Raw genomic sequence first — 227492 nt, 5'->3', positions numbered from 1 at the left:
CACGGTTCAGCTTCGCTCCGGATGCCTCCTGCCCGTATGCTCATCCCTCCTCCCGTCGAGAGCGGGGGCGGACTTGCCCGGATTACGTCAGGGTCCAGCATCGTGCCGCTTGCCGGCCCCGGACCGGGGCGAGGTCTCGCGTGCCGGCAGAAAGGGCACACCACCCGAGGGTGCATCGTCCAAAAGTCGTATGGCGGCGCTTGAGAGCGTTTCTTGACGAAGTCGTGTCGACTCATCCCAGACAACGCGACACGATCAGGGACCCGGAACAATGCCCGATGCATCGTGATCGGACGCTGCTCCAGCCTTCCGGGCCTGGTCGAAGGTATCGATCGATGGGGTAGGCAAGCCGGCCTGTCGTGCCGTCATCCTCGGCTTGCACGTAGCCGAGAACCCGGGATCCTTGATTGCCGATGATGCAAGCCGAGCCGTGCAAGGATACCGTTTTTTCCTCACGCTGTTGGAGAGACACACTGTTTTAACGGTTACGATATATCGATGAATTGATTTTCCAATTGTCATGTCCGATGATTTGTTATGTGAACACGGAGAGCCGCTATCGAAGGACGATCGAGCAGCCAAAGCCGCAACCGGCTGCTGACCACGCGAATGCCACCTGAGAATGAATTAACTCAATTTATGCCAAGCAAAAATTGCGCTTTGCGACCGCATGTAACGCGATATAACCAATACTAAAGTTTTATATTGTGAATGATGGGCGAATTTTCATTGCGTTGTTCGAAATTCAATCATTGCAATTTTATCTAACCCATGCATCACTGCTCTGATGCCGCAACAGGCGACGCTGGAACTTGTGGGTCCTTCTGTGACAGCAAGATTGGAAGAGTGTGTCGTCGGCCTTCTGTCCCTGGTGCTGGCGGCCGGCACGATCCACCTGACGAGCGACGGACGCGACATCGCCGCCGTGTGGCCGGCCAACGCCGTGCTCCTGGCAGCGCTCCTCGACCGCCGCCCGGGAGCCCGGGCGGGTGTGTTCGTCGCCGGCTTCGTGGCCAACCTGGCCGCGAATGCGATCATGCGGGGCCGAGCGCCGGCCATCTGCTCTATGCCGCCTGCAACCTCGTCGAAATCGGCGTCGCGGCCCACCTGCTCCGGCCCGCCGTGGCCGATGACGGGTTGCTGAGCGCGCCTTCCGTCGTCGGCCGGTTCATCGTCGTCTGCGGGCTCGTCGCCCCGGCCCTGAGCGGGATCGGCGGCGCCGCCACGGCCTGGCTGGTGTTCGGCCAGGACTTCCAGGGATCGCTCGTCTCGTGGATCCTCAGCGACGGCCTCGGACTCCTGATCCTGACGCCGTTCTTCCTGGCGCTGCTGCGGGGCGACTATCTCCGGTGCTTCGCCGACAAGAACTGGCAGCAGCGCATGGAGGCGGTCGGCCTGCAGGTGCTGGCCGCGTCGATCGCCTACGGGGTGTTCTTCGTCGCCGTGCGGCCGGTGCTCTTCGTGCTGTTCGGACCGGTGATGCTGGCGACCTTCCGGGTCGGCCGGCTCGGAACGACGCTGGCGGTGATGGGCATCGCCGTGATCGGTACCGTCGCGACGATGCAGGGCCGGGGGCCGATCGCCGCGATCGCCTCGGACCCGCGCGAGCAGGCGGTCCTGTTCCAGTTCTTCCTGGCCGGCCTGCTGCTGACCTGCCTGCCCGTCGCGGCTGCCCTCTCCGCCCGGGGCGCACGCCTCACCTCGCTGTCGCGGAGCGCCGAAGCCTTGCGGATTCAAGGAGCCGAGCTCGCGCGCCTGGCGACCACCGACGCCCTGACGGGAATCCTCAATCGCGCCGCGTTCCGCGATGCGGCGAAGGTGGCGATGCAGGATCCGGCCTGCGCGCCCTTGAGCCTCGTCGCCCTCGACCTCGACCTGTTCAAGCAGGTCAACGACCGGCACGGCCATCGTGCGGGGGACCAGGCTTTGGTCCATCTCGTTGCCGTTCTGCGCGCCGGCCTGCGTGAGTACGACGTGATCGGCCGCGTCGGCGGCGACGAGTTTCTGATCCTGCTCGCGGGGAACGACGCCGATCAGGCCGGCCTCGTCGCCGCACGGCTCGGCGACGCGTTGCGCCGATCTCCGCTCCCCCTCGATGGCGGGGGCGCGCTGTCGCTCTCGATGTCCTGCGGCGTCGCCCTGCACCGTCCCGACATGAGCTACGATGACTTCGTTCACGCCGCCGACATGGCACTCTATGCCGTAAAGCGCGGTCATCGCACGGCAGATTTCGCGGTGTGATACCAACGGCCGTTGGAAACGACCTTTGGTTCCGTTCTCGAATTTTCGTCAAGCCTCTGGCTTGGCATAGACAATTCGAGACGGTTCAATGGCCCGATGCGTCAGCATCTTGGGCCATTGGTATGAGGAATCCGTTCGTTGCCGGAATTCCCCTCTCGGGTCGAAACGGCGTTGTCCGGCCCGAGACGGCTGTCGGGGGATCGCGCTGGTTTCCGGTTCGACCCGTGAAACATCGCCCGCGACGGCTTCCAGGCTCCGCCTCGCGGCCGGAAAGGTCCCGACGCCGCCTCCCATCCGAACGGGCGCCGAAGATTCGCGTTCAGAAGTCGGCGTGCAGGCGGGTGCCGAAGAAGTTGGCCGGACCCCGGTCGCGGTTATAGGCGGGGTTCACCACCAGCTGGTAGTTGAACGACACCGTCACCGCCTTGGTGAGGCTCAGCGCATAATAGGTCTCGAAGGCGCGCTCGGTGCCGTAGTTGAGCCGCCCGTCGCCGATGAGAAGCCCGAGGCCGCCATTGGCGAAATAGGCCCGGTGGGACGGCGACAGGCCGTTGATCGCTCCGCCGATGCCGAGCGTGTCGCCCGGCCGCTCCCAGGCGGTGCCCTTGAGCGACAACCCGCCCGAGATCGAGCGGTCGACATCGGTGAAGGACAGGCTCTCGTTGCGGCCGTCCGAGACGCTGGCCCGGGCGAACAGGCCGAGATCCGGCGTCAGCGCCTGCTCCAGGTTGATGTAGGCGCCGGTCTTGCGCCGCGGCCGGCGGGTCGCCGAGGCGGCGTCGTTGATGTCGTCGTAGATCCCGCTCTGCGTCAGGTCGACGACCTGGCGGTAATTGGCGGTGTTGCCGACGTTGCTGAACAGGCCGATGCGCAGCTTGCCCGGCTGGTCGAGGCCGGGCAGGACGTGGCGCTCCTCGAACTCGATGTTGGTACCGGCGCGCTGGAAGACCCGCGGGTCGAGCACGTCGTTCGACGGCTGCTTCGGCACCTGGGTGTAGGCGGCCCGGATGGCGAAGTCCGGCCGGTTGTACTCGACCATCACGCCCTGCGTGAATCCCGGGAGGTTCGCCGGGAAATCCCAGGCCGAGGAGCCCCAGATCGACCAGTTCATGAAGTCGACCGGGGGTCGTGGGCGTAGACGTTGCCGTCGAAGAAGTCGCCGAGCGCGAACTTGCCGGCCACCACCGAGATCCGCTCGACGTCGCGGGTCATCGCCACCTGGTTGACGCCGTCCGGCACGTCCTCGGTGGCGCCGCCGAGCCCGAAGGTCTGGCGGATGAAGTAGCGGTTGGAGCGCAGCTTCGGGAACGGCGCCCCGGCCTTCTGCGCCTCGCCGTTGACGAAGCCGGCGACGCCGAGCGTCCGCGACAGGCCGAAGCCCTGGGAGAATTCCGGGTTGTAGTAGAGCTCGGTGCTGTCGGTCAGCTTCACGCCGAGGAACAGGGTCGCGGTGGTGGTGGACTGGACCTGGTTCGGCACCAGGCTGTTCTCGCCGCGATAGGGCGCGCGGAAGCCCGGCACGCCCTGCGTGATGAAGGTGGTTTGGCCGTGGAAGGAGTAGCGGCCGGTATCGCGGCTGGCCGGCGCGTCCTCGGCCACCTCCGCCGGCAGCCTGAGGCCGTAGGGGTACCAGGAGAGCCGCGCCATCATCTGGTGCGACGAGAAGGCGGCCTGGGTCGAGACCGGACCGAGGCCCGGCACGCTGCCGAGATCGAACCGGCCGGAGCGGCCGAGATCGACGTAGCGGTAGTCGAGGCCGAGCGCGAGGGTCGGGGTGATGGCGTATTGCACCCCGGCCCCGAGGGTGAAGCCGAGGAACGACAGGTCCTTGCGCGCGGTGGCCACCGCGCCGCTCGCGAGGTCGGGATAGGTGGCGAGCACCCGCGCATCGGCGCCCGCGAGCCCGAAGGTGGCGTAGACCAGATAGCTCTCGAACGAATAGCCGAGGCGGGCCCGCACCGCACCGTAGAGGTCGGTCTTGCCCCGGATCACGCTGAAGGCCGGATCGACGTCCGCGTAGCCGAGGCCGACCGCATTCGAGGGGACCGGGCGCTTGAGGTTGGCGCCGTAGAGGTCGGCCTCGATCCCGTAGAGGTAGGGCCCCGTCTGCCAGTTGTAGCCGCCGAACACGCCGCCGACCGCCGTGGTGGCGGTGCGGCCGGCATCCGAGCGCCTCGTCGAATCGCCGCTCTGGAAGGCCGGGATCGGCCGGCCGCCGACGGTGCTCGGCCCGAAGCGGTAATTGCCGAACGAGGCGCCGGCGCTCCCTTCGATGCCGAGATAGGGGCCGGACCAGTCGACGAAGGACGGCCCGGCCGGGGAGGGGGCGGGGACGGCAAGATCGGCCGCCGCCGCCGCCCCGGCGCACAGGCCGAGCGCCACCCCGATCCCCGCTCCGCCCGTCCACCGCATCGCCACGTCCCCGTCTCGGTCCGGTCGCCAGGTATAGCCAAGGCTATATCGCCGGCAACCGTCCACGCTCGTCCGAGAAGGGGTCTACGGTTTTCGTGACGGGAATGTCACGGTCGCGACGGTCGCGACCGGTTTCTCACCCCTGCAGCAACCCGCGGGCGGCGAGGTTGCGCATCAGCGCCGCCGCGCCGAAGGTCCAGGGCTCGCAATCCTGGCAATGGCGCATGCGGTTGACCAGCGCCCCGAGCGCCGGGCTGCGGATCACCACCCGGTCGCCGACCTTGTGGGTGAAGCCCTGGCCGGCTGCGCCCCGGTCCTCGACCGGCGCGAACATCGTGCCGAGGAACAGGACCGCGCCGTCCGGATACTGGTGGGTCCCGCCCATCATCGCCTCGACGAGGTCGGCCGGGTCGCGGCTGATCTCGGAGAGGGCCGAGGTGCCGGACAGCCGGAACCCGTCCTCGCCGGTCACCTCCAGGCTCACCACCGTGCGGCGGACATGGTCGAGGGAGAAGCCGCCGTCGAACAGGCGCAGGAACGGGCCGAGCGCGCAGGAGGCGGCGTTGTCCTTGGCCTTGCCGAGCAGCAGGGCCGAGCGGCCCTCGAAATCGCGCAGGTTGACGTCGTTGCCGAGCGTCGCCCCGACGATGCGCTGGTCGGAGGCCACCACCAGGGCCACCTCGGGCTCCGGGTTGTTCCATTGCGAGCCCGGATGCAGGCCGGCCTCCTGGCCGCAGCCGACGGAAGAGAGCGGCTGCGCCTTGGTGAAGATCTCGGCATCGGGGCCGATGCCGACCTCGAGGTACTGGCTCCAGGCGCCTTGCGCCACCAGCACGTCCTTCAGCGCCATCGCCTCCGGCGAGCCGGGCTTGAGCCGGCGCAGGTCGTCGCCGACGAGGCGCCCGACCTCGAGGCGGATCGCCGCCGCGGCGTCCGGGTTGCCGCGCGCCCGCTCCTCGATCACCCGCTCGAGCATCGACACCGCGAAGGTCACGCCGGCGGCCTTGACCGCCTGGAGGTCGATGGGGGCGACGAGCCAGGGCTTCGACGGGTCGCGGGTGTCGGGGGGCGTGTTGGCCAGCACCGCGTCGAGGGGGCCGACCGTTTCGCCCACGGCTCCCCGCAGGGCGGCCGCCGGATCGGGTGCCTCGCACAGGTCGCGGATGGTCGGGAAGGCGCGGGTGATGTCGACGAGTTCCGGCGCACCGCCGGCCGCCTGCCGCACCGCGACGACGCTCGGCCCGCTCAGCTCCGGCCGCCAGATCCGGCCGGCCAGCGCCCCGGCGCAGCCATCCTCCGGCAGGATGGCGCGGGCGTCGTAGGCGTCGAGAATCGGCTGCATAGGGTCGGTCTCCTCCCGTCCGGCGCCCGTTCGGCGGGTGCGCGGCACGGGGAGAGACCTAAGCAGATTTCGCCGGAGTGGCTACCGGTTCGGCGCGAACAATCTGCGACGGAACAAGACCCTAAGCGGGCGAAGCGTTGGCCCGCCACCGCCAATCCGCCAAGAGCGCTTCGCGATCGCGTTGCCATCGCGAAGCTCTCAAGGCCTTTGTCTTCGCCGCATCTTCTTCGGCGAACCGGCATCCCTTCGTCTGAGCATGCTCCAAGCCCCCGAACGCCGCGGGGACGCGCCGAGGTGTCAGAGCCTGTTTGAGCAGAGTGATTTGACAAAAACTGAGAAGAAGTAGGATATATCCTACCCTTCCACCTCATCCTGAGGTGTTAGCCGATTGAAAATCGGCTGACCTCGAAGGAGGGCTCCAGAAGCCTCGGCGATCCCTGGAGCCCTCCTTCGAGGCTCACTTCGTTCGCACCTCAGGATGAGGTGAGTGGGTAGGATGATCCCGCCTGCCTCAAGTCTTGGGTTAGAAGTCCTGCTCGAATAGTCTCTCGGATCGTCTGGTTGGAGGCCCCGACTTGGCTGTTCTCCCGCAGCACGCCGTCCACCGCCCGGACCATCTCATCCAGCCGCGCCCGCGAGACCGGGCTCTCGACCACCCCGTACTCCTCCTCGTCGGCGCAATGCGGCGACACGGTCGGCGAGCCGAAGGTGGTGGGGAGCGCCGCATGGACCTGCGACAGGCCCTTGTCCGGATTGCGGTCGAGCGTCTCCAGCACGGCGACGGCCGTGAGGAGCCCCGCCGCCGCCGCCGCGGCCCACCGGCGCGTCGAAGAAGTGGCCCGACCTCTCGAAGCCGGCCGGCAGCCACTGGTGCGAAATCTCCTTGGTCCGGCGGATTGCCCGCGCGCAGGATCTCCGGAAGGTTCAGGCGGCGTCCGTGCGGCGGGCCAGGACCTGGCGGAGCGCCTGGTCGGCCGGGACCGGACGGCCGAGATGGTAACCCTGGAAGAACGGGCAGCCGAGATGGCGTAAGCTGGCGAGGTCGTCGGCCGTCTCGATGCCCTCGGCCACCACTTCGAGGCCGAGGGACCGGCCGAGGCCCAGCACCGCCTGGACCAGCCCGCGCTTGTCGTCGGAGGCCGACAGGCCGGTGACCAGGCTGCGGTCGATCTTGACCCGGCCGGCGCTGAGCTGGCGCAACGAGGCCAGCGACGAGTAGCCGGTGCCGAAATCGTCGAGGGCGACCCGGATGCCGGCGCCGGACAGCGCGAGGAGCTTGTGCTGCACCGCCTCGATGTCGAGGGCGGTCTCCTCGGTGATCTCGATCTCGAGGAGCGCGGGCGACAGGCCCAGGGCCCGCAGGCGGTCGAGCACGATCTCGTCGACCGGGAGCTGCCCCATCTCCCGCGGCGAGACGTTCATCGCCACCCGCACGTCGCGGATGCCGTCGGCCCGCAAGGTCTGCATCGCGCCGCAGACCTGCTCCAGGATGAAGCGCAGGAGCGATTCGGACAGGCCGGACCGGGCCGCGGCGGCGACGATCTCGCCGGGCGGGATCCAGCCATGGACCGGGTGGTGCCAGCGCACCAGGGCCTCGAGGCCGGCGATGCGGGTGCCGCCCTCGCCGAAGATCGGCTGGAACCAGACCGCGAGGCCGTTCTCGGCCAGCGCGTGCGACAGGTCGCGCTCGCCGTCGCGCCGCATCTCGAGGTGGCCGCGCAGGCCCTCGTCGAAGATCCGGAAGCGGTTCCGCCCGGCGGCCTTGGCGGCGTAGAGCGCCTCGTCGGCGCAGCTCAGCATCTGGGTCAGGCTGGGCCCGTGGGCGTGGCACAGGCCGATGCTGACGCCGAGGCGGCCCGCATCGAAGCTCTCGAACGGCTCGACCACCGCCCCGATCAGCGCCGCCGCCAGATCCGCGGGCGGCCATCCCGCGCGAGGATAGTCGGCGCGAGGGCCGTCGGTGCAAGGGGCATCGGTGCAAGGGTCGTACAGCACCGCGAACTCGTCGCCGCCGAAGCGGGCCGCCACCGCTCCGGGCGGCAGGGTCCGGCGCAGGCGCTGCGCCACCTCGATCAGCACCCGGTCGCCGGTCGAGTGGCCGTAGACGTCGTTGACCGACTTGAAGCCGTCGAGGTCGAGCAGCATCAGGCAGGGGGCGGGACCCGAGAGGAGGATCCGCGCCTCCGCCGCCTGCGCGAAGCCGGCCCGGTTCATCAGGCCGGTGAGGGCGTCGTGGGTGGCGCGCCGGCGCATCTCGTCGGCCAGGGCGCTCGCCGCCGCATGCGCCTCCTGGCGGGCCCGGGCGAGCGCCGTGGCCTCGTTCTTCAGCTTGGAGGTGCGGCGGAAGCCGCGCTCGGTCTCGATGGCGCTGCGCAGGAGGGCCGCGAGGTAGAGCACCACCGTCAGCGCCAGGCAGGTGCGCTCGAACCCGCCGCTCCAGGCAAGGCAGCCCGCCACCGTCAGGAGCGGCGGCGTGATGAAGCTCGCGGGAATCGCCGCATAGGCCATGCCGTGGGTGACGGCGCCGGCGGTGATGCCGCAGACCACGACGAGGTAGAACAGGCTCTGGGGCGCGGTGAACCCGTCGCACAGCAGCGCCGTCAGGGACCAGACGAGGCCCGACAGGAATGCCGCCGCGGTGGCGAGATGCAGGTGCCGGTCGACCGCGCCGGAGGCGGCACGGGCGAGGTCCGGCGGCGCGTCCTCGGCGGTGGTGAGACCGAGGCAGGGCGCCCGGCACAGGCCGAACCGGGTGAGGTTGACGATCGAGGACGCCGTGAACCAGACGAGACCCACACCGCCGAGACCGAAATGGGCCGCGACCAGCGCTCCGGTGACGCCGAGCGCCGCGTTGACCGGCATGGCGTGCTGCACGCTGCGGCGTACCGCCTCGAGCTGGTCGCGCCGGATCGAGGCGCGCAGGTTCGGACCGCCGCCACCATGCGGCAGGTCGGAGCTTGGTTCCTGGCTGCCTGGTTCGGACATGTCACCTCGGCGAATCAGCCTTGCTGTCGTAACGGCGGCCGGTAAAGAATCGTTGACTGACGACCGATCGCGTCCGGCTCGTCAAGGTTGCCAAGCTCTCGGACGCCGATTTCTTCGGCCCCGGCCTCCCTCGTCGCGCGGACACTGCCGCCACGGAACGGCGGCCGAGCCTGGCCGTTGATCATGTCGCGAGAATGCGAGGAGGCATCATGCGCAACGTGGTCAAGGCGGGTGTGGTGGCGGTCGTGACGCTGATGGGCGCCGGCGCGGCGGAGGCGAAGGGCTGCATCAAGGGGGCGATCATCGGCGGCATCGCCGGGCATTACCTGGCCGAGCGCGGCGTCGTCGGCGCCGTGGCGGGCTGCCTCGCCGGCCGGGCCCTGGCCAAGCGGCGCTCCCAGCGCGACGTCGATTACGGCGCCCGCGTGCGTCCTCGCGACGGCTACGGCTACGGGGCGGGCCGGAGCTACTGAGGAGCCGACGCTTCTCTTTCCCCGAATCGACACCGTCCGACGCCATCCCGGGTCCCGCTGCGCGGCCCCGGGGTGACGCCGGACGCGACGGCCGGTGCATCGCCGCCCGGATGCGGTCCTCCGGATCGGGGACCGGTCGCCGCACCCGCCGACGCGGCGATCCGTCCCGTGCCGTCGGCGTCCGCCGCCCCATCTGATCCTGCATCCGTCACGCTCGATCCGGGGGCGCATGGCCGTCTTCTTCACTGCCGACACGCATTTCGGCGACAGCCACATCCTGCGCCAGCGCGGCCGCCTGTTCACGGCGATCGACCACCACGACGAGACCCTGGTGGCGAACTGGAACGCGGTCGTCGGGCCCGGGGACGAGGTCTGGCATGTCGGCGATTTCGCGGCCCATGCCGAACGCGCCCATTGCGCGGCGATCTTCTCGCGGCTGAACGGCGTCAAGCGCCTGGTGCGCGGCAACCACGACAGCAACCGCGTCCTCGACCTGCCCTGGGCCGACCCGCCGGTCGAGAGCGCGCGGGTCACCCTGCGGGAGGATGGCCGCGAATGGCGGCTGTTCCTGGCGCATTACGCCCACCGGGCCTGGCCGGGCCTGTGGCGCGGCACCCGCCACCTCTACGGCCATACCCACGGGACGCTCCCCGACACCACCCGCTCCTGCGACGTCGGGGTCGATGCCTGGGAGTACCGCCCGGTCCGCCTCGCCGCGCTCGCGGCGCGGCAGGACGCGGCGACCCTGGTGCCGGAGGAACTGGCCCGGGATGCGGGGGGCGAGCGGAATCGCGCCGCGACCGCCGACATCGTGTAGGAGCGATGTACAGGCGCGATCGGGCAGGAGCGCGACCGGCCTCCATCCCCGGACCCGAAGGATGGCGGGAATCCAGGGTTCGCCGCGCCAAGGCGGGGCCGAGCCTGATTCCCATACCGGCAGCCGGCCTCTATATCGCAGGGCCCGACCCTCGATCTCGCGCCCACCGGACGCACCCCGGTCACGCGCCCGGGCAACCGTGATGCACGGCGAAGCCCTGCCCAGTCCTGTCCTCGGCGCCTTTCGTCGGACCGGCTGCGACATGGCGCAGGCGTTGGCCGTTCCGGTGGTTGCCAAGGACGAGGTCGCGGGTAGGACAAGCCGCGAGATGCACCGACTGGCCGCGCCCTTGCAGGGTCGGCCGGCCCCAGCGGGAGACCCGTCACCCGATGCACAAGATCATCCCCGTCGCCCCCTTCGATGCCGTCGTGTTCGGCGCCACCGGCGACCTGACGATGCGCAAGCTGCTGCCGGCGCTCTATTACCGCTTCCGCGATCGGCAGATCCCGGAGGAGAGCCGCATCATCGCGGCGGCGCGCACCCATCTCGGCACCGGCGAGTACCGGGACCTCGCCGCCGCGGCCCTGGAGCGCCACGTCCCGGCCGCTGACCGTGATTCCGACACAGTGACGCGCTTCCTCGATCATCTGGCCTATGTGGCGGTGGACGGGGCAGGGGATGCGGGCTGGGAGGATCTGGCGAACCTGCTCGCCGAGCATCCCGACCACGTCCGGCCGTATTATCTCGCCACCTCGCCGAGCCTCTACGGCTCGATCTGCCGCAACCTCAGTGCCCATGGCCTGATCGGCGAGCGCTCCCGCGTGGTGCTGGAGAAGCCGATCGGCCACGACCTCGCCTCGGCGCGGGCCATCAACGACCAGGTCGGCAAGGTCTTTCCCGAGAGCCAGATCTTCCGCATCGACCATTACCTCGGCAAGGAGACGGTGCAGAACCTGCTGGCCCTGCGCTTCGCCAACACGATCTTCGAGCGGCTGTGGAATGCCGACGTGATCGACCACGTGCAGATCACGGTGGCCGAGACCGTGGGGGTTGAGGGCCGCGGCGGCTATTACGATACGTCGGGCGCGCTGCGCGACATGCTGCAGAACCACATGCTGCAGCTCCTCTGCCTGCTCGGCATGGAGAGCCCGCTCTCCCTCGATGCCGACGCGGTGCGCGACGAGAAGCTGAAGGTGCTCCGCGCCCTGAAGCCGATTCCCGCCCACGAGGTGCCGCTGCGCACCGTGCGCGGCCAATACGTCGCCGGGGCCGTCAACGGCCAGCCGGTGCCGGGCTACGTCGCCGACCTCGCCGAGGACCGCACGAGCCTGACCGAGACCTTCGTGGCCTTGAAGCTCGAACTGATGACCCCGCGCTGGGCCGGGGTGCCGTTCTACCTGCGCACCGGCAAAAGGCTGCCGCAAAAGGTCTCCGAGATCGTGGTGCAGTTCCGGTCCTCGCCGTTCAGCATCTTCTCGGACGAGTTCGCCCGCGAGCCGAACCGCCTGGTGATCCGGCTGCAGCCGCAGGAGGGCATCAAGCTCGAGGTGATGACCAAGGAGCCGGGGCCCGGCGGCATGCGCCTGCGGTCGACCGGCCTCGACATCTCCTTCGAGGAGACCTTCAACCAGCGCTACCCGGATGCCTATGAGCGCCTGCTGATGGACGTGGTGCGCGGCAACGCCACCCTGTTCATGCGCCGCGACGAGGTCGAGGCCGCCTGGGCCTGGGCCGACACCCTGCTCAACGCCTGGGCCGACCGCCCGGAGCCGCCGCGCCCCTATCCGGCCGGCACCTGGGGCCCCACCGCGGCGATCGCCCTGATCGAGCGCGACGGCCGCACGTGGCACGAAGACATCGGCTGACGCCGATCGGGGCACGAGGACACCGGCTGACGCCGATCACGGCACGAGGCCACCGGCTGACGCGGAGGCGGTTGATTGGAATAAATCCAAGTTATTTCAAGGGCATGACGGCGGGATCGCATCCGCCGCGGCTTCCCTTCCGGTGCGTCCCGCTCTAGAGCGGGCCGCGAGAGTGAAGGCCCGCGCCCCGGCGTGCGCGGGCGTCGAGGATTGCATCATGTCGCCCATCCGTCCGTCCCTCGCCAGCCTCCTGGTCCTCGCGCTGCTCGCCGCCTCGCCGGCGCGCGCCCAGGAGGAGCCCGCCGGCGAAGCCCCGGCGGCCGAGGCGGCTCCGACCCACAAGGCCGCGCCCAAGCCCCGCCGTCCGGCGCCCAAGCCCGCCCCGAAGGCCGAGGCGGCGCCCGCCGCGGTGACGGCTCCGACCGGCGCCTGGCCCAACGGGGCGAGCGCGGTGAGCGAGGTCTACGGCGACTGGACCATCAGCTGCACCCGCGAGAACGACAAGCGCCAGTGCCAGCTGTCGCAGGCGCAGGGCGTGGCGCAGACCGGCCAGCGCCGCTTCAGCATCGAGCTGAACGCCCCCAGGACGGGCGCAGCAGCGGCCTCATGCTGATGCCGCTCGGCCTGTCGATCGAGCCCGGCGTGACCTTCAAGCTCGACGACGCGACGCTCGGCAAGGGCGCGCCCTACACCTCCTGCGTCCAGGCCGGCTGCATCGTGCCGATCAGCTTCCCGACGGTGGCCACGGATGCGATGAAGACCGCCGTGAACCTGCGCGTCACCGGCACCAAGCCCAACGGCGAGGCCGAGACCATCACGGTGCCGCTCGCGGGATTTGCCGCCGCACTCGCCCGGATGTCGCAGCTTTTGAGCTGATATCTTCACGCCTCGCTCAAGGGTTCGGCGCAGGATGGCGGGATGAGCCTCAGCACCGCCTCCCTCAACCCCGGCGCCATCTCCCACCAGGGCGCCGCCTTCACCCAGCAGGTCGCCGCCCTCGCGGCCCGGCGCCAGCTCGATGCCGAACGCGCCGTCGCCGGCCTGGTGGCCGAGACGGCGAATGCCCCGGCCCCGCCCGGGCAGGGCCAGCGGCTCGATATCAGGGTGTGATACCAAAGGTCGTTTCCAACGACCGTCGGTATCAGTCGATCCCGAACATCCGCTCCAGGAAGTTCTTGTCCTCCCGCGGCGGTCCGCCCCGCTGCGGGGCCGGCTGGCGCGCCGGGGCCTGGCCGCCGCCGACGAGGCCGTCGATCAGGCCGCCGAGCGTCTGCGGCTCGGCGGGGGCGGGGTTGGCGGACGCGACGGCGTTGCTGCTGCGGCGCCAGCGGGCGGCGCCGGGCAGGGGCACCGGCTTGTCGCCACGCAGGGCCGTGGTCATCACCCGGTTCCAGATCTCGACCGGCAGGTTACCGCCGGAGACCTTCTTGGTCGGCTCGCCGTCGTCGTTGCCGAGCCAGACGCCCGTGACCAGGGTGCCGGAGAAGCCGATCACCCAGGCATCGCGAAAATCCTGGCTGGTGCCGGTCTTGCCGGCGAGGTCCCAGCCCGGGATGTCGCCCTTCTTCGCGGTGCCGCTGACGAAGACCTCGTGCATCATGGCGTTCATCATGCCGACCGCGTTGGGGTCGATCACCCGGCCGAGCCCGCTCGGGGCGCGCTTGTAGACGGTCTTTCCGTCGGAGGTCTTCACGCTGGCGATCACGTAGGGGATCACCCCCATGCCGCCATTGGCGAAGGTCGCGTAGGCGCCCACCAGCTCGAGCGGCGTCACCTCGGAGGTGCCGAGCGCGATCGAGGCATTGGCCTGGAGCGGCGAGGTGATGCCGAGGCGTTGCGCCGTCTGCACCACCGCCTTCGGGCCGACCTCCATGCCGAGCCGCACCGCCACGGTGTTGAGCGAGTGGGCGAGCGCGTCGCGCAGGGTCACGGGGCCGCTGTAGTTGCGCGAATAGTTCTCCGGGTTCCAGCCCTTGATGTTGACCGGCGCGTCCTCCCGCACCGTGTCGGGGGTCAGGCCCCGATCGATCGCCGCGAGGTAGACGAAGGGCTTGAAGGCCGAGCCGGGCTGGCGCTTGGCGGTGGTGGCGCGGTTGAACTGGCTCTGGGCGTAGTCGCGCCCGCCGATGAGCGCGCGGATCGCCCCGTCCGGCCGCATCGTCACGACGGCGCCCTGGCCGACATTGTAGCGTCCGCCCTTCTGGTTCAGCTCGTCGACCAGCGCCCGCTCGGCCACCGCCTGGATCGCCGGATCGACGGTGGTCTGCACCGCGACGTCGGACTCGATCTTGCCGACGTAATCGTCGAGCACATCCATCACGAGATCGGCGACGTAATTGGCCGAGCCGCCGCCCTTGGCCCGCGCAGGCTTCGCCGGCTGGGCGAGCGCCACCTTCACGTCGGCCGGCTTGGCGAAGCCCAGCTCCTGCATCGCCGCCAGCACCTGGGCGGCCCGGGCCTGCGCGGCGGGCAGGTTGCGGTTGGGAGCGAGCCGCGAGGGCGCCTGGACGAGGCCGCCGAGCATCGCGGCTTCGGCCAGCGTCACGTCCTTGGCGGGCTTGGCGAAGTAGCGCTGCGCCGCCGCTTCGACGCCGTAGGCGCCGGCACCGAAATAGACCCGGTTGAGGTAGAGTTCGAGGATCTCGTCCTTGGTGTAGGTGTGCTCGAGCCACAAAGCCAGGATCGCCTCCTGGATCTTGCGCGAGGCGGTGCGCTCCTGGGTCAGGAAGAGGTTCTTGGCGAGCTGCTGGGTCAGGGTCGAGCCGCCCTGGGCGACGCCGCGGCGGGTCAGGTTCTGGCCGATGGCGCGGGCGATGCCGACCGGATCGATGCCGAGATGCGAGTAGAAGCGCCGGTCCTCGATCGCCACGAAGGCGCGGGGCAGGTAGGGCGGCAATTCGCGGATGCTCACCGTGCGCCCGCCGGTCTCGCCGCGATTGGCGAGCAGCGAGCCGTCGGAGGCCAGGATCGCGATGTTGGGCGGGCGCTTCGGCACCGCGAGCTGGTCGATCGGCGGCAGCTGCGAGGCGTGGTAGGCGACGATGCCGGCCACCGCCACCAGCCCCCACAGGCCGAGGATCATCGTGCCGTAGACGAGGGTGCCGAGGAACGAGCGCCGCCGGCGCCGCGGTGCCGCGGCCGCGCGGGCCGACCGCTTCGGCGCGGCCTTGCCCCTGGATGTGTCCTTGGCCACGCCGCCTCCCGCCCGGTCCCCGCGCGACAGGCGCAGGTCGAGGGATGCCGGATCTCCGGGGCCATCCGCCTCGAAGCGCGGCTCGACCCGACCCTTCCGCTCCCGACCCTTCGCCATCCCGCCGAGTTCCCCTTCGCCCCGAGTTCTTCTTCGCCCGCGGACATTTCCGGCCCACGCGGGGCATTCAAGAGACGCTAAATGAGGCGGGTTTAAGGGCCGTTAACCGAAATTTTGTCGAAGAATCACGGCCACTTAGCTCCGCAGCCGGAGGGCTGCGGCAAGCCGTGTCGGGAACGGGGGAGTCCGGGGAGCGTTGCGGTTGCTCTCACAAGGGGCCGACATGTTGCACCTGCTGGTGGCGGATGGGAACGACCGGGCCGGCCGCGAGACGCATCTCACGGTCTGCGCCAAGACCTCCGCCGAGACCTATGCCGGCATCCTGCGGGCGCTCGCCCCGGATGCCGTCTGCCACCTCGTCGCCCCGGCCGATTCCGACGCGGTGCTGCCCCGCGCGCTCGCCGACTGCGACGCCCTGGTGCTCACCGGCTCGACCCTGCATGTCGAGGAGGGCGGGCCGGCGGTGACCCGGCAATGCGACCTGGTGCGGGCGGCGCTCGCTGCCGGGCTCCCGGTCTTCGGCTCGTGCTGGGGCGTGCAGGTGGCCGCCACCATCGCGGGGGGCGTGCCGCCCGCAACCCGCGCGGACCGGAATACGGGCTCGCCCGCGCGATCTCCCGCACGGAGTCCGGGGCGGGCCACCCGCTCCTCGACGGCCGCCCCCGGCCTGGGACGCCCCGGCGATCCACGACGACGCCGTGATCGAGCCGCCGCCCGGCAGCCGGGTGCTCGCCGGCAACGACCGCCTCGACGTCCAGGCGATCGAGATCCGCCTCGGGGACGGGGTGTTCTGGGGGACGCAGTACCATCCGGAGCTCGACCTCGACGAGGTCGCGGCGATGCTGCGGCTCTCGGCGAGCGGGGTGGTGGAGGCGGGCCTCTGCCCGGACGAGGCCGCTCTCCAGACTTACGCCGATGCTTTTCGCGATCTGCACCACGACCCGGAAGGGCGTCCCGACCTCGCCTGGCGCCTCGGCGTCACCGCAGAGGTTCTGGTGCCGGAGCGCCGTCGGCGCGAGATCGGGAATTTCCTCGATCGGCTGGTGCGGCCCCGGCGTCGCCGCGCTTGAGCGCCTGCCTGAGGAGCTATCGGAAAGAAAAGGGGGTTGGGTATCCCACCCACTTACCTCATCCTGAGGTGTCAGTCGATCACGGATCGACTGACCTCGAAGGAGGGCTCCAGAAGTCTCGGCGATTTCTGGAGCCCTCCTTCGAGGCTCACTTCGTTCGCACCTCAGGATGAGGTGAGTGGGTGGGATTTGCAGATCTATTGATTTTTTCGACAGGGGGCCTGCTCAAACAGTTCCAGCGGCGCTCACGCCGCCCGCACGCCTTGCAGGAAGCGCGCGACCTCGGTTCCGAGATGCTCGGCCTGATGCGTCAGGGCGTCGGCGGAGGCGAGCACCCGGCCGGCGGCGGAGCCGGTCTCGCCGGCGGCCTGCGCCACGGCGCCGATGGTGGCGGTGAGCGAGCCGGTGCCGGCGGCGGCCCGGTCCATGGCGCGGATGATCTCCTGGGTCGCCGCGCCCTGCTCCTCGACCGCCGCCGCCACGGCGGAGGCCACCCCGTCCATCCCGCGGATGCGCGTGCCGATCGCCTCGATCGCCCGCACGGCGTCGCCGGTGGCGCCCTGGATGCGGCCGATCTGGCCGCTGATGTCCTGCGTCGCCCTCGCGGTCTGGCTTGCCAGTTCCTTGACCTCGGCCGCCACCACCGCGAAGCCCCGTCCCGCCGCACCCGCGCGGGCCGCCTCGATGGTGGCGTTCAGCGCCAGCAGGTTGGTCTGGTCGGCGACGCCCGAGATCAGGCTCACCACGTCGCCGATCCGGGAGGCGGCCTCGCTCAATTCGCCGACGAGGGCGGCGGTGCGGTCGGCCTCGCTCACGGCGGCACGGGCGAGGCCGGCGGATTCCCCGACCTGCTGGCCGACCTCGCGCACCGAGGCGCCGAGTTCCTCGGTCGCGGCCGCCACGGTCCCGACATCGCCCGCCGCCTGACCCGCGGCGGCCTCGGCCTCGGCCGAGCGGGCGGCGGCGGTGCCCGCCTTCTGGGACATCGCGTGGGCCGTCGCCTGCAGCTCGCCGGCCGCCGCCGCGACCTCGCCGACGATGCCGCCCACCGCCGCCTCGAACGCCGCCGCCATCCGCATCACGCTCTCGCGCCTCTCGTGCTCGGCTGCCACCCGGGCGGTCTCGCCCTCCTGTTCCAGGTCGCGCAGGCGCGCCATCTGGGCCTTCATCTCGCGCCCGGACTGCGCCAGCCCCGCCAGCGTCCGGGCGACGGTGCGGCAGATCCAGGCCAGCATCGCCGCCTCGATCGCCAGGATCCCGGCATGGAGCAGCACCCGTTGCAGGCTCGCCCCCGTCGGGAAGACGGCGCCGGGCAGGACCAGGTTCAGGACGAGATGATGCAGGGCCGTGGCGGCGGTGGCCGCCAGGATCACCCGCCAGTCGCACCAGCCGGCGAGCACCGCCAGGCAGGCGAAGAAGTACATGTGCAGGTCGACCTGCCAGGGATGGCCGGCGCTGGCATAGAGCATCACCGCCGCCATGCCGACGAGCGCCAGAGCGGTGGCGATCCGGGTCCGCAGCCCGGTCGCGTCGCGCCACCACGACAGGGTGGCGAGCGTCGCGAGCAGGGTCGCGGCCGCCCCGGGTGCGAGGGCGCCGCCGTCGCCGGCGATGAGCGGCAGCGCCGCCGCCACCGGAACGTGGGCCCAGAGCAGGCCGACCAGGATGCGGGCGTAGGAGCGGCGGAAGTCGTCGGCGTCGGTCATCATCGGGCAGGGCTCGGTGACGGAGAGGAATCGTCGTATCGGTCGGGTCCCGGGCCGCAGCCGCCGGCGACGACGGGATCGAGCACCAGCCACGCCCCGGCGCCGTAGAGGCGCCCGACGAAGCCCGCCTCGCTCGACCGGGCCACGACCAGGCCGGCCGCGCCGGCCCGCACCAGCGTGCCGCCCGCCGCCGTCACGATCGCGGCCGCCTCGGCAATGCCGCCGCCGGGCCGGCCGAGTACCGCCACCGCCTCGGAGCGCGGGACGGCGACGACGAGCAGTGGCGCCAGCAGCAGAAGCACCAGGCCGGTACTGTCCCGGAGGCGAAAACGCGCTTCCATCTGGGTCCGCCCCGGTTCCCTGACCTTGGCGGAATTTGTCGTGGAATCGCTGATGATCGGTAAAGACTGGGGATGATTGATCCGCCGCCCACCCGGATAACCGTAAGTCAAACGAGGCCAAGACAGCGAAACGGCGCCCCCTCGCGGGAGCGCCGTCGTCGAGCCCGACCGGGAGCCGCCGGGGTCAGACCGTGCGGGCGGAGGCCAGCGGCGGGGTCGCGGCGGGGCGCTCCTCGCCGACGAGGTGGCAGGCGGCGGGCCGGCGGAACAGGAACCGGGCCGGGGTATGGCGGACCAGCCGCTCGATCCCGAGGGGCACGGCCACCGCGGCCAGGGTCACGAGGAGCGATACGAGGCCGACATCCGTGATGACCCCGCTCTTCACCAGCACAATGCGCAGGGCCGCCATCGGCAGGAAGAAGGCGAGGTAGATCACGATCGAGCGCTCGCCGCAGGCCCGGAGCATCGCCGTGACCGGACCGCCGGCCCGGGTCAGCAACGCCGCCGCGCACACGATGGCGAGCGCGCCGGCCGCCCCAGCACCAGGCTCACGCCGGGCAGGCTCGCGAGGTTCGGGTGGGAGGGGAAGCCGGACGGCGTGACGACGAGGACGCCCTCGACCAGGGCCCAGGCGGCGAGCCCGAGGAGCGCGAGGCCGCTCCGCGCCCGCACCCTGTCGGCGAGGGCGAAGATCCGGGCCGCGAACAGGTAGCCGGCGACGAAGTAGACGAAGCGATCGCAGAACTCGTCGATCAGGGTCGAGCCGGTATGGATAGGCGCCAGTTGCAGCAGGGCGGCGCCGATCAGCAGCACCGGGCCGGGCACCCGGCGCAGCAGCTTCACGGCGATGGAGAACACCGCCAGCAGGTAGATGAACCAGAGGGTCGAGTACGGCTCGATCAGGCCGTGGGCGAGATGGGCGAGGAACGCCCCCGGGCCCGCCCCCTCGGTGATCTGGCCGTACTTCACCGCCGACTGGAGTACCATCCACAGCAGGTAGAAATAGGCGAAGTGGACGATGCGCCGGTCGGAGAAGAGCCGCCAGTCGCGATCGACGACGCGGCCAACGAACAGGCCCGACAGGAGGAAGAAGTCGGGGATCCGGAACGGTTTGGCGAACTCGACGACGTGGTGCATGAAGCCCTCGCCCCCCATCGCCTCGCCGACTCCGAGGGTGGAGTGCATCATCACCACCAGGATGATGCAGATGCCCTTGGCGACGTCGACCCAGGCGAGGCGCCCCGCCTCCGGCGCGGCGCGCGGGCGCAGCGGCGGGCTGACTGGATCGTCCGGCCGGACCGAGAGGGCGGGTTCGGTGTTGGGGCGGGCGGACATCGGGCGTCTCCACGAGGATGCCCCGAGCCTCGCAGGCAGACGTAAAGATCGGAGCCGGGGCGGCCGGTCGAATCGTGCGGAAATCGGCCAGGATGGATTCACCATCCCGCCGACGACTACGGCCGCCCTATCGAAAGCTCCGCCTGGTCTCCCGCCGCGTCCGGGTCATCCGCGTCGCGGTGTGGAAATCGTCCGGCTTGCCGCGGACCCAGGCGAGGAAGCGGGCGATCTCCGGCTCGGCCCGCAGGCTCTCGACGTCGCTGAGCCGGCGCGCCAGCTCGGCCTCGCTGTGGCGGGCATGGATCGCCGAGTGGCAGATCTGGTGCAGCTGCACCGTCTCGCCATGGGTACCGCCCTTCAGCTTCGGCGTCAGATGGTGCCGGCTCTGGCGGGCACCGGGCGGGATCGGCCGCTCGCAGAGCGGGCAGATCACGACCTTCGGGGTCGTGTAGGCATGGGTGGAGGGGTCGTCGTCGCGCCAGAGCCGATCACGGCGTCCCAAGGCAGGCTCCTGAAAGACGGGGACATCTCACGGTATCTGGGGCGCCGGGCGGGCGGGGGACAAGGCGGCGCGACCATCGGCGCGACGGCCTGGATGCCGCAGCGTTCCGCGACCCGCGATTGACAAACCCGACCCGTCGCCGGACAGTGGCGCCGTTACCGAGGGGAGCCCCCGCCGACAGGGGCTGAGATTGGACGATCGTGCGTCCTGACCCTTGAACCTGATCCGGTTCGTACCGGCGGAGGGACGGGAACCTGCCATGATCGACGTGACCCGTGCGTCCTCGCGCCCCGAGGCCGGATCGTCTCCCCGGGAGAGATCCATGAACGCACCGATCCTCGCCAAAGACCTTCCGCACAGCGTCACCACCGGGCCGATCACCGGCTCGGCGAAGGCCTATGCGTCGCCGAGGGACCGCTCCGACTTGCGGATTCCCTATCGGGAGATCGTCCTGACCGATCCGGGCGAGGCGCCCGTGCGGGTCTACGATCCCTCCGGCCCCTATACCGAGACGGGCGCCCGCATCGACCTGCGAGCCGGCCTGCCGGAGATCCGCGCCCCCTGGATCGAGACCCGCGGCTATGCGGCGGTCGCGCCCCGGGCGGTGAGGCCGGAGGATAACGGCTTCGTGCCCGAGGACAGACTGGTGGCGCCGTGCCCGGCCGCCCGCACCGTGCGCCGGGGCGAGGCCGGCCAACCCGTGACCCAGTACGAGTTCGCGCGGGCCGGGATCGTCACCGAGGAGATGATCTACGTCGCCCACCGCGAGAACCTGTGCCGCGAGGCGATGCTGGCCGGCGCCGAGGGCAAGCTCGCCGACGGCGAGAGCTTCGGCGCGGCGATCCCGCCCTTCATCACCCCCGACTTCGTGCGCGAGGAGGTGGCGCGCGGGCGGGCGATCATCCCGGCCAACATCAATCACACCGAGTTGGAGCCGATGGCGATCGGCCGCAACTTCCTCGTCAAGATCAACGCCAATATCGGCAACTCGGCCGTCACCTCCTCGGCCGCCGACGAGGTCGAGAAGATGGTCTGGGCGATCCGCTGGGGCGCCGACACCGTCATGGACCTCTCGACGGGCCGCAACATCCACAACATCCGCGGCTGGATCCTGCGCAACGCGCCGGTCCCGATCGGCACGGTGCCGATCTACCAGGCGCTGGAGAAGGTCGGCGGCGATCCGCTCAAGCTCGACTGGGCGGTGTTCAAGGACACGCTGATCGAGCAGGCCGAGCAGGGGGTGGATTACTTCACCATCCATGCCGGCGTGCGCCTCGCCCACGTGCCGCTCACCGCACGGCGGGTCACCGGCATCGTCTCGCGCGGCGGCTCGATCATGGCGCGCTGGTGCCTCGCCGGGCACCGGGAATCGTTCCTCTACGAGCGCTTCGAGGAGATCTGCGACATCTGCCGCGCGTACGACGTCTCGTTCTCGCTCGGCGACGGCCTGCGCCCGGGCTCGATCGCGGATGCCAACGACGCGGCGCAGTTCGCCGAGCTGGAGACCCTGGGCGCACTCACCAAGATCGCCCACGCCAAGGGCTGCCAGGTGATGATCGAGGGCCCCGGCCACGTGCCGATGCACAAGATCAAGGTCAACATGGACAAGCAGCTCAGGGAGTGCGGCGAGGCGCCGTTCTACACGTTGGGCCCGCTCACCACCGACGTGGCGCCGGGCTACGACCACATCACGTCCGGCATCGGCGCGGCGATGATCGGCTGGTACGGCACCGCGATGCTCTGCTACGTCACCCCGAAGGAGCATCTCGGCCTGCCGAACCGCGACGACGTGAAGACCGGCGTCATCACCTACAAGATCGCCGCCCATGCCGCCGACCTCGCCAAGGGGCACCCGGCCGCGCAAGTGCGGGACGACGCCCTGTCGCGGGCCCGGTTCGACTTCCGCTGGGAGGACCAGTTCAACCTCTCCCTCGATCCGGATACCGCGCGCGCCTACCACGACGAGACCCTGCCGAAGGACGCCCACAAGGTCGCGCATTTCTGCTCGATGTGCGGCCCGAAATTCTGCTCGATGAAGATCACCCAGGACCTGCGCGCCGACGTGCTCGCCATGGAGGAAGCCTCCCGGGTGGTCGCGGAAGCCACACCCCTGAGCGAAGCGGAGCGGATCGCCGGCATGGCCCAAAAATCGGCGGAATTCTTGGGCGAGGGCGGGAGGCTCTACGTCGAACCCGGCGAGTAAGGACCCCCACGCGATGCCGATGCAGGCCCCCGCCACCCCGCCCGGGCCTGCCCCGTCCGCCGATCCGGGATTGCCCGTGCGGGGAGGCCCGCGTCCCGGCTCGATCGTGCGCCGCCTCGTCGTGTTCGGCCTCGGCCTCGCCGTGCCGATCCTGATCTTCGGCGGCGTGGTCCTGTGGCAGTTCGCCGACGCCGCCCGCGAGCGCCTGGAGGCGGAGGCGCTCGGCCGCGCCCGGGTGGAGGCGGCGGCGGTCGACCGCGAGATCGCGAGCCTGATCGCCACCCTGGAGGCCCTGAGCCTCTCGAACGCGCTCCAGCGCGGCGACGTGACGGCGTTCCGCGAGCAGGTGCAGGAACTGGCCCGCCGCAGCGGCCTGCCGGCGATCCTGCGCGATTCCGACGGGCGCCGGCTGATCGACCTCGGCGACGAGCCGATGCCCGAGCGACTGGACGCGGCGGATGCGAGCGCGCTCACCGGCCGCGCGGCCGTCTCGGGCGTGATCGACGGGCATGTCCGGGTGACGGTGCCGGTCAGGCGCCGCGGCGGCGACGCGGTGCTCTACCTCCTGTCCTTCTCCCTGCCGACTGCGCGGCTGCGCGACGTGCTCGTCTCCGGCGGCGTGCCGAAGGCCTGGGTGATCACCATCATCGACGGCGACCAGCGGATCGTGACCCGCACCCGGTCGCCGGAGCGCTTCACCGGTACGCCGGCGCCCGAGGCGCTGCGCAGGGCCACCGGGCCGGAGGGCCACTGGCGCGGCGCCTCCCTCGAGGGGGAGCCGTTCTTCGCCGCCTATGCCCGGGCCGGGGTGCCGGATTGGCGCGTCGCCGTCGGGGTGCCGGAGGAGACGCTGGCGGCCCCGGTCCGGGCCTCGCTGGTGTGGTTCGCCGGGCTCGGGATCATGCTGGCGGCGATCGCGGCCGTCCTGGCGCTCGCCTTCGCCCGCGGCATCGCGGCCCCGCTCCACGCCCTGCGCGACCAGGCGGTGGCCCTCGGGCTGGGCCGCGCGGCGCCGGTGCTGACCGGGGTGCCGGCGGAGGTCGCCGCGGTGAGCGCCGAGATCGCCGGCGCCGCGCAGCGCCAGCGCGAGCGCACGGCCGAGCGGGCGCGGGCCGCCTCGGCGCTCCGCGCCGAGACCCAGCGCCTGGAGGTGCTGAACCGCCTCGGCACGGCGCTCTCGAGCGAGCTCGACCGCCAGCGCCTCGGCGACGCGGTGGTGGAGGCCGCCACCCACCTGACGGCCGCGGCCTACGGCGCCCTGTTCGAGCGGGTGCCGGAGGGGCCGGACGGCCCGGAGCATTGGCGCCTCCTCAGCCTCACCGGGGGCCCCCGCGAGGCCTTCACCCGCTTCGGCCTGCCGCGGGTGACGAACCTGTTCAGCGAGACCTTCGCGGCCGGCGGAGTGGTCCTGAGCGAGGACGTAACGACGGATCCGCGCTACGGCAGCCATGGCGGCATGCCGAAGGGCCACCTGCCGGTGCGCAGCTATCTCGCGGTGCCGGTGGTCTCCGGCACCGGCTCGACCCTCGGCGCCCTGCTGTTCGGCCATCCCGAGCCGCACCGCTTCGGCTCCCGCGAGGCCGCCCTGATCGAGGGACTGGCCGGGCAGGCGGCGGTGGCGATGGACAATGCTCGCCTGTTCGCCTCGGTGCGGCGCGAGCAGGACCGTTTCGCCGCGGCCGTCCAGGCGGTGCGCGGCGTGCTCTGGACCAACGGTCCCGACGGCCGGATGACCGACGACCAGCCGGCCTGGGCCGGGCTGACCGGGCAGACGCCCGCGCAATATGCCGGCTTCGGCTGGGCCGATGCGGTGCATCCGGACGACCGCGCCACCAGCGTCGAGACCTGGAACGCGGCGGTGGCCGAGCGCCGGCGCTACACCCACGAGCACCGGGTGCGCCGCCATGACGGGGTGTTCCGCACCTACGCGATCCAGGCGGTGCCGGTGCTCGATCCCGACGGCACGATCCGCGAATGGGTCGGCGTGCATTCCGACATCACCGAGCAGCGCGCCGCGGAAGCGGCCCTGCGCGAATCGAACGAGGAGATCCAGCGCTACGCCTACATCGTCAGCCACGACCTGCGGGCGCCGCTCGTCAACATCATGGGCTTCACCAGCGAGATCGAGGCGAGCCAGGACGACATCCGGACCGCGCTCGCGGGCCGGCCGGACGCCGCGCGGATCGACGCCGACCTCGCCGAATCGGTGAGCTTCATCAAGGCGGCGATCAACAAGATGGACGGGCTGATCAACGCCATCCTGAAGCTGTCGCGGGAGGGGCGGCGCAACTTCCAGCCCGAGCCCCTGGCGATGACCGCCCTGGTCCAGAGCCTGGCCGACGCGCAGCGCCACCAGGCGGACACGGTCGGCGCGGTCATCACCATCGGCGATCTGCCGGACCTCGTCGCCGACCGGGTGGCGGTCGGGCAGATCTTCGGCAACCTGATCGACAACGCGATCAAGTACCTGGCGAAGGACCGGCCCGGGAGGATCGAGATCTCGGGTTCGGTCTCGGACGGGCTCGCGGTCATCGCGGTGCGCGACAACGGCCGCGGCATCGATGCCCGCGACCACGCCCGGGTGTTCGAGCTCTTCCGCCGCTCCGGCGTCCAGGACCGGCCGGGGGAGGGGATCGGACTCGCCCATGTCCGCACCCTGGTCCGGGTGCTCGGCGGGCGGATCGACCTCGAATCGGAGTTCGGGGTCGGCACGACCTTCACGGTGACGCTGCCCCTGCGCCAGGCCTGAGCGCGACCGGTGCAACGGCAGGTTAACGTGACCGGCATGTTTTTCTACGCCGACGGCGTGTCCCTCGGCCGGGGAAATGGTCTAGAGAGAGTATGACGGGAGCATGTCTCCCGCGCACGACCGCGGTCGGCGCGGTGTTCGTGATGAGGTCAAGGGCGTCCCGGCATGGTCGGGTTCCGCCACGGGGAGTCGCCAGGTGCCGGCCGTACACATCGTGATGATCGAGGATGACGAGGGCCATGCCCGGCTGATCGAGCGGAACATCCGCCGGGCCGGCGTGAACAACGTCATCGAGTCGTTCCGGGACGGGACCTCCGCCCTCGCCGCCCTGTTCGGGCCCGACGGCAGCGGCGAGATCAATGCCGGCCGGCCGCTGCTGATCCTGCTCGACCTCAACCTGCCGGACATGACCGGCATCGACATCCTGCAGAAGGTCAAGTCGAACCCGCATCTGCGGCGCTCGCCCGTCGTGATCCTGACCACCACCGACGACCAGCGCGAGATCCAGCGCTGCTACGATCTCGGCTGCAACGTCTACATCACCAAGCCGGTGAACTACGAGGGCTTCGCCAACGCGATCCGCCAGCTCGGCCTGTTCTTCTCGGTGATGCAGGTTCCGGAGAGCGCGTGACCGTGACCGACCCGGTCCGCCTGCTCTACATCGACGACGATCCCGGGCTGGCGCGACTGGTGACCCGCACGCTGGCAGCCCGCGGCTGCACGGTGGCGCACGCCGCCGACGGCGAGACCGGCCTCGCCCTGGTGGCGGCGGAGCGCTTCGACGTGGTCGCCCTCGACCACCACATGCCGAACGAGACCGGCCTCGAGATCCTGCCGCGCATCCGCGCGCTGCCCGAGGCGCCGCCGGTGATCTACGTCACCGGCTCCGAGGACAGCCGCGTCGCCGTGGCAGCGCTCAAGGCCGGCGCCGTCGACTATGTCTGGAAGGACCTGCAAGGGCACTTTCGCGAGTTGCTGGCCGAGGCGGTGGCCACCGCCGTGCTCCAGGACCGCACCCGCCGCGAGAAGGAGCGGGCCGAGGCCGAGGTGCGCGAGGCCCGCGACCGGGCCGAACTGCTCCTGCGCGAGGTCAACCACCGGGTCGCGAACAGCCTCGCGCTGGTGGCGGCGCTCGTGCGGATGCAGGCCAACGCCGTCACCGACGCCGCCGCCCGCGCCGCCCTCGAGGAAACCCAGACCCGCATCACCGCGATCGCCGGCATCCACCGCCGGCTCTATACCTCCGACGACGTGCGGGTGGTGGCGGTCGACGCCTATCTGGCGACCCTGGTGGAGGATCTCGACGGGGCGATGAACGCCACCGGCCAGCGCCACCGCATGCTGCTGGATGCCGTCTCCGTCGAGGTGGCGACCGACAAGGCGGTCTCGCTCGGGGTGATCGTCACCGAGCTCGTCACCAACGCCTACAAATACGCCTATCCGGAGGGTGTCACCGGCGAGATCCGCATCACCGCCCGCCGCGACGGCGACACCCTGCGCCTCACGGTCGCCGATGACGGCGTCGGCTGGCAGGGGGCCGGCACCCCGCGCGGCACCGGGCTGGGATCCCGCATCGTCCGCGCCATGGCGTCGAATCTGCGGGCGCAGATCGATTATGCGCAGGCTGAGCGCGGGACGGCGGCGAGTATTGACATCGCGTTGTGATCGGTCCTCGGCAGAGCCGAAATCCGGTCGAGGTTTCGTTTGGCATGACATGTCGCTTCGCGAAGACATGCCGCTTCGCGATCGCGCTGCAATCACGAAGCCCTCCGGACGTTTGACGCTGCCGCATCGTCCGCGACGGACCGGTATCCGCCTCGTCGCACAATGCTCCGGCGCGCGAACCCTTTTCGTTGCTGAGGAAGTGCCTCAAAGCCTGTTTGAGCGCATCGGTCTGACCATCACTGAAAGGGATCATGGGATAGCCTATCCCTCCACCTCATTCTGAGGTGTTGGCGATCAGAGATCGACTGACCTCGAAGGAGGGCTCCAGAAGTCTCTGCGATCCCTGGAGCCCTCCTTCGAGGTCAGCCGATTTTCAATCGGCTGACACCTCAGAGCCTGTTCGAACGAGATTTTCTATAATTATTTGAGTGGGGCGGGATCATCTGATCGTCCAACCTCATTCTGAGAGCCTGTTTGAGCAGGATTTTTACCCAATATTTGAGGCGGACGGGATCATCCTACCCGCTAACCTCATCCTGAGGTGCGAACGAAGTGAGCCTCGAAGGAGGGCTCCAGGGATCGCAGACGCTTCTGGAGCCCTCCTTCGAGGTCAGTCGATCTGCGATCGACTAACACCTCAGGATGAGGTGGAAGGGTAGGATATCTCCTGATTTTTCTCAGTTTTTGTCAAATCACGCTGCTCAAACAGGCTCTCAGCGAATAGGGGCCCGGATGTCCCCGCACGGATGTGCCTCCTCTTCCGGGCTCCGCACTCGCGAGGCAGAAGGGGAGATGCGTCGTCATCCGCATTCGAGCCTGTCCGAGGCCCAAACGGAAACGGGCGGCACGCGAAGTGCCGCCCGTCCCCGATTCCCGATGATGAATGCTCAGCCGCGCTGGGCCGTCGTCACGTAGTCGCGCTTCGGGGCGCCGGTATAGAGCTGGCGCGGACGGCCGATCTTCTGGGACGGGTCCTCGATCATCTCGGCCCACTGGCTGATCCAGCCGACGGTGCGGGCGAGCGCGAACAGCACCGTGAACATCGAGGTCGGGAAGCCCATCGCCTTGAGGGTGATGCCCGAGTAGAAGTCGATGTTCGGATAGAGCTTCTTCTCGATGAAGTACTCGTCCTTGAGGGCGATCTGCTCCAGCTCCATCGCGACGTCGAGCAGCGGATCGTCCTTGATGCCGAGCTCGCTCAGCACCTCGTGGGTGGTCTTCTGCATGATGCGGGCGCGCGGGTCGTAGTTCTTGTAGACCCGGTGACCGAAGCCCATCAGGCGGAAGGGATCGTTCTTGTCCTTCGCCTTGGCGACGTACTCGCCGACGCGCTCAGGCGTGCCGATCTCGGCCAGCATCTTCAGCGCCGCCTCGTTGGCGCCGCCATGCGCCGGTCCCCACAGGCAGGCGATGCCGGCGGCGATACAGGCGAAGGGATTGGCGCCCGAGGAGCCGGCCAGACGCACCGTCGAGGTCGAGGCGTTCTGCTCGTGGTCGGCGTGCAGGATGAAGATCCGGTCGAGCGCCCGCGACAGGACGGGGTTCGGCTGGTACTCCTCGCACGGTACCGCGAAGCACATCCGCAGGAAGTTCGAGGTGTAGTCGAGGTCGTTCTTCGGGTACACGAACGGCTGGCCGATCGAGTACTTGTAGGCCATGGCCGCGAGCGTCGGCATCTTGGCGATCATGCGCATGGAGGCGACCATGCGCTGCTTCTCGTCCGTGATGTCGGTCGAGTCGTGGTAGAACGCCGAGAGCGCGCCGACGCAGGCCACCATCACCGCCATCGGGTGGGCGTCGCGGCGGAAGCCCTGGAAGAAGCGGTTCATCTGGTCATGCACCATGGTGTGGCGCGTGACGCGGTAATCGAAATCGGCCTTCTGGGCCGCGGTCGGCAGCTCGCCGTACAGCAGCAGGTAGCAGGTCTCGAGGAAGTCGCCGTGCTCGGCCAGCTGCTCGATCGGGTAGCCCCGGTACAGCAGCACGCCCTCGTCACCGTCGATATAGGTGATCTTGGATTCGCAGGACGCCGTCGAGGTGAAGCCCGGGTCGTAGGTGAACTGGCCGGTCTGCGCGTAGAGCTTGCTGATGTCGACGACACCCGGGCCGACCGTGCCCGACTTGGTGGGCAACTCGATCGTGCGACCGTTCACCGTGAGGGTGCTGGTGGGGAGGCTCATGGGGTTGCGGACCCTTTCCATCAACGTGACTGAGCGTCGGCGCCTCGACCGCGGCGCCCGGGGCAGGCGGCGACTTTGCTGCGGGTGCTCACTCACCGCCCGGGTTAGCGGATCGACGCACCGGCATCAACCACGGCTCCCCGCCCGGGTGACAGAATTCAGTTTCTGTTCAGAGGTCTTCGGATCGCCCCCGCGAGGGTGGATTCGCGGGGGCATCGGTTCGGATCTCCTCAGGCCGCCTGCTCGCGCAGGCGCTCCAGGCTCTCCTCGCGGCCGAGCACCGCCATCACGTCGAAGAGCGGCGGCGAGGTGGTCCGGCCGGTCAGCGCGGCCCGCAGGGGCTGGGCGACCTGCCCGAGCTTGACCCCGGCGCTCTCGGCGAATTGCCGCACCGCACCCTCGGTCGAGGTGGCGGACCACTCGGTCAGCGCCTCGAGATGGGTGAGCGCGCCGGCCAGCCGCTCGCGGCCGCCGTTGCCCAGCAGCCCGGTCGCCTTCTCGTCGAGGGCGAGCGGGCGCGGCGCGTAGAGGTAATAGGCGCTGTCGACGAGCTCGATCAGGGTCTTGGCCCGCTCCTTCAGCCCCGGCATCGCGGCGATGAACTTCTGCCGGATCTCGGGCGCCAGCGGCGCCGAGAGGCCCCAGCGTGCGCCTTGCGTCGGCAGGATCGCCTCGATGGCTTCGACCAGCGCCGCGTCGGTGGAGGAGCGGATGTAGTGCCCGTTCAGGCTCTCGAGCTTGGCGAAGTCGAACCGGGCCGGCGAGCGCCCGACCTGGGCGAGGTCGAAGGCGGCGATCATCTCCTCGGTGGAGAAGATCTCCTGGTCGCCGTGGCTCCAGCCGAGGCGCACGAGGTAGTTGCGCAAGGCCACCGGCAGGTAGCCGAGGTCGCGATAGGCATCGACCCCGAGGGCGCCGTGGCGCTTCGAGAGCTTGGCCCCGTCCGGCCCGTGGATCAGCGGGATGTGCGACATGTTCGGCACGTCCCAGCCCAGCGCCTGGTAGATCTGGGTCTGGCGCGCGCCGTTGGTCAGGTGGTCGTCGCCGCGGATGATATGGGTCACGCCCATGTCGTGGTCGTCCACCACCACCGCCAGCATGTAGGTCGGCGTGCCGTCGGAGCGCAGCAGGACGAGGTCGTCGAGATCCTTGTTCTGCCAGACCACGCGGCCCTGCACCGCATCCTCGACCACGGTCTCGCCCTCGGTCGGCGCCCGGAGCCGGATGACCGGCTTGACGCCGGCCGGCGCCTCGGACGGGTCGCGGTCGCGCCAGCGGCCGTCGTAGCGGATCGGCCGGCCCTCGCGGCGGGCGGCCTCGCGCATCTCGGTCAGCTCCTCGGGCGTGGCGTAGCAGTGATAGGCCCGCCCTGCGGCGAGCAGCCCCTCGGCCACCTCGCGGTGCCGGCCCGCCCGGGCGAACTGGTAGACCACGTCGCCGTCCCAATCGAGGCCGAGCCAGTTGAGCCCGTCGAGGATCGCCTCGATGGCGGCGTCCGTCGAGCGCTCGCGGTCGGTATCCTCGATGCGCAGCAGCATCCGGCCGCCGTGGCGGCGGGCATAGAGCCAGTTGAACAACGCCGTGCGACCCCCGCCGATGTGGAGGAAGCCCGTGGGCGACGGGGCAAAGCGGGTGACGACGGAGGACATGCGCTTCGAGAACCGGGTGAGAGCGAAAAAAACGGTGTGGCCGGGGCCGTTAGGGCAGGGCCGGGTGAGTCGACCCGCCGGCGCCGGGTCCTGTAGCATGCGCGGGACGAGCCGTTAAGAAACTGTCGTCCGGGCCTCTCGCGTCGCCGCGGGGCCGGCAGCCTCTTTGTGCGAGCCTCGTCGGGCCGGGGCGGGAGATGGCGGGGCCGGGGGCAGGAACGGGAGTCGTGGCGCGCGGCCTGCGCGCGCTGCCGGCCCCCGTGCTGCTGCTCCCCGCCCTCGGCGGCTGGATCTCGGGCAATCTCGCCGCGGAGGCCGCGCAGCGCCGGCTGTTCCCCTGGCTGGCGGTCGCCTTCGGGGCCGGGGCGCTCCTGTTCCTCAACCTGGCCGACGGCCCGGTCTTTCTCCCCGCGCCGTTCGGCTGCGGCCTCGCGCTCGCCGGGGCGGCCTTTGCGCTCCGGGCCCGGGCGGTGGCGCCGGCCCTGCTGCTCGCCGCCGCCTTCGTGTTCCTGGGCTTCGCCGCCGCGGCCACCCGCACGACGAGCGTCGCCGCGCCGGTGCTCGCCCGCACGGTGATCGCGCCGCTCCACGGCTTCGTCGAGGCGCTGGAGGAGCGCGAGGAGGGCGCGCGGCTGGTGGTGCGGGTCATGCGGCTCGGCGAGATGGCGGTGCCCGAGCGCCCGACCCGGGTGCGGGTCTCCTATCGCCGCGCCGACGGCCTCAAGCCCGGCGACTACATCGAGGCCAAGGCGCGGCTGCTGCCCCCGCCGGAGCCGGCCCGGCCGGGCGGCTACGATTTCGCCCGCGACGCGTACTTTCGCGGGATCGGCGCCGTCGGCTCGCTCCTCGGCCAGGCCGCGGTCAAGCCGCCGCCCGAGCCGGCGCCGCTCTCGCTGCGCCTCGCGGCGCGCCTCGACGAGGCCCGCAACGCGCTCACCCGCCGCATCGCCGAATCGAACGGGGGCCAGGCCGGGGCGGTGGCGGCGGCGCTCGTCACCGGCAAGCGCGGCCTCATCGACCAGCCGACCAACGACGCCCTGCGGGCGGCCGGGATCTATCACGTCGTCTCCATATCCGGATTACACATGGTGCTGGCCGCCGGCGTGGTGTTCTGGCTCGCGCGGGCGCTCCTCGCGCTGGCGCCGGGGCTGGCTTTGTCCTGGCCGATCAAGAAGCTAGCCGCCGCCTTCGCGATGGTCGGGGTCACCGGCTACTGCGCCTTCTCGGGCTGGGACCTCGCCGCCGAGCGCTCGCTGGTGATGACCCTGGTGATGCTGGGCGCGATCCTGGTCGACCGGCCGGCGCTCAGCCTGCGCAACCTGGCGCTGGCCGCCCTGATCTCGCTCACCCGCGAGCCGGAGGGTCTCCTGGGGCCGAGCTTCCAGATGTCGTTCGGGGCGGTAGCCGGGCTCATCGCCTGCGCCCGGCTGATCGATGGGCGGCTGTGGAACCCGGAGGGGGCCGGGCCGGTCACCCGGGCGCTGGCCTGGTGCCTCGCCACGGTGATCGGCACGCTCGCCACCACCCTCGTGGCGCAGGTCGCCACCGCGCCCTTCGCCACCTACCACTTCCAGACCGTGCAGCCCTTCGGCCTCGTCGGCAATGCGCTCACCCTGCCGCTCGTCTCGCTGGTGGTGATGCCGGCCGCCGTGCTCGGCATCCTCGCCACGCCCTTCGCCCTCGACCGGCCGGTCTGGTGGACGATGGGCTTGGCCGTGCGCGGGATGATCGACATCTCGACCTGGATCGAGGGGTTCGACCGCGCCACCCTGGTTCTTCCGGCCTTCGGCCCGGGCGCGCTCGGGCTGATGACGGTGGCGCTGCTGCTCCTGGTGCTGCCGGTCTCCGGCTTGCGCTGGCTCGGCCTCGCTCCCGGCCTCCTCGGGATCGCGCTCGCGGCCTCGCCGGTGCGCCCCGACCTCTATGTCGACCGCGAGGGCGGCGGCGCGGCCCTGCGCGGGGCGGACGGGCGGCTCGTGGTTCTGGGCAAGCCCCCCGCCTTCGTGCTCGATCAATGGCTGAAGGCCGACGGCGACGGCCGCTCCCGCGACGAACCCGGGCTGAGCGCCGGCGCCCGCTGCGACAAGCTCGGCTGCGTCGGCCACGGGCCGGGCGGCGTCAGCGTGGCCCTGGTGCGCGACAAGCGCGCCTTTCCGGAGGATTGCGCCCGGGCGAGCGTGGTGGTCTCGCGCCTCGCGGCACCGCCGGGTTGCGCCGCCACGCACGTCCTCGACCGGATATTTCTCGCCGCCCACGGGGCGACGGTGCTGCGCTTCACGCCGGAGGGGGTGGTGGTCGAGACCGCCAAGCGGCCCGGGGAGACGCGGCCGTGGCGGCCGGCACCCGCGGTGCAGGCGCCGGCCCCGCCCGTTGCGCCGGTGCCGGCCCCGGCGCCTCGCCCGGCGCCGGCGGCACCGGAGGGGGAGGCGGAGGAGGGGCAGGGTGAACCGTGAGGCAATAGACTCAGAGCCCGTCTGATCTACTCCATGATCCTGACACTCTCCTCGTCATTCCGGGGCCGCGCAGCGGAGCCCGGAATCCAGACACTCAGTTCGTTCAGGAAGAAGCGAATAGCATTCCGCTCCATTCTCAACCGTCCGAGGTTGTGGATTCCGGGCTCCGCTGCGCGGCCCCGGAATGACACGGAGGGTTTCCCATCTGTTGGTGCAATCGAAGAAGTCTTCAACGCCCCGACGCGGCCCGCCCCTGCGGCGCCTCGTCGACCGCCAGCGTGCCGAGATAGGTCTCCACCACCCGGGCATCCCCCTGCAGCGTGCGACTGTCGCCCTGGAGCACGACGCGGCCGCCATCGAGGACGTAGCCGTGATCGGCGATCTGGAGCGCCGCGCGGGCATTCTGCTCGACGAGGAGGATCGCCACCCCCTCGTCGCGCAGGCGCGCCACCGTGCGCATCACCTCGGCGACGATCAGCGGCGCGAGGCCGAGGCTCGGCTCGTCGAGCATCAAGAGGCGCGGCCGGCCCATGAGGGCGCGGGCCATGGCGAGCATCTGGCGCTCGCCCCCCGACAGCGTGCCGGCCTGCTGGCGCCGGCGCTCGGCGAGGCGGGGGAAGAGCCGGTACATCTCGCCGAGGTCGCCGCCGCCCCCTTTGCCGCGAAACCGGAAGGCGCCGAGCTTCAGGTTGTCCTCGACGGTCATGGTCGAGAACAGCTCGCGGCGCTCGGGAATCAGGCTCAGGCCTTCCGCCACCCGCGCCTCGACGGGCAGCCGCGTCAGGTCGCGCCCCTCGAACAGGATGCGGCCGCGGGCCGGCAGCACCCCCATCAGGGCGTTCAGCAGCGTCGTCTTGCCGGCGCCGTTGGCGCCCAGCACCGTGACGAGCCGACCGGGCGCGACGGCGAGCGAGACGCCCCGCACCGCCTCGACCTTGCCGTAGGCGACGGAGAGGTTCTCCGCTTCGAGCATGGCTTTCGTCATGCGGCGCTCCCCAGATAGGCCTCGACCACCGCCGGGTCGCGCCGCACGGTGGCGGGCGCGCCCTCGCACAGCTTGGCGCCGAAATTCATCACCACCAGCCGGTCGGCGAGCCCCATCACGAAATCCATGTCGTGCTCGACGAGCAGGATGCCGAGGCCCTCCTGGCGCAGGCGGCGCAGTAGGTCGGCCAACGCCTGCTTCTCCTGGTGGCGCAATCCGGCGGCCGGCTCGTCGAGGAGGAGGAGCTGGGGCCCGAGGCAGAGCGCCCGGGCGATCTCGACGATGCGTTGCTGGCCGAGCGCCAGGCTGCCCGCCGGCAGGTCGCGACAGGCCGACAGGCCGACCCGGGCGAGCTGCCGCTCGGCCTCGGCGAAGAGCGCGGCTTCCTCGGCCGCATCGAGCCCGAGCGCGCCGCGGACCGGGCCGGCGGAGCCGCGCAGGTGGGCGCCGAGCGCCACGTTCTCGATCACCGACATGCCGGCGACGAGCTTGACGTGCTGGAAGGTGCGGGCGCAGCCGAGCCGGGCGATGCGCCGGGCCGGCAGGCCGGTCACTTCCCGGCCCCCGAGGCGGACCGCCCCGGAGGTCAGCCGCGCGACCCCGGTGACGAGGTTGAAGGTGGTGCTCTTGCCGGCCCCGTTCGGCCCGATCAGCGCCACCACCTCGCCGGCCTCGACCTTGAATCCGATGTCGTTGACCGCGACGAGGCCGCCGAAGGTCTTTCTGAGGTTGGCGGCCTCCAGCAGGGCCGTGCCGGGGGCGGCGGCCGGGCGCGGCGCCAGGGGGGCGCCCGCCGGCCCGCGATCCGGCGGGCCCGAGACCATGCGGCGCACGATCAACGGCCATAAGCCCTCGGGCGCGCGCTGGAGCATCAGCACCAGCAGCACCCCGAACACGATCGCCTCGAAGTTGCCTTGCGCCCCGAAGACCAGCGGCAGCACGTTCTGGAGCTGGTCCTTCAGCACCGTCACCAGCACGGCGCCGAACACGCCGCCGCCGATCGAGCCGGCCCCGCCGATCACCGCCATCAGCAGGTACTCGATGCCGGCGTTGATGCCGAACGGCGTCGGGTTGATGGCGCGCTGGATATGGGCATAGAGCCAGCCCGAGAGCGCCGCCAGCATCGCCGCATAGACGAAGGCGACGATCTTCACCCGGGCGGTGTCGACCCCGAAGGATTCGGCCGCCACGACCCCGCCCTTCAGCGCCCGGATCGCCCGGCCGGTGCGCGAGCGCAGCAGGCGGTGGGTGAGCCACAGGCAGATCCCGAGGAACCCCCAGGTCAGCAGCATCGCCTCGCCCCCGCCGAGGACCGGGTGGCCGAGGATCGTGATCGGCGGCAGGCCGGTCAGGCCGTCGTAGCGGCCGAGCATGTCGGTGTTGCCGAGCACGTAGAAGAACGAGATGTTCCAGGCGATCGTGCCGAGCGGCAGGTAATGGCCCGAGAGCCTTAAGGTAATGGCGCCGATCACCCAGGCGGCGATGCCCGACAGCAGCAGGGCCACCGGCAGCGACAGCCAGGGCGAGAGCCCCCCTTGCGTGGTCAGCAAGGCCGTGGCGTAGGCGCTGATGCCGACGAACATCGCCTGCCCGAAGGAGGTGATGCCGGCGACCCCGGTGAGCACCACGAGGCCGGTGACCACGATCGCCGAGAGGCCGGCATAGGTCATCAGCGTGAGCCAGAACGGCGGCACGCCGGGCAGGACGGGCAGGGCCACGACGGCCAGCGCGGTCAGGCCGGCCAGGAGAGTGGAGGACGTGAGGCGGGCGGGCATCTTACTCCTCGTCCTCGATCGGGGCCGAGCGCAGGGAGCGCCAGAGCAGGACCGGGATGATCGCCATGAACACGATCACCTCCTTGAAGGCGCTGGCCTCGAACGAGGCGACGGATTCGATGATGCCGACGAGAATCGCCGCGGCGGCCGCCGCCGGGTAGCTCGCCAGCCCCCCGATGATCGCCGCGACGAAGCCCTTGAGGCCGATGAGGAAGCCGGTGTCGTAATAGACCGTGGTCAGCGGCGCGATCAGCACGCCCGACAGCGCCCCGATGAAGGCCGCGACCGAGAAGCTGAGCCGGCCGGCGAGCGAGGGCGCGATGCCCATCAGCCGGGCGCCGAGCCGGTTGACCGCGGTGGCGATCAGCGCCTTGCCGAGCAGCGTGCGCGAGAAGAACAGCCACAGGCCGACGATGATCGCGAGCGTCAGGCCGATCATCCACAGCGACTGCCCGCTGACGAGCAGGGGCCCGGCCGGGAACGAGGCCTCCGACAGCGGCGGGGTGCGCGAGCCTTCCGCGCCGAAGAACACGAGACCGAGACCCGTCAGCGCCAGGTGCACGCCGACCGAGGCGATCAGGAGCACCAGCACCGAGGCATGGGCCAGCGGCCGGAACGCCACCGCGTGCAGGAAGCCGCCCATCGGCGTCACGATGGCGAGCGTCACCAGGATCTCGATCAGGAGGCCGGGCTTCATCGGCGCCAGGATCCAGGCGGCTGCGGCCACGACGGCCGGCAGCGCGAGGTCCCGGAGCGCGAGGCGCAGGAGCGTCCGGCGATCGAGGGTGTGGCGGCTCTCCGCGCAATCGGCCAGGAAGGCGAGGCACCCGAGGCCGAGGAGCAGCGGCACGGTGCCCGGCAGGGTGCCGGCCTCCAGGCTCGCCAGCGTCAGCGCGCCGTAGGCGACGAACTCGCCCTGCGGGATCAGGATCACCCGGGTGACGGTGAAGACCAGGACCAGCGACAGGGCGATCAGCGCGTAGATCGCGCCGTTCACGACGCCGTCCTGGAGGAGGAGAAGGAGGATCGTGGCGTCCACGGAGGAGAACTCGGGGCTGTCTCAATGATGTATGTGGGGCCAGCTCAATCTCGCTGACGAAGTCATATCCTCCGCGTCATTCCGGGGCCGCGCAGCGGAGCCCGGAATCCAGAACCGCGGATGGATGAGAACAAGGCGAAAAGCGTTCCGCTTCGTCCTCGCCCACCTGCGGTTCTGGATCCCGGGCTCCGCTTCGCGGCCCCGGGATGACGCGGTGGGTTTCAATGTCGTCGCGACCGGTCGGACAGGGTTCTCGGACCGGCCTCCATTCCGAGACAACGGAGTGGAACCCGGCCCGAGGTTTCGGGGCCGGTGGCCCCACCCGTCAATTCGTCGCCGACAACAGCTTCCACTTGCCGTTCTCGATCGTCACCATCACGCGGGCGCGGTCGTCCTGGCCGACATGGTCGGTGGGGGTCATGTTGACGACGCCGTTGGTGTAGACGACGTCCTTCAGGCCCTCGATCGCGTCGCGGAGCGCCGAACGGAACTCGGGCGTGCCGGGCTTGGCGGTCTTGAGGGCGACGGGAATCGCGTTCGCCAGCAGTACCTGGGCGTCGTAGGCGTGGCCGCCGAAGGTCGCGAGCGAACCTGCGCCGAACTTCGCCTCGTAGGCCTTGGTATAGTCGAGGGCGACCTTCCTCACCGGGTTCGATTCGGGGAGTTGCTCGGCGACCAGCAGGGGGCCGGCCGGCAGCACCGTGCCTTCCAGGTCCTTGCCGCCGACGCGCAGGAAGTCGGCATTGGCGACGCCGTGGGTCTGGTAGTACTTGCCGGCGTAGCCGCGCTCCTTGAGCGTCTTCTGCGGCAGCGCCGCGGGCGTGCCCGAACCCGCGATCAGCACCGCGTCGGGACGCGCCGCCATCACCTTCAGCACCTGGCCGGTGACGCTGGTGTCCGTCCGGGCGTAGCGCTCGGTCGCGGCGAGCTTGATGCCCTTGGCCTCCAGCCGCGGTGTGATCTCGGCGAGCCAGCCGTCGCCATAGGCGTCGTTGAAGCCGATGAAGCCGACCGACTTCACGCCGGCCTTGGCCATGTGCGCCGCGATCGCCTCGGCCATCAGCGCGTCGTTCTGCGGCGCCTTGAACACCCAGCGGCGCTTATCGTCCATCGGGGCGACGATCTTGGAGGAGGCGGCGAGGCTGATCAGCGGCACCTTGGCCTCGGCCGCGACCTCGATCAGGGCGAGCGAGACCGGCGTCACCGAGGAGCCGACGATGGCGTCGACGTGATCGTCGCTCGCCAGCTTGCGCGCGTTGGCGACGCCCTTGGTGGTGTCGGTGGCGTCGTCGAGGACGATCCACTCGACCTTCTGGCCGCCGATCTCGGTCGGCAGCAGCGTCACGGTGTTGGCCTGCGGGATGCCCAGCGAGGCCGCCGGGCCGGTCTTGGCGATGGTGACGCCGATCTTGATCGGCTGCGCCAGCACGGGTCCGGCCAGAACGGTGCCGGCAAGGGCGAGCGCCCAGACGATGCGCCTCATGGTGTATCCTCCCGTTCGGGCCGCGCCGGTTGGAGCCCGGTCGCCGGCATCGCGCGCCTCGTTGGGCGCGCGGATCGTTGCTTTGCAGTTCCGCGCGGCTGCCGTCCACCCTGGCGTTCGGCTAACGGCATCCGCGTTTGACTTCACTCCCCGGGGTTTATAATTTACCGTCCGGTTGGTCAATAGATCGCGCCGGCGGGGAAACCCGACATGGCGGACGGGGAGGACATGACCGAATGAGCGAGACGAGCGAGACCCTGGTGCTGACGGAGCGCCACGGCGGCTACCGCGTGCTGCTGCTCAACCGGCCCGACCGGCTCAACGCCTTCAACGAGCCGCTGCACCTCGCCCTGCGCGCTGCTCTGAGCGATGCCGCCGCCGATCCGGATTGCCGGGCGCTGATTCTCACCGGGGCCGGCCGCGGCTTCTGCGCCGGCCAGGATCTCTCGGCCCGCAACTTCGCGCCCGACGTCGAGCCGGACCTCTCCCGCACCCTCGCGGAATTCTACAACCCGCTGGTCCGCCAGATCCGCGACCTGCCGATGCCGCTGATCTGCGCCGTCAACGGCGTCGCCGCGGGGGCGGGCGCCAGTCTCGCCTTCCACGGCGACCTCGTGCTCGCCGCGCGCTCGGCCAAGTTCCTCCAGGCCTTCGCCAAGCTCGGGCTGATCCCGGATGCCGGCGGCACCTGGCTCTTGCCGCGCCTCGCCGGCCGGGCACGGGCCCGCGGCATGGCGCTGCTCGCCGAGCCGATCACCGCCGAGCAGGCGGAATCCTGGGGCATGATCTGGCGGGTGATCGACGATGCCGACCTGATGGCCGAGGCCCACCGGCTGGCCGCGCAGCTCGCCCAGGCGCCGACCTACGGCCTCGCCCTGATCCGCCGTGCGCTGGACGCCTCGGAGACGAACGACCTCGACGCGCAGCTCCAGGTCGAGAGCGAGTTGCAGGGCGAGGCCGGGCGTTCGCCGGATTACCGCGAGGGCGTGGCCGCCTTCCTGGAGAAGCGCCCCGCCCGCTTCACCGGGCGCAAGCGGTGAGCCCGGTGGAGGAGAGCCCCGAGGCGGTCGCCCGCGCCTGCGCGGCGGCGATGTGGGCCGAGGACCGGGCGAGCCAGGGGCTCGGGATGCGCCTCGATCATGTCGGGCCCGGCGAGGCGGTGCTGTCGATGCGGGTGCGCGACGACATGGTGAACGGCCACGGCTCGTGCCACGGCGGCTTCATCTTCGCGCTGGCCGATTCGGCCTTCGCCTTCGCGTGCAACGCGCACGATCAGCGGGCGGTGGCGCAGCATTGTGCCGTCACCTTCCTGCGGCCCGGACAACGCGGCGAGGTGCTGACGGCGCGGGCGGTGGAGCGGGTGCGCGAGGGGCGCTCCGGCATCACCGACGTGACGGTGACGGATGCGGAGGGTCAGGTGGTGGCGGAGTTCCGCGGGCACTCGCGGACCGTGCCGGGGACGGTGCGGGCGGGGGAGGGGGGATCGGCGTCCGGTTGATTCCGCTGACCGAACTGAAGCCCACAGGGTCATTCCGGGGCCGCGAAAGCGGAGCCCGGAATCCAGAACCGCTGAGCGTCCAGGACTAAGCGACAGCGTTCCGCTCGGTTCTGCTCCACCTGCGGCTCTGGATCCCGGGCTCCGCTTTCGCGGCCCCGGGATGACGCGGAGGGTGTCAGGTCCTCCGGTGACCACGAACAAGCAGTCAAAAACACGTCAGGGAGAAACGCCATGCTCCAGATCGCCCCCCGCAAGCTCACCCGCATGGTCCCGGAGGCCTCCGAGCTCGACCGGTTCGAGACCGCCTCCAGGCCTGAGCTCGCCGCCTGGCAGCGCGAGAAGCTGGGCGAGACCCTGCACCACGCCTACGCCAACGTGCCGCATTACCGCGCCGCCTTCGACGCCGCCGGCGTGCATCCGCGCGACTTCCAGGATCTCCCCGACCTCGCCCGCTTCCCCTTCACCGCCAAGGCCGATCTGCGGGCGAATTATCCGTTCGGGATGTTCGCGGTGCCGCGCGAGGAGGTGGCGCGCATCCACGCCTCGTCCGGCACCACCGGCAAGCCGACGGTGGTGGGCTACACCAAGGCCGACATCGACACCTGGGCCGACGTGGTGGCCCGCTCGATCCGCGCCGCCGGCGGGCGGCCCGGGATGCTGGTCCATGTCGCCTACGGCTACGGGCTGTTCACCGGGGGGCTCGGGGCCCATTACGGCGCCGAGCGCCTCGGCTGCACGGTGATCCCGATGTCGGGCGGCATGACCGAGCGCCAAGTCCAGCTGATCCAGGATTTCCGGCCCGACATCATCATGGTGACGCCGTCCTACATGCTGGCGATCCTCGACGAGTTCCGCCGCCAGGGGCTCGACCCGCGGGCCTCCTCGCTCAAGGTCGGCATCTTCGGGGCCGAGCCCTGGACCAACGCGATGCGCCAGGAGATCGAGGAGGCGTTCGACCTCCACGCCGTCGACATCTACGGCCTGTCCGAGGTGATGGGGCCCGGGGTCGCGAGCGAGTGCGTCGAGACCAAGGACGGCCTGCACATCTGGGAGGATCACTTCTACCCGGAGATCGTCGATCCGCGGACCGGCGCGGTCCTGCCGGACGGGGAGGAGGGGGAGCTGGTCTTCACCTCGCTCACCAAGCAGGCGATGCCGGTGATCCGCTACCGCACCCGCGACCTGACCCGGCTGCTCCCCGGCACCGCCCGGGCGATGCGCCGGATGGAGAAGATCACCGGCCGCTCCGACGACATGATGATCGTGCGCGGCGTCAACGTCTTCCCGAGCCAGATCGAGGAGAAGATCCTGACGATCCCGGCCCTGTCGGCGCATTATCAGGTGGTGCTGGCCCGCGACGGCCGGATGGACACCATGACCATCCGCGTCGAGGCGCGGCCGGAGGCCGACGTCGCGGATGTGCGCGAGGCGGCGGCCGACCGGCTGTGCCAGGCGGTCAAGGACACGATCGGCGTCACCACGACGGTCGAGGTGCTGCCCCCGGGCGGCATCGAGCGCTCGCTCGGCAAGGCCCGCCGGGTCATCGACCAGCGTCCGCGAGACCAGTGAAGATCATCAGCGACGAGACCCCATGGCCCGCACCCGCGCCAGCGACTACGACGACAAGCGCCGGGCGATCCTCGATCGCTCGGCCGAACTCTTTGCCGCCCACGGCTACGACCGCGCTTCGATGAGCCGGATCGCCGAGGCCTGCGGCGTCTCGAAGGCGAATCTGTACCACTATTATCGCGACAAGGACGAGATCCTGTTCGACGTGATCCGGCTGCACCTGGAGGAGCTGCTGGAGGCCGTCGAGGCCGCCGACCGCCCCGGCCTCGCGCCCGAGCCGCGCCTGCGCAGCCTCGCCGAGGCGCTGCTCGAGGCCTACCGGGATGCCGACGCGCAGCACAAGGTGCAGATCAACCATTTGGGCCTGCTTGCGCCCGAGCGGCAGGCGGAGCTGAAGGCGAGCGAGCGCGAATTGGTGCGGCTGTTTTCCGAGGCCATCGCCGGGGTGGCGCCGCACCTCGCCGGGACGCCCTTGCTCAAGCCCGTGACCATGTCGTTCTTCGGGATGGTGAACTGGCACTATCTCTGGTTCAAGCCCGGCGCCGGGCTGACGCGGGCGGATTACGCCGATCTCGTCACCCGGCTGATCGCCGAGGGGGCGCGGGGGATTGCGGGGGAACCGATGCCGGAGGCGCGGGTGGCGGGGTGAGGCTCGCCCGTAACCCTCCCCCCTCTGCGCAGGGCTGCCCGGGAAAAATCCCGCTCAAAATCAAGCGCGGGATCCCCTCTCCCGTGTGGGAGAGGGGTAGGGGTGAGGGTGACACGCTTCAGAGTGATACTGAACCGTCCCGCTGCCAGCACAGCGGTTACGGCTTTACACGGAAGCGTGTCACCCTCACCCCCGGCCCCTCTCCCACACGGGAGAGGGGAGGCGCGCCATTCTTTTCCCCGGGCGTCCCCCCCGCAGAGGGGGAGGGTTCATTTGCGAGCGGACGATCACACCTCCGCGGCGAACCGCCCGTGGCAGTGCTTGTACTTCTTGCCCGAGCCGCAGGGGCAGGGCTCGTTGCGGCCGACCCGGCCCCAGGTCGTCTCGTCGTCGGGGTTGCGCTCCAGCACCGACCCGTCGGCAGCGAGCGCCTGGCCGGCATATTCGTAGGCGCCGCCGCCGCCGCCCGCCGGGCCCTCCGCGAAGGCGAACTCGTTCTCGCCGGTCACCGGGTCGAGGTGCTGGGGGAACATCGGCGGCAGGCTCGGCTGCTCCGGCTCCTGGTACATGATCTCGACCCGCATCAGCTGGCCGGTCACCTGCTCGCGCAAGCTGCCCACCAGGCTGTTGAACAGGTCGAACGCCTCGGACTTGTACTCGTTGAGCGGATCGCGCTGGGCGATGCCGCGCCAGCCGATCACCTGGCGCAGGTGATCGAGGGTGACGAGGTGCTCGCGCCAGAGGTGGTCGAGGCTCTGGAGCAGGACCTGCTTCTCGACATAGGCCATCACCTCGGGCGTGTTGCGGGCGGTGCGCTCGGCGTAGGACTCGTCGGCGGCCTTGTGCAGGCGCTCGCGGATCTCCTCGTCGGCGATGCCCTCCTCCTTCGCCCAATCCTCGACCGGCAGGTCGAGGTTGAGGTCGCGGGTCACGCTCTCGCGCAAGCCCGCGATGTCCCACTGCTCCGGATAGGCATCCTCCGGCACGTGGCGCGCCACGATGTCGTCGATCACGCCCTGGCGCATCTCGTCGACGGTCTCGCGCACGCTGTCCTGCGCCATGAACTCGCGGCGCTGCTCGAACACGACCTTGCGCTGGTCGTTCATGACGTTGTCGTACTTGAGCACGTTCTTGCGCATGTCGAAGTTGCGGGCTTCGACCTTCTGCTGCGCCTTGGCGATCGCCTTGTTGATCCAGGGATGGATGATCGCCTCGCCTTCCTCGAGCCCGAGGCGCTGGAGCATCCCGTCCATGCGGTCGGAGCCGAAGATCCGCATCAGGTCGTCCTGAAGCGAGAGGTAGAACTTCGAGCGGCCGGGATCGCCCTGGCGGCCGGAGCGGCCGCGCAGCTGGTTGTCGATGCGCCGGCTCTCGTTGCGCTCGGTGCCGACGATGTAGAGGCCGCCGGGCAGCGCCGTCTTGCGGCCGGCGGCCGGGTCGGCGGGCTCGCCGGAGGCCAGCACCTTAGCGCGGTTCTGGTCGATCTCGGCCTTCAGGGTCGCGATGCGGGCGTCGCGCTCCGGCCCCTCGGGGACGTTGGCGAGCTCCTGCTCGATGCGCATGTCGAGGTTGCCGCCGAGCTTGATGTCGGTGCCGCGGCCGGCCATGTTGGTGGCGATGGTGATCGCGCCGGGCACGCCCGCCTCGGCCACGATGTAGGCTTCCTGCTCGTGGAAGCGGGCGTTCAGCACCGCGAAGCGCTTGGTCACCCGGCCCTCGCGCGCCGCCGCATACACGTCCTCCAGCGCCGACGGGTCGCTGTAGTCGAGCGGGGTGTAGCCGTGCTTCACCAGCAGGCCGGCGATGTGCTCGGAGCGCTCGATCGAGCCGGTGCCGACCAGCACCGGCTGCAGCCGGGCATGCGCCTTGTCGATCTCCTTGATGATCGCGGCGTATTTCTCGTCGACGGTGCGGTAGACCTCGTCGTCCTCGTCGACGCGCTCGACCTCCTTGTTGGTCGGGATCTCGACCACTTCGAGGTTGTAGATCTCGTGGAACTCGTCCGCCTCGGTCGAGGCGGTGCCGGTCATGCCGGCGAGATGCTTGTAGAGGCGGAAGTAGTTCTGGAAGGTGATCGAGGCCAGCGTCTGGTTCTCGGGCTGGATCTCGACCCGCTCCTTGGCCTCCAGCGCCTGGTGCAGCCCTTCCGAGTAGCGCCGGCCGGGCATCATGCGGCCGGTGAACTCGTCGATGATCACCACCTCGTCGTTGCGGACGATGTAGTCCTTGTCGCGGGTGAACAGGGTGTGGGCGCGAAGCGCCTGGTTGACGTGGTGGACCAGCGTCACGTTGTGGGCGTCGTAGAGGTCGCCCTCCTTGAGGATGCCGGCCTCGCGCAGCAACTCCTCGATGTGCTCGTTGCCGGCCTCGGTCAGCGAGACGGTGCGCTGCTTCTCGTCGAGGTCGTAATCCTCGCGCACCAGGCGCGGCATCACCGCGTCGATGGCGGTGTAGAGGTCGGAGCGGTCGTCGATCGGACCGGAGATGATCAGCGGCGTGCGCGCCTCGTCGATCAGAATCGAATCGACCTCGTCGACAATCGCGAAGTTGTGGCCGCGCTGGACCATCTGGCCCAGCTCGTACTTCATGTTGTCGCGAAGATAGTCGAAGCCGTACTCATTGTTGGTGCCGTAGGTGATGTCGCAGGCGTACGCCGCCTTGCGCTCCGCATCGTCCAGCCCGTGGACGATGATGCCGGTGGTCAGCCCGAGGAAGCGGTAGACCCGGCCCATCCATTCCGCGTCGCGACGGGCGAGGTAGTCGTTGACGGTGACGACGTGGACGCCCTTGCCCGACAGGGCGTTGAGATAGGTGGCGAGCGTCGCCACCAGGGTCTTGCCCTCGCCGGTCTTCATCTCGGCGATGCCGCTCTCGTGCAGCACCATGCCGCCGATCATCTGAACGTCGAAGTGGCGCTGGCCGAGCACGCGCTTGGCCGCCTCGCGCACCGTGGCGAAGGCCGGGACCAGGATGTCGTCGAGCGTCTTGCCGGCGGCGAGCTCGGCCTTCAGCATGTCGGTGCGGGCGCGCAGAGCCTCGTCGGACAGGGCCGCCAGCTCGGGCTCGAGGGCGTTGATGGCCTGGACGCGGGGTCGGTATCCCTTCACCCGGCGGTCGTTGGACGACCCGAAGATCTTCTTGGCAAGGGAACCCAGCATCGTGAACCTGCGATCGATCGTAACGGTAGTGGCGCGCGCCGCGGGCGCCTTATAGGCCCATATAGGGAGCCGTGCACCCAAAAGGCAGCGGTCGCCGCGGACCAACTTGGCCGTGCTGCGAAAGACGGGGGGCGCAGGGCCGGAACGCCGCTTGATTCCCGCGCCGGCACCGCCCTACCTGCCATTTGGTACAGGTACCAGGGATGCGGCCGCAACGTCGGCCGGGGAGGAACACCATGACACGCTTGAGCCGGGCGCTCGCCCGCACCACCGCCCTCGCCGCCGGCCTTTCCTTCGCGCTCGCCGCGGGGCTGGCTTTCGCCCCTGCCGCGCAGGCGCAGAATGCAGGGCAGAAGGGCGTCTCCGACGGCGTGGTGAAGATCGGCATCCTCAACGACCAGTCCGGCGTCTACGCCGATTTCGGCGGCCGCGGTTCGGTCGAGGCGGCCAGGATGGCGGTCGAGGATTTCGGGGGCAAGGTCCTCGACGTGCCGGTGCAGATCGTCGACGCCGACCACCAGAACAAGCCGGACATCGCCTCCAACATCGCCCGGCAGTGGTACGACACCGACAAGGTCGACGCGATCATGGAGCTGACCACCTCGTCGGTGGCGCTCGCGGTGCAGGGCCTCTCGAAGGAGAAGCGCAAGATCACCATCGTGGACGGGGCCGCCACGTCCGATCTCACCGGCAAGCAATGCACGCCGTACGGCTTCCACTGGGCCTACGACACCCATGCGCTCGCGGTCGGCACCGGCGGCTCGCTGGTCGAGACCGGCGGGGACACCTGGTTCTTCCTCACCGCCGACTACGCCTTCGGCTCGGCGCTTCAGGCCGACGTGACGCAATACGTCACCCAGAAGGGCGGCAAGGTGGTGGGCGCGGTGCGCCATCCCTTGAGCGCCCCGGACTTCTCCTCGTTCCTGCTCCAGGCGCAAGGATCGGGCGCCAAGATCATCGGGCTCGCCAATGCCGGCCTCGACACCGCGAACGCGATCAAGCAGGCGGCGGAATTCGGGATCGTCCAGGGCGGCCAGCGCCTCGCGGCCCTGCTGTTCACGCTCTCCGAGGTCCACGGCCTCGGCCTCAAGGCGGCGCAGGGCATCGTGCTGACCGAGGGCTATTACTGGGACCTCGACGACCAGGCCCGGGGCTTTGCCAAGCGGTTCATGGCCAAGACCGGAAAGATGCCGAACATGATCCAGGCCGGCACCTATTCCTCGGTGCTGCACTACCTGAAGGCCGTGAAGGCCGCGGGCACCGACGACACCGACGCGGTGGCGGCCAAGATGCGCGAGCTGAAGGTCGACGACTTCTTCGGCCGCGGCGGCACGGTGCAGGCCAACGGCCGCATGGTCCACGACATGTACCTGTTCCAGGTCAAGTCGCCGGCCGAGTCGAAGGCGCCATGGGACTACTACAAGCTGCTGGCGACGATTCCGGGCGACAAGGCGTTCCTGTCGGCCAAGGCGAGCGGGTGCCCGCTGACGCAGTAAACGTCGATATTTCAGCAGCGGCAATTCCGCTTCACAGGGTCATCCCGGGGCTCGCCGAAGGCGAGAGCCCGGGATCCAGAGCCGCGAGAGGTGCAGGAAGCAGCGAAACGTTGTCCGCTCCATCCTGCACCACCTGTGCTTCTGGATTCCGGGCTCCGCTTACGCGGCCCCGGAATGACACTGAGGGTATGAGGACCGTCGCGCCGACCGAGAAGAGGAGCGCCCCGTCCGGGACGCCCCACCCCAATCACGCGATGTACTGGCCGCCGTTGATCGTCAGCGTCGAGCCGGTGATGAAGCCCGCCTGCTCGCCGGCCAGGAACTCGACCGCGCGGGCGATCTCCTCGGCCTCGCCGAGGCGGCCGACCGGGATGTGCGGCAGGATCTTGGCCTTCAGCACCTCCTCGGGGATCGCCTTCACCATCTCGGTGGCGATGTAGCCGGGCGCGATCACGTTGACGGTGATGCCCTTGTTGGCGTTCTCCTGGGCCAGGGCCTTGGCGAAGCCGATCACGCCGGCCTTGGCGGCGGAGTAGTTGGTCTGGCCCATCTGGCCCTTCTGGCCGTTGATGGACGAGATCAGGATGATGCGGCCGAAGCCGCGCGAGCGCATGCCGTCGATCAGCGGGCGGGTGCAGGTGAACATCGAGTCGAGGTTGGTGCGGATCACCGCCTGCCACTGCTCGAAGGTCATCTTGTGGAACATGCCGTCGCGGGTGATGCCGGCATTGTTGACCAGGATGTCGATCGGGCCGAGCTCGGCTTCCGCCGCGCGGATGCCGGCCTCGCAGGCGGCGGCGTCGCCGACGTCGAACTTGAAGACCGGGATGCCGGTCTCGGCCTTGAAGGCCTGCGCGGCCTCGTCGTTGCCGCCGTAATTGGCCGCGACCTTGTATCCGGCCTCCTTGAGACCTTTCGAGATCGCAGCGCCGATGCCGCGGGTGCCGCCGGTGACCAATGCGACGCGTTCAGCCATGTTTGCCTCTCCTCTTGAGCGTTCGAGCGATCCGTCCCTCGGCGCGGTTCCGTGGTACTTTACGGAAGGCGGCCGTTCCACAACGAAGGCGGGTGCTGTCCCGCTTCTTTAAGTACTAACTGTAAGAGAGCGGCCGCGCTCCCGGCCGCCCTTCGTCACGCGACTAACATTTCAGCGTGACTTCACTGCTCAGCGCTCGAGGCACATCGCGACGCCCATGCCGCCGCCGATGCACAGGGTGGCGAGGCCCTTCTTGGCGTCGCGGCGCTGCATCTCGTGCAGCAGGGTGACGAGGACACGGGCGCCGGACGCGCCGATCGGGTGGCCGATGGCGATGGCGCCGCCGTTCACGTTGACCTTCGCGTCATCGAAGCCGAGGTCTTTGTTGACCGCCAGCGCCTGGGCGGCGAAGGCCTCGTTGGCCTCGATCAGGTCGAGGTCGGAGGCCTTCCAGCCGGCCTTCTCGAGGGCCTTGCGCGAGGCCGGGATCGGGCCGGTGCCCATGATCTTCGGGTCGACGCCGGCGGTGGCCCAGGAGGCGATGCGGGCGAGCGGCTTGAGGCCGCGCTTCTCGGCCTCGGCCGCCGACATCAGCACCAGGGCGGCGGCGCCGTCGTTGATGCCCGAGGCGTTGCCGGCGGTGACCGTGCCGTCCTTCGAGAAGGCGGGCTTGAGCTTGGCCATGCCCTCGGGGGTCGCGCCCTCGCGGATGTACTCGTCGGTATCGACCACCACGTCGCCCTTGCGGCCGGGCACGGTGACGGGGGCGATCTCGTCCTTGAAGCGGCCGTCCTTCTTGGCGGCCTCGGCCTTGTTCTGCGAGCGGGCCGCGAAGGCGTCCTGCTCCTCGCGGGTCAGCTGCCACTGCTGGGCGATGTTCTCGGCGGTGTTGCCCATGTGGTAGCCGTTGAAGGCGTCCATCAGGCCGTCCTTCAGCATCGTGTCGACGAGCTTCAGGTCGCCCATCTTCTGGCCGCCGCGCAGGTACTGGGCGTGGGGGGCCATCGACATCGATTCCTGGCCGCCGGCCACGATGATATCGGCGTCGCCGTTGGCGATCTGCTGCATGCCGACCGCGACGGTGCGCAGGCCGGAGCCACAGAGCTGGTTGAGCCCCCAGGCGGTCTTCTCCTGCGGGATGCCGGCGGCCATGGCGGCCTGGCGGGCCGGGTTCTGGCCTTCGCCGGCGGCGAGCACCTGGCCGAAGATCACCTCGTCGACCTCCTCGGGGGAGACCTTGGCCCGCTCCAGGGCCGCCTTGATGGCGACGGCGCCGAGCTTGTGGGCCGGCACGGTGGCGAAGGCCCCGTTGAACGAGCCCACCGGCGTGCGGGCGGCGCCCACGATGACGATATCTGCCTTCTCGGCCATGCGCCTCTCCTCTCGATCCTCACCCAGCGTCGCGGGCCTGCGTCCCGAGGCCGGTCCCACGCGCTTTGCGTTGGATGAAAGCGCTGCAATGCGGGAAGTCAAGGCGTGCCAAGGCCCGCCCCCGGGGTGGCAGCGCGACCAGTTTGCGTGGACGGCGCGCAGATTGCTATTTTCGCCAGCACACGAAGGCCTTAAGGTCCGATCATGAGAACCGGTGAAAATTCGGCTCGCCCGGCGTCCCCCAGTTCCGGCCGGGTCCGCCAGAAGGTCGGCCAAGGAGTTGGCCACAAGATCGGCCAAGAGATAGGTCGAGAGATCGGCCAAGAGATTGGCGCACAGGGAGGCCACGCACCGATGGCGGAGAGCGGCAAGTCGACACCCACCGTCATCAAGAAGTACGCCAACCGGCGTCTCTATCACACGGGCACCTCGACCTACGTCACGCTGGAGGACCTCGCCGCGATGGTGCAGGCCGGCGAGGACTTCGTGGTCTTCGACGCCAAGTCGGGCGAGGACATCACCCGCTCGGTGCTGACCCAGATCATCTTCGAGCAGGAGAACAAGGCCGGCGCCGAGAACCTGCTGCCGGTGGCCTTCCTGCGCCAGCTGATCCGCTTCTACGGCGACAGCATGCGGGCGATGGTGCCGAGCTTCCTCGAATATTCCATGGACAATCTCGCCCGCGAGCAGGACGGCCTGCGCGAGAAGATGTCCCAGACCTTCGGCCCCACCGCCTTCCAGCACGCCATGGAGGAGCAGGTCCGGGCCAACATGAGCTTCTTCAGCGACGCCATGCGGATGTTCACGCCGTTCGGCGCAGGCGGCCAGCCGGCTCCCGGCGACAAGCCGGCCGAGGCGCCGACCCCGGCGGCCCCGGCCCCGAAGGGCGAGCTCGACGACATCAAGCGCCAGATGGCCGAGATGCAAAGCCGGCTCGAGGCGCTGGCGAAGAAGTAAATCGGGTCGGGAGGGAACGCGGCAGGCGACTTGCGGCGTTGGTCCGTCGTCGCCTCGCGGAGCCCCCGGCATGTCCCAGCCCGATACGCCCGTCCCGGTTCCGAACGCCACCGGCCGGGCCCTCGTCCCGACCGAGGTCGCGGCGCCGGCGCGCGCCGCGCCGGCCCGGCCGCTGGCGACCTTCCTGGTCCAGCTGATCGACGGGCCGACCGGGACCCTGAGGCCGTCGCGCCTCGACCGGTCGCGGGTGGCCTCGGAGCGTTATGCGGCCGCCGCGGGGTGCGACTGACGCCAGGATCGGGGCATCCCAACCACGACCTCATCCTGAGGTGCCGCGCAGCGGCCTCGAAGGAGGGCTCCGGCAAGCTCGGAGACGCCTGGAGACCCCCTTCGAGGCTCCCTGACGGTCGCACCTCGGGACGAGGTCGTAAGGTAGGACAACGAAGACGGTGCCGTCGCTGGCGCGCCAAGTAAAACGCTCACGCGTCCCGGCCTTTTCCTCCGCCTTCGTTTCGGCAGCGGTCGCGACCGACGCCGCCCATCGTCCATGACCGCTCGGTGGTCGCAGCCTTGGATTTGCTCGCCGGCGGCGCCTCATGGTCGCCCACGAACGAGAACGGCGCCCGCGGAGGGGCGCCGTCATCCCGTGCCGGTCATCGGCGGCGCGTGAGCGCGCCGCCACACCGGATCACGCGTCGGACTTGACCTTCAGGACCTGGCGACCGCGATACATGCCGGTCTTCAGGTCGATGTGGTGCGGGCGGCGCAGCTCGCCGGAATCCTTGTCCTCGACGTAGGTCGGGGCCTTGAGGGCGTCGGCGGAACGGCGCATGCCACGCCGCGACGGAGAGGTCTTTCGCTTCGGAACGGCCATTGGAACTACTTCCCGTGCAACAAAATAGGCGCGAAGCTGCCCCGGGCGGAGCCGCCGCGCGCGTCGCGATCCTGATCGGAGCGGGGTCTATAGAGGAGACGCGCCGCCCTGGCTAGGGGACCGGTCCCAGAAATCCGCTCGCCCGCTTCATACACCCATTAAGCTGGCGTTCAACGGCGAAGGTCGCATGATGGGCCCTGCCGCTCCGGAAAGCCCCCGATCCGGAGGCGAGAGAGCGGCACGATCGGAGCTGTTCCCGATGACGCGCTTTCCCCGCCTGACCCGCGCCCTGGCGCTGACCGCCCTCCTGGCCGCGGGCCCTGCTCTCGCCCAGACACCGGCACCTGCGACCCCGACGACGCGGCCGGCCCCCACCACGACGGCCCCCGTCGCGCCCAAGGCGCCCGAGGCCCCGAAGGCCGCCCCCGCCGCGCAGCCGTCCCCGGCGGGCAAGCCCGCCCTCATCGACCTCAACAGCGCGAGCAAGCAGGAGCTCGAGACCCTGAAGGGCATCGGCGCGGCGCGCTCCGAGGCGATCATCAAGGGCCGGCCCTATCGCGGCAAGGACGAGCTCCTGTCGAAGAAGATCGTGCCATCGAACGTCTACGACGACATCAAGGACAAGATCATCGCCCGCCAGAAGTCCTGACGGCACGCCTCCCTGCCGGCGATCCTTGCCGGCGATCCTTGTCGGCGATCCTTGTCGGCGATCCTTGCCGACCATGGGGAGGGGTGCTAGGCGCCGGGGCGGCTCCTCGCTTCCCCGGACACCCTCTCCCATGCCCCACCGCCTGCACCGCGGCGACCTGCCCGACGATTACGTGCCGGGCCCGGCCATCGCGGTCGATACCGAGACCCTCGGCCTGCAGCCCCACCGCGACCGGCTCTGCGTGGTGCAGATCTCCCGCGGCGACGGCGAGGCCGACGTGGTGCAGATCCCCAAGGCCGGTCCCGAGCCGGTGGTGCTCAAGCGGGTGATGGCCGATCCGGCGGTCACCAAGATCTTTCACTATGCCCGCTTCGACCTCGCGGTGCTGTATCATCGCCTGGGCGTGATGCCGGGGCCGGTCTACTGCACCAAGATCGCCTCGCGGCTCGCCCGCACCTATACCGACCGGCACGGCCTGAAGGACTTGGTGCGCGAGCTGGTCGGCGTCGATTTGTCGAAGCAGCAGCAATCCTCGGATTGGGGCGCCGACACCCTGACCCAGGCGCAGATCGACTACGCGGCTTCCGACGTGCTCCACCTCCACGCCCTGCGCGACCGGCTCGACATGATGCTGGCCCGCGAGGACCGGACCGCGGTCGCCCAGGCCTGCTTCGACTTCCTGCCGACCCGCGCCCGCCTCGACCTGCTCGAATGGGACGAGACCGACATCTTCGCGCATAGCTGAGGCTTGAGCGAACGGGACGAAGCGTCGCCGTTCTGTTAACCTGGCGGCCATAACTTCGACACCGGGCCGGAGCATGGGGCCGACGTCCCACGCATTCCGCGCCGGACCTCGGTACGATGCAGGCGGTCACGACCTTGCTGCAAGCTTCCCCGTTCGAGACGGTTCCATCCCCGGGCCTCGATCCCCGGCGCCTGCGGGCCCATGCGCGGGCGCGCCGGCACAGCGCACAGGTGCGCTGGCTGCGGCGCGCGATTCCCCTTGGGGCGGGGGCGGCGGGGCTCGCCATCGTGGTCGGGACCTGGCTCAATCCGTTCGCCGATCTCGGCGTCTCGGTCAGCCTCGGCGGGATCGGCGTCTCGGGCTCGAAGGTGACGATGGAGAGCCCGCGGCTCTCAGGCTATCGCTCGAAGGACAACCGGCCCTACGTCGTGACCGCCAAGGCCGCGCTCCAGGACGTGCGCAAGCCCTTCGTGATCGAGTTGCAGAGCATGCTCGGGCGCCTCACCACCGACGAATCGGGGGGGCTCGCCCATATCGAGGCGACGGCTGGCATCTTCGACACCCAGAAGGAGTCCCTGGACCTGAGCCAGCACATCCGCCTGTGGACCGACAAGGGCCAGGAGGCGCGGCTGACCTCGGCCCATGTCGACTTCAAGGCCGGCACGATGTCCTCGCGCGAGGCCGTCACCGTCACGATGCCGACCGGCTCGATCAAGGCCGACGGCCTCGACGTGACCGAGAACGGCAAGACCATCTCGTTCGTCGGCAACGTCAAGGCGGTCTTCTCCAACCACATGCCCTCGCAAGATTCCTCGGACCAGGATCCGCCGCTGCGGACCACCGAGGCCCAGATCAAGGACGATTGAGCCCGTGCGTCCCCGTCTTCCGGCCCTCGCGGCGCTCCTCACCCTCGCGGTCGTCGCCCTCCCGTCGGTCCCGCGGGCCGAGACGCCGGCGCCCGCCGCCGACAAATCCACCGCCAAGAAGAAGGAGGCCGGCTCCGGCTTCGGTGCCTTCGGCAGCGGCGGCGGCAAGGAGCCGATCAAGATCGACGCAGACCGGCTCGACGTGTTCGATCGCGAGAACAAGGCGGTCTTCGCCGGCAACGTCGTGGCGGTGCAGGGCGAGAGCACGATCCGCTGCTCCAGCATGACCGTGCATTACCAGCGCAAGGAGAAGGAGCCGAAGGCCAAGGTCGCCGAGGCCAAGGGCCTTGAGGTGAAGCCCGACGCGAAGGCGTCCATCGCCCAGCCGGCGGAGGCCAAACCCGTCGAGAAGGCGGTGAAGGTCGAGGCGAAGCCCGAGCCCAAGACGGAGGCCAAGGCCGAAAAATCCTCCGACCCGACCGACGGCAGCGCGATCCGCCAGGTGGTCTGCGCCGGCCCGGTTACGGTGGTGTCGAAGGACCAGGTGGCGAGCGGCGACAACGCGGTGTTCGACCGGGTGGCGAACCGCGTCGTGCTGACCGGCAACGTGGTGCTGAGCCAGTGCCAGAACGTCACCCGCGGCTCGCGCCTCGTCTACGACATGAATACCGGCCGGGCGAACATGGACCCGGTGGCGGGCGGGCGCGTCTCGGCGATGTTCGTGCCGGGCGGCAAGGATGACGGCGCCAAGGGCAAGCAGGCGGGGTGCGCGCAGCCGCCGGGGCAGGCGGGCAAGGCGGCGCCGAAGCCGAGGGGGTAGGCGGGACAATCTCGACCGCGGGACTGGCCGCCGAGGGTGGTGGCGTCGGCTACGGGGGGCCGAGCACGGTCAGCCAGGCCGCCAGCGCCAGCAGCGTGACCAGCAGCACGGGCGGGGTGATGACCAGGCCCACCTTCATGTACTGGCCCCAGGTGATCGTCTGCCCCTTGCTGGCGAGCACGTGCAGCCACAACAGCGTCGCCAGGCTGCCGATCGGCGTGAACTTCGGCCCGAGATTGCAGCCGATCACGTTGGCGTAGATCATCAGCTCGCGGGTCAGCGGCGACAGGTCCGGGGCGTGCTGGATCGAGAGCGCGCCGATCAGCACCGACGGCATGTTGTTCATCACCGACGACAGGATGGCCGCCGCAAAGCCGGTGCCGACCGTGGCGGCCCACGGCCCCTGCCCACCCAGCCAGACCAGGCCCTTGGCGAGTTCGTCGGTGAGGCCGGCGTTCCGCAGGCCGTAGACCACCAGGTACATGCCGAGGCTGAACAGCACGATCTGCCAGGGTGCGCCGGCCAGCACCTTGCGGATCGGGATCATGCAGCTGCGGCCTGCGAGCAGCAGGAGCGCGGCCGCCCCGGCACAGGTGACGGCCGAGACCGGCACGCCGAAGGGCGCGGTGACGAAGTAGGCGGCGAGCAGCACGCCGAGCAGCGGGAACGCGGCCCGGAAGACCAGCGGGTCACGGATCGCCTGCCGGGGCGGTTCCAGCGCCTCGACCGGGTAGGCCGCCGGCACGACCCGCCGGAAATACCACCACAGCACCGCCAGCGTCGCAGCGAGCGACACCAGGTTCACCGGCACCATCACCGCCGCGTACCGGCCGAACGTCACGTCGAAGAAGTTGGCCGAGACGATGTTGACCAGATTGGAGATCACCAGCGGCAGGGAGGTCGAGTCCGCCACGAACCCGCAGGCGACGATGAACGCCAGCGCCGCCGCCGGCTTGAAGTCCAGGCGCAGCAGGATCGCCAGCACGATCGGCGTCAGCAGCAGCGCGGCGCCGTCGTTGGCGAACACCGCCGCGATGGCGGCGCCGAGCAGGATCACCAGTGGGAACAGCCGCCGGCCCCGGCCGCCGCCCCATCGGGCGACGTGCAGGGCGGCCCAGTGAAAGAACCCGGCCTCGTCGAGCAGCAGGGAGATCACGATGAGCGCCACGAAGGTGAACGTGGCGTCCCAGACGATGTGCCAGACCACCGGAATGTCGCCGGGGTGGATCACGCCGGTGGCGAGGGCGATGCCCGCGCCGGCCAGGGCGCTCCACCCGATCCCGAGGCCCTTGGGCTGCCAGATGACGAACACGAGGGTGAAGAGGAAGATGGCGAGCGCGAGCATCGGGGAGGTTTCTTGTTGTGGTTGGGGTGAGGCTCAGGCGGTGGCGACGCGGCGGCCGTGCTCGTCGACGATCCGCTCGCCGTCTTCCTTGACGAACTCGCCCTGCTGCGCCGGCAGCAGGTCCAGCACCGCCTCGGAGGGCCGGCACAGGCGCACGCCCCTGGGGCTCACCACCAGGGGGCGGTTGAGCAGGACCGGATGCGCCGCGACGGCATCGAGCAGTTGCGCATCGGTCAGGGCCGGATCGCCCAGCCCCAGTTCCGCATAGGGCGTACCCTTTTCGCGCAGCAAGTCGCGGATCGTGAGGCCGGCGCGATCGAGCAACGCGACCAGCAGCGCCCGCGAGGGCGGGGTCTTCCGGTACTCGATCACGTGCGGCTCGATGCCGGCGTTGCGGATCATCGCCAGGGTGTTGCGGGACGTGCCGCAGGCCGGGTTGTGATAGATGATCACGTCGAACGACTCAGGCATCGGCAGTGTCTCCGGGAGTGCAAAGGCAGGCCGCCAGGGCTTCGACGGCCGGGGTGCAGACCTCCGGCCGGCCCTGGCAGCAATCGCGCATCAGAAATTCGACCAGGCCGGACAGGCCCGTGAAGGCGGCGCTGTAGATCACCGAGCGCCCTTCGCGCCGCGACCGGATCAGCCCGGCGTGGCTCAGTTCCTTGACGTGAAAGGACAGGTTGGTGCCGGATACGCCGACCTCGCCGGCCAGTGCGCCGGCCGCCAGGCCGTCCGGGCCGGCGGTGACGAGCGCCCGCACGATGCGCAGGCGGTGCTCCTGGCCGAGGGCCGCGAAGGCAGCGACGGCTTGCCGTTCGTCCATCATTGCTGCAATATCTCAATCATTGTTGAAACGTAGATGAAAGCCGTCCCTTGGACAAGCCCGCTCAGCCGTTCACCGACGGCCTGCCGAACCTCAGTGCGGCCCACTTCGAGACGCCCACCGCCGCCGCCCTCGCGCCCCGGCAGACTTTCACCCACGCCCCCCGGTTCCTGATCCTCTACGGGTCGCTCCGCGAGCGCTCGTTCAGCCGCTTCCTGGCCTGCGAGGCCGCCCGGCTGCTCGAAGCGATGGGCGGCGAGGTGCGCATCTTCCATGCGGACGGGTTGCCTCTGCCCGACGACACCACCGCCGATCACCCCAAGGTGCAGGAGTTGCGCACCCTCTCGCTCTGGTCCGAGGGGCATGTCTGGGTGTCGCCGGAGCGGCACGGCAACCTGACCGGCGTGATGAAAAGCCAGATCGACTGGCTGCCCTTGTCCGAGGGCGGGGTGCGCCCGACCCAGGGCCGCACCCTCGCCGTCATGCAGGTGTCCGGCGGCTCGCAGAGCTTCAACGCCGTGAACTCCCTGCGCCTGCTCGGCCGCTGGATGCGGATGATCACCATCCCGAACCAGTCCAGCGTGCCGATGGCCTACAAGGAGTTCGACGAGGCCGGCCGGATGAAGCCGGGGCCGCTCTACGAGCGCGTGGTCGACGTGTGCGAGGAGCTGATGAAGTTCACGCTGCTGACCCGCGAACGGGCCGATTATCTCGTGGACCGCTACAGCGAGCGGAAGGAACGGGAGCCGGACCGGCTCGTGGCCGTGGCCGCCGACATCGGCTTCGTGAAGCGGTAGACCGGTCGCCTTCAGGCTCGATCAGGCATCGCACGAAGGTCCGTGGGCAAGAGCGGTCAAGCCCACGGTCAAGCCCATGGTGTCCCTGTGGGGGCATGACGGCCCGGCGATCGCGTCGCCGGGCCGCCCCATCCCGCTTACGCCGACACCAGCGGCGTCCCGGCCTCCGCCGTGCTGTCCGCCGCGACCTTCACCCCCTCGCTTCCCTGCGCCTCGACCACGGCCGCGGCGGTGATGTTGACGATGCCCCGCGCCGTCACCGACGGGGTCAGGATGTGGGCGGGCTGCGCCGGGCCAAGGAGCAGCGGCCCCACCGGCAGCGCGTCGGCGAGCATCTTGGAGAACTGGAACGCGATGTTGGCGGCATCGAGATTCGGCATGATCAGCACGTTGGCCTCGCCCTTGAGGCGCGAGCCCGGCAGCACCTTGTCGCGGATCGCCTGGGACAGGGCGGTATCGGCCGCCATCTCGCCGTCGACCTCGAGGTCGGGGGCGCGCTCGCGCAGGAGGGTGAGGGCCTGGCGCATCTTGCGGGACGAGGCGGTGTCGAACGAGCCGAAATCGGCGTGGCTGACCAGCGCGATCTTCGGCGACAGGCCGAAGCGGCGGGCGGTGTCGCCGCAGGCGATGGCGACGTCGGCGATCTCCTCGGCGCTCGGATCGGGCCTCACATGGGTGTCGGCGATGAAGTAGGCGCCCTTCGAGGTGACGATGAGGCTCAGCGCCGCGAAGTCCCGGGCGCCGGGTGCGAGCCCGATGATGTCGCGGATTACCCGCAGCTTGCTCTCGAAGCGCCCTTCCAGGCCGCAGATCAGCGCGTCGGCCTCGCCGCGGCGCACCGCCAGCGCGCCGATCACCGCGTTGTTGGTGCGCACGAGCGTCCGGGCGGCGTCGGGCGTGATGCCGCGGCGGCCGGCGAGGTCCAGGTAGGTCTGGACGTAGGCGCGGTAGCGCGGATCGTCGTCGGGGTTGATCAGCTCGAATTCGCGGCCGGGCTGGATCGCGAGGCCGAAGCGCTTCAGGCGGGTCTCGATCACGCTCGGGCGGCCGATCAGGATGGGCTTGGCCAAGCCTTCCTCGACGATCGCCTGGACGGCGCGCAGCACCCGCTCGTCCTCGCCCTCGGCATAGACGACCCGGCGCGGGTCCTCCTTGGCCTTGGTGAAGACCGGCTTCATAATGAAGCCGGAGCGGTGCACGAACCGGTCCAGGGATTCGGCATAGGCCTGCACGTCCGGCAGCGGACGCTTGGCGACGCCGGAATCCATTGCCGCCTGCGCGACGGCGGGGGCGATGCGCAGGATCAGGCGCGGGTCGAACGGGCTCGGGATCAGGGAGTGCGGGCCGAAGGGCCGCGCCTCGCCGCCATAGGCGCGGGCGACCACGTCGGACGGGGTCTCGCGGGCGAGCCCGGCGATCGCCTTGACGGCCGCCGCCTTCATCTCCTCGTTGATCGTGGTCGCGCCGACATCGAGCGCGCCCCGGAAGATGTAGGGGAAGCACAGGACGTTGTTGACCTGGTTCGGGAAGTCCGACCGGCCGGTGCAGATCATCGCGTCCGGCCGCTTCTCCTCGGCGAGGTTCGGCATGATCTCCGGATAGGGGTTGGCGAGCGCCATGATCAGCGGCTTCTCGGCCATCCGCTCCAGCATCTCGGGCTTGAGCACCCCGCCGGCCGAGAGGCCCAGGAACACGTCGGCGCCCGGGATGATCTCGGCGAGCGTCCGGGCCTGGGTGTCCTGCGCGTAGACCGACTTCCAGCGGTCCATGAGCTTTTCACGGCCCTTGAAGACGACGCCTTCGAGGTCGGTGACGTAGATGTTCTCGCGCCGCGCGCCGAGCGAGACGAGCTGGTTGAGGCAGGCGAGGGCCGCCGCGCCCGCGCCCGAGGTGACGATCTTGACCTCGGCGATGTTCTTGCCGGCGAATTCCAGCCCGTTGAGGACGGCGGCCGCCACGATGATCGCGGTGCCGTGCTGGTCGTCGTGGAAGACCGGGATGTTCATCCGGGCCCGGCAGCGCTCCTCGACCTCGAAGCACTCCGGGGCCTTGATGTCCTCGAGGTTGATGCCGCCGAAGGTCGGTTCGAGCGCCGCCACCACGTCGACGAGCTTGTCGACATTCTTCTCGTCGAGCTCGATGTCGAAGACGTCGATGCCGGCGAACTTCTTGAACAGGACCGCCTTGCCCTCCATCACGGGCTTGGAGGCGAGCGGGCCGATATCGCCCAGCCCCAGCACCGCGGTGCCGTTCGAGACCACCGCGACGAGGTTCTGGCGCGCCGTCAGGCTGGCGGCCTCCTCCGGGTCGGCGACGATCGCCTCGCAGGCGGCGGCCACGCCCGGGGAATAGGCGAGCGCCAGGTCGCGCTGGTTGCCGAGCGGCTTCGTCGGCTGGATCTCCAGCTTCCCGGGTCTCGGATTCCGGTGATAGAACAGCGCGCCGCTCTTCAGATCGTCCGAAATGTTGCTGCTCACCGCGCTGTCTCCCCGGATCGCCCAAAAAGTCGGGCTTGCCATCCCGCCCGCGTCTCGCAAGGGAGCCCGCGGGTGAGGGGTTTCCTGCACCGCCTGCGGCAGGGGCGCAACCCTCACAACGAGACCCGCCTGCATCTCGCCAAGCTTGCGGCCCGCCATGGCTTCCGGATCGGGCCCTACTCGTACGGCAGGCCGAAGATCCGCTTCCCGGAATCCGGCGCGCGGCTGTCGATCGGCCCCTATTGCTCGATCGCCGACAAGGTCGAGATCCTGTTAGGCGGCAACCACCGGACCGACTGGGTCTCGACCTACCCGTTCGCCGCGATGACGGGCCTGTGGCCGGACCTCGACGCGCCGGACGACTACCACGCCTCGCGGGGCGACGTGGCGATCGGCGCCGATGTCTGGCTGGGTTCCGGCTGCCTGATCCTGTCGGGGGTCACGGTCGGCCCCGGCGCCGTGGTGGCGGCCCGCGCCGTCGTCGCCCGGGACGTGCCGGCTTACGCGATCGTCGCCGGCAACCCGGCCCGGGTGATCCGCCACCGCTTCCCACCGGAGATCGCGGCGGCGCTCGTCGAGACCGCCTGGTGGGACCTGCCACCGGAGCGGGTGCGGGCCCTGGTGCCGCTGATCCAGAGCGGCGAGGCCGAGGCCCTGGTGCGGGCCCTGAGGAACCTGGATCCGGCGCCGCTGCGGTGACCTCCGGGAGGGTGCCGCGGGCCCCGAGGTTTCGGGGTCTCACATCCCCGGTATCTGCCGCTCCAGGAAGGCCTGCACGCTTCCGGCGCGTTCGGCCATGCGCTCGTTCACGCACATCTGCACGGTGGTGCCGTAATACAGCATCCCGAGGCTCTTCTGCTTCTGGCACTCGTAGACCGGCTGGGCGTAGAGGCCGCCGACGACCAGCACCGGCAGGGCCAGCACCTTGGCGAGAGCCGCGAGGCCGCCGAGGAAGCGGCTCCGCGACGGTTCGGGCGTCGGCGCCCACACGATCTCGATCGTGCGCACATCGTGCCCGTCCCGGCGCATCGGAGGCCGGGACACCGCCTCGCCCTGCGGCGTGAACCGGTCGGGCAGGGTCGCGGGCGCGAACGGGCGCGACCCTCCATCGCGACTCTCGGCGACCATCCGGCGGAAATCGGCGTTCGTCAGAGCCATGGCTGCCACCCTTGTCCGAGGATCCCACAATGGGGCGCGACGGCCCCGGTCGACGATCTCCTTGCGTCAGGCGTGCCAACGGAAACCGATTGGAAACCATGCCGCTACGGCACATTTCGCCGGAGCGGGGCGGGTCCGGTGGTGCCGGGCCCGTTCCGTTCGAAGCGTGGTTGTATCAGGACGGGGCAGGTTGCTCAGCACTCTTCCCCACCCGCCAGCCGCTTCTCGTACCGCCAGGCGGTCGTGCCGTCCTCGTAGTAATCCGGCACGGTCTCGAAGCGGTGGTAGCCGCTGCGCTCGTAGAGGCGGATGCCGGCGCCGTTATCCTCGCGCACCTCCAGGCGGAGGGACTCGCAGCCCCGGGCCATGGCCTCGGCCTCGGCGGCCCCGAGCAGCACCCGGCCCAGGCCCGTGCCGGCCCGGCTCGGCGCCACCGCGATCGAGGACAGGCGCGCGCGCGCGCTGCCGCGGCGGCGCTCGATCGTGGCGGCGCCGACCAGAACCGCCCCGTCGAGGGCGACGAGCAGCGAGATCGACGGCGACCCGATGGCGTGGCGGATCGCCCGGCGCTCGGCCCGGTCGGTGGCGAAGGCCGCGGCCTCGAGCGCCATCAGGGCGTCGAGGTCCTCCCGGATCGCCGGCCGGATCGTGACGGCCGGCGCCCGGGCGGGATCGCCGCTCACGCGGCCTGCCACGGATAGGTCCAGGTCTCGGTCAGGGTCTGGCCGCGGGCGCGCAGGAAGGCGCGCAATTCGGTCGATTGCCCGGGCTGGTCGAGCCGCACGTCGATCGCCGCGCGAAAGCCCCGGACGTGGAGGTTGGGCACCAGCGAGACCGCCAGGATCTTGCCCTGCGTCGTCGAGGGCACGATCTCGACCGCCTTCGGGTCGGTGAGCCAGTAGCCGAGGTCGCCGCCCGAGAAGTCGACGAGGAAGCGCCGGGTGCGCGGCTCGCTGGCATCCGCCGTGCCGCCGCTCGCCGTGGTGCGGGCGACGTAGGTGTTCACGACGCGCCCGCCGGGATGCAGGTCGTCGGTCTCGGCGAGCGCCCGGATCTTGTAGGACAGTTCCACCGCCTCGCCGGCCTTGTAGGGCTGCTTGGGCTGCCAGGAGGCCACGATGTTGTCGTGGGTCTCGTTCTCGGTCGGCAGCTCGACGAGGCGCACGGTGCCCTCGCCCCACTCGCCCTGCGGCTCGACCCAGTAGCCCGGGCGGCGGTGATAGTACGCCTCGAGGTCCTGGTAATCCTCGAACACCCGGTCGCGCTGCATCAGCCCGAAGCCCTTCGGGTTGCGGTCCTCGAAGGCCGAGATGCAGCGCTCCTTCGGGTTGCGCAACGGCCGCCAGATCCACTCGCCGCCGCCCGACTGCATCAGGAGCCCGTCGGAATCGTGCAGCTCGGGGCGGTAATCGTCCGAGTGGTGGCGGTCGTTCTCGCCGATGAAGAACATCGAGGTCAAGGGCGCGATCCCGACCGTGGCGAGGTCCCGGCGCGGAACCAGCGTGCAGCGCACGTCGACCACGGTCTCGTCGCCGGGATAGACCAGGAACTGGAACGCACCGGTGCAGGACGGCCCGTCGAGGAGGGCGTAGATCACCGCCCGGTCGGCGCCCTTCGGCGGCATCTCGATCCAGAACTCGCGGAAGACCGGGAATTCCTCCGGCCCGCCGACGCCCTCGACGTTGACGGCTAAGCCCCGGGCCGAGAGCCCGTAGAGCTGGTCGCGGCCGAGGAAGCGGTAGTAGCTCGCGCCGAGGAACGAGATCAGCTCGTCGAGCACGCCCGGCTTGTTGAGCGGGTAGTGCAGCCGGAAGCCCGCGAAGCCCAGAGTGACCGGCAGCGGCTTGTCGATGGTGGTGCGGCCGTAATCGAACAGGGCCGGCTGGTAGGGGATCGGCGTCGGCACGCCGTCGCGCACCACGTTCACGGTCACCGGCCTCGTATAGAGGAAGCCGGGATGGAACAGCTGGAGCCGGAACGGCCCGTCCAGGTCGCCGAGCAAGGCCTTGTCCGGCCGGAAGCGGATGTCGCGCCAGGCATCGTAGTCGAGCGAGGCCAGCGGCGCCGGCAGCGGCGCCACGGCGGCCTCGAACGGCGCTCCGGCCAGCGCCTTCGCCCGGCGCACCACCTCGTCGAAGCGGAAGCGCGGCGGGCCCGACGGGGCCGGGCTCGGGGCCGGCGGCGGCAGGGCGCTCGGGCCGGGCTGGGTCGGCCCGACCTGGGCGGAGGCCGTCCCGGTCAGGGCGGCGGAGGAGAGCAGGCCGGCGAGGAGCGCGCGGCGCGAGGGTGCGATGGTCATGGTGTCCCGGAGAATAGGGCGTCCCGGCTGAACGGCCGCCTCGTGCGTCGCCGCGCTGAATGGCCCGTCCGGCGCCGCTTGAGAAGGCCCCGCGGCATGACGGTGTCGTCATGTGCCGGACCCGCTCCCGCCGCCCGCTGTATCTCCCGCGCCACGCTGGGGAATTCCGCCGGAAATCGGGAGATCGGGGCTTGCGGTCGGGGGGCATGGTCCGTATCTACCGCCTTGCCCAATTTCGCACGTGCCTGTGGCCGCGTGCCGGTTGGTGGGCATCCGGACAAGAGGCCGGACAGCCGCCAGGGGTCTTAAAGGATCGATGGCCGGGAAGGGTGGATCCCTCCGGCCGGCATCCAGGTGGAAACACCGGACCCCGACAACAACCGGCAGCCGGAGGCAAAACCGGCGAACCCCGCTCTCCACGGGGGACGCAGCTTAAAGCAACGACGAACGGGCTTTTTTGGTCTCGTCGGCCCTCCAAAGGCCGACACCGAAGAGGCTTGTTTCTCCTTGCCCCGAGTGCGGATCGGGTTTCCCCGTTCCAAGCAAAGGCAGCTTCCGGGTGCTCTGCGCCCGCGCCGTCTGGCGTGTCTCCACAGCACGTCGGCGCCGCGTTGCATCGCCCCCTGACGCCGGACGGCCGACGCGCGCCGTCTCGATCTCGACTTCGGGTTCCCGCGGGAGCCCTCTCGAACCTTTGGTGGGGCTGATCATGACCGATCGCATCCGCGATTTCCTGCGCGTGCGCCGCGAGCTCGGCCGGGACGAGGGTCCCGTGATGGTGCTCGACCTCGACGTCGTGCGCGACAACTACGCCGCCTTCGCCCGCGCCCTGCCGGACACGCGCGTCTTCTACGCCGTCAAGGCGAACCCCGCTCCCGAGGTGCTGCGCGCGCTGGCCGAGATGGGCTCCTGCTTCGACACCGCCTCGGTGGTCGAGATCCAGATGGCGCTCGCCGCCGGTGCCACCGCCGACCGCGTGTCCTTCGGCAACACCATCAAGAAGGAGCGCTGCATCGCCCGCGCGCTTCAGCTCGGCGTGCGGCTCTTCGCCGTCGACTGCCAGGCCGAGGTCGACAAGATCGCCCGCGCCGCCGACGCGGTCAAGGTTGCCCGCGAGGACGTGCAGGTGTTTTGCCGCATCCTGTGCGACGGCGCCGGCGCCGAGTGGCCGCTCTCGCGCAAGTTCGGCTGCGTGCCGGAGATGGCGGTGGACGTGCTCGAGCACGGCACCCGGGCGGGCCTGCACGCCTACGGCGTGTCGTTCCATGTCGGCTCGCAGCAGGGCAACACGGAAGCCTGGGACGGGGCGCTCGCCTCGGCCGCGATGATCTTCCGCGAATGCGCGCATCGCGGCATCCATCTCTCGATGGTGAACCTCGGCGGCGGCTTTCCGACCAAGTACCTCAAGGCGGTGCCGGGCGTGGAATCCTACGGCGACGCGATCTTCCGGGCGCTGACCAAGCATTTCGGCAACCAGCTGCCCGAGACGATCATCGAGCCGGGCCGCGGCATGGTCGGCAATGCCGGCGTGATCGAGGCCGAGGTGGTGCTGGTCTCGCAGAAGTCGGACGCGGCCGACGAGGTGCGGTGGGTCTATCTCGACATCGGCAAGTTCGGCGGCCTCGCCGAGACGATGGACGAGTCGATCCGCTACCGTATCGTCACCGAGCACGACGAGGATCGCACGATCCCCTGCGTGCTCGCCGGTCCGACCTGCGATTCGGCCGACGTGCTCTACGAGAAGACCCCGTACCCGCTGCCGGTCTCGCTCGCCATCGGCGACAAGGTGCTGATCGAGGGCGCGGGCGCCTACACCACCACCTATGCGGCGGTGGCGTTCAACGGCTTCCCGCCGCTCCAGTCCTACGTGATCTGACGGGTTCGGCGCCGCAAGGCGCCGGTCCTTCGGAACGAAGCGCCGGGTCGGCCGTTCTCACGGGCCCCGGCGCGTTCGCGCCTTTTCCAGCCCCGGGCGCTGTCGCGCCTTTTCCAGCCACCGAACAAGTCCCGGACGGCCCGCCGCGTGCGGCGGGTGCGAGGGCTGTCCTTTGCCCGTTTTCTGTGAGTATCGGGAGGGTACGGCCGTGATCCAGATCCGCGACGAGCGCGCCACCGATGTCGCCGCCCGCGAGCACCTGCTCGATGTGTGCTTCGGCGAGGCCCGCTTCACCAAGACCTGCGAGCGCCTGCGCGAAGGGCGCTTTCCGGCCGAGGGCCTCGCCCTCGTCGTCGAGATGGACGGCCGTCTGGTCGCCACCGTGCGGCTGTGGCACGTCGATGCCGGCGGCATTCCCGCCCTCATGCTCGGCCCGATCGCCGTCGAGCCCGGCCTGCACGGGCTGGGAATCGGCCATAAGCTGATGCGCGCGGTGCTGGCGCGTGCGGCCTCGCTCGGCCACCGCGCCGTGATCCTGGTCGGGGATGCGCCCTACTACGCCCGCTTCGGCTTCACCCGCGAGCGGGTCGGGACCCTCAGCCTGCCGGGGCCCTACGCGCCGGAGCGGTTTCTGGCCCTCGACCTCGTCCCGGGTGCGCTCGACGGCGCGACCGGCATGGTGCGGGCGACCGGGCAGGTGGTGGCGAGCGCCCCGCCGGCGGAGGCGTTCCGCGTCGCCGCCTGACCGGCGCGACGTGTTCCCCCTCACGGGCGGTGCCGGGTTTGCCCGGCATCGCGGGTGAGGGTGGGGGAGGGCAGCCGCACCGACGGTCGATGATCTCAGCATCGACCGTCCCCACCTGCCGCGGCCTCGTCGTGTGATCCGTCCGAACCGACATCCTCACTGTCATCCCGGGGCCGCGAAAGCGGAATCCGGGCTCCATAAACGCTGGCAGTTGAGAATAGGGCGGCCAGCGTTCCGCTTCGTCCCGAATCCTCGGCGGTGATGGATCCCGGGTTCTCGTCTTCGACGAGACCCAGGATGACGTCGAGAGCTATCGGATGGCATGCGGCAATCTCTCAGAGCCTGTTTGATTGGCTCAAGCACCGATTCCCACACACGACCTCATCCTGAGGTGTTAGCCCATCGAAGATGGGCTAACACCTCAGGATGAGGTCGCGAGAGGGATAAAAAAGGTCGTTGCAGCTAAATTTTCGCAAGTCAAACAGGCTCTCAGGAAGCTCGTTTGCCTTCCTCGACAGTGTTGACACCCTTCTCGTCATTCCGGGGCCGCGAAAGCGGAGCCCGGAATCCAGACACTCAGGTGAGTCAGAAGAAAGCGGAACGATTTCCGCTCGATCCTGATCCATCCGAGGTTCTGGATTCCGGGCTCCGCTTTCGCGGCCCCGGAATGACCCGGTGGATTTGAGATTTCGAGCGAACAAGCAATCAGATCTCACACGGGAAGACGGGCAGGGAAAATCCCCTATCCCCCTTCGTCGTCACCGAGCAACCCCGGCTCCCGGCTCCCGGCTCACGCCGACCGGCGCAGCGAATAGGACGGCACCTCCGCCGGAACGCGGTCCTGGGCCACGATCACCTCCGGCACGCCGGCGGCCTCGGCGGTGTCGAACAGGCCGACGAGGCGCGGGTCGTCCGCTTCGGCATTCGAGGCGATCACCACCGCGTCCATCCAGGCCGAGACCGCGCTCACCAGGGGCCGGGCCTCGTCGGAGAAGCCGTCGCCGAGGCAGGCGATCACCCAGTCATAGGCCTCGCCGAGGGCGTCGAGGGTGAGCCCGAGGGCGTCGCGTCCGGCGACCAGGGCCTCGGGGCCGCCGCGGCCGCGCTCGATCAGGTTCAGGCGCGGGCCCTCGTCGGGCTGGATCACGGTGCGGAAATCCGCCTGGCCGGCGACGAGGTCGGCGAGGCCCGGGCGGTCCGTCTGCGGCCGGTCCAGGCGCACCAGGAGGGCACGGCCGTGCAGGGCGGCGGCGCGGCCGAGGCTGCGGGCGAGCCCGTCGAGGTCGGCCTCGTCGCCAGTGCCGACGAGGAGCACCCGCCGGCCGCCCCCCGCCGTCTCGATCGCATCGAGCCGCGCCACCAGCACGTCGAGGTCGTAGCGGGCCTCGAAGGGCAGCGGGGCGGCCGTGGGAGCCGGTGCGACGACCGCGATCGTCTCGGCAGGCGGCGCGGGCTCGACGGGCGGAACCGTCGGGGCAGGCGCCGGCTCCGCGACAGGACGCGGGGCGGCCGGTGCCGCGGCGGCAATCGGTGCGGGCGTTGCGGCGAGCGGCGCCGGCGCGACGGGCGCCCCGAAGGCCGGGACCGGGACGGCCGCCGGGATCGGATCGGCGCTCGGGCGCGGATCGGCGGGGAGGGGTGCGGGCATCGCGGCCACCTCCGGCTCGACCGTCCCGGTGGCGGAGGCCGCCGCGGGGAGGGGAGCCGCCGGCAGGGCGGGGGCGAGGACAGGCGCCGCGACGGGGGCCTCCGGTACCGGCTCGGTCTCCGGCCGGCGCGGGCGGCCCCGGCCGCGGCCGGGCGGGTCGCCGGCGAGCAGCGCCTTGGCGACGATGCTGCCGATGGCGAACAGGAAGGCGATCACCGTGGCGAACAGGACGATCGGCAGCTTCTTGGGGAAGGACGGCAGGTCCGGCACGACCGCGCGGGAGACCACGCGGGCATCGGCGGGTGCCGCGCTCGCCGCGTCCCGGGCCGCCGCCTCGCGGAAGCGGCCGAGATAGGATTCGAGCTGCTCGCGCTGGGCCTTCGCCTCGCGCTCGAGCGCCCGCAGCTCGACCTCGTCGCCATTCGCCTTGGCGACGATGCCGCGCTGGGCGTCCACCGCCGCCTGCAGGCTCTCGACCCGGCTGCCGGCGATGCGGGCATCGTTCTCCAGGGTGCGCACCGCGCGGTCGGCGGCGGCGCGGATCTGGGTCTCCAGGCCTTCGAGCTGGGCGCGCAGCTCCTTCATCCGCGGGTGCTGCGGCAGCAGGGTGCGGGCCTCCAGCGCCAGCTGCGCCTTCAGTCCGATACGCTGCTCGACCAGGCGGCGGATCAGCTCGTTGTTGGCGACGTCGGGGATCTCGAAGCCGCGGCCATCCTTCAGCATCTCGCGGATCAGCTTGGCCTTGGCGCCGGCATCGGCCTGGGCGGCGCGGGCCTGGGTCAGCTGGGTCGAGAGCTCGGCGAGCTGCTGGGCCGCCAGCGGCTGGCTGGTGGTGCCGCCGCTGCCGATCAGCCCGTTGCGGGCCCGGAACGCCTCGACCTTCCCCTCGGCCTCCGCGACGCGGCTGCGCAGGGTCTCGATGTTGGTGCCGAGCCAGGTCGAGGCGTAGCGGGCGGTATCGACCTTCACCGCGGCGAGCGAGGACAGGTAGAGGTCCGAGATGGTGTTGGCGGCCCTGGCGGCCAGTTCAGGATCCTTGGAGCGGAACTCGATCGTCAGGATGCGCGACTTGCCGGCGGGATAGACCAGCAGCCGGTCGAAGTATTTCTCCAGCACCCGGTCGACCGGCTCGCGGTCGAGGGGATTTTGCGCCAGGCCGAGCATCACCAGCACCTGCTGGAGGCCGCCGACGCCTTTGACCATCGGGTCGAATTCGGGGTTGCCGACGAGGCCGAGGCTCTTGATCGCCTCGCGGGCGATGTCGCGCGACATCACCACCTGGACCTGGCTCGCCACCGCCTGCTCGTCGATCGGCAGGGGTATCTCGCCCCGGTCCTGCTGCAGCCGGGTCAGCGCGCTGTCGCGGCTCTCCAGCAGCAGCTTGGCCTCCGCGGTGTAGCGCGGCGTCACCACCTGGACGAAGGCGACCGAGAGACCGAAGGCCGCGACCGTCGGCAGCAGGATGACGAGCCAGCGCCGCCGCAGCAGCCGGCCGACATCGCCGAGGGTCAGGCCGTCCTCGGGGCTGCGCTCGACCTCGGGCTCCCGCGCCGAGCGGGGATCGGCGACCGGCTTCGCGCCTTTCGGCTCCTTGGAGCCGGAATCCTTGGGACCCTTGCGGGCCCGGCCGGCGAGGCGGTCGGGCAGCCGGGCCTGCGACCGCTCGGCGAAGGGGAAGACGCGGGGCATTGCGGACCGTCGGTGAGGAGGCGGGAAGCGGCCCGGACCGGGCCCTGCCGCCAGCAGACGCGATTAAGGTTGCCGCGCGGTTAAGACCGAAATCCTCTCGTGCCGTCCCGATCGTGCCCCGGGTGAGACTTCATTAACCACGACACCCTAGGCCTGGGGACAACATCTCGGACACGACTTGGACTGGCCGGAAGCGATGAACCGACGCGCCCTTCTCACAGGCTTGGCGACCACGCTCGCGCTCGGCGGATGCCTGCGGCCCGAGTACCGCACCGCGCTCCTCGACGAGACCGGCACCGGCGCGGTCGGCGCCTCGTACTCGCTCGCCTCCGGCGACCGGCTGCGGGTGATCGTGTTCGGCCAGGACAACCTGTCGAACATCTACGCGGTCGACGGGGCCGGGCGCATCGCCATGCCGCTGATCGGCCCGATCAAGGTCGCCGGCGGCTCGACCGCCCAGGCCGCCCGCGCCATCGAGGCGCGGCTGCGCGACGGCTTCGTGCGCGAGCCCCACGTCACGGTCGAGGTCGAGGTCTACCGGCCGTTCTTCATCCTGGGCGAGGTCACCACCTCGGGCCAGTACCCCTTCGTGAGCGGCATGACGGTCGAGACCGCGGTGGCGATCGCGGCGGGCTTCGGCCCCCGCGCCGCCCGCGACTACGCCGTGCTCACCCGCGAGGGGCCGACCGGCCTCGTCTCCGGCATCGTCCCGATGACCTACCCGGTCCGCCCCGGCGACACGATCGTGGTCAAGGAGCGCTGGTTCTGAGACCCGGACGGGCGCGCACCGGGCTCGACTTGCGCTGACCGGCGGTTAACCACGCCCTCATCCATCCTGCGCGGGACTGGACTTCCCTCCCGCCGCTTAACCGCCCGGCCACGGCCTTGGGGCGAGATACGGCAGCCGCCCGCCGCGGCGCCGTCATCCGCTTCGAGGACTTCGCCCGTGGCCGCCACCTCCCATCGCCTCGCCGCCGAGCCCGCGCCGCCGGCGCCCGTGCCCGCTTCCGCCCCGCGCGAGCGGATCCTGCACGTGTTCCGCGCCCCCGTCGGCGGCCTGTTTCGCCACGTCCTCGACGTCGCGCGGCTGCAGGCCGAGGCCGGTCACGCGGTCGGCCTGTTCTGCGATGCGAGCACCGGGGGCGCCCGGGCGGAGGCGGTCCTCGCCGAGCTGGCGCCGCACCTCACCCTCGGCATCACCCGGCTGCCGATGCGCCGCAACCCGCATCCGAGCGACCTCGCCGCCCTGTCGGCGCTCGCCCGCCTCATCCGACGGCTGGCGCCGACCGTCCTGCACGGCCACGGCTCGAAGGGCGGCCTGTTCGCCCGCCTGGCGCCGGCCGGGGGCGGGGCGCCTCCGGTGCGGGCCTACACGCCGCATGGCGGCAGCTTCAACTACCGCCCGGGCACGCCGCTCCACCGCCTCTACATGCTGGCGGAGGGCGTCCTCACCCGGCGCACCGACGTTTTTCTGTTCGAGAGCGACTACATCGCCGGGCGCTACCGGGCCTATGTCGGCCCGACCGACCGGCTGGTGCGGGTGGTCCATAACGGCATCTCGCCGGCCGAGTTCGCCCCGATCGTCCCCGGTCCGGCCCCGCTCGACCTCGTCTATATCGGCGAGCTGCGCGAGGCGAAGGGCGTGCCGGTGCTGTTCGAGGCGCTGGCCCGCCTGCGCCGGGAGCAGGGCCGGCGCCTGACCCTGCTGGTGGTCGGCTCGGGGCCCGACGAGACCTCCTTGCGCAACCGCGTCGCCGCGCTGGGCCTCGCCGAGGACGTGCTGTTCGAGCCGCCGCAACCGATCCGGTCGGCGCTCAGCCGCGCCACCGTGATGGTGGTGCCCTCGCTGGCCGAGTCGCTGCCCTACGTGATCCTCGAGGCGGCCGCCGCCGCCCAGCCCCTCGTCTCGACCGATGTCGGCGGCATCCCGGAGATCTTCGGGCCCGCCGCCCCCGCCCTGGTGCCGCCGGGCGACGCCGGAGCCCTCGCCCGGGCGATCCTGCGCAAGGTCGACCAGGATCCGGATGAGCGCTCCGGCGAGGCGGCGGCGCTCAGCGCCTTCATCCGCTGCCGCTTTTCGATGAGCCGAATGGCGGAGGACGGGCTCGCCGGCTACGCCGCCGCCCGGGTCGGGCGGGGCTGACGCCCCGTCCCGGGACCGCCGATCTTCGAGAAACCCGTCATGGTCCCTTTAAGCCTTCGCTCAGGGCTTGGCGGCAGGATCCCCATCCTAACCCACGGACGATGCGAGACTTTCGTCGCCTCGACCGAGACCGGAACCGTGCCATGAGTGCGTTCGACGTCCGCGACATCCTCAAGACCGTGGCGGCCGACCAGGCCGGGCCTCTGAACCGCTCGGGCCAGGAGCGCGAGCCCGTGCCGCCCGCCGAGACGGTGGCGCCGGTGCGGCCGAACCCCGCCCTCTCGCCGGTGGTGTTCACCGGTTGCGTCCGGGCCCTCGAATTCGTCCTCGTGGCGCTGGCGGGCCTGTGCGCCCAGCGATGGCTGCTCGCCGGCGTGGTGCCGCTCAATCTCGGCTACGCGGCGGCGATCCTCGGGCTCGCCGCCCTCACGGTGCTGGTGCTGCAGGCGCTCGGCGCCTACGGCATCCGGGCGTTCCGGGCCTTCTTCAGCGTCGGCGCCCGGGTGGTGCTCGGCTGGTCGCTGGTGATGCTGCTCGCTGCCACCGCCCTGTTCCTCGCCAAGCTCGGCGACAACTACTCGCGGCTGTGGCTGGTGAGCGTCTATGGCGGCGGCCTGGCGCTGCTGCTCGCCGAGCGCCTGGTGCTGGCCCTGGTGGTCAGCGCCCAGATGCGCCGCGGCCGGTTCGACCGGCGCGTCGCCGTCGTGGGCGGGGGCGAGCCGGCCGAGGCGCTGATCCGGGCGATCGAGGCGCAGGGCGATTCCGGCCTCAAGGTGGTCGGCCTGTTCGACGACCGCAACGACGGCCGCTCGGCCGACGTGGTCGCGGGCTACCCCAAGCTCGGCACGGTCAGCGACCTCGTCACCTTCGCCCGCCGCACCAAGGTCGACCTGATCGTCTTCACCCTGCCGATCTCGGCCGAGGCGCGCATCCTCCAGATGCTGGCCAAGCTCTGGGTGCTGCCGGTCGACATCCGCCTCTCGGCCCATGCCTCGAAGCTTCGCTTACGCCCGCGCAGCTACTCCTATCTCGGCTCGGTGCCGGTGCTCGACGTGTTCGACCGGCCGATCGCCGATTGGGACGTGGTGGTGAAGGGCGTGTTCGACCGCGTGGTCGGCGCCGTGCTGCTGCTGATGCTCTCGCCGGTGATGCTGGGCGTGGCGCTCGCCGTGAAGCTCACCTCGCCCGGCCCGGTCTTCTTCCGCCAGAAGCGCCACGGCTTCAACAACGAGGTGATCGACGTCTACAAGTTCCGGTCGATGTACACCGACCAGTGCGACTTCGCGGCGAACAAGATCGTCACAAAGGGCGATCCGCGGGTGACCCCGGTCGGCCGCTTCATCCGCAAGAGCTCGCTCGACGAGCTGCCCCAGCTCATCAACGTGGTGAAGGGCGACCTGTCCCTGGTCGGGCCGCGCCCGCACGCCCTCCAGGCCAAGGCCGCCAACACCCTCTACGACCAGGTCGTCGACGGCTACTTCGCCCGCCACAAGGTCAAGCCCGGCATGACCGGCTGGGCCCAGATCAACGGCTGGCGCGGCGAGACCGACACCAACGAGAAGATCCAGCGCCGCGTCGAGCACGACCTGTACTACATCGAGAACTGGTCGGTGTTCTTCGACCTGCAGATCCTGGCGATGACGCCGCTGGCCCTGTTCAAGACCGAGAACGCATATTGAGGTGCAGGGGGGAGGACCGTTTTCCCAGCCCCCTCGGTGCCTGCTCGGTCGGGTCACGCGAGCAGGCCCGAAGGTGCCACCAACGGGAGCCTCGACGGAGGGCTCCTGGACTTATGCTGCGGGACGAGGCGGGAGAGGTGTCGGCGTCAGTTCCGCCTCGCCCCGTCCGGGTGCCGGGCTCTCACGCCCATGCCGAGAACGCCATCCGCCCCTGATTGTGCCCGAGGTTGCGCGGCAACCGCTCCGCCCTGAAGCCCGTCTCCCGCAGCCGGGCCAGCATCGCGGCCTCGTCGGAGCGGGCAAGGCCTAGCGTCCGGCGCAGCGCGCGGTAATCCGAGAACAGGGTACGGACGAGTCCGACGGCGGCCGCCACGAGGAAACCCTCGCGCCGCGCGAAGGCGAGGAGCGCCGTCGCATCGGCGACGGCGCCGAGTTGCGGCGGGATCACGTCGGCGAGGACCAGGCGACCGCCGGGCTTGAGCAGCCGGCGCCAGTCGCGCAGGCAGGCATCGAGTTCCGAGACCGTGAGGTACTGCGCCAGGGAATTCGCCACCACGAGGTCGAGGCTCGCCGCGGGCAGGGCGGCGACGTCGTCGGGGGAGAGGATGGCGATGGTCGGGGAGGCGGCGAAACGCTGCCCCAGGGCGTCGCGCTGGCGCGGGGAGGCATCGCAGAGGAGGAGCCGGCCGCAAGACTCCGCGACCCGGTCGGCCGACAGGGCCTCGCCGCAGCCGTGATCGAGAACGACCGCACCCGGATGCGGCACCAGGGCGGCGATCTCCTCGGCCAGCCCGGCATAGTGCCGGGCCTTGTGGCGCGCATTGACGTAGATCGGGGTGTCGCGGTCCCAGAACTCGCGCCAGGAAGACACCACGATCGGACAGCCTGTGTCGGGAGGGCTCAGCCGCCGATGAGCAGGACCGAGACGGCCCGGTCGATCGAGAGATAGAACACCGCGAAGGCGACGGCGGCGGCGAGCGCGAACTCGGCGGCGTCGTTGGGCAGGGCACGCAGCTCGCGCAGGGTCTCGCGGCCGTAGAGGGCGCCGAGCCAGGCGAGCGTCAGCACCACCGGCATCGCGAACAGGAACGACCAAGTGCTCTCGACGCGGCCCGCGGTCGGGTCGATCAGCGCGCGGATGTTGCGCACCCACGGCGCCTGGGTGGCGGCGGCCAGCGTCGTCACCCAGGCCAGCCCCACGGCGATGCCGAGATGGGTGGTGAAGGTGCGGTGCAGGCGCGAGAAGCTGTCGCTGGCGGCGTGGTCGATCACTGGATTCAAGCCCCGAATCGCGGCCCCGCGACGATCGTTCATCGTCGTCGCTCCAGGGCGGTGGACGGCCGGGAGAATCGGCCGCGAGTTCGGGTTTTTTGTGGCTGCGGCCGGAACCGGCCGCAACCTTTTTCGAAGTTACGCGTTGCTGCTCTTCGTCTCACGCATGAGCGTGACGAAGCGGTCGAACAGGTAGTGGCTGTCCTGCGGGCCCGGCGAGGCCTCCGGGTGGTGCTGCACCGAGAAGGCCGGACGGTCGGTGAGCGACAGGCCGCAATTCGAGCCGTCGAACAGCGAGACGTGGGTCTCGACGGCATTCGCCGGCAGGCTCGACGGGTCGACGGCAAAGCCGTGGTTCATCGAGACGATCTCGACCTTGCCGGTGGTGTGGTCCTTCACCGGGTGGTTGGCGCCGTGATGGCCCTGGCTCATCTTCACCGTGCGGCCGCCGAGCGCGAGGCCCATCAGCTGGTGGCCGAGGCAGATGCCGAAGGTCGGGACCTTCTTGTCGAGGAGGGCGCGGATCACCGGCACGGCGTACTCGCCGGTCGCCGCCGGGTCGCCCGGGCCGTTCGACAGGAAGACGCCGTCGGGCTGGAGCGCCAGCACCTCGTCGGCGCTCGCGGTCGCCGGCACCACGGTGACGTCGCAGCCCGCCTTGGCGAGCAGGCGCAGGATGTTGCGCTTCACGCCGTAATCGATCGCCACGACCTTGAGGCCTTCGCCGGCCGCCCGGCTGCCGTAGCCGGCCGGGTGCTGCCAGGAGGTCTCGCCCCAGGTCGTCGAGGCCTTGCTCGTCACCGGCGGCACGAGGTCGAGGCCTTCCATCGGCGGCAGCGACGCGGCCTTGGCGATCAGGGCCTCGCGGTCGAAGCGGCCGTCCGGGTCGTTGGCCAGGATCGCGTTCGGCATGCCGCGGTCGCGGATGAGGGCGGTGAGCGCGCGGGTGTCGACGCCGGTGATGCCGACGATGCCGCGGGCCTTGAGCCAGCCGTCGAGATGGCGCGACGAGCGCCAGTTGGACGGGTTCGTCACCGCCGAGGCGATCACCGCGCCGCGCACGCCGGAGGCCGGGGCCGCGTCGAGGCTTTCCAGATCCTCGTCGTTGGTGCCGACATTGCCGATATGCGGGAAGGTGAAGGTGACGATCTGCCCGGCATAGGACGGATCGGTCAGGATCTCCTGGTAGCCGGTCATCGCGGTGTTGAAGCAGACTTCACCGGCGGCCTCGCCGGTGGCACCGATGCCGAAACCCTCCAGAACCGTGCCGTCGGCGAGCACCAGGAGGGCGGTCGCGACGGGCTCGGCCCAGCCTTCGGGTTGCGCGGGGGCGGCCGCGTCGTCTTGCAGCATGATCGTGATCTCGCTTATGTCGCGGCCGGGCACGGCCGACGGGCGCGGCCGGCTGTTTACGAGGCCGGCAGCGGCCCGGTCAATCTGGGGACGCCCTGCTATCCCCTCAAGTGCCTCGACTTTCAAGAGCCTTGCAGGAGCCTTGCAAGTGCCTCGCCCCCCAACCGGAACACCAGGAGACCGGCATGCTGCGCCAGCGCCTCACCGCCGAGATGAAGGAGGCCATGAAGGCCGGCGACAAGGCGAAGCTCGCCACCGTCCGGCTGATCCAGGCCGCCCTCAAGGACAAGGACATCGAGGCCCGCGGCCTCGGCAAGGAGCCCCTGGGTGAGGAGGAGATCTTCTCCCTGCTCCAGAAGATGATCAAGCAGCGCAACGAATCGGCCACGGTCTACGACCAGGGCGGCCGCCCGGAGCTCGCCGAGGGCGAGCGCACCGAGGCTGCGATCATCACCCAGTTCCTGCCCCAGCAGATGGACGAGGACGAGACCCGCGCGGCGATCCAGGCCGCCATCGCGGAGACCGGTGCCGCCTCGCCGAAGGACATGGGCAAGGTCATCGCCGCCCTGAAGGGCGCCTATGCCGGCCGGATGGACTTCGCCAAGGCGAGCGGCCTCGTGAAGGCGATGCTGGCCTCCTGACGCGAACCGGACCCCGCCCCCTCGCGGGCGGGGTCCGGGCCTGCCTTTCGAAGAGCCGTAGTCCCGGACGCCGCATCCCGCCGGAACCAAGGCTCTCGTCTTCAGGTCCAGCACTCTTCGGTCGTCGGCGGCATTTGACGATCGAGGTATCTCCGTTTCGTTGCTGTCGAACGTAATCTGTTGTCAAATAAGTGACACAATTCTCTTGATGCAGATCATTTAATGCTTCTTTAGGGAAATCGTTGTCGTCTGCAGCCGCTTCGAGGTGGGGCCTGAACGGATTTCAGGCATTCGGGGGTCGCGATGCCGTCGTTGTTGTCCATCCGGGCCCAGGTGCTCGGGATCGCCCTCGCCCTCGGGGCGATCGTCGGGGCGATGACCCTCGACGGGGTGGTTACGGCCTGGACCGGCTACCGCAACGCCCGGACCGTCGCCACCGCGGCGAAGCTCGACCAGCGCATCCTCGAGGCGATGCAGGCCTTCCGCTCGGAGCGCGGCGACACCGCCGCCACCTTGAGCCTGTTGGGCGAGCAGGCCGCGGCGATGCGCAAGGTCATCGACGGCCATCGCGGCCGGGTCGACGGGGCGATCCGGGCCCTCCTCGCCGCGCCCGCCGACCTTCCGGTGCCGGGCCTCGGCGAGGCGCTGAAGGACCTCGAAGCCGGCTACGGCGACCAGCTCTCCTTGCGCCGCGCCGCCGACGAGGCCTATGCCCGCGAGGCCGAGACCCGCGACAAGGCCCTGGCCGCGCGCGTGCTGAAGACCGGCGACGCGGTGCTGGCCCGGCTCGAGCGGGTCGCCACCGTGCTCGAGCGGCAGATGGCCCGCCTCGATCCCGAGACCCGGCTCCTGACCGGCGCCAAGAACAACGCCTGGGCGACCCGGGCCACCGCCGGCTCGCTCGCCGTGGTCGTCAACACCGTCCTGTCGAGCCGGACGCCGCTGACCCTGGAGCAGGCCGAGGCGGTACAGACCCTGCGCGGCCGCTACGAGGCGACGTGGAAGCTCGCCGAGGCGGCGACCGGCGACCTGCCGAACGCGATCGCCGCCGCGGTCGCGACGGCGCAGGCCGCCTATTTCACCTCCGAGGTGACGGCGGTGATCCAGCGCAACCTGCGCGCCTTCTCGCCGGGCGCCGAGCCCGCCATGACCCTGCCCGAGTGGCAGAAATTCATCACCCCGAAGCTCAACACCATCGTGGCGGTGGCCAACGAGGCCCTCGCCGTCGGCGTCGTCGCGGCGAATGCGGCGGCCGAGGCGGCGGAACGCCACCTGATCGTCAACGCGGCCCTGTTCGCGGCGGCGCTGCTGCTCGTCGCCGCGAGCTGCGCCGTGGCGCATGTCCGCATCGCCCTGCCGATCCGGCGGATGACCGCCGCGATGCAGGCGCTCGCCGAGGGCGACGCCGCCGTGACGGTGCCGGCGCAGGGGCGGCGCGACGAGATCGGCGCGATGGCCGCCACCGTGCAGGTGTTTCGCGACAACCTGATCCGCACCCGGGCCCTGGAGGAGGAGACGGCGCTCGCCCGCGCCTCGGCCGAGGCGCAGCGACGGGCCGGCATGCGCCAGATGGCGGACGCCTTCGAGCACGCCGTCGGCGGCATCGTCGGCCAGGTCGCGGCCTCCGCCACCGAGCTCCAGGCGACCGCCGCGGTCATGACCGATGGCGCCACCCGGACCGCCGGGCGCTCCACGGCCGTCGCCGCCGCCGCTGGCCAGACCGCCGAGAATGTCGGCACCGTCGCCGCTGCCGCCGAGGAGCTGGGCGCCTCGGTGACCGAGATCGGCCGCCAGGTCTCGGGCTCGGCGGTCCTCGCCCGGACCGCCGAGGTCGAGGCCGCCGGCACCGCCGGGCACATGCGCGAGCTGAGCGAGGCGGTGTCGCGCATCGGCGACGTGGTCGGGCTGATCTCGTCGATCGCCAGCCAGACCAATCTCCTGGCGCTCAACGCCACCATCGAGGCCGCCCGCGCCGGGGCCGCGGGCCGGGGCTTCGCGGTGGTGGCGGCGGAAGTGAAGGAACTCGCCGGCCAGACCGCGAAGGCCACCGAGGAGATCACCGGCCAGATCGGCCGCATCCAGGGCAAGACCGGGGACGCGGTCTCGGCGATCGAGGCGATCACCGGGCGGATCGCCGAGATCAGCCGCGTCTCGGTGGGGATCGCCGCCGCCGTCGAGGAGCAGGGCGCGGCGACGCAGGAAATCGTCCGCAACGTCGCGGAAGCCGCCACCGGCACGAACGAGGTGACGCACACCATCACCGCCGTGGCCGGCGCCGCCGAGGAGACGGGCGCGGCGGCGACGCAGGTGCTCGCGGCCTCGTCCGAGCTGTCGCGGCAATCCGAGCAGCTCTCGGCGGAGGTGAAGCTTTTCCTCGCCACCATCCGGGCGGCGTGATCCCGACCGCGTCAGATCGGCCGCACCTCGCCGGGGCGCAGTTTCAGCCGTGCGGCGAGGCGGTCCGAGAGGGTGCCGCTCAGCTCCACCGCCGCCTGCGGCATCACCGCCTGCACGGCGGCGACCGCCGCGAGGGGATCGCTCGCCATCGCGACGTAGACCCGCAATCCCGGAGCGTTCGCCCCGTCATCGGCCGCCGAGACGGCGACGGTGAAGGCGGTCTGTTTCGGCTTCTTCGCGGGCATCGGGCTCTATCGCACGGGGTCGCGCCCCTGTCTGCGCCCTGGCCGGGGTTAGCCACATGGCGTCTCGTCGCGCCTCCTCGCCGCTGAAGCCCGAGGCGCGGGCCTCGCCGGACCCGACTCCTGCGCCTCGCTGAACCGTGACTTGCACCGACGGCGATTCGCCCCGATCTCCGCTGCACGTTTCGCCGTTCGCGTTCTGCCGTTCCCGGGGGACAGGTCCATGCTCATCAAGGTCAAGCGCGGCTGGGAGATGCCCGAGCGCCTCGCCACGCCCGAATCGGTCTTCCTCAACCGCCGGGCGCTCCTCGGCGGCAGCCTCGGGCTCGCCGCCTCCTCGCTCGCCGGCGGCCCGGCCCTCGCCGCCGTGCCGGGGGAGGGGACCGGGGCGGTGAAGACCGCCGACCTCTATCCGGCCAAGAAGAACCCTGCCTACACCCTCGACCGCGCGGTGACGGCGGAGCGCTACAGCGCCGATTACAACAACTTCTACGAGTACGGCACCAACAAGACCGTCACGCCGGGCTCCGACGCCCTGAAGGTCCAGCCCTGGACGATCAAGGTCGACGGTCTCGTCGAGAAGCCGTTCGAGATCGGCTTCGAGGATCTGGTGCGCAAGATGGCCCTGGAGGAGCGGCTCTACCGCCACCGCTGCGTCGAGGCGTGGTCGATGGCGGTGCCGTGGACCGGCTTCCCGCTCTCGGCCCTGCTGGCGCTCGCCAAGCCGAAGGGCGACGCCAAGTACATCCAGATGCAGACCTTCATGGACAAGGCGATGGCGCCGGGCCAGCGGGCGTTCTTCTACCCTTGGCCCTATACCGAAGGCCTGACCATGGCCGAGGCCAACAACGACCTCGCCTTCATGGTGACCGGCGTCTACGGCAAGCCGCTGCTCAACCAGTTCGGCGCGCCGCTGCGGCTGGCCGTGCCGTGGAAATACGGGTTCAAGTCGGTGAAGTCGATCAACCGCATCACCTTCACGGCGGAGCGGCCCAAGACCTTCTGGGAGGGCTTGCAGGCCTCGGAATACGGTTTCTGGGCCAACGTGAACCCGGCGGTGCCGCATCCGCGCTGGAGCCAGGCGAGCGAGCGGGTGCTGGGCACCGACGAACGGGTGCCGACGCTGATCTACAACGGCTACGGCGCCCAGGTGGCGGACCTGTACAAGGGGCTCGAGAAGGAGCGCCTGTTCGCGTGAGATGACGCGGGCCGGCGCATCGTCCGATGCGCCGGCCCGTTTCGCCTCACGCCGTCCCGTCACCCTGAAGGTAACCGGACTTGCGGCTGTCGGGCATCTGCAGCGAGACCAGGAACGCGATGGCGCACATCACCGTCACGTACCAGAAGAAGGTGGTCTCGTAGCCGAATTCCTTGAACTTCAGCGCCACGAACTCGGCCGAGCCGCCGAAGATCGCGTTGGCGATGGCGTAGGACAGGCCGACGCCGAGCGCCCGCACCTCCGCCGGGAACATCTCGGCCTTCACCAAGCCGCTGATCGAGGTGTAGAACGAGACGCACATGAGGGCCGCGGTGATCAGGGCATAGGCCATCACCGGGCTCTGCGCGTCGCCGATCGCGTGCATCAGCGGCACGGTCAGCAGGGTGGTGAGCCCGCCGAACAGCAGCATCGAGGTCTTGCGGCCGAACTTGTCGGCGAACATGCCGAAGAAGGGCTGCGCCACCATGTAGGTGAACAGCACCGCCGTCATCACCAGGTTGGCGGTCTTCTTGTCCATGTGCGCGGTGTTCACCAGGTACTTCTGCATGTACGTGGTGAAGGTGTAGAAGATCAGCGAGCCGCCGGCGGTGTAGCCGAGGACGGTGAGGAAGGCGCGGCGATGGTTGCGCCAGATCGACGCCATGCTGCCGGCCTCGCGCGAGGTGCGGGTCTCGGCGGTCGAGGTCTCGTGCAGCGAGCGCCGCAGGTAGAGCGCGACCACGGCGGCCGCCGCGCCGATGAAGAACGGGATGCGCCAGCCCCAGGCGGTCATCGCCTTGTCGTCGAGGCCGAGCGTCACCAGCACCACCACGAGCGAGGCGAGGAGCTGGCCGCCGATCAGCGTGACGTACTGGAACGAGCCGTAGAAGCCGCGCTTCCCCTTCAGCGCCACCTCGCTCATGTAGGTCGCCGAGGTGCCGTACTCGCCGCCGACCGAGAGCCCTTGCGCCATGCGGGCGAAGAGCAGCAGGATCGGCGCGAAGATGCCGATCTGCGCGTAGGTCGGCAGGATCGCGATGACGAGCGAGCCGGCGCACATCATCATCACGGAGATCAGCATCGAGGTCTTGCGGCCGTAGCGGTCGGCGACGCGGCCGAACACCCAGCCGCCGATCGGCCGCATCAGGAAGCCGATGGCGAACACCGCCGCGGTGTTGATGAGCTGCACCGTCGGGTCGGCGCCCGGGAAGAACACGTCCTTGAAGTAGATCGCCGTGAAGGCATAGGCGTAGAAATCGTACCACTCGACGAGGTTGCCCGACGAGGAGCCGATGATCGCCTTGATGCGGGCCTTGTTGTCGTAGGCCGCGATCGCGGCGTTCGGCGAGGAGAGGCCGTCGGCCCCGGGCCGGGTCTGGGTGGTCGTGGTCATCGCGGGGTCTGTCTCCTCCCGGGTGTTCGGCGATGGCGGCGGGCCATTGCGGCCTCGCACCGGGCACGGACTAGGAGAATGCCGGGCCGGGGTACAGCCCCGCACCGCACCATTCCCGCGATTTCATGTGTCCGGCACCGGTTGTCCCAAGGAGAGGCAGCTGACGCAAGGTCTTCAAGCAAAGAATTCGGCAGCCCGAACGGCAGCCCCGTCGTCGGGCGGACCCTGACCGGACCGGGGTGGAGATCCTGTCGCAGCGCGGCAATCTCGCGAAGACTTGTCATGCGCTTTCCGATTGATCGCTTCGCGATGCGGAAAGCGGCTTCGCTCGGACGCCGCGCGGGCTGGTGAGACGAAATCCGGAAAGGTCGTCCGGATTTCGTATCAGGGGGATGCCGGGCAGGCCTCCCGCGGCTTCGCGCCGGCAGTGCCGGTCTCGGTGGCGACGCGCTCGGCCAACGCCGCGACCGCCGCATCGAGGTGGGGGGTCAGGCGCTCGCGCGGGGGCGGAATGTCGTCGCCGATCTGCACCCAGCGGGCGCCGGTCCATTCCTGGAGGGTGAGCGGTCGGCGGCCGCTATGGTCGGCGCAGGTGAGGCGGATGCGGCGGGCGAAGCCCACGAGGCCGAGCTCCTTCCAGCGCACCGGATCGAGGTTGATCGCCTCGAGCCCGCGGCGCATCTCGGGCCCGTCGATCTCCCGCCTGCCGGCGAGGCGCTGGCCGTTGCGGATGCCCTCGGCCAGGATCACCCCGGCATAGACGCCGCGGTTGTAGAGCGGGCCGGGATTCTCCGCCTTGGGGGTGCGCGACAGCCCGGCATCGATGACCAGAAGGTCGATCTGGTCGAAGGCCGGGAAGCTGTCGCCCGGCGCGTGCCAGGTCACGGTGCGCAGGCCCTTGGCGGTGAGATCCCGGGCGCCGGCGCCCGGCTGCAGCAGGTCGTCCTCGCCGGTCCAGCCGACCACGACGACGCGGTTGAGCGGCAGGCCCGCCGCGGCGGCGTCCCTGAGCGGCGTGCCGGAGAGGCCGGCGGTGGCATCGAGGATGACGTAATCGGGATCCGCCGCCCGCACGGCGCGCCACGGCGCCGTGTTCTCCTCGGCGGAGGCCCCGTCCGGCAGGGCATAGGCGCGGAAGGCGAGGCCGGCCTCGGCGGCGAGCGCCCGCAGCACCGGCTCCGGTTCGCGCCCGGCCGGGCTGTCGCGGTGGACATAGGCGAGGCTGCGGCCCTGCGGGCTGTCCTCGCTGCCGCCCTGCCCGACATAGGCGAGCGCCGCGCTCAGGGAATCCCACACTGTGGCCGGGGGCGCGAAGGCCCAGGGCAGCACGTCGCCCCGCGCCATCGCGGCCGGGCCGTAGCCGGCGGCGACGAGGGGCATCCGGTCGCCGGCGAGCCGCGGCAGCAGCGCGAGCGCCGCGTCGGCGTTGCCGGGCACGAGCGCGATGCTGCCGCGGGCCGTGGCTCCCTCGTAGCAGGAGAGCGCCCGCGCCGCCTCGCCCCCGGTCTCGCATTCCTCGACCGCCAGCGGGATCCCGCCGACGCCGCCGTCGCGCCGGCCGAGCATGGTCAGGTAATCGGACAGCCCGTTCGCCAGCGGCGTGCCGGCGGCGGCCATCGGGCCGGTGCGCTCGGTGAGCACGGTCAGGGCGAGGCCCTCGGCCGCGCCGGCGGGGCCGGCGACGAGGCTCAGGAGGACTGCGAGGACGGCGGAGCGGGGCGGCATGGCCGTGTCCTGACGGGGCTTCTGGGCGGAAAACAGCGAGTCGGCGGAGCCTACGCCCGGGCGCGCCCGGGCGATAGAGCACTTTCCGGCGGAGCGGATCCCGCTTCGTCGTAGGAAAATGCCGGGACATCAAGGACCTGGAGCACGTCGCGGTGGCCGCGCGACGTTGACGGGCGCCATCTCAGGTTTCGAGCACCCGGGCGGCCGGGAACAGCATCTCGACCAGCGTGCCTTCGCCCTTGCGGCTGGTGATCCGCAAGCTCGCCCGGTTCGCCTCGACCAGCGCCTTGGTCAGCGGCAGGCCGAGGCCCGTGCCGCCGCCGCGGCGCTGGGCGGTGGCGATCTGGCGGAACGGCTGGAGCGCGGTCTCGATCTCCTCCGGGCTCATGCCGATGCCGGTGTCGCGCACCCGGAGCGCCACGCCGCCCCGGTCGGTCGCCGCCGTCGAGACGATCACCTGCCCGCCGGCATCGGTGAACTTGATCGCGTTCGAGATCACGTTGAGGGTGGCCTGGCGCAACGAGCGCTGGTCGGCCAGCACCGCCGGCAGGCCGGCGGCGAAGCTCGTGCGCATCACCACCCGCTGGCGCGCCGCCTGGGGCTGCATCAGGGAGACCGAGGCCGCCACGAGGTCGTTGAGGGGCAGGCCCGCGAAGGCGAGGTCGAGATGGCCGGCCTCGATCTTGGCCAGGTCCAGGAGGTCGTTGACGAGGCTCACCACGTGCTCGCCGGAGGCCCGGATGTCGCGCAGGTAGTCGCGGTAGCGCTCGCTGCCGACGGGGCCGAACTGCTCCTCCAGCATCACCTCGGCAAAGCCGATGATCGCGTTGAGCGGCGTGCGGACCTCGTGGCTGATCGTGGCGAGAAAATCCGATTTCTGGGCGCTCGCCCGCTCGGCCTCGCGGCGGGCCCGCACCAGCTCGGCCTCGGTGCGCCGCGAGGCCGAGACGTCGCGCAGGACCGCGGCGACCCGGCGCGGCGGCCCGCTCGCCACCGGCGCCAGGGTGAGGATCAGGGGCAGCGGACCGTCCGGTCCCCGCGCCATCACCTCGTCGCCGGTCGTCGCGGTGGCCCCGGCGCCCGCCCGCAGCAGGGCGGCCTGGGCGGCCGGGCGGCTCTCGGGCGAGAACAGGCCGATCAGGGACTCGCCCGCGACCTCGCGGGGATCGGCGCCGAGCAGGCCTTGCGCGCCGCGGTTCATGCTGAGGATGCGGCCCTCGTCGTCGAGGACCACCACCCCGTCGGTGACCGCGTCGAGGATCGCCGTGGTCTCGCGCAGGTTGGCGTCGCGGTGGGCGAGATGGACCTCGGCCGCCGCCAGCGACTGGACCGGGTCGGCATCGGGCAGGCGCCGGATCGTGAGCAGGCTCGCGGGCGCGCCGTCCCACTCGATGACGCCGACGGTGACGCCGACCGGCACGCTGCCGCCGCTCCTCGTCGCGAGGGCGATCGGCGCCCCCTCGCCGGGCCCGGCCGAGGCGGAGGGATCGCGGCCGCGGAAGATCACGCCCGGTCCGCCGGCCGCGGCCAGGGCCTCGGGGCTGTCGTAGCCCGACAGAACCAGGAGATGGCGGTTGGCGAGCAGCACGTCGTCGCCGCGATGGACCAGCAATCCGACCGGCAGCCGCTCGACGAGGCGGGCGAGCGCGACGTCCGCGCCGGGCTCCGGCAGCCGGGCGAGGGCCTGCGCCCCGCGGAACGGCGTCACGGCGCCGCGGGCCGGCGCAACGTGCGGCGCCGGGGCCGGGAGCGGCGCGGAGTCGGTGCTCTCCGGGTCGCCGGCGAAGCGTGCGCCGAGCGCCCGGGCGATCTCCCGGAACGCCGCGTGCTCGTTGAGGGAGAGGGAGGGGTGGCCCGGCTTCGCTTCCGCCGGGGTCTCGGCGGCGGACGATTCGTCGTTCGTCGGAGGGATGGCGGGATGCGCACCGGTCGGGTCGGCCGAGGATGACGGGGAGGCCGCGGCAGCCTCATGCCCGCGCGACGGCCCGTCGGAGGAGGATCGTTCCGGGTGCGGCTCCCGGGACGGCGGACCTTCCGGCGGAGCCGGTTGCGCTATCCCGGCTTCCGCGGAGGACGTTCCTTGCGGCGCAGGAGACGGCCGCGTCCCGAACCCCCAGCTCATCCCGAGATGCGCGAAGGGCGCCGCCATCAGGCCGGCGAATTCCGCCATGGTCGCCCCGGCGAGGGAGGCCAGGTCCGGCGTGTCCGGATCGGGCGCCGGTTGCGGGGACGCGGAGACCGGCCCGGGGTGCGGGGTGGACACCGAAGCGGGATGGTGCAGTGCAACAGGATCCGGCGCGGGCGGGCGCCCGACGGCGATCACCGCGGCGGCGCGCTCGCGCAGCGAGGGGCGGGGCGGCTTCGGTTCGGCTGCCTCCGGCCGGTCGGCGGCCGGGACGATCCGCTCCGGGTGGATGACCCCGAAGCCGCTGAAGCCCGCGAAGGCGCGGCCGGCGCCGAGGCGGGGCGCGCCCGAGAGATCGACCGCCACGGCCGTCCGGGTCCCGGCGATGCGCCAGCGCACGGGCAGGGCCCGGAAGGTCCGGCGCTGCGCCAGGGCCTCCGCCAGGGCCGGCTCCGCCTCGACCGGGCCGGCGAGCAGGTCGTCCCAGCTCCGGCCGACCGGAGAGGCGCCGACGGTCTCGGGCAATCCCCCGGTCGCCTCGACGAGGCCGCCGCGGGCGTCGCTGCGCCACAGGAAGCGCAAGGTCGGCCCGGGAGCCGTGCGGGGCGCGGGTTCCGCCGGGGCGGGGACCGGCTCGGGCGCGGATTCGGGAACCGGCTCCGGTGCGGCGACGGCAGGAGGGGCGGCAGGGGCAGTGGAAAGGGCGGCGGCCTGAGCCGCGGCCGGCGCGCGGCGGGCACGGCGGGCGGGCAGGGGATCGAGGATCGCGACGGCAAGGCCGGGCTCGCCATCCGGCAGGGCGGCGGGCAGGCAGGCGCAGAGGAGCGGCGGGGCGAGGCGTCCGGCCAGGCGCAGGCGCTCGAGCCGCGGCTGCGTCGTCCCGACCGGCAGGGTCAGGGAGCCGCGCAGCTGCGCCGGAAGGCCCAGGGACGAATCGATCCGCCCCTCCGCATCGGCGAGCGTCTCGCGCAAGGGCACGGCGGCCGGGGAGGCGTGGAGCAGCCGCGTCGCCGTCCGGTCGAGGAGCAGGAACGCGCGATCGTCGCCGGCGATCCGGTGCCCGAAGGTCGGAACGGCCCGCAGGGCCTCGATCGTCGTCTCGAAGAGCACGTCCCGACCCACTGCCTCTCCCCGCGCGCCACTGCCGCCGCCGAATCTTGCCCGGCTCTTGTCAGAACCCGACCCACCCGGCCTGCTTTAAACCAACTGACACCTTCCCGCACCGGCACGAAATGCGCAGTCGCTGCGTTATCCTGCCGTCAACCTTAACGCCTGCCGGAAAAGGTGGCATTCCGCTCGCGCCATGCTATTGTGCGATGCACAATACGTGCCGGGCCCGCAGCGTACCGCGCCGCGGGTCGCGCCAAACACGAGGAGACGAACATGACCCAGACCCCGAACTACGAGATCCCGACCGAGATGCGGGACTTCGCGGAGAAGAGCGTCGAGCAGGCCCGCAAGGCGTTCGATTCGTTCCTCGGTGCGGCGCGCAAGACCGCCGACACGCTTCAGGGTTCGGCCGAGATGGCCCGCACCAACGCCCAGGAAACCTCGACCCGCGGCTTCTCCTTCGCCGAGCAGAACGTGAACGCCGCGTTCGACCTCGCCCAGAAGCTCGTCCGCTCGAAGGACGTCCAGGAGGCGATGCAGCACCAGGCCGAGTTCGTGCGCAGCCAGTTCGCCGCCATGCAGACCCAGGCCCGCGAGTTCGGCGGCCTCGCCCAGAACGCGATGCAGCAGAGCGCCGAGAACGCCAAGCAGGCGATGCAGCAGAGCGCCGAGCAGGCCCGCACCGCCATGCAGCAGGGTGCCGAGCACGCCCGCCAGGCGATGCAGAAGGGCACCGAGGCCGCCCGCAGCGCCACCGACCAGGCCGCCAACGCCGCCAAGGACGCCACGTCCTAAGACGCGCCGCGCCGTTTCCCTGCACGGCTTCGGCCGCGCCTCCGCGAGGGGCGCGGCCTTTTTCTTTGAGGATCGCGCCCTTCTAATTCTCTCCGCCGAACAGCGCCCGGGCCTGCTCCGGCGTGGCGACGGCGATCCCGATGGTCCGGGCCAGGGCCGCAAGCCCCGCGACCTGCGCGGCGTTGTCCGGTGCCAGGCTCCCGTCCGGCCGCCACAGGTTGTTCTCGAACCCGACCCGCGCATGCCCGCCGAGCGCCGCCGCGGCGATCAGGCAGGCGGCCTCCCGCGGGCCGAAGGCGCAGAGCGCCCAGGGTAAATCGAGGTGGTGCTCGGAATTCCAGGCGGTGAGGAAGGGCAGCAGGTCGGCGGGGTCCGAGCGCTGGCCGACGGCGTAGCGGCCGAGCACGAACAGCACGCTCGCCCGGTCGAGCGGGATCAGCCCCCGCGCCGCCAGGCCCTGGAAGCGGGTGACGTCGCCCGCATCGTACAGGATGTGCTGCACCATGACCCCGGCCCGGGCCTGCTCGGCCAGGAAGGCGGCGGCGGCGCCCTCGTCCTCCGGCTCGGCGAAGAGCTCGCGCAGGGCGACCGAGAACGCCTCGGGCTTCAAAGCCCGCATCGCCGCCATCTGCTCGGCCGGGCTGTAGAGGCCGACCGCCTCGGTGGTGACCTGGCAGATCATCTCCGGCCCCGCCTCGCGGCGCACCGCCGCCAGGGCCGCGCGGTAGCGGTCGAGGTCGAGGGTGTGGCGCGCTTCCGCATCGCGCACGTGCAGATGGATCATCGCGGCGCCGGCCTCGCGGCAGCGGGCGGCCTCCAGGCCGATCTCCCGCGGCTCGATCGGCAGGGCGGGATGGTCGGCCTTGGTGCGGCGGGCGCCGTTCGGCGCCACGGTGAGCGTGAGGGGGATGGCCATCTGTCTCTCGATTTCTCCGCGCCCGTCCCGATTCGGCGACGCGGCATTCTTACGGCCGGCGCACCGGTCGGTCTCGTGGTGGTCACGCCGGATGGTCCCGACGCGAGCGCCGGTGCAGCCCCAGCACCAGGAGACCGATGCCCAGGATCGTCACGACGCCGGACGCCGCGAGGATGCGGCGGATCAGCGGCGTATAGACCCCCGTCTGCGGATCGTAGCCGTAGCAGAGCAGAATCAGGCGGTCGGAGAGGGCGCCGACCCGACCCTCGCCGGCCTCGACCAGGGCGAGGCGCAGGTCGCGGCCGGTCATCGCCAGCGGCGACAGCACGCGGGCGACCCGGCCGTCGCCGGCCAGCACCAGGGCGCCGGCCGGATGGGCGTAGGTGTCGGTGTCCCGGTCGTAGGCGTAGGCATAGCCGAGGGCCCGCGTCACCGCCGCGACCGATCCCGGCGTCCCGCTGAGCACCGCGGCACTGGCGAGGAGCGGCCCCTGGCCCAGCTGACCGGTCACCATCGCGCGGGCGGTGGCGGCATCGGCGCGTGGATTGAAGCCCAGCGTCACCAGCCGGTAATCCGCACCCGGGGCGAGGCCGGTGGCGGCGAGCGCCGTGCCGGCGAGGCTGAGCATCGGGTCGCAGACGTTGCGGCAGGCATAGTCGAGGGGCAGCAGCAGGGTCGGGCGCCCGGCCAGCGCCTGCCCGAGCGTCACGCCCCGTCCGTCGGCGGTATCGGTGAAGGCGGCATCGAGGGGCGCCCGCGCGCCGGGGGGCGGCGCCAGCCCGACGCCCGACAGGTCCTTCTGCGTCAGCCCGGCCGCGGCCGGCTGGCCGAGGAGGGTCAGGAGGACGGCAACGCCGAGAGCTCTCATCGCTTGCATCGACCGCCCGGACCCCTCACCCTCGGGAGGAGATAGGGCGGCTCTGCGTCCCGTTCACCCGGCACTCTCATGGGGCACTCTCATGGGGCCCGCCGGCCGGACGCCGCAGCGGTGAGACGAGGCGAGAATGGACGAGATTCGCGACGCGGACGCCCTGCGCGAGCATATGGGCCCGGTGAGCCGCCTGGCCGAGGGCAAGGTCCAGGCCCGCCTCGACCGGCATGCCCGCGCCTTCGTCGCGCTCTCGCCGTTCCTGGTGGTCGCCACCGCCGACGGCGAGGGCCGCGCCGATGCGAGCCCGCGCGGCGATGCGCCGGGCTTCGTGCAGGTGCTCGACGACGCCACCCTGCTGATCCCGGACCGGCGCGGCAACAACCGTGCCGACAGCTTCGGCAACCTGCTCGCCGCGCCGGGCATCGGCCTGATCTTCCTCGTGCCCGGCATCACCGAGACCCTGCGGGTCAACGGCACCGCCCGCCTCAGCACCGATCCCGCCCTGCTGGCGCCCCTCGCCGCGCAGGGCAAGGTGCCGACCACCGGGCTCGTCGTCGCGGTGCGGGAGGTGTTCTTCCATTGCGGGAAGGCGGTGATGCGGGCCAAGCTCTGGGACCCCGCGGCCCAGGTGCCGCGCGACAGCTTCCCGAGCCTCGGCCGGGTGCTCGCCGAGCAGACCGGGGCGATCGGCGTGCCCGAGGCCGAGCGGCTGATGGACGAGTCGTATCGGACGCGCCTGTATTGAGGATCAGGTCGGGGGCGTCGGCGGATCGTCCCGTCCTGGTCGTATCCTGCGAGGCGGTTCGAGACTGATTGTCCATCAGAGCCTGTCTGACCTGATCGACAGTCCTGACACCCTCCGCGTCATTCCGGGCTCCGCTTTCGCGGCCCGGAATGACGCGGAGGGTTTTATATTTGTAGAGGCGGATCGAACCGCCCCCGCTCACGTCCCCGACGGCCCGAGCGCCCGCGGCGCCGGGCTGACGATCGTCGTGCCCCCGGTGCGGATCTCGAACACCGCGAGCGTCCGGTCGCTGATGCCCTCGGGGCGGAACCGGAAGGTGCCGTCGACCCCCGCGAAGCCCGACGGATTGGTGAGCGTCGCGTCGGCGAAGCGCTGCGAGCCGTATTGCCGGTTCAAGGCCGCGGCGAGGGAGACCGCATCGAAGGACAGGGTGGCGACCCGCACCGGGTCCGACCCGAACCGCGCCCGGTAGCGCTGGCTGAATCCGGCGAAGCCCGCCGGATCGCTGGCGGCGAACCAGCCGCCCTGGAAGGCCGGCAGCGCGAACACGCGGGCGTCGTTCCAGACCGAGGTGCCGACCGGCTTGACCCGGGCCGGGTTGAAGCCGGCGCGGGCGAGCGCCGCGCCGGCCGCGCTCAAGCCCTCCGGCGTGTCGGGCAGGAAGAGGGCATCGGCCTGGGGCGCAGGCCCGGCGATCAGCGGGGCGAGGCGCCCGATCGCGGTGGCGGGGTTCCCGGCGGCATAGCGCTCGATCGCCACCACGCGGCCGCCGCGGCGGGCCACCGCCTCGCGGAACTGCGCCTCGACGACGTTGCCGTAGACCGTCTCGGGAATCAGGGCCGCGAAGGAGCGCCGCCCCGCCGCGGTGGTCTGGTCGATGATCCGGTCGACCTCGGTCTGCGGCAGGAAGCTCAGCAGGTAGACGCCGCGCGCCGCCACGCTGGCATCGGTCGAGAAGGCGATGACCGGCTTGCCGGTGGGCCGCACCGTGGCGGCGGCCGATTGCACCGTGGCGGCGAAGAGCGGACCGATGACCAGTTCCGCCCCCTCGGCGATGGCCGCGGCCGCGGCCTCCCGGGCGCCGTCCGGCGTGCCGCGGTCGTCCTTCACCAGCAGCGTCAGGTCGGGGCTCTGCGATTCCTGGAGCGCCATGTCGGCGGCGTTGCGCAGGCTCGCGCCGACCGCCGCGCCGGGCCCCGAGAGCGGCAGGATCAGCGCCACCTTGACGCTGCCGGTGCCGAGCACCGTCCCGTCGCCCGCCGGGGCCGGCGCCTCCACCGGTGCGGTGCGGGTGGCGACGACCGGGCTGTCGACCCCGCCGCAGGCGGCGAGCCCCGACAGGCCGGCGAGCACGATGGCGCCCCGCCCGAAACGTCTCAGAGTCCGAAGGCCGATGCCCCCCATCGCCCAATCCCCCGATCCGGCCCCGCAGCGCGACGCGGCGACGGCAACCCGGCAGCAACATCCGTGCCCGGTGCATAAAGTCTGCCGGCGAAAAGTAAACGACCGCTCCCGTTCGCCGCGCCATGGCGCCCCGGGGCCGAGACGTGGCAAAGTGGCGGCGATGACCCAGCGCAGCGACGATACCCGCCGCCGTTCCCCGGACCGCGCGTCCGGCCGGGGCCCGGCCGTCTACACCGCCTTCGGCCTCGCCGCCGAGGCCGAGCCCCTGTCCCCCGGCCTGCACGTCGTGGCGACGCCGATCGGCAACCTGAAGGACGTGACCTTCCGGGCGCTCTCGACGCTCGCCGCCGCCGACGCGGTGCTGGCGGAGGACACCCGGGTCACCCGCACGCTGCTGGCCCATTACGGCATCACCACGCCGCTCGTCGCCTATCACGAGCATTCGGGGGAGGGGGTGCGCGAGCGGATGATCGCCCGCATCAGGGACGGCGAGGCCCTGGCCCTGGTCTCGGATGCCGGCACGCCGCTGGTCTCGGATCCCGGCTTCAAGCTGGTTCAGGCGGCGATCGAGGCGGGCTTGTCCGTCACCCCGATCCCCGGCCCCTCGGCGGCGATCACCGCGCTCGTCGCCGCGGGCCTGCCGACCGACCGTTTCTTCTTCGAGGGCTTCCTGCCGCAGAAGAGCGGGGCGCGGCGCAACCGCTTAGGCGTGCTCGCCGGCATCCCCGGCACCCTGGTGCTGTTCGAGGCGCCCCACCGCCTGCCGGAGATGCTGGCCGACGCCGCGGACGTGCTGGGCGGCACCCGCCCCGCCGCGGTGGCGCGCGAACTGACCAAGCTGTTCGAGACCGTGCGGCGGGGCGACCTCGCGGGGCTCGCCGCCGACTACGCCGCCTCCGGCCCGCCGAAGGGCGAGGTGGTGGTGGTGATCGGCACCGCGCCCGAGGACGCGCCGGGCCCGGAGCACGATGCCGACCTCGATGCCCGGATCGAAGCCGCGCTCGCCCGCCACTCGATCAAGGACGCCGCCAGCCTCGTCGCCGACGAGACCGGTGTGAGGCGGCGCGATGTCTATGCCCGCGCCCTGGTGCTCGCCCGCCGCGCCGACGATGCCGGCGACGCGTGATGCGACCCGCCGCCGCCTCCATCTCGCCCGCGGCCGGCGGGCCGAGTGGCTGGCGGCCTTCGCCCTCCTGCTCAAGGGCTACCGGCCGCTGGCCTGGCGGGTCTCGATCGGCGGCGGCGAGATCGACCTGATCGTGCGCCGCGGTTCCGTCGTCGCCTTCGTGGAGGTCAAGGCGCGCCCGACCCTGGAACAGGCCTCCGTGTCGATCGACGCCCGCAAGCGCCGCCTGTTCTCCCGCGCCGTCCGGGCCTGGATCGCCCGGGAGCCGTGGAGCGCCGCCCTCACCCTGCGGGCCGACGCGGTGTTCGTGGCGCCGCGGCGCTGGCCCCGCCACGTCGTCTCGGCCTTCGACCTGACGATGGACCCCTGATTCGGATTTTGCGATTGCGTTCATCTTGCGTGCAGCGCAGCATGCTTACGCTTGCAATCGCGATGGTGCCGGAGATGAGGGGGGTCACACGATGCGCAGCGGTTTCGGATGCGAGTCCTGCGGCTCGCCGGGGGTACGCCTGCCGGCCGACCTGACCGACGAGGCCATGATCCAGTGCGACCGCTGCGGCTGCACGCTGATGGCCTGGGGCGCGTTCAAGCGCCGCGTCGAGGCGCAGGAGGCGGCCGACGCGCGCAAGCCGGCCGAGCGGCCGGCCGGTGCGGCGGTGCTGCGGGTGGCGGGCTGAAGGCCGGCGGATCCAACTCCCGCTGTCATTCCGGGGCCGCGTAGCGGAGCCCGGAATCCAGAACCGCGGATGGTCAAGAACGAGGCGGGTAGCGGCCCGCTTCACTCTCATCCCTCCGCGCGTCTGGATTCCGGGCTCCGCTGCGCGGCCCCGGAATGACAGCAAGGGTATCGATTCCGCCGTTGGGTCCGACAGAGCAGAATTCGCACGAGGTGCAAATTACTGCCCGGGGTTCTGCGGGATCGGAAAAGAGGAAGCTCGTGCCTCAGCGCGCCGCCGCGATCGCGGCGATCAGGGTGCGCTTGAGATCCTGCTGGCTGAACGGCTTCTGCACCACCGGACGATCGCGGAACGGCTCGCGGATGCCGGCGCCGCCATAGCCGGTCGAGAAGACCAGCGGCAGGCCGCGGCGCACGATCGCCTCGGCGACGGGATAGATCGGCTCGCCGGCGACGTTGACGTCGAGGATCGCGACCACGAAGCTCTCGCTCTCGGCCATCTCGAGCGCCTTGCTCAGCCGGGCCGCCGGACCCACGACTTCGCACCCGAAATCGAGCAGCATGTCCTCCAGCAGCATCGAGATCGCCGCTTCGTCCTCCACCACGAGGACGCGGGCACCGTTCAGGAGGTCTTCGCTTGTTTCCGTGCCCACGCCGGAGTTCTTTCCCTCAACGCCCCGTATCGAGGCCCGACCGACCTGTTCCTGCCGTGGCGGCATCCGCTCGACCGTCAGGGGTTTCATCCGCCCGCAACCCATGCGAGTCCGCGCCGGTCGCCAGGACCTGCGCCGGTGAGCCGTCGCCCGGAACGCCAGACATGTCAAGCGCACGACCCTGGGACGCGATGCAGCGGCACCACGATACTCCCCACCCCTTGAATCGGCGAGCCCTGATCGCAGGGGGCTCGCCCTCGCGTCCACGACGGCGCGGGCCGACCGGCCGGTTTCCGTGGCCTCGAAGGTCGACGGCGAGGGCGCCCTGCTCGGCCACCTGATCGCGATGGTGCTGCGGCGGCTCGGCGTCCCGGTGACGGCGCGGCTCCAGCTCGGGCCGACCCGCATCGTCCGCACCGCGCTGACCGCCGGCGAGATCGACCTCTACCCGGAATATACCGGCAATGCCGCCTTCTTCTCCGGCACCGATGCCGATCCGGTCTGGCGCCGGGCCGAGAGCGCCTACGCGGCGGCGAAGGCCTTCGATGCGAAGAACGGCCTCACCTGGCTCAAGGCGGCGCCCGCCAACAACACCTGGCAGATCGCCGTGCAGGGCAGCCTCGCCCGGGCCGAGCGCCTCGCCACGATGGCGGATTTCGCCGGCGCCGTCCGGCGCGGCCTGATCGAGCTCTGCGCCTCGGCGGAGTTCGTGGAGAGCCCGGCGGCCCTGCCGTCCTTCGAGCGCGCTTACGATTTCGTGATGCCGCGGGAGCGGATCGTGATGCTGCCGGGCGGCGATACCGCCGTCACGTTGCGGGCGGCGGCGCAGGGCATCAGCGGGGTCAATGCCGGCATGGTCTACGGCACCGACGGGGCGATCGCGGCCCTCGACGTCACGGTGATGAGCGATCCGGCCGGCGCGCAGATCGTCTACGAGCCCGCACCGGTGATCCGCACGCCCGTCCTCGACCGTCACCCGGAGATCGCTCCCGCCCTCGATCGCCTCTTTTCCGGCCTCGACCTCCCGACCCTGCGGCGGCTGAACGCCGAGGTGGCGGTGGAGGGCGACACCCCGGAGGCGGTCGCCCGCCGCTACCTCGGAACCCTCGCGCCATGATTCGCGCCGTCACTCGCACCAAGGCGTCGCCGACATGGCCCGCTGCCTGGCTCCCGCTCGTCGCCGCCGGCCTTGCCGCCGCAGCGCTCGCCGGCCTGCCGTTCCTCACCCTGGCGCCGAACCGCCTCGTGCCCGGCAGCCCGGTCGGAAGCGGCGCCGCCGGGATGGTGGCGAGCGCGCTCGCGGTCGGGGCGGCTCTGCTGCCCGCGGAGGCGGCGCGGCCGTGGCGCGCTTGGACCGCCCTCGCGGCGGCACTGTTCGCCTGGGGTGTGCTGCTGGTCGGCCTCGGCCACGAGGCGGCCGGACTCCTCGCGGGCCAGAAGCCCGCCGCCCGTGCCGCCCTCGGCTCGGGCGGGTGGCTCGCCCTGCTGGCGCTGGCGGGCCTGGCCGCGGAGACGGGCAGGGCGGTCCTGCCACGCCGCGGCGGTCTTCTCGCCGTTCTCCTGCTCCTCGGCCTCGCGGCCGTCGTCGCGGGGGCGGGTGCTCTCGATTCGCTGTCGCTCGCGGTGGAGTACCGGGCGCGGGCCGGGGCCGTGACCGCGGCGGTGCTCCAGCATCTCGGGCTCGCCGGGGCGTCGCTCGGCCTGGCGCTCCTCGTCTCCATGCCCCTGGCGCTCCTGCGCCTGCGCGACGGGCCGGGCGCGCGCCTCGTCGACGGCGTTGTGAGCGGGATCCAGGTGGTGCCGGCGCTCGCGCTCTTCGCGGCCCTGGTGGCGGGCCTGTCGGGCCTGCTCGCCCTGGTGCCGTCCCTGCGGGGTCTCGGCCTCTCCGCCATCGGCCCGGTGCCGGCGGTGATCGGCACCGCCGCCTATCTCTGCCTGCCGCTGGCGAGCGGGCTCGCCGCCGGCCTCGCCGCGGCGGATGCGGACGTGCTCGCCGCCGCCCGGGCGATCGGCCTCAACCCCCGCGAGGTGCTGCTGCGGGTGCGCGTGCCTCTCGGTGCCCCGGTGCTGATCGGCGCCGTCCGGGTCGCGGCGGTGCAGAGCGTCGGGCTCGCCACCCTCGGCGGCCTCGTCGGGGCCGGCGGGCTCGGGGCGCTGGTCTTCGAGGGCATGGCGCAGTTCGCCCAGGACCTGATCCTGCTCGGGGCGCTCCCGGTGATCGGCCTCGCGCTGGCGATCGATGCCGGGCTCGCGCTCCTCGGCGGCACCCGGGAGGTGCCGGCATGAGCCGTCCCCGCGTCACCCGCGCGCTCGGGGCCCTGCTGGTGGCCGTGTGCTTCGCGCTGCTCAGCCTGCCGGAGGTCGCCGGCTTCGTGGTCCGGGGCCTCGGCCTCCAGGCCGGCACGCCGGTGCCGGCCGGGCGCCTCGCCTGGCTGGCCCGCCAGCACCTGGCCTTGGCGCTGGCGGGCTTCCTCCTCGCGGGCGGGGCCGGGCTCGGCCTCGGCATCCTGGCGACCCGCGCCGCCGGTGCCTCGTTGCGCGCCACCCTTGACACCCTCGCCGCCGCCGCCCAGGCCGCGCCGCCGGTGGTGGTGGTGGCGCTCGCCCTCCCGGTGCTCGGCTTCGGCGCGCCGCCGATCCTGCTGGCGCTCGCTGCCTACGGGCTGATGCCGGTGATGCGCGGCACGGCCGGGGCGCTCGCCACCGTGCCGGAGGAGGTGCGCCGGGCGGCACTCGGGATGGGGCTCACGCCGGCGCAAGTTCTCGTCCGGGTCGAGCTGCCGCTCGCCGCCGGGCCGATCCTCGAATCCTTGCGGGTGGTGCTGGTGCTCGCGGTCGCCACCGCGGCGATCGGGGCGCTCGCCGGGGCCCAGACGCTGGGCACCCCGATCGTGGTCGGGTTGCAGACGCAGAACACTCTGGCGCTGGTCCAGGGGGCGGCGGCCGCGGCGGCTTTGGCCTTCCTGGCCGATGCGGCCTGGCTTACTGCGGCGGCGGGCGTGAGCCGGCTGCTGCGACGGTCGAGATGATACCAGTGGGCCTGATCTGTTTCAGAGCCTACTTATCCGATTCAGGCAGGCAATCCCACGCGTGACCTCATCCTGAGAGACCGTTTGAGCGGGATTTTTTCCTCAAGACTTAAGACGATTGGGATTATCCTATCGACTCACCTCATCCTGAGAGCCTGTTTGAGCAGAACTTATACTCAAGACTTGAGGCGGGCGGGATCGTCCTACCCTCTAACCTCATCCTGAGGTGCGAACGAAGTGAGCCTCGAAGGAGGGCTCCAGGGATCGCCGAGGCTTCTGGAGCCCTCCTTCGAGGTCAGTCGATCTTCGATCGACTAACACCTCAGGACGAGGTCGCGAATCAGAAGCAAATTTGATCGATATACTGATATCAAGACGCAAACCAGATCTCAGCCAGCCTCGAGATGTGGCTTGAGATGGCCTAAAGAATTAAAACCCTCACTGTCATCCCGGGTCTTCGTCTTCGAAGAGCCCCGGGATGACAGTGAGAGGTGTCGGCTTGTGTGTCAGGGCGATCCGCGCACCTGCTGAAACAGGTTCCGAGATGCGAAATCGTCGCTGCTACGCCGCCGCCAGCCCCCGCTTGCGCAACAGCGGCCCGGTGCTCGGCAGCCGGCCGCGAAACGCCGTGTAGGCGCTCCGCGCGTCGCGCAGGTTGCCGGCGCCGTAGACGTAGGTCCGCAGCCGCTCGGCGGTGGCCGGATCGAAGATGTCGCCGGCCTCCCGGAAGGCGTCGAAGGCGTCGGCGTCCAGCACCTCGGACCAGAGGTAGCTGTAATAGCCCGCCGCGTAGCCTTCCCCGGCAAAGATGTGCTGGAAGTGCGGCGAGCGGTGGCGCATCGCGATCTCGGCCGGCATGCCGATCCGGCGCAGCGACTCGGCCTCGAAGGCGAGCGGATCGATGCCGCCTTCGGCCTCCGGCGACAGGTGCAGGTCGAGATCGACGATCGCGGACGCCGTGTATTCCACCGTGGCGAAGCCCTGGTTGAAGGTGCGGGCGGCGAGCAGCCGGGCCAGCAGGTCCTCGGGCATCGGCTCGCCGGTGCGGTAGTGGCGGGCATGCGCCCGCAGCACCTCCGGCTGCTCCAGCCAGTGCTCGTAGAGCTGGGACGGCAATTCGACGAAATCGCCCGCTACCGCGGTGCCGGCGAGCATCGGGTAGGTCACGTTCGACAAAAGCCCGTGCAGGGCGTGGCCGAATTCATGGAACAGCGTGCGGGCATCGTCGAAGGAGAGCAGGGACGGCTCGCCCTCCGCCCCCTTGGCGAAGTTCATCACGTTGACGATGATCGGCGTGACCGCGCCGGTCAGGCGCTCCTGCGAGCGGAAGCCGCTCATCCAGGCGCCCGAGCGCTTGCTGGCCCGCGCGAAGTAATCGCCGAGGAACAGGCCGATCACCCGGCCGTCCCGGTCGGCGACCTCCCAGGCCCGCACCTCCGGGTGGTAGCGCGGCACGTCCGGGAGTTCGGTGAAGGAGAGACCGAACAGGCGATGCGCCGTATCGAAGGCGGCCTGGATCATGCCCTCGAGGGCTAAGTACGGCTTGATCTCGCCCTCGTCGAGGTCGTGCTCGCGGCGGCGCAGGCGCTCGGCATAGTGGCGCCAGTCATGCGGCGCGAGATCGAAGCTCTGGCCGTCCTCGCGGGCCAGTGCCTGGAGGCGGTCGCGCTCGGCCACGGCCCGGCGGCGGGCCGGCGCCCAGACCTCTTCCAGGAGGCCGACGGCGGCGTCCGCGCTGCCGGCCATCGTGTCGTCGAGGCGGTAGGCGGCGTAGCTCGAATAGCCGAGCAGGCGGGCCCGCTCGGCGCGCAGGCGCAGGGTCTCGGTGATGATCGCCCGGTTGTCGGTCTCGCCCCCGTTCTCGCCCCGGCGGATCCAGGCGGCGTAGGCGCGCTCGCGCAAGTCGCGCCGGGTCGAGAAGACCAGGAACGGGTCGATCAGCGAGCGCGACAGGGTGACGACGTGGCTGTTCTTCAGCCCGCGCTCCTCGGCCGCCCGGCTGGCGGCAGCGCGCAGGAAGGGCGGCAGGCCGGCGAGATCGTCCTCACCGGTCAATTCCAGCGTGAAGGCGCCCTCGTCGGCGAGCAGGTTCTGGCTGAACTGGGTGCCGAGCTCGGCGAGCCGCGAGGCGATGGCGGCCATCCGCTCCTTCGATTCGGCGTCGAGCTCGGCCCCGGCGCGGCGGAAGCGCAGGCGGTAGCGCTCGCGCACCCGCTTCTGCTCGTCGGACAGGCCGTCCTCGCCGACGCTCGAGACCCGCGCCCACAGGTCCGGGTTGAGGTAGATCGCGCTGCCATGGCGGGCGAGCCGCGGCGACACCGACCGCTCGACCGCCTGCAGCTCGGGATTGGTGTGGCTGCCGGTGAGGTTGAAGAAGGTCGAGGAGACCCGGCGCAGGGCCTGGCCGGAGCGTTCCATCGCCTCGATCGTGTTGGCGAAGGTCGCCGGCTCGGGATTGCCGGCGATCGCCTCGATCTCGGCGACGTGCTGGGCCAGCGCCCGCTCGAAGGCCGGCTCGTAATGCGCGGGGACGATGCGCTCGAAGGGCGGCAGCCCGTGGGGCGTGGTCCAGGCCGGCTCGGAGAAGGGGTTGGGCTCGTGCTCCGCCGTGACGCCGCGCATGCTGATCCTCTCGCTGATGGCGCGGGCGACGATAGACCGTGGAGCGTGGGGCGCAAGCGCGGCAGGGCGCGCGAGGTGGGGGAACGGCTACGCTTGCTCGTCCGTTGTGAAGCGCGACTGGGGGAGGGGGCGATGCCGGGGACGATGATGGGGCGGATCCTCGCCGGGCTGGTGGGGAGTGCCATTCTGGCCGGTCCGGCTGCCGCGCAGGCACCGGCCGCTCCGTCTCCGCTGAGCCGGGTCCCGGCCGATCAGGTGCCGCTGCCGCCGCCGCGGCCCGAGGAGGCCAAGGAGCCCGCTGCGAAGGATCCGGCCCCCAAGGAGGCCGCCAAGGACACGCCCAAGGACACTTCCAAGGACACCCCCAAGGACGCGCCCGCCTCGCCCGTCCCCGAACCGGCGCCGCTGCCGCCCGAACGGCCCGCCGACCTGCCCGCCGCTCCGGCCCCCACCCCCGCCACGGTCGTTCCCGACGACACCGCCTGCCTGCGCCGGCTCGACCGCCTCGGCGTCAAGGCCGAGCCGGTGGCGCCCCTCGCCGATGGGCTGTGCGGGGCGGCCAAGCCCCTGCGGGTGACGGCGCTTCCCGACGGCGTCCCGCTCAGTCCCGCCGCCACCCTCACCTGCGTCGCCGCGGAAGCGCTCGGCCGCTGGAGCACCGAGGTCCGGGTGATCGCCGAGCGCACGCTCTCGAGCGTGCCGAAGACGATCCAGATCGGCGGCTCCTACGAGTGCCGCGGCCAGAACCACGACCCGAGCGCCAAGCTCAGCGAGCACGCCTATGCCAACGGCGTCGACGTGATGGGTTTCACCTTCGAGGGCCGGGCGCCGGTGACGGTCGGTGCGGCGCGGGAGGGCACGCCCGAGGCGGCGTTCGAAGCCGCCGTCAGGACCCGGGCCTGCGGCTTCTTCCGCACCGTGCTCGGTCCCGGCTCGGACGCGGCGCATGCCAACCACCTCCACCTCGACGAGCGCGAGCGCAATGCCGGCCACCGCCTGTGCCAGTGATACGGCATCCGGAAGATCACTTTCGGATGCCGTATCACCAGCCCGCGCGGCGCTTGAGCGAAGCCGCTTTCCGCATCGCGAAGCGATCAATCGGAAAGCGTATGACAGCGAAAAATCCGGAACGGGAGGCGGCGTCCGGCGCTTTTAGGCCTGGCTGATGTCCAGTGCAGGAGAGGGTCGGATGCGGAGGACGGCGAGGCTCGGGGCGGCTCTGCTGGTGATAGGGCTGTCCGGCGCGGCCGGCGCCGCGGAGGCGCCCCTGACGCTGGAGGCGATCAACCAGGCGCAGTTCGACGCCGGCAAGGACGACCAGGCCAAAGGCGCGAAGGAATCCGGCAAGGCGGAATCCGGGAAGGACACCAAGTCCGCGAAGGCCGCCGAGACCCGCGCCGACCCGCTGACCGTGCGGGTACAGGTGCTCCTCGACCGGGCCGGCTTCTCGCCCGGCGCCATCGACGGGCGCGACGGCGACAACCTGCGCGGGGCGCTCGCCGGCTTCGCCAAGGCCAAGGGCCAGTCCTTCTCCGGACGCCTCGACGAGAACCTGTGGCGGACCCTGTCGGGCACCAGCCAGGATCCGGCGGTGACCGAGTACACGCTGACCGAGCAGGATGTCGCCGGTCCGTACGAGGACAAGATCCCGCCGAAGATGGAGGAGCAGGCCGACCTGAAGGCCTTGTCCTACGCCTCGCCGGCCGAGATGCTGGCCGAGCGCTTCCACATGAGCAAGGACTTCCTCGAGGCCCTCAACCGCGACAAGCCGCTGACCAAGGCCGGGACGGTGATCACGGTCGCGGCGGTCCCGCCGCTCGAGACCGGGCGCATTCCCGCCAAGGAACTGCCCGAGACCCCGAAGGTCACCCGCATCGAGGTCGACAAGGACGCGCTCCAGGTCCGGGCCTACGGCGAGGACGGGGCGCTGGTCCACCTCTACCCGGCCTCGATCGGCAGCGAGGAGAAGCCGGCGCCGAGCGGCGTCCTGAAGGTCGAGGGCGTCGCATTCGATCCCACCTATACCTACAACCCGAAATACGCATTCCAGGGCGTCGAGGCGAAGCGCAAGTTCACCATCAAGCCCGGCCCGAACAACCCGGTCGGCGTGGTCTGGATCGACCTCTCGGGGAACGACGGCTACGGCATCCACGGCACGCCGGAGCCCGAGAAGGTCGGCAAGACCGAATCGCATGGCTGCGTCCGGCTGACCAACTGGGACGCGCGCGACTTGGCGAAACACGTCGAGCGGGGCGCGAAGGTGGATTTCGGAAAGTAGGCGCCGCCGGCTGTTGCGCGTGACCCCTTCCCCCTCTGTGGGGAAGGGTGGCTGACGGAACAGGCCGAAGGAGAGGCGGCGGGACGATGCCAGGTATGGCGCCCGTCAGAACGGGTCCACCCCATCCTGAAGCGCGGCCCCCCCGCCCGATCCCCGCCAAGGCGCCTCACAGGCAACCGGCGAGGGCCCTCCGCGACCAAGCGTGATAGAAGGAAGGCCCCCTTCAGCGAGCCAAGGACCGCCAAACCCACCGGGGCTGAGATCCCGTACCGGACTCCTCCGATCAGGGATCAGCCTCCGGCGAAACAGATGACAGGCGCCTTGCCGACCCCTTTGCGCGAACACGCTCGCCCGCAAAGGGGGTAGGGTTGATCCGTGGCGACCGTCGTGCCTGCACCGAAAGATCACGCCGTCGCCGAGAACACGTCCGGCAGCGACGGCAGCCGCTGCCGCAACCGCAGCAGCGCGATGGTCTCGATCTCGGAAAGTGCCCGCGCCCGCTCGGCCTCCGGCGGATTGTCCAGACGCTCGCCGAGTTGGGCGAGAATCTCCTCCGGCCCCTTGCCCCGCACCGCCATCACGAACGGGAAGCCGTGGAGGTTGCGGTAGCGCTCGTTGAGTTCGAGGAAGCGGGCGCGGCCCTCGGCATCGAGGGCGTCGAGCCCGGCCGAGGCCTGCTCGGCGCGGGATTCCGGCGCGAGGTCGGCGGCCGCCACCCGGCCGGCGAGGTCGGGATGGGCGCGGATGAGGGCGAGCTGCCGCTCCGGCTCGGCCGCCCGCATCACCTCGACCATCGCGGCGTGAAGCCCGTCGGCCGAATCCTGCATCCCCGACAGCCCGGTGGCGTGGGCGCCCTCCGCCACCCAGGGCGAGTGCTCGAACACGTCGCCGAAGCTTTCCACGAACAGGGCGCGGCCCATCCGGCTCGGGGTCAGGCCGGCCGGCGCGTGGGTCCTGGCCCAGTGGCGGGCGATGTCGATGCGGCGGGTCACCCACACGTCGTCGTGGGCGGCGACGTGGTCGAGGAAGCGGGCGAGCGCCGCGATCCGGCCCGGCCGGCCGACGAGGCGGCAATGCAGGCCGATCGACAGCATCCGGGGCGTCTCGGCGCCCTCGTCGTAGAGCACGTCGAAGGAATCGCGCAGGTAGGCGAAGAACTGGTCGCCGGCGTTGAAGCCCTGCGGCGTCGCGAAGCGCATGTCGTTCGAATCGAGGGTGTAGGGCACCACCAGTTGCGGCGCGCGGGGTCCCTCGACCCAGTACGGCAGGTCGTCGGCATAGGAATCCGCCGAGTAGAGGAAGCCGCCTTCCTCCATCACCAACTTCAGCGTGTTCTCCGAGGTCCGGCCGGTATACCAGCCGAGGGGGCGCTCGCCGGTCACCTCAGTGTGGATCCGGATCGCCTCGCTCATATGGGCCTTCTCCTCCTCGTAGGAGAAGTCGCGGTAGTCGATCCACTTGAGGCCGTGGCAGGCGATCTCCCAGCCGGCCTCGCGCATCGCCGCGACCGCGTCCGGGTTGCGCTGGAGGGCGGTGGCGACGCCGTAGACCGTCACCGGCAGGTTGCGCCCGGTGAACAGCTTGTGCAGGCGCCAGAACCCGACCCGCGAGCCGTACTCGTAGATCGATTCCATGCTCATGTGGCGCTGGCCCGGCCAGGCCTGCGCGCCGACGATCTCCGACAGGAACGCCTCCGAGGCCCGGTCGCCGTGCAGCAGGCAGTTCTCGCCGCCCTCCTCGTAGTTGATGACGAACTGCACCGCGATGCGGGCGCCGTCCGGCCATTGCGCGTGGGGCGGGGTGCGGCCGTAGCCGACGAGATCGCGGGGGTAGGGGGAGTCGGTCATGGGGGTGGGTCCAGGATGAGCCGTGACCGCGCTACCCTGGACGAGTTCGCGCGGGATCCCCTCTCCCGTGTGGGAGAGGGGTAGGGGTGAGGGTGCTACGGTCCTGTGTCAGGCTCGGACCGTCCTGCTGCCAGCACCACATTCAGCGTTCTCTGCTGAAGCGTGTCACCCTCACCCCTGGCCCCTCTCCCACACGGGAGAGGGGGGATCGCGCTCTCGTCCGCGGCAGGGCAATGAGGGCCGCGTAGAAATCGTGCCCCAACCTTAGCCTTGCGGCAGCCGACACGCAAAACCGCCCCCGACCCTCACCCCGCCAGGGCCGCCAGCGTCGGATCAACCCGGGCGAAATGGTCGGCCCAGGTCGGGGCCCGGTAGCCCGCGAGGCGCCCCGCCATCTCGGCGCGCAAAGGAGAGCCCGGCGCCGCCAGGTCCTCCACCACCCGCATCCAGCCCAACCCGTCGAGCGGGTGCAGGAACTCCGCGAAGGCGCCGGCGATCTCGCGATGGACCGGGATGTCGGAGGCGACGACCGGCAGGCCGGAGGCGGCGGCCTCCAGCACCGGCAGGCCGTAGCCCTCGGCGAAGGAGGGCATCAGGAGGGCGGTGGCGCTCCCCATCAGGCGCACCAGTCCGGCGGTCGACAGGCCCGAGGCCTCGATGACGCGGGCGCGCACGGCCGGGCAGCGCTCCAGCAGGTCGACGACGTTCTCGCTCTCCCAGCCCCGGCGACCGACGACGACGAGACGCGGCGTCGCCTCCCCGTGACGGGCCGCGAGTTCGCGCCAGGCGGTGAGGAGGCTGATGAGGTTCTTCCGCGGCTCGATCGTGCCGCAGGCCAGGAAGAACGGCCGGGCCGGAGCGGCGGACGGCGCACCGTGGAAGGCCGCCTCGATCCCGAGCGGCCCGACGGTGATCGGCGGCACCCGGCGCCCGAGGCCGGCGAGATGGGCCGCGAAGCGCTCCCCCACATCGGCCGAGTTCACCACGATGGCCTGCGCGTGGCGGGCGACCGTCTCCATCCGCACCCGGTGCCGCTCGGCCTCGCCGTCGCGGCCGTATTCGGGATACTCGATCGGGATCAGGTCGTGGATGAAGAAGACCGGGCGGATGTCGGGCCGGTCGTAGAGCCAGTCGAACCGCGCCGGCTTGTCGAGGCGCAGATGCGAGGTGTGGAGGTAGAGCGCGTTCATCGGCACGCTGTCCGTGCCCGGCGCCCGCAGCACCGTGAGCCAGGCCTCGAGCTGGCGCCGGCGGCGTTCGCGCGCACCCTCCGGCTTCCCGGATGAGGTGCCGGGAGCCGGCACCGGCAGGCCGAGCCTCCCCGAGAGGTCGCGGTAGACCGGATCGTCGCCGGCCGCGACCTCCTCGGTCCAGGCCGCGACCGCCGCCTCGACGAGGCCCGCCATCTGCCCCCGGTCGAGCACCTTCGGGCCGAGCGGCGTCGAGACGAGGCCGAAGCGCGGGCCGGGCTGCCCCAGGAGGTGCCGGGCGTAAGCCAGGTCGACCCGGTCGATCCCGGTCGGGCTCGCATGGCTCAGGCGGGTGACGAGGCGGGTGAGGTCGAGGGCGACGGGATGGGGGCGCATGGAGCCTTGAGCCTGAAGTCCGGGACACGGTCGCCCCGTTCCTACACAGCCGGGCGCTCCAGGCCGAATCCGCCCTGTGCGGCAGCGCACAAGACGAGGGCCGGCCTGTGGATGGTCGCTCTTGCAACGCTGAGCGATGATGATTTATCGCATTCGTCACCGCTCCGTCGCGTCGCGGTGACAAGTGTCGGGCGCACCGACTATGATCATGGGTCGGCGCGGGGCCGACGTTCGGGTGACACAATGGCGATCGTCGATCTGGATCGGGATGCGGTGAAGCGCGGCTTGTCGGACGGCTCCGTCCTGCTGATCGACGTGCGCGAGCCCAACGAATTCGAATCCGGCCACATCCCGGGCTCCGTGTCCTTTCCGCTCTCGGCCTTCGACGTCGAGCGGCTGCAGGCACTGATCGCCGAGGACGGCCGCCGGCCGGTCCTGTCCTGCGCCGCCGGCATGCGCTCGGCCCGGGCGCTGCAATACCTCCAGAGCCAGGGCATCCCCCTGAGCGAGCATTACGTCGGCGGGTTCAAGGACTGGGCCAATGCCGGCGAGCCCGTGGAATAACTGACGCATCATCCCGCCCGAAGGGGCGGCGGACACCTTCACGGCCCCGGGAGGGCCGCGCCGGAGCCGGCGCGGTTCCCGTGACGGCCAAGCCCCTCGACGCGGATGCGCCCCGGCCCATCGTCTCGCGCGTCCGGCGGGCGGCATGCACGAGATGAACGGGAGAACGAGTATGCGCAGGCTGAGGCTGGCGGCGGTGATCCCGGCGCTCCTGCTGATGGCCGGGATCCCGGCGCGGGCCCAGGCCCCCGGCGGTCCGCCCCCGACGGTCACGGTCGCCAAGCCCGTGGTCAAGGAGGTGGTGGAGCACGACGACTTCACCGGCCGCTTCAACGCGATCGAATACGTCGAGGTGCGGGCCCGGGTCACCGGCTACCTGCAAAAGATCCACTTCCAGGACGGCGCCGTGGTGAAGAAGGGCGAGCTGCTCTTCACCATCGACCGGCGGCCCTACAAGGCGGCCCTCGACCAGGCGACGGCGGCCCTGGCCTCGGCCCAGGCCCGGCTGAACTTCACCCAGACCGATCTCGAGCGCGCCCAGACGCTCAGCCGGTCGGGCAACATCTCCGAGCAGGTCACCGACCAGCGCCGGCAGAACTCGCTCACCGCCCAGGCCGACGTCGACAGCGCGACCGCGGCGTTGCGCCAGGCCCAGCTCAACTACGACTTCACCGAGGTGCGATCCCCGATCGACGGGCGGATCTCGCAGCGCCTGGTGACCGAGGGCAACATCGTCATCACCGACCAGACGATGCTGACCACCATCGTCTCGCTCGACCCGATCTACTTCTCGTACACGGTCGACGAGCGCTCGTTCCTGGCCTACCAGAACACGCTCAAGATCGGCATGGGCGCGACCCAGAAGGAGCACACCGCGCCGATCCTGGTGGCGCTGACCGGGGAGGCCAAGCCGACCCGCAAGGGCATGCTCGACTTCGTCGACAACCGGATCGACGAGGCGACCGGCACGGTGCTCCTGCGCGCCACCGTCGAGAACCCGGACCGGTTCATCAAGCCGGGCCTGTTCGGCATCGTCAGCATGCCGGCCTCCAAGCCCTATCGCGGCGTCCTGATCCCCGACGACGCGATCGCGGCGAACCAGGACAAGCGCCTCGTCTACGTGGTCGGGCCCGACAACGTCGTCCAGCCGCGCAACATCCGCCCCGGCCCCAAGATCGACGGCTACCGGGTGGTACGCGACGGGCTGAAAGGCGACGAGACCATCGTGATCGTCGGCCTCACCCGGGTGCGTCCGGGCGCCAAGGTGACGCCCGAGGTCAAGGAATTGCCGCCGGTCCGCGAGTAATCCCAAGACGCGCCGCCCCGACCGGGCGGCGCTCCCGTCAGGACGCCAGTGCCCCGCGAGGGGCGCCCCGCCCGCGTGAGGGCGCGAGAGGCCCACCGATGCGTTTTGCCCATTTCTTCGTCGACCGGCCGATCTTCGCCTCGGTGACCTCGATCGTCATCCTGATCATCGGCTACGTCTCGTACATCTCGCTGCCCGTCTCGCAATATCCCGAGATCGTGCCGCCGACCGTGGTGGTGCGCGCCTCCTATCCGGGCGCCAATGCCGAGACGGTGGCGGCGACCATCGCGACGCCGATCGAGCAGGAGATCAACGGCGTCGACAACATGCTGTACATGTCGTCGCTGTCGACCAACGACGGCAACATGCAGCTGACCGTCACCTTCGCGCTCGGCACCAACCTCGACATCGCCAACGTGCTGGTCCAGAACCGGCTCTCGGTCGCCCAGCCGCGCCTGCCCGGCGACGTGCGCAACCTCGGCGTCACGGTCCGCAAGTCCTCGCCCGACCTGATGATGGTCGTCCACGTGCTGTCGCCCGACGGCACCTTCGACCAGAACTATCTGGCGAACTACATCTATCTCCGCCTGCGCGATCCGCTGCTGCGCCTCAACGGCGTCGGCGACATCACGGTGTTCGGCGGCTCGGAATACGCGCTGCGGCTGTGGCTCGACCCGAACAAGCTCGCCTCCTATCAGCTCTCGACCACCGACGTGATCAACGCGCTGCAGGAGCAGAACGTCCAGGTGGCCTCAGGCGCGCTCGGCGCGCCGCCGGCCCCGCGAGCCAGGCGTTCCAGCTCACCGTGCAGACGCAGGGGCGGTTCCAGGATCCGAGCGAGTTCCGCAAGGTCATCGTCAAGGCCTCCGACGGGCGCCTGGTCCGGGTCTCCGACATCGCCCGGGTCGAGCTCGGCCAGAAGGACTACACGACGAAGTCGTTCCTCAACGGCCAGCCGGCGATCGGCATCGGCGTGTTCCAGCGGCCCGGCACCAACGCGCTCGAGGCGGCCGAGCAGGTCCAGGCGCTGATGAAGACCCTGGCCAAGGACTTCCCCCCCGGCCTCGAGTTCAAGATCGCCTACAACCCGACCGAGTTCATCGCGGAATCGGTGCACGAGGTCTACAAGACGCTGGGCGAGGCGGTCGTCCTCGTCGTCGTGGTGATCCTGGTCTTCCTCCAGAGCTGGCGCACCGCGCTCATCCCGATCATCGCGATCCCGGTCTCGCTCATCGGCACCTTCGCGGTGATGGCGCTGCTCGGCTTCTCGCTCAACAACCTGACGCTGTTCGGCCTCGTGCTCGCCATCGGCATCGTGGTCGACGACGCGATCGTGGTGGTGGAGAACGTCGAGCGCAACATGGCCGAGGGGCTGTCCCCCGGCGAGGCGGCCCACAAGACCATGGACGAGGTCGGCGGCGCGGTCGTCGCCATCGCGCTGGTGCTGTCGGCGGTGTTCATCCCGACCGCCTTCATCCCGGGCATCTCGGGCCAGTTCTACCGGCAGTTCGCGCTGACCATCGCGGCCTCGACCATCATCTCGATGTTCAACTCGCTGACGCTGTCGCCGGCGCTCTGCAAGCTGCTCCTCAAGCCCCATTCCGAGCACCACCGGCCGCGCTTCTTCCTGGCCCGGTTCGGCGCCTGGGCGGCCGGCACCTTCAACCGCGCCTTCGACGCCACGGCGAATGCCTATGCGGCGGCGATCCGCTTCCTGACCGGGCGGCTGGTACCGCTGCTCGCCATGCTGCTGCTCTATGCCGGCGTCATCTACGGCGTGCTCCACCTCGTGCGCACCACCCCGACCGGCTTCATCCCGCTCCAGGACCAGGGCTACCTGCTGGTGGTGGTGCAGCTGCCGCCGGGCTCGTCGCTGGAGCGCACCACCGCGGTGGTGCAGGAGGTGTCGCGCCGCTCCCTCGACATCGACGGCGTTGGCAACACCGTCGTCATCGCCGGCTTCGACGGCGCGACCTTCACCAACACCACCAACGGCGCGGTGATGTTCCTGCCGCTCAAACCCTTCAAGGAGCGGCTGGAGAAGGGCCTGACCGCCGGCAAGATCCTCCAGGCCGTGCTCGCCAAGACCGCGCCGATGCAGGAAGCGCGGATCATCGCGATCCCGCCGCCGCCGGTCCGGGGCCTCGGCAATGCCGGCGGCTTCAAGATGCAGGTCCAGAGCCGCGAGGGCTCCGACATCGCCCGTCTGCTCCAGGTCTCGGGCGACCTCATCGGCGCGGCCAACCGCGACCCGGCGCTCACCCGCGTCTTCACCACCTTCGGCAACGACACGCCGCAGATCTACCTCGACATCGACCGCACCGTGGCGCGGATGCTGAACGTGCCGCTCGCCAACGTGTTCTCGACGCTCCAGGTCAATCTCGGCGGCGCCTACGTCAACGACTTCAACACCTTCGGCCGCGTCTACCAGGTCCGGGCCCAGGCCGACGCCAAGTACCGGATGGAGAAGTCGGACATCGAGCGGCTGAAGGTCCGCTCCTCGACCGGCGCGCTCGTGCCGATGGGGACGCTCGCCAGCATCCGCGACATCTCGGGGCCCCAGATCGTCCAGCGCTTCAACCTGTTCTACTCGATCCCGGTGCAGGGCGACGCGAAGCCGGGCATCTCCTCGGGCCAGTCCCTCGACGCGATGGAGAAGCTCGCCCGCCAGACACTGCCCGACGGCATGAGCTTCGAGTGGACCGACATCGCGTTCCAGGAGAAGGCGGTCGGCAACACGGCGATCTACGTCTTCGCGCTCGGCGTGCTCCTGGTCTTCCTGGTGCTCGCCGCCCAGTACGAATCCTGGGCGCTGCCGCTCTCGATCCTGCTGGTCGTGCCGACCGGCGTGCTCGCGGCCTTAGCCGGCGTGCAGTTCCGGGCGCAGGACAACAACATCCTGACCCAGATCGGCCTCATCGTGCTCATCGGCCTCGCGGCCAAGAACGCGATCCTGATCGTCGAGTTCGCCAATCAGATCGAGGAGAGCGAGCGCCGCGGCCCCGTCGCCGCCGCCGTCGAGGCCTGCCGGCTTCGCCTGCGGCCGATCCTGATGACCGCCTTCGCGTTCATCCTCGGCGTGGTGCCGCTCGCCTTCGCCACCGGTCCCGGCGCCGAGATGCGCCAGGCGCTGGGCACGGCGGTTCTGTTCGGCATGCTCGGCGCCACGATCTTCGGCCTGTTCCTCACCCCGGTCTTCTACGTGGTGATCCGCAACATCTCGATCCGGATCAACCGCTGGCGCGGGGTGGACGACCACCACGGGGAGCCCGAGCCGGCTCGGTAAGGCTTTTTCGCCTTCGCTGCCGGGACAGACATGGCGCGGGTACTCCCTCCCCGCAGAGGGGGAGGGAATGACCCGCACCACTTCTTTTTCTCGAACAGCCTTGGGGGGCCGGGGACAAGAGACGGGGACCCGGCCGAGAACCCCCCTGGCGTTTCCGCGGGCTGCCTTTTAACAAGGCAGCCCGTTTCCGTTGGCGACAGACACCCGCGATGACCGACTCTTCCCCCCGCGCCGGCCGCGTCGACCGGCGCACCGCCGAGACCGACGTCAGCGTCGCGCTCACCCTCGACGGCACCGGCAAGGCCAGCATCGCGACGGGCGTCGGCTTCCTCGACCACATGCTGGAGCTGCTGGCCCGGCACGCCCTGTTCGACCTCGACGTCAAGGTGACCGGCGACCTCCATGTCGACCAGCACCACACCACCGAGGATTGCGGCATCGCGCTGGGCCAGGCCTTCGCCCAGGCGCTCGGCGACAAGCGCGGCATCCGCCGCTACGCCGACCTGCACCTGCCCATGGACGAGGCACTGACCCGGGTCGCGGTCGACATCTCCGGCCGGCCGTTCCTGGTGTTCCGCACCACGTTCGCCCGCGAGAAGATCGGCGTCTTCGACACCGAGCTAGTGCGCGAGTGGTTCCAGGCCTTCGCGATGAATGCCGGGATCACGCTGCACGTCGAGACGCTGTACGGCGACAACCAGCACCACATCGCCGAGAGCTGCTACAAGGGTCTGGCACGTGCCTTGCGGCACGCGGTCGAGGTCGATCCCCGCGAAGGGGGCCGGGTGCCTTCGACCAAGGGCTCGCTCTAGGGCCGCAGACGCCGCAACGACGGAAACCCGGGGGGAGCCGGATGACCACCTACACCCTGCACGTTCCCGACGAGGTCGATCCCGGCGAGCCGGAGGCCCTGGACCGCGCCAAGCTGGTGCCGGATGCCTTCGTGTGGCCGGCCTTCTGGTTCTCGGCCCTGTGGTTCTTCTGGCACCGCCTCTGGCTCGCCGGCCTCCTGGTGCTGGCCGCCGAGATCGTCGTCTGGGCCGTCGGTCTCACGCTCGGGTTGCACCCTGCGGTGGGCTTCGTGATCGCGGTGCTCCTGTCCTGGCTCATCGGGCTCGAGGCCTCGTCGCTGCGGCGCTGGACCTATGCCCGCACCGGCCGCCCGATCCGCGACGCGGTGACGGCCTCGGACGTGCGCGAGGCGGAGGTGAAGGTGGTCGCCCGCTGGCTGCGCGCCGAGGGCGCGCGCCTCGGATCCGAGGCGCCCCGGCCGGCGACCCCGGCGAATGGCCGCGCCGCGAGCCCGGCTCTGGGCCTGTTCCCGGAGGCGCAGAGCCCCCGGTGAGCGAACTCTCCACATCGACCACCGCGACCCGGGAGGACCTCCGTTGAGCGCGGACAAAGTCGCCATCATCGATTACGGCTCGGGCAACCTGCACTCGGCCGCCAAGGCCTTCGAGCGCGCCGCCCGCGAAACCGGGACCGATGCCCGCATCGTCGTCACTTCCGATCCGGAGATCGTCGCGGCGGCGGACCGGGTCGTGCTCCCCGGCGTCGGCGCCTATGCCGATTGCCGGCGGGGCCTGGACGCGGTCTCCGGCATGGTCGAGGCGATGACCGAGGCGGCCCATGGCCGCGGCCGGCCGTTCCTCGGCATCTGCGTCGGCATGCAGCTCTTGGCGAGCCGCGGCCTCGAATACGAGGTCACGCCCGGCCTCGGCTGGATTCCGGGCGATGTGGCGCCGATCCGGCCGTCCGATCCCGGGCTGAAGGTGCCCCATATGGGCTGGAACACCCTCGCGGCGAACCGCGCCCACCCGCTCCTCGACGGCATCGCGACCGGCGGGGACGGGCTGCACGCCTATTTCGTCCACAGCTACGCGCTCGCGCCCGCCGAGCCCGGCGACGTGGTCGCCACCGCCGATTACGGCGGCGCGGTCACCGCCATGGTCGCCCGCGGCACCATCGCCGGCACCCAGTTCCACCCCGAGAAGAGCCAGACCCTCGGGCTGCGGCTGATCGGCAACTTCCTGCGCTGGCGCCCCTGACGGCGCCGGGCTCCCCCATCCTCAAGCCTTGCGGTGACGACGCGTGATCCTGTTTCCGGCCATCGATCTCAAGGAAGGGCGCTGCGTCCGCCTCGTGCAGGGCGACATGGCGCAGGCCATCGTCTTCAGCGACGATCCGGCGGCGCAAGCCGGGACGTTCCAGGAGCAGGGTTTTCCCTGGCTCCACGTGGTCGATCTCGACGGCGCCTTCGCGGGCGCGCCGATGAACGCCGCGGCGGTCGACGCGATCCTCGCCGCGGTGACGATCCCGGTGCAGCTCGGCGGCGGCATCCGTGAGATGCGCACCGTCGAGGGCTGGCTCGCCAAGGGCGTCAGCCGGGTCATCATCGGCACCGCCGCAGTCAAGGACCCGACCTTCGTGCGCGAGGCCGCCCGCCGCTTCCCCGGCAAGATCGCCGTCGGCATCGACGCCAAGGACGGGCGTGTCGCGGTCGAGGGCTGGGCCAAGACCTCGACGGTCACGGCGGAGGAGCTGGGCCGCCGCTTCGAGGATGCCGGCGTCGCCGCGATCATCTACACCGACATCGCCCGCGACGGCATCCTCAAGGGCCTCAACATCCCGATGACCCTGGGCCTCGCCCAGGCGGTGAAGATCCCGGTCATCGCCTCGGGGGGGCTCGCCTCGATCGAGGACGTGCACCGCATCCTGGAGCCCGACTGCGCGAGCCTCGCCGGCGCCATCACCGGTCGCGCCCTCTATGACGGCCGCATCGACCCGAAGGAGGCACTGGCGGCCATCGCGCGGGTGAAAGCGGCGCAGGGCAAGGGTGCCCAGGCGCCGGAGTGAGGCGGAGGAGCCCGCCTCGTGATAGGATCGAGGCGGCTATCCGGAGGCGTGAGACGACGTGACCGCCGCGACCCGTAAATCCAAGCCGGCTCCTGCTCGGCCGGCTCCCCCGCTGCCGATGACCGCCTATGCCGAAGACATCTACGGCTGGGCGATGGAGCAGGCTGCCGCTCTGCGCGCCGGCAATCTGTCGGTGCTCGATCGTGAGAACCTGGCCGAGGAGATCGAGAGCTTGGGCCGGTCGGAGTTCAATCGCCTCGTCAGCTTCTACGCCCTGGTCCAGCTTCACATGCTCAAGTGGCAGCATCAGCCGAGCCATCGCTGCGCGAGTTGGGCCGTCTCGATCTCGACACATCGCAAGCATGTGAGCTTGACGATCGCCGACAACCCGAGCTTGAAGTCGCGTCTCGACGAAGCATTCGAGCGCGCCTATCTGCAGGCGCGGCACGATGCGATCAGCGAGACCGGCCTCGCTCCGGCAATATTTCCGATCGACTGTCCCTTCACGCGCGACGAGGCGATGTCAATCCCCTTCCTCTACGAGTAGAGCCAGCATCCCGTGCGCAAGACCCGCATCATCCCCTGCCTCGACGTCAAGGACGGCCGGATCGACTCGATGCAGGCGCCGATCGCCATCGCGCGGACGGCATGCGCCCGGGCAGGTTGAGGCGGACGAGTTTGCCGCGTGATAGGATGGCGACGGCTTTCCGAAAGGCGTGTGACAACGTGACAGCCGTGACCCGTAAATCCAAGCCGGAGCCGGCGCGATCGGCCTTGTGCCCGGCAACGGCTTATGCCGACGACATGTACGGCTGGGCGATGGAGCAGGCCGCGGCCTTGCGCGCCGGTGACCTCTCCGCCCTCGACCGCGAGCATCTGGCGGAGGAGATCGAGAGCTTGGGGCGCTCCGAACTGAGGAGCCTCGTCAGCGCCTGGCGGGTCGTATTGCTGCATATGCTGAAATTCGACCACCAGCCAGCGCGGCAGACGAGGAGCTGGGCACTGTCGATCCGTGACCAGCGCGACGAGGCGGCCGACATTCTCGCCGACAGCCCCGGCCTGAAAAGCCGGCTCGACGACGCGATGGCCCGCGCTTATCGCGGCGCCCGGGTCGATGCCGCGCGGGAGACCGGTCTCCCGCTGCGGACCTTTCCCGAGACATGCCCTTACACGCGCGACGACATGCTCACGCGCGACTTCCCCATCGACTCGAACTCCTGAAACGGCGCCCGTGCTCAAGACCCGCATCATCCCCTGCCTCGACGTCAAGGACGGCCGCGTCGTCAAGGGCGTGCAGTTCCTCGAACTGCGCGACGCCGGCGATCCCGTCGAGGCCGCCAAGGCCTATGACCGCGCCGGGGCCGACGAGCTCTGCTTCCTCGACATCACGGCGAGCCACGAGGCGCGCGGCATCCTGCTCGACGCGGTCAGCCGCACGGCGGAGGCCTGCTTCATGCCGCTCACCGTCGGCGGCGGGGTGCGCAAGGTCGAGGACATCCGCACCCTGCTGCTCGCCGGGGCCGACAAGGTCTCGATCAACACCGCGGCGGTGAACGACCCGGACCTGGTGGCGCGGGCGGCGGAAAAGTTCGGCGCGCAATGCATCGTCGTGGCGATCGACGCCAAGCGCGTCTCCGGCGAGGGCGAGCCGGCCCGCTGGGAGATCTTCACCCATGGCGGCCGCAAGCCCACCGGGATCGACGCGATCGACTTCGCCCGCCTCGTGGCCGGGAAGGGGGCGGGCGAATTGCTGGTCACCTCGATGGACCGCGACGGGATGCGCTCGGGCTACGACATCGGGCTCACCCGGGCGATCAGCGACGCGGTCAACGTCCCGGTGATTGCGTCGGGCGGCGTCGGCGGTCTCGACGACCTCGTGGCGGGGGTGCGCGACGGCGGGGCGAGCGCGGTCCTCGCCGCCTCGATCTTCCATTTCGGTCAGCACACCGTGGCGGAGGCCAAGGCCCACATGGCGGCGGCGGGCCTGGCGATGCGGCTCGATCCCACGCCCTGATCGTCGGCAATCATTGCGGGACCTGGCAAGGGAACCGCTTGACCACCCTGCACGGCCGGCCCCAGGGTTGACCCGGACACATCATTTGGCAGCCGCATGACCGCCTTCACCCTCGCCGACCTCGACCGCATCGTCCGCGAGCGCGCCGCGGCCTCGCCGGAGGAATCCTACACCGCCAAGCTCGTCGCGGGCGGGCCGGCCCGGCCGGCCAAGAAGCTCGGCGAGGAGGCGGTCGAGGCGGCCATCGCCGCGGTGCAGGGCGACCGCGACGGGCTGACGGCGGAGGCGGCGGATGTGCTCTACCACCTGCTGGTCGTCCTCAGGGCCGCGGAGGTGCCGCTGGACGCGGTGATGGCGGAACTGGAGCGGCGCACGGCCCAGAGCGGCATCGCCGAGAAGGCGGCGAGGAGGCCGGCATGACCAACGCCAGCATGACCGATGCCAGCATGACCGGTGGCGGTCCGGCCCCGACCCTCGGCGCGGCGCAGCTGGCGGCAAGCCTCGACGAGGCGACCGACCACCTCTCGCCCTACCGGGTCTTCGCCCGCGAGGAATGGGCGCACCTGCGCGCCGACACGCCGCTCACCCTCACGGCCGACGACGTGATGCGGCTGCAATCCCTCAACGATCCGATCTCGCTGGAAGAGGTCATCGCGATCTACCTGCCGCTGTCGCGGCTGCTCTCGCTCTACGTCGCGGCGACGCAAGGCCTGTTCAAGGCGACCCAGCGCTTCCTCCTCGCCGAGCGCGAGGTGAAGGTGCCCTACATCATCGGGGTCGCCGGCTCGGTGGCAGTCGGCAAGTCGACCACCGCCCGGGTGCTGAAGGCGCTGCTCGCCCGCTGGCCCAACACCCCGAAGGTCGACCTCGTCACCACCGACGGGTTCCTGTTCCCGAACGCCGAGCTGAACCGCCTCGGCCTGATGGAGCGCAAGGGATTCCCCGAGAGCTACGACAGCGCGATGCTGCTGCGCTTCCTCGCCGACATCAAGGCCGGTAAGCGCCACGTCGCGGCACCGCTCTACTCCCACCTCGTCTACGACGTGGTGCCGGGGGAGACCACGGTGGTCGACCGGCCCGACATCCTGATCGTCGAGGGGCTGAACGTGCTCCAGCCCGCCCGCCTGCCGCGGGACGGCACCGCGATTCCCTTCGTGTCGGATTTCTTCGACTTCTCGGTCTATCTCGACGCCCACGAGGAAGACCTGCACCGCTGGTACGTCAACCGCTTCCTGCGCCTGCGCCACACCGCCTTCCGCGATCCGCTCTCCTACTTCCGCAAATATGCCGAGGTCAGCGAGGAGGAGGCGCTGACCATCGCCGACGGGTTGTGGAACCGCATCAACCTGCTGAACCTGCGCGACAACATCGTGCCGACGCGCCAGCGCGCCAGCCTGATCCTCGCCAAGGGCGCGAGCCACCGCATCGAGAGCGTGGCGTTGCGGCGGTTGTAGGGGGCGGTGCGGCAGGATTGGCCGCGCCGTCCCGAAATTGAGAGCCTCAATGCGCGGTTGCGCCGATCGATCCGGGACGCAGACCAATCAAGGCACGCTCTGCGAGCCTGCTTGAACAGTATTTTCTACAAATCATCTGGATGATGTTATGTTCATCTCAGCCTCTAATCTCATGCTGAGAGCCTGTTTGAGCAGGACTTCCACCCAAGATTTGAGGCCGGCGGGATCATCCTACCCTCTAACCTCATCCTGAGGTGCGAACGAAGTGAGCCTCGAAGGAGGGCTCCAGGGATCGCCGAGGCTTCTGGAGCCCTCCTTCGAGGTCAGTCGATCTGCGATCGCGTGCGATCTCTGATCGCCAACACCTCAGGATGAGGTGGAAGGGTAGGATATCTCCTAATTCTTCTCGATTTTTGTCAAATTACTCTGCTCAAACAGGCCCTGATAGCTGGATCTGCATCGAGCCAGACAATGCGCGAATCTTTCCCTTCCCAAATCTTGCAATGATGTCGGGAAATATCCGAAATTACTCGGGAATAGCGTTGTCGATTCGGTTTTAGAGTAATTTTCCGTCAGGCCCACCGCCGGCGAGCCGAACCCGCTCAAGCCGATCGCCAGATAAGGAAGCGCCCACGCCAAGGTCGAAGGTGGAGGTGGAGGTGAACGGCGTGGGCGCGCGCCTCTTAGGGAGGACAGTCGCACCACCCTATACCAGTTCGATTGTACCACCATCCCCCTTTCGGGGGCTCACATCTCGTCGTCCTCGCCCAGCGGATAGGCCGCCTCCACCATGTAGGGCCCACCGCCGACGGAGTCGCGCGCCGAGTACAGCGCCACCCGCTCCGCCGTGAACGACAACCGCGAAAACACCGGCTGCATCGCCAGGTACTGCGCCACCCCGTCCGGGCCGGCGCCGCGCTTGAGCCGGGCGAGCGTCACGTGGGGTGTGAAGCGCCGCGTGTCGGGCGCGACGCCGAGCTGGCGCAGGATGCGCTCGTGCTCCGCCTGCAACTCGGCGAGCGCGGGATCGGGCACGACGCGGGCAAACAGCGCGTGCGGCTTCTCGCCGCCGAACACCGCCAGCGCGTCGAGGACGAGGGTCAGGGGCGGGCGCGGCCGGATGTCGGCCAGGGCCTCGGTGATCTCCTCGGCGAGCCCGCCCTCGACGTCGCCGATGAACCGGAGGGTGACGTGGTAATCGGCGGGCTCGACCCAGCGGGCCCCGGGCAGGCCGCCGCGGAAGGCGGTGAGCGCCAGCCCGGTCTCGGGCGGGACCTCGATCCCGGTGAACAGGCGCGGCATGGATTCAGGCTCCCTTGCGCAGGCGGGCCAGGAACTCCTCGACGCGCGGCAGGATGCCGGCGACGATCTTCGCGACGCCCTCCTTGGTCGGATGCAGGCCGTCCGGGAGCGCCAGGCTGCGATCGCCCGCGACGCCGTCGAGGAAGAACGGGTAGAGGACGAGGCCGTCACGCTCGGCGAGCCGGGGATAGATCGCGTCGAAGCGCCTGCCGTAATCGGGCCCGAGATTCGGCGCCGCCCGCATGCCGGCGAGCATCACCGGGATGCCGCGGGCCTTCAGCTTCGCGATGATCGCGTCGAGCGCCTTCTCGGTCACGGCCGGGTCGGTGCCGCGCAGCATGTCGTTGGCGCCGAGTTCGAGGATCACCCCGTCGGTCCCGTCCGGCACCGACCACTCGACCCGGTCGAGCCCGCCGGTCGCGGTGTCGCCGGAGACGCCGGCATTGGCGACCGTGACCGCGTGGCCGCGCGCCTTCAACGCCGCTTCGAGCTGGACCGGGAAGGCGGCGGCCGCCGGCAGGCCGTAGCCCGCCGTCAGGCTGTCGCCGAGCGCGACGAGGTTCAAGGCGCGGGCCTTGGCCGCGCCGGCATCCTGCGCATGGAGCGGCGTCACGAGGGTCATCAGCAGCGAAACGATCAGAAATGCGAGTGCCGCGCGGCGGCCATCATGGCGAAGCATCGATGCGCGGCCCATATCGGGCCGGCGGGCCGCCTGTCCTGCGTAGGTTCGTCCCAACACGTCACCTCCGGCGGCGATCCATGAGCGGTCGCCGCGCTACAGATCGGCTTTTCCCCCATGACCGACAAGGCCACCGGACCGGCGATCGCGCTCGACGGCGTCGATCTCAGCCTCGGCCGCGGCGCTGCCCGGGTCCACATCCTCAAGGGCATCTCGCTCGGCGTGGCCTCGGGCGAGGCGGTGGGCCTCGTCGGTCCGTCGGGCTCGGGCAAGTCGACCCTGCTGATGACCATGGCGGGGCTGGAGCGGCCGGATTCGGGCCGGGTCGTGGTCGAGGGCACCGACCTTGCCGGCCTCGACGAGGACGCGCTGGCGCGGTTCCGCGGCCGGCGCATCGGCATCGTGTTCCAGTCCTTCCACCTCGTGCCGACCATGACGGCGCTGGAGAACGTGGCGCTGCCGCTCGAACTCGCCGATGCAGCCGACGCCCATGTACGGGCTGCCCGGGAGCTGGAGGCGGTCGGGCTGGGGCACCGCCTGCACCACTATCCGGCCCAGCTCTCCGGCGGCGAGCAGCAGCGCGTCGCCATCGCCCGGGCGGTGGCGCCGGAACCGGCGATCCTCGTCGCCGACGAGCCGACCGGCAACCTCGACGAGGCGACCGGCGCCCAGATCGTCGACCTGCTCTTCGCCCTCAAGCGCGACCGCGGCGCCACCCTGGTGCTGGTCACCCACGATCCCGGCCTCGCCCGCCTGTGCGACCGCACGGTGCGGCTGCGCTCCGGCCTGATCGATACCGCCGTGAGCGCCTGACCCCAATGAGCGCCTGACCCATGCACGGCAATCTCCCCACGCTCCCCGGCGGAACGCCCGGCCGTCCCTCGCGCCTGCCGCTGACCCTGCGCCTCGCGTTCCGCGAGCTGCGCGGGGGCCTGCGCGGCTTCACGGTGCTGCTCGCCTGCATCGCCATCGGGGTCGCCACCATCGCGGGCGTCGCCTCCCTGTCGCGCTCGCTCTCCGACGGGCTCGCCCGCGAGGGCCGCAAGATCCTCGGCGGCGACGTCACCTTCGGGCTGATCCATCGCGAGGCGAGCCCGCAGGAGAGGGCCTTTCTGGAAGGGCGCGGCCGGGTCTCGGTCGCGGGCTTCACCCGTGCCATGGCCTCGGCCGGGGACAAGGGCGCGGCCCTGGTCGAGCTGAAGGCGGTCGGGCCGGATTACCCGGCGGTCGGCGCGCTGACGACCGAGCCCCCGATGGCGCCCGCCGACATCTTTTCCGCGCGCGACGGCGTCTACGGGGCCGCCGCCGATCCGGCGCTGCTGGCCCGCCTCGACCTCAGGCTCGGCGACCGCCTCACGGTCGGCGGGGCCGAGATCCAGCTGCGCACCGTGCTGGTAGGCGAACCGGACAAGATCGCCGGCGGCATCGGCTTCGGGCCCCGCCTGATGGTGTCGCTCGATGCGCTCCGGGCCTCGGGCCTGGTCCAGCCCGGCAGCCTCAACCGCTTCGTCTACCGGGTGATGCTGCCCGAAGGCGACGACGCGGCGGTCGAGAAGACCATGGCCGAGGCCAAGACCGCCCTGCCGGAGGCCGGCTGGGAGATCCGCTCGCGGCTCAACGCCGATCCGCGCTTCGCCCGCAGCATCGAGCGCTTCACGCAATTTCTCACCCTCGTCGGCCTGACCGCGCTCCTCGTCGGCGGGGTCGGCGTCGCCAATGCGGTGCGGGCCTTCGTCGAGCGCAAGCGCGCCTCGATCGCGACCCTCAAGAGCCTCGGCGCCCCGGGGCGCCAGGTGGTCGGCATCTACCTCACCCAGGTCATGCTGATCGCCGGGATCGGCATCGCGGCCGGGCTCGTCGTCGGCGCCGTGCTGCCCTTCGCGCTCGATGCCGCCTTCGGATCGCTGCTGCCCTTGCCGCTCAACCCGACGCTGGCGCCGGGCGAGCTCGTGGTCGCGGCCCTCTACGGCGTGCTGACGGCGCTCGCCTTCGCGATCGGGCCGCTCGGCCGCGCCCACGACGTCGCGGTGTCGGGGCTGTTTCGCGATACGGTCGACCCCGACCGGCGCTGGCCGCGGCCGTTCTACCTCGCGATCCTCGGCCTCGCGCTCGCCGGCCTCGTCGGCCTGGCGCTCGCCACCGCCTACGATCGCGTCGTGGCGCTGATCTTCATCGCGGCGGCGGGCCTCGCCTTCGGGCTGTTGCGCCTCGTCGCCGCCGGGCTGATGGCGCTGGCGCGCCGCCTGCCGCGCCCGACCCGGGCCGCGCCGCGGCTGGCGCTGGCCAACCTCCACAGGCCGGGCGCGCTGACCCCCTCGATCGTGCTGTCGCTCGGGCTCGGCATCACGCTCCTGGTGGCCTTGAGCCTGATCGACGCCAACATCACCCGGACGCTCACCCGCTCGCTGCCCGCCAAGGCGCCGAGCCTGTTCTTCCTCGACATCCCGAGCCGCGACTCGGACGCCTTCGACCAGTTCCTCGGCCGCGCCGCGCCGCGGGGCAAGATCGAGCGGGTGCCGATGATGCGCGGGCGGATCACCGCGTTGAACGGCGTGCCGGCGGGCCAGATCAAGGCCGGCGAGGACGCCGCCTGGGTGCTCGACGGCGACCGCGGTATCACCTACGCCGAGGACCTGCCGGACGGCTCGACGGTGAAATCCGGCCGGTGGTGGAAGGGCGAGGAGGCGAACAAGCCGCTGGTCTCCTTCGACGATCAGCTCGCCCGCAGCCTGAAGCTCAAGGTCGGCGATACGGTCACCGTCAACGTGCTCGGGCGCAGCCTCACCGTCACGATCGCCAACCTGCGCCACGTCGAGTGGCGCAACCTCGGCATCAACTTCGTGATGGTGTTCTCGCCCGGCACCTTCCGGGGCGCGCCGCACAGCGACCTCGCGACGCTCACCCTGCCGGAGGGGCCGGACCCCGCCCTCGAGGCCCGGATCCTGCGCGATGCGGCCAGGGACTTCCCCTCGGTGAGCAGCGTGCGGGTGAAGGACGCGCTCGATGCGGTCAACGACCTCGTGACCAAGCTCGTCTTCGCGATCCGCGGCGCCAGCGCGGTGGCGGTGGTGACCAGCCTGTTCGTGCTCGCCGGCGCGCTCGCCGCCGGCCACCGGGCCCGGCTCTACGACGCGGTGGTGCTCAAGACGCTGGGCGCGACGCGGACGCGGCTGCTCGCCGCCTACACGATGGAGTACGGCGCGCTCGGGCTGGCCACGGCCGTCTTCGGCCTCCTCGCCGGGACGCTCGCCGGCTGGGTCATCCTCACCAAGGTGATGCGCCTCGACTTCACCCTCGACCTGTCGGGGGCCCTGCTCGCGGCCCTGCTGGCGGTCGTCGTGGCGGTCGGGCTGGGACTGGCCGGGACCTGGCGCATCCTGAGCCAGAAGCCGGCGCAGTACCTACGAAATCTTTAGGGATGTTAATCCTTCGTATTCCCTGCGGCGGATTGACCTTTGGTTTTGGCGCGGTCCGGGGCAAGCCGGATCCGCTCACGCCCTTGTGCGCGCCCGCTCGCGCCCACATATTGCGGTCAAGGCGGACGGGCTCGTAAGGGCGAGGCCGCCGATCCGACGCGTGAAGCGTCCGAGGGTCGCGTAGGAACCTCGCACCAGGAACATCCACGCTAGAGAGTTTCCGAAGGAATCTCCCATGGCATTCGAGAACAGCCCGTTCCGGCAGGGCAACGCGAACGGCTACGGGGGCCCGATGGGCTACGCCCCGAGCCAGGTCCAGGTCGACCAGGGCCTGCGCGCGTTCATGCTCGGCGTTTACAACAACATGATCATCGGCCTCGGCATCTCCGGGGTGGTGGCACTCGGCATCAACAAGCTCGCGGTGGCGACCTCGCAGGCGGATGCGGTGGCGCGGATCGGCTCGATCCCGCTGACGAGCTTCGGCCGCACGCTCTATGCCACGCCGCTGATGTGGGTGATCGCGCTCGCGCCGCTCGCCTTCATCTTCCTGTTCTCGTTCCGGATGGACCGGATGTCGGCCGCCACGGCCCGCACCACCTTCTTCGCCTTCGCGGCGGTGATGGGTGCGTCGCTGTCCACGCTGCTGATCCGCTACACCGGCGCGAGCGTGGTCCAGGTGTTCTTCGTGACAGCCGCGGCGTTCGGTGGCCTGAGCCTCTACGGCTACACCACGACCCGCAGCCTGTCGGGCATCGGGTCGTTCCTGGTGATGGGCCTGATCGGTCTCGTCATCGCGAGCCTCGTCAACATCTTCCTGGCCTCGAGCGCCCTGCAATTCGCCATCTCGGTCATCGGCGTGCTGATCTTCGCCGGCCTGACCGCGTACGACACGCAGAAGCTCAAGGAGATGTATCTCTACGGCAACTTCGACGGCGAGGCCGCCGCCAAGGTGTCGGTGTTCGGCGCCCTGACGCTGTACCTGGACTTCATCAACATGTTCCAGTTCCTGCTCTCGCTGATGGGCAACCGGAACAACTGAGCGACGTTCGGGGCGGTCCGCCGCCCCACACTCGACCGATCGAAAGCCCCGGCTCGCCGCCGGGGCTTTTTTCGTAGCCGTGATCCCCGAGCCCCCGATTGACGGCGCCATATCCCTGACTTAAGTCAGCGAAATGTCGATCGATGCCGTCCGCCGTATCCGCCGCTTCAACCGGGCCGTCACCGCTGAGGTCGGGGCCCTCGACACCTCGTTCCTCGGCCGCGGCCGGCCTCTCGGCACTGCCCGGGTGCTCAACGCCATCGGGCACGGACGCGGGGAGGTGGGGGCGATCCGCGACTATCTCGGGCTCGATTCCGGCCTTCTGAGCCGCCTGCTGCGCAGCCTGGAGGAGGAGGGGCTCGTCGTCACGCTGCCCCACCCGGACGATGCCCGCCGCCGGGTCGCGTCCCTGACCGAGGCGGGACGGCGGGAATTCGCCGCCTACGAGGCCCTGTCGAACGACCGGGCGGCAGGATTGCTGGCTCGCTTTCCCAAGGGGGACGAACTCCTGCGCGCCATGGACCTCGTCGCCACGGCACTCGGCCGCGATCGGATCGCGATCGAGGAGACCGACCCGCGCTCCGAGGCGGCGCTGCATTGCCTGCCGGAATACTACGGCGAGTTGGGGCGGCGGCTCGCCACCGGCTTCGACGTCTCCCTCTCCCGTGACCCTGAGGCCGCCGACATGATGCGGCCGCGGGGCGCCTTCCTGGTCGCCGTGTCGGACGGGCTGCCGATCGGCTGCGTCGGCCTCAAGGGCAAAGGCGGGGAGGTGGCGGAGATCAAGCGGCTCTGGGTCTGTCCCTCCGCCCGCGGCCTCGGCCTCGCCCGCCGGCTGATGGAGGCGGCGGAGACGGCCGCGCGGGACCTGTCGATCGGGGTCCTGCGCCTCGATTCGAACAGCGCCCTCACCGAGGCGCTTCAGCTCTACCGCCGCACCGGCTGGGTCGAGATCGACCGCTTCAACGACGATCCGTACCCGGATCATTTCTTCGAGAAGCGTCTATGACGCGGATCCGGTCCGCCACGCACCGCGGAGGAACAACCGGCTGCCCCGCACCTCGTAGGAGTTCAGCCGCTCCAGAAAACTCATCCCGAGCAGGTTCACGCTGAGCGCGCCCGGCCGGGTCACCAGGGCGGCGACGCGGGTCTCGGTGATCGGGCCGACCGTCACCGTGTCGAGCACCACCGGGGCGGCGGCGGTGCGGCCGTTGGCGGTCTGGACCTGGACCCGGAAGGCGCCCGGCCCCGGATGGAGGCCGAGTTTGGCCGCACTCTCGGCGGTGAGCACCACCGCGCTCGCGCCTGTGTCGAAGGCGAAGGACTGCATCCGGCCGTTGACCTTGGCCTGCACGGTAAAGCCGCCATCGACCCGGCGGGCGATCACCACCTCGTCGCCGCGCCCGGGCACCGGCTCGCCGGGGCTCATCTCGCCGAGCGCCCGGAAGGCCAGGTCCCGGGCCTGGTCGCGATGGGCGTAGAGCCAGGCCGCCCCGGCGCCGATCCCGCACCAGAGCAGGAGCGCGACGAGGCCCTCGCCGAGCCCGGACCGGAGCCGGTTGCCGACGCCGTTGAGCACCATCAGGGCGGCGCCGCCGGCCGCCGCGAACCCGGCCGCCTCGTCGGGGCGCAAGCCCGCGACATCGCGCGCCCCGACGAGGTTCAGCGCATAGGCGCAGGCCAGCAGCAGGAGGCCGATGCCGACGGCGCCCGGCATCGGATCAGGCGGTCACCGCCGGGACCGGCTCGGGCTCCGGTTCGGGATAGGCGGCGGCGAGCCGTGCCGGCAGCCCGGCCATGATGCGCAGGCGCTCGGCCTCGGACAGGGCGCCCCAGGCGCCGATCTCGGCGCCGGTGCGGCCGCAGCCCTCGCACAGGCCGGTGATCGGATCGAGGACGCAGAGGCGGATGCAGGGGGAGGAGGCGGGCATCAGGCGGGAATCGCGATCACGAGGGCGAGGAGGGCGGCGATCTCGGCCAGTTGCTGGCTCGCCCCGATGACGTCGCCGGTCTGGCCGCCGACGAGGCGGGCGGCCATCCGGGCCAGGGTCCAGGCGGCGAGGAACGCCAGGAGTGCGGCGAGGCCGAGGCCGAGCCAGGGCAGGCCGAGAAGGAATCCGGCCGCCAGCACGGCGAGGCAGAGCGCCCAGGCCGTGGCATGGGTGGCGCCGGTCGGCCGGCCGACCGCGTGGGCGGCCCCGTCCGGCCGGGCGGGGGGCAGGCGGCAGAGCGGCCACAGGGCGGCGGTGCGCGAGAGCGCGGCCGCCGCCAGGAAGGCCAGGGCGACGCGCCAGCCGATCCGGTCGGCCAAAGTCGCGAGCGCCCCGATGCGCAGGGCGTAGGACAGCACCAGGGCGGCGGCCCCGTAGGCGCCGATGCGGCTGTCGCGCATGATCTCGAGCCGCCGGGCCACATTGGTCCCGCCGCCGAACCCGTCCGCCACGTCGGCGAGGCCGTCCTCGTGCAGCGCCCCGGTGACCAGGGTGGAGAAGGCGAGCGCCAGGGTGGCGGCGAGGAACGGCCCGAGCCCGAGGGCGAGCGAGGCCGCGAGCGCGACGGCGCCGGCCGCGCCGATCACCAGGCCGGCGATCGGCAGCATCCGGGGCACGGTGCGGAAGTCGGGTGCGGCGTGACGATCGGTCTCGCCCGGCAGGGCCGGGACGGGCAAGCGGCTGTAGAAGCGCAGGCAGATCGCGAGGTCGCGGAGCGGCGGCCACGGGCCGGCGGGGGGAGGCGGCTCGAACGCGTCGTCGACGTTTGCGCCCGCGGCCGGATCATCCGCCCGGCCGGGCCCGGCGCCCCTCTCCGTCGCCATCACTCACCGCATCCCGACGCCATCGACCCGTGCGGAGTCGCACCCGCCCCGCATTTTGCTGTATCTGCACCCCTCACGAAAGCCCCACCTTCCGGGTTGCCCCCGCAGGACACCGACCATGGCCGATACGCCCACCGACGCCGCCCCGTTCGACGACATCCGCCGCCTGATCGCCACCATGCCGGGGCCGGACGAATCCGCCGCCGCCGAGGTGTCGGCCCGCGATTCGCTCCTGACCAAGCCCGCCGGCAGCCTCGGCCGGCTCGAATTCCTCGCCGCCTGGATGGCCGCGTGGCAGGGCAAGGCGCCGCCGAGCCTCGACCGGCCGCTGGTCTGCGTCTTTGCCGGCAGCCACGGCGTGGCGGCACGGGGCGTCTCGGCCTATCCCGCGACCGTCAACCGGCAGATGCTCGACAACTTCGCCGCCGGGGGCGCTGCGATCAACCAGATCTGCGCCGCCTACGGCCTCGGCTTCAAGGTGTTCGACCTCGCCATCGACATGCCGACCGGCGACATCACCGCCGAGCCGGCGATGACCGAGAAGGCCTGCGTCGCCACCATGGCGTTCGGCATGGAGGCGGTGGCGGCGGGGACCGACGGTCTCGCCGTCGGCGAGATGGGCATCGGCAACACCACGGTGGCCGCCGCGATCTACGCCACGCTCTTCGGCGGCGAGCCGGCAGCCTGGGTCGGCCGCGGCACCGGCGTCGACGAGGCCGGCTTCTCCCGCAAGGTCGCGGCGGTGGAAAAGGCGCTGACGTGCCACCAGGGCCATCTCGACGATCCCCTCGCGGTGATGGCCCGCCTCGGCGGCCGCGAGATCGCCGCCATGGCCGGGGCGATCCTGGCCGCGCGGCTGCAACGGGTGCCGGTGGTGATCGACGGCTACGTCTCGACCGCCGCGGCGGCGCTCCTCCACGCCGTCGATCCCCGGGCCCTCGACCATTGCCTCGCCGGCCACGTCTCGGCGGAGGGCGACCACGCCGCGGTGCTCGAGCGCCTGGGGTTGCGCCCGCTCCTCGACCTCGGGCTTCGCCTCGGCGAGGGCAGCGGCGCCGCGCTGGCGCTCGGCCTCGTCAAGGCGGCGGTGGCCTGCCACCGCGAGATGGCGACCTTCGATCAGGCGGGGGTGTCGGGGCCGGTCTGAGAGTCCGGGAGACGATTTCCACGACGTGACTGACACCGTTCGTGTCATCCCCGGTGCTGCTTCTGCGGCTCCGGAAGTGATGCGGGGGCTGGGAGCTTTTTGCTTGCTCCAGGCTCTCAATCCCATCCGCAACCTCATCCTGAGGTGTCAGTCCATCGAAGATGGACTGACCTCGAAGGGGGGCTCCAGGAACCACCGAGACTTCTGGAGCCCTCCTTCGAGGCTCCCTCCGGTCGCACCTCAGGATGAGGTCGTGGGTGGGAAAGCCCATGGTTCGTTGGCGTCACGCAGCTGTCATGTACCTCGCGGCTGAAGCGGAGGATGCCTTTGCCATCCCCATCACGCCGACCGCGCCATCGCCTTGCGCACCCGCCCGACCAGCGCCCAGAGCCGTGGATCGCGCTTGATCCGCCGCTTCAGCCGCGCGCCCGCTTCCGCCGCGGCGCCGTAGGCCCGGCCGCGCAGGCTCACCGGGATCACCGCATCGACGAGAGCGATGGTCTCGTCGCAGACGCTGGCCTTGTAGCGCGCCTCGCCGACGCCGAGATCGAGGGACGTGCGGCCGCGCGAAGCCTGGTCGCGGATCAGCATCTGGAGCAGCAGGTCGCCGGGGCTGAAACGGGCGAGCGCGGGGTCGGGGTCGAACGAGGTCAGCATGCCGCTGAAGCGCGTCGCGTCGACGGCGCCGACGAAGGTGGCGAGGATGCGGCCCTCCTCCGTCCGCAGGGCGTGCAGCTCCAGGGCGCCGGCCCGGTGCGCCTCGGCGAGGAAGGTCTGCGCCGCCGGGTCGGCGAAGGGGTCGGCGATCCCGGTTTGCGCGAAGCGCACCGCCTTCTGGGCCAGATAGGCCGACAGGATCGCCTCGCCCTCCTGGGCATCCGCCGCGACGCGGTGCGCGACCGGGCCATGGGCGGCGACCAGCCATTTTTCCTTCTGGCGCAGCTTGCGCCGGGCGTCGCCGCTCATGACGCGCTTGAGCACCGCCTCGGGATCGGCCTCGAGCGCCAGGCCGTAGGCATCGCTTGGCGAGGCGGTGCCCTGCGCCAGCGGATTCGCCAGCCCGTTCCATAGGCGTGGCTGGTCGGGCAGGTGGATCACGTCGATCCCGGCCCGGGCGCCGGCGCGGCGCAGGGCTCCGGTGTAGGAATCCGCCGGCAGGGCCATCGCCTCCGGGCCGGCGAAGAGCGGCATGTGGAAGTTGGCGTGCCGGCCGCCGATCACCCGGCCGACCCGGATGCCGGCCTCGCGGTCGACGAAGAGTGGCAGCAGCGCCACCGGCCGGCCGGCGGGATCGCGCAGCAGCACCGGGCAGGGGCGGGCACCCGCCGGCAGGATGCCGGCGCAGGCCGCCACCCAGTCGAAGCGCTGATAGGGCGTCATCACCGTGCCGGGCGCGGCCTCGAGGGCGCGCCAGGGCGCCTCGGCCGCCGCGAGGCTGGAAAAGATCTCGGGGGTGAGGGCGACCGGCCGCGCCGGGCCGGCCGCCACGCCCTCCACCGCGAGTTGCATCGTGCCGCTCATCGCCCCACCTCTCCCGTCTGATCGATGGGGTAGCGGGCAAGCGTGCAGAATCCGCAAACGGCGTAACGAAGCTTTGGCCGATCGGCCTCATCCTCCGGTCATGCTCCCAGCATCCGCCCGTCATCGCCTGTTCCAGGCCGGCTTCTCCACCATCGCGGCGACCGGGGCCGACCGCTGGCTCGCGCCGGTCGCCCGCGGCCGCGGCGTGATCCTGACCTTTCACCACGTCCGGCCGGAGGAGGCGCCGCCGGGCGCCTACGCGCCGAACCGCCTGCTCGCCATCACCCCGGCTTTCCTCGACCGCACGCTCACGGCCCTGCGGGCACGGGGGTTCTCGATCGTTCCCCTGTCGGAGCTGCCGCGCCGTCTGACGGAGGCGGGCGAGCCCTTCGCGGTGCTGACCTTCGACGACGGCTATCGCGACAACCTGGAACACGCCGCCCCGACCTTGCGCCGCCACGGCGCGCCCTGGACGCTGTTCGTCACCCACGACTACGCCACCGGGACCGGCCGGCTGTGGTGGATCGAGCTCGAACGGGCGATCCGGGTCCTCGACCGGGTGCGGCTGCCGGAGGTGGGGCTCGATTGCCCGGCGGTCGGCGAGGCGCAGAAATCCGTGGCCTTCGCGGCGAGCTACCGCGCCTTGCGGGCCGGGCCGGAGGATGCCTTGCGCGCCGCGACCTTGCGCCTGTGCGAGGAGGCCGGGATCGACGCGACGACGATCGCCCGCGAATTGTGCCTGTCGGGCGGCGAGTTGCGCGATCTCGCCCGGGACGAGGCGGTGACGCTCGCCGCCCACACCCTGTCCCACCCGATGCTCGCCAAGCACGATGCCGCCACCGCCCGCCGCGAGATCGTGGAGGGCAGGGCGCGCCTCGGCGACCTGCTCGGCCGGGTGCCGGAGCACTTTTCCTATCCGGTCGGCGATCCCGGCTCGGCGGGGCCGCGGGATTTCGCGCTCGCCCGCGAGGCGGGCTACCGCACCGCCGTCACCACGAGGCCCGGCCACCTCTTCCCCCGGCATGCCGCCCACCTGCACGCCCTGCCGCGGGTCTCGGTCAATGGCTGCTTCCAGACCGACGCGGCCCTGCGGGCCCTTCTCTCGGGCGTGCCGTTCCTGGCCTGGAACCGGGGCCGGCGGCTCAATGTCGGGTAGGGCCCATCACGAACGCGCTGCCATCGCGACGCGCTCCCTGTCTTCGATCTTGCTGCATCGTCCTCGACGAATCGGTCTGCGCGTCGTCGGAGGATGCTCCAGGCTCAGCGGTGGCGCCGGCGGCGGTAATGGCGGCTCCCGCCGCCGCTGATCACCGCGAAGCTCGCGCTCTGGCGCCCGCCGCGCAGGCGCCGGTTCCAGCCGCGGCGGCCGCGGGGTTCCGGCTGCACCGCCTCGGCGATGGCCTGGGGCAGGCGCGGGATCGCCGCCGAGACCGCGGCGGCGGCGGCCGCGACGCCCTTCGCGGCGGGGCCGAACAGCGACAGGCACTGGTTGTAGGCGAGGTCGCCCTTGATCCGCTCGCAATCGCCGACGGAGCGCGGCGCGCCCTGCGCCAGGGCGGCACCGGCAAGGGGACCGAGGAGGAGGAAGAGCGCGAGCACGTGGCGCATGGGCCTGGGGCTGCCTTGCGGATGTCGAGGGAAATGCCGAAGCGGGCGGGCGCGGCGAGGGCGGCGGGCCCGGGTCTGGCAGCCCTTTTTGGCGAAAACCCGGCCTTTTGCACCAGCCGGTTCATTGGGTCGTTTCGTCGAACCGCGTCACGCCGGATCGCGGTCGGGCCGTTCCATCCAGCGGATCAGCGGCATCAGCGGGATGATCCAGGCGAGCCCGAGGATCGCATAGAGCACCGACTGCACCAGCGGCGGCGTCTGGGCGATGCGGCTGTCGGCGAGCGCCATGGCGAGGGGCGCATAGATCAGCACGAAGGCGATCATCACGATCGTCCCGACGAGCGAGCGGGTGCGGCGGCGCATGGTGGAAAAAACCTGATGCGGTGGCGGACGGATGACCTCCCGCCTACGCGAGGCGCTCCGCGGCCGCAATCCGGTCCGCCGACGCAGGGTGGGCCGGGCGCCCGGGGAGGGGACAAAAAAGAAGAGCCCGGCCTTGCGGCCGGGCTCCCTTTCCGTCGGGTGACGGAGTGTGACGACTAGAAGCCGTTGAACTTGTAGTTCAGGCCGGCGCGGACGACCGCGAACTCGGTCTCGCGACGGTACAGGTTGGCCGGGCCGACCGACACGACGCCCGGCGAGAACACCGAGTACTGCGTGCCGTTGGCGGTCTGAGCGAACACGCCGTTGTTGCGGTTGCCCTGGTCGAGCTTCACGTACAGGCCTTCGACCTTGAGGGTCACGGCCGACGAACGGAAGAAGTTGAAGAACGAGTCGGTGGGCAGAGCGTACTCGACGCCGCCGCCGACGGTCCAGCCGGTCTGGAAGTCGTCGCGCGAGCTGTTGGTCAGACCGAAGTCGCGACCACCGCCCGAGCCGTAGGCGAAACCGCCGGTGGCGTACACGAGGGTGCGGTCCCAGGCGTAGCCGAGACGGCCGCGCACGGTGCCGAAGAAGTCCAGGCCCGAGATGCCGTTCGGGTTGAACACCAGGGTGCCCGGGGCCACGCCGCCGCCCGGAGCGGTCGCGAAGGCGAAGCGGTTGCGGCTGCGGCCGAAGTCGACGTACTGGGCGTCGGCCTCGATACCCACGACCACGCCCGAGCCCGGGGTGAACTGGTAGTTGTAGCCGACCTGGCCGCCGCCGACGAAGCCGTCGTTGCTGTTGCGGTTGCCGAAGGCGAGCACGCCGGTGGTCGGAGCGCCGAACTGGTTGATGAACACGCTGTTGGCGGCGGTGGTGCCGGCCGGCACGCCGACGACGGTCGGGGCGCGGGTGTCAGCGGTGTTGAAGCCGTAACCGGCGTTGAAACCGGCGTAGAAGCCGGTCCAGGTGAAGACCGGAACCGGCGTGAAGACCGGCGGCGGAGCGACGCGGCGCGGCAGATCGGCGGCGAAGGCCGAGCCGGCGACGACGATGCCAGCGAGGGCGGTAGCGCTCTTGAGAAGCGACTTCATGGTACTGGTCCTTCCTACTATGCCGCGGCGATCGCGCCCGTTTGCGGGTCGGCGTCCGTCCGAAGCAGTGTCCCCGACATACCCCGGGAGCTCCGGGAAAGCTGTGTCCTCGCGACAACGCTGGTGGGTTTCACCGCGGCCTTAACGGCTGTTCATCGCGAGCATTCCCTTGGCTCCTTACCCCCTAACGCGCGTGTATGGCCAAGGTTCACGGGCGCACAGATATTTTTTGCTACGCTTGCCGCGCCGAACCTGCCGATAGGCCCTCGGCACCCTAACAGCCTTACATTGCGGGCCCTGACGGAGGATTAAGCCCGCTTCAAGGGGTCACGGCGATCGCCGAGACCAGCCGGCCGTAATCGGCCTCCGCCCGGTGGGTGGTGCGGCGGTAGCTGAAGAAGCGGTCCGGGTCGGCGTAGGTGCAGAGACCCAGATTCGCCACCTCGCCGATGCCGGCCCGCTCGAGCCGCGCGACGATGTAGGCCGGCAGGTCGAACAGGCTGTGGGAGGCACGCTCCGGGCTCGCCGCGAAGTAGCGGGCATTGTCCGGGTCCGCCGCCTCGAACCGCTCGCGGAATTCCGGGCCGACCTCGTAGGCCTCGGCCCCGATCGTCGGCCCGAGCACCGCGACGATGCCGCTGCGCTCGGCGCCCAACCCCTCCATGGCGGAGAGCGTCGCCTCGATCACGCCGGTGAGCGCGCCCTTCCAGCCGGCATGGGCCGCGCCCACCACCCGGTTGACCGGATCGGCGAACAGGATCGGCCCGCAATCGGCGGTGAGGATGCCGAGCGCGAGGCCCGGCACCCGGGTCGCCATCGCGTCGGCGCGGGGGCGCTCCTTGAAGGGCGCCTCGACCACCAGGGCCTCGGCCGAATGGATCTGGTAGAGGCTGACCAGGTTCTCGGGAGGCAGGGAGAGCTGCGCCGTCATCCGGCGGCGGTTCTCCCGCACCCGCTCCGGGTCGTCGCCCGAGCCGAGGCCGCCGTTGAGGGAGGTGTAGAGCCCCTCCGACACCCCGCCCTGCCGGGTGAAGAAGGCGTGGCGGATCGTCGAATGGGAGCTCAGCTCGGGCGCTTCGATGAACATCGCGGGAGGGTCCTGGGGGAGAGGGGGCCGGGCAGAGGGGTCGGGGCAGAGGGGGCACGACACAGGGTGATGGCAGGCGGCCCCGCAGGATCGCCGGACAATCGTGTCGAAACCGGGAATCTTTTTCTACAGGCCCGGCAGGCCCGGCTGGTTCGGCCCCGCGAGACCCATGACCTTGAACAGGTTGCCCATGCCGCGGGTGCTGCGGTCGATCAGGCGGTCGGCGCCGGCCTTCACCGCCGCGGCCTGGACCGGGTTCGCCCGGGCCGCCAGCCGCTCGGCCCGCTGGGCGAGGCCCAGGCCTAGGAGGAAATCGGCCTGCGTCACCGGCCCATGCACCGTAGCGCCCGCTCCCGCGGCGGCGCGGGCCAAAGCCGCGAAGTCCACCTGGGCGGTCAGGTCGGTCTCGCCGGGAGCCTCCAGGGGATCGGCGAAGCGATGGCGCGCCACCGCCTGGAGCGTGTCGGCGGTGCCGCCGTAGAGGTCGCCGTAATCGATGGCGAGCAGCGCGCCGCCCTCGCGGACGAGGCGGCCGGCGATCCGGCGGGTGAGATCGAGGGCGACCGCCGGCAGGGTCAGGATCGCACCGGGCGCCCCCTCGGCGGCGATCTCCGGCGTCGGATCGGGGCTCAGGCCGAAGGCGAGGCCGCCGCCGTCCGGGCCGCTTTCGTCGAGCCCCACCCGGCGCTCGCACCAGCCGCGCTCGGTGCGCTGGTACTGGCGCACCGGCAGCGCGTCGAAGAATTCGTTCGCCAGCAGGATCGCCGGGCCGCCCGGCAGCGTGTCGAGGGCATCGTGCCAGGTCGGGGCCGCGTTCGGGAGCGCCCGGCCTTGCGCCGCCCGCAAGGTGGGGCTGGTCTCGACGAGGTGCAGGTCGGCGGCCGCCAGGCAGTCCGGCGCCGCCGCCTTGAGGGCGCGCAACGCATCGGCCATCAGCGTGCCGCGGCCGGGGCCGAGCTCGACCAGGCGAAACGCACCCGGCCGGCCGAGGCCGTACCAGACCTCCGCCGTCCACAGGCCGAGCAGCTCGCCGAAGATCTGGCTGATCTCCGGCGCGGTGGTGAAGTCGCCGGCCGCGCCCAGGGGATCGCGGGTGCGGTAATAGCCGTGGACCGGGTGGCCGAGGCAGAGCGCCATGTAGCGCTCGATGGTGATCGGTCCCTCGACGGCGATCAGGCGGCGCAATTCGCCGAGGAGCGGCGTCGCGCTCACGCGGATGTCGCTTCCGAGGTGTCGGAATCGGCCGCGCCCTCGTCCAGCCGCGGCCGGGGCCGCGTGTCGCCGCGCAGGGCCCGCACGATGAAGATCGCGCCGGCCAGCAGCATCGGCACGCAGAGCAGCATCCCCATGGTGATGCCGCCGTCGAGCGCCCCGACCTGGGTGCCGAACAGGAAGCCGAGCTGCGGATCGGGCTCGCGGAAGAACTCGCAGGTGGTGCGGGCGATGGCGTAGCCGACGACGAACAGGCCGCCGAGCAGGCCGGGCCGGCGGAAGCCGAAGCGCCGCACCGCGATCGCCATCAGGACGAACAGCACCAGCCCCTCGGCGAAGGCCTCGTAGAGCTGGCTCGGATGGCGCGGCAGCGGCCCGCCATTCGGGAACACGATGGCGTAAGCGAAGTCCGGCGCCGGCCGGCCCCACAACTCGCCGTTCACGAAATTGGCGATGCGGCCGAAAAACAGCCCGATCGGCACCACCACCGAGGCGAGGTCGAGCATCGCGTAGGTGTTGAGGCCGCGGCGGCGGGAGAACAGCACCAGGGCCAGCACCGCCCCGAGGAACCCGCCATGGAACGACATGCCGCCGCGCCAGATCGCCAGGATCTCGGCCGGATGCGCCAGATAGGCGGCGAGGTTGTAGAACAGCACGTAGCCGATGCGCCCGCCGAGCACGACGCCGAGCGCCACCCAGACGATCAGGTCGTCGATGTCGAGGGCGGTCGGCCGGCGCACCGCGCCCCACAGCGACGGGGCCGAGACCAGGCGCTTGGCATAATACCAGCCGCCCACGAGGCCCACGATGTAGGCGAGGGCGTACCATTTGATCTGCAACGGCCCGATCGCAACCGCGACGGGGTCGATGGCGGGGAAGGGCAGGGCGAGAAGCGGAGGCATCGGGCGGAGGGGTGGACCTGTGGCGAGGCGGCGTCAAGGCGCCTCTCATGCCGCGACAGCGTGTCGAGCGTGCGGCGCCCGTGTTGCGGGTGTGGGGCTGATTCGGTCTGGTCGGAAACCGAGAGAGGGCTGTTGACCCCTTGGCGGCTGGACAGACCTGTCCAGGAAAAACCGCTTTCAAAATCGAGCGCGGGATCCCCTCTCCCGTGTGGGAGAGGGGTAGGGGTGAGGGTGCTACGGTGCCGCAATAAGACTGGACTGTTCCGCTGCCAGCTCGACGTTCAGTGCTTGACTAACAACCGTAGCACCCTCACCCCGGCCCCTCTCCCACACTGGAGAGGGGAGGCGCGCCATTCCCCCGCCCGCGGAAGAGGGAAATTGCCCTCGCCCCCTCACGCCGCCGGTGCGACCGCGGCCGCCGGGGATTTCACCTCCCGCGGCTGCCCATCGAGAAAGAGCCGGTAGGCGGCGTTGTCGGTCTCGTCGACATGCTCGTAGCCGAGTTCCGCCAGCGCCGTGGCGAACTGCCCGCGCTCGGCCTCCGGCACCTGGATGCCGGCGAGCACCCGGCCGTAATCGGCCCCGTGGTTGCGGTAATGGAACAGCGAGATGTTCCAGGCCACGCCGAGGCTGTCGAGGAACTTCAGGAGTGCCCCCGGCCGCTCCGGGAACTCGAAGCGCAGCAGCCGCTCGTCGGCGAGGCCGGTGACCCGGCCTCCGACCATGTAGCGGACATGGAGCTTCGCCACCTCGTTGTCGGTGAGATCGACGAGGGGATAGCCGAGGCCGCGCAGCTCCGCGATCAGGGCCTCCTTCTCGGGCCGCCCGCCGGCGAGCTGCACGCCGACGAAGATCTGCGCCTCGGCGCCCGGCGCGTAGCGGTAGTTGAACTCGGTGATGGCGCGCCGGCCGAGCGCCCGGATGAAGGCGCGGTAGCTGCCGGCCCGCTCGGGGATCGTGACGGCGAACAGGGCCTCGCGGCGCTCGCCGATCTCGGCCCGCTCGGCGATGTGGCGCAGCCGGTCGAAGTTCAGGTTGGCGCCGCTGTTGATCGCCACCAGGGCGCCCGAGCCCAGGCCGCCCGAGCCCATGCCGCCGCGGGCGGCGTATTCCTTCAGGCCCGCCACCGCCAGCGCGCCGGAGGGCTCGGACATAGCGCGGGTGTCGTCGAACACGTCCTTCACCGCGGCGCAGATCGCGTCGGTGTCGACGGTGATGACCTCGTCGATGTACTCGCGGCAGAGCCGGAAGGTCTCGGCCCCGGCTTGGCGCACCGCGACGCCGTCGGCGAAGAGGCCGACCGTGTCGAGCACCACCCTGTCGTCCGCGGCGATCGCCGCCGCCATGCTGGCGGCATCCGCCGGCTCGACGCCGATCACCTTGGTTTCGGGCCGCATGAACTTGATGAAGGTGGCGACGCCGGCCGCCAGGCCCCCGCCGCCGATCGGCACGAACACCGCCTCGATCGGGTCGCCGTGCTGGCGCAGGATCTCGAGCCCGATCGTGCCCTGGCCGGCGATCACGTCCGGATCGTCGTAGGGGTGGATGAAGGTCAGTCCCTGCTCGGCCTCGAGCCCCTTGGCGTGGGCATAGGCCTCGTCGAAGGCGTCGCCGTGCAGCACCACCTGGCCGCCGCGGGACTTCACCCCCTCGACCTTGATCGCCGGGGTCGTGCGCGGCATCACGATGACCGCCGTGACGCCGAGCCTTTTGGCGGCGAGCGCCACCCCTTGCGCGTGGTTGCCGGCCGAGGCGCAGATCACCCCGCGGGCCAGCGCCTCCGGGGCCAGGCTCGCCATCTTGTTGTAGGCGCCGCGAATCTTGAACGAGAAGACCGGCTGCAGATCCTCGCGCTTGAGCAGCACCCTGGCGCCGAGGCGCTGCGACAGGCGCGGCATCGGATCGAGCGGGCTCTCGATGGCGACGTCGTAGACGCGGGCCCGAGGATCTTCTTGATGTAGTCGTGCACGGCTTTACGTCATGTCCGGAACGGGCGGCGAGAGCCGCCTCGGAGGCGGGTGAATAGCGGTTTTCGTTGCGGGATGCGAGCTTGACAGGTGCAGATCGGCCTCTGAACCTGTTCGAGCGAGCCGACCGCGGTGACACCCTCCGCGTCATCCTGGGGCCGCGAAGCGGAACCCGGGATCCATAACCGCCGACCTTTCAGGATGACGCGGAGAGATGGCAGCGTCCGTGCCGGACCACAGGCCTGACGAATCAGACAGGCTCTCGGCGGACCTCTCCGGCACTCCGAGAGATCCACTTCGCCACCATCGGACCGGTGACGATGACGACGAGGAGCCGCAGGGTCTGCACCGCCAGGACGAAGGACACGTCCGAATGGGTGCCGATCGCGATGATCGCCACCGAATCGAGCCCGCCGGGGCTCGTCGCCAGGTAGGCGGTGAGGAGGTCGATCGGGAGCAGGAAGGTGAGCCCGAAGGCCCAGAGGCCGCAGAGCCCGATCAGCCCGAAGGTCGCCACCAGCACGCCGGGCAGGGCGAACAGCGTCGCCCGCACGGTGGCGGGGGTGAAGCGCAGGCCCACCGTCCAGCCGATTCCCGCATAGGCGAGCGCGAGCAGCCAGGACGGCAGGGCCATGTCGGCGAGCCCGGTCGCGTGGAGCGTGGCGCCGAGAACGAGGGGCCCGATCATCGCACCGGCCGGGATGCGCAGGCGCAAGCCCACCCAGGCACCGATGCCCGCGACCGCGAGCGTGGCGAGGACCGCGAGCGGCGCCGGGTTCATGTCCGCTCCGGGAGCCGCGCCGCTGCCCCCGGCGAGGAAGCGGGCGACCAGCGAGGCGGTGAGGGCCACGCAGGCGACCCGGACATATTGCATGAAGGCGACGAGGCGCGGATCGGCGCCGAATTCCTCCGCCATCGCCACCATGGCGGAGGCGCCGCCGGGCGACGAACCCCAGGCGGCGGTGGTGCCGGGCAGGAGGCGGATACGGGTGAGCACCCAGCCGGTCAGCGCCGCCGCCACGACGGTGACGCCGACGACCGCGAGGATCAGGAACCCGTCCTCCAGGAGCGTCGCGGCGATCGAGGCGTTGACGGCATGGGCCACAAGGCAGCCGATCAGCGCCTGCGCCGCCTGGAAGCCGGCCTTCGGCACCCGGATCGGCGCGCCGCGCACCCCGAAGGCGATGCCGGCCAGCATTGGCCCGAGCAGCAGGGCGGCCGGGAAGCCCGCGAGGTAGAACAGACCCGACAACGCCGCGGAGGCCGCGACGAGGCCCGTCCACAGGAGGGCCGCGCAGGAAGCTGAGCGGCGCGAATCCGGCGGGGCGGGGAGCATGGCGTCCTATGGCGTTGGGGAATCTCGCCCGGTCGCTATACGGAAATCGCCTCCCTGTCGCGACCGGTGCCCGGGTGCCCGAAGGGCAGCGTTGCGTGCGGCGCATGCTGGCGGAAGAAGGCGGCGAGTTCCCCCAACCCTTCCGCCCGCGGGTCGCTGGCGCGCCAGGCGAGCGCGACGGTGCGGCTCGGGCCCTCCGGCCCGAAGCGGCGGCAGATCGTGAGCCCGGTCGGATCGGGCCCGGGCGGGGCGGCGAGCGCCGGCAGCAGGGTGTAGCCCGCGCCGGCCGCCACCATCGAGCGCAGGGTCTCGAGGCTGGTGGCGTGCCGCCCGCTCGCCGGCCCGGCCCCGCAGGCCGCCACCGCCTGGTCGCGCAGGCAATTGCCCTCGTCGAGGAGCAGGAGGTCGGGCCCCGCGAGATCGCCGGGAAGCGGCGCCGGCCCATCCGCGAAGGCGTGCTCGGCGGGACAGGCGAGCAGGAACGGCTCCTCGAAGAGCGGCATCACGGTCAGCCCCGCATCGGGAATCGGCAGGGAGATCAGCGCCGCGTCGATCCGGCCCTCGCGCAAGCCGTCGAGGATCTCCGCCGTGCGCCCCTCGCTCAAGCCGAAGGCAAGGTGCGGGAAGGCCTGGCGCAGGCCGCGCAGCACGCGCGGAAACAGGTAGGGCCCGAGCGTCTGGATCGCCGCCAGGACCAGGCGGCCGTGCAGCGCCGTACCGGCGCCTTCCCGCGCGAGCAGCAGCAGCGCTCTGGCCTCCGCCAGCACGGCGCGGGCCTGGCGCACCACCGCCTGGCCGCTCGGGGTGAGCAGCACCCGGCGGTTCGAGCGCTCGAACAGGACGAGGCCCAGGGCCTCCTCCAGCTTGCGCACCTGGACGCTCAGGGTCGGCTGGCTCACGGCGCAGCGCTCGGCGGCGCGGCCGAAATGGCCCTCCTCCGCGACCGCCACGACGTATTCGAGGTCCCGCAGGGACAGGCCGGCGACGTTCATAGGCTGCGCCTATCAGAAACTTCGCAACGATGCATTTGTTTTCGGGTCACGCAGGCTTCATACGCTGGAGCCAGACCAGTTCCAGGGTGTTGGCCGGCTGTCCGACACCCCATGTGAGCGGTCCCTCGCGCGGGGTCCCGCTTCGCACGGCACCCTTCGCCTGCACGCCAGAGGAGTTTCCATGAGCGACCAACGCCCGATCCTGACGACCCGCCAGGGCCATCCGGTCCGCGACAATCAGAGCATGCGCACGGTCGGCGAGCGTGGCCCGGCGACCCTCGAGAACTACCAGTTCATCGAGAAGATCACCCATTTCGACCGCGAGCGGATCCCCGAGCGCGTGGTGCATGCCCGCGGCGCCGGCGCCCACGGCTATTTCGAGGCCTACGGCACGATCGGCGACGAGCCGGCCTCGAAGTACACCCGCGCCCGCGTCCTCAACGAGACCGGCGTGAAGACGCCGATGTTCGTGCGCTTCTCGACCGTCGCCGGCGCCAAGGAGAGCCCGGAGACCGCCCGCGACCCGCGCGGCTTCGCGGTGAAGTTCAAGACCGTCGACGGCAACTGGGACCTCGTCGGCAACAACCTGAAGGTCTTCTTCATCCGGGACGCGATCAAGTTCCCGGACATGATCCACGCCTTCAAGCCCGACCCGGTGACCAACCGCCAGGAGGCCTGGCGCTTCTTCGACTTCGTGGCGGCTCACCCCGAGTCGATCCACATGGTGACCCACCTGAAGTCGCCCTGGGGCATCCCGGCCAATTATCGTGAGATGGAAGGCTCGGGCGTCAACACCTACAAGCTGGTCAACGACCAGGGCGTGGCCCATCTCTGCAAGTTCCACTGGATCCCGAAGCAGGGCGTGCGCAACCTGACCTCGGCCCAGGCCGCCGAGATCCAGGGCCGCGACGTCGGCCACGCGACCAAGGACCTGTACGACAACATCGCCGCCGGCAACTTCCCCGAGTGGGAATTCGCCGTGCAGATCATGCCGGACGGCCCGAACGATCACCTGTCGTTCGATCCGCTCGACGACACCAAGCTGTGGCCGGTGGACCAGTTCCCGCTGCTGCCCTGCGGCCGCATGGTGCTCGACCGGGTGCCGGACAACTTCTTCGCCGATGTAGAGCAGTCGGCCTTCGGCACCGGCGTGCTGGTCGACGGGATCGACTTCTCGGACGACAAGATGCTCCAGGGGCGCACCCTGTCCTACTCGGACACCCAGCGCTACCGCGTCGGCCCGAACTACCTGCAGCTGCCGATCAACGCGCCGGCTCCGGGCGTGAAGACAGCCACCAACCAGCGAGACGGCCAGATGACGTTCTACGTTGACGGCGTCGGCGAGAACAAGCACATCAACTACGAGCCGAGCACCCTGGCCCAAGGCCTGCGCGAGGCGCCCAAGCCCGCGAAGGAGTACCACCAGCCGGTCGAGGGCAAGCTCGGCCGCTACCAGGCCAGCCGCACCGAGGACGACTACACCCAGGCCGGCGTACGCTACCGCTCCTTCGAGGATTGGGAGCGTGAGGACCTGATCGCCAACTTGGTCGCCGACATGAAGGAGTGCCCCGAGGCGATCCAGCTCCGGATGGTCTGGCACTTCTGGCACGCCGACGAGGATTACGGCCGCCGCGTCGCCGAAGGCGCCGGCATCGACCTCGAGAAGGCCAAGGCCCTGCCGCCGCTGCCGGGCCGCGCCGCCCCGGGCCAGCGCCTGAAGGCCGAGACCTACACCGACGGCACCCAGGCCCATAAGGTCGCGGCCGAGTAAGGCTTGAGATCTCAAAGGCTTGAGTGAATGGCGAACCCCGCCCGGAGCGATCCGGGCGGGGTTTTTTGACGTTGGGGAAGAGTGGCGGTGAAACGGTCGAGGTGCTATCTTCGATTGCGGCACGGTCGCGTGCCCGGATGCTCCGCATGACCGCCGTCGCCTTCGATACGCTGAAGCTCGCCCGCACCCTGCGTGACAAGGCGAAGCTGTCGCCGGATCAGGCGGAAGGTTTCGCCGAGGCGATTTCCGATGCGGTACAGGGCGATCTCGCGACGAAATCGGACCTCAAAGCGTCGGAGGCAGCCCTTCGCGCTGACATCAAGGCCGTCGAGACGGGCCTGCGTGCCGAGATCAAAGAGGTCAAGACGAGCCTGCGTACTGAGATCAAGGAGGTCGAGACAGGCCTGCGCACCGAGATCAAAGAGGTCGAAGCGAACCTGCGCGCCGAGATAAAAGGGGTCGAGACGAGCCTGCGCACCGAATTCGCTGCTCTCCGCGCCGACCACAAGGCCTTCGCCAGCGATCTACAGGGAATGGAGAAAAATCTGCGTTCTGAATTCAAGGCGCAGCTCTCGGAGACTCGGGCCGAACTTGCCAAGTGGATGATCGGTGCGGTCGGCCTGCAGACCGTCGCCATCATTGGAGCCATGGTCACCCTGGTCCGCATCCTCAAGCCCTGAATCGGCGTTGTCCCGGGCCCGACCTGACGAGGAGCTTGCCATGGACGCCCCCGAACCCGGCACCGGCGCCACGATCGGCCGCATGCAGGTGCGCTACCTCGCCCGCAGCGACGCCACCGATGACGCGATCGGCATCTACGCCGTCACCCTGGCCGCCCGCTCGCCTGGAGCAGGGCTGCACCGCCATGCCCGGCTCACCGAGGCGTTCGAGGTGCATGAGGGCGCGCTGACCCTGCGGCTGAACGACCGTGACGTGACCGTGGGGCCGGGCGGGTTCGTCCTGGTCCGCCCCGGCGAGCCGCACGCCTTCGCCAATCGGGGTGACGTTCCCGTGCGCTTCACCCTGACCTTCACCCCGGCGCTCCACCGCGAGGGCTTCTTCGAGGGGCTGGCGGCCCTGGCGGCCGAGGATCGCCTGCGCGACGAGGGCGCGATGCGGGCCCTGATGGCGGCCTACGACCAGGAACCGCTCGCCGGATTCTCGGGCTGGAGCGAGGTCGGCTGACGCGCCATGGTCTCGCCCTGACGAATCGGGAGGGCAGGACATGCAGCGGCGGATCGACGGCGGGTCGAGCTTCGAGCGGGATTACGGCTATTCCCGCGCGGTGGTGCAGAACGGCTTCGTCTTCGTGGCCGGCACCACCGGCTACGATTACACCGCGATGACGATGCCGGAGGAGGCCGCCGCTCAGACCGAGGCGTGCTGGCGCACCATCGCGGGCGTGCTGGACGAGGCGGGCTCGTCGCTGGAACACGTCGTGCGCGCCACCTACTATGTCACGGACCGCAATGACGCCGAGGCGGTGCTGACTGTCTGCGGCCGGGTCCTGCGCGAGATCCGCCCGGCCGCGACCCTGGTGGTGGTGGCGGGGCTGCTGCGGCCGGAGATGAAGGTCGAGATCGAGGTGACGGCGGTGATGGCCGGGACGATCTCGACGATCTAGCGGCGGCTTGGCCTCACTCCTGCGCCGCGCACCGCGCCGCGCCCGACTCGGCCGCGTCGCACCAGTCCTTGCCGGTCCACAGCCGCACCTGCACGGTGGCGACCCCGTTCTCGACCGTGATGCGATTGTAGGCGTTGGGCTCGTTGCCGCGCAGCCGGGTCGAGGTGGCGGAGCCGGCCTGGACCGCGAGCAGGCGCCGACCCGTCGCCTTGGCCTCCGGCCGGTCGATCTCGGCCTTCGGTCCCTCCGGCGTCGGCTCGGCGAAGCGGGCATAGCCGCGGTGGAGATGGCCGGCGAGCGTCAGGCCGACGTCGCGGCTCTGGAAGGCGTCGAGCGCCTCGTCGGCATGCCCGACCAGGCGCGCCTCCTCGTCCCAGGGCGGCGGCATGAAGGGGTGGTGGCCGACGACGATGCGGAACAGCCCCGGGGGGAGGGCATCGAGCTTCGCCTCGGTGCGCCGGATCTGCGCGTGGGTGATCTTGCCCTGCGACCAGTCGGTCTCCGGTGCCCAGGTCCGCACCGTGTTGAGGCAGATCACCGCGATCTCGTCGTCCTGGAAGACCGGCTCGGTCTCCGGCGCGACGTAGCGCTTGTAGCGCCGGAACGGGTGGAAGAAGCGCTGCCAGAGCCGGAACGGCGAGATGTCGTGGTTGCCCGGCACGGCGATCCACGGATGCGGCAGCCGGTCGAGGAAGGCCTTCGCCTCCAGGTATTCCCGGGTGCGGGCGCGCATGGTGAAGTCGCCCGAGATGATGATGAGGTCCGGGCGGTCGCGGTTCAGCTCCGCCACCAGGCCTTCCACGACGGCGGGGTCGGTGCGGCCGAAATGCAGGTCCGAGATATGGGCGATCCGCCTCACCGGGGATCCTCCGCCGGCACGAGGACCCGCAGGGCGGAGGCGCGAAGGCGATAGCGCAGGGGTGGGGCGATCAGCACGACCTCTCCGTCATTCATCACCCGCAGGGTCTTGCGGGCCTCGAGGGTCAGGGCGTCGGTCTCGTGCCGCTCCAGCTCCGGCAGGCGGCGCCACTCGCCGATCGCGAAGCCGAGACCGAGGCGCACGAGCCGCGCCGCCGACAGGGTCTCGACGAGGTAGAGCGTGAGGTGCCCGCCGTCGACGCCCGCCCGCGACAGAACCTCGCCGAATCCTTCCCGATAGTCACCGCAGACGACCGCCAGCGTCCGGAAGCGGATCCGCCGTGTGTGGCCCCCGAGGGTGAGCATGGCCCGCTCGCGGGGGTAGCGCCCGAGATGGCGCAGGAGGCCGGCCGCCATGCGCACGGCATCGGACAATCCCATCCGGCCGCGCCTCGCCTCGCGGTGGCGCGCCAGCCGGGCCGGCAGGCCGAGCACCGAATTGATCAGGAAGACGTGGCCGTTGACCTCGCCGGCATCGATTGCCCGGACGGTGCCGTTCGCCAACACGGCGATGGCCGCATCGAGGTCGAGGGGAAGCCCGAGATCCTTGGCGAGAAGGTTCATGGTGCCGAGCGGCAGGATGCCGAGGGGCACGTCCCGGCCGGTCAGGACTTGCGCCGCGCAGGCCAGCGTCCCGTCGCCGCCGGCCACCGCCACGGCGTCGATGCCGGGCGTGGTCGCCGCGGCCTCCAGCCGCTCGGGCAGGGACGCGTCCGGGCGCGGCTCGGCCACCACGTCCAGGCCCGCCGCCTCCAGGCGCTTGCGAAGGGCCTCCGGTGTCAGGCCGCCATCGACCAGGGAGCCCGCCGCGACATTCGCCACCAGTACGATCCGGCGGGCGGGCGAAGGAGTGTTCTGATTCGTCACGCGGTCGTTCCGGGCGGCGACGGCGCCGCCCGGGGAGGATGCCGGGCTTGCATCTCAGGCAGATGGCAGGGCCGAATTCTCCCGTGCCGACTCCGTTCTCCTCCACGCTTCATCCCATCTGCGACCTCATCCTGAGGTGCTGCCGCTCGCGGCAGCCTCGAAGGAGGGCTCCAGCAGCCTCTGCGGTCTCTGGAGCCCTCCTTCGAGGTCAGTCCATCTTCGATGGACTGACACCTCAGGATGAGGTCGTGAACGGGATGGGGTCGCGCAATCAGGTCGACTCGACTCTCACGCCGGCTGCCCGTCAGGCCGCCTTCTTGGCCGCCTCGCCGTAGAACGTCCCACCCTTCTCGGCCATCGCCACGAGGGTCGCCGGCGGGGCGAAGCGGGCGCCGTGCTTGGCCTCCAGCGTGCGGCACAGCGCGACGAACCGGGCAGCCCCCATGAAGTCGATGTAGGACAGGGCGCCCCCGGTGAACGGCGCGAAGCCGAAGCCGAGGATCGAGCCGACATCGGCCTCGCGCGGATCGGTGACCACGCCCTCGCCGAACGTCCGGGCCGCCTCGAGCGCCTGGGTGACGAGGAGGCGCTGCTTCAGCTCCGTGAAGTCCACGTCGTCGGGATCGACCTTGGTCTCCTGCAGGTCGCGCAAGCCCGGCCACAGCTTCTTCGAGCCCTGCTCGGGATAGTCGTAGAAGCCCTTCCGGTTCTTGCGTCCGAGCCGGCCCTCGCCCTCGACGAGCGCGGTGAGCAGTCGCTCCTGGTGCGGGTTCACCGCCGCCTCGCCGACCTGCGCCTTCGTCGCCTTGACGATCTTGAGGGCGAGGTCGACGCCGACCTCGTCGTTGAGCGAGAGCGGACCCACCGGCATGCCGGCCTGGCGCCCGGCATTCTCGATCATCGCCGCCGGCACGCCCTCGGCCAGCATCAGGTGGCCTTCGAGGATGTAGGCGCCGACGCAGCGGTTGGCGAAGAACCCGCGGGCGTCGTTGACGACGATCGGGGTCTTCCTGATCGCCCGGACGTAGTCGAGGGCGACGGCCAAAGCCCGCTCAGCCGTAGCCTTCCCCATGATGATCTCGACCAGCATCATCTTCTCGACCGGCGAGAAGAAGTGGATGCCGATGAACTGCCCGGGCCGCGAGGAGGCCTTGGCGAGCCCGCTGATCGGCAGGGTCGAGGTGTTGGAGGCGAAGATGGCGTCCGGCCCGATCACCGCCTCGACCTTGGCGATCACCTCGGCCTTGACCTTCGGGTCCTCGAACACCGCCTCGACCACGAGGTCGCAACCGGCGAGCGCACCGTAATCGTCGGTCGCGGTGATGCGGGAGAGGAGCGCGTCGCGGTCGGCGGTCTTGGCGCGGCCCTTCATGATCTGGTCGGAGACCAGCTTGTGGGCGTAGGCCTTGCCCTTCTCGGCGGCTTCCGCCGACTGGTCGACCAGCACGACCTCGAGCCCGGCATGGGCCGAGACGTAGGCGATGCCCGCGCCCATGAAGCCGGCGCCGACGACGCCGACCTTCTTGAGCTCGACCGGCCCGACGCCCTTCGGCCGGCGCGCGCCCTTGTTGAGCTCGCCCATCGACAGGAACAGGGTGCGGATCATCGCCGCCGCTTCCGGCGAGCGCAGGATCTTGGCGAAGTACCGGCTCTCGACCTTGAGCGCCAGGTCCATCGGCAGCTGCAGGCCCTCGTAGACGGCGTGCAGGATCGCCTTCGCGGCCGGGTAGTTGTCGTGGGTCTCGCGGCGATAGATCGCGTTGGCCGGCGGCCAGGTCATCATGCCGGCGGGCGAATAGACCTTGCCCGACGGCGCCTTGAACTTCGGCTGGTCCCAGGGCGCGACGGCCGATCCGCCGGCCTTGATCCACTCACGCGCCTTCGCGACGATCTCAGCCTTGGGCGCCACGGCGTGGACGAGGCCCATGTTGCGGGCCATCAGCGGGCGGATCTGCTCGCCCTTGAACAGCATCTGGAGGGCGTCGCCGGTCTGCATCAGGCGGGCGACGCGCTGGGTGCCGCCGGCGCCCGGAAACAGCCCGACCTTGATCTCCGGCAGGCCGACCCGGGTCTTGTCGTCGTCCGACAGCACCCGGTGGTGGCAGGCCAGCGCCAGCTCGAAGGCGCCGCCGAGGCAGGTGCCGTGCACGGCGGCCGCGAACGGCTTCCCGCAGGTCTCGAGCTTGCGGTAGAGCAGGGTGAGCCGGCGCGATTCCTCGAAGAAGAAGGTCATCGCCTCCTCCTGGCCGCGCTCGCGGGTAAGCCGCGCGTATTCGGCGCCGAGCCCCTGGAGCATGGTCAGGTCGGCGCCGCCCGAAAAGGTGTCTTTTCCCGAGGTGATCACGCAGCCCTTGATGGCGGCATCCGCCACCACGGCGTCGATGATCCGGTTCAACTCGTCCATCACCTCCGGGGTGACGACGTTCATCGAGCGGCCCGGCATGTCCCAGGTGGCGAGCGCCACGCCGTCGGCATCGGTCTCGAAGCGGAAGTTGGTGAGGTTCATGGCGAAGGCCTCGTGAGATCGATTACGGCTTGGCGGGGGCGGGCGTCGGCGTCGGGGCCGGCCCCTGCGGCGTCTGGCCGTTGCCCTGCTGCGACAGGGCCGCCAGCGAGAGCAGGTTCATCATCTTGGTCACCGCGTCCTTGGTGATCGTGGTGACCATCGAGGTCGGGTCGGCGTTGAGCGCCTGGAACTTCTGGTAGACCGGGTCGTCGTAGATCCCGGCCAGCCGCTTCAGTTCAGGCACATCGAACTTCTGGGCGTATTCCTTCGAGAGCTGGTCGACCAGGGTGTCGCGCTCCTCGGCGAAGGTCTTGTCGAGGTCCGGGCGCATCTTGGCGGCCTGCTCGGCGGAGAGCCCCGAGAGGGTCTTTTCCTCGGCCTGCTTGAACGCCTGGGTCAGGTTGCGGGCGACGGTCTTCGTGACGATGTCGCGGGCGAGCGTCAGTCGCTCGTCGTCGGCCCGGGCCGGGCCGGCGAGGATCAAGGCCAGGGCGAGGCCGGCGGCGAGGTGGGGGAGGGGATTGCGCATCGGTCTCACACCCGCTCGATGATGGTGGCGGTGCCCATGCCGGCACCGATGCAGAGGGTCACGAGCGCGGTCTGCTTGCCCGTCCGCTCCAGTTCGTCGAGCACGGTGCCGAGGATCATCGCCCCCGTCGCGCCGAGGGGATGGCCGAGCGCGATGGCGCCGCCATTGACGTTGACCTTGGCCGCATCGACGTCGAAGGCCTGGAGGAAGCGGAGCACCACCGCCGCGAAGGCCTCGTTGACCTCGAACAGGTCGATGTCGCCGATGCCCATCCCGGCGCGCGCGAGCACCTTGCGGGTCACGTCGACCGGGCCGGTCAGCATCAGGGCCGGGTCCGAGCCGATATTGGCGAAGGCCCGGATGCGGGCGCGGGGCTTGAGGCCCGCCTTCGCGCCGGCCTCTTGCGAGCCGATCAGCACCGCGGCGGCGCCGTCGACGATGCCCGACGAGTTGCCGGCATGGTGGACGTGCTCGACCGCCTCGACGTCGGGATGCGCGTCGATCGCCACCGCGTCGAACCCGCCCATCTGGCCCATCTGGACGAAGGAGGGCTTGAGGGCGGCGAGCGACTGCATGTCGGTGCTCGGCCGGCGGTGCTCGTCGTGGTCGAGCAGCGTCAGGCCGTTGACGTCGCGCACCGGCACGACCGATCGCTTGAACCGGCCATCCTCCCAGGAGCGGGCGGCGCGCTTCTGCGATTCGACCGCATAGGCGTCGCATTCGTCGCGGGAGAAGCCGTACTTGGTGGCGATCAGGTCGGCCGAGACGCCCTGCGGCATGAAGTACGACTTGATGGCGATGGCCGGATCGACCGGCCAGGCGCCGCCCGAGGCGCCGATGCCGATGCGGCTCATCGATTCGACGCCGCCGCCGACCGCCATGTCGTGCTGGCCGCTCATCACCTGGGCGGCGGCGAAGTTCACCGCATCGAGGCCGGAGGCGCAGAACCGGTTGATCTGCACGCCCGGCACGTGAATGCCGTAATCGGCCACGAGGGCGGCCGCGCGGGCGATGTCGCCGCCGGCCTCGCCGACCGGGTCGACACAGCCGAGCACCACGTCGTCGACGAGCCCGGTGTCGAGGGAATTGCGGTCCTTGAGGGCGCGGAGCGCCGTTTCGGCGAGGCGGAGCGCCGTCACCTCGTGCAGCGAGCCGTCCGGCTTGCCGCGGCCGCGGGGCGTGCGGACGTGGTCGTAGATATAGGCGTCGGGCATGGGGCGTCTTCCCGGATGTGTCGTGCGGCGGCCCGGGGGAGGGCGCCGGGGAGGCAAGCGATAATCCTTGAGTTGGCTTCCGCGGGACTCGCCCGAGGAAGCCTGAGCGCGCCTCCCCTCTCCCATGTGGGAGAGGGGTCGGGGGTGAGGGTGCCACGGTTCCGCAGAAGGCTCAGACCGTTCCGCTACCAGCACCAGACTCAGCGTTTCACGCGGAAGCGTGTCACCCTCACGCGGGATCTTCGATCCCCAGGCCCCTCTCCCACTCGGGAGAGGGGATCCCGCGCCTTGATCAGGTCCGTGTCGGTCTGGCGGAGGCATGCTCCCCGTCGTCGGCGCGAAGCCTAGAACAGCTCCGCCGGCACCGCCATGACGGCGTCGGACCCGGCCGAGATGCGGATGAGCCGCGTGCCGGTCTCCGGCAGCACGCGCTCGACGTAGAACCGCCCGGTGGCGAGCCGCGCGTCGAGGCGCTCGGCGATGCCCTCGCCGGACTTCTTCTTCTCGGCCGTCGCCTTGGCGATCCGGCCCCACATGTAGCCCATGGCGACCAGCCCCATCAGGTGCATGTAATCGGTCGCGGCGGCACCCGCGTTGTCGGGCTTGGCCATGGCGTTCTGCATCAGCCACATCGTGGCCTGCTGCAGGTGGCCGAGGCTCTTCGTCAGGGGCGCGCAGAACACCTTGAGGGTCTCGTCCTCGGCGTTCTCCTTGCAGAAGCCCTCGACCTCGGCGAGGAAGCGCATCATCGCCCGGCCGCCGTCGCGCGGAAGCTTGCGGCCGACGAGGTCCATCGCCTGGATGCCGTTGGCGCCCTCGTAGATCTGGGCGATGCGGGCGTCGCGCACGAATTGCGACATCCCCCATTCCTCGATGTAGCCGTGGCCGCCGAACATCTGCTGGGCGTCGACCGCGTTGGCGAATCCCCGGTCGGTCAGCACGCCCTTCACCACCGGGGTGAGCAGGCCCATGTGGTCCTCCGCCGCCTGGCGGGCGGCCGGGTCCTCGGAGCGGTGGGCGATGTCGGCCTGGAGCGCGGTCCAGATCACGAGCGCCCGGGCGGCCTCGTTGAAGGCCCGGATGGTCATCAGCGTCCGGCGCACGTCCGGATGGACGATGATCGGGTCGGCGGGCTTGTCGGGCGCCGCGGCGCCGGTGAGCGCCCGGCCCTGGAGCCGGTCGCGGGCGTAAGATACGGCGTTCTGGTAGGCGACCTCGGACTGGCCGAGCCCCTGGATGCCGACGGCCAGCCGCGCCTCGTTCATCATCACGAACATCGCGTTGAGGCCGCGATTGGCCTCGCCGACGAGCCAGCCGGTGGCGCCGTCGTAGTTCATCACGCAGGTGGCGTTGCCGTGGATGCCCATCTTGTGCTCGATGGCGCCGCACGACACCCCGTTGCGGGCGCCGATCGTGCCGTCGGGCCCGACCAGGAACTTCGGCACCACGAAGAGCGAGATGCCCTTGGTCCCGGCCGGCGCGCCCTCGATCCGGGCGATCACCAGGTGGACGATGTTCTCCGACAGGTCGTGCTCGCCGGCCGAGATGAAGATCTTGGTGCCGGTCAGCGCGTAGGAACCGTCGCCGTTCGGGACCGCCTTGGTCTTGAGCAGGCCGAGATCCGTGCCGCAATGCGGCTCGGTCAGGTTCATCGTGCCGGTCCAGGTCCCGTCGACCATCTTCGGCAGGTAGATCCGCTTCTGCTCCTCGGAGCCGTGCACCAAGAGGGCGGCCATCGCGCCCTGGGTGAGGCCCGGATACATGCCGAGCGCCAGGTTGGCGCTGGAGGTGAATTCCTGCATCACGCTGTTGAGGGTGTGGGGCAGGCCCTGGCCGCCATACTCGGCCGGCATCGACAGGCCCATCCAGCCGCCGCCGGCATAGGCGTCGTAGGCGGCCTTGAAGCCCTTCGGGGTCGTCACGCGGCCATCGGGATGGCGGGTGCAGCCCTCCGTGTCGCCGACGCGGTTGAGGGGAGCGAGCACCTCCTCGCAGAGCTTGGCGCCCTCGGCGACCACCGCCTCGACCACGTCGGGCGTCGCATCGGCGAAGCCGGGCAGGTTGCTGTAGCGCGCGAACCCGAACACATCGTTGAGGAGGAACAGCACGTCCTCCACCGGCGCCTTGTAGCTCGGCATGTTTCCCCCGCTCCCACGCTTGGACCGCGGCGGCTCCCGCGGCGAGATAGTTCATATGTAAACTATCTGGGTGCGGAACGGCAAGGGGTCGGCCCGCACACGGTCGGGCGACATCGGCGACACGGTTGACGATTCGACAGGAACGATCCGATCCCAGCGGCGCCCGCCCCCGCAGAGCGCCGCCAGGTCCGTTGCTGACCGGTCAGGCGCTCGCGACGGCCTTGCCGTAGCCGCGCAGGGCCTCGAGCGCCCGCTCGATCTCCGCCTTCTGGTTCTCCAGATGGGCGATCTGCTCGGCGACCTGGGCCGGCGACAGGGCGAGAGTCGCACCGGGGCCGGCCTCGGCGAGCTCGTCGCCATCGACCATCGCGGCGATCTCGCGCAGGGTGAAGCCCAGCTCCTTGCCCCGCAGGATGGTGGCGAGGCGCGAACGGTCGTCCTCGGTGTAGAGGCGGGTCGTGCCGCGGCGCTGCGGATGTAGCAGGCCCTTCGCCTCGTAGAAACGCAACGCCCGCAGCGTCACGCCGAATTCCTCGGCGAGGTCGCCGATGGTAAGAGTTGCCGGAGCGGACGAGCGGCCAGCCGGCCGGCCGGCGCGCGTCGCGGCCCCGCCGGAGCGGATGGACGCCCCCCTGCTGCTCTCGGTCTGCCGATCATAAGCCATGCCGATTCCCCCGTTGAGACACGCGCACTGTCCAAACCAGCGGCGCCGTTCCGCGCCTCTGTGACACAAAGAAGGTCAAATGACCTACCTAAGGGAAAGGTAACGTCAACTTGAGCGTGTGTTACTTACGGTAAAACTTCATATCTCACAATGGTTTATCACGAAAATCACATTACCGTTAGAGGCTCAAAAAAGCGCGGGAACGGCGCAAAATGCCCACTTTGGCCCGCGAATCTCGCGCAAAAGTTGTGAACACAAATCGACCATCGACGGGTTGTGCGCGATCGATTAGGGCATTTTTGAGCCATCCGGGTGCAGGCCGGAACGAACGACAGTTGTACCGTCCCGGGTCCCGTCGCGGGAAAGTTGGTCCCGCATCCGGCCCGAGGCAAGAGTGCCGCTTAACTGCTTGTTTACCGTGCTGACCGAAAGTGCCGACAGGAACCTTTTCAGGCTGCTGCCGCTGACCGGATCTTCAGGAACGGACAGGGCGCGGGGTTCCGACCGGCGATGAGCCGGACGCCTGTCCGTGAGATCCTTCGGCCCCTTGCGCAGAGCCCGCTATGAGACGGACCGCTCCTACTCTCGATGCTTTCGATCCGGAGCTGCGCGACGCCGCCCGCGAGGCGGCTCGCCGCGCCGGGTTGACGGTCGACGAGTGGCTCGCCGAAGCGATCAGCGAGGGATCCGCCCGCGCCGGCGTGCGCCAGCAATCGCGCCGATCCGCAGGCTCCCGGCGCACCCGGCAGGACGTTTTCCCGGCGGCCGACCCCGCCGAGCCCCGTCGCCCCGAACGGAGCTGGCAGCCCGATGCCCCGCGGCCGCCGCGACCGCGCCATGTGCGCCCTCACCAGGCGCCGGAACAGGCATCCCCGATCCAGTCAGCCCCGGTCCAGGCCCCGTCCGCCCAGGCGGCCGCTCTCGCCGGCGCCCCGGCCGACGACCCGCGCCTGATCGAGGCGGTGGCGGCGATCAGCCGGCGCCTCGACGCGATCGACCAGCGCATCGGTGCCGGCCGCGACGCCGCGGACGAGGCCGTCGCCAAGGCGATGCAGGGCTTGGAGGCGCGCCTCGCCGAGTCGGCATCGCGGGACGCGATTGCAAAAGAGACCGCTCCGCAGGACGCTGCCGTGAATGAAGCCGCTCCGCGGCCGGCGGGTCGGCGCGGCCGGCCAGCGCCCAACAGCCTGGCCGCGGCGGTGGCGGAAATCCGCCAGCGCCAGCAGCAGCTCGACGACGGCGCCCCCGACGACGACCAGGAGATCCTGGTCGACGGCCTGCGGCGCGACCTCGCCCGGGTGATGGAGACGACCGAGGCCGCCGCCGACCGGCTCTCCCCGGCCATCGCCGGGCTGCAGGCCGAGACCTCGCGCCTGCGCGACTCTATCGGCACGCTCGCCACCAGCGGCGACCTCGTGACCCTCGAGCACGCGGTCCGCACCCTGGCGGACGAGGTGCAGCGGGCCCGCGAGCCGGCCGACCTCGTCGCGATCGCCGGGCCGATCGACCTGATGCGGGTCCAGGTCGGCCGCCTCGCCGAGGATGTCGCCGCCAACGTGCATGCCCGGGTGGCCCAGGACGTCGAGCGCCTGGCGCAGCAGGTGGACGGGGCGATGGGCGGCGACCGGGCCGGCCTCGCCGACCGCGACGCCATCGCCAAGCTCTTCGGCGAACTCGACGAGATCCGCAGCCGGCTCGCGGCGCTGGCCGAGCCGGCCCGGGTGCACAGCCTGGCCCAGTCGGTCGACGAGCTCACCGAGACCGTGACCCGGCTCGGCAACGGCATGCTCGACAGCCCGGCCCTGATGAACGAGCTGCGGCCGCTCCTGGAGGAGATCCGCGAGGGCGTGCGGGCGCCCGGCGCCGACGCGCCGGCCCTGGCGCAGGGCATCGCCGAGCTCGACCGCAAGCTCGACGACCTGCGCGCCGAGCGGCGCGAGCAGCCGAACGCGACCGGCGCCATCCTCGGCCGCATCGACGCGCTCTCGGCCAAGGTCGACCAGGTCGCAGCGGTGACCACCGTCGGCGACGTGATGGAGCGGCTGGAGCAGATCGGCGACGCCCTGCGCCAGCCGGCGCTGCCCAGCAGCGACCTCGCCTCGATCCACGGCATGCTGCGCGGCCTCGCCGACAAGCTCGACCGGGTCGGGCAGGGAGCGGGCGGCGAGGCCCTGGACGGACTCGAACGCCAGGTCCTGGCGCTGGCCGGCCGCATCGACACCCGCGGCAGCGACCCGGCCCTGGCGGGCCTGGAGCGCACCATGGGCGACCTCCTGGCCCAGGTCGCGCTCCTGCGCGACGAGGCACCGATCCAGGCCGCCGCGGAACGCGCCGCCCGCAGCGTCGCCGATTCGATCGGCGCCGAGCGCAAGGACGCGTCCGTCTCCGACGGCCTCGGCGGGCTGCAGGCGGTCCTGGCCGACATGCGGGCGCAGCAGACCGCCTCCGACAAGCGCCTCCAGGCCACCATGGAGGGGGTGCATTCCGCCCTCGAGCAGCTGGTCTCCCGGCTGACCCATCTCGACGGCGCTCCCCGGAGCGAGCCGGCCCCGGCGGCCGTCGCGCCCCCCGGACCGCCCGCAACCTGCGGGACTCCCTGCGCGAGACCACGGCCCCGGCGCCCGAGGCGCGCCCGGCCCGGCGGCCGGACGCGCCCCGGGCCGGTGCGCCGAGCCCGGCCGACGAGATGATCGAGCCCGGCGGCCTGCGTCCGCGCCAGCCGCAGGGCGAGCCGGTTCCCGCCCCGGACCTGCCGGCCGGCGACATCAAGGCGAGCTTCATCGCGGCGGCCCGCCGCGCCGCCCAGGCCGCGGCCTCCGAGGCCGCCGGGGCCGGCCAGGCGCAAGCCCCCCTCGAGCGGACCGGCGAGGCCAAGGGCAGCCTGGTCGAGCGGCTCCGGGCCGCGATCGAGCGCCGCCGCCGGCCGCTGCTGCTGGGCATCGCGGCGATCGTGCTGGCGCTCGGGACGCTGCAGGCGCTCCAGCATTCCGGGTCGCGGGTCGCGGCGCCGACGATCTCCCGGGAGGCCACGGCGCCGGTCGATCCGGCGACGACCCAGGCCACCGGTGCGCTCGCCCTGCCCAAGGACACGTTGCCCAAGGACACGCTCGCCAAGGATACCCTCGCCAAGGGCACGCCCCCGGTCGCGGCGCCCGCGGAGTCGGAATCCAAGGTCGCGGACGCGAAGGGGTCCGACACCAAGGCGCCCGACACGAAGGCCGCGGACGTCAAGCCCGCTCCCGCCAAGCCCGAGGCCGCGCCCCAGAAGGGGGCCGAGGCCGAAACGGCGAAGCCCACGCTCGCTGCCAAGTCGGCGCTGCCGCGGGTGACCGACATGGCCTCCCTGAGCCACGACCTCGCCGGCATTCCCGCCGGGGCCGGTTCCCTGCGCCAGGCGGCGCTCGACGGCGACGGTGCGGCGATCTACGAGCTCGCCAGCCGTTCCGTCGACGGCCGCGGCCTGCCGCGCGACACCGCGCTGGCCGCCAAGCTGTTCGACCGACTGGCCGGCGCCGGCTACGCTCCGGCGCAGTACCGGCTCGGCAGCCAGTACGAGAAGGGGCTCGGCCTGGTCCGCGACCAGGAGAAGGCCCGGCTCTGGTACGGCCGCGCGGCGATGCAGGGTCATGTCCGGGCGATGCACAACCTCGCGGTGATGCTGGCCGAATCCGGTTCCGCCGGCGGCAAGCCCGACTACACCTCCGCGGCGACCTGGTTCCGCAAGGCCGCCGAGTACGGGGTGCGCGACAGCCAGTACAACCTCGCGGTGCTCCAGGCCCGCGGCCTCGGCGTCACCCAGGACCTGTCCCAGGCCTATGGCTGGTTCGCGGCCGCTGCCGCGCAGGGCGACGACGATGCCGGCCGCAAGCGCGACGAGGTGGCCGGCAAGCTGGCGCCGAAGGACCTGGCGGCGGCCCGCAGCGCCGCCGAGGCCTGGAAGGCGCGGACCCCGGATCCGGTCGTCAACGATCCGCCGGCCGCCCGCGTCGAGACCGCGGCGAATCCGGGTGCGATGTCGCTGATCGGCGCGCCGCCGCCCCTCGCCGTCGGCCGCGGCACCGGCAAGGTGTGATTTGCTGCAAGGGGCGCGGATCGGAAACGGTCCGCGCCCCTGTCCGCATCGCGGTTTCCCTCCGCGGCGAAACATGGTCTAGACCGGGGCTCCCGCCGCACGGACCGTCCCGTCGTTGCAGATCTACCTTCCCGTCGCCGAGATGCCGGTCAGCGTCCTGGTCCTCCTCGGGCTCGGCGCGGCGGTCGGCTTCGTGTCGGGCCTGTTCGGCATCGGCGGCGGGTTCCTGATGACGCCGATCCTGATCGTGATGGGGATCCCCCCGGCGATCGCCGTCGCGACCCAGACCGCGCCCATCGTCGCCTCCTCGACCACCAGCGTCCTGGCGGCGTTGCGGCGCAATGCCCTCGACCTCCGGCTCGGCCTCGTCCTGGTGCTGGGCGGCTTCGTCGGCACCAGCCTCGGCGTCTGGTTCTTCGCCGCCATGCGGCGGGCCGGCCAGCTCGATCTCGTGATCACGGTCGCCTACGTCACCCTGTTCACGGTGGTGGGCGGGCTGATGCTCGCCGAGAGCGTGCGCAGCGCCTGGGCGCGGCACCGCGGCCGGCCCCGGCCGGCGCGGCTCGGCGGCGACCACGCCGCCTACATGGCCTGGCCGCTGCGGATGCGGTTTCCCCGCTCGCGGCTCTATGCCAGCGTGATCCCGATCCTGGGCCTCGCCCTGTTCGTGGGCTTTGCCGGCGCGGTGCTGGGCATCGGCGGCGGCTTCATCCTGGTCCCGGCGCTCCTCTACCTGATGCGGGTGCCGACGGGCGTGGTGGTCGGCACCTCGCAGTTCCAGATCCTGTGCACCAGCTTCGTCGCCCTGGTGCTGCACGCGGTGCAGAACCAGGCGGTCGACATCGTGCTGGCGGTGATCCTGATCGCCGGCGGGGTGTTCGGGGCGCAGTTCGGGGCCCGGGCCGGGCGCAACCTGCGCTCGGAATATTTTCGGTTTCTCCTCGCCATCCTGGTCCTGGCGGTCGGCCTGCGCTTCGCGGTCGAGCTGGTCTTGCGGCCGGCGGAGCCGTTCTCGATCGTGGTCCAGGAGGCGCGCTGATGCGCGCCGTCGTTGCTCTCATCGTCAAAGGCGCGGGTTTCCCCTCTCCCCGCGGGCGGGGAGAGGACTTCATCGATCTTGTCGTCGATGAAGTGAGCGGAGGCGCAGCCGGAGCGAGGGTGAGGGGGTGTTGGCGAGTGAGGCTCCTCCGGCGACACCCCCTCACCCTCGCGGCGAACCTGTGGTTCGCTGCTCCCTTCACCCCCGACAAAGGGGGTGAAGGCCTCTCCCCGCCCGCGGGGAGAGGGGAAAACCGGCCCCATTATCGCCAGCGGACAGCTTGGTGGGCGGGACTGATGGTTTTCGCCCTGCTCGCCATCGGCCCGGCGCGAGCCGAATCCCTGGTGGTCAGCCTGTCGTTCAACCGGCTCGCCGTCACCTCGTCCTACACGGGCGCTTCCGTTGCGGTGTTCGGCGCCGTCGAGCGCGACGGGCAGGCGGGGCGCGCTCCGGCGCCTACGACGTGGTGGTGACGATCCGGGGGCCCCGGCAGGCGCTGACGGTGCGCGAGAAGGAGGCCCTGGGACCGGTCTTCGTCAATCGGGCGCAGCAGAAATTCGCCGAGGTGCCGAGCTTCCTGGCGGTTCTGTCCTCGCGCCCCCTGGCGCAGATCGCCGACGAGGCGACGCGCCGGCGTCTGCGGCTCGGCCTCGCGGCGATCGTCGCCGCCCCCGACCTGACCCTGGCGGCGCCGGCCCCGGACGACCCCTTCCGCGAGGCGCTGCTGCGCCTGCGCCGGCGCGAGCGCCTGTTCACCGAGAGCGAGGCGGGGGTGCGGTTCCTGGCGCCGACGGTCTTCCGCACCACCGCGCCGCTGCCGGCCACCGCGCCGGTCGGTCCTTACGACGTCGAGGTGGTGCTGCTCGCCGGCGGCGTGCCGCTCGCCCGGCACGAGGCGCGGTTCGATCTCGTCAAGTCGGGCGTCGAGCAGGGTCTCGCGACCCTCGCCCGCGATTGGTCGCTGGCCTACGGGCTTGCCGTCGGCGCCCTGGCGCTCATCTCCGGCTGGCTCGCCAGCGTGATCTTCCGGAGAGACTGATGAACCGCACCGCCCCGCCCGCCGCCCTGGTCCTCGGGGAGCGGGCCTGATCCCGTTCGTCGGCCTGAGCGCCCTGGTGATCCTCGGCCAGTCGCTGTTCGGGTTCGCGCCGCGCCCGCTGCTCGCGGCCTACGGCGCCGTGATCGCCTCGTTCCTCGGCGGCCTGCGCTGGGGCGCGGCGGCGGCCTCGCCGGAAGGGAAGGGCGCCGACTACGCCGTGTCGGTCGTGCCCTCGCTCGTCGCCTGGGCGGCCCTGTTCGCCCCGGCGCCGTGGGACCTGCGGGTGCTCGGCGCGCTCGTCCTCGCCTGGGGTTTCGTCGACCAGGATCTGCCGCGGCGCGGGCTGGTCCCGGCGTGGCTCGGACGCTTGCGGCTGGTGCTGTCGGGCGTGGCGGGGTGTGCGTTGCTGGCGGCGGGGGTTTTCGGAGCACCATAAGCGTCCGGCCGCAGTCTGGCGCCAATCGAACAGACCCACTTCAATGCCACCCTCCGCGTCATCCCGGGGCCGCGCAGCGGAACCCGGGATCCATAACCGCTGACGGTTCAGTACGAGGCGATGGTTGTCCCGCTTCATTCTGTACTGTCAGCGGTTATGGATCCCGGGTTCCGCTGCGCGGCCCGGGATGACGTGGAGACTGTGACGTCCGCATTGCCCCTGCTCGCAGGCCTTGTACCGTTCACTCCCGCGTCAGCATCGTCCGGCTGATCGCGAAGACCCGCCCGTCCCCGATCAGGTGCGCGGTGAACCCGCCGGGGAAGAGATCGTCGAAGACCTTGTCGCGCACGTTGAGCCCACCGGTCAGCGACCCGAAGGCCGGCATCACCAAGCGCGTCGCATCGAGGACGAAGCAGCGCCGGCGCACCGCGCGGCCGCGCATCGCCACCTTGCCGACCGGGTGGAAGTGGCCGGCGACCTCGCCGATCTCGGGTTTGTCCGCCGGCTCGTGCCGGAGCGTGAGGGCGCCGACCGCCAGGGTGTCGGCGAAGCGGCCGCCGATGCCGTCCTGCACCGCCCGGTCGTGGTTGCCGGAGATCCAGACCCAGTCACGGCCCTCCTGGAGGGCGGCGATCAGCGCGCGGTCCTCGATCGCGAGGCGGGCCGGCCCCTGGGCGTCGTGGAAGGAATCGCCCAAGGCAACCACGCAGGCCGGGTCGAGGCGGGCCACGGCTTCATGCAGGCCGGCCAGGGTCTCGCGGGTGTCGTAGGGCGGCAGGAACTGGCCCGAGCGGGCCGCATACGCCGAGCCCTTCTCGAGGTGCAGGTCGGAGACCACCAGGGTGCGGTGCTCCGGCAGCCACAGCCCGCCGCTGAGATCGAGGGCGAGGGTTTCACCGGCCAGCATGCTGCCCGGGGTCTTGTGGGTCTTCTCGAGCTTGAGCGGCAACGCCACGATCGTCGTCTTTCCTCTCGGAGCGGGGCGCCCTCCGGTCTGTCACGTCAGGCCAGCGCCTCGGTGAGCAACGCCGCCTCGGCCTCGGCCAGGATCTCGTCCGCGCCTTCGCCGTAGACCCGTTCGCGCCCGATCTCGAGCATCACGTTCACGGCGAGCGGCGAGACCCGGTCGAGGGCCTTGTGGATGATTCGCCCCTGGATGCGCGCAAGCATCATACCGAGGCGGGCCACGTCGAGGAGTCCGGTTGCCGCATCCTGCCGCGCCGCCCGCAACAGCAGGTGGCCGGGCTGGTGCTTGCGCAGCACGTCGTAGATCAGGTCGGTCGAGATCGTGACCTGGCGGCCGGTCTTGCGCTGGCCCGGATGGCGGCGCTCGATCAGCCCGGCGATCACCGCGCATTGCCGGAAGGTGCGCTTCATCATCGCCGATTCGTCGAGCCATTCCTCGAGGTCGTCGCCGAGCATGTCCTGGGCGAACAGCCCATCGAGGAAGCCGGGCTCGCGCCCGATGCGCTCCGACAGGTCGCGGGTGCCGAACACCGCCAGCCCGTAATCGTTGGCGGCGAATCCCAGGGGCCGCATCCCGGCCCGCTCCAGGCGGCGGGTCAGCAGCATCCCGAGGGTCTGGTGGGCAAGCCGCCCCTCGAACGGGAAGCAGGCGAGATAATAGCGGTTGGCGCGCGGAAACGTCTCGACCAGGAGGTCGCGGGGCCCGGCAGCACCGAGCGGCGGCGCTGCTGCACCAGGTAATCCGCCACCTGGGCCGGCAGCCGGTCCCACTCGAACGGATCGGCGATCAGCGCCCGCACCCGGGCGGCGAGGAAGGTCGAGAGCGGGAATTTCGAGCCGGCATAGCTCGGGATCGCCGGGTCGGTGCCGGGAGGCCCGCGGGTGACGAGGGCCTCGTCCTCGTGCAGGCCCTCGAAGCGCAGGATCTCGCCCGCGAACAGGAAGGTGTCGCCCACCGTCAGCGTCTCGGCGAAATCCTCCTCGATCTCGCCGAGCACGCGACCCCCGCTGGGCAGCACGGAGCCGGGCTTCGTGCGGTTGCGCCGGGCGAGCCGCACCTTGACCTTGGTCGATTCGATGATCGTGCCGACATTCATCCGGTATGCTTGAGCGGTGCGCGCGTCGCGCACCCGCCACAGCCCGTCCGGCCCGCGCAGGATCTTGGCGAAGCGCTCGTAGGCCCGGAGCGCGTAGCCGCCGGTGGCGACGTAATCGAGGACGAGGCCGAAATCCTCGCGGGTGAGGTCGGCGTAAGGCGAGGCCGCCCGCACCTCGTCGTAGAGGTCGTCCTCGGCAAACGGGCCGGCGCAGGCCATGCCGAGCACGTGCTGGGCCAGCACGTCGAGGGCGCCGATGCGGGGATCGGGCGTGTCCTGCGCCGCCTCCTCGACGGCGTCGAGGGCGGCGCGGCATTCCAGCATCTCGAACCGGTTGGCCGGCACCAGATAGGCCTTCGAGGGTTCGTCCATGCGGTGGTTGGCACGGCCGATCCGCTGCATGATCCGGCTCGCGCCCTTCGGCGCCCCGATATTGATCACGAGGTCGACGTCGCCCCAGTCGATGCCGAGATCGAGGGTCGCGGTGCAGACCACGGCGCGCAGAACGCCGGCCGCCATCGCGGCCTCGACCTTCCGGCGCTGGGTGGCGTCGAGGGAGCCGTGATGCAGGGCGATCGGCAGGGCGTCGTCGTTGAGGTTCCAGAGTTCCTGGAAGGTGTACTCGGCCTGGAGCCGCGTGTTGACGAAGACCAGCACCAGCTTGTGCCGCCGGATCAGGTCGTAGACCGCCGGCATCGATTGCCAGGCGGTGTGCCCGGCGAGCGGCAGGGTGCGGCCGGTCTCCAGCATGTGTAGGTCGGCCCGCGCCCCGCCCTGGACGGTGATGAGGTCGGCCATCGCCGGCCCCGGGGCTGGTCCGGTTCCTTGCGGCACCAGGTAGCGCCGGAGCGCATCGGGCTCGCGCACCGTCGCCGAGAGGCCGGTGGTGGCGAGCCCCGGCGCCAGCCGGTGCAGCCGGGCGAGGCCGAGGCTCAGGAGGTCGCCGCGCTTCGAGGTGACGAGCGCGTGCAGCTCGTCGAGCACCACCCGCTTGAGGTTTCGGAACAGCTCCGCCGCCTCGCGATGCGCCACCAGCAGGGCCAGTTGCTCGGGCGTGGTCAGCAGGATGTGAGGCGGGCGCGCGACCTGGCGGGTGCGCTTGTGCGACGGGGTGTCGCCGGTGCGGGTCTCGATCCGGATTGTGTCGTCCAGCCCGATTCCGGCGACCGGTGCCTCGAGGTTGCGGGCGATATCGACCGCCAGCGCCTTGAGCGGCGAGATGTAGAGGGTGTGCAGCCCGCCCTTGCCGTCCCCCTCCGCCAGCTCGACGAGGGTCGGCAGGAAGCCGGCCAGCGTCTTGCCCGCCCCGGTCGGCGCCACCAGCAGGGCCGAGCGCCCGGCCTGCGCCGCCGCCAGCAGGGCGAGCTGGTGCGGCCGCGGCGCCCAGCCGCGCGCGGCGAACCAGCCGGCGAAGGCGGCGGGGAGGGCGGGGACATCGGACGGGGAGGGCGGGGGGGAGGATGACTTCGGCACGCCCCTCGATGTAGCGCGCGCTCCCGTTTCGTGGGATGGCGGCGGCCGCGAAGAGTTGTCGGGAGCGCCGTCGTGGGTCTCGAATGCACGCCCTGGATCACCCTCGACGAATCCGAACTCGAGGAGAGCTTCGTGCGCGCCTCCGGTCCGGGCGGCCAGAACGTCAACAAGGTCTCGTCGGCGGTGCAGCTGCGCTTCGACGTGCGCCGCTCGCCCGCCCTGCCCAATGCCGTGGCGATCCGCCTGATGAAGCTCGCCGGGCGGCGGCTCACGGCCGACGGCGTGCTCGTCATCACGGCGCAGAACCACCGCACCCAGGAGCGCAACCGCGCCGAGGCCCGCGAGCGCCTGGTCGACCTCGTCCGCGAGGCCGCCGTACCCCCGACCCCGCGCCGCCCGACCCGGCCGACCCTGGCCTCGAAGAAGCGGCGGCTGGAGGACAAGGGCCGGCGGGGCGACGTGAAGAAGCTGCGGGGCGGCAAGCCCGGGATGGAGTGAAGGGTTCACGCCACGGCACCGAGGTCCCCCGTCGCCGTCGCGGATCCCGTTGCGCGGCCCCGGGACGACATCGAGGGTGTCACGTCGGTCGGCCAGCTCGAACAAGCCTTCTGGTCGAGAGCGGCTGCGACGGGACCCGGGCGGCCGAAAGGCCGGTGACCGCCTACACCAAGCCCCGCAACCCCTCCCGATACGTCGGATAGGCCAGTTCCACCCCCAGCTCCTCGCGGATCAGCCGGTTCCGCACCCGCTTGTTCTCGCCGTAGAAGCTGCGCGCCATCGGGCTCAAAGTCGCCGTGTCGAAATCGACCGCCGGCGGCAGCGGCAACCCGGCAAGCTCGGCGGCGAAGGCCGTCACGTCCTGCGGCGGGGCCGGCTCGTCGTCGGTGACGTTGTAGACCGCCCCCGGCCGCGGCCGGTCGAGGGAGGCGGCGAGGGTCGTGGCGATGTCGTCGACATGGATGCGGTTGAACACCTGGCCCGGCTTGACGATGCGCTGCGCCTTGCCCTGGCGCAACTTCTCGAAGGCGTTGCGCCCCGGCCCGTAGATGCCGGACAGCCGGAACACCTGCACCGCCTTGCCCGTCCGCGCCCCGAGCGACAGCCACGCCTCCTCCGCCGCCACCCGGTCGCGGGTGCGCTGGTGGCTGGGCGCCGGGGGGGTCGCCTCGTCGATCCAGGCGCCGCCCTGGTCGCCATAGACCCCGATCGTCGAGAGATAGCCGATCCACCGGGCCGGACCGGCGGCGATGGCGTCTGCGAAGGCGGCCAGCGCCGGATCGGCGCCGGAATCCGGCGGGATCGACACCAGGATCGCGTCGGCGTGGCCAAGGTCGTCGGCGATCCGGGGATCGGTCTCCGCGGGCGAGAAGACCCGCAGGGCGACCCCGTCGAGCGTCCCCGGATTCTGGCGGGTCGCCGTGACGCCGGCGAAACGCGCGCGCTCGCGCGCCACGAAATGGCCGGCGGTGTAGCCGAGCCCGAAGACGAACAGGTTCATGAGGCCGCGCCCTGCCTGAAGGAGGTGCGGTCTTATGCAGGGCGCCGCCCTGCACCCGCCAGAGGGCTCGCCCTCTGGACACCCGGATTTTTCGCCAGTCGCCACTCGGCCAGCACGTCGGGATCGTGCTCGTCCCGCGGCGGGGCAGCGGGCAGGCGTCCGAGTCGGGACAAAGCCCACACCGCCATGCCGCGCACCAGCGGCGAGGCATCGTCGAGCAGGCGCTCGGCCTCGCCGGCCAGGCCCTCCTCCCCCGAATTGCCGATGGCGATCAGCACGTTGCGCAGGAAACGGTCGCGGCCGGTGCGCTTGATCGGCGTACCGGAGAACCGCGCCCGGAAGGCGTCGTCGTCGAGCCGGGCCAGCTCGGCCAGGGGAGGAGCTGCCAGGTCCTCCCGCGCCATGAGCCGCGTCTCGCGCGTGGCGACCGCGAACTTGTTCCACGGGCACACCGCCAGGCAATCGTCGCAGCCGAACACCCGGTTGCCCATCGGCACCCGGAACTCCTCCGGGATCGGGCCTTCGTGCTCGATCGTCAGGTAGGCGAGGCAGCGCCGCGCATCGAGCCGGTAGGGGGCCGGGAAGGCGCCGGTCGGGCAGGCATCGAGGCAGCGCCGGCAGCGGCCGCAATGGTCGTCCTCGGGCGTGTCCACCGGCAGCTCGGCCGTCGTGTAGATCGCTCCGAGCAGGAGCCAGTTGCCGAAATTCCGCGACAGCAGCACGCTGTGCTTGCCCTGCCAGCCGAGGCCGGACGCCGCCGCCAGCGGCTTCTCCATCACCGGCGCGGTGTCGACGAAGACCTTCACTTTCGCCCCCGCCTTCGCCGCGAAGGCGCCGCCGAGCTCCTTCAGCTTGCCCTTGATCACGTCGTGATAGTCGCGCCGCCGGGCATAGACGGCGATCGAGCCGCGCGACGGCGCGGCGAGCGCCGCCAGCGGATCGCCGTCGGGCGCGGCATTGACCCCGAGCATCACGATGCTGCGCACGTCCGGCCACAGCCGCGCCGGATCGGCCCGCTCCCCGGTGCGCTCCTCCATCCAGCCCATGCCGCCATGGTGGCCGGCGGCGAGCCAGGCGGAGAGGCGCTCAGGGAGAGCCGGCACCGCGTCGGGGCGCGTCACCGCCAGGGCATCGAAGCCCATCGACCGGGCGCGGGTCTCGAGGAAGCGGCGGCGGGCCTCGGGGTCTGGAGGGCTTTGGGGTTCAGAAGTCCAGATCCGCGTAATGGTCGGCCGGGGCCATCCCGGCCACCCGGTCGGCGAGCAGGCTGCGGAACGAGGGGCGCGACTTCACCCGCGCGTACCAGTTCCGGGCCATCTCGTCCTCGTCCCACGGCACGTCGCCGAGGTAATCGACGCAGGACAGGTGCGCCGCCGCGGCGAGGTCGGCATAGGTCAATTGGCTGCCCGCCAGCCAGTTCCGCCGCGAGATCAGGTAGCCGATGTATTTCAGGTGGTAGCGCACGTTGCTGCGCGCCGCCCGGATCGCGTTCATGTCCGGCGGACCGCCGCCGTACTGCGAGGTCATGAAGCGCTTGTGGATCTTCTCGGTGACGAGGTAGCCGGTCACCTCCTGGTCGAACTTCTGCAGGAACCAGTCGAGCAGGCGCCGCACCTCGACCCGGGCGGCGGGGGATTCCGGCAGGAGCCGCATCCCGCCCAAGCCGAGGCCCCGCGTCTCGTCGAGATACTCGGCGATGACGCTGCCGCCCGGCACCGCGAGCCCGCCTTCCTCGACCAGCACCGGGGTGGTGCCGGCGGGGTTCATCATCAGGAAGTCGTCCCGGCGCTCCCAGGGGCGCTCTTCGACGAGCTGGGGCTCCATGCCCATCTCGGCCATGATCAGGCGCACGAAGCGGGAATGCGGGCAGAACGAGGAATGGTGGAGCGTCGCCATGCGGGGCCGTTTCGCGCTTCGTCTGTCGGCTGGCCTGGAAGGTCGGCTCGCGGTGGGTCGTGCGTCTCCGAATTGACCCCCGCAGGATTAACGTCTGGTCACCGAGACACGGATATCTTTCGGCATCCTTAACACGGGTCACGGGTGCTGGTAACCGAGCCTCAACCGTGTCGGTGCAAGGCTCGGTCGGGAGGCTTAAACCCCCGGCATGCCCCCCACCACAGACTTGCCACAGAGGTGGAGCCGTACCGGCGTGCACGACGCGGGCGCGGCCCGGGTCCCGTTCCCATCCCCGCCGGACGCGGTCGCCCGACCGCCCGCGGCGCGACCACGAGAGCAGGCGACATGACGACGGCGACAGGACGAGCGGGCAGGCCCGCGGCGGATTCCCGGCGGGGAGCGCGGTGATGGACGTCGCCAGCATCGGCAAGGCCGTCATTCTCGCCCTCGTCGAGGGCGCCACCGAGTTCATCCCGGTCTCCTCGACCGGGCACCAGCTCCTCGTCGGCCACTTCATCGGGTTCGAATCGCCCAACAACACCTTCGAGGTGCTGATCCAGCTCGGCGCCATCCTGGCGATCGTCGGGGTCTATTTCCGTCAGCTCCTCGACCTGCTGCGGCGCGCGCCCGGCGATCCGAATGCCCGCCGCTTCATCCTGGCGATCCTGATCGCGTTCCTGCCCGCCGCCATCATCGGCGGCCTGTTCTCGAAGTACATCAAGTTCTACCTGTTCAACCCCTGGATCATCTGCTCGACCCTGGTCGCCGGCGGCCTCGTCCTCCTCGTCATCGACGAGACCGAGCTGGAGCAGAAATACGACGACGTGCACCAGTTCTCGCTGCCGATGGCCCTGAAGATCGGCTTCTTCCAGTGCCTGGCGATGATCCCCGGCGTGTCGCGCTCCGGCGCCACCATCGTGGGGGCCATGCTGATGGGCTCGGGCAAGCGCGCCGCCACCGAGTTCTCGTTCTACCTCGCCATGCCGACCATGGCCGGCGCCTTCGCCAAGGACCTGCTCGACAACTACAAGAACCTGTCGAAGGACGATGTCGGGCTGATCGCCATCGGCTTCGTGGTGGCGTTCCTGTCGGCCCTGTTCGTGGTCCGCAAGCTCCTCGACTACGTCTCCCGCCACGGCTTCGCGCTGTTTGCCTGGTGGCGCATCATCGTCGGCGCGGCGGGATTCGCCGGGCTGATCGTGTTCGGCTGACGGGACTCGTCCGGGGGACCTCGACCAATGGCGTGTGGCGCGGTTATGTCCTGGCGTTAGGGAGAAGACCCCGCGCCACGAGGACCCGCCATGGACGATACGACGCTCGCCGCCGCGTTTCCGGCCGCCACGGAGGCGCAGTGGCGTGCCCTGGTCGACGGGGTGCTCAAGGGGGCCGATTTCGAGAAGCGGCTGGTGCGCCGCACCCCCGACGGCATCGCGATCCAGCCGCTCTATCCGCCGGCCGAGGCCGCGCCCCAGCCCGGCCGCGCCGCGCCGGGGCGCTGGCGGGTGAGCCAGCGGGTCGACCATCCGGATCCCCGTGAGGCCAATGCCCTGGCGCTGACCGACCTCGAAGGCGGCGCCGACGCCCTGACCCTGGTGATGGCCGGCAGCCCCGCCGCCCGCGGTTTCGGCCTGCCCGGGCCCCAGGCCATCGCGGCGGCGCTCGACGGGGTGATGCTGCCGCTGATCGGCCTCAGGCTCGATGCCGGCGCGGCCGGACCGGACGCCGCCCGGGCGCTCCTGACCCTGGCCAAGGCCCGCGGTGACGACCCCGCCGCCCTCGACATCGATCTCGGCCTCGATCCGGTCGCCGTGCAGGCCGCGACCGGGACGGCGCCGTCCTGGCCCGGCCTCGCCGACCTGCTACGCGAGGTCGAGGCGGCGGGATTCACCGGCCGCACCTTCCTGGCCGATGCCCGGCCCTTCCACGAGGCCGGCGCCAGCGAGGCGCTGGAACTCGCCTCCGTGCTGTCGGGGGCGCTCGCCACCCTGCGGGCGCTGGAGGCCGGCGGGCACGATCTGGAGCGCGCCCGCGCCGCCCTGGCCTTCCTGCTGGTGGCCGAGTCCGACGAGTTCCTGACCGTGGCGAAGTTCCGCGCCCTGCGCCGGCTCTGGGCGCGGATCGAGGAGGCCTGCGGGCTGACGCCGGCGCCGATCCGCCTGCACGCCGAGACCGCCTGGCGCAGCACCACCCGGCGCGACCCGTGGGTGAACATGCTGCGGGCCACCGCCGCCGTCTTCTCGGCCGGCCTCGGCGGGGCCGACGCGGTGACGGTCCTGCCCTTCACCGCGGCTTTGGGCCTGCCCGACGCCTTCGCGCGCCGCTGCGCCCGCAACACCCAGCACGTCCTCCTCGACGAGGCGAACCTGTGGCGCGTCGCCGATCCGGCCGCCGGCGCCGGCGGCTTCGAGGCCCTGACCGACCAGCTCTGCGTCGAGGCCTGGGCGCTGTTCCAGGCGATCGAGCGGGACGGGGGCATCGCCGGGAGCCTGCGCTCGGGTGCGATGGCCGACCGCCTCGCCGCCCTGCGAAAAACCCGCGACGCGGATCTCGCCACGCGCCGCCAGCCGATCACCGGCACCAGCGAGTTCCCGGACCTGCACGAGGCGCCCGTGGCGGTTCTGAGCCCCGCCCCGGCGGCGGAAGCCGCGCCGGAGGGCGCCTTGCCGTCCCGGCGCCTCGCCGAGCCCTACGAGTCCCTGCGCGACGCCTCCGACGCGATCCTCGGCCGGACGGGCCGGCGCCCGCGGGTCTTCCTCGCCAATCTCGGGCCCTTGAGCGCCTTCAACACCCGCGCCACCTTCGCCCGCAACGCCTTCGAGGCCGGCGGCATCGAGGCGGTGACGAACGAGGGCTTTGCGGACCATGCCGCCATGGCCGCGGCCTTCCGCGATTCCGGCACGCCGCTCGCCTGCCTGTGCTCCTCGGACGCGGTCTATGCCGAGGAGGCGGTGCCGGCGGCCGAGGCCCTGCGCGCAGCGGGCGCCGGCACGCTCTTCCTCGCCGGCCGGCCGGGCGACCTCGAAGCACCGTTGCGGGCAGCCGGCGTCGCCCACGACCTCTATGCCGGCTGCGACCTCGTGACGCTTCTGGAGCGGGCGCAACAGGCGGCGAGCGCCTGAGGCCGGACACCGCGCCCCGAGCCGATGCCGCCCGGCCCGGGGCGCCCTATCTCGTGAGCACCGTGACCGAGATCCTTTTCTACCACATGCAGCGCCAGCCCCTGGAACAGGTGCTGCCGAGCCTCCTGGAGAAATCCCTGGAGCGGCAATGGCGCGTCGCCGTGCAGGCGATGAGCGAGGAGCGGCTCCAGGCCCTCGACGATCACCTCTGGGTCTTCTCGGAGGAGAGTTTCCTGCCCCACGGCACCGACCGCGATCCCGATTGCGCCACCCAGCCGGTGGTTCTCACCCTGCACGACGCCAACCCGAACGGCGCCTCGATCCGCTTCCTGGTCGAGGGCGCGGCCCTGCCCGACGACGCGGCCACCTACCAGCGCATCTGCATCCTGTTCGACGGCACGGACCAGGACGCCCTGCTGCATGCCCGCGAGCAGTGGCGCGGCGCCAAGGAGGCCGGCCACAGCGTCGCCTACTGGCAGCAGGACGAGCGCGGCCGCTGGCAGAAGAAGGCGTGATGCTGGGTTTGCCCAGGGGGAAGAACGAGCACTGGTTGAACCCTCCCCCCTCTGCGGGGAGGGTGGCGAACGGAGTGAGCCGGGAGAGGGGACGCCGCTTCCGGAGAGGTCGCGACCGAGGTGAAGGGCGCCACCTGGAGCAGCGTCGCGCTGCCCCTCTCCCGCCCCACTCCGTGGGGCACCCTCCCCCGCAGAGGGGGGAGGGGGTAACCCGCGCCCGATCTTTCGAAGGAAGGGGAGCGGCAGTCGTGGAATAGACCAGGGCCCCCGCCCGCGAGGAGACGTCATGACCCACATCACGACCCGGATCCTCACCGTCGCGGCGGCCCTCTGTCTCGGAGCCGCGCCGCTTGTCGCGCAGCCTGCCCGCCAAGAGTCACGCCAAGAAACCCGCCAAGAAGCCCGCCAGCCCGAAGGCCGGCGCCTGCCCCCCGACGCGACGACGCAGCACAGCCTGACCTTCTCCGACGGCCGCACCCTGAAATTCACGGCGGTGGCCGGCAGCCTGCCGCTGGTCGACGAGTCCGGAAAGCTCCAGGCCGAGATCGCCGTCACGGCCTTCACCCTGCCGGACAAGGAGGCCCGGACCCGGCCGGTCACCTTCGCGGTCAATGGCGGGCCGGGCGCGGCCTCGGCCTATCTCAACCTCGCGGCGGTCGGGCCGTGGCGCCTGCCCTTCGAGGGCACCAGCATCAGCCCGTCGATGGCGCCGGTGACGGTGCCGAACGACGAGACCTGGCTCGATTTCACCGATCTCGTCTTCATCGATCCCGTCGGCACCGGCTACAGCCGCGCCACCGGCGACGATGCGAAGCGCTATTACGGCATCGAGAGCGACGCGGCCGTCCTGTCGGCGGTCATCGCCCGCTGGCTGCGCACCAACGACCGGCTCACCTCCCCGAAATTCTTCCTCGGCGAGAGCTATGGCGGCTTTCGCGGGCCCCTCGTCGCACGCAAGCTCCAGGACGACGTCGGAATCGGGCTCTCCGGGCTGGTCCTGCTCTCGCCGGTCCTCGATTTCGGATATCTCCAGCCGCCGCGCCACAACCCGCTCGGCGCGGTGACGCGGCTGCCCTCGCTCGCCGCCGCCGGCCTGGAGAAGCGCGGCGAGACCCCCGACCCCGCCCGGATGGCGGCGGCGGAGGCCTATGCCACCGGCCCCTACCTCGCCGACCTCCTGCGCGGACCCGCGGACAAGGCCGCCATCGACCGGATGACCGAGCGCGTCGCAGGCCTGACCGGGCTCGATCCCGCCCTGGTGCGCCGCCAGGCCGGCCGGGTGGCGGGGGCCAGCTACCAGCGCGAGGCCGACCGCGATGCGGGGCGGGTGGCGAGCGCCTACGATACCGGCATCACCGGCTGGGACCCGGATCCGAGCGCCGCGCAAGGCCGCTTCGCCGACCCGGTCCTCACCGCCATGGTGGCGCCGCTCACCAGCGCCGCCATCGACCTCACCGCCCGCACCCTGAACTGGCGGGTGCCGAACCTGCGCTACGAACTCCTCAACAACGCGGTCAACCTCGGCTGGAACTGGGGCGGCGGCCGCTCCGCCCCGGAGGTGGTGAGCGACCTGCGCCAGGCGCTGTCCCTCGACGGCGACCTGCGGGTGCTCGTCGCCCACGGCTATACCGACCTCGTCACGCCCTACTTCGCCTCCAAGCTGATCCTCGACCAGATGCCGGCCTATGGCGGCAGCGAGCGCCTCTCCCTGTCGGTCTATCCCGGCGGCCACATGTTCTATTTCCGCAAAGGCTCGCGGGCGGCCTTGCGCGGGGACGCGCTCCGCCTCTACGAGACGGCCCTGGCGGCGCGGCGCAGCGGCGCCGAGGGTCGATGACGGGCGGGGCACGATGCGGCGGACGGTGATCGGAATCGCCCTGATGGGCGCGGCTCTGGCGGGTCTGCCGTTGGCCGGGTGCAGCAGCACCGACCGCGCCGCCCCGCCGGTGAACCTCGCGAGCCCGCCGAAACCCGCCCCGCCGCCGACCCCGAGCTGGGGGCCGGTCCTGGCTCAGGACGGCACCTGCACCGGCACGGTCCCGAGCACCGCGACGGAGATCGCCCCCGGCATCGGCGAGTGCGAGCTGGTGCGCCTGAAGGGCAAGCCGCCGACCGACGTGCTCGTCGGCGAGAGCGGGCGCGGCCAGCGCGAGGTGCAGGTGCTCTACACCGAGCCCGGCGCGAAGGAGCTGTACTTCTTCGTCAACAACCGCCTCGACCGGATCGTGAAGTAGGGCAGGGGCCCCGCCGTCCGAGCGACAGGACGGGCGCCCCCACCGCTCCGGCGGCGCCCGCAGATCCATGAGAGTGACCAGGGCATGAGGGACCACGGGCATCATGCGTGAACCGAATGCGGTCGATTTCTGGCGGGGCATCGCCCTGGTCACGATCTTCATCAACCACATCCCGGGCAACGTCTTCCAGAACTACACCTATTCCCAGTACGGGATCTCGGACGCGGCCGAGCTGTTCGTGTTCCTGGCCGGCTGGTCGATCGGCATCGCCACGAGAGGGCGCGACGGGGTGCCGGAGCCGGCCCTGCGCACGGTCCTGCGGCTGCTCTCGCGCATGGTCGAGGTGTACCGGGCGCAGCTCGTCGTCACGGCCATCGCGCTGGCGATGCTGGCGGGCGCGGCCCTCTACCTCGACAACCCCTTGCTGGTGGAATGGCACAATGCCGGGCCGATCTTCAGCGACCCGATCCAGGCCACCGTCGGCTGGGTGACGCTGCTGCACCAGCTCGGCTTCTTCAACATCCTGCCGCTCTACGTCGTGCTGCTCGGCCTCGCGCCGGCCTTCGTGCTCCTGTCGCGGGTGCATCTCGGGCTGGCGGTCGGGCTCTCGGCCCTGCTCTATGCCGTGAGCCTGGTCTTCGAGATCAACATCCCGAGCTGGCCGGTGGAGGGGCACTGGTTCTTCAACCCCCTGTGCTGGCAGTTGCTGCTGGTGCTCGGCTTCGCGGCGCATGAATGGCGGCGCGGCTCGGAGCGGTTCCTGGCCTGGCGCCGCCGGCTGATGCCGCTCGGCATCGTCATCGTGATCGTCGGCGCGGTCCTGTCCTGGTTCAACCTGCGGCCCGATCCGCTGGCGGTGCCGGAGCCCCGGCTCCTGTTCATCTTCGACAAGTCCTACCTGTCGCCGGCCCGGCTGATCCACTTCCTCGGCGTGCTCCTCGCCTTCCAGGCGGTGTTCGGCCTGGTCCAGCCGCGGGCGCGCTGGCTCACCGGGCAGCTCGCCGGCCTCGGGCGCAACTCCCTCGCCGTGTTCTCGGTCGCCTCGATCGCCAGCCTCGGTGCACAACTGATTCGGTTCTGGACGGGGGGAGGTTTCGCGACCGATGTGTTTGTCGTAGGATGCGGGGTAGCCTCCCTCTCCTTCACGGCATGGTTCGTCGAATGGCGCTCTCGCTCTCCCCGTCCCTCCTCGGCGGCGTGAGCGTCGCCCTGGTTGCCGGCCTCGGCTTCGCCGTCCAGGCCCAATCGACCACGCCCCCGCCTGCTCAGGTCCAGCCTGCGCAAGCGCCGGCCCATGCCGAGATCCCGGCGCTCCAGGCCACCGCGCCGAGTGCGGACGCGCCCGATCCGAGCCTCTCGCCGGAATGCCGGGTGCCCGGGTCCAAGCTCTACACCCTGGCCAAGCTCAAGGCGGTGAAGAAGGCCCTGCGCGAGCACCGCGCGGTCCAGGTTCTGACCATCGGCTCCAATTCCGGGGGGCTTGGCACCGCCGCCACCTATCCGGTGCGGCTCGAGGACGCGCTCACCCGCTCGCTCCCCGACATCGAGGTGACGGTGGAGAGCCGCGGCGTCTCCGGCGAGATCGCCTTCGGGGCGGCGGAGCGCCTGCGCAACCAGGTGGCGGAGATCGAGCCAGATCTGGTGGTGTGGCAGGTCGGCGGCAACGACGCGCTCGCCCGCGTCGACATCGAGGATTTCTCGCAGTCCCTGGCCGAGACCGTGGCCTGGATCAAGTCGCACGGCATCGACGTGGTGCTGGTCGATCCGCAATACACTGCGAGCCTCGCCAAGGACGACTATTACCGCCAGTTCGTCCAGGCGATCCAGAAGGTCGCCGAGCGCGAGCAGGTGCCGCTGGTCCAGCGCTACGAGGCGATGCGCTACCTCGCCACCCGGGCGATCAGCGCGCTGAAGGGCGGCGACACCGCCCAGTCCGGGGCCGGCTTCCGCCTCGCCGATCTCGGCTATCGCTGCATGGCCGAGCACGTCACCCGGGCGATCACCGTCTCGCTGCTCCAGCCGGACGCGGTGGCCGTGCCGGCGACGCCGGTGCCCGTGCCGGCGAATTGAGAATGGACTGGCCGGGCGGCCTACAGGTCTGACGTCCTCCTCGCCTTCCCGAGGCCGCGAAAGCGGCAGCCGGGATTCATAACCGTTGAAGTTCCAGGAAAAGGCGGAACGCTCAGCGCTCGACCCTGAAGCGTTGGAGCAGTTTCCAACGAATGGGATATCGATCCGCCGCAAAAGATGCGGCAGAGTCAAAAATCTAGAGCAATACACGGTTGCGAGGCCACGGTTGACGACAGGACCGTTCACGTGCGGTTCCAGCCCTTCCTACCCACGACCTCATCCTGAGGTGCCAGTCCATCAGAGATGGACTGACCTCGAAGGAGGGCTCCAGAAATCTCCGAGCTAGCTGGAGCCCTCCTTCGAGGCTCACTTCGTTCGCACCTCAGGATGAGTTTAGAGGGTAGGATGATCCCGTCCGCCTCAAATATTGGGTAGAAAACCTGCTCAATCAGGCTCTCGGTATGAGGCAGTAGGGCAGGACGATCTTAATTTTATATAGTATTTGACAGAAAACCACACTCAAACAAGCTCCGAGTTTTCCCTGGCTGCCACCCCTCCGCCGGGCCAACCGACGTTTATCGCCATGATCGTTCGGGCTTTGGTCGCCGGGGGCCGACATGGGTGGGCGAGATCGATGATCGAAGGGCTCCGGTGATGGACGGATGCGAACTTCTGCTCCTCGTTCCTCCCGCGCTCGCCGTGCCCGCCGCCTGGGCAGGCCCCCGAGCGATCAAGCGCAACGCCGCCAAGATCGACCGCGAACGCGAGGCGTTGCGCAACGCGCCGCAGGTGAACAAGGAGCGCGAGATGACGCCGGGAGCGCTCACCCGTCCCGGGGGATTCGGGGCTTGGTGGGGTTACCGATTTCGATAACCCCGTAAAAAATGATTACATCTCGAACACCGGAACCCGCTCGAAAACCCCTCAATCCACCCGCCGCAGCCCTTGCGAAAACCGCTTGGCATTGGCGACGTAGCGGTCGGCCGAGGCGCGCAGGCCCGCCACCGCCGCCTCGTCCAGCACCCGCACCGCCTTGGCCGGGGCGCCGACGATCAGGCTGTTGTCGGGAAACTCCTTGCCTTCGGTCACCAGCGCGTTGGCGCCGACGAGGCAGTTGCGGCCGATCCTGGCGCCGTTGAGAATCGTCGCGCCCATCCCGATGAGCGAGTTGTCGCCGATCGTGCAGCCATGCACGATGGCGCCGTGCCCGACGGTGATGCCCTCGCCCAGGGTGAGCGGGAAGCCCGCATCGGTGTGGAGCACCGCGCCTTCCTGGATGTTGGTGCGGTCGCCGACCGTGATCGGCTCGTTGTCGCCGCGGATGACCGCGCCGAACCACACCCCGGTCTCGCGGCCGAGCCGCACGCGGCCGATCACGTGGGCGTCGGGCGCGATCCAGGCGCTGCCATCCTCCGGCAGGATCGGGCTGACGGTGTCGAGGGCGTAGAGCGGCATCGCGGATTCCTCCTGTTCTGCGCCTCCTTTCGCATGCCGGACCGGCGCCGTCAGCCCGATCACGCCGTCGCCCGGTCGGCGCTTGCCCGATCATCCCTGGCCCGCCCTTCCATCGCCCGGTCCGCCATCGCCCGGTCGTCCATCGCCCACGGCATCGGCGCCACCGCACCGGCCCGGGAGGCGATCTCCTGGTGGCCGGTGCCGTCGCCGGCGCCCTGGATCGCGAGGGCCACCTCGGTGAGGTGCAGGGCGAGGTCGGCATCGAGCCGGCTCGGGCGCCCTTCCGCCCGCGCCGCCAGCATCTCCTGCGGGCCCAGCGCGAAGTTCATCGCCGTCGCGCCCTTGCGCCCGACCTTGGCGTGGGTCGGGCCCGCGACGCGCAGGCGGCGGGCGAGGGGGGAATCGATCAGGCGGCGGCGCACCACATGCCGGCGGCGCAGCCGCACGGGGGCGTCGTTCGACCAGCACTCGCCCACCTCCAGGATGCCCTCGTCGCCGAAGATGCGTAAGGAATGGTCGTGCGGCGCCACCACCGAGCAGGTCAGGCGCGCCACCACTCCGCTCTCGAAGAACAGCGAGGCGCTGGCATAGGTCGGCGCGGCCCTCGCCCCGTCCGCCAGCGTCAGGCCGAGCACCTCGGCCGAGGCCGCCGCGACCCGGGTCACCGAGCCGAACATCGCGATCAGCCAGGTCAGGTAGTAGCCGGCATGCTGGAGGGCGCAGCCCACCGCCAGCTCGTCCTGCACCGGCCAGGGCGCGCCGGATTCGCTGCGCCAGGTCTCGTGCGGCGCCCGGATCAGGAAGCCGTCGTCGATCTCGGCATAGACGAGGCGCGGCGTGCCGATGACCCGCTCGCGCAGGGCCTTCCAGACGATCTGGGCGCTCTCGCCCAGCGCGCTGCACGGGGCCGAGGCCAGCATCACGCCCCGCTCGGTGGCGACCCGGTGGAGGTGGCGGGCGTCGTCGAGGCGGGTCGCCAGCGGCTTTTCCGAGTAGACCGGCAGCCCCGCCTCCAGGCAGGCCAGGCTCACGGCGTAGTGCGAGCCGGGATTGGTCAGGTTGAGGATCAGGTCGGGCCGCCGGCCGATCAGGTCGTCGAGGCTCGCGGCGGCTTCGACGCGCCAGTACATGCGGAAGGCGTGCAGCCGGTCCCGGTCGATGTCCCAGGCCCCGGCGACCGTCACCTCCGGCAGGGTCGCCAGGGAGCGCATGTAGTAATCGGCCACGAATCCCGTGCCGACGATGCCGATGGTCGCCACCTGACCTGCTCCCCGTGTCCGTGTTGCGCCGCGAAGGCTAGACCAGGGTGCGACCTATCGAACCGGCACAAAGGGCCGGGGAGCGGCCCACACTCCAGGGGAGGATTAAGTTGCGGCTTACCGCTTTCGGAGGGACGGTCAGGTATCGGACGTCGATCGGCGCGGGCAGAGTTTAACGATTCCAATCCATGACGGGGCGGGGTCGCGCCCGGCAAGTCGAGGCGGTGGCCTCGCCGCGCGGGTGGCTCAGCGAGATCTTCGGGTCGTCTCGTCAGACCGAACCGACGGTCTTGAGGCGGGCCCGCGGGTGGATCTCCGCCTGGCTCATCACCGGGGTCTCGCGGCGGAAGCGCTCGATGATCGAGCGCACGAAGGGCCGGGACTGGACCGAGGTGACGAGGACCGGCATCTCGCCCATCCGCGCCGCCTCCTCGAAGCGGTCGCGCACCGTGGTGACGAAATCCGACAGCTTGGACGGCTGCATCGCCAAGTGGCGCTCGTCGCCGTGGCCGACGATCGCCTCCATGAAGGCGGTCTCCCAGGCCGGCGACAGGGTGATGATCGGCAGGACGCCGCCCGGACCCTGGTACTGCGCACAGATCTGGCGGCCGAGGCGGGCGCGGACGTGCTCGACGATGTCGCGGGGATTCTTGATGTGGCCGGAAACCTCGGCGATGCCCTCGACGATGGTGCCGAGGTCGCGGATCGAGACCCGCTCGGAGAGCAGGTATTGCAGCACCCGCTGGATGCCCGTGGTGGCGATCTGGGCCGGGACGATCTCCTTGATGAGCTCGCCGTGCTCCTTCGGCAGTTCCTTCAGGAGCTTGTGGACCTCGACGTGGTTGAGGAGGTCGGAGACGTGGGCCTTGATCACCTCGGTCAGGTGGGTCGAGACCACGGTCGCGGCATCGACCACGGTGTAGCCCTTGAGCTGGGCCTCGTCGCGTAAGCTGGCATCGACCCAGGTCGCCGGCAGGCCGAAGGTCGGCTCCATCAGGTGCTGGCCGGGCAGCTGCACCTGGCCGCCCATCGGGTCCATCGCCATGAACTGGCCCGGGAAGACCTGGCCGGTCCCGGCCTCGATCTCCTTCACCCGCACGACGTAGGTGTTGGCGTCGAGCTGGACGTTGTCGAGGATCCGCACCGAGGGCATCACGAAGCCGAGCTCGGCGGCGAGCTGCCGGCGCAGGGCCCGGATCTGGTCGGTGAGGCGGTCCTGGCCCTCCGGCCCGTTGACGAGGGCGAGCAGCGCGTAGCCCATCTCGAGCTTCAGGTCGTCGAGCTTGAGGAGGTCGGCCGCGGTCTCCTCCTTGGCGGAGGAGCCCGACCCGGCGCCGGACCCGGTCACGGCCCCGTCGACCGTGACGGCGCCGCCGGGGGCATCCTCGTCCACGGGCTTGGGGAGAAGCGCGATGCGGCGGGCGAGGTAGGCGGCCCCGAGGCCCAGCGACAGGAACGGCAGCATCGGAATGCCGGGCAGGAGCCCGATGAGCAGCATCACGCCGGCCGACATGCCGAGCGCCTTGGGGTAGTTGGCGATCTGGCGACCGAGCGCCCGGCCGGCGGCGCCGCGCACGCCGGCCTTGGAGACGAGGAGGCCGGCCGCCGTCGAGACGATCAGGGCCGGAACCTGGCTGACGAGGCCGTCGCCGACGGTGAGCAGGGTGTAGGTCTTGCCGGCATCGGCAAAGGTCATGCCCTGCTGGGCGACGCCGATGATGATGCCCCCCACCACGTTGATGAAGGTGATGAGCAAAGCCGCGATCGCGTCGCCGCGGACGAATTTCGAGGCGCCGTCCATGGCGCCGAAGAACGAGGATTCGTCCTCGAGCGATTGGCGGCGGGTGCGGGCGGTCTTCTCGTCGATGAGGCCCGCCGAGAGGTCGGCGTCGATCGCCATCTGCTTGCCGGGCATCGCGTCGAGGGAGAAGCGGGCCGCGACTTCCGCGATGCGCCCCGAGCCCTTGGTGATGACGACGAAGTTCACGATGATCAGGATCGCGAAGACGATGATCCCGATCAGGAAGTTGCCGCCCATCACGAAATGCCCGAAGGCCTCGATGACGTGCCCCGCCGCCGCCGTGCCCTCGTGGCCGTGGCCGAGGATCAGCCGCGTCGAGGCGAGGTTGAGCGCCAGCCGCAGCATCGTGGTGATGAGCAGCACCGTCGGGAAGACCGTGAATTCGAGCGGGTTCTCGATGAACAGCCCGGTCATCAGGATCAGGACCGACAGGATGATCGAGACCGCCAGCAGGAGGTCGAGCAGGAGGGCCGGCAGCGGGAAGATCAGCACGACCAGGATGGTCAGCACCGAGACGGCCAGCACGATGTCGCTGCGGCGCGTCAGCGCCAGCAGGTCGGCCCGCGTCGGCAGGACGAAGATGCGGCCCGCGCCGAGTGCCCCGGTCTCGCTCATCGAAGATCCACCTTCCCGTCGACCCGGCAATTCCTGCCGGGTCCATGGTTAGGGAAGGGTTAACGAACCCCGACCTGACCCGTCGGCGCCTCGGGGCCGCGCCCGACGACAACCGCTCCGGTTCCGAACGGGAACAAGTCTCGTGTTCTATTTTTGTGCGCCGCACCACGAACGAAAGACAAAGATTTCGGTTCCGACGGTCAAGCTGAATAAGAAACATTCCGAAATCCGGGAAAGACCCCAGGTTCAACGTTCCTCCTGCGGAACCAAGCCGCCCTGCAACGATTGAGACAGCATCGATCGGTCAGACAAGGTTCGAGGAGATCATGCGCAAGACCCTCATCACCCTCGCGGCTCTCGGCATGTTCGGCGCGGGCGCGGCCCAGGCCCAGACCACCGTGACGGGCGACCCGGCCCGCGACGCCAAGCCCAGCACGCACTCCCAGGGCCAGGAAGCGGTGACCCGGCCCAACACCGACATGATGGACAAGAACAACCCGGGCAGCACCGGGACGGTCGCCACCAACGTCAAGCTCGAGCCCGGCGCCAACAGCTTCACCGAGGGCCAGGCCCGCAGCCGCATGGAGCAGGCCGGCTTCAAGAACGTGACGGACCTGAAGAAGGACGACCAGGGCATCTGGCGCGGCCAGGCGATGCAGTCCGGCAACACCGTGATGGTCGGCCTCGACTTCAAGGGCAACGTCTCGACCGCGCGCTAAGCACCTCGACGCCCCGGATTCCCCTTCTCAGACCACAAGGACGACGCCCATGGCGACCCGTACCATCTCGGCCCTGTTCGACAGCTACGACGAGGCCTCCGCGGCCGTGCGCAAGGTGGAGGCGGCCGGCGTGCCGCATTCCGACATCAGCATCGTGGCCAACAACCAGGACGAGCGCTATTCGAGCCATATCGGCCGGCGCGACACGACCACGACGACGACCGGCGAGACCGCGCATGACGCCTCGAACGGCGCCGGGGCCGGCGCCTCGATCGGCACCGTGCTCGGCGGCGGCGCCGGCCTGCTGACCGGCCTCGGCCTCCTCGCCATCCCGGGCGTCGGCCCGGTGGTCGCCGCGGGCTGGCTCGTCGCCACCGTCGCCGGCGCCGGCGTCGGCGCGGCGGCGGGCGGCCTGATCGGTTCGCTCACCGGGGCGGGCTTGAGCGAGGAGCAGGCCCATACCTACGCCGAGGGCGTGCGCCGCGGCGGCACGCTCGTCACCGTCCGGGCCGACGACGCCCATGCCGACCGCGTCCACGGCATCCTGAAGGAGCACGGCTCGGTCGACATGGACGACCGTACCCGCGGCTGGCGCCAGGAGGGCTGGACCGGTCGCCACGACGAGACCGCTCCCGCGCTGACCAACCCGGCGGCGGTGGCCGGCGGCTCGTCGGCGGTGGGTGCGGCCGGCAGCACCACCACCGGCCTCAATACCGGCGGCATGCCCTTCGCGGCCGGCGCCGCGCCGACCAGCCAGACCGTCGTCGATCCCGGCCTGCCCGGCACCACCCGCGAGCGCCATCTCGGCATTGAGGACGAGCTGCCCCCGGTCCGCCAGCCGATGGGCACCGAGCGGCGCTAACGGCGACCCGCTGAATCGACCAGGCGGCGGCAGGGGCGACCCTGCCGCCGCTTCCTTTTGTGCGTCGCAGGCGGCCGGATTGTCGGTCGACTGCCGCATCATCGAGCCGGCGACTCGTCGACTGGACGAAAACTTGCGATCGCCGATGCGGAACTGTGCGTCGGCAGAGCCCGCCTCCTCCAATCGCATGACGCGCGCACGCGGGTTTTGGCATCTTTATGGACCCCTGACGGCGCAGGGAGCGCCGGGGGGATGCCGGATGTTCGACGCCGAAGCGTGGCCGGCGGTGCTGGGGCCGCTCGTCACCGCCTATGCCCCGGTCCTCGCCGCGCCCGGTCCCAACCTGCTGGTGGTTTTGCGGGCAGGCGTCGCAGGCTCCGGGCGCGGCCCGCTCGTCGCCGCCCTCGGGGTCGCCTGCGGCGCCGGGCTGGCGGCGGCCTTTGCCGGGCTCGGCGCCTCGCTGCTGCCGGCAGGACGGCTCGTCACCGGCCTCGGCACGGCGCTGTTCGCGCTCCTGATGCTGCGTGCCGCCTACCGGCTGGCGAGCGGCCGGGCCGGCCTCCCCGACGATCCGGCCCGGTTCGCACCGGGGCGCGACGCCGGCACCTTCGCCCTCGGCCTCGGGGCGGCGGTGACCAACCCGGTGAGCCTCGCCTTCTTCGCCGGCTTCTTCCTGGCCCATCCGGACCGGGCCGCGGTGCCCGTGGCGGGGGCCGCGGTGTTCTGCATGGCGGCGACGTGGTTCGGCCTCGTCGGCCTCGTCCTCGCGCGGCCCGCCTGCCGGGCGCGGCTCGCCGGCACCGGGCGTCCCGCCCGCCTCGTCCTGGCGGTGCTGCTCGTGGCCTGCGCCGCCCTCGCCGTCCGGCATGCGCTCGCCGGCTGAGAGGCTGTTTGATCGGCTCAAGCACTTATGCCAATGACCCAAGATGCTGACGCATCGAGCCATTGAGCCATCTCGAATTTTCGATGCCAAGCCAGAGGCTTGACGAAAAATCGAGAACGGAACCAAAGGTCGTTTCCAACGACCGTTGGTATTACTCCCACACACGACCTCATCCTGAGGTGTCAGCCGATTGAAAATCGACTGACCTCGAAGGAGGGTTTCAGGGATCGCGAAGACTTCTGGAGCCCTCCTTCGAGGCTCCTTTCAGTCGCACCTCAGGATGAGGTCGCGAGAGGGATAGAAAAGGTCGTTGCGGCCAATTATTCGCAATTAAAACAGGCCCTGATACCGGTCGCTCAGCCCTCGCCGCGGCTTTCCAACCCCGAAAAGTCCTTCGCCCGCGCGGCGAGATCGTCGAGGTTGCGCCGCAGTTGCTCCAGGCTGAAGGCGAGCCAGAAGATGCGGCCGACGGCATCGGTGGAAAGCGTACGCGTCACCTGGCGACGGCGCATCCCGTCGATGGCGTCGCGGTAGCCGGCGATCGCCGCCGCGAGGGCCACGTCGTCGCCGGCGGGCCGGCGGCCTTCCGCGAGCGCATCGGCGAGATCGCGCAGGCGGCCCGCCGCGGCCCGGGCGGCCTCGCCCCAGGCCCCGGCGAGATGGACCCGCAGCACCTCCGCGTCGGCCTCCGCGATGGCGCGGCGCAGGAGCACGAGGTCGTGGCGCAGTCGCATCAGGGTGCGCAGCAGCGGGTCCGGGTCGGGGGCGGCGGAGAGCCGGCTGCGGCGCTCGCGGGCGGCCTCGCCGGCCAGGGTCTCGAGGCGCGCCAGCGCCCGGCGCACGGCCGGCGGCAGGGCCTTGGCCTCCGGCGTCTCCACGGCATCGAGGCGCGCCAGCGCCGCGAGCTGGTCGGCGAGCAGGCGCGCGAGGCGCGCGGCCTGGCCCGTCACCGCGCGCGCCGCCCGGGCCGGCGCCACCAGGAGCGAGACGGCGAGGCCCACGACGCAGCCGAGGCCGATCTCGAAGATCCGGTCGAGGGCGAAGGCGAGGGGCCGAGCGTCGAGCCGGTGGTGGAGAGCAGCACGATGATGGCGGTGATCGGCGCGATCCGGAACCCCGCCGAGACCGCCGCCGCGAAGGTGAGGGGCGCCACCGCCACGAACAGCGCCGCGAAGGTCGAGGCGCCGCCGTGATGCGGGATCGCGAAGGCGACCGCGCCGCCGTAGCAGGCGCCGATGACCGATCCGAGGAAGCGGTCGAACGCCGCCTTGAGCGAGCCGCCGACGCTGCTCTGGGTGACGATGAGCGCGGTGATGACTGCCCAGTAGCCCTGCGGCAGCCCGAGCGCCTCGGCGAGCAGGAAGGTCGTGAGGCTCGCCACGGTCATCCGGACGGCCTGCGTCACGCGCGGCCGCTGGCGGTCGAGGGCGCGGCGCAAGGAGTCCGGGAGAGAGGCCATGGCGGGGTCAGAGCGGGTGCGGGTCGCCGAGTCAATCGCCGCGGGGCCGGTTCGCCGGTGATCGCACCGTCATCCGGGCTTTACCGCACCCATGCGATATCCCTACGACTGAGGGGTGGACGGCAACGCGAAGGTCAGGGCGGTGACGATGCGCAGGATCGTGGGGGTTGTGGGAGTTCTGGCCGCGCTCGCGGGCGTGCCGGCCGAGGCGCGGTCGCTGTCCGCGATCAAGCAGGACGGCACGCTGCGGGTCGGGTTGACCGGCGATTACGCGCCCTATTCCCTCCGCCTGCCCGACGGCAGCATCAAGGGCGCCGACGTGACCATGGCGGGCGAGCTCGCCCGGGCCCTCGGCGTCAAGGTCGAGATCGTGCCGACGACCTGGAAGACCCTGAAGGACGATCTCCTCGCCGACCGCTACGACATCGCCATGGGTGGCGTCAGCGTCACCCCCGACCGGGCCTCGGTGGCGGATTTCTCGATTCCGGTCCTGACCGACGGCAAGCGCCCGATCGTGCGCTGCGCCGACAAGGACCGCTACGTCTCGGTCAAGGACATCGACAAGCCGGAGGTCCGGGTCGTGGTCAATCCCGGCGGCACCAACCAGCGCTTCGCCGACGCCAACTTCCCGCACGCCTCGGTGCGGGTGTTTCCCGACAACCGCGCCATCTTCAAGGAGGTGGCCGAGGGCCGGGCCGACCTGATGGTCACCGACGGGGCCGAGGTCGATTACCAGTCGCGCCGCAATGCCGGCGTGCTCTGCCCCGCCGCGGTGCCGGGCACCTTCGACAAGGCCGACAAGGCCTACTGGATGACCCGCGACCCGGCGCTGAAATCCGCCGTCGACGAGTGGCTGGGACGGACGCTGAAGAGCGGCGCCTACGGCAAGGCGCTGGCGAAGGCGGCGGAATAGGCGGGCTCGATACCCAGGATCCGCGTTCGCACCTTCGGACCGACGTCGGATCGGCCGGCGACACGTTCGAGACGAGAAGAGCGCGGGTTTCTCCCTCCCCCCTCTGCGGGGGAGGGTGGCCTGCGGAGCAGGCCGGGAGAGGGGACGACGCTTCCGGATAAGACCGAACCGTTCTGAAGGGCGCCAAGCTTTGAAGCGTCGCGCCGCCCCTCTCCCGCCCGGCTCCGCCGGGCACCCTCCCCCGCAGAGGGGGAGGGAGAACCCTGCGCTCGTCTTTTCCCGGACAGACCTGCGTCACCCGAAGTAAGAGGGCCGCTAAAGCTCTTCCGTCTTCACCCACTTGATCACCCGCGGCGGCTCGTAGGCCCGGATGCGCGCCACGAGGTCGGCGGGCTCGGTACCGACGATCAGCATCGCCCGGTGCGGCTCGCGCACGAAGCCTTCCGCCACCACGGAATCGAGGAAGCCGAGCAGCCCGTCGAAGAAGCCGCCGGCATTGAACACCGCGAGCGGCTTCCTGTGATAGCCGAGCTGGGCCCAGGTCCAGATCTCGAACATCTCCTCGAAGGTGCCGAGGCCCCCGGGAAGCGCCACGAAGCCGTCGGCGAGCTCGGCCATCAGGGCCTTGCGCTCGTGCATCGAGGCGACGACGCGCAGATCGGTCAGGCCGAGATGCGCGGTCTCCTTCTCGACCAGCGCCTTGGGCATGATGCCGGTCACGCGCCCGCCGGCCGCCAGCGCGCCGTCGGCGACCGCGCCCATCAGCCCGACCTTGCCGCCGCCATAGACCAGCTCGATCCCGCTCTCGGCAAAGTGGCGCCCGAGCGCGGTCGCCGCCTCGCGGTAGAGCGGGCGGGCCCCGTCGCTGGAGCCGCAGAACACGCACAGGCGCATGGTGGTTCTCCCTGTCGATCAATCCGGAACTGTTCGGTCGATCGTGCCGGTCTTCCTACTCCAAAACCTCATCCTGAGGTGCGAACGGAGTGAGCCTCGAAGGAGGGCTCCAGAAAACGCTAAGATCTCTGGAGCCCTCCTTCGAGGTCAGTCCATCGTCGATGGACTGACACCTCAGGATGAGGTGTGGGTGGGACGAGCGATGGAAAGGCGTCGCCCGGCCCTCAGCCTCCTTGCGCCTGCAACTCGCGCACGATGGCGTCGCCCATCTCGGTGGTGCCGACCGCGTTGGTGCCCGGACCGGCGATGTCGCGGGTGCGGGTGCCGCTGGCCAGCGTGCGCGTGATGGCGGTCTCGAGGTGGTCGGCGGCCTCCAGGAGGCCGAAGGAGTAGCGGAGCGCCATCGCCAGCGAGCCGATCATGGCGATCGGGTTGGCGAGGTTCTGGCCGGCGATGTCGGGGGCCGAGCCGTGGACCGGCTCGTAGAGGGCGCGCCGCGTGCCGTTCTCGATCGCGCCGAGCGAGGCCGAGGGCAGCATCCCGAGCGAGCCGGTCAGCATCGCGGCCACGTCCGACAGGATGTCGCCGAACAGGTTGTCGGTGACGAGCACGTCGTACTGCTTGGGGTTGCGCACCAGCTGCATGGCGCAGTTGTCGGCCAGCACGTGCTCCAGGGCGACATCGGAATACTGCTCGGCGTGGAGCTTGGTGACGGTCTCCTTCCAGAGCACGCCGGTCTTCATCACGTTGTGCTTCTCGGCCGAGGCGACCTTGTTGCGGCGCTTGCGGGCGAGATCGAAGGCGACGGCGGCGATACGCTCGATCTCGCCGGTGGTGTAGATCTGCGTGTCGATCGCGCGCTTCTGGCCGTCCTCGAAGGTCACGACCTCCTTCGGCTCGCCGAAATAGACGCCGCCGGTCAGTTCGCGCACGATGACGATGTCGAGGCCCTCGACCAGCTCGCGCTTGAGCGACGAGGCCTCGGCGAGCGCCGGGTAGCAGATCGCCGGGCGCAGGTTGGCGAACAGGCCGAGATCCTTGCGCAGGCGCAGCAGGCCCGCCTCGGGGCGCTTGTCATAGGACACGCCGGCCCATTTCGATCCGCCGACGGCGCCGAACAAAACCGCGTCGGCGGCCTTGGCCCGGTCCATCGCGGCTTCCGACAGCGGCACGCCGTGGGCGTCGATGGCGGCGCCGCCGACGAGGTCGGCCTCGGTCTCGAACTGCGCGATGCCGGCCTTGGTGAACCAGGCCAGGACCTTGGAGACTTCGGCCGCCACCTCGGGGCCGATGCCGTCGCCGGGCAGGAGCAGGATCTTGTGCGTGGCCATGGCGTGACCTTCAAAAAAGAGAGAAGAGGCGGAGGGACCGCCCCTCCGCCGGGAATTCGGGGTTTTACGACTTGCGGGCGACGGTGAAGCGGGCGGCCTCGCAGAGCGTCGCGGCGGCCTCGCCCCAGGGCTTCAGCGCGGTCTCGCACTCGCCCACCAGGCGCTCGCACTCGGCCCGCGCCCCGTCGAGGCCGAGGCGGTCGACGAGGGTGGCCTTGCCGGCATCCTTGTCCTTGCCGGTGCGCTTGCCCATCGCCTCCGAGGAGGCCTCGCGGTCGAGGATGTCGTCGGCGACCTGGAAGGCCTGGCCGAGCGCGCGGCCATAGGCGAGCAGCGCGCGGCGCTCCTCGGGCGAGGCGCCGCCGACCAGCGCCCCGGCATCGACCGAGAAGGCAAGGATGGCGCCGGTCTTCATCGCCTGGAGCTGGAGCGTGGCGTCGACGTCGAGGTTGGCCGGGCCGAAGCGCCCCTCCGCCCCGAGGTCGAGGAGCTGGCCGCCGACCATGCCGCCGAGGCCGGAGGCCCGGGCGAGGCCCAGCACCAGTTCCGAGCGGATCAGCGGGTCGGCCTGCCAGGCCGGATCGGCGACGATCTCGAAGGCGAGGGTCTGGAGGGCGTCGCCGACCAGGATCGCGGTCGCCTCGTCGTATTTCTTGTGGACGGTCGGCTGGCCGCGGCGCAGGTCGTCGTCGTCCATCGCCGGCAGGTCGTCGTGGACGAGCGAGTAGCAATGGACCAGCTCGACGCCGGCGCCGGCGGCCATCGCCCCCTCGAACGGGCCGCCGAGCATCCGGGCGGTCTCGATGGCGAGGAACGGGCGCAGGCGCTTGCCGCCGTTGAGCACGGCGTGGCGCATCGCCTCCATTAGCCGGCTCGGCCGGGCGATCTCGCCGTCCTGCACGGTGTCGCCGAGCCGCTCGGCGAGGAAGCCTTCGACGCTCTTCGCCACGGCCGAGAGCCGCGCCGTGAAATCGCCTGCCTGCGGATATCCTGTGGTGCCGGCCATCGTATTTTCCTGGGACGGCCCGGCGTCGTATCCTGCGGGGCCCGCGTTGACGTCATGGTAGCCTCGCAGACGGGCACGCCGAGAGGAGGGTCGGATTCAGGAGCCGCGGGTCACGGCGGACAGCCGGGAAGGCGTGCCGCAGCCGCTGCGGGGCTTGGTCCCGGCGGGGGCACCACCGGCCCGGGCCCCGGGGCGGCGGCTGTTGCGCGCCGTGCTCCTGGTGCCGGTCGTGGCGGTTGCCCTCGTCCTGGTCCTGGGGCTCGTCTATCGCGCGCTGACCCCGCCCTCAACCCTGATGCTCGGCCGCTGGGCCACGCTCCAGGCGGTGAGCCGGGAGGTGGTGCCGCTGGAGGCGATCGCCCCGGCCCTGGTCCAGGGGGTGGTGGCGTCCGAGGACCAGCGCTTCTGCCTGCATGACGGCGTGGATTGGGACGCCCTGTGGAGCGTCGTCGACGACGAGGACGGCCCGAGCCGCGGCGCCTCGACCGTGACGATGCAGACGGTGAAGAACGTCTTCCTGTGGCCGGGCCGCTCCTACCTGCGCAAGGCGCTCGAGATCCCGCTCGCCCTGATGGTCGACCTGGTCTGGGGCAAGCGCCGGACGATGGAGATCTACCTCAACGTCGCCGAGTGGGGCGAGGGGATCTTCGGCGCGGAGGCCGCCGCCCGGCACTGGTTCGGCAAATCGGCCCGCGACCTCACGAAAGGCGAGGCGGCCCTGCTGGTCGCGGCCCTGCCGAACCCGATCCTCCGCAACCCGCGCCGGCCGACCCGGGCCCTGCGGGCGCTCGCCGGGCGGATCCAGGGGCGGACGAGCGGGATCGGGGGATTGAGCCAGTGCGTGCGGCCGTGAGGCGGTCTCGATCCAGCTTTCGACAACAATTCTAATATTCCGTCGGCCGTGGGGCAGGGACCGTCAAATTGTCGCTCAACAAGCGAAACCATAATAATTTATCGTTTGTCCAGCCTTTACGCCAATCCTGACAGTCTCCGCGTCATTCCGGGGCCGCGAAAGCGGAGCCCGGAAGCCAGAGCTGCTGGTAGTTGAGAAAGTGGCGGATCGTGTTCCGCTTGATCTTGCACCACCTGCGTTTCTGGATTCCGGGCTCCGCTTTCGCGGCCCCGGAATGACGCGGTGGATATGAGATCTGGAGCGGTCCACCGAACGGACGCTTGGCCGGCCGATTGCCGAGAGGACGCGGCCTGCCATAAGCGGAGCCTTGCAACGAGCGGGAGACGGCGATGACAGGCGGTGGAGTTTGGGCGATCCTGGCCGTCTGCGCCGTGGCCCTCGCCCTGTGCGCACCGGCCCGGGCCAACGACAGCGCCGCCGCCCTCGACGCCGGCGGCCTCGTTCTGGTGCGCGACCCCGACATCACGCTCGCCAGCGAGGACCTGCGCATCGGTCTCGACCGCATCACGGTCGACTACGTCTTCCGCAACAGGGCGGCCGCGCCCAAGACCCTGCGGGTCGCCTTCCCGCTGCCGGCCATCGACGGCGCGACCTTGTCGAGCAGCGCGCTCAGCCTGCCCTTCGCGGACCGGGCGAACTTCATCGGCTTCACGGTCACGGTGGATGGCGCGCCGGTGACGCCGCAGCTGGAGGAGCGGGCCTTTCTCGGCAAGCGCGAGGTGACCGACCTGCTCACCCGTCACCGCGTGCCGCTCAACCCCCTGCGGCGCGAGAACGTCGATACCGCGCTCAAGCGCCTTCCGCTGGCGGCGCTCGGCGAACTGGCGAAGGCCGGCCTGCTCGCGGAGCGCAAGGCGGACAGCGAATACCTGTGGCGCAGCGAGGCCAAGTTCCACTGGGAGCAGACCTTTCCGGCCGGCCGCGACCTGCGCGTCTCGCACGCCTACACCCCCGTGAAGGGCAATCACCTTCTGACGGCCGAGGAGGCGGCCACGCCCGCCTACCGGGCCCGGTACTGCCTCGACGATGCCGGCCTCGCGGGAATCCGGCGCCTGATCGCCGCCTCGCCGTCGAAGACCGCCGACCCGGGTTCCGCCATGACCCGCGCGGTCGAGATCCCCTACATCGTCACCACGGCCCGCAACTGGGCCGGCCGCATCGGCCGGTTCACCCTGACGGTCGACAAGGGCGGCCCGGGCGCCCTGGTGAGCCTCTGCCGCACGGGCCTGCGCAAGACGGGCCCCACCACCTTCCTGTGGGAAGCGAAGGACTACGTGCCCGACACGGATCTCATGATCCTGATCGTCTCCAACGACGATGCCCTGCTCGGAATCCGGTAGGCGCCCCTCCGGAGCCGGCGAACCATCCGGCTTCCGCGCGACTTTCCGTCGAGGCCGCCCGGAACGGGGCTGGCGCGGCGGCCTTTCCCCCCGTAACACGGCCCCGCCCGCCCGTGCGGCGCGGCCCTTGAAAAGGGAAGCACGATGTTCACTCTCGAGATCGACGGCACGCCCGTCGCCATCATCCGGTCGAACGAGGAACGGGCCCGGGAGCTTCTCGAGGTCGAGGGCTTTCAGGAAGACCTGCGCACCATGAAGAGCGACGGCCGCCCGCTGTGGTCGGGCAAGGCCGAATCGCTGAAGCTGCGCCCCGCCACCGAGGACGAGGTCGAGACCTTCGAGGACTCGATGGACGAGGAGGATTTCGAGGACGAGGACGAGCCCGAGGCCGCCAACGACAGCCAGGGCGAGACCGACGACGAGGACGAGGAGGACGACGTCGACATCCTGTTCCTGGTCGACATCGACGACGAGGACGAAGCGTAAGACGCCGCGCGGCCGGCCCCGCGCCGGTCGCATCGTCTGCGTGACAAGGCCCGCTCCGTCGCCGGAGCGGGCCTTTTTTGTACTCAGGCGCCGAGCTTGCGCTTGCGCTGGCCCAGCGTGCGCAGGCGGAGCGCATTGAGCTTGATGAAGCCCGCCGCGTCGCGGTGGTCGTAGGCGACGGCGCCTTCCTCGAAGGTGACGAGGTCCTGGTCGTAGAGCGAGTTCGGGCTCTCGCGGCCGATGACGTGGACGCCGCCCTTGTAGAGCTTCAGCCGCACCGTGCCGGTCACCATCTCCTGGCTCTTGTCGATCAGGGCCTGGAGCATCTCGCGCTCGGGGCTGAACCAGAAGCCGTTGTAGATCAGCTCGGCGTAGCGCGGCATCAGCTCGTCCTTGAGATGGGCCGCGCCGCGGTCGAGGGTGATCGACTCGATCGCCCGGTGGGCCGGCAGCAGGATGGTGCCGCCGGGGGTCTCGTACATGCCGCGGCTCTTCATGCCGACGAAGCGGTTCTCGACGAGGTCGAGGCGGCCGATGCCGTTGGCGCGGCCGAGCTCGTTGAGCTTGGCGAGCAGGGTGGCCGGCGACAGCGCCTCGCCGTCGATCGAGACCGCGTCGCCGCGCTCGAAGCCGATGGTGATGATCGTCGGCGTGTCGGGCGCCTCCTCGGGGGAGAGGGTGCGCGAATAGACGTAGTCAGGCACGTCCTGCGCCGGATCCTCCAGCACCTTGCCCTCGGAGGAGGCGTGCAGGAGGTTGGCGTCGACCGAGAACGGCGCCTCGCCGCGCTTGTCCTTGGCGATCGGGATCTGGTGCTGCTCGGCGAACGCGATCAGCGATTCGCGGGAGCGGAAGTCCCATTCGCGCCAGGGGGCGATCACCGTCACGTCGGGCTTGAGCGCGTAGTAGCCGAGCTCGAACCGGACCTGGTCGTTGCCCTTGCCGGTGGCGCCATGGGACACGGCATCCGCCCCGACCCGCTCGGCGATCTCGATCTGCTTCTTGGCGATCAGGGGACGGGCGATCGAGGTGCCCAGGAGATAGATGCCCTCGTACTGGGCATTGGCCCGGAACATCGGGAACACGTAGTCGCGGACGAATTCCTCGCGCAGGTCCTCGATGAAGATGTTCTCGGGCTTGATGCCGAGCAGCTCCGCCTTCTTGCGGGCCGGCTCCAGCTCCTCGCCCTGGCCGAGATCGGCGGTGAACGTCACCACCTCGCAGCCATAGGTGGTCTGGAGCCACTTCAGGATGATCGAGGTGTCGAGGCCGCCCGAGTAGGCGAGCACGACCTTCTTCACGCGCTTCTGGGGCTGGTCGGACATGCGGGCGGGCCTCGAGCGATAAGGGAAGTGATGGATGCGCGCGGGCTTACCAGCCCGGCCCGGCCCCGTGCAACCGCGCTCCGTCGGTTCCATCGTTCGCCCGTGGCGAAGCGACGCCCATGGCGGCGCTTGTGGGCGCGGCCCGCGGACGCGAAGGTGACGCATCAGTCCGTTTGAAGAGGGGTGCGATGGCGCGCCGGCCCACGCTCGAATTCTGGTTCGAGTTCGCATCCACCTATTCGTACCTCGCCGCGATGCGGATCGAGGCCCTGGCCGAGGCGGCCGGGGTGAGCCTGCGCTGGCGCCCGTTCCTGCTCGGTCCGGTCTTCGCCGCGCAGGGCTGGACCTCCTCGCCGTTCAACCTCTTTCCGGCCAAGGGCCGCCAGATGTGGCGGGATCTGGCCCGCGAGGCCGCCCGTCTCGGCCTGCCCCCGGTCACGAAGCCCGAGAGCTTCCCGCAGAACAGCCTCGCGGCGACCCGGGTCGCGGTCCACGGCGCCGAGGAGCCGTGGATCGGCGCCTATGTGCGGGCGGTCTACGATTCCGAGTTCGCCCGCGGCCAGTCGATCGCCGAGCCGGCCGCGATCTCGGCCCTGCTCAACGGCCTCGGTCTCGACGGCCCGGCGCTGATTCGCGCCTCGACCCAGGAGCCGGTGAAGAGCCGCCTGCGCTCGATCGGCGAGGAGGCAAAGTCCCGCGGCCTGTTCGGGGCCCCGACCTTCCTCACCGAGGACGGCGAGTTGTTCTGGGGCAACGACCGGCTGGAGCAGGCGCTGGCCTGGGCGGTGGGAGAGCGGCCGGCGGGGTTGCGCTAGAGCACTTCACGATCGCGCTGCAATCGCGAAGCTCTCTAGATCGTTGATTTCGCCGCATTTTCTGTGACGAACCGGTATCCGCTTCGTCGGAAAGTGCTCTGAAGGCCCTACTCCTTCTCCAGGATCGACACCGTGCCGTCGCGCTCGACGATCGCGACGGCGACCCGGTCGAGGTCGTCGAGCTTCTCCTGGCGGGCGGCGGTGCGGATGTCGGCCTGCTGCATGCGCAGGCGGCGCATCGCGGTCTCGTTCCAGCGGCCGTCGCGAAAGACGACGATCGGCGTGCCGTCGACGATGCGCTCGAACCAGACGAAGCGCAGCTTCAGCCACGACACCGCGACGTGCATCAGCCCGACGGTGAAGAGCGCGCTCATCGCGCCGACGAAGGAACGGTCGTCGCCCAGCACGGCGCTGACCGAGAGGCCGCCGAACAGGAACAGCACGACCATGTCGATCGGCGCCTGCTGGCTCGCCGTGCGGCGCCCGATCAGCCGGATCACGAAGAGCACGATGACGTAGGCCGCCGCGGCCTTGAGGACGGTGTTCATCGCTAGGGCACCGCGAATTGCGACCAGGACAGGGTCTCGCCTTCGTCGAGGCGGGCGGTGAGGGCGACGCCGCCGCGGAAGCTCGGCGAGCCGGTGAAGCGGATCACGGCGTGCGTCTCGCCTTCGAGCACCGGGAAGACGAGGCGGATGTTGCCGCCGGCGACCTGCCAGGTCTGCGGCCGGGGGTGATGCTCTCGAGGCCGAACAGGTCGACCAGCTCCTTGGCGATCGTCACCGCGACCTTGTCGCCGCCGGGCGGGACCCGGGTGTCGAGCCGCACGATCGTCGGCGCGCCGAAGCGCGTCACCGGCTCGTAATGGATCACGATCGACCCGTCGCGGTTGGCGCGGGTATGCTCGCTGAACGGCCCCCGCCCGAGGAGCCCCAGCGCGCAGACGACCACGAAGGCCAGCATCAGCCAGCGTCCGGCCAGTTCCGCCCGGCGCCAGCGATCCTCGAAGCCGGGATAGAAGCCGGCAGCGATCTCCTCGCGCATCGGCGGATCGTCGTGGATGACCTTCACGGGGACTCCCTCGTTGCGCGCGGCCCGCCGCAGGATGCCGTCGCGGTCGCAAGGCGACGACATAGCGTCGGGACATCGGGCGACCATCGTCGGCGCGGCCATCGTCGGCGGGGCGATGTCCTGCGTCAGGCGGCCTCCACCTGCCGGCCGGAGGCGAATGCGCGCTCGGCGGTCGCGATGCCGAAGGTCCGGGCGAGCGACGTTTGCGCACGCGGCTGGAACGGATCGAGCCCGAAACCGTCATCCGCGCAGACATGGCCCGTGCGATCCACGGCCGATACCTCTCTTCCTGAAAGCTGGACTGTCATGTTGCTCGACGAAGTGACGGACGCCCTCGGCGTGGGCGGCCTTTTCCGTGATGTCATGAAGCCGCTCGACACCTACCTCTCCGATGGCGAGGCCGAGGCGGGCCAGCGGATGGGCCGCGCGGATCCCGGCTCACCGGTCTTCGGACTTCGAGACGGGGTCACCCGGCGCGACGCCGTTCGCCGCGCTCCGGAGACCGTCTCGCTTCGCGGGTGACGGAGGCGGTCCCGCTGCGCCGCGTCTCGCCGGCGCGGCGTCCGCCACCTGGAACGGAGGCAGGCCGCCTTGTCCGATCGGGCTCGCCGCGCGGCGGCGCGCCGCCACCGCCGCCACCGCACTCTCAGACCGGCATCTCGAACGCCACGCCGACCTGGTCGCGCCGGCGCCACACCACGCGGCAGCGGCGCATCACGAACTCGCCGGCAATCGCCAGCGTGATCGCGTCCGGCACCACGGATCCGGCCGGGACCGTGAGCGTCGCGCCGACGATCGTAAGGTTCGAAACCCGACATTCCACTGCTGGTGACGGCGAATCGACGATGATCTCGCCCCGTGATGCCATCGGCTCGTCCCTCGATGCCGACAATACGTTCATAGTCAGGTTCCAGACAGTGTCATTGAGCAATTATAGCTCAAAATGGTCGGCTCTCAGCAAACGAAATCGACCGGAGGCGATAGGCACGAGGGCTTAAGACGCGTGGCCTTGGTGCCGCCGGGGAGGGCCTTGCGTCCCGGCTGCCGCCACGTTTCCTGCCGGCCTTCGGCCGGCCTTGGCGCGAAGCTTGCTCCCGGGGCGAGCGTGACCGTTGGCAACCCTGCAATCCGCCTTGACCGAGAGATCGGACCGGGGCGAACCTGGCAGGAGAGCCGGCTCCTTGAGGGCCCGGGCACGGCTCACGACCACAGGCCCCGCAGGCAGGATACGCGATGGACCGCAGGACGTTTCTGAAAGGCTCGGCCGCCATCGGCGCCGCCGGCATGGCGCCCCAGTTCGCCGCCCCGGCGCTGGCGCAACCGGCCAAGGTGCTGCGTTTCGTGCCGCAGGCGAACCTGGCGAATTTTGATCCGATCTGGGGGACGCAATACGTCGTCCGCAACGCCGCCGCCCTCGTCTGGGACATGCTCTACGGCGTCGACGCGCAGCTGAAGCCTCAGCGCCAGATGGTCGAATCGGAGGAGGTCTCAGCCGACGGCCTGACCTGGACCTTCCGCCTGCGGCCCGGCCTCAAGTTCCACGACGGCGAGCCGGTCCTGTCGAAGGACGTGGTGGCGAGCCTGACCCGCTGGTCGGCCCGCGACCCGATGGGCATCATGATCCGGGCGATCCAGGCCGAGCTGGCGCCCGTCGACGACCGCACCTTCCGCTGGCAGCTGAAGAAGCCGTTCCCCAAGCTCCTGCTGGCTCTGGGCAAGAACAACGCGCCCTGCGCCTTCATCATGCCGGAGCGGATCGCCAAGACCGATCCGTTCACCCAGATCACCGAATATGTCGGCTCGGGCCCGATGAAGTTCGCCCGCTCCGAGTGGGTGCCCGGCGCCCGCGCGGTCTTCGAGAAATTCGCCGATTACAAGCCGCGCGACGAGCCGTCCTCGTGGCTCGCCGGCGGCAAGCGCATGCTGCTCGACCGGGTCGAGTGGATCATCATGCCCGATCCGGCCACCGCCTCGGCGGCGCTGCAGAACGGCGAGGTCGATTGGTGGGAGAACCCGATCCCCGACCTCGTCCCGCTCCTGCGCAAGAACGCCAACATCAACGTCGACATCGCCGATCCGCTTGGCAATATCGGCGCGTTCCGGATGAACCACCTCCATCCGCCCTTCGACAACCCGAAGATCCGCCAGGCCGTGCTCATGGGCATGAACCAGGAGGATTACATGCGCTCGCTGATCGGCGACGACGACAAGCTGTGGAAGCCGCTGCCGGGCTTCTTCACCCCGGGCACGCCGCTCTACAGCGAGGCGGGTGGTCAAAAAATCGGCAAGGGCGACATCGCGGCGGCGAAGAAGCTCCTGGCCGAGGCCGGCTACAAGGGCGAGCCGGTGGTCTGCGTGGTGGCGCAGGACCAGCCGATCACCAAGAACATGGGCGACGTCACCGCCGACCTGCTCAAGCAGATGGGCATGAAGGTCGATTTCGTCGCCACCGACTGGGGCACGGTCGGCACCCGCCGCGCCTCGAAGGCGCCGCCGTCGCAGGGCGGCTGGAACATGTTCCACACCTGGCATGCCGGCGCCGACTGCATCAACCCGGCGGTCTATCCGGCGATCCGCGCCAACGGCGAGAAGGCGTGGTTCGGCTGGCCCGACCTGCCGCCGGTCGAGGCCGGCATTACCGAGTGGTTCGAGGCCGCCGATCCCGCCGCCGAGAAGGCGGCGATCGACAAGGTGAACGCGGCGGCGGTGGCCGGCGGCGTCTACGTGCCGACCGGCTACTTCCTGACCTACCAGGCCTGGCGGAAGAACATCACGGGAATCGGCAAGGGGCCGCTGCCCTTCACCTGGGGCGTGTCCAAGGCCTGAGGAACCCCCCGTGTTCGGCTTCCTCGTCAAGCGCGTCCTCGCCGTCATCCCGGTGATGGCGGTGGTCGGGCTGTTCGTCTTCAGCCTGCTGTTCCTCGCCCCCGGCGACCCGGCGGCGCTGATCGCCGGCGACCAGGCCTCGCCGGCCGATATCGAGCGCATCCGCGCCTCGCTCGGCCTCGACCGGCCGTTCCTGGTCCGCTTCGGCGAGTGGGCCTGGCGCATCCTGCACGGGGATCTGGGCACCTCGATCTTCACCAACCTGCCGGTCACGACCATGATCGGCCAGCGGGTGCAGCCGACCGTGTCCTTGATGCTGGTGACGCTGGTCTTCGCGGTGCTGGTCGCGGTGCCGCTCGGCGTGCTCGCGGCCTGGAAGGCGGGGCGCCTCGTCGACCGGCTGGTGATGGGCGGGGCGGTGCTCGGCTTCTCGGTGCCGGTCTTCGTCGTCGGCTACCTGCTCGCCTACGTGTTCGCCCTCGAGCTCGGCTGGCTGCCGGCGCAGGGCTACACGCCGATCGAGCAGGGGATCGGCCCGTGGTTCGCAAGCCTGATCCTGCCGGCGCTGACGCTCGGCCTCGTCTACATCGCGCTGATCGCCCGGGTGACCCGGGCGACGATGCTCGACGTGCTCCAGCAGGATTACGTCCGCACGGCGCGGGCCAAGGGCGTGGCGCAGGGGCAGGTGCTGTTCGTCCACGCGCTGAAGAACGCCGCGGTGCCGATCGTCACGGTGATCGGCATCGGCATCGCGCTCCTCATCGGCGGCGCGGTCGTCACCGAGACGGTCTTCGCGATTCCCGGCCTCGGCCGGCTCACCGTCGATGCGATCCTGCGGCGGGACTATCCGGTGATCCAGGGCGTGGTGCTGCTGTTCAGCTTCACCTACGTGCTGGTCAACCTCGCGATCGACGTCCTCTACACCCTCATCGACCCGAGGATCCGCTATTGAGCGCCGCCCATCCCCTGAAGGGCGAGGCGCCCGCCGGCCTCGCGGTCGCCGCGCCGCTGCCCGATCTCTACCCGCCGCGAAAGGCCTATGGCCGGATCCGCCGGACCTGGCGCCGCCACCCGACCATCGTGATCGGCGGCGTGATCCTGCTCATCGTCGCCCTGACGGCGATCCTGGCGCCGTATCTCGGCACCGTCGACCCGACGGCGATCGCGCCCTCGCGCCGCACGCGGGTGCCGTCCGCCCAATACTGGTTCGGCACCGACATGCTCGGGCGCGACCTCTATTCCCGGGTGATCTACGGCGCCCGGGTGTCGCTCCTCGTCGGCTTCGCGGTGGCGCTGTTCGCTTCCCTCGCCGGGCTCGTCGTCGGCCTCGTCTCCGGCATGGTGCGCTGGGCCGACGGGATCATCATGCGGGTCGTCGACGGGTTGATGTCGATCCCGCCGATTCTCTTGGCCATCGCGCTCATGGCGCTGACGAGAGGTTCGGTCGGGAACGTGATCCTGGCGATCACCGTGGCGGAGATCCCGCGCGTGGCGCGGCTGGTGCGCGGCGTCGTGCTGTCGTTGCGCGAGCAGCCCTATGTCGAGGCGGCGGTGACCACCGGCACCCGGATGCCGATGATCATCTGGCGTCACATCCTGCCCAACACGCTCGCACCGATGACCGTGCAGGCGACCTATATCTGCGCCTCGGCGATGATCGCCGAATCGATCCTGTCGTTCATCGGCGCCGGCGTACCGCCCGCGACCCCGTCCTGGGGCAACATCATGGCCGAGGGCCGGGCGCTCTGGCAGGTGAAGTTCTACATCATTCTCTTCCCGGCGATCTTCCTGTCGCTCACCGTGCTCGCCGTGAACCTCGTCGGCGACGGGTTGCGCGATGCCCTCGACCCGCGGATGGCGAAAGATGTGTGAGGGTTGGCTTGCCACGGACCGGCCGCTTCCCGTGAGCCATCTTCCTCCCACTCATAACCTCATCCTGAGGTGCGGGCGATCGAAGATCGCTGAGCCTCGAAGGAGGCCTCCAGATTCCACTGCGACCCCTGGAGCCCTCCTTCGAGGTCAGTCGATCTACGATCGACTGACACCTCAGGATGAGGTGGTGGACGGGATCGATCGTTCGAGACTTTTAAGTCCACCCCGGAGACGACGCCCATGACGCTTCTCTCCATCGAGAACCTCCAGGTCCATTTCCGCACGCCCGACGGGGTCAACCGCGCGGTCGACGGCGTGTCCTTCGCCATTGGCGCCGGCGAGACCCTGGCGATCGTCGGCGAATCCGGCTGCGGCAAGTCGGTGACCTCGATGTCGATCCTGCGGCTCCTGCCCGAGCCGCCGGCGCGGTTGTCCGGCGCGATCCGGTTCGAGGGGCGCGACCTCCTCGACCTGCCCGAGCGCGAGATGCGCCGCATCCGCGGCAACGCCATCAGCGTGATCTTCCAGGAGCCGATGACCTCGCTGAACCCGGTGCTCACCGTCGGGCGCCAGATCGGCGAGACCCTACGCCTGCACCAGGGATTGTCGCGCAAGGAAGCCGAGGAGCGGGCGGTGGAGATGCTGACGCTGGTCGGCATTCCCGAGCCGCGCCGCCGCGTCCGGGAATACCCGCACCAGCTCTCCGGCGGCATGCGCCAGCGGGTGATGATCGCCATCGCGCTCGCCTGCTCCCCAAAACTCCTCATCGCCGACGAGCCGACCACGGCTTTGGACGTGACGATCCAGGCCCAGATCCTCGACCTGATGCGCGACCTCAAGCGGCGCGTCGGCGCCGCCATCATGCTGATCACCCACGATCTCGGCGTGGTGGCGGAGGTCGCCGACCGGGTGGTGGTGATGTATGCCGGCCGCAAGGTCGAGGAGGCGGCGGTCCGCGACCTCTTCCGCTCCCCCGCCACCCCTATACGCGCGGCCTGATGGGGGCGGTGCCGCGCCTCGGCGCCGCCGAGGCGCCGGGGGCGCCGCAGCGGCTGGCCGAGATCCCCGGCATGGTGCCGAGCCTGAAGACCCGGATCGAGGGCTGCGTCTTCGCCGGCCGCTGCCCCGCCGTCACCGATCTGTGCCGCAGCCACGCCCCGGCGCTCGAGCCGAAGGCGCCGGGCCATCTCGCCGCCTGCCACTACGCGCCGAAGGACGCGCTCGCCGCGTGAGCACCCCGCTCCTCGCCGTCAACGACCTGCGTAAGCACTTCCTCCTCGGCGGCGGCCTTCTCGGCCGCCACACCCGCAGCCTCAAGGCGGTGGATGGCGTCTCGTTCACCCTGGAGAAGGGCGAGACGCTCTCCCTCGTCGGGGAATCCGGCTGCGGCAAGTCCACGGTCGCCCGCAGCCTGATGCGGCTGTTTCCGCCGACCTCCGGCCAGGTGGTGCTGGGGGGCAAGCGCATCGACGATCTCTCGGCCGGCGCGCTGCGTCCCTTGCGCCGGCGGATCCAGATGGTGTTCCAGGACCCGTTCTCCTCGCTCAACCCGCGGATGCGGGTGCGCGACATCCTGGCCGAGCCGATCCGCAATTTCGGTCTCGCGAAAAATCGCGCCGATCTCGACGCGCGGCTCGCCGCCCTGATGGAGCGGGTCGGCCTGCCGCGGGAGGCGCTGACGCGGTTCCCGCACGAATTCTCCGGCGGCCAGCGCCAGCGCATCGGCATCGCCCGGGCGCTTGCCGCCGAGCCGGACCTGATCATCTGCGACGAGGCGGTCTCGGCCCTCGACGTCTCGGTCAAGGCGCAGATCGTCAACCTGCTGCAGGACTTGCAGAAGGAGCTGGACCTGGCCTTGCTGTTCATCTCGCACGACCTCGCCATCGTCGAGCACATGACGCACCGGGTGGCAGTGATGTATCTCGGCAAGATCGTCGAGATCGGCCCGCGCCGCGAGATCTTCCTGGCGCCCAGGCACCCCTACACCCAGGCGCTGCTCTCCGCCGTGCCGGTGCCGGAGCCCGATGCCGGGCGCACCCGCATCGTGCTTCGCGGCGACGTGCCGAGCCCGATCAATCCGCCGAGCGGCTGCCGCTTCCACACCCGCTGCCCGCACGCCTTCGACCGCTGCCGCACCGAGGAACCGCTCCTCGACCCGGTCGGCGGCGAGCATTTCGCGGCCTGCCACCTCGACCGCGCCGGCCTGCCGGCGCAGGCCGCGTGACGGGCCTCCCATGGTGACGAAAATCAGAGGAAGAGCCGTGCAGCACGAGCTGATCCTGCGGGGCGCCCGCATCATCGATCCGTCGCAGAACCACGACGGGATCGCCGACGTCGCCTTCGCCAACGGCCTCGTCTCGGGCTTCGGCCGCGACCTGCCGGCTGGGGAGGGGACGGAGGTCCGGGAGATGAAGGGGGCGATCGTCACCCCGGGCCTCATCGACCTGCACACCCACGTCTACTGGGGCGGCACCTCGCTCGGGATCGATGCCGACGAGTTCTGCCGGCTGTCGGGCGTCACCACCTCGGTCGATACCGGCAGCGCCGGGCCCGGCAACTTTCCGGGCTTCCGCAAGCACGTGATCGAGCGCTCGGAGGCCCGCATCCTGGCCTACCTGCACGTCTCGTTTGCCGGCATCTACGGTTTCTCCAAGACCGTGATGGTCGGGGAGAGCCAGGACATGCGCCTGATGGCGCCCCGGGAGGCGGTGGCGGTGGCCGAGGCCAACCGCGACGTGATCATCGGCATCAAGGTCCGGGTCGGGGCGCACGCCTCGGGCACGCAAGGCACGGCGCCGCTCGAGATCGCGCTTCAGGTCGCGGAGGAGACCGGCCTGCCGCTGATGGCCCATATCGACGAGCCGCCGCCGAGCTACGAGGAGGTCCTGGCGATGCTGCGCCCGGGCGACGTGCTCACCCACGCCTTCCGGCCGTTCCCGAACTCGCCCGTGACCGCGCAAGGAGCCGTGAAGCCCGCGGTGCGCAAGGCACGCGAGCGCGGCATCCTGTTCGACATCGGCCACGGCAAGGGCTCCTTCGCCTTCAAGACCGCCCGCGCCATGCTGGCCGGCGGCTTCCAGCCGGACACGATCTCGTCGGACGTCCACGCGCTCTGCATCGACGGCCCGGCCTTCGACCAGGTCACCACGATGTCGAAGATGCTCTGCCTCGGCATGAGCCTGAACGAGGTGATCGCCGCCTCGACGGTCAATGCCGCGGTGGCGGTGAAGCGCATGGAATACGGCACCCTGAAGGTCGGGGCGCTCGGCGACGCGACGGTGCTGGCCGTGCGCGAGGGAGAGTTCGACTATGTCGACGTGCTGGGCGAGCACATGACCGGGGATAAGCGGATCACCTCGGAGGGCGTGGTCCTGCGCGGGCGGTGGTGGCATCCGGTGTAGGACGCTCCCCGAGACCTCTCGACGGACCTCGTCCGTCGCAGCCCCGGCGGTCCGAACGCCGGGGCCTTCTTTCATCGCGTCCTGACCCGCCCCTGGCCGAACGCCTGCTCGTAGGTGAGGTCGCCGAAGACGAACTGCCCGCGCTGCCCGTTGCTGAGTGCCACGATGGCCGAGCCGGTCATGAGGCCCGCCTGCCGCGTCACGATGGCTTCGCCCTTTAGCCGGCTGCCGCAGGCCACCGGGATCACGATCGTCGGGTTGGGATCGCGCACCGACCAGGAGCCGGTGCAGCGGATCGATCCCGGGAAAGCCACCCAGAACTCGCCGACGCCGTTGTCGTAGCCGGTGGCCTGTCCTGCCGCCGCATGGCCGTTCGCGAGTTGCCCGGTGATCGGGATCGCGAAGATCGGTGCGGGCTGCGCGCTCGCCGTGCCGATCAGGAGTGCCGCCGCGAGGACATGATGAAGACAGGAGCTTTTCATCTGCGCCGCCTAACCCGGCACGGGTTGACGAACTCTCACCTCCGCTCCACCAATCCGCCGTCGTTGCTCAGTGTCGCGTCGCTTTCGCCTTACCTCCGAGCCTCTCGAGGATGGGTAAGATAATAGGTTGGCTGCCGTCGCTGCATTCGACGACCACCACGCCTTCCACCCACGGCACTCTCTGGTCGGCGACGCTGAGGCGCGCCTGCGCGATCTGGCGGGCCTTCTCGACCGCAGCGTCCCTGTCGGGCAGCTCCAGCCATTTCCCCGCGTCGAGAAGACGCTCAGCGTAAAACGGCAGCGTGGCATAAATCGGAATTGTTTCAACACTTGAGAGGCATGCCGCATGCCCGGGCGATGGCGATTGAGCGACAAACCCACAACCGGGGCTACCCCTGATTCCTTGTGCGGGACGTATCGGATATGTTCGGGACGCACCGTGCAGACACCGGATCGCAGCCGGTTACCGTTGCTCCTTGCGCGGTGAGCGATCCCGTCCCCACCCGGCCCTCTCGATCCGAGATGGCCGTCAGCGTGGATCGCTTGGGCTGACGAGGTTTGAGCCGGAACGAGACGTGTCGGGCGTCAGCCGTCCGAGCGGAGCAGGTGAAGGCACGATGGCTGCACGTGCCATGCCGCGATGCGCTGTCCTTCAGCGATGGGCCGATCAACAACCGCCAGGACAGAATGCCGTCCCGCATGGGGGACACGTACAGCAATGAAGCGTGGTCCAACGGCCAGAGCGTGACCGCCTCATCCACCCGATCGAAGGGGTGTTTCAAGCTGCAAGAAATCTGGCGGAGAGAGAGGGATTCGAACCCTCGATACGGTTGCCCGTATACACGCGTTCCAGGCGTGCGCCTTCAACCACTCGGCCACCTCTCCGGGCCAGACCTGCGGGGCGCCGGGGCGTCCGTGCGGGTCGGTGCCGTGCTCTAGCGGGGCGCGGGCCCTGGCGCAAGCGGCAGATCGCCGAAGCGGCGAAATCTCCTCGATGCGACGATGCGACGGCTGCAACCGGGGGAGGGGATCGGCCGTTTCGATCAACGGCCGGTGCGTGGGCGCCGGCCGGCCGGAAGCGGCCGCCCGCAGACACGACGACGGCCTGTCCGACCGCGCCGCTTTCCGGGCGGAGGTCCCGGACGGGCCCGACCGGCAAGGACAGGCGACGTGAGCAACGACACCGTGAAGGCCGACACCGACGCCGGGGACGGGATCACACACGATCATCCCGGTGCTCCGCGCCCCGTGGTGCTGGTGGTGGAGGACGAGGCGCTGACGATCATGGATCTCAGCGACGTGCTGGATGCGGCCGGGTTCGAGGCGCTGCAATCGGCCTCCGCCGAGCGGGCGCTCTCGCTGCTCACCGGGCGCGAGGACATCGTCGCGCTGATCACCGATGTCGAATTGTCCGGCAAGACCGACGGGTTCGAGCTCGCCCGCGCGGCGGCGCAGATGCGGCCAGGCCTGCCGATCGTGGTCGTGTCCGGGCGCAGCAAGCCCGATCCCGACCGGATGCCGCCCCAGGCCCGCTTCGTCGCCCGACCCTGCCGCGGCGACGACATCCTGGACGAGCTCAGGACCTTGATGACGGGTTAGGGGCGGGCAGGGGGCCTGGCGCCTCCTGTTCCTGTTCGTCCAGCCAGACCTCGACCGGGGCGCAGGCCGGCCCGAAATCGAGGATCAGGTTGCGCAGGCGGCGCGCCGGGCTGCCCGGCGCCTCGGGCATGTCGACGGAGTCACCGATGGCCCGCAGGACACCCTCGATCCTGCGACCGCCCAGGGTCAGGCTGACGGGCGTTCCGGTGCAGGTGTCCACGGCTGGTCCTCCTCTCGCGGTCAACCGAATAACGCGGTGCGGCGAGGGGTGGTCCATGCGGATCGCGATCACGGTTACGGCTTGGTCACCCACGTGCATGACCCGCAGGCCCTGCATCGTGGGGTTGAAGACCCCGGATGGGGTGCCCGAGGCGTCATACGGTTCCCGATCGATCGCGCCGCGATGCAAAAAATCGGCTTCGCCCGACCGCCGCGCCGGCTCGTGATCCGAATCCCGGACGTGATCGTCCGGAATCCGGATCAGAGGCCCTCGGCCTTCAGGGCGCGCAGGCGCAGGGCCCCGGTCTCGGCCGGGCTGCGGGGCGGGGCGAGCCGGCGCTCGATGGCCTCGAACTGGCGGCTCTGCGCCGCCAGGAGATGGCGCAGGGCCGCGATGCTGGCGTGCAGGTCCCGGGCGTCGCCGAGCGGGTCCGGGGACAGGTGGGCTGTCAGACGATGAGTCGGCATGGCCGGCATCAACGGCCGACATGCTTAACCAATGGTAAAAGGCCCCGCCGCACAGGGGTGCGGCGGGGCCGGTCTCGGGCCGAGGGTCCTCGATCCGGTCAGCTGCCGGCGCGGTCGCGCAACGCCGGGATGAACAGGTCCTGCCAGGTCGCCGGCTTGGTCTTCATGATGCCGGCCCGGTTCATGAAGGTCACGAACTCCATGATGCCGTGCGGCGTCGCCGAGAACCGGCTGTCCGGGTCCTCGATGATCTGGACGACCTCCTGGGGCGACACCTTCACCTTGGAGACGCGGGCGAAGATCTCGGCGGTCTCGGCCTTGTTGGTCTTGATGAACTCGTTCGATTCGTCGAGGGCGGCCAGGAACGCCTGGGTCATCTTCGGGTTCGTCTCGGTGAAGCGCTTGAGCGCGAACACCACGTTGAGGGTGATGTCGCCGAAGATCTGCGAGGCCTTGAGGATCGTGCGCACCTTCGGGTCGGCGCGCTCGACCTGGGTGAAGGGCGGCGAGGCGAAGTGGGCGACGATCTCGGTCTTGCCGGACAGGAGCGCGGCGACCGCCTCGGGGTGCGGCAGGCCGACGGTGCTCGAATCGAGCTTGGTGTAGTTCTCCGGCCCGAACTGCTTGGCCACCGCCATCTGCAGCACCACCGCGGCGAGCGAGGTCTTGATGCCGGGAATCGCGATCTTGTCCTTCGGGGTGAAGTCGGCGAGCGACTTGATCTCGGGCTTGATCACGTTGAGGTCGAGGGCGGTCGAGGCGAGGCCCGAGACGCCGATCACCTCGGTCTTGGGGCTGGCGCGGCCCTTCGACCACAGGGCGAGGAAGCCCGGGGCGCCGGTGCCGGCGATGTCGAGGGAGCCGGCGATCATCGCGTCGTTGATGACGTTGCCGCCGTCGAGCGTGAGCCAGCTCACCTTGATGTCGCCGAGGCCCGCCTTGGCGGCCTGGGCCTCCAGGAACTTCTTCTCCTGCATCACGAAGAGCGGCAGGTAGAGGGCGCCGTAGCCCTTCGAGATGCGGACCTCGGACACCTCCGCGCGGGCGGCGCCGAGGTTGAGCGAGAGAGCGAGGGCCGCGCCGGCCGCGAGGCCGAGGAGCTTAGCTGCGAACATGGGGGTTCCTCCCTGGATGTCGTTGATTGCGCCCCGGAGCGTCGCCGCTCCGGGACCGTTCGTTTCTTTTAGTGCTGCATGCCCCAGCGGCGGATCGTCTTCTTCTCGATGTTGGCGAAGATCACGTTCTCGACGAAGAGGCCGATCATGATGACGGTGAACAGGCCGGCGAAGACGTTGGTGGTCTCGAGCGCGTTGCGGTTCTCGAAGATGTACCAGCCGAGCCCGCCCGAACCCGAGGAGACGCCGAAGACCAGTTCCGCGGCGATCAAGGTGCGCCAGGCGAAGGCCCAGCCGACCTTGAGGCCGGTGAGGATCGAGGGGAAGGCCGCCGGGATCAGGATCGCCCGGACCAGGCTCAGGTTGCGCAGGCCGTAGTTCAGCCCGACCATCTTGAGGGTGTTCGAGACCGAGCGGAAGCCCGCATGGGTGTTGAGCGCGATGGCCCACAGCACCGAGTGGACGAGGACGAAGACCACGCTGCCCTGGCCGAGGCCGAACCAGATCAGCGCCAGCGGCAGGAGCGCGATCGCCGGCAGGGGATTGAACATCGCGGTCAGCGTCTCGAGCAGGTCGGTGCCGATCCGCGAGCCGATGGCGAGCGTGGTGAGCAACGCCGCCAGCACGATGCCGATGCCGTAGCCGATGGCCAGGGTCTGGAGCGAGATGAGCGCCTTGGCCGGGATCTCGCCGCTCAGGACCGAGGTCACGAAGGCCTCGACGGTGGCCGAGAAGGTCGGGAACAGCAGCGGGTTGTCGAGCCAGCGGCCATAGACTTCCCAGATCACCGCGAGTGCTGCGAGCACGACGGCCTTGCGCAGCCAGCTCTGGCGGTAGGCCAGTTCGGCGAAGGACAGTCGCTGCTCGACGCTGATCGCACCGGCGGCGGAGGTTTCGCGGACGATCTCGGGCCGCGCGGCCAGAGGCGTCGAGAGGGGGGCGAGGGTGGCGGTCACGGCGTGTCTCCCGGATTGTCTTGTTGTCAGGCGAACAGCATGTCGTTGATGCGGGTCTCGAGGGCGCCCTGCGCCGCGGTGCCGAGCTCGGAGGCCGGCAGGCTGTTGAGCTCCGCCTTGACCTGGCCCGGATGGGGCGAGAGCAGCAGGATCCGGGTGCCGACCTTGATCGCCTCCTCGATCGAGTGGGTGACGAACAGGACCGTGAAGCGGGTGTCCTCCCACAGGCGCAGGAGCTCGTCCTGCATCTTGCGGCGGGTCAGCGCATCGAGGGCCGCGAAGGGCTCGTCCATCAGCAGGATGTCGGGCTCCATCGCCATGCCGCGGGCGATCGCCACGCGCTGCTTCATGCCGCCCGACAGCATGTGGGGGAAGGAATCGGCGAACTTCGCCAGGCCCACCTTCTCGATGTAGGACATCGCCCGGTCGTCGGCCTCGGCGCCGGTGGCGCGGCCGCTGGCGGTCAGCGCGAAGGCGACGTTCTGCCGGACGGTCTTCCAGGGCAGGAGCTGGTCGAATTCCTGGAACACCATCATCCGGTCGGGGCCGGGCTCGGTGACCTTGCGTCCCTTGAGCTTGATCTCGCCCTCGACCGGGGTCATGTAGCCGCCGATCGCCTTGAGCAGGGTGGACTTGCCGCAGCCCGACGGCCCGAGCAGGATGTAGCGATCGCCCGGCATCACCTCGAAATCGACCCGGTAGGTCGCGGTGACCAGATGATCGGTGGTCTTGTACTGGAGCGTGACACCCTGAACCTGGAGCAGCGGCTCGGGAATGATGGTCGGGCGTGCGTTCATGGCGTGTCCTCCCCGTATCGTCGTCTACGGACCGAAGCTCTTGTCCTTGAAGGTGCTTGGCCCGGCGTTGAGGATTGAGTAACCTTCGAACCTGTCGCCAACCTGACAGATAATGCCGGGTGGCTCTCGGAGAGGAATTTTCGTGCGCATCCTGCTCGTCGAGGACACGCGGGACGTGGGCGAGGCCATCGCCGCGCGCCTGCGGGCGCTCGGCCACGCGGTCGACTGGGAGACCGACGGGACGGCGGGCGACGCCCTCCTCGCCGTCCAGGCCTACGACCTCGTCATCCTCGACGTGAACCTGCCGGGGCTCGACGGCTTTTCGATCCTCAAGCGCCTGCGGGCGCGCCGCGGGCCGGTGCCGGTCCTGGTGCTCACCGCCCGCTCTGAGGTCGACGACCGGGTCGGCGCCCTCGATCTCGGGGCCGACGACTACCTGGTGAAGCCGTTCGATTTCCGCGAGCTGGAAGCCCGGGTGCGGGCGCTCCTGCGCCGCAACAGCGGGCATGCCGACAACGCGCTGACCCTCGGCAACCTGCGCCTCGACCGGGAGGCGCGCAGCGCCAGCGTGGCGGGCGAGGCCCTGGACCTGACGCGCCGGGAATGGACCCTGATCGAGATCCTGGCGGCGCGGCCCGGGCGCATCTTCGCCAAGGGCGAGTTGCTGGAGCGGGTCTTCGCCTTCGAGGAGGAATCGAGCGAGAACGCCGTCGAGCAGATCGTGGCGCGCCTGCGCCGCAAGCTCACCGCCGCCGGGGCCCAGGCCGAGATCCGCACGCTCCGGGGGCTGGGGTATCAGGTCGTGTGCCAGGAGTGATGGCGACGATGACGAAGCCGCCGGTGTCGCCTTACTCCTATCGGCGACCTCATCCTGAGGTGTCAGTCGATCGGAGATCGACTGACCTCGAAGGAGGGCTCCAGGGATCGCAGAGGCTTCTGGAGCCCTCCTTCGAGGCTCGCTTCGCTCACACCTCAGGATGAGGTCGCGGTCGGGATGAAACAGATGATACCGGATCCTCGACCGTGATCCCCCGCACCTCCTCGCTGTTCTCCCGCCTCGTCGCGGTGCTGGCTCTGGTGCTGGCGGTCGGCGCAGGCCTGCTGCTCGCCGCCGCCTGGGCCTCGGCGCGGCTGGCGGCGGACGAGGCCTATGACCGGCTCCTCGTCGGCGCGGCGCTCCAGATCGCGGAATCCATCGCCAGCGACGGGCGCACGATCTCGGTCGATCCGCCGTTCTCGGCCTTCGAGACGCTGGCGCTCAGCCCCCGCGACCGGATCTTCTACAAGGTGGTCGATCCCGCCGACCGGCTGCTCACGGGCGACGCCGATCTCGGCATCCCGGTCGATCGCCAGCATCTCGGCGCCGGGCCGATCCTCCTCGACGGGGAGCATCGCGGCCAGGCGGTGCGGGCGGTGGTGGCGGGGCGCTACGTGCCGGACGCGACGCATGCGGGCTTCGCCGCCGTGGTGGTGGCCCAGACCCGCGAGGCGCGCGGCCAGCTCACCCGCGCGCTCACCGTCAAGGCGAGCCTGATGGTGCTGGCGATGAGCGCGCTGGCGCTCGGGGCCGTCGCGGTGGCGGTGCGCGCCGCCCTGCGGCCGCTCGGCGCCATCGAGGGCGTGCTGGCGGCCCGCGGGCCCAACGACCTCCAGCCGCTCGGGCTGGCCGCGCCGCAGGAGATCCACCTGCTCGTCGCCTCGATCGACCACTTCATGGGGCGGCTGTCGGGCCATGTCGGCGTGATGAAGCGCTTCATCGCGGATGCCGCCCACCAGATCCGCACGCCGCTGACCGCGCTCGCCGCCCAGCTCGACCTCCTGTCGAGCGAGACCGACGAGGGGCGCCGGCGCGACCAGCTCGCCCGCATCCGCCGGCGCACCGCCGAACTCGGGCACCTCACCAACCAGCTCCTCAACCACGCCATGGTGATCCACCGCGCCCGCACGGCCGCCTTCGATCCGGTCGACGTGGCGGGGCTCGCCCGCCGCACCCTGATCGACGCGGTGCAGCAGGCCGGCAGCCGGCCGGTCGATTTCGGCTACGAGGGTCCGGAGGAGGCCGTGACGATCCCCGCCGATGCCATCGCGCTCCGCGAGGCCCTGGCGAACCTGATCCACAACGCCCTCAAGCACGGCGCGCGAAGCCGGCTCACGGTGCGGGTCGGGCGCGAGCGCGGCCGGGTGGTGCTGGCGGTGGAAGATGACGGGCCGGGGATCCCGGCGAGCGACTGGGCGCGGGTGCGCCAGCCGTTCCAGGCCGCCACCGGCGGCACGGTCGGCTCCGGCCTCGGCCTGTCGATCGCCGCCGAGGTCGCGGCGGCCCATGGCGGCGAGATGCGCTTCGAGACCCACTCCGAGAAGGGGTTCTGCGTGATCCTGTCCCTGCCGGACGGGGAGGGGCGGGCATGATCCGCCGCCTCGCCCTGCTCCTCGCCCTCGCCCTCGCCCTCGCGAGTCCGGCCGCCGCCGAGGAGGTGGTCCGCTTCCCGGCGAGCGAGCACGAGCGCACCACGCTGGCCATCCGCTCCGCCGCCGATACCGACGCGATGGCGCCGCTGATCCGCGACTACCAGTTGCTCTATCCCGACGTGACGGTGGTCTACCACGAATACATCACCGCCGACCTGTTCAGCAGGGTGGCGGCGGCCTGCGCCGCCGGGCGGGGTCCATCCGACTACGCCGCCGACGTGGTCATCTCCTCCTCGGTCGACCACCTGATCAAGCTCGCCAATGACGGCTGCGCCCGCTCGCACCGCTCGATCGAGACCGGCCGCCAGCCGGACTGGGCCAACTGGCGCGACGAGGTGTTCGGCTTCACCACCGAGCCGGCGGTGATCGCCTACCGGCCGGACCTGGTGCCGCCGGAGGACCTGCCGCGCAGCCGCGTCGCCCTCGTCGACCTGCTGCGGCGCAAGCCCGAGACCTATGCCGGGCGGATCGGCTCCTACGACATCACCCTGTCGGGCATCGGCTACCTGTTCGCGGTCTACGATGCCCGGGCCGCGGCCACCTATGGCCGCCTCGTCGAGGCGTTCGGGCGGGCGAACCTCCAGGTGCGCTGCTGCACCGCCGACCTGATCGCCGATCTCGCGGCCGGGCGCATCGTGATCGGCTACAACCTGCTCGGCTCCTACGTCTACGGCGCGATCCGGCGCGGCGCCCGCCTCGGCGTGGTGGTGCCGCGGGACTACACCATCGTCCTCAGCCGCGCCGTCCTGGTTCCGGTCACCGCCCGGGCGGTGGGCGACGCCTTCGCCTTCGTCGATTACCTCCTGTCCGAGCGCGGCCAGCGGGTCTCGCGCGAGCAGGCCTTCTTCTTCGACCGCACCGGCCCGCTGCCCGAGGGCGTCGACGGCCCGCCGAGCCTGTCCGCCGCCGGCGCCTTCCGACCGATCACCGTCGGGCCGGTGCTGCTGGCGGTGCAGGACCGGGCCAAGCGCGCCCGTTTCCTCGCCGAATGGCGCCAGTCGATCGGCGCGGAGGCGCCGCGGGGGGAAAGGCGGGGGGAGGAGCCGTGAGAGCATGTTCGGGTTGACGGCATGATCCGTAGATTCCGGGATCTATTCGACTTCGTCGATAGTACTGACACCCTCCGCGTCATCCCGGGGCTCGACGAAGTCGAGAACCCGGGATCCATAACCGCTGACGCCTCCTGGAAAGGCTGACAGCGTTCCGCTTCATCCTGCATCGTCAGCGGTTATGGATCCCGGGCTCCGCTTTCGCGGCCCCGGGATGACATCGAGGGTTTCATGTCAGGCGGCCACACCAAACGAGCTCTTGTCGGCTGTGGATCGCGCGACCCCGGAACGCTCGGCCGCTCCCCGTCACCCCGCCGTCAGCCACACGCAATGCCCGTCCGGGTCGCGCAGCAGCGCGTCGACGCCGCCGCCGGGCCGCGGGATCGGGCCTCGTGACACAAGGCGTCCTGCATGGGCGGCGCAGGCCTCAACCACGCCATCGGCATCCGTCATCGCGATCACCAGCCGCGTCGCCGCGACATCGTTGACCGCAAGGTCCGGGGCCGATCGCGAAACGTCGCCGCGGTAGCACAGCAATTCGACATGGGGCGGCCGCCCGTCCGGGAAGCCGAGGCCCGTCACCTCGACCACCGGATCGGCGACCGCGTCGAGGCGGGCCTGTTCCGGTCCGGTATTGAGCGAGCGTGACGCCACGCACAGCCCGAGGGATTCGTAGAACGCGATGCTGCGGGCGGTGTCGACGACCGAGATCGCCGAATGGTCGAGGCCGAGGCAGACGTCACCGGTCTCGCGCCCGCGCCAGGCCTCGGGCACGGCCTCCGGCGGGAAGGCCAGCAATTCGAGGGGATGGCCCTCCGGATCACGGAACTTGAACGCCGTCACGCCGCCCGAGGCGGCGGGGAGCCGCACCGGCCCGTCGGTCGAGATCGGCCGCCAGCCCGGATGCGCCGACAGGCGGGCATGGGCCGCCGCCATGTCGGAGACGATGATGGCGCAGTGCTGGAACAATGGGCTGAAGCCCGGCACGTCGCCCGGATAGGGCCGGCCGGACGGGGGCACCGCCACGAGGTCGAGATGCTGGTCGCCGAGGCGCAAGGGCACGGTCTGCGCGTCGGCGAGACCGGGCACGGCGGAGACTTCCGCGGCCGGCGGCGCCTCGCCCGCGGTGAAGCCCAGGGCCGCGCGGTAGAACTCCGCCAGACGCGCCGGATCGGCGGCGTTCAGGGTGATGCGGGCGAGGCGGAGCGCGCTCACGGCGTCTGCACCCCGCGCCGATCGAGGAAGATGCCGTAGAGCGTGTGCGAGCCGCCGATGAACAGGCGGTTCTTGGCAGGACCGCCGAAGGTGATGTTCGAGACCACGTGCGGCACCAGGATCTTGCCCATCAGCTTGCCCTCCGGGCTGATGCAGTGGACCCCGTCGCCTGCGCTCGACCAGACGTTGCCGTCCTCGTCGACCCGCATCCCGTCGCAATAGCCGGGCTCGATCTTGTGGAAGACGTCGCCGCCCGACAGAGCGCCATCGGGCGCGACGTCGAAGACGCGGATGTACTGGCGCGGGTTCGGCTTCGACTGGTCGCCGGTCTCGGCGACGTAGAGCCGGCGCTCGTCGGGCGAGAAGGCGAGGCCGTTCGGTCCGTCGAAATCACCCGCCATCACCGCGATCTCGTTCGTGCGCGGATCGAAGCGGTAGAGGGCCGGGGGCTGCTCGGAGTGCTGGCGCCCGCCCTCGTAGTCGTTCGCGATGCCGTAGACCGGATCGCTGAACCAGATCGTCCCGTCGGACTTCACCACCACGTCGTTGGGCGAGTTCAGCCGCTTGCCGGCATGGCGTTCGACCAGCGTCGTGACCGTGCCGTCATATTCGGTGCGATACAGGCAGCGGCCGCGATGCGAGCAGGCGATCAGCCGGCCCTCCCGGTCGCGGGTCTGGCCGTTGGCGTAGTTCGACGGCGCCCGGTAGACCGAGAAGCCGGCGCCCTCGATCCACCGCATGGTGCGGTTGCGCGGCAGGTCCTGGAACAGCAGGCAATCGGCGTCGCCCATCCAGACCGGCCCCTCGATCCAGCGGAAGCCGGAGCCGAGCTCTTCGAGCGGCGCATTGCCGAGGATGTAGTGCTTGAAGCGCTCGTCGTGGATCTCGAACCCGTCCATGGCGTCACCGGAACCGGCAGGCCGCGCCGGTGGTCGGGGGCTTGTCGACTTGCACGATCATCAGCACCGCCGGCTCGTCCCCGATCGTGCCGGAGCGGTGGCCCTTCTTGCCGTCGACCTCGCGGACGTTCTGGTCCTCGCCGAACGAGATCTCGCCCGGCCCCATCTCGACCCGCGTCCCGTCCATCGATTCGACGAACCACCGGCCCGAGAGCGGGATGATCCATTGCGGCTTCGGGTTCGGGTGCCAGTCGCCGGTCCAGCCGACCGGCTGCACGGTGACGAACACGGTGGCGCCGTCATGGGTCTTCTGGCCCTGCCATTGCGGCGGGGCCGGCGGCGACATCGATTTCTCCTCGAACTCGGTGAAGGCGCACCGGGTCTGGTGGCTGATCCCGTCCTCGTCGGCCCACAGGTGCCAGTAGGGGATGCTGGGCTTCTCGTCGCTCATCGGGCGGTCTCGCTGATTCTGTAGGGGTTCGACGAGGCGAAGGGGTGTGAGACGAAACTCTCCACGGTGCTCGCCCCGGTGCCGAACGTGACGAGCAGAAACCCGCCGGCGAGCGCGAGGTTCTTCCAGAAATCCCAGAAAAGCTCGCGGCCCTTGCCGCCGGACCAGAAATCGCCCGGCTTCCAGAACTGCTTCCACAGGAGCGCGGTGACGCCGCAATAGCCGGCGAGGACGAACGCGGCGAAGCGGTCGGCGATGCCGGTGAGGACCCCGAGCGACATGACGATCTCGACGAACAGGCCCATGAGGATCAAGGCCGTCGCCGGCGCGGTGGCGTGAACCGCCTGTTTTGCCTGCCCCACCGCCCCGCGAAAGTTCAGGATCTTGTCCAGCGCGCTGAACGGCAGGAACAGCATCACCAGGAGGAGCCTGACCCCGAACGCGACCGCGATGCTGAAGGTTGCCATCCGCCTGTGACCTCACTGCCCGGTTTCGCGTGTGCGAAAAGCTAAGTGGGGCGGCTCGACCTTCGCGCCAGCCCCGCCATATCCGCCTCGCACGGGCAAGGACCCTTGCGTCATCCCGCGGCTTTTTCGCAGAGGAGGGAACCCCGCCGATGAGCGAGAACCGGCACTACGACGTCGTCATCGTCGGCTCGGGGCCCGGCGGCGGCACCATGGCGTGGCGGCTGGCCCAGACCGGCAAGCGCATCCTGCTGCTCGAGCGCGGCGATTACCTGCCGCGGGAGCGGGAGAACTGGGACAGCCAGGCGGTCTTCGTCGATGCCCGCTACCAGGCCCCCGAGACCTGGTACGGCGCCGACGGCTCCAGCTTCCATCCCGGTTTGCACTACTTCGTCGGCGGCAACAGCAAGGTCTACGGCTCGGTCCTGCTCCGCCTGCGCGAGAAGGATTTTGATCAAGTTCGCCATCCGGACGGGATCTCGCCGGAATGGCCGGTGAAGTACGACGTGTTCGAGCCGTATTACCAGGCGGCGGAGGAACTCTACTACGTCCACGGCCTGCGCGGCGAGGACCCGACCGAGCCGCCGTCAGCGAAACCTTACGCCTACCCACCGATCACCCACGAACCGCGGATCCAGGAGCTGTTCGACGGGCTCAAGCGCGAGGGGCACCACCCGTTCCACCTCCCGGTCGGCGTGCGGCTCGACGAGCGCGACGGCAAGCCGCTGCCGCATTCGGCCTGCATCCGCTGCGACGCCTTCGACGGCTATCCCTGCATCACCAACGGCAAGGCCGATTCGCAGGTGACCTGCATCGACCCGGCTCTGGCGGCGCATCCGAACCTCACGCTGATGACCAATTCTTACGTCGATCGGCTCCTGACCGATCCGGCGGGGCGGACGGTCACCGGCGTCGAGGTGAAGCGCGGCGAGGCGACCGAGGTGTTCACCGGCGACATCGTGGTGGTGGCCTGCGGCGCGCTCTCCTCGGCACTGCTCCTGCTGCGCTCCGCCAGCGACGCCCACCCGCAGGGGCTGGCGAACCGCTCGGGGCAAGTCGGCCGCAACTACATGCGGCACAACAACTCCACCGTGCTCGCCATCTCCCGCACCCCGAACCCGACCCGGTTCCAGAAGACGCTCGGCCTCAACGACTTCTATTTCGGCGCCGACGACTGGGAGTTTCCCCTCGGCCACATCCAGATGGTCGGCAAGTCGGACGGGGTGCAGATCCGCGGCGAGGGCCTGCCGGGCTTCCTGCAATGGTTCCCGGAAAAGCCGTTCGACTGGATCGCCCAGCACTCCCTCGATTTCTGGCTCACCACCGAGGACCTGCCGATCCCGCAGAACCGGATCTTCTACGACGGCGGCAAGGTGCGGCTCGACCTGACGGAGACCAACGGCGAGGCCCTGCACCGGCTGAAGGCCAAGCTGCGCGACCTCTGCTCCAGGCTCGACATCCACCCGCACCTGTTCGACCGCTCGCTCTATCTCGGCAAGGACGTGCCGATCGGCGGCACCGCCCACCAGGCCGGCACGCTCCGCTTCGGCCCCGACCCGGCGAGCTCGGTCCTCGACCTCGATTGCAAGGCCCACGAGCTCGACAACCTCTACGTGACCGATGCGAGCTTCTTCCCGTCGATCGGTGCGGTGAACCCGACGCTGACGATCATCGCCAATTCGCTGCGGGTGGCGGATCACATCGTCGGGCGGCTGGGGGTGTGAGGGGGATGGTCGGGAGAGATGTGCGGTTTCCGCTTGATCTATTCGAGTAGAGGCGAGCACATACCCCTCTCCCGGACGACAGGACTACCCGGAGGAAGAAAAGCGCGGGTTTCCCCTCTCCCCGCGGGCGGGGAGAGGGCCGTGTCGACGTTCAGGAGACACGGCAAGCGGAGGCGCAGCCGAAGCGAGGGTGAGGGGGTAGTGCCGGAGGAGTCTCATACGGAGACACCCCCTCACCCTCGCCCTGCGGGCTTGCTGCATCTCCTGAACGGAGACGCAGCCCTCTCCCCGCCCGCGGGGAGAGGGGAACCTCGCGCCTGATTGATGCAGGCACAGATCGGGAGAATCTCATCACTCCTCACCCCGCACCCGCGCCAGCACCAGATCGGTAAAGATCCGCGGATGCGGCATCTCCGGCGCCGGCTGGCGCACCAGGGTCATCGGCGCGACCGGGGCCGGACCGGCGATCTCCCGGTAGCGGACGCCTTCTGTGGCCAGCCGCGCCATCGAGCGCGGCACGATGGCGAGCGCGATGCCGGTGGCGACGAGGTTGACCACCGAGGCGAGCTGCGGCGCGTTCTGGGCGATGTGGGGCGAGAACCCCGCCGCCGCGCAGGCCGCCATGATGCCGTCGTAGAGCGCCCGCCCGTTGCGGCGCGGATAGACGATGAAACCCTCGTGCGAGAGATCGGCGAGGCCCACGGGGCCGGCCTCCGCGGCGAGCCGATGCGTCGCCGGCAGCGCCACCACCATCGGCTCGTCGAAGAGGTGGCGGGCCCAGAGATCGTCGACCTCGCCCTCGTCCGGGCGCATGAAGGCGACGTCGACCCGGCCGGCCCGGAAGGCGGCGATGAGGCTCGCGGTCGTCTCCTCCAGCAGTTCGACCTGCACGTCCGGATGGGCGCTGCGATAGTCGCGGATCGCACTCGTCACCAGGGGGTGGAACGAGGCCGAGGAGGTGAAGCCGATGCGGATCTGGCCGACGTCGCCGGTCGCGATGCGCAAGGCCCGGGTCTTGGCGGCATCGACGGCGGCGAGCACCGCGCGGGCATCGTCGGCGAAGGCGCGGCCGGGCTCGGTCAGGGCCACCCCGCGCGACAGGCGCTGGAGCAGGGCGGTGCCGATCTCGGTCTCGAGGCTCTTGATCTGGTGGCTCAGCGCCGGCTGCGCGATGTTCAGCCGCTCCGCCGCCCGGGTGATGCTGAGATCGTCGGCCACCGCGACGAAGTAGCGAAGATGGCGAAGCTCCATCGCGCCGGTATCCTCCCTTGTCCCGGCCGTCGCCGCAGCCATCGGATCGTGATCCGTCAGGCCTACGATAGCCGAGGTTCGGGAGGACCGCATGGGGCGCGAGGAGAGAGGGCTTATCCGCGCGGCACGGTGTCCCGCACCGACGGACGATCGGCCTGCGCGTCGCGGAAGGCGGCCACGTTCGGGCAGAGCCCGCGCCAGTCGTGGTCGGGGAAGCGGAAGACCAGGTAGTCGAGGGCCGTGACCGCGGCGATGGCGGGCAGGCCGAACGGTTCCTGCATACTCACGAACACCGAATCCAGGCGCCGCAAGCCCTCCCGCATGGTGCGGAAGCGCTTGGTGCCGACGAGGCCGGCGTCGAAATCCGGCGCCGACTTGCGGCCGATGATCACCGCCACCGCGGCGTCGAACACCCCGATCGCCACGCCGGCGGCCGAGAGCGCGGCGGGGCCGCCCGCCAGCAAAGCCGGCCTGGTGCCGACCGCGTCGAGATGGGTGAGGATCAGCAGCGCTTCCGTCAGCCGCGCGCCGTCATCGGCGACGAGCGTCGGCACGCGGCCGGCCGGGTTGGCGTCGAGGAAGGCCGGATCGTCGGCCCAGGCATCGACGAAGGTGGTCTCGGTGGCCTCGTTCAGGCCCTTCTCGATCAGCGCCATGCGGACGAGGCGCACGAAGGGCGAGGTCGGGTTGGCGTAGAGCTTCATCGCGAAAGGCTCCGGTTCAGCCGGCGGTGGTCAGGGGGCAGCCGCTCTTGTCGGCCGGGGTGAACAGCGTGTCACCCGGGATCGTCTCGATCACGCGGTAGAGGTCGGCCTTGCTCTTCGATTCCTTCGGGCTCTTCACCTCGACCAGCATCATGTCCATCACCACCCGGCCGTTGGCCTGGATGCGCGGCTTGCCGTAGAAGCCGTCGTCGATCGGCAGGTCCTTCATCGCCTTGTTGACCGCGGCCGCGTCGTCGGTTCCGGCCTTCTCGACGGCGCGCAGGTAGTGGCGCACCGAGGAATAGGCGGCGGCATGGCCCATGGTCGGCACCACGTTGCCGTTGCGGGCCATCAGGCGCTTGGCCCAGGCACGGCTGGGCTCGTTGGCGTCCCAGTAGAAGTTCACCGCCATGCGGATGCCCTGCGCCGCGTCGAGGCCGAGCGCCACGGTGTTGTTGGTGAAGACCAGCATCGCCACCACCTTCGAGGTGATGCCGAATTCCCGCGCCTGCTTGATGGTGTTGACGAGGTCCGGCCCGGCATTGGCGAGCCCGATCACGTCGGCACCCGACGACTGCGCCTGGATCAGCTGCGAGGAGATGTCGGTGGCGCCGAGCGGATGGCGGATCTCGCCGACCACCGTGCCGCCGGCCGCCTTCACGGCCTTGCCGGCATCCGCCGCCAGCCCGTGGCCGAAGACGTAATCGGCGGTGATGAAATACCACTTCTTGCCGCCGCCCTGCACCACGGCGCCCGCCACCGCGTTGGCAAGCTCGCCCGTCGAGGGCACCCATTGCGTGCCGTAGGGCGAGCAGCCCGGACCGGAGAATTGCGAGGCGTAGCCGCCGGTCACCATCGTGGTGATCTTGCGCTCCTTGGCGTAGGCCTGGACGCCCAGGCCCACCGAGCTGGCGCCGCCGAGGACGAAGGCGGTGACGCCGCGCTGGTCGACGAGCTGGCGGGCCAGCCCCGAGCCGATATCGGGCTTGTTCTGGTGGTCGACGCCGATCACCTCGATCGGCCGACCCAGCACCTTCCCGCCGAACTCCTCCGCCGCCATCGTGGCGGCCAGCACCATGTTCGGCCCGCCATTGCCGGAATACATCCCCGACAGGTCCTCGATCACGCCGATGCGCAAGGGCGTCTCGGCGGCCATCGCCGGGGCGGTCATCGTTGCGGCGAGCAGGCCGGCGACGGCGGCGCGGCGCGTCCAGCAGGGGCGGGTCATGGCGTTTCCTCAGGCGTCGGCACCGGCCGGTCTCGCGCCCGTTGGCGGGCGTCGGGGCGATGCGTGATGGGTGCGATGGTCTTGCGGCCCCAATCAATCGCCGTCCAATAGTTTGCGCGAGGCCCCGTCATCGTTTCCCGATATGGCAGCAGGACGCCATCGTCGCCGGCTATGGCTCGTGCGCGATCTTTGTATTGGACGCGGCGCCCGCGATCGGGCGACACCGCCGGCACGATCGCGAGGGCCCGACACCACAGGCGCCCCGCTGCCCGAGGAGACGCCGATGATCACCAGCTTCTACATGCCGACCCGGATCGTCGCAGGGAACGGCGCGCTCGCCACCATCGGCACGCTCGCCCGCGACCTGAAGATGACGCGGGTGCTGGTGGTGTCCGATCCGGTGATCTCGGCGCAGGTTTTCCATGCCGACGCGCTGGCGGCGCTCGCCGAGGCGGGGATCGCGGTGTCGCGCTTCGACGAGTGCGGGATCGACGCCCGCTGCTCGCATATCGACGACCAGGGCGAGCGGGTGCGCCGTGAGGGCATCGACGGGATCGTGTGCATCGGCGGCGGCTCGGTGATGTGTACCGGCAAGGGCATCGCCATCGTGGCGACGAACCACAAGCCGATGGCCGACTGCACCGGCGTCGGGCAGTTCGACCGCAAGGCGCTGCCGATGATCATGGTGCCGACCACCGCCGGCTCCGGCTCGGAGGTGTCGCAATGGACCATCGTCAAGGACGAGGTGCGCCACCTGAAGCTCCTCGGCGGCGGCCCCTTGAGCTTCCCCGACGCGGCGATCCTCGATCCCGTCACCCTGCGCTCGCTGCCGATGCACGTCGCGGCCCTGCCGGCGGTCGATGCCCTGACCCACGGCGTCGAGGCTTATCTCAGCGGCATCGCCTCGCCGCTCACCGACGCGGTGGCGCTCGCCGCCGTACGGCTCCAGGCGGCATCCTTACGCGCCTCGATCAATTCCGACGACGACCGCGCCCGCGAGGACAACCTGGTCGCCTCCTGCATGGCCAACATCGCCTGCGGCAATGCTCGCCTCGGCCACGGCCATGCCCTGTCGCTGCCGTTGGAGGGCCATCTCGACCTGCCCCATCCCTACGGCGTCGGGGTGCTCCTGCCGCACGTCGTCACCTTCAACCTCGCGGTGCTGCCGGCCAAGGTGCGCCCGCTCGCCGAGGCGCTGGAGGTCGAGACCGCCGGCCTGTCGCGCCAGGAGACGATTGCCGCCTGCGCCGGGGCGATCCGGGCGCTCTATGCCGATATCGGCTTCCCCACCCGCTTCACCTCCGATCAGCTGCCCCGCGACCGGGTGCGCGAGATGGCTTTGCGCGCCGTGCCGGGCCTCTATGCCGGCATCGCCGCCAAGGACTTCGACCCGGGCACCGCCAACGACCGCACGATCATCGCCAGCCCGGCGGCGCGGAAGATGACGGTGAGGCAGGCGGAGGAGATTTTCGAGCTTTGCGTGGGGTGAGTGCCATAAGATCAACACGTATAAGGAGAGGCGCGAGATCCTCCGTTTCCTCGCAGATGCAGGTCTGGCCAGCACGAAAATGGCGCGGTTTTCCCCTCTCCCCGCGGGCGGGGAGAGGGCTGTGTTCCCGTTCAGGGAATACAGCAAGCGGAGGCGCAGCCGCAGCGAGGGTGAGGGGGTGTCGACGAGCGAGACTCCTCCGGCATCACCCCCTCACCCTCGCGGCGAACCTGCGGTTCGACGCTCCCTGAGCCCCTTTGGAGCTCAGGCCTCTCCCCGCCCGCGGGGAGAGGGGAAGCCCGCGCCTTTTCCTTTCCCGAACAGCCGTGCCGACCGTGAGGAGAGGAACGGCGCGCCGCCCCCTGTGCCCCCCACGCCCTGGCGCACCAGCCAGCACCATGCTTCTCTCCACCCCGAACGGGAGGGCAGGCGCATGCGCACGACATCGATGATCCTGGCGGCCGCCGCCCTCCTCGCGGGTTCCTTCGCGGCTTTGCCGGCCCACGCGCTCGATGTGCGCGACCTGCCCATCGCCAAGGCGCCCGAGGCCTGCCCGCACGAAGGCCCCGGCTTCGTCCGCTTCTCCCCCGGCGGAGCCTGCACGCGGATCAGCGGCCGGGTGCGGGCCGAGGCCGGCACGCCGGTGCCCGCCCGCCCCGGGGCCGGGCTCGACGGGGCGGCGCGGGGTGTGGTCAGCGGCTCCGGCCGGGTCGCCATCGATACCCGGACGGAGACCGATTACGGACCGGCCCGGGCCTATATCCGGCTCGGCACCAGCCATTGAGGCATTATACCAATGACCCAAGATGCTGACGCATCGGGCCATTGAGCCATCTCGAATTGTCTATGCCAAGCCAGAGGCTTGACGAAAATTCGCGAACGGAACCAAAGGTCGTTTCCAACGACCTTTGGTATTACAGGCTGCGCGACAGCACCAGCGGCGCACTGCGGCGGTGGCCGTAGGGGGAGGGGGCGGGGCGCGTGCCGTAGCCCTTCGGCTCGGCGCTGCGGGTCAGCTCCGTCGAGAGGTTGCGCAACAGCCCTTCCGAGACCGAGCGGGCGGTGGCCAGCACCGCCTGGTTGGCCGCCACCACCTCCGAGAACCGGCCATGCGCGTCACGGAGCGCCGCGATGCCCTCGGGGGCGAAGCGGGCGAGCGCCACGGCATTCGCCTTCACCGCCTGCAGGCCGCGGAGATAGGCCCCGGCAAGCGCGGTCTTCTGCGGCGCCTCGGCCAGGCCCTCGGCGAGGCGCCCGACCCGGATGTGGTCGCTCTCGCGCCCGAGCAGGATCTCGAGCTCGCGCATGGTGGTCAGGGTCTCGGCGACCAGGCGCTCGGCGGCCGCGGCGTCGGTGACCTGAATGCCGGCGGGCTGGACGGGACGGACGGCCTCAGCCATGGGCCCCTCCCTGGAGGCGGATCATCTCGCGCATCACCTGGTCGCCGATGCCGACGCCGCCGCTCTGCACGATCGACTGGGCGTATTCCTTGTTGAGCATCGAGCGGTAGACGCCGCCGCCGGTGCCGTTCTGGCCGAGCGGCCCGTCGGTGCCCTCCGAGCGGTTGAGCACGTCGAGGCTCTGCTCCAGGAACATCGACTCGAAGTCCTTGGCGGTCTTCTGCATCTTGAGCGTGTCGGCCGACGGGGCCGGGCTGGACGAGACCGCCCCGGCGAGGGCCTGGCCGACCGCCAGACCGGCGGAGGCCGCGAGGGAAGCGAGGGGGAACATCGGGCGAACCTCGGAGGTGAGCGGGGAGGGAAGGGAGGGTGCTGGCGTCACATCACTTCGATGTCGGCCTGGAGCGCGCCGGCGGCCTTGATCGCCTGGAGGATCGAGATCAGGTCGCGCGGGCCGATGCCGAGCGCGTTGAGGCCGTCGACCAATTCGCGCAGGGTCACGCCCTCCTTGACCAGGGCGAGCTTGTTCTTCTCGCCGGCATCGACCTTGAGGGCGGTGCGGGGCACGACCACGGTCTCGCCGTTGGAGAACGGCGCCGGCTGGCTCACCTGCGGCTGCTCGCTGATGGTGACCGTGAGGTTGCCCTGCGCCACCGCCACGGTGGAGACCCGCACGTCGCGGCCCATCACGATGATGCCGGAGCGCTCGTCGACCACCACCCGGGCCGCCTGGTCGGGCTCGACCTTCAGCTGCTCGACCTCGGTGAGAAGCCGAATCATGTTGCCCTGATAGCGCGGCGGCACCTGGAGGGTGACGGTCGAGGGGTCGGTCGGCTCGGCGGTGTCGGCGCCCATGAAGTCGTTGATCGCCGCGGCGATGCGCTTCGAGGTCGTGAAGTCGGGGTTGCGCAGCGACAGGCGCAGGCACTTCTGGTCGTTGAGCTTGAAGGCGATCTCGCGCTCGATCACCGCCCCGTTGGCGATGCGGCCGTTGGTCGGCACGCCGCGGGTGATCTTGGCCGCGTCGCCTTCCGCCTGGAAGCCCGCGATGGCGAGCGACCCTTGCGCCACCGCATAAGCCTCGCCGTCGGCGGCGAGCAGCGTCGTCACCAGGAGCGTGCCGCCCTGGAGCGACTTGGCGTCGCCGAGCGACGACACCGTGACGTCGATCCGCGTGCCCTGCGCCGCGAAGGGGGGGAGGTTCGCCGTCACCATCACGGCGGCGAGGTTGGCGGTGCGCATGGTGGCGCCGCGGGTGTTGACCCCGAGCCGCTCCAGCATCGCCTGCACCGATTGCCGGGTGAAGGGCGCGTTGTTCAGCGTGTCGCCGGTGCCGTTGAGGCCGACGACGATGCCGTAGCCGACGAGCTGGTTGATCCGCATGCCCTCGACGCTGGCGAGGTCCTTCACCCGCGACAGGGCGAGGGCGGGCCGGGCGGCGGCGAGGGCCAGGGGCAGGAGGGCCAGGAAGGCGAGGACGAGGAGGCGAAGGCGCATGGCGGGGTCCCGAAACTCGACAACCCGGATTGCCAGGACCGTGCCAGCGCCCGGGCCGGTCGTAAGTCTCTGGTAAGGTTACCGATCCGTTGCCGGCGCCCCTCTCCGGCGACCGATCCGGACCCGGTCGTTTTCGTCCCGGCGGCAAGAACTGCCGCCTCGTTTACGGCGCATTCACCATACCGGGGCGAAGTTTGTCTCGCGAACAGCGAACCTTCGTGACCCGGACCCAGACCCCATGCGCGTCGACACCCGCCTCGCGGCCGCTCCCCTGTCGGGAACCGGTTCGCGCACCCTGCCGGCAGGCGGCGTGTTCACCCTCGGGATGGAGGGCGCCCGCGGGCCGGTGAGCGCCGGCAGCGCGATGCCGCTCGCCAGCCTGAGCGCCATCCTGACCCTCCAGAGCCAGGACGAGATCGCCGCCGACCGCCGCCGCCGGGCGACGAAGCGCGGCCACGACCTCCTCGACGCCCTCGACCGCCTCAAGGCCGCGCTGCTCGGCGGCCGCGTCGCCGTGAGCGACCTGAAGGCCATCGCCGCCCGCCTCGCCGAGCGCAACGGCAGCACCGGCGATCCCCGCCTCGACGATCTCGTCGCCCATATCGAGCTGCGGGCGCAGGTGGAACTGGCGAAGATCGAGATGGCGGGGAAGTGAGGAGCGCACCGGGTCGAGCGGGCTCCGGCCGTTGACGCGCCACCGCCAGCCCCCCACAACGGCGCCCGCCTGACGGCACGCGGCCTTGGTGTCGCCGCACGACCTGCCTGACCCGAGGACCTGCTCACCCCGGCCGCGATGCTGTTCAACTCCTTCCCGTTCCTCCTCGGCTTCCTGCCGGTGGCCCTGGTCCTCCACGCCGTCGTGGCCCTGCACCGGCCGGGCTGGCGGCTGCCGCTCCTGGTCTTGCTGTCGCTCGTCTTCTACGGCTGGTGGGATCCGCGCTTCGTGCCGCTGCTGATGGCCTCGATCGGGCTGAACTGGCTCGTCGCGCGCTGGTTCGGGCGGAGCCGCGCCGCCCTCCTGGTCCCGCTCGCCATCGCGGCGAACCTCGCGGTGCTGGCCCTGTTCAAGTATGCGGGGTTCCTGGCCGGCCTCGCGGCCCTCCTGCCGGGGCTCCACGATCTTGAGCGGCCGAGCCTCGCGCTCCCGCTCGGCATCTCGTTCTTCACCTTCCACCACGTGATGTACCTGACCGACCTGCGCGCCGGCCGGGCGCCGCAGATGGATCTGACGCGCTACGCCCTCTACATCGCGTTCTTCCCGCAGGTGCTCGCCGGGCCGCTGGTGCGCTGGAGCGAGATCCTCCACCAGTTCGACGAGAAACCCTATGCCAGGCCGGACGCCGCCGAGCGCTTCGGTCGCGGCCTGATGCTGCTCTGCATCGGGCTCACCAAGAAGGTCTTCCTCGGCGATCCGCTCGCCGCCTATGCCAACCCGGTCTTCGAGGCGGCCGCCGCCGGCAAGGTGGTGAGCGTGGCGGAAGCCTGGCAGGGCACGCTCGCCTTCACGTTCCAGATCTACTTCGACTTCTCGGGCTACACCGACATGGCGCTCGGCCTCGCGCTGCTGTTCGGGATCGTGCTGCCGCAGAACTTCGACGTGCCCTACCGCGCCACCTCGCTCCGGGAGTTCTGGCGGCGCTGGCACATGACCCTGTCGCGCTTCCTGCGCGACTACCTCTACATCCCGTTCGGCGGCAACCGGCGGGGATTGGGCGTCCAGATCGCCGCGCTCTTCGCCACCATGACGCTGGGCGGGCTGTGGCACGGCGCCGGCCTCACCTTCGTCGCCTGGGGGGCGGCGCATGGTCTGGGCCTCGGGGCCGGATTGCTGTGGCGCCGGGCCGGGCTGCCGATGCCGGCAATTCTCGGCTGGGCGCTGACCTTCGCCTTCGTGGCGCTCACCTGGGTGCTGTTCCGCGCCACCAGCTTCGAGGCGGCCATCGCGATCTTCAAGGGCCTGTTCGGCCTCGCGCCGTCCGGCCACGGCTTCAAGTGGCGGGCCTTCGCGCCGGCTTTGCTGGTGGCGCTGGTCGGACCGACCGCCTGGGCGGCGGTTCACCGGTTGCCGCCGCGGCCCGCCCTGGCGATCGCCTTCGCGGTGCTCCTCGTGGCGGTGCTGCTGCGCATCGGCGACGACGCCAATTACGAGTTCATCTATTTCCAGTTCTGAGGGGGCCGAAACGATGCGCGCCGACCCTCCCGCCGCGACCGAGGCCGCCTGGCGTCTTTTCTCGATCCGCCTCATCGTGGCAGCGATCCTGCTGCTCACGGGGTACCTCGCGCTCGCGCTCGCGGTCGATCCCTACGATACCGGCCGGCCGCGGCTCGTCGACCGCGACGGCGTGCGCCCGCAAGGACCCCGCACCGCCACGGCGAGCCGGGGCCGCGATCCCGCCTACGAGGCGGCGATCATCGGCAATTCGCACATCCAGCTGATCTCGCCGGCGAACTTGCGCGCCGCCACCGGGATTCCGTTCGTCCAGCTCTCGGTGCCGGGCACCGGCCCGGGCGAGCAGCTCATCGTCGCCGACTACTTCCTGCGCCACCATCCGCGGGCGCGCGCCCTGGTGATCGGGGCCGATGCGTTCTGGTGCACCGGCAATCCGGCTTTGCCGCCGCTGCGGCCGTTCCCGTCCTGGCTCCTTGCCGAGGACTGGGCGAGCTACCTGCGGGGCTTGCTCCGCATCACCGTCGTCGGCGAGGTCGTCAACCGGATCGGCTGGGCGTTGCGCGCGAGCCCGCGCCGGGCCGCGCCGGACGGCTACTGGGATTACGAGCCGGACTACCTCAAGCTCGGCGATCCCGACATGCCCGCACGGGTCGCCTCCCGGGCCAAGACGGCCCCGGACGAGTCCGATCCGGGGGAGGGCGGGCCGGATTTCCCCGCCGCCGCCCGCCTGCGCGCCCTGGCGTCGCGCCTCGCGCCGGACACCGCCCTGGTCCTGGTCTTCCCGCCGACCGCCCCGGCGACGCTGCCGCGGCCGGGCACCCCCCGGGCGGCGGCGGCGGCTTCGTGCCGCGCGGCCCTGGCGGACGCGGTGGCCCCGCGGGGCCGCGTCGTCGACTGGTCCGGCGACCGGCCCGAACTGCACGGGCCCGACCTGTTCTTCGACGGCAGCCATTACCGCCGGCCCCTCGCCCGGCGCCTGGAGGCGGACATCGCGGCGGCGATCCAGGGTCGGGCGGCTGGTGCAGATACCCTACGACCGTGACACGATTGCAGCAGGGGGCCGCCGTCCCCTGGTCCGGTCCTTGCGTATCGCTCCTGGGACATTGTGGTGTCGTGCAGCCTCTATTATAGGGCTGCGCCAAGTGGGTCGTAGCCATGATGCCGGCTGCGGTCAGGACAACATTTGTTTTTCCGAGGGGCGCGATGGCGAAGATCGTGATCGAGGAGGGCTATGCCCCCAGTGACGCCGAGCCCTTCATGAACGAGCGTCAGCGGGAGTATTTTCGCCGCAAGCTCCAGGGGTGGAAGCAAGACATTCTGCGCGAGGCCCAGGACACTCTGGTGGCGTTGCAGAGCGAGAACGAGAACCACCCCGACCTGACCGACCGCGCCTCGTCCGAGACCGACCGGGCGATCGAATTGCGGGCGCGCGACCGGCAGCGCAAGCTGATCGCCAAGATCGACGCGGCCCTGTCCCGGATCGAGGACGGTTCCTACGGCTATTGCGAGGAAACCGGCGAGCCGATCTCCTTGAAGCGCCTGGAAGCCCGGCCGATCGCGACCCTGTCGCTGGAAGCCCAGGAGCGCCACGAGCGCCGGGAGCGGGTGTACCGGGACGATTGAGGGTGTGACGCGACCATGAACCCTCCCCCCTCTGCGGGGGAGGGTGGACCCTGCGTCAGCAGGGGCCGGGAGAGGGGCAGCGCGACGCTGATCCAAGTCGCGCCCGGCAGAACGGTGTCACCCTATCCGGAACCGTGGTTCCCCTCTCCCGGCCTACTCCGTAGGCCACCCTCCCCCGCAGAGGGGGGGAGGGTTGAAGCGCGGCATCTGCCGCGCTTTTTCTTTCGGCGCTGAAATTTCGACACCAGAAACGAAGGCGGCCCCGGCGGGAGTGCCGGGGCCGCGCCGCGTCCGGGCGGCTCAAGGGGGGAGCGTGCCGCCCGGTGCGGGATCGTGTTGCCGCCGCCCGTCAGAACGGCAGCACGACGTCCAGGAATTGCTGGCCGTAGCGCGGCTGCTGCACGTCGCTGATTTGGCCGCGGCCGCCATAGGCGATGCGGGCCTGGGCGATCTTGCTCGAATCGACCGTATTGTCGGACTCGATGTCCTCCGGCCGCAGCACGCCGCCGACGATCAGTTCGCGCACCTCGAAGTTGATGCGGATCTCCTGGCGGCCTTCCAGCACCAGGTTGCCGTTCGGCAGCACCTGCGTGACGATCGCCGCCACGCTGGTGGTCACCGTCTCGGCCCGCTGCACCGAGCCGGCACCGTCGTTGCTGGTGACGGCCTGCGTCTTGAGCATCTTTTCCGGATCGATGCCGCCGAGGAGCTTGGTCTGCTTCTCGAGTCCGAAGGCGTTCGGGAGCCCGAAGGACTCGCTGTTCGCCCGCGAGCGCTTGGTCTCGTTGTTCAGGTTCGCCTTGTCGGTGACGTTGATCTTCACCGTCACGAGGTCGCCGACCTTGGCGGCGCGCTGGTCCTTGAAGAAGGCGCGCGAGCCGGTGCGCCAGAGCGAGTTCGAGGCGTAGGAGACCGGCTGGACGTCCGGCATCGGCAGCCGCACCGGGCGGTAGCCGGGCTGCGCGGTCGGATCGTCGATCGCCGACAGGACCGGCGTCGCGCCGATCTGGGTGAGGCGGTCGGCGGTGTTGCAGCCGGCGAGCAGCGCAGCCGCGAGGCCGGCCAGGGCGAGGCGAGGAAGGATCATCTGGAGAAAATCCTCACTGCCCGGCCGAGGCGAGGCGGGCGGCCGGGGCCGCCGCGATCACCGGGACGATCGGCGCCACGGTGACGCGGCCGGGGCCGATCACGGTGGCCTGGATCACCTTCTTGGAGACCGGGTTGATCACCCCGATCACCGCGCCGAGCGGCCCGCCGTCACGGGCCTGGCCGCGGAGCGACAACGCCACGCCGGGGGTCTCGTACACGATGGTCACCGACTCGCCGCGGGCGACGAGGTCCGGCCGGTTCAGCTCGCCGGCGCGGAGCGCCGTGCCGGCGCCGAGGGGCTTCTGCGCCACCTGGCCGATGAAGGCGGCGGCATCCGCCGCGCTATCGGCCGGCAGGCCGTCGCGCGGGCGGCGCTCGATCGCGATGTCGGGGGCCGACAGGGTCTCGCCCCGGTTGATCGCCCGGGTCAGCACCGCGACGTCGGCCATCTCGACGATCTGGCCCGACACCCGCAGCGAGGCCTGGCGCTCGCCCACCACCACCAGGGCGGTGACCCGGCGGCTGCGGGGATCGTAGGCGACCTCCTGGGCGGTGACCGCGGCATTGAGCTCCGGCGGCACGGTCAGCACCGGCGGCTCGCCCTCGAAGGCGATCGTGACCGAGCCGGATTCGAGGCCGCGGACCTTGGCGAGCGCCGCCTTCACGGCGCCCTCGATCTCCGGGGCGGCGATGCGGCGGGCCGCGCGCTGGACCGAGATCTGAAGCCGGCCGCCGCTCTCCGGCGCGTCGAGCCCGAGCCCGGCCGTCGCCTCGACGATGCGCCGGACCTGGATCGTGCCGGAGGTGCCGAGCGCCGGCGCCCGGAACAGCGCCTTCTGGGCGAGCGCCGGCGGGGCGCCGGCGACGAGGTCGCCGAGGGTGATCACGTCGCGCTCGGCGGTGATGTCGCCCTTGAGCGAGAGGCGCTCGCCAGCGAGCACCGGCAGGGTCATGAGACTGAGCGCGAGCAGGGTCAACGCGGTGCGCGACAGGATGCCGGGCCCGAGCAGCGCGCGGCGGGCCGCCGGGAATGCGGGCGCGTGGACGACGGGAGCGAGGTCGATCATCGGGGCGCTCATCCGCGGAACATCTGCGAGGTGGTGGAGAGCATCTGGTCGGCGGCGGTCACGACCTTCGAGTTCATCTCGTAGGCGCGCTGCGCGGCGATCAAGGAGGAGATCTCCGAGACCGCGTTGACGTTGGCCTCTTCGAGGTAGCTCTGCTGCAGGTTGCCGAAGCCGTCGGTACCGGGATTGCCGGTGATCGGCGGGCCGGAGGCCAGGGTCTCGACGAACAGGTTGTCGCCGATCGATTCGAGGCCGACCTTGTTGACGAACCGCGCCATCTGGATC

Annotated in this window: 198 protein-coding genes, 1 tRNA gene, 9 pseudogenes and 1 riboswitch (1 of these 209 cut by a window edge); of the genes and pseudogenes, 107 read left to right on the top strand and 101 right to left on the bottom strand. The window is 70.6% G+C overall.

Annotation, left to right across the window (positions count from 1 at the left end; genetic code table 11):
• Positions 1–838 precede the first annotated feature (838 nt).
• Positions 839–1144, top strand: a complete 306-nt coding sequence (locus tag F1D61_RS34250; RefSeq protein ID WP_246776030.1) for a hypothetical protein — start codon at positions 839–841, stop codon at positions 1142–1144.
• Entirely contained in the window at positions 1060–2241 is a 1182-nt protein-coding gene (locus tag F1D61_RS15315; protein WP_246775973.1) for a sensor domain-containing diguanylate cyclase, read from the top strand. Before F1D61_RS34250 ends, F1D61_RS15315 begins: the two co-directional genes overlap by 85 nt.
• 319 nt (positions 2242–2560) lie before the next feature.
• Here the strand turns inward: F1D61_RS15315 and F1D61_RS15310 are convergent.
• The 4 genes and pseudogenes from F1D61_RS15310 to F1D61_RS15295 form a co-directional block, all read right to left on the bottom strand.
• Positions 2561–4653: pseudogene (locus tag F1D61_RS15310) on the bottom strand (carbohydrate porin).
• Between the two features lie 136 nt (positions 4654–4789).
• Positions 4790–5995 carry a fumarylacetoacetate hydrolase family protein gene (locus tag F1D61_RS15305; RefSeq protein WP_203158741.1) on the bottom strand — a complete coding sequence of 402 codons (1206 nt, stop codon included), beginning with the start codon at positions 5993–5995 and terminating at the stop codon, positions 4790–4792.
• A 551-nt stretch (positions 5996–6546) separates the two neighbouring features.
• Positions 6547–6853: pseudogene (locus tag F1D61_RS15300) on the bottom strand (phosphomannomutase/phosphoglucomutase); the annotation flags it as partial.
• Positions 6854–6919: 66 nt separating this feature from the next.
• Positions 6920–8980, bottom strand: coding sequence for a putative bifunctional diguanylate cyclase/phosphodiesterase (locus F1D61_RS15295; protein ID WP_203158739.1), 2061 nt, complete (start codon positions 8978–8980; stop codon positions 6920–6922).
• Between the two features lie 209 nt (positions 8981–9189).
• On the opposite strand from F1D61_RS15295, the gene F1D61_RS15290 reads away from it, so the two are divergent.
• The 5 genes and pseudogenes from F1D61_RS15290 (at position 9190) to F1D61_RS15270 (ending at position 13245) form a co-directional block, all read left to right on the top strand.
• Positions 9190–9453 carry a hypothetical protein gene (locus F1D61_RS15290; RefSeq protein WP_203158738.1) on the top strand — a complete coding sequence of 88 codons (264 nt, stop codon included), beginning with the start codon at positions 9190–9192 and terminating at the stop codon, positions 9451–9453.
• 229 nt (positions 9454–9682) lie between these two features.
• Entirely contained in the window at positions 9683–10270 is a 588-nt protein-coding gene (locus F1D61_RS15285) for a metallophosphoesterase (protein ID WP_203158737.1), read from the top strand.
• Positions 10271–10659: 389 nt separating this feature from the next.
• On the top strand, positions 10660–12135 hold the full coding sequence (gene zwf, locus F1D61_RS15280; protein ID WP_203158736.1) for a glucose-6-phosphate dehydrogenase: 1476 nt from the start codon (positions 10660–10662) through the stop codon (positions 12133–12135).
• 217 nt (positions 12136–12352) lie between these two features.
• Positions 12353–13011 (top strand): annotated as a pseudogene (locus tag F1D61_RS35380) (invasion associated locus B family protein).
• Between the two features lie 42 nt (positions 13012–13053).
• On the top strand, positions 13054–13245 hold the full coding sequence (locus tag F1D61_RS15270; protein ID WP_203158735.1) for a hypothetical protein: 192 nt from the start codon (positions 13054–13056) through the stop codon (positions 13243–13245).
• A gap of 31 nt (positions 13246–13276) precedes the next feature.
• On the opposite strand, the gene F1D61_RS15265 is transcribed toward F1D61_RS15270, so the two are convergent.
• Positions 13277–15445, bottom strand: a complete 2169-nt coding sequence (locus tag F1D61_RS15265) for a transglycosylase domain-containing protein (protein ID WP_203158734.1) — start codon at positions 15443–15445, stop codon at positions 13277–13279.
• A gap of 223 nt (positions 15446–15668) precedes the next feature.
• Between F1D61_RS15265 and F1D61_RS15260 the strand changes: the two are divergent.
• A pseudogene (locus F1D61_RS15260) lies at positions 15669–16515 on the top strand (glutamine amidotransferase-related protein).
• A gap of 245 nt (positions 16516–16760) precedes the next feature.
• Here the strand turns inward: F1D61_RS15260 and F1D61_RS34820 are convergent.
• The 4 genes and pseudogenes from F1D61_RS34820 to F1D61_RS15240 form a co-directional block, all read right to left on the bottom strand.
• Positions 16761–18224: a methyl-accepting chemotaxis protein gene (locus F1D61_RS34820; RefSeq protein WP_281437044.1), complete on the bottom strand. Its 1464-nt coding sequence runs from the start codon at positions 18222–18224 to the stop codon at positions 16761–16763.
• The gene (locus F1D61_RS15250) at positions 18221–18562 is read right to left on the bottom strand and encodes a hypothetical protein (protein ID WP_203158733.1); all 342 of its coding nucleotides are present in this window, start codon (positions 18560–18562) and stop codon (positions 18221–18223) included. Before F1D61_RS15250 ends, F1D61_RS34820 begins: the two co-directional genes overlap by 4 nt.
• A gap of 184 nt (positions 18563–18746) precedes the next feature.
• A pseudogene (locus F1D61_RS15245) lies at positions 18747–19831 on the bottom strand (acyltransferase family protein).
• 193 nt (positions 19832–20024) lie between these two features.
• A complete protein-coding gene (locus F1D61_RS15240) occupies positions 20025–20399 on the bottom strand; it encodes a restriction endonuclease (protein WP_203158732.1) in 375 nt (124 codons plus the stop codon).
• A 151-nt stretch (positions 20400–20550) separates the two neighbouring features.
• A riboswitch (TPP riboswitch) is annotated at positions 20551–20663 on the top strand.
• A gap of 58 nt (positions 20664–20721) precedes the next feature.
• On the opposite strand from F1D61_RS15240, the gene thiC reads away from it, so the two are divergent.
• From thiC to F1D61_RS15220, 4 genes are all read left to right on the top strand, one after another.
• Positions 20722–22602: a phosphomethylpyrimidine synthase ThiC gene (gene thiC / locus F1D61_RS15235; protein WP_203158731.1), complete on the top strand. Its 1881-nt coding sequence runs from the start codon at positions 20722–20724 to the stop codon at positions 22600–22602.
• A 13-nt stretch (positions 22603–22615) separates the two neighbouring features.
• Complete coding sequence (locus F1D61_RS15230; protein ID WP_246775901.1) at positions 22616–25351, top strand: ATP-binding protein; 2736 nt, start codon at positions 22616–22618, stop codon at positions 25349–25351.
• 217 nt (positions 25352–25568) lie between these two features.
• Positions 25569–25982, top strand: coding sequence for a response regulator (locus F1D61_RS15225; protein WP_064503883.1), 414 nt, complete (start codon positions 25569–25571; stop codon positions 25980–25982).
• Entirely contained in the window at positions 25979–27016 is a 1038-nt protein-coding gene (locus tag F1D61_RS15220; RefSeq protein ID WP_203158730.1) for a sensor histidine kinase, read from the top strand. The genes F1D61_RS15225 and F1D61_RS15220 overlap by 4 nt, the downstream gene beginning before the upstream one ends.
• Before the next feature lie 887 nt (positions 27017–27903).
• On the opposite strand, the gene gltA is transcribed toward F1D61_RS15220, so the two are convergent.
• Positions 27904–29196, bottom strand: a complete 1293-nt coding sequence (gene gltA, locus F1D61_RS15215) for a citrate synthase (protein ID WP_203158729.1) — start codon at positions 29194–29196, stop codon at positions 27904–27906.
• A 230-nt stretch (positions 29197–29426) separates the two neighbouring features.
• A complete protein-coding gene (gltX, locus tag F1D61_RS15210) occupies positions 29427–30845 on the bottom strand; it encodes a glutamate--tRNA ligase (RefSeq protein WP_203158728.1) in 1419 nt (472 codons plus the stop codon).
• Positions 30846–31042: 197 nt separating this feature from the next.
• On the opposite strand from gltX, the gene F1D61_RS15205 reads away from it, so the two are divergent.
• Complete coding sequence (locus F1D61_RS15205; RefSeq protein WP_203158727.1) at positions 31043–33298, top strand: ComEC/Rec2 family competence protein; 2256 nt, start codon at positions 31043–31045, stop codon at positions 33296–33298.
• A 229-nt stretch (positions 33299–33527) separates the two neighbouring features.
• Here the strand turns inward: F1D61_RS15205 and F1D61_RS15200 are convergent, their stop codons facing one another.
• The 4 genes from F1D61_RS15200 to F1D61_RS15185 all read right to left on the bottom strand — a co-directional run bounded on the left by F1D61_RS15200 (position 33528) and on the right by F1D61_RS15185 (position 38580).
• Positions 33528–34283, bottom strand: coding sequence for an ABC transporter ATP-binding protein (locus F1D61_RS15200; protein WP_203158726.1), 756 nt, complete (start codon positions 34281–34283; stop codon positions 33528–33530).
• A complete protein-coding gene (locus F1D61_RS15195) occupies positions 34280–36058 on the bottom strand; it encodes a branched-chain amino acid ABC transporter ATP-binding protein/permease (RefSeq protein ID WP_203158725.1) in 1779 nt (592 codons plus the stop codon). The genes F1D61_RS15200 and F1D61_RS15195 overlap by 4 nt, the downstream gene beginning before the upstream one ends.
• Position 36059: 1 nt before the next feature.
• Positions 36060–37097 carry a branched-chain amino acid ABC transporter permease gene (locus tag F1D61_RS15190; protein WP_203158724.1) on the bottom strand — a complete coding sequence of 346 codons (1038 nt, stop codon included), beginning with the start codon at positions 37095–37097 and terminating at the stop codon, positions 36060–36062.
• Positions 37098–37422: 325 nt separating this feature from the next.
• The gene (locus tag F1D61_RS15185; RefSeq protein ID WP_203158723.1) at positions 37423–38580 is read right to left on the bottom strand and encodes an ABC transporter substrate-binding protein; all 1158 of its coding nucleotides are present in this window, start codon (positions 38578–38580) and stop codon (positions 37423–37425) included.
• 236 nt (positions 38581–38816) lie between these two features.
• Here F1D61_RS15185 and paaG point away from each other — a divergent pair, with 236 nt between their 5' ends.
• The 4 genes from paaG (at position 38817) to F1D61_RS15165 (ending at position 42296) form a co-directional block, all read left to right on the top strand.
• Entirely contained in the window at positions 38817–39620 is an 804-nt protein-coding gene (gene paaG, locus F1D61_RS15180) for a 2-(1,2-epoxy-1,2-dihydrophenyl)acetyl-CoA isomerase PaaG (protein ID WP_203158722.1), read from the top strand.
• A 50-nt stretch (positions 39621–39670) separates the two neighbouring features.
• Complete coding sequence (paaI, locus tag F1D61_RS15175; protein WP_203159092.1) at positions 39671–40078, top strand: hydroxyphenylacetyl-CoA thioesterase PaaI; 408 nt, start codon at positions 39671–39673, stop codon at positions 40076–40078.
• Between the two features lie 231 nt (positions 40079–40309).
• Positions 40310–41647 (top strand): phenylacetate--CoA ligase PaaK, encoded by a 1338-nt coding sequence (gene paaK, locus F1D61_RS15170; RefSeq protein WP_203158721.1) that lies wholly within the window; start codon positions 40310–40312, stop codon positions 41645–41647.
• A gap of 22 nt (positions 41648–41669) precedes the next feature.
• Positions 41670–42296, top strand: a complete 627-nt coding sequence (locus F1D61_RS15165) for a TetR/AcrR family transcriptional regulator (RefSeq protein ID WP_203158720.1) — start codon at positions 41670–41672, stop codon at positions 42294–42296.
• Between the two features lie 287 nt (positions 42297–42583).
• Here F1D61_RS15165 and secA read toward each other — a convergent pair whose 3' ends face one another.
• Positions 42584–45454, bottom strand: coding sequence for a preprotein translocase subunit SecA (gene secA, locus F1D61_RS15160; RefSeq protein ID WP_203158719.1), 2871 nt, complete (start codon positions 45452–45454; stop codon positions 42584–42586).
• A gap of 236 nt (positions 45455–45690) precedes the next feature.
• On the opposite strand from secA, the gene F1D61_RS15155 reads away from it, so the two are divergent.
• Positions 45691–46950: an ABC transporter substrate-binding protein gene (locus tag F1D61_RS15155; protein WP_203158718.1), complete on the top strand. Its 1260-nt coding sequence runs from the start codon at positions 45691–45693 to the stop codon at positions 46948–46950.
• A 247-nt stretch (positions 46951–47197) separates the two neighbouring features.
• Here the strand turns inward: F1D61_RS15155 and phbB are convergent, their stop codons facing one another.
• Positions 47198–47926, bottom strand: coding sequence for an acetoacetyl-CoA reductase (phbB, locus tag F1D61_RS15150; protein ID WP_203158717.1), 729 nt, complete (start codon positions 47924–47926; stop codon positions 47198–47200).
• A gap of 189 nt (positions 47927–48115) precedes the next feature.
• Positions 48116–49297, bottom strand: a complete 1182-nt coding sequence (locus F1D61_RS15145; RefSeq protein WP_048425698.1) for an acetyl-CoA C-acetyltransferase — start codon at positions 49295–49297, stop codon at positions 48116–48118.
• 354 nt (positions 49298–49651) lie between these two features.
• Here F1D61_RS15145 and phaR point away from each other — a divergent pair, with 354 nt between their 5' ends.
• Both phaR and F1D61_RS15135 read left to right on the top strand, forming a co-directional pair.
• On the top strand, positions 49652–50254 hold the full coding sequence (gene phaR, locus F1D61_RS15140) for a polyhydroxyalkanoate synthesis repressor PhaR (protein WP_203158716.1): 603 nt from the start codon (positions 49652–49654) through the stop codon (positions 50252–50254).
• Positions 50255–50324: 70 nt separating this feature from the next.
• Complete coding sequence (locus tag F1D61_RS15135) at positions 50325–50543, top strand: hypothetical protein (RefSeq protein ID WP_203158715.1); 219 nt, start codon at positions 50325–50327, stop codon at positions 50541–50543.
• Between the two features lie 399 nt (positions 50544–50942).
• Here F1D61_RS15135 and rpmF read toward each other — a convergent pair whose 3' ends face one another.
• Entirely contained in the window at positions 50943–51128 is a 186-nt protein-coding gene (gene rpmF, locus F1D61_RS15130; protein WP_048425702.1) for a 50S ribosomal protein L32, read from the bottom strand.
• 259 nt (positions 51129–51387) lie between these two features.
• Between rpmF and F1D61_RS15125 the strand changes: the two genes are divergently transcribed.
• The 4 genes from F1D61_RS15125 (at position 51388) to F1D61_RS15110 (ending at position 54208) form a co-directional block, all read left to right on the top strand.
• Positions 51388–51777: a ComEA family DNA-binding protein gene (locus F1D61_RS15125; protein ID WP_203158714.1), complete on the top strand. Its 390-nt coding sequence runs from the start codon at positions 51388–51390 to the stop codon at positions 51775–51777.
• A 130-nt stretch (positions 51778–51907) separates the two neighbouring features.
• The gene (locus tag F1D61_RS15120; RefSeq protein ID WP_203158713.1) at positions 51908–52522 is read left to right on the top strand and encodes a ribonuclease D; all 615 of its coding nucleotides are present in this window, start codon (positions 51908–51910) and stop codon (positions 52520–52522) included.
• A gap of 116 nt (positions 52523–52638) precedes the next feature.
• Positions 52639–53388 carry an LPS export ABC transporter periplasmic protein LptC gene (lptC, locus tag F1D61_RS15115; RefSeq protein WP_203158712.1) on the top strand — a complete coding sequence of 250 codons (750 nt, stop codon included), beginning with the start codon at positions 52639–52641 and terminating at the stop codon, positions 53386–53388.
• A 4-nt stretch (positions 53389–53392) separates the two neighbouring features.
• Entirely contained in the window at positions 53393–54208 is an 816-nt protein-coding gene (locus F1D61_RS15110) for an LptA/OstA family protein (protein WP_203158711.1), read from the top strand.
• Between the two features lie 49 nt (positions 54209–54257).
• Here F1D61_RS15110 and F1D61_RS15105 read toward each other — a convergent pair whose 3' ends face one another.
• From F1D61_RS15105 to F1D61_RS15095, 3 genes are read right to left on the bottom strand one after another with little or no spacing between them, the layout of a single operon-like run.
• On the bottom strand, positions 54258–55553 hold the full coding sequence (locus F1D61_RS15105; RefSeq protein ID WP_203158710.1) for an arsenic transporter: 1296 nt from the start codon (positions 55551–55553) through the stop codon (positions 54258–54260).
• A gap of 33 nt (positions 55554–55586) precedes the next feature.
• On the bottom strand, positions 55587–56024 hold the full coding sequence (gene arsC, locus F1D61_RS15100; RefSeq protein WP_203158709.1) for an arsenate reductase (glutaredoxin): 438 nt from the start codon (positions 56022–56024) through the stop codon (positions 55587–55589).
• Entirely contained in the window at positions 56017–56376 is a 360-nt protein-coding gene (locus F1D61_RS15095) for an ArsR/SmtB family transcription factor (RefSeq protein WP_203159091.1), read from the bottom strand. The genes arsC and F1D61_RS15095 overlap by 8 nt, the downstream gene beginning before the upstream one ends.
• Positions 56377–56426: 50 nt before the next feature.
• On the opposite strand from F1D61_RS15095, the gene arsH reads away from it, so the two are divergent.
• The gene (arsH, locus tag F1D61_RS15090; RefSeq protein WP_203158708.1) at positions 56427–57173 is read left to right on the top strand and encodes an arsenical resistance protein ArsH; all 747 of its coding nucleotides are present in this window, start codon (positions 56427–56429) and stop codon (positions 57171–57173) included.
• Between the two features lie 137 nt (positions 57174–57310).
• Here arsH and F1D61_RS15085 read toward each other — a convergent pair whose 3' ends face one another.
• Positions 57311–59650 (bottom strand): NADP-dependent malic enzyme, encoded by a 2340-nt coding sequence (locus F1D61_RS15085; protein ID WP_281437043.1) that lies wholly within the window; start codon positions 59648–59650, stop codon positions 57311–57313.
• An 84-nt stretch (positions 59651–59734) separates the two neighbouring features.
• On the opposite strand from F1D61_RS15085, the gene F1D61_RS34240 reads away from it, so the two are divergent.
• Positions 59735–60349 carry a CatB-related O-acetyltransferase gene (locus F1D61_RS34240; RefSeq protein ID WP_246775971.1) on the top strand — a complete coding sequence of 205 codons (615 nt, stop codon included), beginning with the start codon at positions 59735–59737 and terminating at the stop codon, positions 60347–60349.
• Between the two features lie 39 nt (positions 60350–60388).
• On the opposite strand, the gene F1D61_RS15075 is transcribed toward F1D61_RS34240, so the two are convergent.
• The 3 genes from F1D61_RS15075 to F1D61_RS15065 form a co-directional block, all read right to left on the bottom strand.
• Complete coding sequence (locus F1D61_RS15075; protein ID WP_203158707.1) at positions 60389–60808, bottom strand: hypothetical protein; 420 nt, start codon at positions 60806–60808, stop codon at positions 60389–60391.
• 194 nt (positions 60809–61002) lie between these two features.
• The gene (locus tag F1D61_RS15070; protein ID WP_246775900.1) at positions 61003–61503 is read right to left on the bottom strand and encodes a GNAT family N-acetyltransferase; all 501 of its coding nucleotides are present in this window, start codon (positions 61501–61503) and stop codon (positions 61003–61005) included.
• Positions 61488–63107, bottom strand: coding sequence for a glucan biosynthesis protein (locus F1D61_RS15065; protein ID WP_203158706.1), 1620 nt, complete (start codon positions 63105–63107; stop codon positions 61488–61490). The genes F1D61_RS15070 and F1D61_RS15065 overlap by 16 nt, the downstream gene beginning before the upstream one ends.
• Before the next feature lie 709 nt (positions 63108–63816).
• Between F1D61_RS15065 and F1D61_RS15060 the strand changes: the two genes are divergently transcribed.
• Together F1D61_RS15060 and F1D61_RS15055 are read left to right on the top strand one after the other, a co-directional pair.
• A complete protein-coding gene (locus F1D61_RS15060) occupies positions 63817–64983 on the top strand; it encodes a type III PLP-dependent enzyme (protein WP_203158705.1) in 1167 nt (388 codons plus the stop codon).
• A gap of 208 nt (positions 64984–65191) precedes the next feature.
• Positions 65192–65728, top strand: coding sequence for a GNAT family N-acetyltransferase (locus tag F1D61_RS15055; protein WP_203158704.1), 537 nt, complete (start codon positions 65192–65194; stop codon positions 65726–65728).
• Between the two features lie 790 nt (positions 65729–66518).
• Here F1D61_RS15055 and F1D61_RS15050 read toward each other — a convergent pair.
• Entirely contained in the window at positions 66519–69065 is a 2547-nt protein-coding gene (locus F1D61_RS15050; RefSeq protein WP_203158703.1) for an exopolysaccharide transport family protein, read from the bottom strand.
• Positions 69066–69261: 196 nt separating this feature from the next.
• Between F1D61_RS15050 and F1D61_RS15045 the strand changes: the two genes are divergently transcribed.
• From F1D61_RS15045 to F1D61_RS15035, 3 genes are all read left to right on the top strand, one after another.
• Positions 69262–69834: a polysaccharide biosynthesis/export family protein gene (locus F1D61_RS15045; RefSeq protein ID WP_203158702.1), complete on the top strand. Its 573-nt coding sequence runs from the start codon at positions 69262–69264 to the stop codon at positions 69832–69834.
• Positions 69835–70011: 177 nt separating this feature from the next.
• A complete protein-coding gene (locus tag F1D61_RS15040) occupies positions 70012–71208 on the top strand; it encodes a glycosyltransferase (protein WP_203158701.1) in 1197 nt (398 codons plus the stop codon).
• Positions 71209–71351: 143 nt separating this feature from the next.
• Positions 71352–72887 carry an undecaprenyl-phosphate glucose phosphotransferase gene (locus F1D61_RS15035; RefSeq protein ID WP_203158700.1) on the top strand — a complete coding sequence of 512 codons (1536 nt, stop codon included), beginning with the start codon at positions 71352–71354 and terminating at the stop codon, positions 72885–72887.
• 181 nt (positions 72888–73068) lie between these two features.
• On the opposite strand, the gene F1D61_RS15030 is transcribed toward F1D61_RS15035, so the two are convergent.
• The 3 genes from F1D61_RS15030 to carA all read right to left on the bottom strand — a co-directional run bounded on the left by F1D61_RS15030 (position 73069) and on the right by carA (position 75512).
• Complete coding sequence (locus tag F1D61_RS15030; RefSeq protein WP_203158699.1) at positions 73069–73761, bottom strand: class I SAM-dependent methyltransferase; 693 nt, start codon at positions 73759–73761, stop codon at positions 73069–73071.
• 26 nt (positions 73762–73787) lie between these two features.
• On the bottom strand, positions 73788–74201 hold the full coding sequence (locus F1D61_RS15025; RefSeq protein WP_203158698.1) for a hypothetical protein: 414 nt from the start codon (positions 74199–74201) through the stop codon (positions 73788–73790).
• Between the two features lie 96 nt (positions 74202–74297).
• Positions 74298–75512 carry a glutamine-hydrolyzing carbamoyl-phosphate synthase small subunit gene (gene carA / locus F1D61_RS15020; protein WP_203158697.1) on the bottom strand — a complete coding sequence of 405 codons (1215 nt, stop codon included), beginning with the start codon at positions 75510–75512 and terminating at the stop codon, positions 74298–74300.
• 185 nt (positions 75513–75697) lie between these two features.
• Here carA and F1D61_RS15015 point away from each other — a divergent pair, with 185 nt between their 5' ends.
• Positions 75698–76153, top strand: a complete 456-nt coding sequence (locus F1D61_RS15015) for a GatB/YqeY domain-containing protein (protein ID WP_203158696.1) — start codon at positions 75698–75700, stop codon at positions 76151–76153.
• Positions 76154–76456: 303 nt separating this feature from the next.
• A complete protein-coding gene (locus F1D61_RS15010; protein WP_203158695.1) occupies positions 76457–78550 on the top strand; it encodes a methyl-accepting chemotaxis protein in 2094 nt (697 codons plus the stop codon).
• A gap of 11 nt (positions 78551–78561) precedes the next feature.
• Here the strand turns inward: F1D61_RS15010 and F1D61_RS15005 are convergent, their stop codons facing one another.
• The gene (locus tag F1D61_RS15005; protein ID WP_203158694.1) at positions 78562–78795 is read right to left on the bottom strand and encodes a hypothetical protein; all 234 of its coding nucleotides are present in this window, start codon (positions 78793–78795) and stop codon (positions 78562–78564) included.
• A gap of 220 nt (positions 78796–79015) precedes the next feature.
• Here F1D61_RS15005 and msrP point away from each other — a divergent pair, with 220 nt between their 5' ends.
• Positions 79016–79990, top strand: a complete 975-nt coding sequence (gene msrP, locus F1D61_RS15000) for a protein-methionine-sulfoxide reductase catalytic subunit MsrP (protein ID WP_203158693.1) — start codon at positions 79016–79018, stop codon at positions 79988–79990.
• Between the two features lie 46 nt (positions 79991–80036).
• On the opposite strand, the gene F1D61_RS14995 is transcribed toward msrP, so the two are convergent.
• From F1D61_RS14995 to F1D61_RS14985, 3 genes are all read right to left on the bottom strand, one after another.
• Positions 80037–81383: an MFS family transporter gene (locus F1D61_RS14995; RefSeq protein WP_203158692.1), complete on the bottom strand. Its 1347-nt coding sequence runs from the start codon at positions 81381–81383 to the stop codon at positions 80037–80039.
• 384 nt (positions 81384–81767) lie between these two features.
• Positions 81768–83108 (bottom strand): ABC transporter substrate-binding protein, encoded by a 1341-nt coding sequence (locus F1D61_RS14990; RefSeq protein WP_203158691.1) that lies wholly within the window; start codon positions 83106–83108, stop codon positions 81768–81770.
• Positions 83109–83289: 181 nt separating this feature from the next.
• Positions 83290–86355 (bottom strand): PAS domain-containing sensor histidine kinase, encoded by a 3066-nt coding sequence (locus tag F1D61_RS14985; protein ID WP_203158690.1) that lies wholly within the window; start codon positions 86353–86355, stop codon positions 83290–83292.
• A gap of 261 nt (positions 86356–86616) precedes the next feature.
• On the opposite strand from F1D61_RS14985, the gene F1D61_RS14980 reads away from it, so the two are divergent.
• Entirely contained in the window at positions 86617–87138 is a 522-nt protein-coding gene (locus tag F1D61_RS14980; RefSeq protein WP_203158689.1) for a phasin, read from the top strand.
• Between the two features lie 82 nt (positions 87139–87220).
• On the opposite strand, the gene F1D61_RS14975 is transcribed toward F1D61_RS14980, so the two are convergent.
• Entirely contained in the window at positions 87221–88054 is an 834-nt protein-coding gene (locus F1D61_RS14975) for a 3-keto-5-aminohexanoate cleavage protein (protein WP_203158688.1), read from the bottom strand.
• 82 nt (positions 88055–88136) lie between these two features.
• Positions 88137–88922, bottom strand: coding sequence for an electron transporter (locus F1D61_RS14970; RefSeq protein ID WP_246775899.1), 786 nt, complete (start codon positions 88920–88922; stop codon positions 88137–88139).
• A 136-nt stretch (positions 88923–89058) separates the two neighbouring features.
• Here F1D61_RS14970 and F1D61_RS14965 point away from each other — a divergent pair, with 136 nt between their 5' ends.
• Positions 89059–89670, top strand: coding sequence for a pyridoxamine 5'-phosphate oxidase family protein (locus tag F1D61_RS14965; RefSeq protein WP_203158686.1), 612 nt, complete (start codon positions 89059–89061; stop codon positions 89668–89670).
• Between the two features lie 198 nt (positions 89671–89868).
• Here the strand turns inward: F1D61_RS14965 and F1D61_RS14960 are convergent, their stop codons facing one another.
• Positions 89869–91074, bottom strand: a complete 1206-nt coding sequence (locus F1D61_RS14960; RefSeq protein WP_203158685.1) for a penicillin-binding protein activator — start codon at positions 91072–91074, stop codon at positions 89869–89871.
• Positions 91075–91234: 160 nt separating this feature from the next.
• Here F1D61_RS14960 and rsmI point away from each other — a divergent pair, with 160 nt between their 5' ends.
• From rsmI to F1D61_RS14945, 3 genes are all read left to right on the top strand, one after another.
• On the top strand, positions 91235–92200 hold the full coding sequence (rsmI, locus tag F1D61_RS14955; RefSeq protein ID WP_203158684.1) for a 16S rRNA (cytidine(1402)-2'-O)-methyltransferase: 966 nt from the start codon (positions 91235–91237) through the stop codon (positions 92198–92200).
• Positions 92184–92570, top strand: a complete 387-nt coding sequence (locus F1D61_RS14950) for a YraN family protein (protein ID WP_203158683.1) — start codon at positions 92184–92186, stop codon at positions 92568–92570. Before rsmI ends, F1D61_RS14950 begins: the two co-directional genes overlap by 17 nt.
• Positions 92571–92661: 91 nt before the next feature.
• Positions 92662–92877, top strand: a complete 216-nt coding sequence (locus F1D61_RS14945) for a hypothetical protein (RefSeq protein ID WP_203159408.1) — start codon at positions 92662–92664, stop codon at positions 92875–92877.
• A 265-nt stretch (positions 92878–93142) separates the two neighbouring features.
• Here the strand turns inward: F1D61_RS14945 and F1D61_RS14940 are convergent, their stop codons facing one another.
• The gene (locus F1D61_RS14940) at positions 93143–93454 is read right to left on the bottom strand and encodes a response regulator (protein WP_432443306.1); all 312 of its coding nucleotides are present in this window, start codon (positions 93452–93454) and stop codon (positions 93143–93145) included.
• Between the two features lie 370 nt (positions 93455–93824).
• Between F1D61_RS14940 and F1D61_RS14935 the strand changes: the two genes are divergently transcribed.
• The 3 genes from F1D61_RS14935 to F1D61_RS14925 are packed head-to-tail and all read left to right on the top strand — an operon-like array spanning position 93825 to position 96558.
• Positions 93825–94646 (top strand): glycine betaine ABC transporter substrate-binding protein, encoded by an 822-nt coding sequence (locus F1D61_RS14935; protein ID WP_246775898.1) that lies wholly within the window; start codon positions 93825–93827, stop codon positions 94644–94646.
• The gene (locus F1D61_RS14930) at positions 94643–95815 is read left to right on the top strand and encodes an ABC transporter permease subunit (protein WP_203158681.1); all 1173 of its coding nucleotides are present in this window, start codon (positions 94643–94645) and stop codon (positions 95813–95815) included. Before F1D61_RS14935 ends, F1D61_RS14930 begins: the two co-directional genes overlap by 4 nt.
• Entirely contained in the window at positions 95812–96558 is a 747-nt protein-coding gene (locus F1D61_RS14925) for an ABC transporter permease subunit (protein WP_203158680.1), read from the top strand. The genes F1D61_RS14930 and F1D61_RS14925 overlap by 4 nt, the downstream gene beginning before the upstream one ends.
• Before the next feature lie 561 nt (positions 96559–97119).
• Here F1D61_RS14925 and F1D61_RS14920 read toward each other — a convergent pair.
• On the bottom strand, positions 97120–99180 hold the full coding sequence (locus tag F1D61_RS14920) for a M3 family metallopeptidase (protein ID WP_203158679.1): 2061 nt from the start codon (positions 99178–99180) through the stop codon (positions 97120–97122).
• A 132-nt stretch (positions 99181–99312) separates the two neighbouring features.
• On the opposite strand from F1D61_RS14920, the gene F1D61_RS14915 reads away from it, so the two are divergent.
• Positions 99313–100188: an extensin-like domain-containing protein gene (locus F1D61_RS14915; protein ID WP_246775897.1), complete on the top strand. Its 876-nt coding sequence runs from the start codon at positions 99313–99315 to the stop codon at positions 100186–100188.
• Between the two features lie 181 nt (positions 100189–100369).
• On the top strand, positions 100370–101458 hold the full coding sequence (locus tag F1D61_RS14910) for a L,D-transpeptidase (protein WP_203158678.1): 1089 nt from the start codon (positions 100370–100372) through the stop codon (positions 101456–101458).
• Positions 101459–101862: 404 nt separating this feature from the next.
• Here F1D61_RS14910 and puuE read toward each other — a convergent pair whose 3' ends face one another.
• A complete protein-coding gene (gene puuE / locus F1D61_RS14905; RefSeq protein ID WP_203158677.1) occupies positions 101863–103305 on the bottom strand; it encodes an allantoinase PuuE in 1443 nt (480 codons plus the stop codon).
• Between the two features lie 305 nt (positions 103306–103610).
• Entirely contained in the window at positions 103611–104891 is a 1281-nt protein-coding gene (locus F1D61_RS14900) for a glycosyltransferase family 4 protein (protein ID WP_203158676.1), read from the bottom strand.
• Between the two features lie 243 nt (positions 104892–105134).
• On the opposite strand from F1D61_RS14900, the gene F1D61_RS14895 reads away from it, so the two are divergent.
• From F1D61_RS14895 to coaA, 12 genes and pseudogenes are all read left to right on the top strand, one after another.
• Positions 105135–105455, top strand: coding sequence for a rhodanese-like domain-containing protein (locus F1D61_RS14895; protein WP_203158675.1), 321 nt, complete (start codon positions 105135–105137; stop codon positions 105453–105455).
• 172 nt (positions 105456–105627) lie between these two features.
• Positions 105628–106761, top strand: a complete 1134-nt coding sequence (locus F1D61_RS14890) for an efflux RND transporter periplasmic adaptor subunit (RefSeq protein ID WP_203158674.1) — start codon at positions 105628–105630, stop codon at positions 106759–106761.
• A gap of 98 nt (positions 106762–106859) precedes the next feature.
• Positions 106860–110047 (top strand): annotated as a pseudogene (locus tag F1D61_RS14885) (efflux RND transporter permease subunit).
• 209 nt (positions 110048–110256) lie between these two features.
• Positions 110257–110859, top strand: a complete 603-nt coding sequence (hisB, locus tag F1D61_RS14880; RefSeq protein ID WP_203158673.1) for an imidazoleglycerol-phosphate dehydratase HisB — start codon at positions 110257–110259, stop codon at positions 110857–110859.
• A gap of 41 nt (positions 110860–110900) precedes the next feature.
• Complete coding sequence (locus F1D61_RS14875) at positions 110901–111392, top strand: DUF2628 domain-containing protein (RefSeq protein WP_203158672.1); 492 nt, start codon at positions 110901–110903, stop codon at positions 111390–111392.
• 43 nt (positions 111393–111435) lie between these two features.
• Positions 111436–112095: an imidazole glycerol phosphate synthase subunit HisH gene (hisH, locus tag F1D61_RS14870; protein WP_203158671.1), complete on the top strand. Its 660-nt coding sequence runs from the start codon at positions 111436–111438 to the stop codon at positions 112093–112095.
• Positions 112096–112138: 43 nt separating this feature from the next.
• Complete coding sequence (hisA, locus tag F1D61_RS14865; RefSeq protein WP_203158670.1) at positions 112139–112903, top strand: 1-(5-phosphoribosyl)-5-[(5-phosphoribosylamino)methylideneamino]imidazole-4-carboxamide isomerase; 765 nt, start codon at positions 112139–112141, stop codon at positions 112901–112903.
• Positions 112904–112961: 58 nt separating this feature from the next.
• Complete coding sequence (locus tag F1D61_RS14860) at positions 112962–113450, top strand: DUF29 domain-containing protein (protein WP_246775895.1); 489 nt, start codon at positions 112962–112964, stop codon at positions 113448–113450.
• Between the two features lie 188 nt (positions 113451–113638).
• Positions 113639–114124 (top strand): DUF29 domain-containing protein, encoded by a 486-nt coding sequence (locus F1D61_RS14855; protein WP_246775894.1) that lies wholly within the window; start codon positions 113639–113641, stop codon positions 114122–114124.
• A 10-nt stretch (positions 114125–114134) separates the two neighbouring features.
• Positions 114135–114917 (top strand): imidazole glycerol phosphate synthase subunit HisF, encoded by a 783-nt coding sequence (gene hisF / locus F1D61_RS14850; RefSeq protein WP_203158668.1) that lies wholly within the window; start codon positions 114135–114137, stop codon positions 114915–114917.
• 96 nt (positions 114918–115013) lie between these two features.
• On the top strand, positions 115014–115337 hold the full coding sequence (locus tag F1D61_RS14845) for a phosphoribosyl-ATP diphosphatase (RefSeq protein ID WP_048461796.1): 324 nt from the start codon (positions 115014–115016) through the stop codon (positions 115335–115337).
• Positions 115338–115363: 26 nt separating this feature from the next.
• The gene (coaA, locus tag F1D61_RS14840) at positions 115364–116371 is read left to right on the top strand and encodes a type I pantothenate kinase (RefSeq protein WP_203159084.1); all 1008 of its coding nucleotides are present in this window, start codon (positions 115364–115366) and stop codon (positions 116369–116371) included.
• Positions 116372–117118: 747 nt separating this feature from the next.
• Here the strand turns inward: coaA and thpR are convergent.
• On the bottom strand, positions 117119–117673 hold the full coding sequence (thpR, locus tag F1D61_RS14835) for an RNA 2',3'-cyclic phosphodiesterase (protein ID WP_203158667.1): 555 nt from the start codon (positions 117671–117673) through the stop codon (positions 117119–117121).
• Positions 117674–117677: 4 nt separating this feature from the next.
• Positions 117678–118295 carry an arylesterase gene (locus F1D61_RS14830; protein WP_246775893.1) on the bottom strand — a complete coding sequence of 206 codons (618 nt, stop codon included), beginning with the start codon at positions 118293–118295 and terminating at the stop codon, positions 117678–117680.
• 174 nt (positions 118296–118469) lie between these two features.
• On the opposite strand from F1D61_RS14830, the gene F1D61_RS14825 reads away from it, so the two are divergent.
• The 4 genes from F1D61_RS14825 (at position 118470) to F1D61_RS14810 (ending at position 123816) form a co-directional block, all read left to right on the top strand.
• A complete protein-coding gene (locus F1D61_RS14825; RefSeq protein WP_203158665.1) occupies positions 118470–119165 on the top strand; it encodes an ABC transporter ATP-binding protein in 696 nt (231 codons plus the stop codon).
• A gap of 20 nt (positions 119166–119185) precedes the next feature.
• Positions 119186–121768: an ABC transporter permease gene (locus F1D61_RS14820; protein ID WP_203158664.1), complete on the top strand. Its 2583-nt coding sequence runs from the start codon at positions 119186–119188 to the stop codon at positions 121766–121768.
• Between the two features lie 235 nt (positions 121769–122003).
• The gene (locus tag F1D61_RS14815; RefSeq protein WP_203158663.1) at positions 122004–122807 is read left to right on the top strand and encodes a Bax inhibitor-1/YccA family protein; all 804 of its coding nucleotides are present in this window, start codon (positions 122004–122006) and stop codon (positions 122805–122807) included.
• Between the two features lie 133 nt (positions 122808–122940).
• Positions 122941–123816 (top strand): bifunctional helix-turn-helix transcriptional regulator/GNAT family N-acetyltransferase, encoded by an 876-nt coding sequence (locus F1D61_RS14810; protein WP_203158662.1) that lies wholly within the window; start codon positions 122941–122943, stop codon positions 123814–123816.
• Here F1D61_RS14810 and F1D61_RS14805 read toward each other — a convergent pair.
• Genes F1D61_RS14805 through cobS form a run of 3 tightly spaced genes read right to left on the bottom strand, consistent with a single transcriptional unit; the run spans position 123811 to position 125622 of the window.
• On the bottom strand, positions 123811–124524 hold the full coding sequence (locus F1D61_RS14805; protein ID WP_203158661.1) for a retropepsin-like aspartic protease family protein: 714 nt from the start codon (positions 124522–124524) through the stop codon (positions 123811–123813). The two genes, F1D61_RS14810 and F1D61_RS14805, sit on opposite strands and share 6 nt — an antisense overlap.
• 4 nt (positions 124525–124528) lie before the next feature.
• Positions 124529–124738 (bottom strand): DUF1289 domain-containing protein, encoded by a 210-nt coding sequence (locus F1D61_RS14800; protein ID WP_203158660.1) that lies wholly within the window; start codon positions 124736–124738, stop codon positions 124529–124531.
• Complete coding sequence (gene cobS, locus F1D61_RS14795; protein ID WP_203158659.1) at positions 124738–125622, bottom strand: adenosylcobinamide-GDP ribazoletransferase; 885 nt, start codon at positions 125620–125622, stop codon at positions 124738–124740. Before cobS ends, F1D61_RS14800 begins: the two co-directional genes overlap by 1 nt.
• Before the next feature lie 118 nt (positions 125623–125740).
• On the opposite strand from cobS, the gene cobT reads away from it, so the two are divergent.
• Positions 125741–126769, top strand: coding sequence for a nicotinate-nucleotide--dimethylbenzimidazole phosphoribosyltransferase (gene cobT / locus F1D61_RS14790; RefSeq protein ID WP_203158658.1), 1029 nt, complete (start codon positions 125741–125743; stop codon positions 126767–126769).
• 339 nt (positions 126770–127108) lie between these two features.
• Here the strand turns inward: cobT and F1D61_RS14785 are convergent, their stop codons facing one another.
• Positions 127109–128290 carry a GNAT family N-acetyltransferase gene (locus F1D61_RS14785; protein ID WP_246775892.1) on the bottom strand — a complete coding sequence of 394 codons (1182 nt, stop codon included), beginning with the start codon at positions 128288–128290 and terminating at the stop codon, positions 127109–127111.
• 100 nt (positions 128291–128390) lie between these two features.
• On the opposite strand from F1D61_RS14785, the gene F1D61_RS14780 reads away from it, so the two are divergent.
• Complete coding sequence (locus tag F1D61_RS14780; RefSeq protein ID WP_203158657.1) at positions 128391–129446, top strand: polysaccharide deacetylase family protein; 1056 nt, start codon at positions 128391–128393, stop codon at positions 129444–129446.
• Positions 129447–129550: 104 nt separating this feature from the next.
• Here F1D61_RS14780 and F1D61_RS14775 read toward each other — a convergent pair whose 3' ends face one another.
• From F1D61_RS14775 to F1D61_RS14735, 9 genes and pseudogenes are all read right to left on the bottom strand, one after another.
• Entirely contained in the window at positions 129551–129898 is a 348-nt protein-coding gene (locus F1D61_RS14775) for a hypothetical protein (RefSeq protein WP_203158656.1), read from the bottom strand.
• Positions 129899–130045: 147 nt separating this feature from the next.
• Positions 130046–130261 carry a DUF2842 domain-containing protein gene (locus F1D61_RS14770; RefSeq protein WP_203158655.1) on the bottom strand — a complete coding sequence of 72 codons (216 nt, stop codon included), beginning with the start codon at positions 130259–130261 and terminating at the stop codon, positions 130046–130048.
• 176 nt (positions 130262–130437) lie between these two features.
• Positions 130438–131355, bottom strand: coding sequence for an outer membrane protein (locus F1D61_RS14765; protein WP_203158654.1), 918 nt, complete (start codon positions 131353–131355; stop codon positions 130438–130440).
• Positions 131356–131674: 319 nt separating this feature from the next.
• Positions 131675–132442, bottom strand: a complete 768-nt coding sequence (gene pgeF, locus F1D61_RS14760) for a peptidoglycan editing factor PgeF (RefSeq protein WP_203158653.1) — start codon at positions 132440–132442, stop codon at positions 131675–131677.
• A 126-nt stretch (positions 132443–132568) separates the two neighbouring features.
• Positions 132569–133660 carry a class I SAM-dependent methyltransferase gene (locus F1D61_RS14755; protein ID WP_246775969.1) on the bottom strand — a complete coding sequence of 364 codons (1092 nt, stop codon included), beginning with the start codon at positions 133658–133660 and terminating at the stop codon, positions 132569–132571.
• Complete coding sequence (gene lgt / locus F1D61_RS14750) at positions 133651–134556, bottom strand: prolipoprotein diacylglyceryl transferase (protein ID WP_203158652.1); 906 nt, start codon at positions 134554–134556, stop codon at positions 133651–133653. The genes F1D61_RS14755 and lgt overlap by 10 nt, the downstream gene beginning before the upstream one ends.
• 392 nt (positions 134557–134948) lie before the next feature.
• Positions 134949–136525: pseudogene (ilvA, locus tag F1D61_RS14745) on the bottom strand (threonine ammonia-lyase, biosynthetic).
• Between the two features lie 248 nt (positions 136526–136773).
• A complete protein-coding gene (locus F1D61_RS14740; RefSeq protein WP_203158651.1) occupies positions 136774–137859 on the bottom strand; it encodes an AbrB family transcriptional regulator in 1086 nt (361 codons plus the stop codon).
• A 35-nt stretch (positions 137860–137894) separates the two neighbouring features.
• The gene (locus tag F1D61_RS14735) at positions 137895–138851 is read right to left on the bottom strand and encodes a LysR substrate-binding domain-containing protein (protein ID WP_203158650.1); all 957 of its coding nucleotides are present in this window, start codon (positions 138849–138851) and stop codon (positions 137895–137897) included.
• Between the two features lie 181 nt (positions 138852–139032).
• Here F1D61_RS14735 and F1D61_RS14730 point away from each other — a divergent pair, with 181 nt between their 5' ends.
• From F1D61_RS14730 to F1D61_RS14715, 4 genes are all read left to right on the top strand, one after another.
• Complete coding sequence (locus F1D61_RS14730) at positions 139033–140622, top strand: catalase (RefSeq protein WP_203158649.1); 1590 nt, start codon at positions 139033–139035, stop codon at positions 140620–140622.
• A gap of 146 nt (positions 140623–140768) precedes the next feature.
• Complete coding sequence (locus F1D61_RS14725) at positions 140769–141302, top strand: DUF1640 domain-containing protein (RefSeq protein ID WP_203158648.1); 534 nt, start codon at positions 140769–140771, stop codon at positions 141300–141302.
• Between the two features lie 40 nt (positions 141303–141342).
• A complete protein-coding gene (locus F1D61_RS14720) occupies positions 141343–141807 on the top strand; it encodes a cupin domain-containing protein (RefSeq protein WP_203158647.1) in 465 nt (154 codons plus the stop codon).
• 40 nt (positions 141808–141847) lie between these two features.
• The gene (locus tag F1D61_RS14715; protein ID WP_203158646.1) at positions 141848–142246 is read left to right on the top strand and encodes a RidA family protein; all 399 of its coding nucleotides are present in this window, start codon (positions 141848–141850) and stop codon (positions 142244–142246) included.
• A gap of 13 nt (positions 142247–142259) precedes the next feature.
• Here the strand turns inward: F1D61_RS14715 and F1D61_RS14710 are convergent, their stop codons facing one another.
• From F1D61_RS14710 to F1D61_RS14680, 7 genes are all read right to left on the bottom strand, one after another.
• Complete coding sequence (locus F1D61_RS14710; protein WP_203158645.1) at positions 142260–143105, bottom strand: metallophosphoesterase family protein; 846 nt, start codon at positions 143103–143105, stop codon at positions 142260–142262.
• Entirely contained in the window at positions 143102–144031 is a 930-nt protein-coding gene (locus tag F1D61_RS14705; protein WP_203158644.1) for a diacylglycerol/lipid kinase family protein, read from the bottom strand. Before F1D61_RS14705 ends, F1D61_RS14710 begins: the two co-directional genes overlap by 4 nt.
• Before the next feature lie 304 nt (positions 144032–144335).
• The gene (locus F1D61_RS14700; RefSeq protein WP_203158643.1) at positions 144336–146537 is read right to left on the bottom strand and encodes a 3-hydroxyacyl-CoA dehydrogenase NAD-binding domain-containing protein; all 2202 of its coding nucleotides are present in this window, start codon (positions 146535–146537) and stop codon (positions 144336–144338) included.
• Between the two features lie 22 nt (positions 146538–146559).
• A complete protein-coding gene (locus F1D61_RS14695) occupies positions 146560–147066 on the bottom strand; it encodes a hypothetical protein (protein ID WP_246775891.1) in 507 nt (168 codons plus the stop codon).
• A gap of 5 nt (positions 147067–147071) precedes the next feature.
• On the bottom strand, positions 147072–148280 hold the full coding sequence (locus tag F1D61_RS14690) for an acetyl-CoA C-acetyltransferase (protein WP_203158642.1): 1209 nt from the start codon (positions 148278–148280) through the stop codon (positions 147072–147074).
• A gap of 344 nt (positions 148281–148624) precedes the next feature.
• Positions 148625–150418 carry an acyl-CoA dehydrogenase C-terminal domain-containing protein gene (locus tag F1D61_RS14685; RefSeq protein ID WP_203158641.1) on the bottom strand — a complete coding sequence of 598 codons (1794 nt, stop codon included), beginning with the start codon at positions 150416–150418 and terminating at the stop codon, positions 148625–148627.
• Between the two features lie 202 nt (positions 150419–150620).
• Positions 150621–151082, bottom strand: a complete 462-nt coding sequence (locus F1D61_RS14680) for a MerR family transcriptional regulator (protein ID WP_203158640.1) — start codon at positions 151080–151082, stop codon at positions 150621–150623.
• 563 nt (positions 151083–151645) lie between these two features.
• On the opposite strand from F1D61_RS14680, the gene F1D61_RS34230 reads away from it, so the two are divergent.
• From F1D61_RS34230 to F1D61_RS14660, 6 genes are all read left to right on the top strand, one after another.
• On the top strand, positions 151646–153772 hold the full coding sequence (locus F1D61_RS34230) for a hypothetical protein (RefSeq protein ID WP_246775890.1): 2127 nt from the start codon (positions 151646–151648) through the stop codon (positions 153770–153772).
• Complete coding sequence (locus F1D61_RS34225) at positions 153769–155154, top strand: tetratricopeptide repeat protein (RefSeq protein ID WP_246775889.1); 1386 nt, start codon at positions 153769–153771, stop codon at positions 155152–155154. Before F1D61_RS34230 ends, F1D61_RS34225 begins: the two co-directional genes overlap by 4 nt.
• A gap of 115 nt (positions 155155–155269) precedes the next feature.
• The gene (locus tag F1D61_RS14670) at positions 155270–156193 is read left to right on the top strand and encodes a sulfite exporter TauE/SafE family protein (protein WP_203158639.1); all 924 of its coding nucleotides are present in this window, start codon (positions 155270–155272) and stop codon (positions 156191–156193) included.
• Between the two features lie 296 nt (positions 156194–156489).
• A complete protein-coding gene (locus F1D61_RS34220; RefSeq protein ID WP_246775888.1) occupies positions 156490–156666 on the top strand; it encodes a TIGR02186 family protein in 177 nt (58 codons plus the stop codon).
• The gene (locus tag F1D61_RS14665; protein ID WP_246775887.1) at positions 156663–157232 is read left to right on the top strand and encodes a TIGR02186 family protein; all 570 of its coding nucleotides are present in this window, start codon (positions 156663–156665) and stop codon (positions 157230–157232) included. Before F1D61_RS34220 ends, F1D61_RS14665 begins: the two co-directional genes overlap by 4 nt.
• 76 nt (positions 157233–157308) lie before the next feature.
• A complete protein-coding gene (locus F1D61_RS14660) occupies positions 157309–157668 on the top strand; it encodes a DUF3429 domain-containing protein (protein ID WP_246775886.1) in 360 nt (119 codons plus the stop codon).
• A 241-nt stretch (positions 157669–157909) separates the two neighbouring features.
• Here the strand turns inward: F1D61_RS14660 and pdeM are convergent, their stop codons facing one another.
• Positions 157910–158623: a ligase-associated DNA damage response endonuclease PdeM gene (gene pdeM, locus F1D61_RS14655; RefSeq protein ID WP_203158638.1), complete on the bottom strand. Its 714-nt coding sequence runs from the start codon at positions 158621–158623 to the stop codon at positions 157910–157912.
• Positions 158624–158670: 47 nt separating this feature from the next.
• Positions 158671–161204 (bottom strand): annotated as a pseudogene (locus F1D61_RS14650) (ligase-associated DNA damage response DEXH box helicase).
• A 72-nt stretch (positions 161205–161276) separates the two neighbouring features.
• Between F1D61_RS14650 and arfB the strand changes: the two are divergent.
• Entirely contained in the window at positions 161277–161702 is a 426-nt protein-coding gene (arfB, locus tag F1D61_RS14645) for an alternative ribosome rescue aminoacyl-tRNA hydrolase ArfB (RefSeq protein WP_203158637.1), read from the top strand.
• Between the two features lie 163 nt (positions 161703–161865).
• On the opposite strand, the gene F1D61_RS14640 is transcribed toward arfB, so the two are convergent.
• The 3 genes from F1D61_RS14640 to F1D61_RS14630 form a co-directional block, all read right to left on the bottom strand.
• The gene (locus F1D61_RS14640) at positions 161866–162702 is read right to left on the bottom strand and encodes an SDR family oxidoreductase (protein ID WP_203158636.1); all 837 of its coding nucleotides are present in this window, start codon (positions 162700–162702) and stop codon (positions 161866–161868) included.
• Between the two features lie 32 nt (positions 162703–162734).
• Positions 162735–163844: a tRNA epoxyqueuosine(34) reductase QueG gene (gene queG / locus F1D61_RS14635; RefSeq protein WP_203158635.1), complete on the bottom strand. Its 1110-nt coding sequence runs from the start codon at positions 163842–163844 to the stop codon at positions 162735–162737.
• 61 nt (positions 163845–163905) lie between these two features.
• Entirely contained in the window at positions 163906–164598 is a 693-nt protein-coding gene (locus F1D61_RS14630) for a glutathione S-transferase family protein (protein ID WP_203158634.1), read from the bottom strand.
• Positions 164599–165005: 407 nt separating this feature from the next.
• Here F1D61_RS14630 and F1D61_RS14625 point away from each other — a divergent pair, with 407 nt between their 5' ends.
• The 8 genes from F1D61_RS14625 to F1D61_RS14590 all read left to right on the top strand — a co-directional run bounded on the left by F1D61_RS14625 (position 165006) and on the right by F1D61_RS14590 (position 173409).
• A complete protein-coding gene (locus F1D61_RS14625; protein WP_203158633.1) occupies positions 165006–165809 on the top strand; it encodes an undecaprenyl-diphosphate phosphatase in 804 nt (267 codons plus the stop codon).
• A gap of 90 nt (positions 165810–165899) precedes the next feature.
• A complete protein-coding gene (locus F1D61_RS14620; protein ID WP_203158632.1) occupies positions 165900–167717 on the top strand; it encodes a methylmalonyl-CoA mutase family protein in 1818 nt (605 codons plus the stop codon).
• Positions 167718–167779: 62 nt separating this feature from the next.
• On the top strand, positions 167780–168232 hold the full coding sequence (locus F1D61_RS14615; protein WP_203158631.1) for a DNA polymerase III subunit chi: 453 nt from the start codon (positions 167780–167782) through the stop codon (positions 168230–168232).
• Between the two features lie 286 nt (positions 168233–168518).
• Positions 168519–170069: a S10 family peptidase gene (locus F1D61_RS14610; RefSeq protein WP_203158630.1), complete on the top strand. Its 1551-nt coding sequence runs from the start codon at positions 168519–168521 to the stop codon at positions 170067–170069.
• Between the two features lie 34 nt (positions 170070–170103).
• Positions 170104–170466, top strand: a complete 363-nt coding sequence (locus F1D61_RS14605) for a hypothetical protein (RefSeq protein WP_432443305.1) — start codon at positions 170104–170106, stop codon at positions 170464–170466.
• A 103-nt stretch (positions 170467–170569) separates the two neighbouring features.
• The gene (locus F1D61_RS14600; protein WP_203158628.1) at positions 170570–171667 is read left to right on the top strand and encodes an OpgC family protein; all 1098 of its coding nucleotides are present in this window, start codon (positions 170570–170572) and stop codon (positions 171665–171667) included.
• Positions 171628–172536: an SGNH/GDSL hydrolase family protein gene (locus tag F1D61_RS14595; protein WP_203158627.1), complete on the top strand. Its 909-nt coding sequence runs from the start codon at positions 171628–171630 to the stop codon at positions 172534–172536. The genes F1D61_RS14600 and F1D61_RS14595 overlap by 40 nt, the downstream gene beginning before the upstream one ends.
• Before the next feature lie 621 nt (positions 172537–173157).
• Positions 173158–173409 carry a hypothetical protein gene (locus F1D61_RS14590; protein WP_203158626.1) on the top strand — a complete coding sequence of 84 codons (252 nt, stop codon included), beginning with the start codon at positions 173158–173160 and terminating at the stop codon, positions 173407–173409.
• Between the two features lie 51 nt (positions 173410–173460).
• Here F1D61_RS14590 and F1D61_RS14585 read toward each other — a convergent pair whose 3' ends face one another.
• The 3 genes from F1D61_RS14585 to flhA all read right to left on the bottom strand — a co-directional run bounded on the left by F1D61_RS14585 (position 173461) and on the right by flhA (position 177666).
• Positions 173461–173991 (bottom strand): gamma carbonic anhydrase family protein, encoded by a 531-nt coding sequence (locus F1D61_RS14585; RefSeq protein ID WP_203158625.1) that lies wholly within the window; start codon positions 173989–173991, stop codon positions 173461–173463.
• 59 nt (positions 173992–174050) lie between these two features.
• Positions 174051–175250, bottom strand: a complete 1200-nt coding sequence (locus tag F1D61_RS14580) for a Gfo/Idh/MocA family protein (protein ID WP_203158624.1) — start codon at positions 175248–175250, stop codon at positions 174051–174053.
• Positions 175251–175521: 271 nt separating this feature from the next.
• Positions 175522–177666, bottom strand: a complete 2145-nt coding sequence (gene flhA, locus F1D61_RS14575) for a flagellar biosynthesis protein FlhA (RefSeq protein WP_203158623.1) — start codon at positions 177664–177666, stop codon at positions 175522–175524.
• 326 nt (positions 177667–177992) lie between these two features.
• Here flhA and F1D61_RS14570 point away from each other — a divergent pair, with 326 nt between their 5' ends.
• From F1D61_RS14570 to F1D61_RS14560, 3 genes are all read left to right on the top strand, one after another.
• The gene (locus F1D61_RS14570) at positions 177993–178385 is read left to right on the top strand and encodes a hypothetical protein (RefSeq protein WP_203158622.1); all 393 of its coding nucleotides are present in this window, start codon (positions 177993–177995) and stop codon (positions 178383–178385) included.
• A gap of 49 nt (positions 178386–178434) precedes the next feature.
• Positions 178435–179247 carry a general stress protein gene (locus F1D61_RS14565; protein WP_203158621.1) on the top strand — a complete coding sequence of 271 codons (813 nt, stop codon included), beginning with the start codon at positions 178435–178437 and terminating at the stop codon, positions 179245–179247.
• 259 nt (positions 179248–179506) lie between these two features.
• Entirely contained in the window at positions 179507–180130 is a 624-nt protein-coding gene (locus F1D61_RS14560; protein ID WP_203158620.1) for a LysE family transporter, read from the top strand.
• 356 nt (positions 180131–180486) lie between these two features.
• On the opposite strand, the gene F1D61_RS34215 is transcribed toward F1D61_RS14560, so the two are convergent.
• Positions 180487–181131 carry a hypothetical protein gene (locus tag F1D61_RS34215; protein ID WP_246775885.1) on the bottom strand — a complete coding sequence of 215 codons (645 nt, stop codon included), beginning with the start codon at positions 181129–181131 and terminating at the stop codon, positions 180487–180489.
• A complete protein-coding gene (locus tag F1D61_RS34210; protein WP_246775884.1) occupies positions 181077–181589 on the bottom strand; it encodes an FUSC family protein in 513 nt (170 codons plus the stop codon). Before F1D61_RS34210 ends, F1D61_RS34215 begins: the two co-directional genes overlap by 55 nt.
• A gap of 148 nt (positions 181590–181737) precedes the next feature.
• Between F1D61_RS34210 and F1D61_RS14550 the strand changes: the two genes are divergently transcribed.
• The gene (locus F1D61_RS14550; protein ID WP_203159081.1) at positions 181738–182502 is read left to right on the top strand and encodes a transporter substrate-binding domain-containing protein; all 765 of its coding nucleotides are present in this window, start codon (positions 181738–181740) and stop codon (positions 182500–182502) included.
• A 315-nt stretch (positions 182503–182817) separates the two neighbouring features.
• Here the strand turns inward: F1D61_RS14550 and F1D61_RS14545 are convergent, their stop codons facing one another.
• The 3 genes from F1D61_RS14545 to F1D61_RS14535 form a co-directional block, all read right to left on the bottom strand.
• Entirely contained in the window at positions 182818–183396 is a 579-nt protein-coding gene (locus F1D61_RS14545; RefSeq protein ID WP_203158619.1) for a TIGR00730 family Rossman fold protein, read from the bottom strand.
• A 224-nt stretch (positions 183397–183620) separates the two neighbouring features.
• Positions 183621–184727 (bottom strand): 3-isopropylmalate dehydrogenase, encoded by a 1107-nt coding sequence (leuB, locus tag F1D61_RS14540; protein ID WP_203158618.1) that lies wholly within the window; start codon positions 184725–184727, stop codon positions 183621–183623.
• Positions 184728–184791: 64 nt separating this feature from the next.
• Complete coding sequence (locus tag F1D61_RS14535; protein ID WP_203158617.1) at positions 184792–185733, bottom strand: polyprenyl synthetase family protein; 942 nt, start codon at positions 185731–185733, stop codon at positions 184792–184794.
• 133 nt (positions 185734–185866) lie between these two features.
• On the opposite strand from F1D61_RS14535, the gene mtgA reads away from it, so the two are divergent.
• The 3 genes from mtgA (at position 185867) to F1D61_RS14520 (ending at position 188472) form a co-directional block, all read left to right on the top strand.
• On the top strand, positions 185867–186586 hold the full coding sequence (gene mtgA, locus F1D61_RS14530; protein ID WP_432443275.1) for a monofunctional biosynthetic peptidoglycan transglycosylase: 720 nt from the start codon (positions 185867–185869) through the stop codon (positions 186584–186586).
• Positions 186587–186975: 389 nt separating this feature from the next.
• Positions 186976–187986: a DUF4424 family protein gene (locus F1D61_RS14525; RefSeq protein ID WP_203158616.1), complete on the top strand. Its 1011-nt coding sequence runs from the start codon at positions 186976–186978 to the stop codon at positions 187984–187986.
• A 144-nt stretch (positions 187987–188130) separates the two neighbouring features.
• Positions 188131–188472, top strand: coding sequence for a hypothetical protein (locus F1D61_RS14520; RefSeq protein WP_203158615.1), 342 nt, complete (start codon positions 188131–188133; stop codon positions 188470–188472).
• 83 nt (positions 188473–188555) lie between these two features.
• Here F1D61_RS14520 and F1D61_RS14515 read toward each other — a convergent pair whose 3' ends face one another.
• A complete protein-coding gene (locus F1D61_RS14515; RefSeq protein WP_203158614.1) occupies positions 188556–189797 on the bottom strand; it encodes an argininosuccinate synthase in 1242 nt (413 codons plus the stop codon).
• Positions 189798–189985: 188 nt separating this feature from the next.
• Here F1D61_RS14515 and F1D61_RS14510 point away from each other — a divergent pair, with 188 nt between their 5' ends.
• Positions 189986–190612 carry a 2-hydroxychromene-2-carboxylate isomerase gene (locus F1D61_RS14510; RefSeq protein ID WP_203158613.1) on the top strand — a complete coding sequence of 209 codons (627 nt, stop codon included), beginning with the start codon at positions 189986–189988 and terminating at the stop codon, positions 190610–190612.
• Positions 190613–190719: 107 nt separating this feature from the next.
• On the opposite strand, the gene F1D61_RS14505 is transcribed toward F1D61_RS14510, so the two are convergent.
• From F1D61_RS14505 to F1D61_RS14495, 3 genes are all read right to left on the bottom strand, one after another.
• Positions 190720–191160, bottom strand: a complete 441-nt coding sequence (locus tag F1D61_RS14505) for a DUF421 domain-containing protein (RefSeq protein ID WP_048436179.1) — start codon at positions 191158–191160, stop codon at positions 190720–190722.
• A 103-nt stretch (positions 191161–191263) separates the two neighbouring features.
• Positions 191264–191683, bottom strand: coding sequence for a hypothetical protein (locus F1D61_RS14500; RefSeq protein WP_203158612.1), 420 nt, complete (start codon positions 191681–191683; stop codon positions 191264–191266).
• A gap of 125 nt (positions 191684–191808) precedes the next feature.
• Positions 191809–191955: a hypothetical protein gene (locus tag F1D61_RS14495; RefSeq protein WP_203158611.1), complete on the bottom strand. Its 147-nt coding sequence runs from the start codon at positions 191953–191955 to the stop codon at positions 191809–191811.
• 34 nt (positions 191956–191989) lie between these two features.
• On the opposite strand from F1D61_RS14495, the gene F1D61_RS14490 reads away from it, so the two are divergent.
• Positions 191990–192205 (top strand): hypothetical protein, encoded by a 216-nt coding sequence (locus F1D61_RS14490; RefSeq protein ID WP_203158610.1) that lies wholly within the window; start codon positions 191990–191992, stop codon positions 192203–192205.
• A 124-nt stretch (positions 192206–192329) separates the two neighbouring features.
• Here the strand turns inward: F1D61_RS14490 and F1D61_RS14485 are convergent, their stop codons facing one another.
• A complete protein-coding gene (locus tag F1D61_RS14485; protein WP_203158609.1) occupies positions 192330–192551 on the bottom strand; it encodes a PilZ domain-containing protein in 222 nt (73 codons plus the stop codon).
• A gap of 365 nt (positions 192552–192916) precedes the next feature.
• On the opposite strand from F1D61_RS14485, the gene F1D61_RS14480 reads away from it, so the two are divergent.
• The 6 genes and pseudogenes from F1D61_RS14480 to F1D61_RS14455 all read left to right on the top strand — a co-directional run bounded on the left by F1D61_RS14480 (position 192917) and on the right by F1D61_RS14455 (position 199782).
• Positions 192917–194509 (top strand): ABC transporter substrate-binding protein, encoded by a 1593-nt coding sequence (locus F1D61_RS14480; protein ID WP_203158608.1) that lies wholly within the window; start codon positions 192917–192919, stop codon positions 194507–194509.
• Positions 194510–194519: 10 nt separating this feature from the next.
• Positions 194520–195461, top strand: coding sequence for an ABC transporter permease (locus F1D61_RS14475; RefSeq protein ID WP_203158607.1), 942 nt, complete (start codon positions 194520–194522; stop codon positions 195459–195461).
• The gene (locus F1D61_RS14470) at positions 195458–196381 is read left to right on the top strand and encodes an ABC transporter permease (RefSeq protein WP_432443273.1); all 924 of its coding nucleotides are present in this window, start codon (positions 195458–195460) and stop codon (positions 196379–196381) included. Before F1D61_RS14475 ends, F1D61_RS14470 begins: the two co-directional genes overlap by 4 nt.
• A gap of 240 nt (positions 196382–196621) precedes the next feature.
• A pseudogene (locus F1D61_RS14465) lies at positions 196622–197613 on the top strand (ABC transporter ATP-binding protein).
• Complete coding sequence (locus tag F1D61_RS14460; RefSeq protein ID WP_203158606.1) at positions 197610–198605, top strand: ABC transporter ATP-binding protein; 996 nt, start codon at positions 197610–197612, stop codon at positions 198603–198605. The pseudogene F1D61_RS14465 and the gene F1D61_RS14460 overlap by 4 nt, the downstream one beginning before the upstream one ends.
• Before the next feature lie 37 nt (positions 198606–198642).
• Positions 198643–199782 carry an amidohydrolase/deacetylase family metallohydrolase gene (locus tag F1D61_RS14455; protein ID WP_203158605.1) on the top strand — a complete coding sequence of 380 codons (1140 nt, stop codon included), beginning with the start codon at positions 198643–198645 and terminating at the stop codon, positions 199780–199782.
• A gap of 71 nt (positions 199783–199853) precedes the next feature.
• Here F1D61_RS14455 and F1D61_RS14450 read toward each other — a convergent pair whose 3' ends face one another.
• On the bottom strand, positions 199854–200264 hold the full coding sequence (locus F1D61_RS14450; RefSeq protein ID WP_203158604.1) for a hypothetical protein: 411 nt from the start codon (positions 200262–200264) through the stop codon (positions 199854–199856).
• Between the two features lie 795 nt (positions 200265–201059).
• A tRNA-Ser gene (locus F1D61_RS14445) sits at positions 201060–201149 on the bottom strand.
• 330 nt (positions 201150–201479) lie between these two features.
• Between F1D61_RS14445 and F1D61_RS14440 the strand changes: the two genes are divergently transcribed.
• Positions 201480–201863 (top strand): response regulator, encoded by a 384-nt coding sequence (locus F1D61_RS14440; RefSeq protein ID WP_246775966.1) that lies wholly within the window; start codon positions 201480–201482, stop codon positions 201861–201863.
• Here the strand turns inward: F1D61_RS14440 and F1D61_RS14435 are convergent.
• From F1D61_RS14435 to F1D61_RS14415, 5 genes are all read right to left on the bottom strand, one after another.
• Positions 201841–202083 (bottom strand): hypothetical protein, encoded by a 243-nt coding sequence (locus F1D61_RS14435; RefSeq protein ID WP_203158603.1) that lies wholly within the window; start codon positions 202081–202083, stop codon positions 201841–201843. The two genes, F1D61_RS14440 and F1D61_RS14435, sit on opposite strands and share 23 nt — an antisense overlap.
• 260 nt (positions 202084–202343) lie before the next feature.
• The gene (locus tag F1D61_RS14430; RefSeq protein ID WP_203158602.1) at positions 202344–202550 is read right to left on the bottom strand and encodes a hypothetical protein; all 207 of its coding nucleotides are present in this window, start codon (positions 202548–202550) and stop codon (positions 202344–202346) included.
• Between the two features lie 98 nt (positions 202551–202648).
• Positions 202649–203665: an ABC transporter substrate-binding protein gene (locus F1D61_RS14425; RefSeq protein WP_203158601.1), complete on the bottom strand. Its 1017-nt coding sequence runs from the start codon at positions 203663–203665 to the stop codon at positions 202649–202651.
• A 68-nt stretch (positions 203666–203733) separates the two neighbouring features.
• Entirely contained in the window at positions 203734–204621 is an 888-nt protein-coding gene (locus tag F1D61_RS14420; protein WP_203158600.1) for an ABC transporter permease, read from the bottom strand.
• Between the two features lie 26 nt (positions 204622–204647).
• On the bottom strand, positions 204648–205418 hold the full coding sequence (locus tag F1D61_RS14415; protein ID WP_109960103.1) for an ABC transporter ATP-binding protein: 771 nt from the start codon (positions 205416–205418) through the stop codon (positions 204648–204650).
• 142 nt (positions 205419–205560) lie between these two features.
• Between F1D61_RS14415 and F1D61_RS14410 the strand changes: the two genes are divergently transcribed.
• The 3 genes from F1D61_RS14410 to F1D61_RS14400 all read left to right on the top strand — a co-directional run bounded on the left by F1D61_RS14410 (position 205561) and on the right by F1D61_RS14400 (position 208936).
• Entirely contained in the window at positions 205561–206235 is a 675-nt protein-coding gene (locus tag F1D61_RS14410) for a response regulator transcription factor (protein ID WP_203158599.1), read from the top strand.
• Positions 206236–206441: 206 nt separating this feature from the next.
• On the top strand, positions 206442–207827 hold the full coding sequence (locus tag F1D61_RS14405) for a sensor histidine kinase (protein ID WP_203158598.1): 1386 nt from the start codon (positions 206442–206444) through the stop codon (positions 207825–207827).
• The gene (locus F1D61_RS14400) at positions 207824–208936 is read left to right on the top strand and encodes an ABC transporter substrate-binding protein (RefSeq protein WP_203158597.1); all 1113 of its coding nucleotides are present in this window, start codon (positions 207824–207826) and stop codon (positions 208934–208936) included. Before F1D61_RS14405 ends, F1D61_RS14400 begins: the two co-directional genes overlap by 4 nt.
• Before the next feature lie 306 nt (positions 208937–209242).
• Here F1D61_RS14400 and F1D61_RS14395 read toward each other — a convergent pair whose 3' ends face one another.
• Genes F1D61_RS14395 through F1D61_RS14380 form a run of 4 tightly spaced genes read right to left on the bottom strand, consistent with a single transcriptional unit; the run spans position 209243 to position 211968 of the window.
• A complete protein-coding gene (locus F1D61_RS14395) occupies positions 209243–210151 on the bottom strand; it encodes a VOC family protein (RefSeq protein ID WP_203158596.1) in 909 nt (302 codons plus the stop codon).
• On the bottom strand, positions 210148–211050 hold the full coding sequence (locus F1D61_RS14390) for an SMP-30/gluconolactonase/LRE family protein (protein WP_203158595.1): 903 nt from the start codon (positions 211048–211050) through the stop codon (positions 210148–210150). Before F1D61_RS14390 ends, F1D61_RS14395 begins: the two co-directional genes overlap by 4 nt.
• A 4-nt stretch (positions 211051–211054) precedes the next feature.
• Positions 211055–211501 (bottom strand): cupin domain-containing protein, encoded by a 447-nt coding sequence (locus tag F1D61_RS14385; RefSeq protein ID WP_203158594.1) that lies wholly within the window; start codon positions 211499–211501, stop codon positions 211055–211057.
• Positions 211498–211968 (bottom strand): DoxX family protein, encoded by a 471-nt coding sequence (locus tag F1D61_RS14380; RefSeq protein ID WP_203158593.1) that lies wholly within the window; start codon positions 211966–211968, stop codon positions 211498–211500. Before F1D61_RS14380 ends, F1D61_RS14385 begins: the two co-directional genes overlap by 4 nt.
• 149 nt (positions 211969–212117) lie before the next feature.
• Here F1D61_RS14380 and F1D61_RS14375 point away from each other — a divergent pair, with 149 nt between their 5' ends.
• The gene (locus F1D61_RS14375; RefSeq protein ID WP_203158592.1) at positions 212118–213689 is read left to right on the top strand and encodes a GMC oxidoreductase; all 1572 of its coding nucleotides are present in this window, start codon (positions 212118–212120) and stop codon (positions 213687–213689) included.
• Between the two features lie 351 nt (positions 213690–214040).
• Here the strand turns inward: F1D61_RS14375 and F1D61_RS14370 are convergent, their stop codons facing one another.
• From F1D61_RS14370 to F1D61_RS14360, 3 genes are all read right to left on the bottom strand, one after another.
• On the bottom strand, positions 214041–214940 hold the full coding sequence (locus tag F1D61_RS14370) for a LysR family transcriptional regulator (protein ID WP_203158591.1): 900 nt from the start codon (positions 214938–214940) through the stop codon (positions 214041–214043).
• A 113-nt stretch (positions 214941–215053) separates the two neighbouring features.
• Positions 215054–215644, bottom strand: a complete 591-nt coding sequence (locus tag F1D61_RS14365) for a glutathione S-transferase family protein (RefSeq protein ID WP_203158590.1) — start codon at positions 215642–215644, stop codon at positions 215054–215056.
• Between the two features lie 16 nt (positions 215645–215660).
• Positions 215661–216872, bottom strand: a complete 1212-nt coding sequence (locus F1D61_RS14360) for an ABC transporter substrate-binding protein (protein ID WP_203158589.1) — start codon at positions 216870–216872, stop codon at positions 215661–215663.
• Positions 216873–217155: 283 nt separating this feature from the next.
• On the opposite strand from F1D61_RS14360, the gene F1D61_RS14355 reads away from it, so the two are divergent.
• Together F1D61_RS14355 and F1D61_RS14350 are read left to right on the top strand one after the other, a co-directional pair.
• Complete coding sequence (locus tag F1D61_RS14355; protein ID WP_203158588.1) at positions 217156–218361, top strand: iron-containing alcohol dehydrogenase; 1206 nt, start codon at positions 217156–217158, stop codon at positions 218359–218361.
• Positions 218362–218794: 433 nt separating this feature from the next.
• Positions 218795–219145: a porin gene (locus F1D61_RS14350; RefSeq protein ID WP_203158587.1), complete on the top strand. Its 351-nt coding sequence runs from the start codon at positions 218795–218797 to the stop codon at positions 219143–219145.
• Positions 219146–219275: 130 nt separating this feature from the next.
• Here F1D61_RS14350 and F1D61_RS14345 read toward each other — a convergent pair whose 3' ends face one another.
• From F1D61_RS14345 to F1D61_RS14335, 3 genes are read right to left on the bottom strand one after another with little or no spacing between them, the layout of a single operon-like run.
• Positions 219276–219761: a hypothetical protein gene (locus F1D61_RS14345; protein ID WP_203158586.1), complete on the bottom strand. Its 486-nt coding sequence runs from the start codon at positions 219759–219761 to the stop codon at positions 219276–219278.
• Positions 219754–220092 carry a rod-binding protein gene (locus F1D61_RS14340; protein ID WP_203158585.1) on the bottom strand — a complete coding sequence of 113 codons (339 nt, stop codon included), beginning with the start codon at positions 220090–220092 and terminating at the stop codon, positions 219754–219756. The genes F1D61_RS14345 and F1D61_RS14340 overlap by 8 nt, the downstream gene beginning before the upstream one ends.
• Positions 220093–220139: 47 nt before the next feature.
• Complete coding sequence (locus F1D61_RS14335; RefSeq protein WP_203158584.1) at positions 220140–221258, bottom strand: flagellar basal body P-ring protein FlgI; 1119 nt, start codon at positions 221256–221258, stop codon at positions 220140–220142.
• 238 nt (positions 221259–221496) lie between these two features.
• Between F1D61_RS14335 and F1D61_RS14330 the strand changes: the two genes are divergently transcribed.
• The 4 genes from F1D61_RS14330 (at position 221497) to dksA (ending at position 225051) form a co-directional block, all read left to right on the top strand.
• Positions 221497–221913, top strand: coding sequence for a flagellar assembly protein FliX (locus F1D61_RS14330; protein ID WP_203158583.1), 417 nt, complete (start codon positions 221497–221499; stop codon positions 221911–221913).
• Between the two features lie 138 nt (positions 221914–222051).
• Positions 222052–223428 (top strand): MBOAT family O-acyltransferase, encoded by a 1377-nt coding sequence (locus tag F1D61_RS14325; protein ID WP_203158582.1) that lies wholly within the window; start codon positions 222052–222054, stop codon positions 223426–223428.
• 13 nt (positions 223429–223441) lie between these two features.
• Positions 223442–224470 carry a hypothetical protein gene (locus F1D61_RS14320; protein WP_203158581.1) on the top strand — a complete coding sequence of 343 codons (1029 nt, stop codon included), beginning with the start codon at positions 223442–223444 and terminating at the stop codon, positions 224468–224470.
• 161 nt (positions 224471–224631) lie between these two features.
• The gene (gene dksA / locus F1D61_RS14315; RefSeq protein ID WP_048431282.1) at positions 224632–225051 is read left to right on the top strand and encodes an RNA polymerase-binding protein DksA; all 420 of its coding nucleotides are present in this window, start codon (positions 224632–224634) and stop codon (positions 225049–225051) included.
• Between the two features lie 349 nt (positions 225052–225400).
• Here the strand turns inward: dksA and flgH are convergent, their stop codons facing one another.
• The 3 genes in view from flgH to flgG are tightly spaced (at most 13 nt apart) and all read right to left on the bottom strand, a layout consistent with a single transcriptional unit that may run on beyond the window.
• On the bottom strand, positions 225401–226138 hold the full coding sequence (gene flgH, locus F1D61_RS14310; protein WP_203158580.1) for a flagellar basal body L-ring protein FlgH: 738 nt from the start codon (positions 226136–226138) through the stop codon (positions 225401–225403).
• Positions 226139–226151: 13 nt separating this feature from the next.
• Positions 226152–227219, bottom strand: coding sequence for a flagellar basal body P-ring formation chaperone FlgA (flgA, locus tag F1D61_RS14305; RefSeq protein ID WP_246775883.1), 1068 nt, complete (start codon positions 227217–227219; stop codon positions 226152–226154).
• Positions 227216–227492 carry the end of a flagellar basal-body rod protein FlgG gene (gene flgG / locus F1D61_RS14300; RefSeq protein ID WP_203158579.1) on the bottom strand. Its footprint extends 515 nt past the window's final position, so the window shows 277 of its 792 coding nt (coding positions 516–792); its start codon lies off the right edge, out of view; the stop codon is at positions 227216–227218. The genes flgA and flgG overlap by 4 nt, the downstream gene beginning before the upstream one ends.

Source organism: Methylobacterium aquaticum (genome assembly GCF_016804325.1).
Classification (GTDB): domain Bacteria; phylum Pseudomonadota; class Alphaproteobacteria; order Rhizobiales; family Beijerinckiaceae; genus Methylobacterium; species Methylobacterium aquaticum_C.
Note: the sequence above shows the minus strand (reverse complement) of the source record. Positions and strands in the feature narration are given on the sequence as shown.

Bases quoted from the DNA above. Each gene is read 5' to 3' on its own strand.
- F1D61_RS15305 (WP_203158741.1), bottom strand. From the start codon at position 5,995: ATGCAGCCGATTCTCGACGCCTACGACGCCCGCGCCATCCTGCCGGAG.
- F1D61_RS15295 (WP_203158739.1), bottom strand. From the start codon at position 8,980: ATGTCCGAACCAGGCAGCCAGGAACCAAGCTCCGACCTGCCGCATGGT.
- F1D61_RS15290 (WP_203158738.1), top strand. From the start codon at position 9,190: ATGCGCAACGTGGTCAAGGCGGGTGTGGTGGCGGTCGTGACGCTGATG.
- F1D61_RS15285 (WP_203158737.1), top strand. From the start codon at position 9,683: ATGGCCGTCTTCTTCACTGCCGACACGCATTTCGGCGACAGCCACATC.
- zwf (WP_203158736.1), top strand. From the start codon at position 10,660: ATGCACAAGATCATCCCCGTCGCCCCCTTCGATGCCGTCGTGTTCGGC.
- F1D61_RS15270 (WP_203158735.1), top strand. From the start codon at position 13,054: ATGAGCCTCAGCACCGCCTCCCTCAACCCCGGCGCCATCTCCCACCAG.
- F1D61_RS15265 (WP_203158734.1), bottom strand. From the start codon at position 15,445: ATGGCGAAGGGTCGGGAGCGGAAGGGTCGGGTCGAGCCGCGCTTCGAG.
- F1D61_RS34820 (WP_281437044.1), bottom strand. From the start codon at position 18,224: ATGATGACCGACGCCGACGACTTCCGCCGCTCCTACGCCCGCATCCTG.
- F1D61_RS15250 (WP_203158733.1), bottom strand. From the start codon at position 18,562: ATGGAAGCGCGTTTTCGCCTCCGGGACAGTACCGGCCTGGTGCTTCTG.
- thiC (WP_203158731.1), top strand. From the start codon at position 20,722: ATGAACGCACCGATCCTCGCCAAAGACCTTCCGCACAGCGTCACCACC.
- F1D61_RS15230 (WP_246775901.1), top strand. From the start codon at position 22,616: ATGCCGATGCAGGCCCCCGCCACCCCGCCCGGGCCTGCCCCGTCCGCC.
- F1D61_RS15225 (WP_064503883.1), top strand. From the start codon at position 25,569: ATGATCGAGGATGACGAGGGCCATGCCCGGCTGATCGAGCGGAACATC.
- gltA (WP_203158729.1), bottom strand. From the start codon at position 29,196: ATGAGCCTCCCCACCAGCACCCTCACGGTGAACGGTCGCACGATCGAG.
- gltX (WP_203158728.1), bottom strand. From the start codon at position 30,845: ATGTCCTCCGTCGTCACCCGCTTTGCCCCGTCGCCCACGGGCTTCCTC.
- F1D61_RS15205 (WP_203158727.1), top strand. From the start codon at position 31,043: ATGGCGGGGCCGGGGGCAGGAACGGGAGTCGTGGCGCGCGGCCTGCGC.
- F1D61_RS15200 (WP_203158726.1), bottom strand. From the start codon at position 34,283: ATGACGAAAGCCATGCTCGAAGCGGAGAACCTCTCCGTCGCCTACGGC.
- F1D61_RS15195 (WP_203158725.1), bottom strand. From the start codon at position 36,058: ATGCCCGCCCGCCTCACGTCCTCCACTCTCCTGGCCGGCCTGACCGCG.
- F1D61_RS15185 (WP_203158723.1), bottom strand. From the start codon at position 38,580: ATGAGGCGCATCGTCTGGGCGCTCGCCCTTGCCGGCACCGTTCTGGCC.
- paaG (WP_203158722.1), top strand. From the start codon at position 38,817: ATGAGCGAGACGAGCGAGACCCTGGTGCTGACGGAGCGCCACGGCGGC.
- paaI (WP_203159092.1), top strand. From the start codon at position 39,671: ATGTGGGCCGAGGACCGGGCGAGCCAGGGGCTCGGGATGCGCCTCGAT.
- paaK (WP_203158721.1), top strand. From the start codon at position 40,310: ATGCTCCAGATCGCCCCCCGCAAGCTCACCCGCATGGTCCCGGAGGCC.
- F1D61_RS15165 (WP_203158720.1), top strand. From the start codon at position 41,670: ATGGCCCGCACCCGCGCCAGCGACTACGACGACAAGCGCCGGGCGATC.
- secA (WP_203158719.1), bottom strand. From the start codon at position 45,454: ATGCTGGGTTCCCTTGCCAAGAAGATCTTCGGGTCGTCCAACGACCGC.
- F1D61_RS15155 (WP_203158718.1), top strand. From the start codon at position 45,691: ATGACACGCTTGAGCCGGGCGCTCGCCCGCACCACCGCCCTCGCCGCC.
- phbB (WP_203158717.1), bottom strand. From the start codon at position 47,926: ATGGCTGAACGCGTCGCATTGGTCACCGGCGGCACCCGCGGCATCGGC.
- F1D61_RS15145 (WP_048425698.1), bottom strand. From the start codon at position 49,297: ATGGCCGAGAAGGCAGATATCGTCATCGTGGGCGCCGCCCGCACGCCG.
- phaR (WP_203158716.1), top strand. From the start codon at position 49,652: ATGGCGGAGAGCGGCAAGTCGACACCCACCGTCATCAAGAAGTACGCC.
- F1D61_RS15135 (WP_203158715.1), top strand. From the start codon at position 50,325: ATGTCCCAGCCCGATACGCCCGTCCCGGTTCCGAACGCCACCGGCCGG.
- rpmF (WP_048425702.1), bottom strand. From the start codon at position 51,128: ATGGCCGTTCCGAAGCGAAAGACCTCTCCGTCGCGGCGTGGCATGCGC.
- F1D61_RS15125 (WP_203158714.1), top strand. From the start codon at position 51,388: ATGACGCGCTTTCCCCGCCTGACCCGCGCCCTGGCGCTGACCGCCCTC.
- F1D61_RS15120 (WP_203158713.1), top strand. From the start codon at position 51,908: ATGCCCCACCGCCTGCACCGCGGCGACCTGCCCGACGATTACGTGCCG.
- lptC (WP_203158712.1), top strand. From the start codon at position 52,639: ATGCAGGCGGTCACGACCTTGCTGCAAGCTTCCCCGTTCGAGACGGTT.
- F1D61_RS15105 (WP_203158710.1), bottom strand. From the start codon at position 55,553: ATGCTCGCGCTCGCCATCTTCCTCTTCACCCTCGTGTTCGTCATCTGG.
- arsC (WP_203158709.1), bottom strand. From the start codon at position 56,024: ATGCCTGAGTCGTTCGACGTGATCATCTATCACAACCCGGCCTGCGGC.
- F1D61_RS15095 (WP_203159091.1), bottom strand. From the start codon at position 56,376: ATGGACGAACGGCAAGCCGTCGCTGCCTTCGCGGCCCTCGGCCAGGAG.
- F1D61_RS15075 (WP_203158707.1), bottom strand. From the start codon at position 60,808: ATGGCTCTGACGAACGCCGATTTCCGCCGGATGGTCGCCGAGAGTCGC.
- F1D61_RS15065 (WP_203158706.1), bottom strand. From the start codon at position 63,107: ATGACCATCGCACCCTCGCGCCGCGCGCTCCTCGCCGGCCTGCTCTCC.
- F1D61_RS15060 (WP_203158705.1), top strand. From the start codon at position 63,817: ATGACCGATCGCATCCGCGATTTCCTGCGCGTGCGCCGCGAGCTCGGC.
- F1D61_RS15050 (WP_203158703.1), bottom strand. From the start codon at position 69,065: ATGCCCCGCGTCTTCCCCTTCGCCGAGCGGTCGCAGGCCCGGCTGCCC.
- F1D61_RS15045 (WP_203158702.1), top strand. From the start codon at position 69,262: ATGAACCGACGCGCCCTTCTCACAGGCTTGGCGACCACGCTCGCGCTC.
- F1D61_RS15035 (WP_203158700.1), top strand. From the start codon at position 71,352: ATGAGTGCGTTCGACGTCCGCGACATCCTCAAGACCGTGGCGGCCGAC.
- F1D61_RS15025 (WP_203158698.1), bottom strand. From the start codon at position 74,201: ATGAACGATCGTCGCGGGGCCGCGATTCGGGGCTTGAATCCAGTGATC.
- carA (WP_203158697.1), bottom strand. From the start codon at position 75,512: ATGCTGCAAGACGACGCGGCCGCCCCCGCGCAACCCGAAGGCTGGGCC.
- F1D61_RS15015 (WP_203158696.1), top strand. From the start codon at position 75,698: ATGCTGCGCCAGCGCCTCACCGCCGAGATGAAGGAGGCCATGAAGGCC.
- F1D61_RS15010 (WP_203158695.1), top strand. From the start codon at position 76,457: ATGCCGTCGTTGTTGTCCATCCGGGCCCAGGTGCTCGGGATCGCCCTC.
- F1D61_RS15005 (WP_203158694.1), bottom strand. From the start codon at position 78,795: ATGCCCGCGAAGAAGCCGAAACAGACCGCCTTCACCGTCGCCGTCTCG.
- msrP (WP_203158693.1), top strand. From the start codon at position 79,016: ATGCTCATCAAGGTCAAGCGCGGCTGGGAGATGCCCGAGCGCCTCGCC.
- F1D61_RS14995 (WP_203158692.1), bottom strand. From the start codon at position 81,383: ATGACCACGACCACCCAGACCCGGCCCGGGGCCGACGGCCTCTCCTCG.
- F1D61_RS14990 (WP_203158691.1), bottom strand. From the start codon at position 83,108: ATGCCGCCCCGCTCCGCCGTCCTCGCAGTCCTCCTGAGCCTCGTCGCC.
- F1D61_RS14980 (WP_203158689.1), top strand. From the start codon at position 86,617: ATGACCCAGACCCCGAACTACGAGATCCCGACCGAGATGCGGGACTTC.
- F1D61_RS14975 (WP_203158688.1), bottom strand. From the start codon at position 88,054: ATGGCCATCCCCCTCACGCTCACCGTGGCGCCGAACGGCGCCCGCCGC.
- F1D61_RS14970 (WP_246775899.1), bottom strand. From the start codon at position 88,922: ATGAGAGCTCTCGGCGTTGCCGTCCTCCTGACCCTCCTCGGCCAGCCG.
- F1D61_RS14965 (WP_203158686.1), top strand. From the start codon at position 89,059: ATGGACGAGATTCGCGACGCGGACGCCCTGCGCGAGCATATGGGCCCG.
- F1D61_RS14960 (WP_203158685.1), bottom strand. From the start codon at position 91,074: ATGGGGGGCATCGGCCTTCGGACTCTGAGACGTTTCGGGCGGGGCGCC.
- rsmI (WP_203158684.1), top strand. From the start codon at position 91,235: ATGACCCAGCGCAGCGACGATACCCGCCGCCGTTCCCCGGACCGCGCG.
- F1D61_RS14950 (WP_203158683.1), top strand. From the start codon at position 92,184: ATGCCGGCGACGCGTGATGCGACCCGCCGCCGCCTCCATCTCGCCCGC.
- F1D61_RS14945 (WP_203159408.1), top strand. From the start codon at position 92,662: ATGCGCAGCGGTTTCGGATGCGAGTCCTGCGGCTCGCCGGGGGTACGC.
- F1D61_RS14940 (WP_432443306.1), bottom strand. From the start codon at position 93,454: ATGCTGCTGGAGGACATGCTGCTCGATTTCGGGTGCGAAGTCGTGGGT.
- F1D61_RS14930 (WP_203158681.1), top strand. From the start codon at position 94,643: ATGATTCGCGCCGTCACTCGCACCAAGGCGTCGCCGACATGGCCCGCT.
- F1D61_RS14925 (WP_203158680.1), top strand. From the start codon at position 95,812: ATGAGCCGTCCCCGCGTCACCCGCGCGCTCGGGGCCCTGCTGGTGGCC.
- F1D61_RS14920 (WP_203158679.1), bottom strand. From the start codon at position 99,180: ATGCGCGGCGTCACGGCGGAGCACGAGCCCAACCCCTTCTCCGAGCCG.
- F1D61_RS14915 (WP_246775897.1), top strand. From the start codon at position 99,313: ATGCCGGGGACGATGATGGGGCGGATCCTCGCCGGGCTGGTGGGGAGT.
- F1D61_RS14910 (WP_203158678.1), top strand. From the start codon at position 100,370: ATGCGGAGGACGGCGAGGCTCGGGGCGGCTCTGCTGGTGATAGGGCTG.
- puuE (WP_203158677.1), bottom strand. From the start codon at position 103,305: ATGACCGACTCCCCCTACCCCCGCGATCTCGTCGGCTACGGCCGCACC.
- F1D61_RS14900 (WP_203158676.1), bottom strand. From the start codon at position 104,891: ATGCGCCCCCATCCCGTCGCCCTCGACCTCACCCGCCTCGTCACCCGC.
- F1D61_RS14895 (WP_203158675.1), top strand. From the start codon at position 105,135: ATGGCGATCGTCGATCTGGATCGGGATGCGGTGAAGCGCGGCTTGTCG.
- F1D61_RS14890 (WP_203158674.1), top strand. From the start codon at position 105,628: ATGCGCAGGCTGAGGCTGGCGGCGGTGATCCCGGCGCTCCTGCTGATG.
- hisB (WP_203158673.1), top strand. From the start codon at position 110,257: ATGACCGACTCTTCCCCCCGCGCCGGCCGCGTCGACCGGCGCACCGCC.
- F1D61_RS14875 (WP_203158672.1), top strand. From the start codon at position 110,901: ATGACCACCTACACCCTGCACGTTCCCGACGAGGTCGATCCCGGCGAG.
- F1D61_RS14845 (WP_048461796.1), top strand. From the start codon at position 115,014: ATGACCGCCTTCACCCTCGCCGACCTCGACCGCATCGTCCGCGAGCGC.
- coaA (WP_203159084.1), top strand. From the start codon at position 115,364: ATGACCGGTGGCGGTCCGGCCCCGACCCTCGGCGCGGCGCAGCTGGCG.
- thpR (WP_203158667.1), bottom strand. From the start codon at position 117,673: ATGCCGCGCCTGTTCACCGGGATCGAGGTCCCGCCCGAGACCGGGCTG.
- F1D61_RS14830 (WP_246775893.1), bottom strand. From the start codon at position 118,295: ATGACCCTCGTGACGCCGCTCCATGCGCAGGATGCCGGCGCGGCCAAG.
- F1D61_RS14825 (WP_203158665.1), top strand. From the start codon at position 118,470: ATGACCGACAAGGCCACCGGACCGGCGATCGCGCTCGACGGCGTCGAT.
- F1D61_RS14820 (WP_203158664.1), top strand. From the start codon at position 119,186: ATGCACGGCAATCTCCCCACGCTCCCCGGCGGAACGCCCGGCCGTCCC.
- F1D61_RS14815 (WP_203158663.1), top strand. From the start codon at position 122,004: ATGGCATTCGAGAACAGCCCGTTCCGGCAGGGCAACGCGAACGGCTAC.
- F1D61_RS14810 (WP_203158662.1), top strand. From the start codon at position 122,941: ATGTCGATCGATGCCGTCCGCCGTATCCGCCGCTTCAACCGGGCCGTC.
- F1D61_RS14805 (WP_203158661.1), bottom strand. From the start codon at position 124,524: ATGCCGGGCGCCGTCGGCATCGGCCTCCTGCTGCTGGCCTGCGCCTAT.
- F1D61_RS14800 (WP_203158660.1), bottom strand. From the start codon at position 124,738: ATGCCCGCCTCCTCCCCCTGCATCCGCCTCTGCGTCCTCGATCCGATC.
- cobS (WP_203158659.1), bottom strand. From the start codon at position 125,622: ATGGCGACGGAGAGGGGCGCCGGGCCCGGCCGGGCGGATGATCCGGCC.
- cobT (WP_203158658.1), top strand. From the start codon at position 125,741: ATGGCCGATACGCCCACCGACGCCGCCCCGTTCGACGACATCCGCCGC.
- F1D61_RS14785 (WP_246775892.1), bottom strand. From the start codon at position 128,290: ATGAGCGGCACGATGCAACTCGCGGTGGAGGGCGTGGCGGCCGGCCCG.
- F1D61_RS14780 (WP_203158657.1), top strand. From the start codon at position 128,391: ATGCTCCCAGCATCCGCCCGTCATCGCCTGTTCCAGGCCGGCTTCTCC.
- F1D61_RS14775 (WP_203158656.1), bottom strand. From the start codon at position 129,898: ATGCGCCACGTGCTCGCGCTCTTCCTCCTCCTCGGTCCCCTTGCCGGT.
- F1D61_RS14770 (WP_203158655.1), bottom strand. From the start codon at position 130,261: ATGCGCCGCCGCACCCGCTCGCTCGTCGGGACGATCGTGATGATCGCC.
- F1D61_RS14765 (WP_203158654.1), bottom strand. From the start codon at position 131,355: ATGAAGTCGCTTCTCAAGAGCGCTACCGCCCTCGCTGGCATCGTCGTC.
- pgeF (WP_203158653.1), bottom strand. From the start codon at position 132,442: ATGTTCATCGAAGCGCCCGAGCTGAGCTCCCATTCGACGATCCGCCAC.
- lgt (WP_203158652.1), bottom strand. From the start codon at position 134,556: ATGCCTCCGCTTCTCGCCCTGCCCTTCCCCGCCATCGACCCCGTCGCG.
- F1D61_RS14740 (WP_203158651.1), bottom strand. From the start codon at position 137,859: ATGCTCCCCGCCCCGCCGGATTCGCGCCGCTCAGCTTCCTGCGCGGCC.
- F1D61_RS14735 (WP_203158650.1), bottom strand. From the start codon at position 138,851: ATGAACGTCGCCGGCCTGTCCCTGCGGGACCTCGAATACGTCGTGGCG.
- F1D61_RS14730 (WP_203158649.1), top strand. From the start codon at position 139,033: ATGAGCGACCAACGCCCGATCCTGACGACCCGCCAGGGCCATCCGGTC.
- F1D61_RS14725 (WP_203158648.1), top strand. From the start codon at position 140,769: ATGACCGCCGTCGCCTTCGATACGCTGAAGCTCGCCCGCACCCTGCGT.
- F1D61_RS14720 (WP_203158647.1), top strand. From the start codon at position 141,343: ATGGACGCCCCCGAACCCGGCACCGGCGCCACGATCGGCCGCATGCAG.
- F1D61_RS14715 (WP_203158646.1), top strand. From the start codon at position 141,848: ATGCAGCGGCGGATCGACGGCGGGTCGAGCTTCGAGCGGGATTACGGC.
- F1D61_RS14700 (WP_203158643.1), bottom strand. From the start codon at position 146,537: ATGAACCTCACCAACTTCCGCTTCGAGACCGATGCCGACGGCGTGGCG.
- F1D61_RS14695 (WP_246775891.1), bottom strand. From the start codon at position 147,066: ATGCGCAATCCCCTCCCCCACCTCGCCGCCGGCCTCGCCCTGGCCTTG.
- F1D61_RS14690 (WP_203158642.1), bottom strand. From the start codon at position 148,280: ATGCCCGACGCCTATATCTACGACCACGTCCGCACGCCCCGCGGCCGC.
- F1D61_RS14685 (WP_203158641.1), bottom strand. From the start codon at position 150,418: ATGCCGAGCTACAAGGCGCCGGTGGAGGACGTGCTGTTCCTCCTCAAC.
- F1D61_RS14680 (WP_203158640.1), bottom strand. From the start codon at position 151,082: ATGGCTTATGATCGGCAGACCGAGAGCAGCAGGGGGGCGTCCATCCGC.
- F1D61_RS34230 (WP_246775890.1), top strand. From the start codon at position 151,646: ATGAGACGGACCGCTCCTACTCTCGATGCTTTCGATCCGGAGCTGCGC.
- F1D61_RS34225 (WP_246775889.1), top strand. From the start codon at position 153,769: ATGATCGAGCCCGGCGGCCTGCGTCCGCGCCAGCCGCAGGGCGAGCCG.
- F1D61_RS34220 (WP_246775888.1), top strand. From the start codon at position 156,490: ATGGTTTTCGCCCTGCTCGCCATCGGCCCGGCGCGAGCCGAATCCCTG.
- F1D61_RS14640 (WP_203158636.1), bottom strand. From the start codon at position 162,702: ATGAACCTGTTCGTCTTCGGGCTCGGCTACACCGCCGGCCATTTCGTG.
- queG (WP_203158635.1), bottom strand. From the start codon at position 163,844: ATGGGCTTCGATGCCCTGGCGGTGACGCGCCCCGACGCGGTGCCGGCT.
- F1D61_RS14630 (WP_203158634.1), bottom strand. From the start codon at position 164,598: ATGGCGACGCTCCACCATTCCTCGTTCTGCCCGCATTCCCGCTTCGTG.
- F1D61_RS14625 (WP_203158633.1), top strand. From the start codon at position 165,006: ATGGACGTCGCCAGCATCGGCAAGGCCGTCATTCTCGCCCTCGTCGAG.
- F1D61_RS14620 (WP_203158632.1), top strand. From the start codon at position 165,900: ATGGACGATACGACGCTCGCCGCCGCGTTTCCGGCCGCCACGGAGGCG.
- F1D61_RS14610 (WP_203158630.1), top strand. From the start codon at position 168,519: ATGACCCACATCACGACCCGGATCCTCACCGTCGCGGCGGCCCTCTGT.
- F1D61_RS14600 (WP_203158628.1), top strand. From the start codon at position 170,570: ATGCGTGAACCGAATGCGGTCGATTTCTGGCGGGGCATCGCCCTGGTC.
- F1D61_RS14595 (WP_203158627.1), top strand. From the start codon at position 171,628: ATGGCGCTCTCGCTCTCCCCGTCCCTCCTCGGCGGCGTGAGCGTCGCC.
- F1D61_RS14585 (WP_203158625.1), bottom strand. From the start codon at position 173,991: ATGCCGCTCTACGCCCTCGACACCGTCAGCCCGATCCTGCCGGAGGAT.
- flhA (WP_203158623.1), bottom strand. From the start codon at position 177,666: ATGAGCGAGACCGGGGCACTCGGCGCGGGCCGCATCTTCGTCCTGCCG.
- F1D61_RS14570 (WP_203158622.1), top strand. From the start codon at position 177,993: ATGCGCAAGACCCTCATCACCCTCGCGGCTCTCGGCATGTTCGGCGCG.
- F1D61_RS14565 (WP_203158621.1), top strand. From the start codon at position 178,435: ATGGCGACCCGTACCATCTCGGCCCTGTTCGACAGCTACGACGAGGCC.
- F1D61_RS14560 (WP_203158620.1), top strand. From the start codon at position 179,507: ATGTTCGACGCCGAAGCGTGGCCGGCGGTGCTGGGGCCGCTCGTCACC.
- F1D61_RS34210 (WP_246775884.1), bottom strand. From the start codon at position 181,589: ATGGCCTCTCTCCCGGACTCCTTGCGCCGCGCCCTCGACCGCCAGCGG.
- F1D61_RS14550 (WP_203159081.1), top strand. From the start codon at position 181,738: ATGCGCAGGATCGTGGGGGTTGTGGGAGTTCTGGCCGCGCTCGCGGGC.
- F1D61_RS14545 (WP_203158619.1), bottom strand. From the start codon at position 183,396: ATGCGCCTGTGCGTGTTCTGCGGCTCCAGCGACGGGGCCCGCCCGCTC.
- leuB (WP_203158618.1), bottom strand. From the start codon at position 184,727: ATGGCCACGCACAAGATCCTGCTCCTGCCCGGCGACGGCATCGGCCCC.
- F1D61_RS14535 (WP_203158617.1), bottom strand. From the start codon at position 185,733: ATGGCCGGCACCACAGGATATCCGCAGGCAGGCGATTTCACGGCGCGG.
- F1D61_RS14525 (WP_203158616.1), top strand. From the start codon at position 186,976: ATGACAGGCGGTGGAGTTTGGGCGATCCTGGCCGTCTGCGCCGTGGCC.
- F1D61_RS14520 (WP_203158615.1), top strand. From the start codon at position 188,131: ATGTTCACTCTCGAGATCGACGGCACGCCCGTCGCCATCATCCGGTCG.
- F1D61_RS14515 (WP_203158614.1), bottom strand. From the start codon at position 189,797: ATGTCCGACCAGCCCCAGAAGCGCGTGAAGAAGGTCGTGCTCGCCTAC.
- F1D61_RS14510 (WP_203158613.1), top strand. From the start codon at position 189,986: ATGGCGCGCCGGCCCACGCTCGAATTCTGGTTCGAGTTCGCATCCACC.
- F1D61_RS14505 (WP_048436179.1), bottom strand. From the start codon at position 191,160: ATGAACACCGTCCTCAAGGCCGCGGCGGCCTACGTCATCGTGCTCTTC.
- F1D61_RS14490 (WP_203158610.1), top strand. From the start codon at position 191,990: ATGTTGCTCGACGAAGTGACGGACGCCCTCGGCGTGGGCGGCCTTTTC.
- F1D61_RS14485 (WP_203158609.1), bottom strand. From the start codon at position 192,551: ATGGCATCACGGGGCGAGATCATCGTCGATTCGCCGTCACCAGCAGTG.
- F1D61_RS14480 (WP_203158608.1), top strand. From the start codon at position 192,917: ATGGACCGCAGGACGTTTCTGAAAGGCTCGGCCGCCATCGGCGCCGCC.
- F1D61_RS14450 (WP_203158604.1), bottom strand. From the start codon at position 200,264: ATGAAAAGCTCCTGTCTTCATCATGTCCTCGCGGCGGCACTCCTGATC.
- F1D61_RS14430 (WP_203158602.1), bottom strand. From the start codon at position 202,550: ATGCCGACTCATCGTCTGACAGCCCACCTGTCCCCGGACCCGCTCGGC.
- F1D61_RS14425 (WP_203158601.1), bottom strand. From the start codon at position 203,665: ATGTTCGCAGCTAAGCTCCTCGGCCTCGCGGCCGGCGCGGCCCTCGCT.
- F1D61_RS14415 (WP_109960103.1), bottom strand. From the start codon at position 205,418: ATGAACGCACGCCCGACCATCATTCCCGAGCCGCTGCTCCAGGTTCAG.
- F1D61_RS14400 (WP_203158597.1), top strand. From the start codon at position 207,824: ATGATCCGCCGCCTCGCCCTGCTCCTCGCCCTCGCCCTCGCCCTCGCG.
- F1D61_RS14390 (WP_203158595.1), bottom strand. From the start codon at position 211,050: ATGGACGGGTTCGAGATCCACGACGAGCGCTTCAAGCACTACATCCTC.
- F1D61_RS14385 (WP_203158594.1), bottom strand. From the start codon at position 211,501: ATGAGCGACGAGAAGCCCAGCATCCCCTACTGGCACCTGTGGGCCGAC.
- F1D61_RS14380 (WP_203158593.1), bottom strand. From the start codon at position 211,968: ATGGCAACCTTCAGCATCGCGGTCGCGTTCGGGGTCAGGCTCCTCCTG.
- F1D61_RS14375 (WP_203158592.1), top strand. From the start codon at position 212,118: ATGAGCGAGAACCGGCACTACGACGTCGTCATCGTCGGCTCGGGGCCC.
- F1D61_RS14370 (WP_203158591.1), bottom strand. From the start codon at position 214,940: ATGGAGCTTCGCCATCTTCGCTACTTCGTCGCGGTGGCCGACGATCTC.
- F1D61_RS14365 (WP_203158590.1), bottom strand. From the start codon at position 215,644: ATGAAGCTCTACGCCAACCCGACCTCGCCCTTCGTGCGCCTCGTCCGC.
- F1D61_RS14360 (WP_203158589.1), bottom strand. From the start codon at position 216,872: ATGACCCGCCCCTGCTGGACGCGCCGCGCCGCCGTCGCCGGCCTGCTC.
- F1D61_RS14355 (WP_203158588.1), top strand. From the start codon at position 217,156: ATGATCACCAGCTTCTACATGCCGACCCGGATCGTCGCAGGGAACGGC.
- F1D61_RS14350 (WP_203158587.1), top strand. From the start codon at position 218,795: ATGCGCACGACATCGATGATCCTGGCGGCCGCCGCCCTCCTCGCGGGT.
- F1D61_RS14345 (WP_203158586.1), bottom strand. From the start codon at position 219,761: ATGGCTGAGGCCGTCCGTCCCGTCCAGCCCGCCGGCATTCAGGTCACC.
- F1D61_RS14340 (WP_203158585.1), bottom strand. From the start codon at position 220,092: ATGTTCCCCCTCGCTTCCCTCGCGGCCTCCGCCGGTCTGGCGGTCGGC.
- F1D61_RS14335 (WP_203158584.1), bottom strand. From the start codon at position 221,258: ATGCGCCTTCGCCTCCTCGTCCTCGCCTTCCTGGCCCTCCTGCCCCTG.
- F1D61_RS14330 (WP_203158583.1), top strand. From the start codon at position 221,497: ATGCGCGTCGACACCCGCCTCGCGGCCGCTCCCCTGTCGGGAACCGGT.
- F1D61_RS14325 (WP_203158582.1), top strand. From the start codon at position 222,052: ATGCTGTTCAACTCCTTCCCGTTCCTCCTCGGCTTCCTGCCGGTGGCC.
- F1D61_RS14320 (WP_203158581.1), top strand. From the start codon at position 223,442: ATGCGCGCCGACCCTCCCGCCGCGACCGAGGCCGCCTGGCGTCTTTTC.
- dksA (WP_048431282.1), top strand. From the start codon at position 224,632: ATGGCGAAGATCGTGATCGAGGAGGGCTATGCCCCCAGTGACGCCGAG.
- flgH (WP_203158580.1), bottom strand. From the start codon at position 226,138: ATGATCCTTCCTCGCCTCGCCCTGGCCGGCCTCGCGGCTGCGCTGCTC.
- flgA (WP_246775883.1), bottom strand. From the start codon at position 227,219: ATGAGCGCCCCGATGATCGACCTCGCTCCCGTCGTCCACGCGCCCGCA.